Consider the following 230,686-nt stretch of genomic DNA (forward strand, 5'->3'; position numbering starts at 1 on the left):
TATTATATAATTTCAATCTTTTTTATAAGTCGCTGGTATGTCGGTTTTTATAAGACAAAGTTTTTTTAGCTTTTACTAGGTTTTGGCTGGTTTGGGTTGTTTTTGTTGGTTTTGCCACAAAGACGCCAGGACACAAAGCTTTATTTTTCCCCTGTTTATTGGGGTTTACTTGCTTTTCAAAAAGACACAAAGTTGGTTTTTTCTTTGTTTTCAATGGTTCTCGCAAAGACGCAAAGGCGCAAAGTCTTCCTTTTACTTCTCTAAAACGATAATTTTCTTCTGAAAACAGCTCCATTAGCCTCGATAGTATTGGAAAGGATAGCGGGAGATAGCTCCTTAAAAAAAATCCAAATCTTGAAAATTGCTTCGCTCAGCCTAACGCAAATAATCCTTACTATATATTATAGTAGAATTTCTCACCTTATACATAATACATATGTATAAAAAACAAACCCGGCAGATTTTAATAAACTGTCGAGTTGGAACATTACACACCTTATATATAATAGTAGAAAAATGTACTTATATATGTATAGTATTTAAACTATCAATGACCTCTTTTGTGATTTGAATACTTTTTAGCTTAGCCTGGTGATCATAGATTGGACTCGTAACCATAAGTTCATCTATTTGAGCGTAGTTAATAAACTTTTTAAGATCGATTTCTAATTGTTCTTTGTTTCCTGTAAAAGTACAAGAGGTCATTTGATTGACATGGAAACGTTCTTCTTCGCCCATGATATCATCTAAAGACGAAACTGGCGGCTGTAGTCCTTTGCGATCGTTGCGTATTAAGTTCAAAAACATTTGGTACAAACTGGTTGAAAGAAATTCTGCTTCTTCATTTGTGTCTGCAGCAATAATATTAACACAGGCCATTGTTTTTGGTTTGTCTAAAACTGTTGACGGCTGGAAATTTTCGCGATAGAATTCAAAGGCCTGTATCATTTGGCGAGGTGCAAAATGTCCTGCAAAAGCGTACGGTAATCCATAAGCAGCGGCCAAGGCAGCACTTTCCATACTTGAACCTAAAATCCAGATGGGGATGTTTTTCCCTTCGGCTGGAAAAGCGCGAACTTTTGCTGTCGCATTTTCTTCAGAAAAATAATCCTGAAGCTTGGTTACATTTTGAGGGAATCTTTGCGCCTGCTCAAAAAAGTCTTTTCTAATGGCTTCAGCAGTTGGCTGATCTGTTCCAGGCGCTCTTCCTAAACCTAAATCGATTCGGTTTGGATAAAGCGTCTCCAAAGTTCCAAATTGTTCTGCTACTACTAAAGGAGAATGATTTGGCAACATTATACCTCCAGAACCTACCCGAATATTTTTAGTGTGACCAGCAATATATCCTATTAAAACAACTGTTGCCGTACTCGCAACATGTGCCATATTGTGATGTTCGGCCAGCCAAAAACGCTTATAACCTAAATTATCAGCCAGTTGTGCTATGTCTTTTGTTTTTTGAAATGTTTCGGTTGCGTTGCTATCCTGAGTAATAATAGCGAGTTCTAATATGGAGATTGAAATTGGGTTTTTCATATATATTTTTACTTTCTACAAAATTACTTCATTTATACTGATGCCTTTTATTTTGCAGTGTTAAGAGAATTATAATATTTTCCGCGTGACAAAAAATACAAAAAATGATAATTAATTATTGTTTTACGATAATTAATTATACATTTGCGATATAACCCTAACTTTAAATTAAATGAAAACCACTCATATCGTTTCCAGAGTTTTATTTTATTTTACACGATTTTTGTCTGTTGTATATTTTGGACTGGCAAGCTATTCTCTTCTAACCTTAATTACAGGCTGGAGCTTGACCTTTAAAGACGGTGGGAAATATTTTCAGGTTTGTTATCCGTTTACTACGCATCCGGTAATGCTTGGTGATTATAATCTTCCGTATATCCTTTTTGATTTCTTAGCTCCTCTGAGTCTCTATGGACTTTTCTTTTTATTAAGCAGTAATGTTTTTAAGCTTTTTTATCAGCCAAAATTATTCACTCAAAATGGGATCCAGCATTTAAGGCGTTTTTATTTATCGAATTTGCTTATACCAAGCATTGTGCTCTTTATTGCTTTCTTTTTTGTGCCGTTAGACAATGAAGTATCAATTTTTATCGTATTGCACGGAATGCTTGGCGTTTTCGCTTACTTTCTTGCAGCAATTTTTAAACAGGGTTTAAACCTTCAGAACGAACAAGACTTATTTATATAACTATGCCAATAATTGTAAATATTGATGTAATGCTTGCCAGACGCAAGATGCAAAGTAAAGAGTTGGCAGAAAAACTTGAAATTACACCTGCTAATTTATCGATACTTAAAACAGGAAAAGCAAAAGGAATCAGATTTGACACCCTGGAAGCAATATGTAAAATATTGGACTGCCAGCCTGGCGATATTCTAGAATATGTAAGCGAATAGCGCTCTTTTAAATCTAAATCTTATTGACATAAAAATCGGCTTTTATAGGCCGACTGGCATTCTATTGCCTATTTTTTTCAAAATCATCTTTATATAATCATCTAAATCAATCAAAAAATGAACAGTTTATCAATCAAAAATCTCAGTAAAACTTACGAGAATGGCGTTAAGGCAATTGACAATTTATCGCTTGAAATCGGGAATGGCATGTTTGGCTTGCTGGGACCAAACGGCGCAGGAAAATCTACTTTAATGCGAACTACTGCTGCTTTGCAGGAACCAACATCGGGAATAATTGAATTTAACGGAATTAATATTCTTGAAAATCCCATGTTTATTCGTGAAAACCTTGGCTATCTACCGCAGGAATTTGGCGTTTATCCAAAAATATCTGCTTATCGTCTATTGGATCATTTGGCCATTCTAAAAGGTATTGTCAACAAAAAAGAAAGACACGACCAGATTTTGAATTTATTAAACCAAACCAATTTACTACAGTATAAAGACAAAGCGGTACATTCTTTCTCTGGAGGTATGCGCCAGCGTTTTGGAATTACACAGGCTTTGCTTGGAAATCCTAAAATTATTATTGTCGATGAACCAACTGCCGGACTTGATCCCGAAGAGAGAAACCGTTTTAATAATCTTTTAAGTGAAATTGGTGAAAGTATTATTGTGCTTTTATCCACTCATATTGTTGAAGACGTACGTGATTTATGCACTAAAATGGCCATAATCTCTAACGGGAAATTAATTTTAGAAGGAAATCCGAATGATGCGGTCGATTCTTTAAAAGACCAAATCTGGATGAAAGCCATTCATAAAAATGATTTGAAGGATTATAAAAATAATTTCAATATTATTTCATCTCATTTGAATTCTGGAAAACTCAATATTCATGTTTTCTCAGATCAACGTCCTGATTCCGGATTCGATTTAATTTCTCCTGATCTAAGCGACGTTTATTTCAACGTTTTATCTCAAAATCAACCTAAAAAATAGTCCTATGTTTTCTAAATTACTTCAATTTGAATGGCATAACAATACCCGAAACTGGACTTTTTATGCTTCTTTTATACTGTATCTGATATTTGGCTTTTTTGTGAGTGCTTTTGCCAATTTCTCTTTTTCTGGTGCTTATAAAAATAGTCCCTTCGTACTGACTTATGCAATAGGCCTGATTTCGTTGACTACTATATTTTCGATTACCATACAAGTTGCTCAAAGTTTTTTGAAAGAATACGAAACTAAATTTGATGCCATTATTTTCACAACTCCAATTTCAAAATTTAATTATTTGGCAAGCAAATTTATTACTGCCTTTGCAATTGCTTCACTTTCCTTTTTGATGTTTATTCTTGGGATGATGTTTGGCCATCAAATGTCATGGCTTCCAAAAGACGAAATTGGTCCTTTCGAACTAATCAACTATTTCTGGCCTTACCTAGTAATTGTTTTACCCAACATTTTTCTATGTCTTTCGATATTAACTGCTCTGGCGTGGACAACGCCAAACAAATTAATGATATACGTTGGCGGTTTCTTAATTTACATCTTATATATCGCAGGATCTTTGTTTTCTAACTCTCCTATTTTTGCAAATGCTTCTCCTTCATCAGCTACGCAAATGTCTTTTGCGGCAAAAATAGATCCGTTTGGTTTAGCGGCTTTTTTAGAACAAACAAGATATTGGACGTCTATTGAAAAGAACAGCAATTTGCTTTTATTGACCGGTAATTTTTTAATCAACCGAATTCTATGGCTGGTTATTTCTCTTCTTTTAGTCTTTATTTCTTATAAAATTTTTTCCTTTAGAAAATCGAAAACCAAAAAAAGCAAGTCCAAAAAAGTAGAATTTGGCAGCATTTCTTTTTCTGCGGAAGCGCCAAAACAAATAGAATTCAGGACTTTTAGACATAATATCGCTGTTTTGCAAAGCAATATCAAAATGGATATCTTTTTGATTGTAAAAGGAATTCCGTTTATTCTGATTCTTCTTTTACTTTCCGGACTCTTATTAATTGAAATTTCAGATGAAATTGATGGCGGAATTCGGCTAGCGGAAAATATAACCAATACCGCTTTAATGATCAGCACGATTATGGATCGTTTGCCTTTCATTTTAATCTTGATAATTCTTTTTTACAGCAGCGAATTAGTAAACAGAAGCGAGAATTCAAAATTTGATATGCTCGAAAACACAACGCCATATTCACAAATAATGGTTTTGATAGCAAAATTGATTTCACTTTTCTCTATTGCACTAATTATCGTTGGCGTTTCTATTGTAATAGGATGTAGTTTTCAAATCATTAATGCAAATGCTCCAATAGAATTTGGGTTGTACTTTTCGATGCTGTATTATCTCGGACTTCCCATTTTACTTATTTCGATTTTAGTTCTTTTTATTCAAACTCTCATTACTAATAAATATTTAGGGCTTTCAGTTGCAACACTTACGGTTGTTTTAATTAGCTCCGCAATTGGGGGTCAATTAGGAATTTCACATCCTTTACTGAGATTTGGCGATGCCTTTAAAAGAGAATATTTTGATTTGAATGGTTTTGGAAAATATACTTTTTCGTTTCACATTTCGATGTTGTACAACATTGGGCTAGCATTAATTCTGATATTCTCTACTTCTATTTTATGGAAACGAAATAGTTCGATTTTAAAATCATTTCGACGAAATTCATTTAATGCGATCCAAAAAGCAATTTTTATTTTGGGAATTCTTCTTTTTATTGGTTTTGGAAGTTATTTTTTTTACAAAACAAATATTGAATATCCCTATATAACCCAAGAAGATCAAAATAATTGGAGCGAACAATACGAACTGAAGCTTAAAAAATATGCTCCTTTAGCACAGCCGATCATCACGTCTGTGAAGAGTACGGTAGATTTATTTCCAGAAGAAAATCGCTATGAAGTTTCGGGATCGTATGAATTAATTAATAATTCAGAAAAAACAATTGATAGTTTACTCCTATATATAGACCGAAATTCGAAACTGACTTCTATTAAAATTAAGAATGCAGAAAAATTACATGATGTTTCAAACTTCAACCATTATTGGTATCGCTTAACAAAACCTTTGAAACGGCATCAGAAATTAAAAATGAGTTTTTCGTTTCAATTTTCATGGTCGCCGTTTAAAGGACATACAGCTTTTAATTCTATAATTGAAAATGGTTCTTTTATGAGAATCAGCCGTTATTTTCCAACTTTTGGTTATCAGGTTTCGAACGAAATTGAAAGCAAAAAAGAACGTAAAAAAAGGCATTTACCAGCTCAGACTCCGCTTAAAAAATTAGAAGATAAAACGATAATTCCGAATGATTTTATTGATTATGATGCAGTCGTTTCAACATCAAAAAAACAAACCGCAATTGGTGTGGGAGATTTAATTGGAAAATGGAAAAAAGGAGATCGCAATTATTTTCATTATAAATCAAATGGGAAAATTCCGTTTCGATTTGCTTTCGCTTCCGCGGAATATCAAATTAAAAAGATCCTTTATAAAGGAATTTCTATTGAAGTTTATTACGACAAAAGACATTCCCGAAATATCGAAAAACTAATAAGTGGTATTCATAACACAATAGATTATTGCCAGACCAATTTTGGGAAATATCCTTATAAAACTATTCGTTATGCCGAAGTCTCCGCTTTCGCCGATGGGTTTGCCGCGACTTCCTATCCGTCAACGGTTTTTATGAAAGAGAATTTTGGTTTTTACAGCAACCTGAATAATAAAGATAAAGAAGATGTTATCAATCAATTGACAGCTCACGAATTATCGCACGAATGGTGGGGAAATGCCCAAATTGCGCCGGAACAAAAAGAAGGAAGCTGGATTTTGACCGAAACCCTAGCACAATATACCGAGTTGATGTTATATGAAAAAGAACACGGTTTAGAGAAAGCTTTACAAACCTTAAAAATTCATTTAGATCTATATTTAAGCGCCAGAAGCTACGATCCGGAAACTTCTCTTTATAAAACAAATTACGAAACACCCCATTTACCGTACGACAAAGGAATGCTTGTTATGCATCAATTGCGACTTTTAATTGGAGAAGAAAAAGTGAACCAGGCTTTGAAAAATTTTCTGAATCATTATAAATATCCGATTCAACGTCCTGATTCTGAAGATTTATTAAAGAAAATTTATGCTGTAACAGATCCTAAACTGCATTGGAAATTAGATGAAATGTTTAAGCAGATTATCACTTATTCTTCAAAAATCGTTTCGGTTAAAAGTCAAAAAAAGAATGGATTTTATGAAGTTTCATTTAATGTTAATTCAGAAAAATATGCTGAAAATGAAGTTGGAAAACGAAAATTAATTGACAATGACAGAACCATTGACATTGGTATTTATGATGAAAAAGGAAAATTACTTTGTTCTCCTTTTTTACTAAAAAACAATAAAACCGGAGGGAAAATAAAACTTAAAACCAAACCTCAACTGATTGTCGTAGATCCTTATTTAAAAAATATCGATACTTTTATTAAAGACAACGAAAAGGAAATTAATTAAACAAAAGGGCTCTACTAATTAGGGCCTTTTTCAATATTCTTTATTTCAATTGAATTGTAATCAATTTATGTTTTGTTTTTCCATCATCAATAATTTTAAAATTAGATTGCTTTGCTTCAATTTCAAATTTTGATTTTGAATCAACTGCTAATGAAATATCTCTGTAACGAAAGGTCTCCGGAATTTCAGGAAGTTCAATTGTTACCGTACCTTCTTTGTCACTTTGTTCAAAATGGATTTTAATTCGATCGCGAAGCCAGATATATTCGTAAACTTCCTGCCAGGGCGCCATCCAGATTGAATCGTTTCCGTTTGTACCATATTTATTGGCAATTGTTGTCATATAATATTTGAAGTCTGGGAAACGTATACTTAAATTCCACAAATTTGAATTTCCTACTCCGTGTGTAAATTCGTTGTACCAAATTGGCCCCGATAATTTTGCAACTGAATCAAAAGTCGCTAGAAAACGATCCATAGTTTTAAATCCGATTGTGTCTTTTGAACTTTGAATAAAAGTTCTCGCGTAAATCATTTTATCTAAATTTACTTTATTATCAACTTTAATAACTGGTCCAGCACCAACATAAGATGCTACCGAAAAAGAGCCATTTGTCAAAGCGTCTCTTTCATATTCTAGATGATATCCAGGATCACTTTCTCCGCCTGGCACCACAAAATGCGAAATTGTAAATCCTAAATTTTGTTGTATCGAGGTTGTATTTTCTGTTACTTCAGTCAGGAAATTAGTTCCGTGTTTGGTCGCATGATGAAAGCCGTGATTCAAAATATCCCAGCCTGCTTTGTATAATTCCTTTACTTCTGACCACGAAAGATGTCCGCGAATTGTTTTTGAATCATTGATTGCTCCTCCATTAATGGCTAAAGCTAACTTGAACGGAATTTTATTTCCTAATCCATCTGAGTAAAAAAGTCCTTTTGAAGTTTTTCCATCACCGCCCTGATCATTTTTCCATTCGTTTATCATTGGCGGACTTATTTTTCCTCCATTAAATAATGGGAAAGCCGTTAAATAAGCTGAACGATAACCATCATCAACGGTGAAACTATAGGCTAAATGTTTGTTGAATTTTAAATCCGCAGCCTGAATTTTTACTTTCTTTGCTGATTTTAGTTTTATTTTAAAAGATATGATTTTCTTTTTTGATGAATCTATTTTAACATAATTTCCAAAACAAAAAGAAATCGAATTAATTGTAAGGGCAAGAATGAATAAAAATGTCTTTATTCGTAATCGTGGTATTTTCATTTGGAGCATTTGATTTTGAGATTTTAAAGATACATCTCTTTAGAAAAAATCTATTCAAAAAAATGATATTTCAAGACTCTGAAATATTTTTTAACGAAATATAATAACTACCGAATCTTCATTCTTTAACAAACGTTTAATATCAAAGGCTTTACAAATAGGCACACCCTTTGTATTTTGAAAGTATTCTCATCCTATTATTCAAAAAATCTCAAACTGCTTTTTATGTACCTATCTAATACGAAAACCATTGTGTTTATTACGGGAGCATTTGTCAGTCCTTCTTGTTGGGAGAAATGGACTGTTTTTTTTGAAAATCAAGGATACAAAACAGTTGCCCCTCCATGGCCTTACAAAAATGAAAATATCGAAACATTACGGAGTCAACACCCGGATTCAAAAATTGCATTGTTGCGTTTATCAAGCCTACTCGACTATTATAGAGAAATTATAGAGAAACTACCTGAAAAGCCCATTTTAATTGGACATTCTTATGGTGGACTTTTGACTCAGTTATTGGTTCAGAAAGAATTGGCTTTCGCCGGAATTTGTATTCATTCCGTTTCTCCAAAAGGTATTTTTAAAGCGAAATTCTCTTTTTGTAAAGCAATCTGGAAGTCTTTAGGCTTTTTTACTTCTGCAAAAAAAACATATTTAATGACATTTAGAGAATGGCAAACCAAATTTACAAACGGAATGTCATTTGAAGAACAAAAAGATTCTTATGAAAAATTGGTTATTCCTGAATCTAAATCAGTTTTACGAGATGTTTTTACTGAAGCGGCACACATCAACTTTAAAAAAAAGCATGAACCTTTACTATTTTTATCCGGATCTAACGATATGGTTATTAGAGCTGCGCTCAATTATTCAAACTTTAAAAGATACACCAATATTCATTCGATAACCTGCTATAAAGAATTTCAAGGTCACAATCATTTTGTATTAGGACAATCCAACTGGGCTGAAGTTGCTGGATTTATTGTAAAATGGCTCGAAAAAATCAGTTAGTTTAATTCTCTTTTAATTTCCAGTTTTTTGATTTTCGAATTTAAAGTGGACGGATGAATGTCTAAAATTTCGGCTGCACCACCTGCTCCTGATATTTTCCCGTTACATTTTTTCAGAATATACAATATATAATCTCTTTCGTTCTCCAAAATTGTTTTTATAGAGAAGGATTCACTAGCTTGTTCTGCATGCATTTTTGAAGAAGTCGAAAGTTCAATTTCCTTGATTGTATTTCCGTCAGTCAATAAAATGGCACGTTGCATTACGTGTTCCAATTCTCTAATATTTCCCGGCCAATTGTAATTTATAATCTGTTGCAAAGCAAAATCAGAGAGGTTTGGTGCTTTTCGTCCCATTTTCTCGCTGTATACTTTTATAAAATGATGTGCTAAGTCCGGGATGTCTTCTTTTCGTTTTTTTAATGATGGAACTAAAATTGGAAAAACATGCAAACGATAGTACAAATCCATTCTGAATCTTCCGGCTGCAACTTCTTCTTCAAGATTTTTATTCGTAGCTGCAATAATTCGAACATCAATTTTCATTGAAGATCTTCCTCCAATGCGTTCAATTTCTCGTTCCTGCAAAACGCGTAACAATTTTACCTGAAGTTCCAAAGGCATCTCCCCTATTTCATCCAGAAAAATGGTCCCTCCGTCAGCCAATTCAAACTTACCAACTCGCTTGTCTACTGCACCTGTAAAAGCTCCTTTTTCATGACCAAAAAGCAATGATTCAGCCAGGTTTTCAGGAATCGCTCCACAATTAATAATAACTAAAGGTTTTCCTTTTCGAGGCGATAAAGCATGAATACTTTGCGCTATTTTCTCTTTTCCGGTACCACTTTCGCCTAAAACCAAAACCGATGTGTCTGACGGCGCCACTTTTCTGATATAATCAAAAACCGTAATCATTTGAGGGCTATTACCAATAATTCCTTCAAAGCCAACCGATTTATGTAACGGTTTTACTTCTTTAGCAATAGCTTCTTTTTGGTCTTCCCCAGAAACTGTTTTTGGAAACATTTTAGTAACAAATTGCGCAAATATATTTTCCAGGTTCGCCAAAAGTTTTAAGGTTTCTGTCGAATAAATATTAAAATTTCTGCTATAAAAATTAAAATAAAATCTTTGAATTGTTTCAATTGGAACCGGAAATACCAAGTATGATTTAATTCCGAAATTATGAGAAATCAGACTCTTTATTGGCGCTACCTGGAAATTATTTATCAAAGACTCTTCACTATAGATAATAGGTTCTAAATCTATTTTTGATTTTTTATAGGTTTCATCTAATTCCTTAATAGAAATATCAGCAATTTTTGAGAATTTTTCAGGACTGATGATCTGGTAATCGTCTATATTTCTACGCATGATTCCGAGATTTGCATAATGTGTGGTGTTCGCAAAACCAACTTCTGCATAATCAAACGAAATATAATTTTGTATCATTCTTCCGAATGATACTAATGCATTTTCCCATTTAAGATTTGAATTTAAAATCTCATTCATATCTCTTTGTAACTGCATTTGTTGCATTAATTGCGATTCTAAACTATATTCCTGACGGTAAAAAGCGATTTCAAGAGTGGTTAAAACATCTTGTTCTCTAAACGGTTTTACTATAAATCCGTAAGGCTGTGTAATTTTTGCCTGATCTAAAATATTTTTACTGGAATTAGCTGATATAAATATAAAACCGATATAATTTTCTTTGAGAATTTGGGCTAATTCTATTCCGTTACGATTTCCTTTCAGCATAATATCCAGGAAAACTAAATCCGGTTTTTCAATCTCAATCTGTTCCAAAGCCTGATCAACTGAGCGAGCAATTCCGATCACTTCATAATTTGCTTTTTCGAGAATTAACTGCAAATCATGTGCTTCAATAAATTGATCTTCAACGATTAAAATTCGTTTTTTTAAAGTGGTTTCAGAGGATTTGAGGTGCTGGTCAAAAACCGTTTCCATAAATGTGGTATTTTTAGTATTATAATAGGCGTAATATATTGGTATAAAATTAGTTAATTATTAGAACTAAAACAGTAAAAATTCAAAATTTAAATCAAAAAAAAGATCTTTTATGTGAATTTTCCTGATATTATTCTAAAGAACCATACTAGTTTATATTTATATTTGTTCATCATAAAAAACATCCAAAAACTTAATTCTAAACAAATTATGAAACAAGTTTATGCACTCTGTTTTATCCTTTCAATTGCAATACAATCTTTGGCACAAACTTCACCTTCTGTTGCCAAATATGACTTAAAGAAGAAAAGGCTTTTGATTCAGGCTTGCTCCATCTATTTATTCAACGCCAATCAGGGTGCGATAGATGCAGACAGTTCTGTAGTTTTAGCCTGTAAAGCATATAAATTACCTGTTTCGTTAGCTTATGACGAAGGTTTTAACGATGGATCATATTTGATTGGAAATGATTTGATTGATAAAGGAAACATCGATTCTGCAAAAAAGCTTCTTGCTAAATCTAAAGAGGAAAATCGCATTAAGTTATTGCTTCAATTAGGGAATTTTTATCTTTTCAAACCCGGAACAAAACCAGAGGATCTTCAAAATGCCCAAGTTTATATAAAGGAAGCAGTTGACGTTAGCAATAAAATTAAAATAAAAAAATGGCAACATCAAAGTTTACTGCTTCTTGGGAAATATTATTTCCAGGCTGGGAACTTAGCAGAAAGCAAAAAAAACTTTTTACAGGTTATAAACGAATGCCGAAAAACAGATGATAAAATTGGTCTCGCTGATGCTGTGGATGGATATGCAACTCTTTTATCAAATCTAGATCCGGAGAAAGAGAAACGACTACAAGAAGCCGTTTCTCTTTATGCTTCCTTAGGGTTGGAAGAAAAAAGAATAGAGTCTTATATGAAAATTACGACCATCTATTTTTGGACAGGGAGAATCGATGAAGCAAAAAAGAGACTACATCAAAATTTAGCTGATTTGCGAAAAATTAATTTCACACATCAGCAATTCGCAGAAACCACAATAGTTTATATTGACTTGTATCAGCAAAATATGAAAAGTGCTATGTATTATGCGCTAAAAAGCGTAAAAAGAATGGAGGCCGAAAAAGACTACACTTTAGGAGATATTTTTTATATGCGATTAGGTGATGTCTATAATTTTATAGGTCACAATGAAGAAGCATTGGAACTATATAGAAAAAGTATTGAAATTGGACAGCAAACCTTAGATACCGGTACTTGGTATAAAAGTTTTTATGGTGCTGTTGCTGCTTTATCACTTAAAGGAAAAAATAAAGAAGCTATTGCCTACATAAATTCGTTAACAGCAGAATATCCTCCAAAAACTATTTTTGACAAGATGTCTGTGGCTTATATAAAAGCCAATTGCTATGAGGCTATTAAAGATAATCTTCAGGCCGAAAAGTATTTTAATGAAACGGATTATTACGCCAGACAATTAAATAATCGTGAAACCTTTAGAGAAATTGTTCACCAATATACCATGATGTCTTTATTTTATATCAATATAAATAAAGTTCAGAAAGCAAAATTTTACACAGATAAAATATTTGCGCTTTTTAAGATCAATAACGCAACTTATAATTCAGAGGCATTTCAGCGTTTATTGTACAAAACCGACTCTATTAATGGAAATTATAAAAGCTCATTAGCCCATTTTCAAAACTTCAAAAAAATAAGTGATTCACTTCATGGAAATACTAAAAATAAACAAATTGAAGAATTAAAAATAGCATATCAAACTAAGAATAAAGAACAAAAAATTGCACTTTTAAACGACCAATCGAAACTACAGGAAAGTGCATTACAAAAATCAAAACTCTTAAATAATTTGGCGATTGGGTGTTTGATTTTGCTTTTAATCACGATTAGCTTACTTTATAATCGCTATCGTTTAAAACAACGAAATCATGCTAAATTAGAATTAAAAGAAAGAGAAATCAATCAAAAAAACCTCAACTTGAGACATTTATTAGATGAAAAAGAATGGCTTTTGAAAGAGATTCATCACCGTGTGAAAAACAATCTTCAGACCGTTATAAGCCTGCTGAATTCCCAATCGGCTTATTTGGATAATGATATGGCTTTATCTGCCATAAAAAACAGTCAGCACAGAATTCATTCGATGTCATTGATTCATCAAAAATTATATAATTCTGACAATATTGCGACGATTAATATGCCAAATTACATCAAAGAATTGGTCGAATATCTAAAGGAGTCTTTTTCTCTTGCACAAAGAATTCGTTTTGAAATAAAAGTCGCTCCTTTAGAATTAGACGTGGCGCAGGCTGTTCCACTTGGACTTATTTTGAATGAAGCCATTACGAATTCAATTAAATATGCTTTTCCGAATGATCGAACAGGGATGATTTATGTGACGCTCGAAGCAATAGCAGAAAACCGATATTTATTAACCATTTCAGATAACGGAATTGGAGCTGAAACTGATTTTACAGATACAAAAGCAAACTCATTCGGGATGAGTTTAATAAAGGGTTTAAGTGATGATTTGGAAGCAAAATTCACAATGGAAAATAATAACGGGACGATTTTAAAAATTGAATTTTCGCAAGAATTTCCGATAAATCAAAAAAGGCAAATGATTTAAAACCTAAATTTGTAGCACGAAAATAAATTTCGATACTAGCCTTTTCCTCAAATGACACACAAAATTTTAATTATAGACGACGAAGAAAAACTTAGAAGTCTGCTGGCACGTATTATAAAATCAGAAGGATTTGAAGTTTTTGAAGCTAAAGATTTAAAATCAGGTTTTAAGAAACTGGAGCAAACTGAAATTGATGTCGTTCTATGTGATGTAAAATTACCTGATGGAAATGGTGTTGATTTTCTTCAGAATATAAAAAACAGTTTCCCTTTAGTAGAAGTTATTTTGTTGACCGCTTTTGGGAATATTCCAGACGGCGTTCAGGCCATGAAAAATGGTGCTTTCGATTATATCGTAAAAGGCGATGATAATGATAAAATTATTCCGCTTCTTTATAAAGCTGTAGAAAAAGTACAGTTACAGAAAAAAGTGCAACAACTCGAGAAACGAATTGGCGATAAATATTCTTTTAATACCATTATTGGAAAATCTAAAGGAATCGAACAAGTTATTGATTTAGCACAAAAAGTTGCCAAAACCGATTCGACTGTTTTATTAACTGGAGAAACCGGAACCGGAAAAGAGGTTTTTGCACAAGCGATACACGAAAATAGTAATCGCGTTGGAAAATCTTTTGTGGCACTAAACTGCAGTACTTTCAGTAAAGAAATTCTTGAAAGTGAACTTTTTGGTCATAAACAAGGTGCTTTTACTGGTGCATTAAAAGATAAAAAAGGTTTTATTGAAGAAGCAAACGGTGGAACCTTATTTCTGGATGAAATTGGCGAAATGCCAATTGATCTTCAAGCCAAATTGTTACGTGTTTTAGAAACCAGCGAATATATTCCGGTTGGTGATACCACTCCAAAAAAATCAAATTTCCGATTAATTGCGGCAACAAACCGTGATTTAAAAACAGAAAGTGATGAACACCGTTTTCGTTCGGACTTATATTTTCGATTGAATATTTTCGAAATCAAATTGCCTTCTTTGCGAGAAAGAATCAAAGATATTTCAGTATTGGCCCATTATTTTGTCAAGCAGTTTTCTGAAAAAACAAACAAAAAAACTTTAAATATTGCCGATGATTTTCTTCAGAAATTAGAAAGTTATTCCTGGCCGGGAAATATTCGGGAACTTAAAAACATTATTGAAAGATCTGTTATTTTGAGTAATGGCGATACTTTAACCTCAGATGTCTTGCCTTACGAAATGCAGCATCAGCCTGAGAAAGCAACAAAATCGATGTCAGCTTTTTCTATGCAAAGTATTGAAAAATTGCACATTCAGAAGGTTTTAAATTATACAAAAGGCAATAAGGCTGAAACAGCACGTTTGCTTGAGATTGGAATTGCGACGTTGTATAGAAAATTGGAGGAGTACGGAATTCAATAATAAATTTAAAATTCCAATCAGGATAAATTCCAAATTCCAATTTAAAGCTCCAGCGGAGCAAAATGCTTATAGCAAATATAATTGGTTTTGATTAAAGCTCCAGTGGAGCGACATTCTAGCGTTTGTTTCAATCTAAAACATGCCACCCCGATGGGGCTTTATTATCAAACGTTGTAATTTTCTATAAATATGACGTCCCGCTGGGACTTAAATTTTAAAATTAAATATCCTATCATTTCAATAAAAGCTTATCAAAATGATAGGCTTTTTTTATGCCTTTTTTTTGGCATAAAACTACATTCCTTTTATTGACAGCACTTTAGCTATACCTCAACTTTTTCGGAACATATTTTGGCATAAGGAGGAAGAACATAAAAATTCATTCTCATGAAAAATCAAGTAACCTCAATCTACAAACAAGCTGAACGCTTTGCTGAGATAACCAAAAAATCTATTATTTCCGGAAATATCGTACGTGCAAAAAAATGTCTGGCACTTGCTGAACGCCTATTTATTAGCGGAAGCATTGAAACTAAAAATGCTATTTCTAATGTGTATGTTTTCTCCGTTTCTTCTTTTATGGAAGTACGTCACTGCAACATTTCACATCTTTTTCCTCAAACGCTAAAAGCGGAATATATCAAACAGGTTAATGCTTCAGGCGTATAAAAAGTTTAATCGGATGTCAATCTAAAATCTGAACTCTAAAATCTAAAATAACATTATGATCACTTTTCTTTTACTCGCATTGGCCGTTGTGCTTTTTGCAATTTGTTTTAAATCAGTTGAATTTTTTGAAAAAATCTAAATCATGACTGCACTATTTATTATTTCGATTGCCGTTTTTGGCTATTTGGTTTATGTATTAATCAAACCTGAAAAGTTCTAAAAAATGAAAAAGTCACAGTCAGGAAAAAAGCTACTACTATATGTTTTTGTGGCTTGGACATTAGTTTTTATAACACTTATTGCGTTTTTATAAAAGCCCAAATTTTATTTAATTTCTAACAAACAAAATATGAACACAGAGTTATTTGGTGTCATTAGCATTTTTATCATTTCGATAGTCTTAGCTATTCCGATAGGAAAATATATTGCTAAAGTTTATTTGGGAGATAAAACCCTTTTTGACCCGATTTTCAATCCAATTGAAAAATTTATTTTTAAAATCAGCGGAATCAATTCCACTGAAGAAATGAACTGGAAACAGCATTTAAAAGCACTTTTGAGTGTGAATATGATTTGGTTCTTTCTTTGCTTTTTTATTTTACTGTTTCAGGGATCGCTATTTTTAAATCCAGACAACAATCCGTCAATGACACCGGATTTAGCCTTTAATACTGCAATTTCATTCCTAGTAAACTGTAATCTACAGCATTATTCAGGCGAAACTGGACTTTCTTATTTATCGCAAATGGTTTTGATGTTCCTGCAATTTGTTTCTGCTGGTGTCGGAATGGCGGCTGCAGCAATGATTTTTACAGCAATGAAAGAAAGAACCACAGAAAAACTGGGGAATTTCTATAATTATTTCATCAAAAGTTGTACTCGTATTTTGTTACCACTTTCAGCTATTGCAGCAGTTGCCCTATTATTTAGCGGAACTCCTATGACGTTTGAAGGCAAAGATACCATTACAACTTTACAGGGTGATTCAGTGCAAGTTTCACGCGGTCCTGCTGCAGCTTTTATTGGTATTAAACATATTGGTACAAATGGTGGTGGATTTTTTGGAGCCAATTCGGCACATCCATTAGAAAACCCAACTTATTTTACGAATGCAGTTGAGCTTTGGGCACAATTAATTATTCCGTTTGCCATGATTTTTGCTTTAGGTTTTTATCTAAAGAAAAGAAAACTATCCTACGTGATCTTCGGAGTAATGACAATTGGTTTTTTACTCCTTGTCATCCCAACTGTTGTCAGTGAGCTTAACGGAAATCCAGCCATAGAAAAAATGGGAATTGCTCAGGCAACCGGAGCGATGGAAGGAAAAGAAGTTCGGTTTGGCCCAGCTATTTCAGGATTCTGGAGTATTGCTACAACCGTAATCTCTACAGGTTCGGTAAATAGTATGCACGATAGTTCAATGCCTATTTCAGGAGCGATGCAATTGCTTGCTATGATGGTTAATGCCTTTTACGGAGGTTGTGGTGTTGGGATCCTGAACTTTTATATTTTCATTATTTTGGCAGTATTTATTTCCGGATTAATGGTGGGTCGAACTCCTGAATTTTTAGGAAAGAAAATCGAAGCGCGCGAAGTTAAAATTGCTGCTTTTATTGCGATTCTTCATCCATTATTGATTTTAGCAGGAACAGCCTTAGCTTCTTATTTTACTGCACATGATACTGCAATGGGTTATTGGTTTAGTGGCAACGCAACAGGCTGGCTAAACAATCCAGGCAATCACGGATTCTCCGAAATGTTATATGAATATACTTCAAGCGCCGCTAATAACGGTTCTGGTTTTGAAGGTTTGGGAGATAATAATCCTTTTTGGAATATCACTACAGGAATTGTGTTGTTATTAAGCCGTTTCATTCCTATTATTGGGCCATTGGCAATTGCAGGATTATTGGCTAACAAAAAATATATTCCGGAAAGTGCAGGAACTTTAAAAACTGATACTTCAATTTTCGGAATAATGGTTTTCGCCGTAATTGCAATTATCGCTGCTTTATCATTCTTTCCAGCTTTGGCACTTGGTCCTTTAGCAGAGTATTTTACTCTAAAATAAAAATGCAGGATATTTTAAATACATAAAAATAAACGTAAAATATTTCAAACATAGCCCGTGGTTTCAACCACGGGAAACGAATTTCGAGGAGTAAAGATTGTGATATACGTTGCGTTCCAGTGGTTGAAACCACGGGCTATGTTTACAATTTATGAATTTATTTCGCATAACATTTTACAAATAACATTTAACTTTTTACAAGAAAATGACAACTAATAAATCCGCATCATTGTTTGAAAGCAAACAGGTAAAAGAAGCCTTAGTGCAATCTTTTGTCAAGCTGAATCCAAAATTGATGATCAAAAATCCGGTAATGTTTACCGTAGAGATAGGAACTGCTATTATGTTTGCTGTTTGTGTTTCCATAGTAATGGGAGCTACAGATCAGGGCAGTTTCATTTATAATGTAATTGTGTTTTTAATATTACTGGCAACGCTTTTGTTTGCCAATTTTGCCGAAGCTATTGCCGAAGCCAGAGGAAAAGCACAAGCCGATAGTTTAAGAAAAACACGTGAAGAAACTCCGGCAAGACAAATTTTACCAAATGGAGAAATCAAAAATATCAGTTCATCAGAATTAAAAAAAGGAGATATTTTCGTTTGTGAATCTGGCGATTTAATTGCCACCGATGGTGAAATTATAGAAGGATTGGCAACCATTGACGAAAGCGCGATTACCGGAGAAAGTGCTCCTGTAATTCGGGAAGCTGGTGGTGATAAATCATCTGTAACCGGAGGAACAAAAGTATTGTCTGATAAAATTAAAGTAATCGTAACTTCTGAACCTGGCGAAAGCTTTTTAGATAAGATGATTGCTTTAGTTGAAGGTGCAAGCCGTCAGAAAACACCAAACGAAATTGCTTTAACTATTTTGTTAGCCGCATTTACCTTAATCTTCGTGATTGTGTGCGTTACGCTAAAACCGTTTGCCGACTATGCAAATGCACCCATCACGATTGCGGCTTTTATTGCTCTTTTTGTTTGTTTGATTCCAACAACAATTGGGGGGTTACTTTCTGCTATTGGTATTGCCGGAATGGACAGAGCATTGCGTGCCAACGTAATTACAAAATCTGGAAAAGCGGTAGAAACTGCAGGAGATATTGACGTATTACTTTTAGATAAAACTGGAACTATCACTATCGGAAACAGAAAAGCGACCAGTTTTTATCCTACAAAAGGCGTTTCAGAAGAAGATTTTATAAAATCTGCTGTGTTAAGTTCACTAGCAGATGACACTCCGGAAGGGAAAAGTATTGTGGAACTGGCAGGAGCCGAAACTGCCAATAAATTATCAATTGAAGGTGCTACTTTAATAAAATTTACCGCAGAAACCAGAACTTCCGGAGTTGTTTTAAAAGACGGAACCAATATTCGAAAAGGTGCTCAGGATGCTGCAAAAAGCATTGCTACCCAATCAGGAAATAGTTTTCCGGAAGATACTGCTCAAAAAGTAATCGACATTTCTTCAAACGGAGGAACGCCATTAGTGGTTATTAAAAACAATCAGGTTCAAGGTGTTATTGAGTTGCAGGATATCATTAAAACTGGAATGAAGGAACGTTTTGACCGATTGAGAAAAATGGGTGTAAAAACGGTAATGGTTACCGGAGATAATCCGCTTACGGCTAAGTTTATTGCCGAAGCTGCCGGAGTTGATGATTTTATTGCCGAAGCGAAACCAGAGGATAAAATGAATTACATCAAAAACGAGCAAAATCTGGGTAAATTGGTTGCCATGATGGGAGACGGAACGAATGATGCTCCTGCCCTTGCACAAGCCAATGTTGGTGTTGCAATGAACAGTGGTACTCAGGCTGCTAAAGAAGCCGGAAACATGGTAGATCTTGATAATGACCCAACGAAACTAATCGAGATTATCGAAATTGGAAAACAGCTTTTAATGACTCGTGGAACTTTAACTACTTTTTCTATTGCAAATGACGTTGCGAAATATTTTGCTATTGTTCCTGCTCTTTTTATTACTGCGATTCCTGCGCTTCAAGGTTTGAATATTATGCATTTGCATAGTCCGGAAAGTGCCATTTTATCAGCGGTAATTTTTAACGCGATTATCATTCCGATCTTGATTCCATTAGCATTGAGAGGTGTTGATTATAAACCAATTGGTGCGAGTGCCATCTTAAAAAGAAATCTTTTGATCTACGGTTTAGGCGGATTGATTATTCCATTTATCGGGATTAAATTGATTGATTTACTTGTTGCTTTATTTATGTAAATAAAAGTTGCTAAGGTTCTAAGGGACTAAGGTGCTAAGTTTTTTTCTTAGTCCCTCAGAACCTTAGTCCCTTAGAACCTCTAAAAAGAAAAAAATGAAAAATATATTCTCATTATTAAAATTGACGCTGCTTATTGTTATTCTGTTCGCAGTTATTTATCCTCTTGCAATTTATGGAATTGCACAAATGGCTCCAAATCAAGGAAAAGGAGAAACTATTTCGGTTAACGGAAAAGTAGTTGGTTATCAAAAAATTGGTCAGAAATTCGATAAGTCGAATTATTTCTGGGGAAGACCTTCGGCTGTTGATTACAACGCTGCAGGAAGTGCAGGAAGCAATAAAGGACCAAGCAATGCTGATTATTTAGCTTTGGTTCAAAAAAGAATTGATACGTTTTTAATCGTTCATCCTTATTTGAAAAAATCTGAGATTCCATCCGACATGGTTACAGCTTCCGGAAGTGGATTGGATCCGAATATTTCTCCTGAAGGTGCTTTGATTCAGGTGAAACGTGTTGCTAAAGAACGAAAATTAGCTGAAGCTAAAGTGAAAGCTTTGGTGGAATCTAAAATTAACACAGCTGTTGTTGGTCCTGAAACGGTTAATGTTTTGGAATTGAATGTGGCGCTTGATGCGCTTCGCTAAAACAAGGTTCTGAGGTTCTGAGTAGCTAAGGTTCTAAGATTTTTTCTTAACGCTTTTTATGTCATTCCAAGGAACAAGGAATCCCCACAAGTAGCTCGGCACAGATTGGAGAGTTTCTTTGATGAGTTTCTTACGGGGGATTCCTCGTCCCTCGAAATGACAAACCGGAACGGAAAACTGAAACCTAAATAATACCTAACAGGTTTTGAAAACCTGTTAGGACAACAAAACCTTCTTGTACCCTGAGTGCCCTAGCCCTGATGGGAGGGAAAATCCTTTTGTGCCGGGGTTCGGCACAAAAGATTGGAAGGACAGCAGGACACGAGCGCTAGCGACTGACGAAGTAAACAGCTCCTTAAAAACCTACTAATAAAAATTAATACGCCTTTTTTACCCCAAAAATCTACTAAATAAATAACTTATGAGGATGAGATTAGCTTACGCTCAGTTCGCTGGCGCTCGAGTGCTTCGTTCCTCGCAATGACAAACAAAAATGAAAAAAATAATACTTACTGCTTTAATCGCATTCGGTTTTAGCAATTTACATGCACAAGAAGAATCAAAAAGTCCGTTGACATTTTCAGGTTACGTAGAAGCATATTACAGTTATGATTTTGGAAAACCGGATAACCATACACGCCCGGGATTCTTTTATAATTATAATCGAAGTAATGAAGTGAACCTGAATTTAGGTATGGCAAAAGTGAATTATACGAAAGATAATATCCGTGGGAATTTTGCTTTGATGGCTGGAACTTATGCACAATACAATATGTCGGCTGAACAGGATTTATTGAAAAATGTATATGAAGCAAATGTTGGTGTAAAGATTTCGCAAAGCCATAATTTGTGGATTGATGCGGGAATTATGCCAGCGCATATTGGTTTTGAAAGTGCGATTGGAAAAGATTGTCCAACTTTGACCCGAAGCATTTTGGCTGAGAATTCTCCTTATTATGAAGCGGGAGTGAAAATTGGCTACACTTCTGAATCTGGAAAATGGTATTTGGCCGGAATGTATTTGAATGGCTGGCAACGTATTCAGAAAGTAGACGGAAATCATACGCCTGCTTTTGGAACGCAAATTACGTATAAACCAACAGACAAAGTGGTTTTGAACTGGAGTACATATGTTGGAAATGAACAACCCGATATCGATAAAAAGTGGCGTTATTTCAACAACTTTTACGGACAATTTAAAGTGACAGACAAAACAAACATTACGGCTGGTTTTGATGTTGGTTCGCAACAATCGGCTAAAAACAGTAATAAATATGATACCTGGTTTTCGCCTGTTTTGATTCTGCAATACAAACCGACAGATAAAATTCAGTTAGCTGCCCGTGGCGAATATTACAGTGATGAAAAAGGTGTAATTATCGCAACTGAAACTCCAAATGGTCTTAAAACTTACGGATTTTCAGCTAACTTTGATTACTTAGTAACTGATAATGTAATGTTTAGAATTGAAGCCAGAAATCTTTCGAGTAAAGATGAAATATTTACAAAAGATAATCTTCCAACGGATACGAATGCTTGTGTAACAACATCTTTGGCGATTAGTTTTTAAACATTAAAATTATTTTTTTACCATTAAGATATTAGGAAAGTTAAGCTTTGTCTTAATGAGCTATTTGAGAAATTAAGCTTGGCCTTTATTAACTTAATATCTTAATGGTTAAAAAAACTTTGCGACTTAGTGCCTTCGTGGCAAAACCATATGGAACAGAAAAAAGAAAATAACGCACAGCACTTTCTTGATTTAATTCAGAAATCACGGAAAGGAAAGTTTAAAATCTACATTGGGATGAGTGCCGGTGTGGGCAAAACTTTTCGTATGTTGCAGGAAGCGCATTCGTTGTTGAAAAACGGAATCGATGTAAAAATTGGTTACATCGAAACGCATATGCGGAAGGAAACGCATGAACTTTTAGCTGGTTTGCCTGTGATTCCGCGGCGAACCATATTTTATAAAGGGAAACAGCTGGAAGAGCTGGATGTACAGGCGATTATCAACCTCAGACCTGAAGTTGTAATTGTTGATGAATTGGCGCACACGAATGTTGAAGGAAGCAAAAATGAAAAACGCTGGCAAGATGTTTTAGAAATTTTAGATGCGGGAATTAATGTAATTTCGGCAGTGAATATTCAGCATATTGAGAGTTTAAATGAAGATGTAAAACGGATTACTAATATTGATGTTCAGGAACGAATTCCGGATAATGTTTTACGTCTTGCTGACGAAGTGGTAAATATAGATTTGACATCGGAAGATTTGATTGCGCGTTTGAAAGAAGGAAAAATTTATACGCCAGATAAAATTCAGACCGCTTTGACTAACTTTTTTAAATCGGATCAAATTTTACAATTGCGTGAATTGGCTCTGAAAGAAGTGGCAAGCCAGGTGGTTCGAAAAGTCGAAAATGAAGTACCTCAACTGCATGCTTTACGCCATGAGAAACTTTTGGCCTGCATTAGCAGTAACGATAAAACGGCTAAAATTGTGATTAGAAAAGCGGCGCGATTGGCGAGTTATTATAATGGAAGCTGGTATGTTTTGTATGTAGAAACACCAAAAGAAAGCAGTACCAAAATTGCATTAGACAAACAAAGACATTTAATTAATAACTTTAAACTGGCCGTACAATTAGGTGCAGAAGTTATCAAATTAGAGCACAAAAATATTGCTGATGCGATTTTAATAGCGGTAGAAGAAAAACAAATTACAACTGTCTGCATTGGAAAACCGCATTTGAATTTATTTAAAGTAATTTTGTCTACAACGATTTTCAGGCGTTTATTAAATCGCCTGTCTTTATCTAATGTTGACCTTGTTATTTTATCATAAAAAAAATATTTAAACCATATAAGTTATATAAGTTCATTTTAGTTAGGGACGTTGAATTTAACCGCAAAGCTCATTTAAGTTTTTGCTTGTAGCAAGGACACAAAGCTTTCTTATATTTTTCTTTGCCTTAATGTTGCGCATCGTTATATTTTCTTATATCAGTTATATGGTGAAAAAAAATTAAATGTTTTAAACAAACATCATGAGAATTAAAACCAAATTGAATCTGGGCGTTGGATTGTTATTTTTAATGATCATTATACTTTCGTTAGTGAGTGGCTATTCTGTTTTTTTGATAAAAGCAGACACGGAGAATATTCTGAAAGCGAATTATAACACGCTGGAATATTCGCGAAATATGATTTTGTCTTTGGATGAAATTAAAAAAACTCCCGATAGTAAAATTCATGTTTTCAAGGAATATCTTGAAAAACAGACTCAAAATGTTACCGAACCCGGTGAAAAAGAAGCAACGGCTAAACTTGAAAATGATTTTTCGCTTTTAGAAAAAAACAGTTCCGATGAAACCATAAAAGCGCAAATCAGACAGGATATTTTTGCCATTATGAAACTCAATCTGGACGCTATAAAACAGAAAAGTGACATTGCCAAACATACCGCGGAAAATGCCAATTTATGGATTGCCATTGTGGGAAGTTTATGCTTTTTGATCGCTTTTAACTTATTGGTTAATTTACCAAATAACATTGCCAATCCGATTAAAGAATTAACACAGAGTATCAGGGAAATTGCCAATAAAAACTATTCGGAGCGGGTGCATTTTACCAGCCACAGCGAATATGGCGATTTGGCAAAATCATTCAATACGATGGCGCAAAAACTTCAGGAATACAATGACAGTAATTTATATAAATTATTCTTTGAGAAAAAGCGACTCGAAACGCTTATCAATAATATGAACGATCCTATTATTGGTTTGGATAATGAAGGTATTGTTTTATTTATGAATGATGAAGCACTGAAGATTATCGGAATGAAATTAGAAGATGTTATCGGAAAATCGGCTTTTACTCTGGCCTTGTCAAATGATTTAATTCGGTCTTTGATCGTAAAAGAAGAAAATGATTCTCCTAAAAAACAACCGCTTAAAATTTACGCACACGGAAAGGAAAGTTATTTCGAGAAAGAAATTCTCAATATTACAATAATCCCAACAGGCGAAGAAAAAGAAATCAATATTGGTGATGTGATTATTCTGCGAAATATTACACTTTTTAAAGAACTTGATTTTGCTAAAACCAATTTTATTGCGACTGTTTCGCATGAATTAAAAACGCCAATTGCGTCTATTAAACTAAGTCTTCAATTGCTTGAAAATACTAAAACAGGCGACATGAACGACGATCAAAAACAATTGGTCGAAAGTATCAAAGATGACAGTCAGCGATTATTAAAAATTACAGGGGAATTGCTGAATTTATCACAATTGGAAACCGGAAATATTCAGCTGAATATCGAAAAAAGCAATCCACACGAAATTGTAAATTATGCTGTAGAAGCTGTAAAAGTTCAGGCCGATCAAAAGCAAATTAAATTGGTTATTAATGCCGATGAAAATCTGGAAGACGTAAAAGCCGACAGCGAAAAAACAGGCTGGGTTTTGATTAATTATTTGTCGAATGCAATCCGATATTCGTCTGAAAAAAGTACCATTACCATCCAATTAAAAAAAGAAAATAATCAGATCGTATTTCAGGTTATCGACACCGGAAAAGGAATTGATGCTCGTTACAAAGACAAAGTTTTTGATAAATATTTCCAGGTTCCGGGCAGTCAAAAATCCGGAACAGGATTAGGTTTGGCGATCAGCAAGGAATTTATTGAAGCTCAAAACGGAAGCGTTGGCGTAGAAAGTAATTTAGGATTAGGAAGTACATTTTGGTTTACGCTGAAGGTTTAGACCTTAAAATTAAAGCTCCAGCGGAGCATAATATTTATAGCCAATACATTCCTATTTGTCTTATTTGTCTTATTTATCTTTCTATTATTCCCGATTTTCATTCGCAAAAACAATAATCAGTCCTGCAAGTAAAACATGCAGAATTAAAATTACGCCCCAAGTTCTTGTTTTATTACTTGTTTTATCAATCCATAAACCATACAGAGGAAATTGAAGAATTGCAACTATTAAATTAAAAAAAGATAAATCTGTCTCCCAAATACAAGAAAAAGTTGCAAATGGAAACAGAGCGAAAATTGGTTGATAAAATCCATGCCCACCACCTGCAATAATCATGGAAAACAATAAAAAAAGCGGTGTTAAGACTAGAAATCTTTTTGTCCATTTATACCTTTCAGAACTCATAAAAATCTTGTTGATTTAAAGCTAATATAAACTTTTTATGTATTCGAAGTATTATTCTTAATCTCCATAACCTCTCTTTTCACTTCCAAAAGCAAATCTTTCATACTTTGCGATTCTGTCTGTTCATGACGTCTATCACTTCTTCCGATGTTGCATTCGTATTCCCAGATTTCTAAAATATCTGAGGCTTTCACTTCGTAATTTGGATAAAAGCGATTGTCTGATTCCAGAACCAAGGCATTCTTTTTGTTTTTATTGAGACGTTTGTACACCATTCCTTCATTTTTAGTAATCAGGATATAGGTTTTTCCATCCATAACCTCGCCCAGCCTTTCTACATAACGCCCAATAATAATCGAACCGTCTTCGTGTGGCGGCATTGAATCGCCCTCTACAGGAAATCCTCGGTGTTTACCTGGTCCTAAAAACGGAAGCGAAACCTGCTGTAAACTTTCAATATATTCCGGATCAGCATATCCGTTTAGATAACCTGCTTTTGCTTTTTGACTTACAATTTCGATAAAATTTTCTCCGAACTTATCAACTTGTATCGGCAAAATGAGTCGGTTTCCCTCTAATTTAATCAAATTTTCCACATCTATTTTGCGTATATCGACAGACAGTATCAAGTCAATACTCATATGAAAATATAAAGCAATCTGCTTTAAAATATCATACGGTGCTTCTGAAGTTCCATCTTCGTACTTAACGTATCTTCCTCGTGTAATTTTAAGGTTTCCAGCTAATTTCTCTTGTGATATTTTATGCTTAACCCTTAGTGCTCTAATGTTATCTGAAAATAAGGACATAATTAATTTGTTATAATTTGGAACACCAAATATACAAAAAATTGTTATTATCTGTATTAATTTTGTTGTACAAAAACAAAGGAAATGGCAAGGGCGATTGTACACATGGATTTGGATACCTTTTTTGTATCCTGCGAAAGGCTAACTAACTCAAAATTAAACGGCATTCCGTTGATTATTGGTGGTGGCGATCGCGGTGTTGTAGCCTCTTGCTCGTATGAAGCACGTTACTTTGGAGTGCGTTCTGCGATGCCTATTCACATGGCGATGAAACTTTGTCCGCAAGCCAAAATCATCAAAGGCGATATGGAATTATATTCGCAATTATCACATGATGTTACGCAAGTCATTCAGGAAAAAGCACCGATTATGGAGAAAGCCAGCATCGACGAATTTTATCTTGATATTACCGGAATGGATAAATTTCACGGAAGTTATAAATGGACAAATGAACTCGCTCAATCTGTAATTAAAGAAACCGGATTGCCAATTAGTTTTTCATTATCCATCAATAAAACCGTTTCTAAAATTGCTACCGGCGAAGGTAAACCAAAAGGAAATTTAGAAATTCCAGAAAACGGTGTACAGGCTTTTTTGAATCCGTTGTCGATTCAAAAAATTCCAATGGTCGGGACAGTGACTTTTCAACTTTTATCTCGAATTGGCGTTCGTAAAATCCAAACCTTATCTGAAATGCCTCCTGAAGTTTTACAGCAGATGATTGGTAAAAACGGTTTGGATATTTGGAAAAAAGCCAACGGAATCGATAATACTCCCGTAGAACCTTATACCGAAAGAAAATCAATTTCGACTGAACATACTTTTTCTCAGGATACAATTGATATCGAAAAACTCAAAAGAATACTTATTGGAATGGTCGAGAAACTGGCTTTCCAACTTCGGTCTGAACAATGGTTAACCTCAACAATTGCGGTTAAAATACGCTACGCCAATTTTGATACCGAAACCAAACAATGTAAAATCGCATACACCTCAGCAGATCATATTCTGACCAAAAATGTAATGGAGCTTTTTGAAAAAGTCTACCAACGCCGAATGCGATTGCGCCTGATTGGTATTCGCTTTAGCGGATTGGTTCGCGGTACGTATCAAATTAATCTTTTTGAAGATACTGAGGAAATGTTGTCGCTCTACGCCGCAATGGATAAAATGAAAAGCCGTTATGGTTTTGATGCCGTAATGCGCTGTGCCGGAGCTCATTTTAAACCAAATAATAAAGATGAAATTCTAAAACGTAATAAATAATCATGTACCTCAACTGTCATTCTTATCATTCATTACGCTACGGCACCATTCCGCTTACGGAATTGGTTAAAGATGCTGTTTTGCATGGTGTAAAAGCGATGGCATTGACTGATATTAATACCGTTACCGGAATTTATGATTTTATAAGAGAATGCGAAAAAGCCGGAATCAAATCTCTCGTTGGAATGGAGTTTCGTTGCCATCATCAATTCCGATATATTGGTCTGGCTAAAAATGCCGAAGGTTTAGGGGAGATGAATCGCTTTTTAACGGATCATAATTTCAGTGGAAAAGCCTTGCCTGTAATTGCTCCTGAATTCAAATCCGTTTTTGTCATTTATACTTTAGAAAATGCTCCGGAAATACTTCGGGAAAATGAATTTATCGGAGTTCGTCCAGACGAAGTTTTAAAGCTTCTTACTTCGAAACATGCAACTAAAATTGCTAAAATGGTTGTGCTTCAATCCGTAACTTTTAGTAATAAAAGAGAATTTAATCTGCATAAAATTCTGCGTGCTATTGACACTAATATTATTTTATCAAAACTAACAGAAGCTGATTATTGCAGAACTTCAGAGAAAATGCTGCCTTTAGAATCGCTTTTACCTTTTTATGAAAGTTATCCTGAAATTATTGTCAACACGCAGAGAATAATCGATTCTTGCGATTTTCAATACGATTTTGAAACGCCAAAAAACAAAAAATTCTTTACTGAAAACCGTGAAGGCGATATAAAAAAATTAACCGAACTGGCTCAGGAAGGCTTGATTTGGCGTTATGGCGAAAATCATGAATTGGCAAAAAAGCGTGTCGAAAAAGAGCTTAAAGTAATTGACCAATTACAATTCAGCGGTTATTTTTTAATCACTTGGGATATTGTCCGATACAGCAATAGTCAGGGATTTATGCACATCGGGCGCGGAAGCGGAGCCAACAGTATTATAGCTTATTGTCTCGGAATTACCGATATCTGTCCAATCGAACTCGATCTGTATTTTGAACGTTTTTTAAATTTAAATCGAAAAAGTCCACCCGATTTTGATATCGATTGGAGCTGGAAAGAACGTAACACAATTTTAGAATATATCTTCGAAAAATACGGTCGTGATCATGTCGCATTCTGTGGAACTAATGTCGAGTTCAAACACCGATCTATTTTTAGGGAAGTCGGAAAAGTTTTTGGTCTTCCGAAAGAAGAATTAGATATGCTGGCCAAAAATCCGATGGCATTACACGAAACCAATTCTATCGTGGAATTAGTTCAGAAATACAGTATTATGATGAATAAATATCCCAATCAGCGCAGTATGCACGCTTGTGGGATTATTATTTCTGAAGAGCCCATTACCAATTATACGCCACTGGAAATGCCTCCAAAAGGTTTTCCAATTGTGCTTTTTGACATGCACATTGCCGAAGAAATTGGTTTTGATAAATTCGATATCCTGAGCCAGCGTGGAATTGGTCATATTGATGACAGTGTAAAATTGATCGAGAAAAACAGAGGAATTAAAGTGGATATTCGCAACACTTCTATATCTAAAGATGAAACGATATGCAATGTTCATTTAGCACAAGGCAAAACAATTGGCTGTTTTTATATCGAAAGTCCTGCCATGCGTGGTTTATTACGCCGATTGAATTGTGATAATTATAAAATTCTCGTTGCCGCATCTTCAATCATTCGTCCCGGCGTAGCACAATCCGGAATGATGAAAGAGTATATTTTCCGTCATAATAATCCAAATCAATTCGAGTATTTCCATGAGGTTTTCAAAGAGCATCTTGGCGAAACTTATGGTATTATGGTTTATCAGGAAGATGTTATCAAAATCGCTCAGCATTACGGAGGTGTTCCTGCCGCAGATGGAGATATACTCCGTCGTGCGATGTCAGGAAAAGGGCGTTCTCTAGAAGCTTTACAAAAAGTAAAAGATAATTTCTTTGCGTCTTGTGCCAGAAAAGGGCATCCTGAAGCATTGAGTCAGGAAATTTACCGTCAGATTGAATCATTTGCCGGATTTTCATTTTGTAAAGCGCACTCCGCTTCTTATGCGGTGGAGAGTTACCAAAGTTTGTATCTCAAAATTAATTATCCTGTGGAATTTATGGTCGCGGTCATCAACAATCAGGGCGGATTTTACAGAACCGAAGTTTATGTACACGAAGCACGCATGTCTGGCGGTACAATCCTGAATCCATGTGTGAACAAAAGTGAATATCAAACTACCGTTTATGGCACTGACATTTATTTGGGATTTATGCATTTGCAGAGTCTGGAAGCAAAAACAGCTCATTTGATTGAATCAGAAAGAGAGAAAAATGGCGAGTATCTTTCTTTGGAAAATTTCATCAACCGAATTCCGATTGGGATAGAAAGCATTAAAATATTGATTTTTATTGGTGCTTTTCGTTTTACAGGAAAAACCAAAAATCAGCTTTTAGTGATTGCCAGTTTGCTTTTAAACAACTTCAAACCTGAAAACAGAAATTTGATGCTGTTGCAGGAACCAGTGAAAGAATACAAACTTCCCGTTTTGGAACGTTCTTTATTTGAAGATGCTTTTGATGAAATTGAATTATTGAGTTTTCCCGTCTCCTGTACGGTTTTTGATTTGCTTCAGATTACATACCGTGGCGATATTATGGCCAAAGATTTAGTAGCGTATCATAAAAAACAAGTTCGAATGCTGGCCTATTTAATCTCCAGAAAACAAGTTCCGACCAAAAAAGGGAACATGTATTTCGGCACCTGGATCGATCACGAAGGCACTTATTTTGATACCGCACATTTTCCGGATTGTCTGGCGCAATATCCTTTTCAGGGCGGAGGCTGTTATCTGTTGTTAGGAAATGTCGAAGTCGATTATCATTTCCCGACCATTACCATTATTAAAATGGCAAAAATGCCTTTTATTCCGGACCCGCGGTATATGGATGCCAAAGATCAGTTTAAAACACAACGGCAGATTAAAGAAGATGTGAGTTCAACGCATCGCGAACCGTATCCGCAGGGACATGAAATCAACTTACCAAGACACAGAATGAAATTTCAAAAATAACCAACGATGATTTTACAAGAACAAAAAGAGGTTTTGCGTTATAGTAAAGAGATGAAAAAGCAGGAATATGCCATAGTAGATATCGAAACCACAGGTGGAAACGCCAGTGGCAGCCGCATTACTGAAATTGCCATAATCATACACGACGGCGAAAAGGTAATCGATCGTTTCGAAACACTTGTTAATCCTGAAAAGGAAATTCCTCTTTCTATCTTTGGACTAACCGGCATTAACAATGAAATAGTCGCCAATGCCCCAATCTTCGATGACATTTCAGAGAAAGTACTGGAAATGCTGACTGACCGCATTTTTGTCGCACATAATGTCAACTTCGATTACTCTTTTGTACGTCATCAATTGGAACAAGCGGGATTTAAATGGACTGCAAGAAAATTATGCACCGTTCGCGCAGCAAGAAAAATTAAACCGGGATTGGCATCGTACAACTTGGGAAAACTTTGCTATTCGCTAGACATTCCTTTAGAGAATCAACATCGGGCTGGCGGAGATGCAGATGCTACCGCAATATTATTTTCCCGATTACTCGAATGGGACGACGAAGGCGAAATAGCAAAAATGGTTAAGATGACCTCACAAGATCAGCGTTTACCACCTAACCTCCCTCCCGAAGATTTTAATAATTTACCCGAAAAACCAGGTGTCTATTATTTTTACAATCAGGTAAAAAAAGTAATTTATGTTGGAAAGGCAATCAACTTAAAAAAACGCGTGGCTTCTCATTTTAGCGGCCATAAAATCAATCCGCAAAGACAACATTTTTTAAGAGATATCTACGGTATTTCCTTTGAGGTCTGCCCTACTGAATTAATGGCACTTTTGTTAGAATGTACCGAAATAAAACAACTTTGGCCAACCTACAATAGAGCATTAAAACGTTTTGAAGCGAAATTCGGGATTTATCAATATGAAGCAAGAAACGGATATAAATATTTAGCTGTTGGAAAACTAAGCAAATTTCAGACTTGTATTCATGAATTTAATAGTTTGTATAATGCGATAGATTTACTGAGGAGTCTGTCTGAGCAATTCGAAATTGATCAAAGATTCTGCAAGTATTCCAGACCTGAAGAAGGAGAATTTGTTCAAAATAATGAAGTCAAAAGTCTACCGGATGTTATGCTTCACAACGAGCAAGTCGACAATGCTATTGCTTTTTTATTAAGCAACAGACCCACTTTTGCCATTATAGAAAAAGGAAGAACTGCAGACGAACGAAGCTGTATCTGGGTTGAAAATGGACATTTTTATGGTATGGGTTATATTCCGTCAGATGTTGCGATTACTGATCCATCCGAAGTGAAAAATTATGTCACGCAGTACAAAAGCAATCAATACATGGTGCAGTTAATTTTCGCTTACGCAGAAAAATATCCGGGTAAAGTATTCTTTAACAAGCAGTTCCTAAAATAAGAATTTAAAATCAATTTAATTAAATGCTTAATAATCAGTAAATTTAATATCCAACTAATTAAATGAACCATGAAAATAGCAACATATAACGTAAACGGAATCAACGGAAGATTAAATGTATTACTACGCTGGCTTGAAGAAGCAGCTCCTGATATTGTCTGCCTACAGGAATTAAAAGCGCCACAGGATAATTTTCCTCTTAAAGCGATTAATGATGCAGGCTACAATGCCATTTGGCACGGGCAAAAACAATGGAATGGTGTTGCTATTCTTGCCCGCAATATGGAAATTGAAGAAGTAACCCGAATTCTTCCTGGCGATGAAGAAGATTTTCAGAGTCGTTATGTTGAAGCTTTGATAAACGGAATCGTGATTGCCTGTCTCTATCTGCCTAACGGAAACCCTGCGCCGGGACCTAAATTAGAATATAAATTGAAATGGTTTGATCGTTTGGCTCATCGCGCTGAAACCTTATTAAGCTTAAATACTCCTGTAATATTGGTTGGAGATTTCAATGTGATGCCAACGGAATTGGATGTTTATAAACCTGAAAAATGGGTTAAGGATGCGCTTTTTTTGCCTGAAGTTCGAAAGGCTTTTGCAGCTATTGTTTCGCAAGGATGGACAGATGCAATTCGAAAATTATATCCCGATGAGAAAATTTACACGTTTTGGGATTATTTCAGAAATGCTTACGAGCGAGATACCGGACTTCGAATTGATCATTTTTTACTGAGTCCGCAAATAGCTGCAGCTTTGCGTTCGGGCGGCGTTGATCGTCACGTTCGAGGCTGGGAAAAAACAAGCGATCATGCGCCAGTATGGATTGAAATTGACAAAAAATAAAGGAAAACAATGACATTATTTAACGACACCGAGTTATTTGCAACTGGTTTGGCAGGAAAAAAAGTGTTCGATATTCCTGATTCTGAATTGATTTTGATTGATAATTTCTTCACAAAAGAAGAATCTGATCGTTTTTATGAAAGATTGCTTCGAAAGACCAAATGGAGAGAATATGAAATGGAAATTTACGATAAAGTTTATACCGTTCCCCGAATGATTTCCTGGTATGAAGACAAAGATAATCCCGGAGCAGACCCGAACGGGCCTGACTGGAATTATGAATTATTGACTATTAGAGGCCGTTTAGAAAAAGAAACACAACTTGATTTTAATAGTGTGCTCCTTAATTTATACAGAGATGGAAATGACGGCGTAGGCTGGCACAGCGACAAAGAGCACAACACGGGGCCAAACCCTGTTATTGCTTCGGTGACTTTTGGAGAAACCAGAATGTTCAGACTGCGTCATAAATTCAGCAAAGAGATTCCGCAGGTTGAAATTCCTTTGCACCATGGTTCTTTTTTGCTGATGTCCGGCACAACAAATAGTTTTTGGCAGCATCAGGTTCCTAAAACGGCGCGAGATGTTTTGCCGAGAATTAATTTAACTTTTAGGCAAACGCATCGAAGTTTATGATTTATAAAGGTCTGAAAATGACATTGTTTTCTATTTCGTAACCGTAAGGAAAATTCTTCCACAAAAAGTTAAATTACTCATTGCGTGAACCTTTTATTAGGCAGACCTTATCTTTTTTAGTATTTTTGCAACCCTTTTTTAATATTTAATACCATAATGGCTTACTCAAACAATGATTTATCGCGTTTTTTAGATGCGCAAAACAAACTTTATCTTACTGCTCTTTCTGAAATCAAAAAAGGAAAAAAAGAAACACACTGGATGTGGTTCATTTTTCCTCAGATTAAAGGATTAGGAAGTAGCGATACAGCGAATCTTTATGCTATTAATGATCTAAAAGAAGCGACTGAATTTTTAGAACATCCTATTTTAGGGAAACATCTTATTGAAATTTCTGAACTGTTTTTGACTTTTAAAAGAAAATCAGCTGATGGAATTTTAGGAGATTTAGATGCTCGTAAATTACGTTCGTCAATGACACTTTTTTCTTTGGCAGAAAACACAAATCCTGTATTTCAGGAAATATTAGATGCGTTTTTCTCTGGAGAAACTGATCCTCTTACTTTGAATATTATTAATTCAACTATAAAATCTTCTGTAGAAACTGAAATGGTTTAATCACCAATTGTTTCTGGATTATTTAAATCAAAAGACACTGCTTGTATAAATGAGCAGTGTCTTTTTTTTGTTACTATATTTTTGACACGAAGACACAAGGACACAAAGTTTACTTTTCTTTCTGACTGGGAGATTATTTTCCCTCCAGACCTTTCCATATTGGTTTTTAGTTCATATTCAAATTTTGATTTTTCAACAGAAATAATTCTATATTCGCATTTATAAAATCAAAAAACTAATGACCGAAAAAATCAAAATTCTTAAAACTATTCATCTTGCTATTTGTGCAGGAGTTATCATTACTTACATCATGCTTGGAGAATTCTCTATGAAAACATTAAAAATTCCTGTGCTTGATTCTTCTTCAATTGTATTTGCAGTCTTACCTTTCCTGTCTATTTTTCTGGGTAACTATCTATTTAAATCACAATTAAAACAAGCGGATCAAAATTTAAAAATCGAAGAAAAATTGCCTATTTATCAAACTGCTTCCATTATCCGTTGGGCAATTCTTGAAGGAGTTGCTTTTATTATTTTATTTTTGAAACCTGATTTAGCTCTATTTGGATTAATTGTTATAGCTTATCTTATTCTTTTAAGACCAACAGAAAATAAAATTAATGCTGATTTTCAAAATGTATAATTTTTTTGAAATGCGTTGAAATTTAACCGCAAAGGGCGCACGGGTTTTACGCAAAGTTCGCAAGTTTTTTTGCCACAAAGACGCAAAGTTTACTTTTCTTTCTGACTGGGAGATTATTTTCTCACGCAGATTTACCAGATTTTCGATACAAAAAAACGCCTTGCTATTAACAAGGCGTGTTCTATACTTAAAAAAAATCTTAGAATCTCAGTATCTTAGGACCTTAGCAACTTCTATGATTCCTTTGGTTTTGTTAAGTAATAAACCGGAATTCCTGTTAGCATAATTAACACTCCCCAACCACAAGTCGAAAATTTAGTTAATAACAATGAAATACAAATTGCTGTTGCAATAATGATGTATAACATCGGCAAAAACGGATATCCAAAAGCTTTATAAGGTCGCTCCGCATCTGGCATTTTTTTACGTAAAATGAAAATTCCGTAGATCGTTAGAATGTAAAAAATCAATACAATGATGATTACAAAGTCTAATAAATCTCCATATTTCCCTGTCAGACATAAAGCCGAAGCCCAAATACATTGTGCCCACAAAGCCCACGCAGGCACACTTGATTCATTTAAGACAGCTGCTTTTTTGAAGAACAAACCATCTTTTGCCATTGTATAATAAACTCTGGCACCCGCCATAATTAATCCGTTGTTGCAGGCAAAAGTCGAAATCATAATCATGATAGCAATAATCAATGTTCCGATATTTCCAAAAATATATTGTGAAGCCACAACTGCTACTCTATCAGATTTTGCAGTTGCAATTTCGTCAAGCGGAATTACGGCCAAATACATTAAGTTAGTCAAAACATAAATTATCGTTACAATAAAAGTTCCCAGAAATAAACTGAAACCAACATTACGTTTTGGATTTTTAATCTCTCCCGCAATAAAAGTGACTCCGTTCCAGGCATCACTTGAAAATAAGGATCCCACCATCGCAGCAGAAATTCCGGTGATCAAAGCTGTTCCGCTTATTGGAAGCCACGACCCGCTTTCAGCATTATATGAACGTGTTGTCCACGCATCAGCCCAGTTTGCATCCCAAATCGAAGCCTTTGCAGCAAGCGTTAATCCGAAAACAATTAAACCCAGCAATGATAAAATTTTGATAATCGTTAAAACGGTTTGCAGAATTTTTCCGTTTTTCACTCCACGACTGTTTATATAAGTCAATAAAATAATAGTAAAAATAGACACTAATTGTGCTGCATTGAGTTTGAAAGAACCCAATTCGAATAAAATATTTTCGTCGCTTAACGGTTCATAAATATAAGCGGCAAATTTTGAGAAAGCCACTCCAACGGCAGCAATTGTTCCGGTTTGAATTACGGCAAAAAAGCTCCAGCCGTACAAAAAGGCAATCAGTTTATTGTAAGCTTCTTTTAGGTAAACGTATTGTCCCCCAGCTTTAGGAAACATGGCGCTTAGCTCGCCGTAACTTACAGCAGCAATAATGGTAATTAATCCAGAGATTAGCCAAATTAACGTCAGCCAGCCTGCTGATCCTACTTGTCTTGCGATATCGGCGCTTACGATAAAAATCCCGGAGCCAATCATAGATCCCACGACAAGCATGGTTCCGTCTAGTAATCCGAGTTCTCTTTTAAAATGTTCTTGGTCTTGTTCGTTTTCTTGCATTTTTTTGGTTTTGGGTTGGTTAAAGATATACTTTTTTTGGAAATTTTTTAATTCGATTATTAGATTGTTAGAATTTTGAACACAAATCAAACAATTCAATTCTAAAATAAATATTCAACTATCAGACTAATTTGGGCGTGTCCCTCCGGGTCGGGCTATCGGCTATATTCCCAATTAACAAAAACTACGGCTAAAAAGCCTTGTTTTTCTAAATCGGAAGATGCCGTCTCCCTCATGCGAGTCTCGGTTTCATAAGAAGATATTATATTTAAAAATTCAAAAGGATATTTCATACTTTAGCTGGAATAATTTGAAAACAAAAGAATGAATATTGATATTTTACTTTTTATAATTTTTACAATTCCTCTTTTTATTGTGGGATTTCAAATAGAAAGATTAAACGATAAAAAAATATTCACCATTTGGATTTCAATTGCCATTCTATTAATTATTACTGGAATATTAATTGAAGACAACTCTAATAATGAACTGAGGAACTTCAGTTATTTTGGTTCACAAATGCTATTTATTTTTCTAATTCTTCAGCAGATTACAAGAAATATTTATTTCAAAATATTCAATAGAGAACCAGAAATCGGAAAATTTCCAAAATATAAAATTGATTACATATACACTTTCGTAATATCAATCGGAACTATGCTCTTGCCTATTCTTATTGATGCTTTTATCTTTAAAAAGTTCAATTAAAAATCCCAAATGGAAGAAATAATCAATAAAATTGCTCAAGATAAACTAGATTTTAAAATCGGTCTTCAACAATTATTACCATATAATTTTGATGAACTTTTTGTGACTCTAAATAATTATATAATCAATTCTATTCCAAATAAAACAGATTATAATACAGAAGCGTACCAAAATGCATTAGCAACAATTCCGTTAAAGCCGGCTTATACTCCCATTGTAATTTTAAAAACCTATCCAACTAAAATTGCATTAAGTAAGCTGCCTCTGCTTCCAAAAAGTGAAAATATAAAAACAATAACAGCATTGCTTTGGATTTTTAAAATTACAGACACGGAAAGAAGAAATACCGAGTGCAAAAATGGTTGTGGGCATTTTTGGCATGAAATTTATTAAAAAACGAAACAGCCCCAAGACTCCACTCATTTATTTCCAAAATAGAAGAACTAGAAACGCAACCAATTCAAAAAAAATTCATCTTATAATAAACCAAAGATTATGAGAAAGTTTATAACCATCTTAATTACCGCAATTACATTTATTTCCTGCGGTGCCGAAAGTGAAAATAAAGTTCAAAACTCCGATTTTGTTGGAAAATGGAAATGGACCGGAACTCACGGAGGTTTTGCCGATCATTTACACGAAACGCCTGCCTCGACCGAAACTACTCTTCAATTGAATCTAATGAAAAATTACACTTTCACTATACTTAAAGATGGGAAAGAAGTGATGATTGGAAAGTATGAACTTACCACAATAAAATCAATTTATACCGGAGAGATGGAAAAGTACATAACATGTGATATGAGCAATAACCCAGACGGCAGATATTTTGTAACAAACGGTATCATTAAAATTTATGAGCAAAATAAACTTTCGATTGATGACAATAACTACGATGGTATCGGTAGTGGATTCGAAAGAATAGAATAAAGACAAAATCTAACTAACACAAAAAACTGCAACTTTAAAAAATTGCAGTTTTTTTTATGCTCAAAAATTACCTGGCAACGTGTTAATACCAGCTTTAAAATAAAATTTTAACAGTTTACGTCTTTCCGTAACATTATACAATTTCAACTATTTATATTTGAAAATCAAATCTATAAAAATTAACCAACCAAGACTAACCACGTTATGGAAACCACCAACTTAGAATCGCCGGATGTGGCAAATCATCATTATAATTATGTGGCAAATTTACTTTTAAACGAAAACAAATCAACTCACGAAGCTAAGAACCAACTTATTGCACAAGGGCTAAGCAACGAAATTGCCGGCTTGATAGTAGAAAACGTAGAAATTGAAATACAAGAAGCAAAACACGAGAAAGCCAGAAAAGATATGGTTTATGGCGCATTGTGGTTTTGTGGCGGCACCATTTTAACTATAGCTGACATTGGCTTTATTTTTTGGGGTGCCATTTTATTTGGCGGTATTCAGTTTTTCAAAGGACTGATAAATGTCACTTCATAGTATTTAAGGGAAAGGTCGGTAACAAACATAAAAACCAGTAATTATGATAGTTTGGTCAGGCAGAGGTTTTCTCTCTCTTTTAATTTTATTTATTACCATTTTTTTCTTCATCCCAATTTTACCCGAAACCTATATAATCCAAAGTTTTGTTATTCCACTTTATATTGCAGCAATTTTTAGCTACTTTTTTGGAATTAAATGGAATAAAACTTTAAGAGTTTTCATTGATAAAGAAACCGGTAAAGAAATCAATTTCAAAAGTAATCATGGCTTGTTTTGGATTAATATGGAATATTGGGGAATTATATTTCCTGTACTAGCCCTACTGATGTTGACTCAAAGTTTAGACAAACAAGGAACTGAATTTTACCTTAGTATCTTTTTGATTATAATTGGGATTGCTTGTTTGGCATATTTTAGTATTACCCTTTTTAAAATCAAAAACTCAAAAATTTCGAGCATTCAATTTCAAAAAATAACAACAGAAGCTGAGACGAAACCAAGTTTTGTAAAAGAAGACATTACTGCTAACAAATTTGAAAACGAAGATTCTACTGAGTATCGACCAAAATAACAAACTATATTATAGTTAAAGAACGTTACTTTTCTTCTTCCCTTAATAACCAAAAATAAAGCAGATTTATTGTGAATATTTACGAATTCATCAATAACAGAAAATTAGGATCTTTCCGCAGATTGATTTGTACCTGAAATGTTATATTCTAGCGACAAAAAACTACCTCTTCATCTCCATCGCACCACTGTTCTTTGTTTCAAATTTACCAGCTTTTAAACATTAAAAACAGTTAAACAAAACAAGACCTTTTAGGATGCCTTATTTTATTCCCACAAGATCTACACAAACTTTAGGAGAATTCATTTTTAAGTTAAGAGAATTTACAACAAATCAAAACACCGGCCAAATACCTAATTATCAGATTATTGAATTCTAAAAATAAGACACAAAAGAAAATTCCCACTATTTCAATCTAAATCATTCTTTTTTATTAAATTTGAAAGAGATGTCAAAAGTCTTAAAAACTCAGATATTTCATTAACAATTGTTTATTTTTAAAAAAATAAATCATCTACTCCAGACGATTATTTTAAACATAAAAAATTGTAAGATGTTCATAAAGAATCCAGGAAATCAAATTATTAACTAACAAATACAAAACTATGCTTAAGTTCCCTTTTTTTAAGAAATTACGCTTTGCGAATGTTTTCATTCTGTTACTGATTGTATTTGTTTCTTGTGCTCTATTAATATGTATTAATTACTTTACTATCAAAACCCTGTCTGCGAACAGAGCTTACATAAATGGTGAATCACACTATTCCAAAGGACAAAAAGATGCTTCACGTCATCTGATTACCTATTTGTACACCAAAGATCAAAATCAATGGAAATTATACTTAGAAGAACTAAAAGTTCCACAAGGTGATGGAATCGCAAGAATAACACTTTTAAAAGTAGGCGATAATGAAGCAGCTCGACAAGGATTACTTACAGGACGAAATAAAGAAGAAGACTTAGATGATGTTATATGGTTATTTGAAAACTTTAAGAATGTTTCATTCCTGGCAAAAGCGATAAAAGAATGGGAACAAGGTGATAAATTGATTTCTGAATTATTTAGTATTGGTCAACAAATTAATGCCAAAATAGAGAGAAACATGCTAACCCATACTGATCAACAAAAATATCTTCAAAAAATTAGCGGTATTAGCGACAAACTTACCATTAACGAACGTAACTTCTCTAACACCTTAGGAGAAGGAACTCGACAAATAAAAAGTTTACTTATTATAACAAACATTTTTTTTATCCTAATGATTGTATGTAGCGTTTGCTTGTATTACTCAATAATGGTAAAACGTCTTATCGTTTCTAAAAAAGAAATCGAAGTTAAAAACAAAAACTTAATGATTGTTAATCATGAACTTGACCGCTTTGTTTACAGCGCATCGCATGACCTTCGCTCCCCTATTACATCATTAAAAGGACTTATAGAAATAACACAATTGGAGGATGATCCAAATCAAATTAAAAAATATCTCAACTTAATGAATCAAAGTCTTGCCAAGCAAGATCGCTTTATTAATGATATTATTGATTACTCTAAAAACAAACGATACGAAGTCGTTATGGAACCTGTAAGCCTAATGGAAATATTCGACGAGTCTATTTCTCAACTGATGCATATAGAAAATGCAAATCGAATTAAGTTTACCAAAGAATTGCTAATAGATAAAATTGAAAGTGACAATTTACGTCTAAAAATCATCATTTCTAATTTAATCTCAAATGCCATTAAATATGCAGACAGTAATAAGCAAGAAATGAATGTCTCCATCAAAACCTATTATATAGATGGTTTTCATAAAATTGAAGTGGCTGACAACGGAATTGGAATTAATGATGAATACAAAGACAATATTTTTAAAATGTACTTTGGCACCAACAAAAACAAAGGGTCGGGTTTGGGTCTTTATATAGTCAAAGAGGCGGTAGAAAACATTAAAGGAAACATTTCAGTAAGCTCACAGAGCAATATCGGAAGTAAATTCATAGTAACAATCCCATATGCCTATGCCAGTTAAAAATGTATTTTTATTAATTGAAGACAACCTTATAGATCAGCTTGTCATCAAACAATTACTAAAAAAGGTACTTTGTATAGAAGAAGTGCATATAACCAACAATGGCAAAGAAGGCATTGAGTGGCTTCTTGCTAACAAAAAACTTTACCCATCAATTGTTATTATTCTCGATGTACAAATGCCTGTTATGAATGGCTTTGAATTTTTGAATGCGTATGCTAAACTAGATAGCGAACTAAAGAAAGATAATCAAATTTATGTACTTTCCTCAACATTGGATCCGGACGAAATTAAAGAAATCAGCGAAAGCATCTATGTTACCGATTTTTTAGGCAAGCCTTTCCCAATTGAAGAATTTAGAAATAAAGTTTATCTAAACATTTAAATTTTCTCCAAAACGCGGTTTACCTGCGAAAAAGTTCTTTCGTAATATGGTTCTTTAGTTGAAGAAATTATAACACCTCCGTGAGTAGAGGAGTGAACAAATTTAATTTCTCCATCAGCTACCTCAATTACCATTCCGACGTGATTAATTTGTCGCCTTCCGTTAGTTCTAAAAAAGATAAGATCACCTTTTTGAGCTTCACCTGAATTAACTTTTACTCCAATTCGGGATTGTTCAATAGAACTTCTTGGTAGTTTAATATCAAAATTGCTAAACGTAGAAATCATTAAACCAGAACAGTCAAAACCAGCTCTTGTAGTTCCACCAGACCGATATCGTACTCCAATATTTTCAGTGGCATTCATCACCAACTGATTAATTAAATCTGAATGATTACTTACTCTTATAATTGTAGAAGAATCTTTTTTAATTTCTGAATTTTCAGCAATTTGCACGTTTTGATTCGGAACCGATAAAGAATCTTTTAAAATGGGGTTTATTGGCTGAATCAATGCCTGAGCCGCATCAGCCTTTTCTTTAGATGTACGAATTTTTAAAACATACCCAACCGGTAATTTACCTTTTATAAATGGATTTTGCTTTTCTAATTCCGCAACTGTCAATCCGTATCTTTTGGCAATTGCATATTTTGTTTCTTTAGGCTGAACCTCAACAACTACCTCAACATCCGTTACAATTTTAAGATCATCAATTGGTTTTTCTGAAACTGCTATTGATTTTGATGGTATAGTAATTTGCTGTCCAATTCTCAGCCCTTCCGTCTCTAATGAAGGATTTGCCTTTTTTAAATCATCAACTGAGACATTGTATTTTTTCGATATTCCCCAAAGTGTTTCTTTGGCCTGAATTTCATGCACACCCGGAGTAGTATTTGAAACCGTTTCAGTTGGTTTCATTTCAGAGACCTGATTGATATTTGGAATTAATAAGATTGAATTTAGTTTTAAAACTTTAGGAGCATTTGGGTTTGCCTCTGCAATATCTTTAGCTTTTACTCCGTATTTTTTAGCAATTACAGTAAGATTTTCTCCTTTTGAAATTTTGTGTTTAATATATTTCTCTTGAGAAAAAGCACTTACACTAAAAAAAAACAATACTAATATTAATCTAAAAACCATTTTATTCAATTTAATCCTTCGTAATCTCAAGTTCAATCTGTTTATTTCAAACTTAAAAAAACGAATTGTGTTTTGGGGGAAAGCGAATTTAACTTTTTTAAGCACAAAAAGCACATTTTTTAACACTTAATTTTCCCAAAAGAGACAAATTAAAAATAATAAAAACCAAAAACCATTGATTACAACCCAATTATACACATGTCATTTTCTTTAAAAGTCAACTTAAAACCAAATTGCTACCTGAACAAGAACAATATTTTTTTGGTTAGCAGTCGTTTCCTAAATAAAAAACGCTCTGTTTTTACAGAGCGTTTTTAGTATAATTAAATCTTAAAGATTAAGCTTTTCCAGCAGCAATTAAGTTTAATGCTGAACCTGCAACAAACCAGCCAATTTGACCTGCGTTGTAAGTATGGTTTGCCAGGATAATATCTTTAGTACCATCCGCATGAAGAAACTCTAATGTTAGTGGTTTTCCTGGAGCAAACTCCGTTAAATCAGTAAAATTAATAGTGTCATTCTCCTGAATTTTATCATAATCAGCTTCGTTAGCAAAAGTCAATCCTAAAAGACCTTGTTTTTTAAGGTTGGTTTCATGAATACGAGCGAAAGATTTTACTAATACTGCTTTTACACCTAAGAAACGTGGCTCCATAGCAGCGTGTTCACGAGATGAACCTTCTCCATAATTATGATCTCCCACAACAATAGAAGGAACTCCAGCCGCTTTATAGGCACGAGCTACAGCAGGAACTGCATCATAATCACCTGTTAATTGATTTTTAACCGAGTTTGTTTTTTGATTGAAGGCATTCACAGCACCAATCAACATATTGTTAGAAATATTATCTAAATGCCCACGGAAACGCAACCATGGCCCAGCCATAGAAATATGGTCAGTAGTACATTTTCCGAATGCTTTGATCAATAATTTTGCACCTGTGATATTTTTACCATCCCAAGCATCAAAAGGAGCTAATAATTGCAGACGATCAGATGTTGGACTTACAACAACCTGAACTCCAGATCCATCTTCTGCCGGAACCTGGAAGCCCGGATCTTTAACATCAAATCCTTTTGGAGGCAATTCATCTCCTGTTGGAGCTTCAAGCCTTACTTCTTCTCCATCTTCATTGATTAAAGTATCTGTTAACGGATTAAAGCCTAAATCACCAGCAATAGCCATAGCAGTAACCAATTCCGGAGAACCAACAAAAGCTAAAGTATTTGGATTACCATCTGCACGTTTTGAGAAGTTGCGATTGAAAGAGTGAACAATAGTGTTTCTTTCTTCTTTCTCTGCTCCTTCTCTGTCCCACATACCAATACATGGTCCACAGGCATTAGCAAAAACAGTTGCTCCAATTTTCTCGAAAGTATCGATAAATCCATCTCTTTCAATTGTATAACGAACTACTTCAGAACCTGGCGTAATTGTAAACTGAGATTTGGTCTTTAAGTTTTTAGCACTTACTTGTCTTGCCAAAGAAGCGGCACGGGCGATATCTTCGTAAGAAGAATTTGTACAAGAACCAATTAAACCAACCTGAATCTGTAATGGCCAGTTATTTTTGATTGCTTCTTCTTTCATTTTAGAAATTGGAGTCGCTAAATCCGGAGTAAAAGGACCGTTTAAATGTGGTTCTAATTCAGACAAATTGATTTCGATAACCTGATCAAAATATTTTTCCGGATTAGCGTATACCTCAGGATCTCCTGTTAAATAAGATGCTACTTTATCTGCAGCATCAGCAACATCAGCTCTGTTTGTAGAACGCAGGTAACGGCTCATTGAATCATCATAACCAAAAGTTGAAGTTGTAGCTCCAATTTCAGCCCCCATGTTACAAATAGTACCTTTTCCTGTACAAGACATAGAAGTTGCACCTTCCCCAAAATATTCAACAATAGCACCTGTACCACCTTTTACAGTTAGAATACCGGCAACTTTAAGAATAACATCTTTAGGAGCAGTCCATCCTGATAATTTACCAGTTAATTTTACACCAATCAATTTAGGAAATTTAAGCTCCCAAGCCATACCAGACATAACGTCTACGGCATCAGCCCCACCAACACCAATAGCTACCATTCCTAAACCACCTGCATTTACAGTATGAGAGTCGGTACCAATCATCATTCCGCCCGGGAATGCATAATTTTCAAGCACTACCTGGTGAATAATTCCGGCTCCTGGCTTCCAGAAACCAATTCCGTATTTATTAGAAACTGACGATAAGAAATCGAAAACTTCGTTACTTTGTGTTTTTGCTCGCGCCAAATCGGTTGCAGCATCTACTTTTGCCTGAATCAGGTGATCACAGTGCACTGTTGTAGGAACTGCTACTTTAGGCTTTCCAGCGTGCATAAATTGCAGTAATGCCATTTGAGCCGTTGCATCTTGACATGCGACACGATCTGGTGCAAAATCAACATAATCAACTCCTCTTCCAAACGCCTTCGTTGGATCTCCATCCCACAGGTGATTGTACAAAATTTTCTCCGTTAAGGTAAGTGGACGACCTACAATCTCGCGTGCTTTGTCAACACGACCTGGCATGTTCTCATACACTTTTTTAATCATTTCAATATCAAAAGCCATAAGTATAATTGTTTTTTTATTTTTATTTTGAACATGACAAGATACAAAAAATAGAGTAGCCATAAAAGAAAAAGCCCGAGAATAACTCGGGCTTTTGCATATAATTAACTAATCTGATGATTACATAACTAATAATTTATGAGAAGGTGCAAATCTGGTCAAATTGATACCATCTACTGCAGCAGTATATTCATCTAAAGTAGGAGTTCTACCAAGGATTGTAGACAATACCACAACCGGTGTAGACGAAAGCAATGATTCTCCTTTTTTACCTTCAGTATCCTCAACTACTCTTCCCTGGAAAAGACGCGTAGAAGTTGCCATTACAGTATCTCCTTTTGCCGCTTTTTCCTGATTACCCATACAAAGGTTACAACCTGGACGCTCTAAATACAGCATTTTCTCATATTCTGTACGCGCCGCACCTTTAGGTGCATTGTCATCAAATTCGAAACCTGAGTATTTCTGTAAAACTTCCCAGTCACCTTCAGCTTTAAGCTCATCTACAATGTTATAAGTTGGAGGTGCCACTACAAGTGGCGCTTTAAACTCAACCTTCCCGTGTAGATTTTCTATATTTTTAAGCATCTGAGCAAGGATTTTCATATCTCCTTTATGAACCATGCAAGAACCAATAAATCCAAGATCTACTTTTTTATCTCCTCCGTAGAAAGATAAAGGTCTGATAGTATCGTGAGTATATCTTTTAGAAACATCAACGTTGTTCACGTCTGGATCAGCAATCATTGGTTCGATAATTTGATCAAGATCAACTACTACTTCAGCGTAATATTTAGCGTTTGAATCTGGAGTTAAGGCCGGTTTCTCTGCCGATTTAATCTCTGTAATTCGCTTATCTGCTTTATTGATCAACCCCTGAAGAACTTGTTTATGATTGTCCATTCCCTTGTCAATCATGATCTGGATTCTTCCTTTTGCAATCTCTAATGATTCAATCAAAGTATCATCTTCAGAAATACAAATAGAAGCTTTTGCTTTCATTTCTGCAGTCCAGTCTGTAAAAGTAAAGGCCTGGTCAGCAGTAAGAGTTCCTAGATGAACCTCGATAATTCTACCTTGGAATACGTTTTCACCACCAAACTTTTTAAGCATCTGAGATTGTGTAGCATGAACTACATCACGGAAGTCCATATACCCTTTCATTTCTCCAACAAAAGTCACTTTTACTGATTCTGGAATTGGCATTGAAGCTTCACCAGTCGCAAGTGCAAGAGCAACAGTTCCTGAGTCGGCACCAAAAGCAACACCTTTAGACATTCTTGTATGAGAGTCACCACCAATAATGATAGCCCACTCGTCTATTGTAATATCATTAAGAACTTTATGAATAACATCAGTCATTGAATGATAAACTCCTTTCGGGTCACGAGCTGTGATTAATCCGAAATCGTTCATAAATTTCATCAATTTTGGAATATTTGCCTGAGCTTTTTTATCCCATACTGAAGCTGTATGACAACCAGATTGGTATGCACCATCAACGATTGGTGAAATTACTGTAGCAGCCATAGACTCCAATTCCTGAGCAGTCATAAGACCGGTCGTATCTTGTGAACCTACAATATTAACTTCTACTCGAACATCAGAACCAGCGTGTAATACTTTACCCGGAGTTATTCCAACAGCATTTCTGTTAAAGATTTTTTCTACTGCTGTAAGACCTTGTCCTTCAATAGAAATTTCTTTTGATGGAGCAAACACAAGAGGAGCTTCAACATCTAAAACTTTAGCTGCAAATGTTTGAAGTTTTTTACCAAATACAATTGCGTATGATCCTCCAGCTTTTATAAATTCCATTTTCTGAGGCGTGAATGCCTTAGAAATATCAATAAGTTCTTGGTCCCCGTTATAAAGTTTCTTTGTTTTTGTATTTATTGTAAGTACAGTTCCGGTAGCAACAGAATATGCTTCTTCCAGAATTGGCTCATTATTCTCATTACGAATAACGTTACCTTCTACATCTAGTTTTTTAATCCAATTTTTAAGATCTAAACCAATACCACCAGTAACATCAACAGTTGTTAGGAAAATTGGCGAAATACCATTTGTTCCCGCAACGATTGGAGCAATATTGATAAATGGAACATACGGACTTGCTTTTTTACCTGTCCAAAGTGCCACATTATTTACACCTGACATCCTTGATGACCCCACACCCATTGTACCTTTCTCAGCAATCAACATAACGCTTGCGTCAGGGTGTTTTGCTTGTAATGCCTGAATTTCCTCTTGTGCCTGAGGAGTAATCATGCATTTACCATGAAGTTCACGATCAGAACGCGAGTGAGCCTGATTACCAGGAGATAATAAATCTGTCGAAATATCACCTTCACCAGCAATAAAAGTAACCACTTTAATTTCTTCAACTACTTCTGGCAATGCAGTAAAGAATTCTGCTTTTGCATAGCTTTCAAGAATTTCTCTTGCTATTGCATTATCATTTTTAAATGCTTCTTTTAGACGGTCTGTGTCAGCTTCATAAAGGTAAACTTGTGTCTTTAGAACATTTGCTGCTTCTTTTGCAATAGCAACATCATTACCTAGCGCTAAATCCAATAAAACTTCAATAGAAGGTCCACCTTTCATGTGTGATAATAATTCAAAAGCAAAAGCAGGTGTTATTTCTTTAACCTCGAATTGACCAAGAATAATTTCTTTTAAAAATTTAGCTTTAAGACCAGCAGCACTAGTAGTTCCTGGTACCACATTATAAATAAAGAAGTTAAGAGAATCTTCTCTGTACTCATTATTCAAATCTTTAATTTGTTCGATGATATCACTTAATAATTCTGCACCATCGATTGGCTTTGGGTGAAGCCCTTGTGTTTTTCTTTCTCCAATTTCTTGGATGTAATCCTTATAAATGTTCATAATGGAGGTATTTTCTAGGTATTTTTATTTTTTTGTTCGCAAATTTAGCTATTAAAGGCGAGAATTAAAAAAAATATAATGGAAGTCGCCTTTTTAAAAATTATTATTATTAAAAAACGATTTTGACCGCCTCTTTTTGCCAAAATATCAATTTTATATTAAAATAATGAATTATTGGTATTTTAAAATCTTTTCTTTAACAAAGTCGAAATTTGTTGTTAGAAATGAAGTGAGATTTTACATCGTTTTTCACTAAGAATCTTTCTAAATAAGAATTTATAACGTTATAGTTGTGTTTTTTCCTTCTTTTTTAAACGTTCATCCGGAAGAAATCGAAACTCTAAAAAGGCTTTCGAAAAAAATGAAACAAAAAATCTTGTAATTCAAAATTTTTATTAACTTTGTGTTTCAAAGTACTTTTAAATAAATACAACTATGAAATACAAAATAGAAATTTTAAATTATTACGCTCAAAAACCAGGAGTTCTAATTAGCTTAGTAGTCACACTCTTCAGTACTATCTTTTTCATCAGTTCACTTGTAAGTAGTGAATTCCATTTTCACAATTCTGAATCTATTGCTATACCAAGTTTAATATTTGAGTTTGTTTATGGAACAGTGCTTTCTTTTTTAATTTTAAGAGATAAAGAAACCTACATTCATCTTACTTCCTTTTTAATATTGAATTGGTTTATTGGATGTTTCAGTCTTAATACTTTGATTCCAATTTTTGAGGATTTGCCTATTTGGGTTTATATAGCAACTTTTACTTTCTGTATTTCTAATTTCTTTATATACAGAAACTCAGACGAAAGCGCAAATACTCCTTATTACTTTTTCTTTAATGGACTTTCTTTCACCATAATACTTTACTTCGCACTATATCTTATTCCGGTTATGCCTTATTCCTTTATCGGAATCATTGCATTAGGATTAGGCTTTTATGGTTTGGTTCCCGCCCTGGTTATTATTATTCACACACTAACTGTTCTTCGTTATTTAGCGCGAAACCGAATTTACTTTATTTCTTTCAGTGCTGGATTTTCAATTGTGGTAATTAGTTTACTGGTTTTCACAATAGGATTAAGTCTTGAAAGTAATAGAATAGCAAAGACTGCAATGGTGAAATCCTTTAATAACAATGATGATTTACCCAATTATATTGCTGTTTCACAAAATCTAAAGCCAAATTTTTTTAATGAAATACTATTAAAGAAAGATATTGTTTATACAGGCCCTGATGATTTTTTTTCATTTGACAATTTTAATTCCTTTAGCAATCAGCAATTCAACGAAAGAAAAACCCACAATCCTTTTATTAGTATTGCCTATTTATTTTGCAAAGATCCTGGTCTGAGCAATGATGATAAAATAAACATACTGAAATCTAATTTTGACAAAAGATTAGAAACGGAAGAACAATTGTGGAGCGGTGAAAATCTCTTTACCAAAAGCATTAAAGAAGATATAAAAATTTATTCTGATTCTCGTTTAGCTTATACTGAAATCACAATGAATATTGCTGCCGCAGAAAATTCATGGCAAAATCAGGAGGCTATTTATTCTTTTCAATTACCTGAAGGATCCGTTGCTACTTCACTTTCTCTTTGGGTAAACGGAATTGAGCGAAAAGGTATTTTAACTACTAAAGAAAAAGCAAAGAAAGCATACACAAAAATTGTTGGTGTAGAATACCGTGATCCTTCATTAATGCAATGGAAAGAAGGAAACAAAGTTGTAGTAAGAGTTTTTCCCATAAACAACAAAACACCAAGAACATTTAAATGTGGCTTTACAACTCCTTTAAAAGTACAAGATCATCAAATGAACTATCAGAGCCTTTCTATAAAAGGTCCGAATATTTCAAATTCAGAAACAATTTCAAGAATTCAAGTAGTTGGAAACACAAAAATTGAGACCAGCAAAGACTTCGAACTCAAAAATGGATTTTTCATAAATCAATCAAAAGGACTGGACGATTGGCAGGCAACTCTGCCTTTAAACAAAATTAACCATAATTCATTTGCCTGGAAAAACAACATTTATGAAGTTAAAGACATTCAGAAAACCGTTATTCCTTTTACTCCTTCTGAAATTATTCTCGATTTAAACACCAATTGGACTATCAAGCAAATCGAGTCCATTGTAAATCTTGATAAAAAAAATATGTACGTTTTTATTAATGGTCAAAAAACAGCAATTAATAAAGAAAATTTTAAAGCCATTCTGTTAGATTTTGAAGATTTTCATTATTCTTTATTACCACTTTACAAACTTGCCGAAAATAGTTTGATTGTTACAAAATCAGGAACATTTTCAGCCAATTTTGAAGATTTAGAAAACTCAAATTACTTGAAAAAAATTAAAACAGAAACCAAAGAAAGAAACATCAAGGTTATTAATATTTCCGCTGACATAAACCCATTTTGGCAAACAGTTAAAGAACAAAAATATGCCGATTACTTTCAGACGAGTTTAAAAAACAGCTTAAAAATGATTGAGCAACATCAATTCATTTTGTTTAAATCGGCAAAAAACACAGTAAATATTGAACCTGCACAAATTTCTATTCAGGAAAACATAAAAGATAGTATTTCAAAAAGTAATGGTACAAATCATATTTACAGAATGTATGCATTTGGAAAAGTTCTGGAAGAACATGTAGAAATCCAAGGAGACACTTTGGCTAATAATCAATATGTTGAAATAGCAAAAGACGCTAATATCGTTACACCAATCTCCTCTTTAATTGTTCTTGAAACCGACGACGATTACAAAAAGAACGGTATTGAGAAAAATGTAAATACGCTAGGAAATGCTTCTATAAACAATGACGGTTCGGTTCCGGAACCACATGAATGGCTTTTAATTATCATAGGAACTATAACACTTTACTTCTATTATAGAAAAAACAAAAAACAGACTATTTAAATGAATCATCTATTGAAATACCAAAAAACGATCAGCATCTTTATTGTTTTCTGTCTTTTGATTGTAAATTATAAGATTGTATTGACAGGACTTGACAGCAATTTGTTCGGAATTATATTTTCAATAGCGTTATTTTTTATTGGGGGAAGAAAAACGACCTTAAATCTAAACTTCCCTCTTTTTGCAATGCTTTTTATACTAGAATTTATCAGCTACCGTCTGCATACCAAATCGATACATTTTCTAGCTTTGGCTTTATTTATCTGCCTTATATATTATAACATAACCCAAAAGTTTTCTTTTATTGCATTCATCTGTATTTTGTTGTTTTCTTCGCTCTTTAATACCTTTTTCGATTATATGACAACGGAAATAAAACAATCTCTTTGCTATTACGTGTATGTAACATTGAAAAACTTTATTCCAATCAATAAAATAGAGGGTGTCAATTTTTATATCAACAATTCCAAAATTACAGTCGACACTGCCTGTATGGGGCTATCCATGTTTAAGACTGGATTATTGTCTGGAGCGCTTTTACTGACTTTGGAAGAAAAGAAACATCATAAGTATTTCAGCATTATACAAATTTTTCTTTTTTGCTGTCTTTTGATTGCGCTGAATATTATTTCAAATTATTTCAGAATCATCACTTTGATTTTATTTAATTGTACCGAAGAAAATGTATTACATCATACTATTGGAATAATCTGTTTCATATTTTATCAAATTATACCAATGCTTTTTTTAATCCGATTCTTTAAACCGAAAAAAGAAGATATCGAAATAAAGAAGAATCTTTACCCGATTTTCTTCATTATATTTCCTGCAATACTGATATTCGTAACAAGTTTTGAAATTAAAAAAGAACAACATTATAATTTACTTGAAAACCTAAATCAAGAATATAAAAATAAAAAAGGAATTTGGCTAAATAAGGAAGTATTTAAAATCGTAACACCAGACAAACTGGTTTATATTAAAACCTCCAATCATAGACCGTTGGTCTGCTGGACGGGTGCGGGATATAAAATAATCGAATCAAAAGAAGTTAAAAAAGGAAATGAAAAAATCTGGCGTGTTAAAATGGAGAAAAATCAAATTCAATATTACTCTTACTGGTGGTATGAATGCAATAATAAAAAGTACACTTCGCTTATAGAAGTTCTTTTGATCAAATTATTTGACAACAAACCTGTTCGCCTGGTAAATGAAACAACTAAAGTTTAGCCATAAAAAAAGCCAAACAATTTTAGATTTGTTTGACTTTTTTATCTTTTTATATTACTCTACAATAACTTCTGAATAATAATATCTTCTGTTATTCCTTCAGCATCAGCTTTGTAATTTTTAATAATTCTGTGACGTAAAATTCCTGTTGCAACAGCTTTTACATCTTCAATATCCGGAGAAAATTTACCATGAAAAGCTGCATGTGCTTTTGCTGCCAAAATTAAATTTTGAGAAGCCCTAGGTCCGGCACCCCAGTCTAAATAGTTTTTTACAAAATCATTAGATAATTTATTGTCTGGACGAGTTTTGCTTACCAAAGTCACAGCATACTCAATAACATTGTCAGCAACAGGAATTCTGCGGATCAAGTGTTGAAAATCGATAATTTCCTGTGCAGTAAATAATGGATTGATCGTTGTTTTAGCATCAGATGTTGTACGTTTTACAACCTGTACTTCTTCTTCAAAAGTTGGATATTCTAATTTTATAGCAAACATAAAACGATCTAACTGTGCTTCCGGTAATGGATACGTTCCTTCCTGCTCAATTGGGTTTTGAGTTGCCAATACAAAGTATGGTAAATCTAATTTATAGTTTTGACCAGCAATAGTTACCGAACGTTCCTGCATGGCTTCAAGTAAAGCTGCTTGTGTTTTTGGCGGCGTTCTGTTGATCTCGTCTGCTAAAATAATGTTTGAAAAAATGGGTCCTTTGATGAATTTAAACTGTCTGTTCTCATCAAGAATTTCACTTCCTAAAATATCCGAAGGCATTAAATCCGGAGTAAACTGAATTCTTTTAAAATCTAATCCTAAAGCCTGAGACAAAGTGTTTATCATTAACGTTTTTGCCAAACCCGGAACCCCAATTAAAAGAGCGTGTCCTCCTGAAAATATACACAGTAAAATTTGATCTACAACTGCATCCTGGCCTACAATGATTTTTGCTATTTCTGATTTTAATTCGTTTCTCTTTTGAACTAAATTATGAATTGCTGCTACGTCAGACATTTAAGTATGTTTTTTAAATTAAAAAAGAGTTAGCTCTATGAATTCATAAAACTAACTCTTTTTATTTATTTAATAAAAATTATTTTTTCAACCAATTGTTTGCAAAAGCACAATCTCTGTATTCTCCAATAATTTTAATGTACGTATCTTTAATCTTAGTATCGAACCATTTTCCAATTGCTTCAATCTGTTTTTCTTTCAGTGCCAAATCTTTAATTTTTGTATAATCTTTAGCATAATCAGCAACGTGTTCATCAATTCTATTCGTAACCGTAATTAATTTATACGTTTTCTTCCCTTTTTCATCTGTACTTAAAAGTGGCTGAGAAACTTCAGTGTCCTTTAAATTTGAAACCTGACTGTATAATGTTGGATCCATCTTAGTCAACTCAAAACGTGTATCTTGTGTATTAGGATTTATAAGGATTCCACCATTTGCTCTAGTTTCTTTTTCATCAGACTCAGTTCTTGCTGCATCAGCAAAAGAAATTTCATTACCCACTATCTTATTCCTGATATTGGTAATTCTTTCTTTGGCTTCTTTCAAAGCATCTTCCGATACAGTCGGAGCTATTAAAATATGACGTAATTCCACTTCCTGCCCTTTAATTTTATCTACCATAATAATATGAAAACCGTAAATAGTTTCAAAAGGCTCCGAAACCTCGCCTTCTTGCAAACTAAATGCTACGTCTTTAAATTCTTTAACGAAAGAAGTTTTTCTATTCATTTTATAATAACCTCCATTAGAAGAAGATCCCGGGTCCTGCGAATATAAAACGGCTTTTGTAGCAAAACTTGAGCCTTCAAGAACATCTTTTCTGATAGCATTTAATCTATCGATTACTTTCTGTTTATCTTCCTTAGAGACCTTAGGTTCTACCACAATCTGTGCTACTTCCATCTCAGCTCCAAAAGTTGGCAAATCCTCTTTTGGTATTTTTTTAAAGAAATTACGAACTTCTTCAGGTGTAATCTGTACACCGTCAACAATTTTATCTCGCATCTCTGAAGATAATTTTTGCTCTTTTAAAATATCCGCAAAATAGGTTTTAAATTCTTCTACTGAACTTTTTTTGTAATATTCAACTACTTTGTTAATATCACCAACTTGTTTTACCATATAATTCAGTCGGTCTTCCATCATCCCCCTAACTTCTGCATCACTAACTATAATACTATCCTGAATCGCCTGATGTGCATATAGTTTATCTTCTAAAAGCTTACCAAGCATCTGACATCTTGTGATGTCTTTTACATTCCCACCCTGAGCAGCAATTTCTAAAAATCCTTTATCAATATCTGAATCTAAAACAATATAATCTCCAACAGTAGCAATAATACCGTCAACTTTTAGTTTCTGTCCAGAAGGAACTTCAACTGGTTTTTGAGCCACAACATCCGGAATGATTTCCTGAGCTGAAACAACTGAGTTGAAAAAAAGTAAAAAACACATTGTCAACACTAGTTTGTAATCAATTGTTTTTAGCTGTAATTTTTTTAATAACATTATTTTAAATTTAATTTGAATGTAAAGATCTTGCCTTCGTATTTCGTTTTCAAACCAAAAATCACTAAATAATTAAGATCTAGTTCTTTTTAACTTATAACGAACAAAAATAACAATTCAATCACATAATACAACTATCAGCCATACTATTAACAAAAAATTATATGGCCCGCATTTTAATTTCATAAATAGAACCGATTTCTCACAGCTTATTCATCAAAAAGAGGGCTAAACCTCATTCCTGTATTTTTTCAGAAATTACTTTATCGAGAATACAAATAGCTAAAATACAAGGAAATAAAAAAAAGTTTTAAACACTACAACGTTTTCGTTGTATAACTATTTTTTTGTAAAAACAAACCGAATTAAAAAACACATACTTTAGATGCGTAATTAATAATTTCAGGGTATTAAAATTACGAAATATCACTTTTAAGTGCCTGAAAACAAATAATTACAAACTTTATTAACCTTTTAACCAAATCTAAATTATGAAAAACCACAATGCAAAAATCTATTTGATGACGGCAATCACGGCCTTTTTTTGTTCGTGTTCGCCAAATGAAACAAATGAAGTTGATTCAAGAGTTGCAAGTCAACAATTTGAAATTATTAATGTCACACATCATGATGGAAAGCCTTTCAGTACCGGAACTAAATCTTCACTAACCGGAAAGTATGTTGATAATCCAGGTGGAGGTGTTATGATGCAAGCCTTTTATTGGGATGTTCCTGCTGGTGGAACCTGGTGGAATACTGTTAGCGGAAAAGTAACTGCATGGTCGAATGCCGGAATTGGTTCAATTTGGCTTCCTCCTGCTTCTAAAGCACAAAATGGTCCCTTTTCAATGGGATATGACCCAACTGATTATTTTGATTTTGGAGATTACAATCAAAACGGAACTACAGAAACCCGATTTGGTTCGAAAACAGAATTAGTAAGTTTAATTACAAAAGCGCATACTGAAAACATGAAAGTATATGCCGATATTGTAATTAATCACAATAGCGGAGGACAATCAGAAGCTAATCCTTTTACTGGCACCAACACCTGGACTAATTTTAATGGAGTTGCATCTGGAAAATTCAAACGTACTTATGTAAATTTTTATAAAAATAGTTATGGTAATAACGATGAAGGCTCCTTTGGAGGTTTTCCAGATTTATGTCATGCCGATCCTTATGTGCAAGACTGGTTATGGAAAAGAGCTGACGGCGTTGGTAAATATTATAAAAATACAATGAAATTTGATGGCTGGAGATTTGACTACGTAAAAGGTTTTGCTCCTTGGGTTGTTTATGATTGGAATGCAAACGTAGGTGGATTTTCTGTTGGTGAATTATGGGATTCTAACGTAGACATCCTAAACAACTGGGCTAATAGTGCTAACAGTTCTGTATTTGATTTTGCCTGTTATTACAAAATGAATGATGCTTTTGACGGAAATAATTTAGCTCTTTTGAACGATGATATGATGTGGAAAAGAAATCCATACAAAGCTGTAACATTTGTTGCAAATCATGATACTGATGAGATTTCAAATAAACTATTGGCTTATTCATACATTCTAACACATGAAGGATATCCAACAATCTTTTACAGAGATTACGAAGAATGGCTAGACAAAAACAAATTAAATAACTTGATTTGGATTCACAACAATAAAGCCACTGGAAACACTTCTATTTTATATTCAGATAATGATGAATATGTAGCAAGAAGAAATGGATATAATGGAAATCCAGGATTGGTAGTTTATATTAACAACTCAACGGTTTGGCAAGAAAGATGGATTCAGACAAATTGGGCAAATACCCAAATCAAAGATTTTACAGGAAATTCAACTTGGTACCCAACTACTCAAGCAGATAAATGGGTAAAAATTCAATGTCCGCCAAAAGGATATTCAGTTTGGTCTATTAATCAATAATTCTCCAAAACAATAATTTAAAGACTGTTCTAAAAAAACAGTCTTTTTTTTGCTTAAAAGTTTCTGCTCATAAAGTAATGACTTCTAAATTATAGAAGTGAATATTTTTATTAAGCCGTAATTAATAGTACTTTTGCAAACCTATTTATACAAAATATGAGCTTTTTAAAAGAAATACAACGCAGAAGAACATTCGGAATTATATCGCATCCCGATGCCGGTAAAACAACTTTAACTGAAAAATTATTGTTGTTTGGAGGAGCAATTCAGGAAGCTGGCGCGGTAAAAAACAATAAAATAAAAAAAGGAGCAACAAGTGATTTCATGGAAATCGAACGCCAAAGAGGTATTTCGGTTTCTACATCTGTACTTGCTTTTAATTATAAAGACAAAAAAATCAACATTCTTGATACACCTGGACACAAGGATTTTGCCGAAGATACTTTTAGAACTTTAACCGCTGTAGACAGCGTTATTGTTGTTATCGACGTTGCAAAAGGGGTTGAGGAACAAACTGAAAAACTGGTTGCAGTTTGTAGAATGAGAAACATTCCGATGATTGTTTTCATCAATAAATTAGACCGTGAAGGAAAAGATGCTTTTGACTTAATGGATGAAGTGGAACAGAAATTAGGTTTAACAGTTACTCCTTTGAGTTTTCCTATCGGAATGGGTTACGATTTCCAGGGGATTTATAATTTATGGGAACAAAACATCAATCTTTTTAGTGGTGACAGCCGTAAAAACATTGAAGAAACTATTGCTTTTTCAGATGTTCAAAATCCTGAATTAGAAAAAATAATTGGACAAAAGCCTGCAGATAAATTACGTGAAGAACTAGAGTTAATCGATGAAGTTTATCCAAAATTTGAACGTCAGGATTATTTAGATGGAAAAATTCAGCCTGTCTTTTTTGGTTCAGCTCTAAATAATTTTGGAGTTCGTGAATTGTTAGATTGCTTTGTAACGATCGCTCCTTCTCCAAGACCAAAAGATTCTGAAACACGTTTAGTTGATCCAAAAGAAGAAAAAATGACTGGTTTTGTATTTAAAATCCATGCCAATATGGATCCAAAACACCGAGATCGTTTAGCTTTTATCAAAATTGTTTCTGGAACTTTTGAAAGAAATAAACCTTATTACCACGTTCGTCAGAAGAAAAATCTAAAATTCTCTAGCCCAAATGCATTCTTTGCTGAGAAAAAAGAGATTGTAGACATTTCATATCCCGGTGACATCGTAGGTTTGCATGATACAGGAAACTTTAAAATTGGAGATACTTTAACAGAAGGAGAAATAATGAGTTTCAAAGGAATTCCAAGTTTTTCTCCAGAACATTTTAGGTACATTAATAATGCTGATCCAATGAAAGCCAAGCAATTGGATAAAGGTGTAGATCAGTTGATGGATGAAGGTGTTGCTCAGTTATTTACATTAGAGATGAACAATCGTAAAGTTATTGGAACTGTTGGAGCACTTCAATATGAGGTAATTCAATACCGATTAGAACATGAGTATGGCGCAAAATGTACTTATGAAAACTTCCCAGTTCATAAAGCTTGCTGGGTCAAACCTGACGATGCAAAAAATGACGAGTTTAAAGAATTTAAACGAATCAAACAAAAGTTCTTAGCACACGATAAATACGGACAATTGGTATTCTTAGCTGATTCTGATTTTACAATTCAAATGACGCAAAGTAAATATCCAAGTGTAAAATTATTTTTCACTTCTGAATTTGATTAAATTCTTCAACTTGAATAATATCATAAAAAAAGCGCTAATTATATAATTAGCGCTTTTTTTTAATTTGAATTAAACCAACCTTACTAAGTCATTATATTCCAAAAAATAATTTTTTTCTATTAGGAACTACTAATTTAGAACAATGTCGTACACCAAGGAAATTTAGTCGATGAAAGTAAAATTAAATCGGTTAAAGTGCATTTAACGTTAAATTTCAAGCAAAAAAAAGCCCCATTACTGGGGCTTTTCTAATTTATGCTTGTCCTGCCGGACCAAAATTAAGTGGAATTGGTGCTTGCTCAGTGTCTTTAATTTCGCCATGAGCGACTTCAAAACGATGAATATTTTCACCTATTGCCTTCAATAATCTTTTAGCATGTTGTGGTGTCAAAACAATTCTTGACTTTACCTTGGCTTTAGGAATACCTGGCATAATGCTCACAAAATCTAAAACAAACTCTGATGACGAGTGGTTGATAATTGCAAGATTAGAATAAATTCCTTCTGCAATAGTCTCATCCAACTCGATATTAATTTGCTCTTGTTGTTGTTTCGGATTACTCATAGTTTCCTAATTAATAAATATATTCTTCTTTATTTGCCATCATTTCATTGTAATCGTCTTTAGATCCTACGATAGTGTTATCGTATTCTCTCATACCAGTTCCTGCAGGAATTCTGTGTCCAACAATTACATTTTCTTTTAATCCTTCTAAATCATCTACTTTACCAGCTACAGCAGCTTCGTTAAGTACTTTTGTTGTTTCTTGGAAAGAAGCAGCAGAGATGAATGATTTAGTTTGTAGCGAAGCTCTTGTAATACCTTGTAAAACCGGTGTTGCAGTTGCAGTAATTACGTCTCTGGCTACAACCAGATTTTTATCATTTCGTTTAAGCAATGAGTTTTCATCACGTAAGTCACGAGGTGTAATAATTTGACCTGGTTTCAATACCGCAGAATCTCCAGCGTCTTCAACTACTTTCATACCATATAATTTATCGTTTTGAACGATGAAATCTTTAGTATGAATCAATTGATCTTCTAGGAATAATGTATCTCCTGGATCCTGAACTCTTACTTTACGCATCATTTGACGAATAACTACCTCAAAGTGCTTGTCATTAATTTTTACCCCTTGTAGACGGTATACCTCTTGAATTTCATTTACCAAGTACTGTTGAACAGCAGCCGGACCTTGAATTCTTAAGATGTCATCTGGTGTAATTGCACCGTCAGACAATGGTACTCCTGCTCTTACGAAGTCATTTTCCTGTACTAAAATTTGGCTAGAAAGTTTAACTAAATACTTTTTAATCTCACCAAATTTAGATTCGATAACAATTTCACGGTTACCTCTTTTGATTTTTCCAAAAGAAACAACACCGTCAATTTCAGAAACAACTGCCGGGTTTGAAGGGTTACGAGCCTCAAGCAACTCGGTAATTCTTGGTAAACCTCCCGTGATATCGCCCGCTTTAGAAGAACGACGTGGAATTTTAACCAATACTTTACCTGCTTTAATTTTTTCACCGTTCTCAACCATAAGGTGTGCTCCTACTGGTAAGTTATACGAACGAATCAATTCACCTTCTTTACCGTAAACCAATAAAGTTGGAATTAATTTTTTATTTCTAGCTTCAGAAATTACTTTTTCCTGGAATCCTGTTTGCTCATCGATTTCAACCATGAACGATTGTCCTTGCTCTAAATCCTCGTAAGCAATTTTACCAGTAAATTCAGAAACAATTACACCATTATATGGATCCCACTTACAGATCACAGATCCTTTAGTAACTGATTCACCATCCTTAACAAAAATACTAGATCCGTAAGGAATATTGTGTGTATTTAAAACGATTCCAGTTTTCTCATCAACCAATTTTAATTCAGTTGAACGTGATACTACGATATCAACCGCATTACCTTCACTATCCTCACCTTTAACAGTTTTTAAATCTTCAATCTCAAGTCTACCGTTGAATCTTGTAACAATACTAGATTCTTCAGAAATACCTCCAGCAACCCCTCCAACGTGGAACGTACGAAGTGTCAACTGTGTACCTGGCTCTCCAATAGACTGAGCTGCAATAACTCCGACTGCTTCACCTCTTTGTGTCATTTTTCCAGTAGCTAAGTTTCTACCGTAACATTTAGCACAAATACCTTTTAAAGCTTCACAAGTTAAAGGAGATCTAACCTCTACTTTTTCAATTGGAGAAGCTTCGATAGTTCTCATAATTGCTTCAGTAATTTGTTGACCAGATTGAACCATTACTTCATTAGTAAGTGGATTTATAACATCTTGCAATGCAACACGTCCTAAAATTCTTTCTCCTAATGATTCAACGATTTCTTCATTTTTCTTCAAAGCAGAAACTTCAACACCTCTTAGAGTTCCACAATCTTCAATGTTAACAATAACATCTTGTGATACGTCATGAAGTCTTCTTGTTAAGTATCCAGCATCGGCAGTTTTAAGAGCCGTATCCGCAAGTCCTTTACGAGCACCGTGAGTAGAAATGAAGTACTCAAGAATCGAAAGACCTTCCTTAAAGTTAGAAAGAATCGGGTTTTCAATAATCTCACCACCACCAGCAGTAGATTTTTTAGGCTTAGCCATCAAACCACGCATACCAGTTAACTGACGAATCTGTTCCTTAGAACCCCTCGCCCCAGAGTCAAGCATCATATATACAGAGTTGAAACCTTGTTGGTCTTCTCTAATATTTTTCATTGCTAATTCTGTCAACTGAGCATTTGCTGAAGTCCATACGTCAATAACTTGGTTGTAACGTTCGTTATTTGTAATAAGACCCATGTTATAATTCACAGAAATACCTTCAACTTGCTCTCTGGCATCTGCAATTAATTTTGTTTTTTGTTCTGGAATTCTAATATCACCAAGAGAGAATGATAAACCTCCTCTAAATGCGAATTTATAACCCATATCTTTCATATTATCCAAGAAAGCTGCAGTAGTAGGTACATCAGTCACACTTAAAATGTGTCCGATAATATCTCTAAGGTTTTTCTTAGTCAATACATCATTGATATATCCAGCTGCTTCAGGTACTACTTCATTAAATAATACACGTCCTGCAGTTGTTTGAATAATTTTGAACACTAATTCTCCAGCGTCATTAAAATCTTTTGCTCTAATTTTCACACGAGCATTCAATTCTAATCTTCCTTCGTTTAATGCGATGTTTACTTCTTCAGCAGAATAGAAAGTTAAGTCTTGACCTAAAATTATGTGTTCTGGTGTAGAGATACGTTCTTTGGTCATATAATACAGACCCAAGACCATATCCTGAGAAGGTACAGTAATTGGAGCACCGTTTGCAGGGTTCAGGATATTGTGAGAAGCCAACATTAATAATTGTGCCTCTAAAATAGCCTCTGGTCCTAATGGCAAGTGAACTGCCATCTGATCCCCATCAAAATCGGCGTTGAAAGCCGTACATACTAATGGGTGCAATTGGATCGCTTTTCCTTCAATTAATTTTGGTTGGAAAGCTTGAATACCAAGTCTGTGTAACGTAGGAGCACGGTTAAGTAATACCGGATGTCCTTTAATTACATTTTCAAGGATATCCCAAACTACAGGCTCTTTTTTGTCTATAATTTTCTTAGCAGATTTTACTGTTTTAACAATACCTCTTTCAATCAATTTACGGATAACGAAAGGTTTGTATAATTCAGATGCCATATCTTTTGGCAATCCACATTCGAATAATTTTAATTCAGGACCAACAACAATTACCGAACGAGCAGAATAATCCACACGTTTTCCAAGTAAGTTTTGACGGAAACGTCCTTGCTTACCTTTTAAGGAATCAGATAATGATTTTAATGGTCTGTTAGATTCTGTTTTAACAGCAGAAGCTTTACGAGTATTATCAAATAATGAATCTACAGACTCCTGCAACATACGTTTTTCGTTTCTTAAGATAACCTCTGGAGCTTTAATCTCCATTAATCTTTTCAAACGGTTGTTACGGATGATTACACGACGGTATAAGTCATTTAAATCTGAAGTTGCAAAACGACCTCCATCAAGAGGCACAAGCGGACGTAATTCTGGTGGGATAACTGGAACCACTTTCATAATCATCCACTCAGGACGATTTTCACGGTTTAAGTTAGACTCACGGAAAGACTCAACAACTTGTAATCTTTTTAAAGCTTCAGTTTTACGTTGTTTAGATGTTTCGTTGTTAGCGCTGTGTCTTAATTCATAAGATAAAGCATCTAAGTCAATACGAGCTAATAAATCCATAATACACTCTGCTCCCATTTTGGCAACAAATTTATTAGGATCCATATCGTCTAAATATTGGTTTTCTTGCGGAAGAGTATCTAAAATATTCAAATATTCTTCTTCAGTTAAGAAATCTAATCTTTGTAATGATTCTCCATCTGCATTTTTAGCAATACCAGCTTGGATTACTACGTATCTTTCGTAGTAAATAATCATATCTAATTTCTTAGATGGAAGACCAAGGATATAACCAATTTTGTTTGGAAGAGAACGGAAATACCAAATGTGAGCAATTGGCACAACAAGGTTGATGTGCCCTACTCTGTCACGACGTACTTTTTTCTCAGTAACTTCAACACCACAACGGTCACAGATAATACCTTTGTAACGAATTCTTTTATATTTACCACAAGCACACTCAAAATCCTTAACAGGTCCGAAGATTCTTTCGCAGAAAAGTCCGTCACGCTCTGGTTTGTGAGTTCTGTAGTTAATTGTTTCTGGTTTCAACACCTCTCCTCTTGATTCTTTCAAGATAGATTCTGGTGAAGCTAATCCAATTGAGATTTTATTAAATCTTTTAACTGGATTTTTATCCTTATTATTATTTCTATTATTCATCATAGTTTTTACTATTGATTTATTTGCAATTAAAAAATTGATTCTTGTTTAAGTCGAAAGTTTCAAAGTCGAAAGTCGAAAGTCGGTTAAGACTTGATAAACTTTAAGACATTTGACTTTTGACTATAACTACCTCGGGTTACTTCTCTAAACTTCAAACCTTATTATTTTGAAGTGCTAATTATAAAACGCTTAGGGTTTATATAAAAAATCGGAACGGGTTACGGGTATAAATCCTAAAAACTTCTATAAATGAGTAATCAGCCCCGATAAAAATCGGGACTGAAAACTTCCTAATACTTATTATTCTTCTAAACGAATGTCAAGTCCAAGACCTTTCAATTCATGCATCAATACATTGAATGATTCAGGTAATCCTGGTTCTGGCATAGACTCACCCTTAACGATAGCTTCGTAAGTTTTAGCTCTACCAATAACGTCATCCGATTTAACTGTCAAGATTTCACGAAGAGTACTTGATGCGCCATAAGCCTCAAGTGCCCAAACCTCCATCTCTCCAAAACGCTGACCTCCAAATTGAGCTTTACCTCCAAGTGGTTGTTGAGTAATCAACGAGTATGGTCCGATAGAACGTGCGTGCATCTTATCATCAACCATGTGTCCTAATTTAAGCATGTAAATTACACCCACAGTCGCTGCTTGATGGAAACGTTCTCCAGTACCACCATCATAAAGGTGTGTATGTCCGAAACGTGGTACTCCAGCTTCATCAGTTAATTCATTGATTTGATCTAAAGAAGCACCGTCAAAAATTGGAGTAGCAAATTTTCTACCCAAGTTCATACCAGCCCATCCAAGAACAGTTTCATAAATCTGACCAATGTTCATACGTGAAGGTACCCCAAGTGGATTCAATACAATATCTACTGGTGTTCCGTCTTCAAGGAAAGGCATATCTTCATGACGAACGATTCTTGCAACAATACCTTTGTTACCGTGACGTCCTGCCATTTTATCCCCTACTTTCAGTTTACGTTTTTTAGCGATATAAATTTTCGCCAATTTCAAGATTCCAGATGGTAATTCATCTCCAACTGTAATAGTGAATTTTTCTCTTCTTAAAGATCCTTGTAAGTCGTTCAGCTTAATTTTATAGTTATGAATTAAATCATTAACCATTTTATTAGTAGCATCATCAGCAACCCATTGACCTTTACTTAAGTGAGCAAAATCTTCTACTGCGTAAAGCATTTTTTGAGTATATTTTTTACCTTTTGGTAAAACTTCTTCACCCAAATCGTTCATTACACCCTGAGATGTTTTTCCGTTAACGATCAAGAATAATTTTTCAACTAATCTGTCTTTTAATTCAACAAATTTAGTTTCAAACTCCATTTCTAAAGCGCCTAAAGCATCTTTATCCTGAGTACGTTTACGTTTATCTTTTACGGCTCTTGCAAATAATTTTTTGTCAAGAACTACACCGTGTAAAGATGGAGAAGCTTTTAATGAAGCATCTTTTACATCACCTGCTTTATCCCCGAAGATTGCACGAAGCAATTTCTCTTCCGGAGTAGGATCTGATTCTCCTTTTGGTGTAATTTTTCCGATCAAAATGTCGCCAGGTTTAACCTCTGCACCAATTCTGATCATACCGTTTTCATCTAAATCTTTAGTAGCTTCTTCAGAAACGTTAGGAATATCGTTTGTTAACTCTTCATTTCCTAACTTAGTATCTCTAACCTCTAATGAATAATCATCAACGTGGATAGAAGTAAAAATATCATCACGAACTACTTTTTCAGAAATTACAATCGCATCCTCAAAGTTATACCCTTTCCATGGCATGAACGCAACTTTTAAGTTTCTACCTAAAGCTAATTCACCATTTTGAGTAGCATATCCTTCTGATAATACTTGTCCAAGAACAACTCTGTCACCTTTTCTTACGATTGGTTTCAAGTTGATACTTGTACCTTGATTGGTTTTTCTAAATTTAATTAAGTTGTATGTTTTTTCATCAGCATCAAAACTTACCATTCTTTCATCTTCAGTACGGTCGTATTTGATAGTAATGATATTAGCATCAACATATTCAACAGTTCCATCTCCTTCAGCATTAATCAATACTCTAGAATCTGAAGCTACCTGACGCTCTAAACCTGTACCAACAATCGGAGCTTCAGGACGGATCAAAGGAACTGCCTGACGCATCATGTTAGATCCCATCAACGCACGGTTCGCATCATCATGTTCCAAGAAAGGAATCAATGAAGCCGAAATCGAAGCAATCTGGTTAGGAGCAACGTCTGTATAATGTACAGAAGATGGTTCAACAACTGGGAAGTCACCTTCCTCACGAGCAATAACATTGCTTGCAGTAATTTTACCAGTAGAATCCATTTCAATGTTTGCCTGAGCAATCATTTTTCCTTCTTCTTCTTCAGCACTTAAATAAATAGGTGTGCTTTCTAAATCAACTACACCATTTGTAACTTTACGGTATGGAGTTTCGATGAAACCCATTCCGTTTACTTTTGCATAAACCCCAAGAGATGAAATCAAACCAATGTTTGGTCCCTCTGGAGTTTCAATCGGACATAAACGACCATAGTGAGTATAGTGAACGTCACGAACCTCGAAACCAGCTCTCTCTCTCGAAAGTCCACCTGGTCCAAGTGCAGATAATCTTCTCTTATGTGTAATCTCAGCTAATGGATTCGTTTGATCCATAAATTGAGATAACTGGTTAGTACCAAAGAAAGAGTTGATAACTGATGATAATGTTTTAGCATTAATCAAATCAATTGGTGTAAACACCTCGTTATCTCTAACGTTCATTCTCTCACGAATAGTTCTCGCCATACGAGCTAAACCAACACCGAATTGTTGAGACAATTGTTCTCCAACTGTTCTAACACGACGGTTTGATAAGTGATCAATATCATCAATCTCTGCTTTAGAGTTAATTAATTCGATCAAATATTTTACAATGGTGATGATATCTTCTTTGGTAAGCACTTGCTTTTCCATTGGGATATCTAAACCAAGTTTTTTGTTCATTCTATAACGACCAACTTCACCTAAGTTATAACGTTGATCAGAGAAGAACAATTTATCTATAATACCACGAGCAGTTTCTTCATCAGGCGGTTCTGCATTACGCAATTGTCTGTAGATATGCTCAACAGCTTCTTTTTCAGAGTTTGTTGGATCTTTTTGTAACGTATTATGGATAATAGCATAATCTGCCTGATTATTATCCTCTTTGTGTAACAAAATAGATTTTACATTAGAATCGATGATTTCTTCAACATTATCTTTGTCGATAATAGTATCTCTATCAAGGATAATTTCGTTACGTTCGATAGAAACTACCTCTCCGGTATCTTCATCAACGAAATCCTCATGCCATGTATTCAATACACGTGCGGCAAGTCTTCTTCCAATATATTTTTTAATACCCGTTTTAGAAACTTTAATTTCTTCAGCTAAGTCGAAAATTTCAAGGATATCCTTATCTCTTTCGAATCCAATTGCACGGAATAAAGTTGTAACAGGTAATTTTTTCTTTCTATCGATATAAGCGTACATAACGCTATTGATATCTGTAGAAAATTCTATCCAGGAACCTTTAAAAGGAATTACTCTGGCAGAATAAAGTTTTGTTCCATTTGCGTGGAATGATTGCCCAAAGAAAACCCCAGGAGAACGGTGTAGTTGAGATACTACTACACGCTCAGCACCATTGATTACAAAAGTACCGCTTGGAGTCATATAAGGTATTGTTCCAAGATAAACATCTTGTACAATAGTTTCAAAATCTTCGTGTTCTGGATCAGTACAATATAGTTTTAACCTTGCTTTTAAAGGCACACTATAAGTAAGACCTCTCTCTATACATTCTTGAATTGTATAACGTGGCGGATCTACAAAATAATCTAGGAATTCCAATACAAAGTTATTTCTTGTATCTGTGATTGGAAAGTTTTCCATGAAGGTGTTGTACAATCCTTCGTTGCCTCTTTCGTCTGATTTAGTTTCTAATTGAAAAAAATCTTTAAAAGATTTAACCTGAACATCTAGGAAATCCGGATAGTCAGGGATATTTTTTGTAGAGGCAAAATTCAATCTTTCAGTCTGATTTGTTATCATCAATGGACAAAATTTTGATTAAAAAAAAGTAATTTTTTGTGTAAACACACACTGTTTAATCTAATACTTTCTTATTATAATCAATACATCTTTAAAAATAAACCGGTAAATCGGTTCAATTTTTTTTCTTCGTATTGATCAAAAACTTTTTCGTATTTTAAACTATTTGATAATAAAACTTGATCTATTTTATTATACGAAAAATGGTTTAGGCCATTGAGTGTTGACTCAAGACCTAAACCTAGTTCTTAAAACCGAGTAAACTTATTTAAGTTCAACTACAGCTCCAGCTTCTTCTAATGATTTTTTAAGACCTTCAGCCTCTTCTTTAGAAACACCTTCTTTAACGTTGCTTGGAGCACCGTCAACTACATCTTTAGCTTCTTTCAAACCTAAACCTGTAAGTTCTTTAACTAATTTTACAACTGCTAATTTAGAAGCTCCAGCCTCTTTTAATACAACTGTAAATTCAGTTTGTGCTTCTTCAGCAGCACCTTCTCCACCACCAGCAGCAACTACTACAGCTGCAGCAGCAGGCTCGATACCATACTCGTCTTTTAATATTGTTGCTAATTCGTTAACTTCTTTAACTGTTAAGTTAACTAATTGTTCTGCGAATTGTTTCAAATCTGCCATTTTTTCTATCGTTTAAAATGATTTGTAAAATATAATTTATTTATTGTGCGCTAATTAAGCAGCAAGGAAATAATATTCCCCGCATGTGTTATTATGCTTCTGTCTCTTCGCTGTTTGCGAATTGATTTTGTAAAGCAGAGATAACTCTTTGAGCTGGTGATTGCAATAATCCAATAAGTTCTCCAAGAAGTTCCTCTTTAGATTTAATAGTTGCTAATGCATCTAATTGATTATCTCCAATATATACTTCAGAATTGATGTAAGCTCCCTTTAAAACTGGTTTATCAGATTTCTTACGGAAATCTTTGATAATTTTTCCAGGCGCATTAGCTACATCAGAAATGAAGATAGCACTGTTACCAGTCAATACTGAAGGTAAATCACCATAGTCATTAGAAGAAGCTTCCATTGCTTTTGCAAGCAAAGTGTTCTTTACAACTTCTAATTTGATACCTGCTTTAAAACAAGCTCTACGTAAGTTTGAAGTTGTTTCTGCGTTTAATCCAGAAATATCAGATACATAAATGATATTTGTACCAGCTAACTGCGCAGTTAAATTTTCAATCGCGATTGATTTTTCTTCTCTAGTCATACTAAAAATTTTTAACTACCAATTATACTGCTTTTGGATCCAATGCAATAGCAGGACTCATAGTGCTTGTAAGGTGAATACCTTTAATGTAGGTACCTTTAGCAGCAGTTGGCTTAAGTTTTATTAATGTTTGAATAATTTCGTGTGCGTTGTCAACAATTTGCTCAGCTCCAAAAGAAACTTTACCAATTCCTGCGTGAACGATACCAGTTTTATCAACTTTAAAGTCAATTTTACCAGCTTTAACCTCTGCAACAGCTTTTGCAACATCCATAGTTACAGTACCTGTTTTAGGGTTTGGCATTAAACCTCTAGGTCCTAAAATACGACCTAATGGACCTAATTTACCCATAACAGCTGGCATAGTGATAATTACATCAACATCAGTCCAACCATCTTTAATTTTTTGTAAATAGTCATCAAGACCAACATAGTCTGCACCAGCTTCTTTAGCTTCCGCTTCTTTATCTGGAGTAACTAATGCTAATACTTTAACATCTTTACCTGTTCCGTGAGGTAATGTAACCACACCTCTAACCATTTGATTCGCTTTTCTTGGATCTACACCCAAACGAACTGCGATATCAACAGACTCATCAAATTTTGCAGAAGCAACTACTTTTAATAATGCCGCAGCATCTTTAAGAGAATATAGTTTGTTCTTTTCAATTTTTGAAGCAGCCTCTTTTTGCTTTTTTGTTAATTTTGCCATGTCTTTTTCTTAATTAAAAAGGAGCTTCTCCTGATACAGTTATACCCATAGATCTAGCTGTTCCAGCAACCATACTCATTGCAGCCTCAATAGTGAATGCATTTAAGTCCGGCATTTTGTCATCAGCAATTGCTCTAATTTGTTCCCAAGTAACACTAGCTACTTTTTTACGATTAGGCTCACCAGAACCAGATTTTAGCTTTGCAGCTTCCATTAACTGAACTGCTGCTGGAGGAGTCTTAACGACAAAATCAAACGATTTGTCTTTATACACAGTGATTTGCACTGGGCATATTTTGCCAGGTTTATCCTGAGTTCTAGCATTAAATTGCTTACAGAACTCCATGATGTTTACCCCAGCAGCTCCTAAAGCAGGTCCAACCGGTGGCGACGGGTTCGCAGCACCTCCCTTAACTTGTAGTTTAACTACCTTACTAATTTCTTTAGCCATTTTTAAAAAATTTAACATCACAATCAATGGAAGCGATTGCAATGGTTATTATATATGTAACAAAAAATTATACTTTTTCAACTTGCATAAAACTTAATTCTAATGGAGTTTTTCTTCCGAAAATCTTAACCATAACTTCAAGTTTACGCTTTTCTTCATTGATTTTTTCAACTGTTCCGTTAAATCCGTTAAAAGGACCATCGATCACTTTTACTGTTTCACCTAAGTTGAATGGAATAGCACGAGTATCTGTATTAACAGCTAACTCATCTACTTTACCTAACATACGATTTACTTCAGATAATCTTAAAGGAACAGGTTCTCCTCCTTTAATCTCTCCTAAGAAACCAATTACACTTGTAATAGACTTAATAATATGAGGTATCTCACCAACTAAATTGGCTTCGATCATAACATATCCAGGGAAATAAACTTTATCCTTAGACATTTTTTTTCCTTCTTTTACAGTAACTACTTTTTCTGTAGGCACTAAAACTTGGGAAACATAATCACCCATACCTAGTCTGGCAATCTCAGTTTCGATGTAAGCTTTGACTTTATTCTCTTGTCCGCTTACAGCTCTAACTACGTACCATTTTTTCACATTATTATCTGCCATCACAAAAAAATTATCCTTTTAACCAGTTAAAAAATCCAGCCAAAGCTTTTGCAAAAAATTCGTCTACTCCCCATGTTGCCAAAGCAAATAGAATCGAAAATACAGCCACAACAATTGTCAATTTTTGAACCTCAGCCCAAGCTGGCCAAGTAACATTTGACTTTAACTCTTCGAAAGCCTCTGATAAATAATTAGTAACTTTTGTCATTTGATATATTTTATATTGCACGGGCGGAGGGATTCGAACCCCCATCAACGGTTTTGGAGACCGCTATTCTACCCTTGAACTACGCCCGTAATTAAAAGCCAGTGATTTCGGTTAAGAAAATCAACTGGCTTTTTATAATATTTATAGGATTATCCTACGATTTCAGTAACCTGACCTGCACCTACAGTTCTACCACCTTCACGGATAGCGAAACGTAAACCTACGCTCATAGCGATTGGGCTTAATAAAGATACATTGATAGTTAAGTTATCTCCTGGCATTACCATCTCTACTCCTTCTGGTAAAGTAATAACTCCTGTTACGTCAGTTGTACGTACGTAAAACTGTGGACGGTAGTTATTATGGAATGGAGTATGACGTCCACCTTCTTCTTTTTTCAAGATATAAACCTCAGCTTTGAAAGTAGCGTGTGGTTTTACTGATCCTGGCTTAATGATAACCATTCCTCTTTTGATAGATTCTTTATCAATACCTCTTAACAACAAACCTACGTTATCTCCTGCTTCACCTCTATCAAGGATTTTACGGAACATCTCAACTCCTGTAATAGTAGAAGTTAATTTATCAGCTCCCATACCAATGATTTCAACTGGATCTCCTGTATTAGCAATACCTGTTTCGATACGACCTGTAGCAACAGTTCCACGACCAGTAATTGTAAATACATCTTCAACCGGCATCAAGAATGGTTTAGCAACGTCACGCACTGGCTCTTCGATCCAAGCATCAACAGCTTCCATTAATTCAATGATTTTTGGTACCCAAGCAGGATCATTATTCAATCCTCCTAAAGCAGAACCTTGAACAACAGGACCATTATCTCCATCATATTCGTAGAAAGATAATAAATCTCTAATTTCCATTTCAACAAGCTCTAACAATTCAGCATCATCAACCATATCCACTTTGTTCATGAAAACAACGATTCTTGGAATACCAACCTGACGACCTAAAAGGATGTGCTCACGAGTTTGTGGCATTGGACCATCTGTAGCAGCAACTACTAAGATAGCTCCGTCCATTTGAGCAGCACCAGTAACCATGTTCTTTACGTAATCCGCGTGACCTGGACAGTCAACGTGAGCGTAGTGACGGTTAGCTGTTTCATACTCTACGTGTGATGTATTAATAGTAATACCTCTTTCTTTCTCCTCTGGAGCGTTATCGATTTGATCAAACGATTTTGCTTGACAGTAACCTGCATCAGACAATACTTTTGTAATTGCAGCAGTTAATGTAGTTTTTCCGTGATCCACGTGTCCAATTGTACCTATGTTTAAGTGCGGTTTGGAACGATTAAAATTCTCCTTTGCCATTTTACTTAATTTTTAATCTTAGTTATATATTAATTTTCAATTTCCTACTTACTTGAGCCAACTACGGGAATTGAACCCGTGACCTCTTCCTTACCAAGGAAGCACTCTACCCCTGAGCTAAGTCGGCAGAGAGTTCTGATTTTAGATTTTTGAATTTAGACCTTAGATTTTTAAAAACCTTAAATCTACTATCCGAAATCTTAACTTCTTTTTTTTGTGGGGAGAGCAGGATTCGAACCTGCGAAGTTCACACAGCAGATTTACAGTCTGCCCTCGTTGGCCGCTTGAGTATCTCCCCTTTATTTTATCAATAATTACATGAACAATTTCAAATCGCATTTGAAATATTTAGAGCCGGCGGAGGGACTCGAACCCACGACCTGCTGATTACAAATCAGCTGCTCTAGCCAACTGAGCTACGCTGGCAATATCAATAAAAAAGTCCGCTATTTCTAACGGACTGCAAATGTAGCTATTTTATCTTTGTATCAAAACATTTTTTGAAAAAAATTTTCAATTATGTTCAATTATATATGTGCTCTTATTTTTTCTTTCCTTTTTACTAGTAAACGCTCTAAAGATTCCGCCGAAAGTTCAACCGCCTCTTCAAATGTCTTACACTGCTTTTTAACCAAAAAATCATCTCCAGGAACATTAATCTTTATCTCGACAGCTTTATTCTCTTTATCACTTGTTCTTTCAACTTTTAAAAAAACATCAGCCGAAACAACCCGATCGTAATACTTTTCCAATTTATCCATTCTCTCTTGAATAAAATCCACCAACTTTCGGTCAACAGTAAAGTTAACTGCATGAACATCTACCTTCATAATATTAATTTTATGGTTAAACATTAGAAGTATTATTTATTTCTAGGATGAGCATCCCCGTATACTTTTTTAAGCTCCGCTAAACTATTATGAGTATAAACTTGCGTAGATGCCAAACTCGAATGTCCTAATAACTCCTTAACTGAATTTAAATCTGCCCCGTTATTTAGCAAATGAGTCGCAAAAGTATGCCGAAGCACATGCGGACTTTTTTTTACCTTTTCAGAGACTCTACTAAAGTAAGAATTAATTAATCGATACACAAAAGATTCACTTAATTTTAATCCTTTTTTTGAAATAAAAAAATAATCCGCATCTGTGATATTTTCAACCGAATCCCGCTCATCAAGATACAACTTAAGCTGATCAGCAATAATCGGCAAAACAGGAATAATGCGCTCTTTATTACGCTTACCCAAAACCTTTATCACATTCGAAGTCAAATCAACATTATAAACCATCAAATGTATTAACTCCGCACGCCTCATCCCAGTTGTATAAAACATATCCACAATAAGCTTATCACGGATTTCTTCAAAACCAACAGGACTACCCACCTGACCCATCAAATCAGAAAGCTCTTTTTCAGAAAATGGAATTTGAATAATTTTCGGAGTCTTTAAAGCTTTATGCTTCAACATCGGACTCACCTCTATTTGTTTCGTTTTTAAAAGGAATTTATAAAACGCTTTCAACGAAGCCATCTTTCTATTCACAGAGACATTAGAAATATCCTGATCTACCAAAGAAACAAGCCAACTCCTAATTTGACTGTAATTTACCTTCTCAATATTTTCCTGCTCAAAATTCTCCTTATTATAAACTTCAAAAAAAACAATATCATTCAAATAAGCATTAACCGTATGTGGCGAATATTTTTTCTCCAACTGAAGATAATCACGAAATGCATCTTTATTCGACTTCATTATATTGTTTTTTTTATTCCATTCTAAACAGCACAAACACCCTACCTATATATATTACCATATACTACTTCAAAATTAAGCATAAAAAAACCGTTAGTATCAAAATATTGATAACTAACGGTAATTATTTTTGAAAAGCTAAATACTAACTCTCTAAACCATCTCTCATGTTTTGAATGTAAGCAGCTTTTTGAATTTGAGCTCTTTTGATAACAGAAGGCTTTATAAAAGCAGTACGTGCTCTTAATTGACGAACAGTTCCTGTTTTATCAAATTTTCTTTTATAGCGCTTTAATGCTCTATCGATATTTTCTCCGTCTTTAATTGGTATAATTAACATAATATAGACACCTCCTCTCGTTAAGGCTGCAAAAGTATATATTAATTTTGGATTACCAATTAGAAATCTTGATTTATTTTAGTGAAAAAAGAACAAAGAGTAAAAGAATATAGATTTTAGATGAAATTCTATATTTTATTCTTTACTCTTTCAGCAAATTTCTCGATATAACTAGCTTTTGGATCTCGGTTGTTCCTTCTCCAATCGTACATAATTTAGAATCTCTGTAAAATTTCTCCACAGGAAAATCTTTTGTATAACCGTACCCACCATGAATCTGAACCGCTTCGTTTGCTATTCTCACACAAGCTTCTGATGCGTACATCTTTGCCATTGCACCAAGTGTGGTTACAGGTTTATGCTGTTGTTTCAAAAAAGCCGCTTTGTGAAGTAATAATTCTGAAGCTTCTATCTCAGTAGCCATATCTGCTAATTTAAATGAAATCCCCTGAAAACTGCTAATTGGCTGTCCAAACTGATGTCTTTCTTTAGAATATTTCAAAGCTGCTTCATAAGCACCCTTAGCAATTCCTAACGACAAAGCACCAATTGAAATTCGGCCACCGTCTAATATTTTCATTGCCTGAACAAATCCCTGACCAACTTCCCCCAATCTATTCGCATCGGGCACGCGGCAATTATCAAAAACTAACTCAGCAGTTTCGCTGGCACGCATTCCTAATTTGTTTTCTTTTTTTCCTGAAGTAAATCCTGCCATTCCCTTTTCAAAGACAAAAGCTGTCATTCCTTTTGAATCTCCTTTTTCTCCAGTACGTACAATCACCACTGCAATATCACCCGAAATCGCGTGCGTAATAAAATTCTTCGCTCCATTGACAATCCAGAAATCTCCATCTTTTACAGCAGTAGTATTCATACCTCCGGCATCAGAACCTGTATTATGTTCTGTTAACCCCCAGGCACCAATATATTCTGCTGTTGCTAATTTTGGTAACCATTTTTTCTTTTGTTCTTCGTTACCAAAAGTCAAAATATGATTTGTACACAATGAGTTATGCGCTGCAACTGACAAACCAATTGAAGGATCTACTTTTGAAATCTCTTCGACAACCGTAATATATTCGTGGTATCCTAAACCAGATCCACCGTATTCTTCAGGCACTAAAACACCCATGAACCCCATTTCCCCCAATTTCTTAAAAAGCGGAATTGGAAAAATTTGCGCTTCATCCCATTCCATTATATTAGGTCTAATGTTCTTTTCGGCAAAATCTTTAATAGATTGCGCAATCATTGACTGTGTTTCGTTATAATTAAAATTCATTGTTGGATATTTTTTTTTAGAACTCCAAATATAAACTAATTATTTTTGCTTTTTCAACAGGAAAACCTTTAATTTTTGACAAATCCTCAATATTTTTAAAATTTCCATTCATACTTCTATAGGTTACTATTTGTTTAGCCAATGCATATCGGAAATAGGAAAGCTGAGATAATTCTTTTAAAGAAGCATCATTTATTGCTATCTTTTTTAAACTCGCTGGTACTATTACTTTAAAATGCGCATTCAATTCAGCAATAATTTCAGGCGAAAGTCCCCAGATATCATTCATTTATTCCATAGAAACAAAATACCGTAATATTTGTTTTTGTTTTAATATACGTAAAGACAGCGCATATCCTATACCATATATTTTAACCAAATCCTCCTGAGTTGCCTCCTTTATATCTAAAGTTACAATCTTTTCTTTTTTAAAATCGGCTTTCTTAATAAATTCTTTTTTCTCTGTTTTGAAATTATTCTCTTTTTGAATCCAGTCCGGAAACTTAAATAAAGGCGAGATATTTTTTAATAAAGAATCAGAAATTTTAGTGACCTGCTGAAACTCCTCAGCAGAGTTCACAAATTTATTTCCTTTTCGAAAGGCTAAAAGCCGGTCAATTTCCTGAGTAGACATTCCGAGTTTATAACCTTTATAATCTGTAATGAAATTTGGATTAAAAAGATAGACGTTTGGTTTCTCTTTATATTTAACCAGTTTAAGAGAATCAATTTCTGACTGTAAAGACATCCATTGCTCTTTTTCCTGGGAGGTATTTTCAGGCAAATTAAAATCAGCATAAAAACAAACCAATTGTCATATTATAATAATAGCAAAAAGTAAAAAAATCCCGTACGTTGCTCTCTTGTAAACTTAAAATATATTGCGAGCGTTTTAAAATTAGGCATCAAAATGAAATTTTCAATCGTTTTAAAAGGATAAATGAAATAATAAAATATCAATTTATTAAGAAAAATAGTAAAAAAATGTTTCTTTCATAAATTATTCAATCCGCATTAACATTCTAATTAAATTAATGAATTTCAGTACTTAACGCCTATAAACTGTCTATTTTGCATATTTTTTCGATATTTTATAACTTAAAATAATATAATTGTTTTTATTTTTTATAAAAAACGATACATTTGGAGCTTAATAACAATAAACCAATATAATAGTATGTCAATTTGGAAAACTAAACCTCTTTCGGTATTGCTCGGTGAAGCATCCGAATCTGAAAAAGGACTAAAAAGAACCTTATCTTCACGTTCGCTTGTTGCACTTGGAGTTGGAGCAATTATTGGAGCGGGACTATTTTCGCTAACAGGAATTGCAGCTGCTGACCACGCAGGTCCGGCGGTAACAATTTCTTTTATTTTAGCAGCTGTAGGTTGCGCATTTGCCGGACTTTGTTATGCTGAATTTGCATCAATGATTCCGGTTGCGGGTAGTGCATACACTTACTCTTATGCTACGATGGGTGAATTTATGGCCTGGATTATCGGTTGGGATTTAGTTTTGGAATACGCTTTGGGTGCCGCCACGGTTGGTGTGAGTTGGTCGCGGTATTTACTCGAACTTCTTGCAAAATACGGAATACATCTACCGCCTGACTTAATTTGCTCGCCTTGGGAGACACTAACACTTAGCAATGGAACGGTAATAAATGGAGGAATTGTAAACTTACCGGCCATATTCATTGTTTCCTTACTTTCTTTATTATTAATAAAAGGAACTCAAGAATCGGCTTCATTAAACAATTTCTTAGTTGTTATTAAAGTTGCTGTAGTTATCATCTTTATTGTATTAGGATGGAAATTTATAGACCCTACTAATTATACTCCTTATATTCCTGAAAACACTGGAGTTTTTGGTCAATTTGGCTGGTCAGGAATTGCTGCCGGAGCTGGTACTGTATTTTTTGCCTTTATTGGTTTTGATGCTGTTTCCACTGCTGCACAAGAAGCTAAAAATCCACAAAAAGGAATGCCAATTGGTATTTTAGGATCATTAGTAATCTGTACACTTTTATATGTATTGTTCTCTCACGTTATGACTGGACTTGTACCTTACTATAAATTCGCAGGAGATGCAAAACCTGCTGCAACTGCTTTTGCTGTAACAGGATACGACTTTTTACAAACAGGTTTAATTGTAGCTATTTTAGCTGGTTATACTTCTGTAATGTTAGTAATGCTTATGGGACAAAGCCGTGTTTTCTATACAATGAGTAAAGATGGTTTATTACCTCCTTTCTTCAGTGAAATTCACGCTAAATTCCGTACTCCATGGAAAACTAATCTTTTCTTTTTAGTATTCGTAAGTTTATTTGCTGGACTTGTTCCTGTAAGTGATTTAGGACACATGGTAAGTATCGGGACATTATTAGCTTTTGTTTTAGTTTGTATTGGCGTAATGGTTATGCGTAAAAAAATGCCAGATGCTCCAAGAGCTTTTAGAACTCCATGGGTTCCTTTTGTACCGGTTGCAGGTATTATAATCTGTTTAGCATTGATGTATTCGTTACCAAATGAAAGCTGGGCAAGACTTGTAGTTTGGATGGCACTAGGTATCGTAATCTACTTTATTTACGGTAAGAAAAATAGTAAATTAAATAATCCGGATAAATAATATCCAGATAAAAGCATAAAAAAAGGATCATATAAAATTATATGATCCTTTTTTTATGCTTAAAATTAATTTTTATAAATCGAATACTGAAGTTCGTTTTGCCCTAATTAAATCTTTCAGACGAATCCAGAATGCTAATGTCAGATATATTCCGAAACCCAAACCGGCTGTTACAAATGAAATGTAAATAAAAAACAATCGCACACTTGTAACACGCATTCCGAGTTTATCTGCTAATCGTGATGAAACATGAAATCCGTATTTTTCAAAGAAAAATTTAAGTTTTAAAATTGCTGACATTTCTAATTTTAGATTTTAGATTTTAGATTTTAGATTTTAGATTTTAAGCAAAAATACAAAATTATCTAATTACCACATTTTCTAATTATCTAATTACTCTTAAGTAATTCAACTCCAATTGCACACTTCAAACAAGCTTTATTGTTACAATATTCATTTTTGAGTTCTAATAACGTTTGAGCTTCAAATGCATTCATTGAAAGAGCCCCAAAATTTTCAAATTTATCTATAATAGCATTTTTTTCAGGAGAAACTTCATTCATAAATAAAATAAGATCTTCAGCATTGGACTCTCCTATTCTATTTGAATAGGCAAACTGCAAAGGAATAATAGTGTTTACAATCAACAAATCTATAAACGATTTTGATAAAGGTTTTGACTTCTTCGGACTCTCTTTATCAAACTGATAATGATTTTCCCAGTATAAACTTGTTTTAACGTTTAATAAGCCATAAACATCCTTAGCAGACTTTAGCATAATTACTTAATATTTCTGGTGAAACATAATCTTTCAAAACCAAAACGGGAATTTCTGTATTGTTTTTTACTAAAGATCTCTGTATCATGTTCCCAAACTACATGCAAAATAACATTTTCATAAGCGGCATCTTTTTCATGATGATGTACATACCAATCGGATGATTTTAAATGGATTTCAACATTTCCAGCCCATTTCTGAGTTCCAATTTTTATCTGGGCATTAAAGAAATCAGGGCCTGAAAGTTCTAAATAATCTCCTGTTTTAATAATTACAATTGGATCATTTTGGGTTGTTCTTAAATTCAGCGTTTCGAACTTCCTGAATTTCCAGAGATAATGAAGAAAGTCTTCTCTCATTTTTAAGCTTATATTTTATAATTACAAAAGCTTAAAAACAACAAAAGACAGTATTAATCTTACAAATAAATATCATTTTAACATATATAATTTAGCGCATGCACGAGCATCAGATAAAGCTTCATGATGATTCAACTGAATCTTCATTTCACGACAACAATCACTTAGTTTGGTTGGCTTTAGTCCTTTTGCCTTGTAAATTTTAACCGTACATTCCCAACGTGGTGCAATATTTAAGTCTTCATATTGCAAACCGTACAGTGCCATTGATTTCATTAATACATTGCGATCAAAACTTTCATTGTGTGCGACAACAACCCTATTTTTAAGTCTTCTTTCAATTTCAGGAAATACCTGAGAAAACGATTTTGCATTAACCGTATCACGCGGGTAAATGCCATGAACCTGAATCGTAAACGGATTATATAGGTTATTTGGAGGCTTAATTAAAGACACAAACTCGTCAACAATAATTCCGTTTTCAACAGTAACTATTCCAACTGAGCAAGGATGATATCCCGTAGCGGTTTCAAAATCTATGGCAGTAAAATTCATTTTTAAAATATTTCAGCTAAAAAAATCCATAAACCAAAGTCTTAAAACTCCGATTTATGGATTTATAATGTTATTAAAATTGTCTTATTTTATAGATCCAATAATATCATATTTGGTAATAATATGATGTTTTCCATTTCCTAAATCTACCAAAACAGCGTCATTTTCTTTGGTAAACAATTTAGAAACTTCTTCAATTGTAGTTCCTAATTTCACAATAGGAAAAGGTTTACCCATTACTTCTTTAATTGGTTTTTCGGCAACATTTTTATCTGCAACATAACTCCTAAACAAATCTGTTTCGTCTACAGAACCAACAAATCCATTAATGTCAACTACCGGAATTTGAGAGATTTTATATTTACGCATACGTTCAATAGCGTGCGACACTAATTCTTCGGTACGAACAACAATCAATTCTTTATCGATATGATCTTTAATTACATCTTCCGCTTTCGTTACGTTTTCTTCTAAAAATCCACGTTCGCGCATCCAGTCATCATTAAACATTTTACCAACGTAACGGCTTCCTGAATCATGAAAAAGAACGACAACGACATCTTCAGGTTTAAAATGCTCTTTAAGCTGTAAAAGCCCTTTAATACAAGCACCTGCAGAGTTTCCAACAAAAATGGCTTCTTCCATGGCAATTTTTCTTGTATAAACGGCGGCATCTTTATCAGTTACTTTTGTAAAACCATCGATTAAAGAAAAGTCAACATTTTTTGGTAAAATATCTTCTCCAATTCCTTCTGTAATATAAGAGTAAATTTCGTTTTCATCAAAAATTCCGGTTTCATGGTATTTTTTAAAAACGGAACCGTAAGTATCAATTCCCCAAATTTTAATATTCGGGTTTTTCTCTTTTAAATATTTTCCAACTCCTGAAATAGTTCCACCAGTTCCTACTCCAACAACGAAATGCGTAATTTTTCCATCAGTCTGTTTCCAGATTTCCGGACCAGTTTGCTCATAATGCGCCAATGAATTAGATAAATTATCATATTGATTTACGTACCATGAATTTGGTGTTTCTTCAGCTAAACGCTTTGAAACTGAATAATAAGAACGTGGGTCCGTCGGCTCAACATCAGTAGGGCAAACTACAACTTTGGCACCAACAGCACGTAAAATATCCATTTTTTCTTTTGACTGCTTGTCTGATATTACACAAATCAATTTATAACCTTTGATAATTGCTACCAGTGCCAATCCCATTCCGGTGTTTCCCGAAGTTCCTTCAATAATAGTTCCACCCGGTTTTAATCTGCCGTCTGCCTCTGCGTCTTCAATCATTTTTACGGCCATTCTGTCTTTTACAGAATTTCCAGGATTAAAAGTTTCGACTTTTGCCAATACTAACGCATCGATTTCAGCAACAATTTTGTTGAGTTTTACTAAAGGTGTATTACCAATTGTCTCTAAAATATTTTTTGAAAAGTCCATTTTATGTTTATTTAATATGTGGTTCTAAAAATCTAAATAGCCCTAATTTTATTGGAAGAAGTTCCAAACTAAACCAAATCGGATAACAAAATCACGATAAGGATTATTAGGTGCCGAATAATAATCGCTTTTTGCAAACAAAGCATTTATATGTTCTGCTTTTAAGTAAAAACGGGTTTGACGAATTCTGGCGTTTACAAAAAGGTCGAATAACGGATAACCTCCTATTTTTTTCGCATCCTGAACAAAAAATTCACCTATAACAGGGTTATAATCATTTCCGTAATATTTGGTGAAATAATTAAATACAACTCCTGTCTGCATAAATAATGCCTTTTTGAAGAAATAGCTGGAATAGTAAAGTGTATTTCTCGTTACAAAATCAGGAACATTTAAAATCAAATCTGACTGATCTACTTTTTGATATAAAAGTGTATTATCAAAACCGAACGGTCCAAATTTAAATTCTTTACTAGCTTTTACAGATAAATAATTAATTGCATTTCCATATTGTGCCGGCTTTATAATTTGAGTATATGCTAAAGCTTCTGCCGGAGTGGAATCATCCTTAAAATACAAGTGATCTTTTAAAACAGAATATTGAACTTCAGCATTTAACCAAGGTGTATAGACATTAGCACTAAGCTGATTAATTTTTTCATTCTTAAAACTGTTAGACCAATTGTATTCAACATAACTGCTTTGATACAAATTATAGTTATTATTTGGCAACTTATTTAAATTTCTATATCTGAAATCGAATTGGATCTTCTCATTTAAGTCATACCTCAATTTCGCATCTAAATCAGAAAGAGACTGGTTTGTAATTGATCTGGTATATAAAAAGCGGCCATTCCATTTATTCTTCTGGTATTCATATTGTCCTCCAACATTATTAATTTGCAGAAATAAATTATCAGGAACAACTCTACCATCTCCATATACAATAATTCTGTCGTATTTATAATTTGATCTGTAATCATCTACAAAAAAATTGAATTTCCCCAGTAGCGAATTTTCATAGGCAAGTCCAACCTTATTGTATAATTTCTCAAAACGAGTCTCATCGTTTATATTACCACTAGCATATGATTCCCCAAAACGTTGAACTTGTACACTAGGGCCAACTGTTGGCGTGACAGTCGAAAGAAGTGTTGGCTGCAAGTATTGAAAATATTTATATTCGTAATTAAATTGATGTGTTACATACAAATTATTACTCCCATCTTTTGGATTTACTCTGAATGCATGATCAAAAAAGAAACGTCTTCCTTTTAATAATGATTCCGCATCAGTCAAAAATACCTGCAATCGCTGACGGTTTTTAAAATCAGGATCTTCACTTTCAAAATTGTCCGTATTTGTAATTCCGCCATTTTCTTCATTTGTAATATCCTGAAATGTAAAATGAGCGTTTAAGACATATCTTTTATCTGTTGTAAAATAACTTGTTGTAAATCGAAAATTCCCTGCACTAACTAACTGATTTATATAATCTCCCTCAGAGCGCAATCCTCTGTAAGCAGCAGAAAAATTAAGATTCTTTGAAGTATTTAGTGTAATAAATGAATCTAAATTTTGTCCTTTGTTTATGGTGGTGTTAAAAAACAGTTCCGTTAAAGGAGTTGCAACTGAATAATATCGAATATCACTAACTTCCATATAGTCAAAGTGTTTTCCTTTGAAACCAATTTCAGGATACGGAGAATAATCAGTTAAACCATATTGTATTGTATTGTAGGTTTGTCCAATGTTAGAAAATGGCAAAAGTCCAAAATTATCTTTTCTTAAATAGTTTTGCTTGTAAGCACTTTTAAGTGTTAGCGACGTATCTGCAATTATTGTATCGTGCTCTAGTGTATAAATCTGGTATTGCTCTATCTTTGCAATTAGAGACTTTTTCTTTTTCACTGTATCCGTTATACTAGAATATTTTGTATTCATATCTAAACTGTTCTTTGAACTAGTTTTTTCCTGAGAAAACAATAACGTTGGTACAATTAATAGATATAGAAAAAAGAGTATTCTCATTTGATAGCTTTATATGTAATTATTTCGGCAAATTTTATCAAGCAAAGGTAAAAGATAAAAACGTATAAAAAAACAAATCATTGCCATTGAGAAGTTTTCATTTCAATTATATTTGTCTTTAAAATTAAGTAAAATGCTAGAAAAAAACTATTCGGGTTTTATTTTAGAAACCGGAACTGACGAAGCCGGTCGTGGATGTCTGGCAGGGCCCGTTACGGCCGCTGCAGTAATTTTACCTGCCGATTTTGAAAATACAATTTTAAACGACAGTAAACAATTGTCTGAGAAAGATAGATTTCTTTTAAAACCAATCATAGAACAACATGCTCTTTGCTATTCAGTCACACATTTATTTCCTGATGAAATTGACGAAATAAATATCCTGAATGCTTCTATGAAAGGAATGCAGGAATGTATTTTAAAATTGAACCGAAAACCTGATTTTATTATTGTGGATGGAAATCGGGCATTGAATGCCAAATTAGGTTTAAAAAATACTTTTGGAAAACAATTTTCTTTTCAAGAAATAGAACTACTAAAATCAATTCCGAATCAGAGTATTATAAAAGGAGATGGAAAATTCTTAAGTATTGCGGCAGCATCGATATTAGCGAAAACGTACCGCGACGAATATATGGAGAAAATTCATCACGAATTCCCTATGTACAACTGGAAAAAAAACAAAGGCTATCCCACCAAAGAACATCGTGAAGCGATTCGAAAACATGGTACTACAAAATATCACAGAATGAGTTTTAGACTTTTACCCGATCAATTAGAACTTGATTTTTTTGAACTATAACAAAAAGGCTTATCAAAATTGATAAGCCTTTTTGTTTCGAATAATTTGCATACTGAAAGTCGTTAACTTCCAATAATTTTATTTTTTGCTTTTTAAGAATTCTGCAAACTGCTTCGTATCAAAATAAAAGGGTCTAATCGCAGTAATTTTTCCGTTTTTCACATCAAAATGTTCTGAAATAGGCATTGATAACGTTTTGCCGGATTTTTTTGATTTGCATTTTATAGTGAAATAAAGAATTACTTCATTTTTAGAAGCATCGCTAAAATAAGCGGGTTCTTTTTCTATTTCCAAATCAAAAAACTCAGCTGATTTTGCATACATTTTAGTCCATTCGCTAAAACCAACATATCTTCCTCCGTACGGTAAACCTTCTGCCTGATTGTAAATCGCTCCTTCTTCAATTATAGTTGCCATTGCATTTAAATCTTTTGTCTTAAAAAGACATTCGTAATATTTTGCCACAACTTTATAATTATCAATTTCAAGATTTTGCAAAATTTCAGCTTCTGACAAAGTAACTTCCTTATCCCAAAAACCAATGATTTTGCTTACCTGGCCTTTTCCATTTAGTCGGGCAAAATCACGGCCAGCCATGATCAATTTATTTTTTGAATCCAGAATTTTCCAATCCCAGGTTACATAATTGTCTTTTACCACTTTTGAACCTGAGGTCAATATAGCATCTGGATTTTTTTTATAAAACTCGTTTATGACATTGTTTAAGGCAACAGAACCTTTTATAGATGCAGATGGATCTTCAAAAGTACTGTCGTCGAGCCAAATTGTTTTTATTAATTTTAATCGTGCATCGCTATTACGCTCTTGCCAAACTTTTTCATAAACCGCAATTGGATTTAATTTTTCTTTCTTTTGAGCAAAAGCATTGTTTAGAATAAAGAGGAAACAAATAAAGTAGATTTTTCTCATAAGCGGTTATATTAAATTTGATTAAGGTTTTTATAAAAGTCAGAAACCAATTTACATATAAAAACGGTACAAAATCACTTATTTTCATAATTTGCCAACAATTTAAAATCTTGACTTTTATTAAGGCCTTTTTACATTTTTTTCAATATAATTTTTAAAAATAAATTTCTATTCAAAAACAACTCTTTCATCAGTAAACTTAAATGCAGTTTTAATTTGTTTTTCCCATTCAGAAATACTTTCTAAGGATGCTCTATCTGCCTTATCAAAATAAAAATGTTGTTTGATTTTTAAACCACAATAATTAAAAATTCCAACATCTGAAGTTAACGCCAAAGCTTTATCCATTCCTATTGCTTCATATTCTGCATTCGATTTTCCATGAGAATTGATAATGATAGTACTTTTATCAGTTAATAATCCTTTCTGAATGCCTTGATCGTATCTGTAAGCAAATCCGTAGCTAAATACCCTGTCAATATAACCTTTCATTATAGAAGGCATTCCTGTCCACCAAATTGGATAAATAAAGATAATTTGATCTGCCCAAGTGATGAAATCCTGTTCTGTTTTGACAGCGTCTGACACTTTTCCCATTCTTTGTCCCTGCATATCCTCCAGAGACAAAACGGGATTAAAATTGATCTTATTTAAATCCCGAACTATGACTTCTTGTTCAGAATTTTTTAAACTTTGAAGAGCAGTTTCTTTGAAGAAATGATTTAAACTAGCTGGATTTGGATGCGCATAAATAATTAAATTTTTCATGTTTTCTATTTTTTAAGATTGAACATGACAAATGTAGAATGCAAGCATCAACGACAATTGTAAGAAAACGAAATGCGACTTATTCTGCTTTTGAACTGCAGATATCGTTTTGAAATTTCAGAAATTTCGTTGGAGAAATATTCATATAAAATTTAAAGTCATGAATAAGCTGACTTTGGTCATAATAACCACATTCTTCGACAATATTCAACCAATCTGTTTTGGATTGATTTAGCATGTTTTTTTGAATTTGATTTACGGCTTTTAAGAATCTCTCATACCGATTAACTTCTTTAATGGTGTAGCCAAAAACCTTTTTCTGATTCAGCTGAATGTTTCTTTCTGTCTGATTTATCTTTGAAGCAATTGCTTTTATCGGATTTAAATTTTCTTCTTTAAAATCAGTCAAAAGTGTTGTGATTTCATTTTGTTCCCTTAGATAGGGTTTGCAGAAATCTAAAATATAAGCGACACGTTCTGTAACCTCAGAAATCTGCTGAAGTTCTTCCCATAAAAGACTGAAGCAATTTTCGTGAATTAAGTCATCCGGATGAATTGGCATTGAATCAAACAATGCATTTCCGAAGAATCTATAAAAAGCATCTTCTTTAAAATTAGCTACTAAAATCTCTGAATTAGTTTCTAAGGTATAATCGAAAGCTTGTTTTATAGGGCCTAAAACCATACATTTTTCAACTTCTAAAATAGTGTTTTGCTGCGATTTTAAAGTCGATTTTGTTCCGAAATTAAAAACCAAAATGGTTTGAAAACTCGGCAATAAAGTTTTTGTAACCGGAAAATCGGTTTTGTTTTCTGCGAAGTAAAAATGAGAAAAAACAGTTTCAAATGCCGAAGGAACAGCAATTCTATAATTGTTATTTTCTTCAGCATTTTTCATACTATCTTATATTTGAGAAGCTTTATTCTAAACAAATTCGGCTTCAAATAATCGAGTTAAATGTTTTATGATTTTGGCCTTAACTTCATCTTCATCTACTTTTTCAACGCCAAGTTCTACTTGTAAAGAAGTAACGCCTTTTCCGCGAATTCCACACGGAATAATATTATCAAAATATCCTAAATCGACATTTACATTTAAAGCAAATCCGTGCATAGTTACCCAACGTGAGGCACGAACACCCAGCGCACATATTTTACGTGCAAACGGAGTTCCAACATCCAGCCACACTCCTGTTTCGCCTTCGCTCCTGCCGCATTTTAAACCGTATTCTTCTAAAGTCAGAATAATTGATTCTTCCAGAAAACGCAAATACTTATGAATATCGGTAAAGAAATTCTCTAAATCTAAAATTGGATAACCAACAATTTGTCCCGGCCCGTGATAGGTAATGTCACCGCCGCGATTGATTTTATAAAAAGTTGCTCCTTTGGCTTCGAGCTGTTTTTCGTTTAATAATAGGTTTTCTAAATCACCGCTTTTTCCTAATGTATAAACATGCGGATGTTCTACGAAAAGTAAATAATTTGGCGTCTCTAATTCGAGTTCTTCTCTTCTGTTTTTGATTTTTAAGTCGACTATATCCTTAAAAAGTTCTTCCTGATATTCCCAGGTCGATTTATAATCTTTACTTCCTAAATCTTGAAGTTGGATTTTTTTATTCATTTTAATTATTTTTCAAACTCCACATCAAAGTTTAGTTTGTCAGGATTCTCCATATAATCCGTGAAAGGGTATTGAATTGTAATTGTTTTTCTATCCTCGCTAAACAATGCAGTTGGATTTGAAACCTTTTTTACACGTTTAGGAAAATGATATTTAATAACATAGTTAGACGAAGCAAACATCATTTTTGACATATCTGCTGTTGAATCAGCAGGTTTCTCAGCAAGTTTCTGCTTGTCTATGATTGCTTTACGCGTAAATTTCTTTCCGTCATAAGTATAACTTAGCTTGCTTTTATTGTCTCCCAAACCAGCAAATGGCGTTGAAGGAGCAGTACCGCCCTCCAGTTTTTGAAGTGTACTCATCGATTGCAATATGTCTTGTAAGTCACTAACACTTTTAAAATCGGTAGCGATGTTCATTAAGAATTTTTTTTCCTCTCCGTTCATTTTTACATTGAAAACAAAATTCTCTAATTTTTTAATTTCTTTCTGCGCTTCCGGAGATAATTTTGAAATACTATCTTGTTTATCAGCAATTAATTGCTTGAATGTAAAAGTGGAGTCGATATTTTTTTTAGCATCAGCTCCCATTTGATTTCCTAGTTGATCACCTGCCATTTCCATCAAAGCAGAACCATCCATATCTACAGAATATTTTCCGGTTCCATTGTCATTAATGTACATATTCTCAGTAAAAGTGCAGCTTGTAAATGTTGCCACTAAAAAAGAAAAACTAAGTAATTTATATAATTTCATCATGGTTAATTTTTTATCAAAGATACGAAGTCTATTTCAAAATGTTTAATTGTGGAATTGTTTAATCGTTTAATTGCTGCTTGGCTCTAAAACCACTTCTAAATTCGTCGTTTCAGGATTTTGTAAACAATCTGAAAGTTGAAATTCTAAGGTAAATGCTTTTTTATCGGGACTGAGAATGGCTTTCTCATTTGAAACTGATTTTATTTTTCCCGGAAAATGATATTTTAAGGTGTAGGATTGTACTAGTTTATATTTAGCGTACGTTTTTTTTCTTTCTTCAAGCATTTTTTTATTCTTTTCAAACTCTTGCTGATCAACAATAACTAAGTTTCTTTTGAAAACAGATCCGTCGAAAGTATATTTTATTTTAAAAAATTCTTTTGAAACCGGATAATTCTCTTTTAAAGAATTTGCCAGACTAAGACTTTCATACACATTGGGCAGTTCTTCTATTTTTTTAAAGTCGGAAGAAATTACATTAAAATTTTCCATTTGAATGGGATCCAGCTTTACATGCATTTTGACATTAGCATGTTCCTGAAACAGTTCCTGGTCTGATTTATTAAATTTCACAAACGTTGAAGCATACTTTGTGATGTAATCCTGAAAAACAAATAGTGTATCTGTAAATTTTTCCGAGCCTGAAAGAGGACGACCTAATTGCATATAACTGTTTTCATCTCGTAATTGAAAAACTTCAATGCTTCCGCTTCCGTCCGGATTGATTTTTATGGTTTCGGTAATTTGGCAACTTGAAACTAAAAGTAAGAGTAGAAAGGCTTTTAAGATTTTCATTTTTTGAAAGGTTCTGAGGTTCTGAGTTGCTAAGATACTGAGGTTTTTCTTTAATTTCTTACAGAAATTAAATTTCATCGTTTTGTTTGTCATTCCTCGTTCCTTGGAATGACAATGATTGCGTAAAGACTCCAACTCAAACGTCTTTTGAAAACCAAAACTTCTAATCTAGCCCCGATGGGAGGGAAAATCTTTTTTGTTTTTTCTGCAAAAAAGATACAAGTGAATAGCGGGACTGAACGTGATTGAAATACGATAATTTTCTGCTTCAAAAAATCTAAAACCTTCATTCTGAAATCTACATTCTTTTCTTTATCTTTGCACACTTAAAAAAAGAGCACAAAATGGCATTATCAGAACAAGAAATCATTAGAAGAGAAAAACTTCAAAACTTACGCAACTTAGGAATCAATCCTTATCCGGCTAATCTTTTTCCAGTAAATCATACTTCAAAGCAAGTGAAGGAATCGTTTGAAGAAGGTAAGAAGGTGATCGTTGCGGGACGTTTGATGAGTGTTCGTGATCAGGGAAAGGCTTGTTTTGCTGAATTGCAGGATAGCGAAGGACGTTTGCAATTGTACGTGAATCGTGACGTTTTGTGTGAAGGTGATGATAAAACATTATACAATACGGTTTTTAAAAAATTAACTGATTTAGGTGATTTTATTGGTATTGAAGGAGAATTGTTTACTACAAAAGTGGGTGCGCAATGTATTCGTGTTGACGGATTTACTTTTTTGAGTAAAACATTACGTCCGCTTCCTTTGCCAAAAACAGATGAAGATGGAAACGTTCACGATGCGTTTAATGATCCTGAATTGCGCTACAGAATGCGTTATGTTGATTTAACAGTGAATCAGCATGTTAAAGATACTTTTGTAAAACGTACAAAGTTGTTTAGCGCTATGCGTGGTTATTTTAACGATGCCGGATATCTTGAGGTTGAAACTCCGGTTTTACAGCCAATTCCGGGTGGTGCTGCGGCGCGTCCGTTTACTACGCACCATAATTCGCTTGATATTCCGCTTTACATGCGTATTGCAAACGAATTGTATTTAAAAAGATTAATTGTTGGTGGTTTTGAAGGTGTTTATGAGTTCTCTAAAAACTTTAGAAATGAAGGAATGGACAGAACGCATAATCCTGAATTTACCGCTATGGAAATATATGTAGCCTACAAAGACTACAACTGGATGATGGAATTTGCTGAAGGTTTACTTGAGCACTGTGCAATGGCTGTAAACGGAACTAGCGAAGTTACTTTTGGCGAGCACAAAATCAATTTTAAAGCACCTTACGCCCGTGTTACTATGACGGATTCTATCAAACATTTTACTGGTTTTGATATTTCTGGAAAAAGCGAAGACGAATTGTTTGAAGCTGCAAGAGGAATGGGAATCGACGTTGACAAAACAATGGGTAAAGGAAAATTGATTGATGAGATTTTTGGAGCTAAATGTGAAGGAAACTATATCCAACCAACTTTCATTACGGATTATCCTAAAGAAATGTCACCTTTATGTAAAGAACACCGCGATAATCCTGAACTTACAGAGCGTTTTGAATTGATGGTTTGTGGTAAAGAAATCGCAAATGCTTATTCTGAATTGAATGACCCTATTGATCAGCGTGAGCGTTTTGAAGACCAAATGCGTTTGTCTGAAAAAGGTGATGATGAAGCTAACGGAATTATTGATGAAGATTTCTTAAGAGCTTTAGAATACGGTATGCCTCCAACATCTGGAATGGGAATTGGAATGGATCGTTTGATTATGTATTTAACAAATAATGCATCGATTCAGGAAGTTTTATTGTTCCCGCAAATGCGTCCGGAGAAAAAACAAGCTCAAATTGAATTGTCGGATGAAGAGAAATTTATCGTAGATCTATTAAAAGGAAATGAAAATAAAATGGATCTTCAGCAATTAAAAATTACTGCGAATTTAAGTGGTAAAAAATGGGATGCTTCTATGAAAAACTTATCTAAACATGGTTTAACTAAGGTTGCTGTTGAAGGTGAGTTTAAGATGGTTGAATTGGTGGGATAGTTTTTTAAATCTTACTTTATTATAAATATAGCCCGGCAGGTTTTAAAACCTGCCGGGTTTTTTATTTTATAACTAAAACGAATACTTCTCCAATTTCTTAGCATAAATATCCAAAATAACGGGAGATGCTGCAGGAATATCTCCTTTCCATTTTTCCTGAACGGATGGATTTAAAGGATATTTTCCGTTTTTCATTTTTAGCGAATGCAAGGTATTACCGCTTTTAAAAATTAAATCCTTAAAATTCTCTGAGGAAGTTGTCCCAATAAAAATTGGAAAATCAGTTACTGTAAACTTATTGATAACGCTTCCATCATTATTTAAAATATAACCTGAACAGCCACCGCTTCCGCAAAAATACGGATTAGAGAAACCCACAAAATATTCATCTTTTTTGTCATTATTTAAGTCGAAGGCATCATAATAAAAAAAGCGTTGATCTTTTGTCATCACTGGCAAATCTTTTTTCAGCACTACCAAAAGCTGTTCTCTGATTAATTCTATCACTTTATCATTTTTAGCAGTGACTTTACTCAAATTGGCTGTACCTCCCAATGTTTTTGACAAGGTATCCTGAACAATGGTTTTAATGATATTTTTTGACGCTGGTTTTTCTTTGTTTTGACAAGAAAACAGAACCAAGGCTATAAATGCAACTAAAATTTTCGTTTTCATAATTTTCTATTTTTAAATTCTTAAGATTTGCTTTTTAAACCAATAAAGCTGCCTTGTTTTCGATATCCTTTTGAGTTACTAATGCTTTGATATTATTAAAAGTAACCAAAGCAATTTGCGTTAAAGCTTCGTTGGTAAAGAAAGCCTGATGCGCCGTAACCAAAACATTTGGAAAACTCATCAGTCTTTGAATTGCATCGTCCTGAATAATATCTGCAGATAAATCCCTGAAAAACAGTTTTTCTTCCTGTTCGTAAACATCAATTCCTAAATAACCTATTTTACCTTCTTTTAAACCTTCAATAACGCAGGCCGTTTCGATTAATCCACCACGACTTGTGTTGATGATCATGACGCTGTCTTTCATTTCATCGATAGACTTTTTATTGATTACATGCTTTGTTTGTTCATTCAACGGACAATGCAACGAAATAATATCGCTCGATTTAAAAATGGTTTCTAAGGATACGAATTCAACTCCGTCTTTTTCCATTTCAGAATTCGTTACAATATCATAGGCCAGAACTTTGCAGCCAAAACCCAAAGCAATTTTAGCAAAAGCTTTTCCGATATTTCCGGTTCCGATGATTCCGATTGTTTTTCCGAATAAATCAAAACCTAACAATCCGTTTAGAGAGAAATTTTGCTCCCGAACTCTATTGTAAGCTTTATGCGTTTTTCTGTTTAATGTCAAAATCATTGCCATGGCATGCTCTGCAACGGCCTGTGGAGAATATGCCGGAACGCGACAAACTTTTAGATTGTATTTTTTTGCCGCTTCTATATCGACATTATTAAAACCGGCACAACGCAAAGCAATAATTTTCACGTTCTTTTCTGCCAATTGTTTAATGACGGCTTCATTGACAATATCATTCACAAAAACACAAACGATTGATGTATTTTCGATTAAAATTACCGTTTGCGGATTCAATTGCGTTTCAAAGAAATCCAACTCAAAACCAAAATCTGCATTGTATTTGTTAAAGAAAGTTTTATCGTAAAGCTGGGTTGAAAAAAAGGCAATTTTATTATTGTTTGATGATGATTCTAAATTCATAATAAATTCTTATAGGTTCTTAACTCGTTGATACCTTAAAAATACGCAATTAATTCTATAATCTTTACCCGAATAGAAACGTTTTAATGAATTAGGTTTCAATTTGTTAAATAAAATACAAATATGACAATCAAATTAAACCTATTGAATTACACAAAGTCTAAACCATATAACAATTAAAAAACTTACATCATGAAAAAATTATTTATTGCAGCTTTGTTATTCGTTGGAGTAGCAAGTTTTGCACAAGACACGGATAGTAATCCAACTCAGGATCATAAAGATCATAAAGAAAGAATGACTCCTGAACAGCGTAATGAGAAGCAATTGAAAAAACTAACAACTGAATTAAGTTTAGATGCTAATCAACAGGCTCAGGTAAAACAATTATTAGCCGACAGAAGTGCAAAAGCTGAAAAATTCAGAGAAGCACGTCAAGCGAAAAAAGATAGCAATGTAAAACCTACAACCGCAGAAAGAGAAGCCTTTAAAAAAGAAATGATGGCTGAAAAAGACGCTAACGACGCTAAAATGAAAGCTATTTTGAATGCAGACCAATATACAAAATGGAAAGCTATTCAGGCAGAAAACAAAGAAAAGGCTAGAGAAAAAATGAAAGAATACAGAAAAGAAAAAATCTAACTTTTTGTCCCAAAACAAAAAAAGAGGCTTTAAAGCCTCTTTTTTGTTTCTATCTATTTAATTGGATTCAATAATAAATCAATTCGTTTAATACAATCTTCATAATGGTATTTTGTTTCTGTATTTACACCCAAAGCTTTTGCTGCTGTAAGCGATTTTTTCAGAACATTTAATTCTCCGCGCACTAAAGCTCTTAAATCAGATTGAGAAACATTATAATATATTATTGATCTGTCTGTTGGCTTAATTTCTTCTGTCATTAAAAAAGCCATTCTGTCGATGTAAGCTCTTTGCAGATTTCGACGGTAAATAGTCACATTTGCTGCCGTATTAACCTCTTTCCAGATTCCCTTTCTTGTATCCTTAAACAAATCCAGTGCTTTGTACGTGTCAGCACCCAGAATTTCATTATCCATTAATCTTCCAATTCGGCCAAAACTCAATAAGTTATTTAAATGCCTTACCTGAATATTTCTAAATGTTTCTGTATAACCTGCAAAATTGGTGTTTTTTAAAGTATTGATATTCACAATCCAGGTTGGAGAAGCAAATGCATTTACCTGAAGCCAATTCATCGCTTCAATTTGTTTTGCTTTTGGAACGACCTCATAAACATTTCCTACCTGATTTGGATTTTTAGTATTTTCATAAACTCCACCAACATTAGTAACGACATGCCCTACATAACGGCTCCAGACATCTAACATTTCTTTGTACAATTCATCTAAATCTCCATAATCATTCGTTACATTGCTCGTCCATTCACTTAAATGATTAGCAACATACTCCAGATTTTTCAGACCGTATGTACTGGCTTTCATCGAATTATTTCCAATATCTTCTGTTTGAGAAGAAGGATCAAAAGCGCTGCTTTGTTTTCCAAATTTATAAATCGGATTTCCGGCTTTATCTAAAATCCATTTGTCTAAAGTTGCTTTTTCATCCTGTGGCAATTTAGTATTGGGAATCACCCTATATCCCCAATTCAAAGCATAATGGTCATAGGCCCCCATTTTACGAATAAAACGAATATTTTGATCTCCAGGCTGTGCAATATAATTGTAGCGTGCATAATCCATTATGCTGGCTGCAATACCGTTTTCTTGTGTAAAAGCACCATTTCTGTAACTTTCACAGTCATAAGAAGAACTGGCGCCCATATTATGAGGAAAACCTAATGCGTGCCCAACTTCGTGAGCAATTACCATGCGCATCATCTCTCCCATTTCTTCATCGCTGGTTTGCAAAGTTCTTGCTTTTGGATTTGCAGCTCCGGTTTCTAATAAATAACGGTTTCTGTACGAACGCAAATGATTGTGATACCAAATAACATCACTTTCGATAATTTCTCCAGTACGTGGATCTGAAACACTTGGTCCAACTGCATTTCGTGTTGTACTCGCTACATAACGAATTACAGAATATCGAATATCTTCCGGGCTAAAATCAGGATCTTCATCTTTTGTTGGTGCGTCTTTTGCAATAATGGCATTTTTAAATCCGGCCGATTCAAAAGGTTTTTGCCATTCTTCGATTCCCTGCTTGATGTATTTTCTCAATTTTTCAGGTGTAGCAGGATCTAAATAATAAACGATTGGTTTTATTGGTTCAACCAATTCTCCTCTTGCATAAGCTTCGGGATCTTTTGGTTCTAATCTCCAACGACGAATATATGTTTTAAGATCTGACTTTAATTCGTTGCTTCCATAGTCGTACTGACTTACGGTGAACCAACCCACACGCGGATCTGCTAATCTTGGTTTCATTGGCACTTCTGGCAATAAAATCATTGATTGATTCATCTGAATACTAATCGATTCACTTTCTTCTAACATTGACGGTTTTGAAGCATTGTAAGTCATATCCTGAATCACTTCGATGTTCATCGGAAAACTTTTAATCGTATTGATGAAACTTCTCGAATCTTCTAGTCCTTTTACCTTATAGGTTTCACGCATTTCTGCGGATATTCCGCTGATTGCCTTTACATCTGTGCTGTAAAATTTGGTCACATCGATAACTGTATTTGCAGAATCTTTACTGAAAGCTACAATGTCGAAAGCAAATAAGGTAGGATCATAATTGTTTGATTTTACCGAAATGCTAATCGGTAAGGTATCATTGGCAACCGCATTATAGGATTTAGATTTGATGAGAATTTTATCCTGAAAACGTTGCCAAACAATCAATTGTTCGTTTGTTTCTGAACCAGCGTTGACATAACCTCCGCCTAAATTAGATGGCAGTTTTGACAATCTGCTTACTAACAACATGTCTTTGTTTAAATATTTGTTCGGAATCTCGAAGTAATACTTTTTATCCACTTTATGAACTGTAAAAAGTCCTTCGTCAGAAACAGCATCTTTGGTAATTACTTTGCTGTATTCTTTAATTGTTGACTCTGATTTTTTTTCTAGTGGAGGAGTTATTGCTTCCTCTTTTTTGGATTTCTTTTTAGACTGGGCAAATTGGTTATTAGGAAATAGCATTAAAACTGCTATAGTAGATAAAATGAAAAATTTCTTCATTTATTTTGGGTTTAATGGTTATTTGTTAAACAAAAATAATTTTTGATTACAATAATCCAAGAAAACAGGTACTTATTAACTTTTTATTAACTACTAAAAAAGGCTCAACTTTTTTTAGTAGTTAAGCCTTTAATTTAAATATCTGTTGATTTAAAAACTAAAATGTTTTTGATACTTTGTCAATCGCATTAATTGTAAAATCTAAATCTTCATAAGTTAATGCATCGGTAATAAACCAGGTTTCATATGCAGATGGCGCAATATAAACACCTTCGTTTAACAATCCGTGAAAGAACTTTTTAAACGTTTCGTTATCTCCTTTTGCAGCTGTTTGAAAATCAACAACCGGATTTTCATCAAAGTGTACAGAAATCATAGAACCTACTCTATTGATGGTAAAAACAACATTATTTGCTTTTAATACTTTATCAATTCCTGCTTCTAAATAAGCTGTTTTTTCTTCTAAACGGGTAAAAATAGCACGATCATTATCCAAAGATTGCAGCATTGCTAATCCGGCAGCCATTGCTAATGGGTTTCCAGATAATGTTCCTGCCTGATAAACCGGACCAAGAGGTGCTAAATAATTCATGATTTCAGCACGTGCAGCAAAAGCGCCAACTGGCAATCCACCACCAATTACTTTTCCGAAAGTTACGATATCAGCATCAACATTAAACAATTCCTGAACTCCACCGCGAGCTAAACGGAAACCTGTCATTACCTCATCAAAAATTAATAAGATTCCGTTTGCTGTACACAAATCTCTTAATCCTTGCAAAAACCCTTTTTGAGGTGGAATACAGCCCATATTTCCGGCAACCGGTTCAATAATAATAGCGGCAATTTCGTTTTTATTAGCTTCGATTAAAGTTTTTACATTCTCTAAATCATTGTATTTTGCTAACAAAGTATCTTTTGCAGTTCCTTCTGTAACGCCGGGACTGTTTGGCGAACCAAAAGTTACGGCTCCACTTCCTGCCTGAATCAAAAAGGAATCAGAATGCCCGTGATAACAACCTGCAAATTTGATGATTTTATCTCTTTTTGTAAATCCGCGAGCCAAACGAATTGCACTCATACAAGCTTCCGTACCTGAATTTACGAATCTGATTTTATCGATATTCGGAACCATCGAAACTGCCAAAGCAGCGATTTCAGTTTCCAATTCTGTTGGCATTCCAAATGAAGTTCCCAATTTTGCTTTTTCAATCACAGCATCAACAACTGGCTGATAGGCGTGACCCAAAACCATTGGCCCCCATGAATTGATATAATCAATTAATTTATTCCCATCTTCGTCATACAAATAAGCACCTTTGGCACTTTTTACAAAAATTGGAGTTCCTCCTACTGCTTTAAAAGCACGAACTGGTGAATTTACTCCTCCCGGAATTACTTTTTCTGCTTCAGCAAAAAGCTGACTACTTCTTTTATAGATCATTATTTTTAGATTATTAGATCTTTAGACTTCTTAGATTTTTAGATTACAAACTAAGACCGCGATCTTTTATATATTCATTAAAGTATTTTTGTTCTATTTGATTTTCTTTTGAAAGTTCTTCAATTTTTATGTCTGACATTCCCAAAGGAGAATAAAATGTCCATTTCCAAGTTGGGCGATGTTTTATAAAAAAATGCCTTTCTCCAAATTCATCATGTATGTAAATTCCGCAAAAAAATCTTATTGTGAAAACAATGGCAAAAATAAAAATTCCAATAGCGATTATCTTCTTCATAAATCACTCATAACTTATATTTAAAAAATCATAACTACTTAACCTTCAACTTTTGTCCAATCGAAAGCGCATTATCTGAAAGATTATTTTTCTGTTTTAGGTCATCAACCATGACGTTGAATTTCTTCGAAATCGAATATAGTGTATCTCCCTTTTGAACTTCATATAAATTAGGATCATTTGAGTTCATATTTATCTTTGGATCCGATGCCACATCATACGATGGTTTTCTTGTTGGAGCTGATTTATTAATTGCAACATACGTTTTTCCCGTAATCTGACAATCATATTGATGCAGATTATAACGCTCAATATAACTGATTAATTTATCCGGATAATTAGGATCTGTGGCATAACCGCAAGCTCTTAGACCTTTTGCCCAGGCTTTATAATCGTCTTTTTCGTAAGTGAATAAAGATGCATATCTATTTTTACCGACTAAAAACAAAGCATGATCACGATACGATTCTGAAGCTTCTCTGTATTTTCTAAAACATTCCTGAGCCGAATCATCGTCATGACGAACGCTTTCGCCCAACCAATCTTTATGGCATTTTATTCCGAAATGATTATTGGCTGATAAGGCTAAATCTCCTTTTCCTGCTCCAGATTCCAAAATTCCCTGCGCCAGAATAATACTTGCCGGAATACCATATTTCTGCATATTGCCCATTGCAATATCTTTGTATTGCAAAACATAATCGTTGATTGAAGTGCTGGTAACGGTAGTTTTTGAAGTCGACTGAATAACTTCCGTCGTATTATTTGTAGAAGGGTAATTTTTACCGATTGGCTTAACAGGTGTTTGCTTTTTAGTTGTCACCGTTCGCGGCCTCTGAACTGCTGCTTGCTTTTTGGTTGTTGCAATAGCCGGTTTGCTCGATGAACAGCTTGCCAGAACTGCAACTATAAAGAACAATAGGATCTTTTTAATCATTGTTTTTGAGTATTGGTAATTTTTTCTGCTTCAATTTGATATTCATTCCATCAATTCCCTGTAATCCGCCGGTGTGAATGAGTAAAATTTTTGAATCTGCAGGGAAATAATTTTTGTTGATTAAATCTATAACGCCAAAAACCATCTTTCCTGTATAAATTGGATCTAAGGGCACGTTGTTCTCGTCAAAAAACGCATTAATAAATTCGATTAATTCTAAATTTATCTTGCCATAACCTCCAAAATGATAGTCAGAAATTAAATTCCAGTTATCTTTTTTTGCAAAAATACGAATTTCATCGTTTAAAAAGTCACCTTTTAGTGCCGGAAACCCTAAAATTTTCTGATTTGGCAATGCACTATTAATTAAACCAGAAATCGTGCCACCCGTTCCAACTGCGCAACACATATAATTAAAAACAGCATCTTCCGCGGTCAAAATCTCTTCACAGCCTTTTACAGCGAGTTCATTAGTTCCGCCTTCGGGCACTAAATAAAAGTCTCCAAATTGCTCTTTTAGCTTTTCTAAAAAGTAACTTTCACTTTTATTTCTATACTCTTCTCTTGAAACAAATTCAAATTTCATTTCATTTTCCTGAGCAAATTTCAAGGTTGGATTTTCATCGATTTTATCAAAAAGTTCATCACCTCTAATAATTCCGATAGTTTTAAAACCCTGTTCTTTTCCTGCATACGCGACAGCTGCAATATGATTGGAAAAAGCACCTCCAAAAGTCAAGATCGTTTCTTTATTTTCGGCTTTCGCCTGAAGTAAATTGTATTTGAGTTTTCTGAATTTATTCCCGGAAACAAGCGGATGAATCAGGTCTTCACGTTTGATAGTTAACGAGATTTTATTTGGAAAATTGATATGAATTTGTTGGTTCAAAATCGGTTTTATTTTAATGTGATGTATTTTAGAAATTGAAAGAAAGATCTATTTTTGAGATAATTGCCATCCCTTTCATTTGAATAAGCTTCTCTTTCAAAACTAATATTTCTATATGCTAAATCCTTGTTTTTATATTGAACCAACCGAATCAGATACTCCAAAAAATACCAGAGAAAAAAAGGCAGAATCAGCATTTCTAATTGTTGTCTTAGATGTATTTTTTCATGGTTGACAAAAGTCCCGTTTGTCTTATCAAAACCATATTTAACCACAACAAACGGAAATACAGCCATTCCGCGATATCCTTTCGGAATTAAATATTTAGCAACAATCAGAAACATTGGCTGTAAAATTTATAAATTTGTAGCTATAAAAATGTTCTATTTCATTAAAATAACAATCAAATAATTATTTTTGATTTTTGAAGAAATAAAACATGTACCCAAAGCAGATTTATGAAAGAGCAAAGTAATGAAAATAAATTAATCGAAGGCGAAGATTTTTACTATACGCCGGAAGGTTATAAATGCTTTACTGAAAAACACCATTTAAAACGTGGTTACTGCTGTAAAAGTGGTTGTCGCCATTGTCCGTATGGGTTTGATAAAGGAACTGGTCAAATAAGAAAGAAAACTAATTAGAAAAATGTGTCAATTTGAAAATTCTAATGTGTCAATTTGAAAATGTGTCAATTTGAAAATTCAAAAAATCTGAAATCAACAATCTTAACTCTAAAATTATAGATGGATATTCGCTCACGAAAATTTAGGATTAAAATCCACAAATCCTATCACAGGTCGGATATTCGTTATCCTTAGTTCATTTTTTCAATAGAAAATTAATCGGTTGCTATGAAAACCTTAGCAACTTAGAATCTTAGCAACTTAGCACCTTTAAAAATGACTTTCAAAGAACAAATACAACAAGGAATTCCCTCTATATTGCCTCCAAAGGCAACAGACGATTTAGCGATTAATCATGCGCCAAAACGAAAAGAAATTCTTTCGGCTGAAGAAAAAAAACTGGCTTTAAAAAACGCATTGCGTTATTTTGAGCCTCAGCATCACGCCGAATTAATTACCGAATTCTCAGAAGAATTAGAAAAATACGGCCGTATTTATATGTACCGTTTGCGTCCTGATTATAGAATGTATGCAAGACCAATTGATGAATATCCCGGAAAATCATTGCAGGCTAAAGCAATTATGCACATGATTCAGAACAATCTGGATTATGCAGTAGCACAACATCCGCATGAACTGATTACTTATGGTGGAAATGGAGCAGTTTTTCAGAACTGGGCACAATATTTATTGACGATGCAATATTTGTCTGAAATGACAGACGAGCAGACTTTAACAATGTATTCCGGACATCCGATGGGATTATTCCCTTCGCATTCGGAAGCACCGAGAGTCGTAGTTACAAATGGAATGGTGATCCCGAATTACTCAAAACCGGACGATTGGGAAAAAATGAATGCTTTGGGCGTTTCGCAATACGGTCAAATGACAGCGGGAAGTTATATGTACATTGGTCCGCAAGGAATTGTACATGGAACTACGATCACAGTTTTGAACGGTTTCAGAAAAATAAAACTAAATCCTGAAGGTAATTTATTTGTGACTTCCGGATTGGGAGGAATGTCGGGTGCTCAACCAAAAGCAGGAAATATTGCAGGCTGTATTACGGTCTGCGCCGAAGTAAATCCGAAGATTACCAAAATCCGTCATGAACAAGGCTGGATTAATGAAATCGTAACTTCGACTGAAGAATTGGTTAAGAGGGTTAATTCGGCGAAAGCCAATAAAGAAGTAGTTTCAATTGCTTATTTAGGAAATGTGGTTGACGTTTGGGAATGTTTCGATAAAGAAAACATCAAAATTGATTTAGGTTCTGATCAGACTTCGCTTCATAATCCTTGGGCTGGAGGCTATTATCCGGTTGGAATTTCATTTGAAGAAGCAAATGAAATGATGGCTAATAATCCGGAGTTATTCAAAGAAAAAGTACAGGAATCTTTACGCAGACAAGCGAAAGCAATTAATAAACATACTGCAAAAGGAACGTATTTCTTCGATTACGGAAATGCCTTTTTATTAGAAGCTTCACGCGCTGGTGCAGATGTAATGGCCGAAAATAATATCGATTTTAAATATCCGAGTTATGTTCAGGATATTATGGGACCAATGTGTTTTGATTATGGTTTCGGACCTTTCCGATGGGTTTGTACTTCTGGAAAACCGGAAGATTTACAAAAAACTGATACTATCGCAAGTCAGGTTTTAGAAGAAATGGCAAAAACCGCTCCAAATGAAATTCAGCAGCAAATGCAGGATAACATCAAATGGATCAAAGGTGCGCAGGAAAATAAATTGGTTGTGGGTTCTCAGGCAAGAATTCTTTATGCAGATGCCGAAGGAAGAATTAAAATTGCCGAAGCATTTAACCAGGCCATTGCAAAAGGCGAAATTGGAACTGTTGTTTTAGGGCGTGATCATCATGATGTTTCAGGAACAGATTCTCCTTACAGAGAAACTTCAAATATTTATGACGGATCTCGTTTTACAGCAGATATGGCGATTCAAAATGTAATTGGTGACAGCTTTAGAGGCGCGACTTGGGTCTCGATTCATAATGGCGGAGGAGTTGGCTGGGGAGAGGTTATAAACGGCGGATTTGGTATGGTTCTTGATGGTTCTAAAGAAGCTTCAAAACGTTTAGCATCAATGCTTTTCTGGGATGTTAACAACGGAATTTCAAGACGAAGCTGGGCCCGAAATGACGAAGCAATTTTTGCCATAAAAAGAGCGATGAAAGTTCAGCCTTTACTAAAAATAACTTTGCCTAATATAGTTGACGAAACTCTATTTTAGTTTAAAGTTTTCTTATTTAACTCAAAATGAGAACATTAAATCTTTAAATATATGAAAACATTCAAATTAGTACCCGTTTTTCTGCTTTTAATACTACTAGCCTCTTGCAGCAGTGTAAGTGTTTATTCTGATTATGATAAAAACGTAGATTTTGCGCCTTATAAAACATATGCTTTCTTTAAGCCTGGAATTGACAAGGTCGAAATTTCTGATTTGGATAAAAGAAGAATTCTACATGCCATAGATACCGAAATGCAAGCCAAAGGTTTTACTAAAAGCGAAAACCCTGATTTATTAGTAAACATTTTTACTAAATCGAGAGAACAAGTAAGCGTAAACCAATTTAGCGCTGGTTGGGGCTATGGTTGGGGTTGGGGATGGAATCCTTATATGATGTATGGAGGTCAAACTACCGTTTCAACTTCTACAGAAGGAACTTTATTCATCGACCTGATTGATGCTAAAAAGAAAGAAATGATCTGGCAAGGTGAAGGTGTTGCAACTTTAACTAAAAACGTTGATAAAAAAGACGCAAAAGTGGCTGAGATCGTAAACAAAGTTTTAGCACAATATCCGCCGGTTAAAAAATAATTAATACATTTGTTTTTCAAAGAACAAAAAATGACAAACTTAAATAACACTATTATTATCGCGATTAACATTATTGTAATTGAGCAATAATGCGAGGTGTTATATAAATTAAGTAAACAAAATACAATTTATTAAACCTCCCAAACCGGGAGGTTTTATATTTATTAAAACAAAAATTATGGATCTATTTAACGAAGTACTTGCTGCCAAAAAACAGCTTGAAAATGTAGTTGCCGCTACTCCACTTACACAAAATTTAAACCTTTCAGACGAATTTAAATCGACTATTTTATTAAAAAGAGAAGATTTACAAATTGTCCGGTCGTATAAAATTAGAGGAGCTTACAACAAAATTTCTTCGTTGAATGAAACTGAAAAAGCAACAGGAATTGTGTGCGCCAGCGCCGGAAATCATGCTCAGGGCGTTGCTTATTCTTGTCATCTTCTACAGATACAAGGCAAAATTTACATGCCAAAAACGACTCCAAAACAAAAAGTAAAACAAGTACAATTGTTCGGAAAATCATTTGTCGAAATTGTTCTTACCGGGGATACTTTTGATGATGCTTATGCTTCTGCTACAGCCGATGCCATTAAAAATCACAAAATATTCATTCATCCATTTGATGATGAAAAAGTTATTGCTGGCCAGGGGACCGTTGGTTTAGAAATTCTCGACAGTTATAAAGAGCCAATCGATTATGTTTTTGTTCCGATTGGCGGCGGCGGATTGGCTTCTGGTTTATCTGAAGTTTTTAAACATTTAAGTCCAAATACTAAGATTATTGGTGTTGAGCCAAAAGGCGCTCCTTCGATGAAAACTTCGATTGAAGAAAACAAAAATACGGCGCTAAAAACCATAGACAAATTTGTTGACGGAGCTGCTGTAAAACAAGTTGGGGATATGACTTTTGAAATCTGTAAGGAAAATTTAGAGGATATAATTCTGGTTCCAGAAGGAAAAGTCTGCACCACAATTCTACGTTTGTACAACGAAGAAGCGATGGTTGTAGAACCAGCCGGAGCATTGACAATTGCCGCTTTAGACTTCTATAAAGATAAAATTAACGGCAAAACCGTTGTTTGCGTTGTTAGCGGAAGCAACAATGATATCGAAAGAACCGCCGAAATAAAAGAACGTTCTTTGCTTTATGAAGGTTTGATGCATTATTTTATGATTCAGTTTCCACAGCGTCCAGGAGCCTTAAAAGAATTCGTAAATAACATTTTAGGTCCAGATGATGATATCACTTATTTCCAATTTCATAAAAAAAATAATCGCGAAGTAGGATCTGTAGTGGTTGGTTTGGAATTAAAAAACAAAAAAGACATTATGAATATTAAATTAAATATGACTAAAAATGGTTTTGAATTTCAATATTTAAATGACAATCAGGATTTATTTACCCAATTAATTGGATAAGAAATAAAATAAAAGGCTGTCTAAAAATCCATACAGCCTTTTAAAATCAAATATAAAATTACTAATTGAATCCTAAATTTGTAATTATTGCGTCAACACTTTTTTAGAATAAGATCCTTTATTGTCAGTCACTCTCACTACATAAACACCTTTTGGCAATCTCGGAATTTCAACTTCAGATTGATTTCCGTCAAGAGTTACAATTTTCTTTAAAACACTTTGGCCGCTAATAGCAAATATTTCAATATCAGCATTACCTCTATGATTGCTGTCTATTTTTAAATAATCATTTGTTGAATTAATAAAAACTGTCATATCATTTTGACTTTCTTCTTCTGTAGGAGCTATTGCTAAGGCTTTTTTTCCTGTTGTAGATTCAACCTGAACAAACTGCCATTGCTGGTTTAATCCACCTGTATAGGTCCAAACCTGAATGTTTGCCCCATTTGCAGTCGAAACATTTTCAACATCCAATGATTTCCCACTATTCACATTGATAATTTTATAGTAACCTCCTCCCAGACTTGTAACGGTCCATTTAAATTCGTTAGATGCTGAAAATATCTTTTGCTGTACTTTTAATCCATCTCCTGTGCCGTTATTTTCAACAGCCAAATACATTCCCGTTGATTTTACAATAATGTAAAAATTACCACCTCCATCTGAAACAAATTTCCAACGCTGATTACTCCCCCCTCCGCTTGTAATATCCCATTGCTGAATGCGTCCGCCACTTGAAGTCGAATTGTCTGCAACATCTAATCCTTTATTACTATTTCTGGAAATGATGTTGTAATAACCCGGAAAAGATGATGATGAAGCCGTAACTGTTATTGCACTTGTTGCTGTTTTTGATCCATCAACCGTCGTTACTGTTATTGTTGCTGTTCCTTGTGCTACTGCTGTAACCAATCCGCTTGAATTAACTGTTGCCACTGCAGTATTACTTGAACTCCAGTTTACATTTTTGTTTGTCGCATTACTTGGAGAAACCGTTGCTGTTAATTGCGTTGTTGATCCAGCCGAAATGGAAGCCGAAGTTGGACTAACGCTCACACTTGTTACTGCAACCGGACTAGCTGTTGCCCAATTAAAAGTAACTGCTGATGAAGCCGGAACCGAATAATTAAATGCTGATGATCCTGAAACAACTTTGATTGTATTCGCTGATCCACCAGAATTGTACACCAAAAGAGCAATCGATCCGTCAGGGTTTTTAAATCCCGTAGAAAGAATAGTCCCACTAGTACTTGAAGAAGAAACTCTTAAAGCACCAGGTTTTACAAATTTCGAAATCTGGCCAATAATATAATATGCCACATTTTTAGTATAACTTGTACTATTGTTAACCGTCACTGCACCCAAACAAGTTGTACATCCACCAGGAGTACGTGGCCCTAAACTTGGGTTATTAGCTGCATTCCATTCTAATACTGTTTTTGCCCAATTATTTGTGCTGCCAATAACAACGTTTTGCATGTGCCAGCCAAAATCTCCGCTGAAACTTCCTCCCGATCCTGTATATTGTTCTGTAAAATAAACGTTTTTATTTGTCGCATTTCGTACGGTTGACATAGCTGAAATATTCCCCAAATACAAGTGAAATGCCGCACCATCAACATAACTGCTATTATTTAAAACATCAATAGGATAAGCTGTATTGTCACAATTATGATCAAAAGCTATAATTTTAATTCCACCATATCCGGCTGCTGCCATTTGCGGGCCAAGTTGGTTATTGATAAAGTTTTTTTGCTCTGTTGAATTCATCAACATACTTGGTTCGTTGTTCGGATTTTCCGGTTCGTTTTGAGGTGTGATTCCCCAAATCGAAATTCCTTGTGCCACCATAGCATCAAAATATTTTACAAAATACTTGGCGTAAGCTGCATAATATTGTGTTTGCAAACTTCCGCCAACCCATGAATTATTAGTTTTCATCCAACGCGGAGCTGACCATGGAGTCGCTAATATTTTAATGTTTGGATTAATAAGTTGTATCTTTTTGATAATCGGAATTAAATAGGTCAAATCAGGCCCGCTAAGGCTGAAATTATTCATATTTGTATCTCCTGAAGTTTCATTGTAACTATAAGAAGAACTGCTTAAATCTGAAGCTCCAATACTAATACGAACGACACTTGCATTTAAACCCGTTGTAGGATTATATAAGTCGTTTAATAACTGGTTTTGCTGAGTTGCAGCCATACCGCTGATTACTTCACAACTTCCTTCAGTTAGTGTGTAACCAAAGCCATCCATAGTTTGATAAGTCGTCCCGGCATTAATCGTAACAGTAGAAGGATTAGTTCCTGAATTGGTTCCGAAACTGACAGTTGATTGTTGTTGCAGTAATTTGGTTTGATCTCCACTAGTTATCCATGGAGTAACAGTCTGTGCTTTTGCCGTTGTAATAAACAGCATTATTATAAGGACTTGCGTCATTATAATTAAATTGGTTCTTTTTGTAGGTTTTTGGGTAGTTTTACGCATGGTTTTTAAGTTTTTAAAAATTAAATTTTTCTTATTTTTTAAGATTAATTTTATTAATATCAAACAATATTATGTTAAATTTAGTTAATTTGATAAATTATAAACTTTACAAATACACATCAAACATAAAAAATACCTTTACAAAAACTTATCTACTATTTTTTCAAGTTATTGATTTTTAATCTATTACAATAATAAAAAGAAACAAAAATCTTACTTTCAAAATTGTACTTTTTCAACTTTTTGAAAATCAATAAATTACTTATTTACTTTTTCTTACAAAAGCTTTAAATTTTCTAACAAAATTATAGATGAGACAAATGACAAATATCATTCAATGGAGATAAAGTTAAATCGTATTTTTGTACTTCATTTTATATAGAGAACATGGAAACACTTAAAGATATTTCTAACATTGAAGACATACAATTAATGGTTAACAGTTTTTATGACAAGGTTAGACAAGACGATCTTCTTGGGCCAATTTTTAATGATAAGCTACAAGACCGCTGGCCTATGCATCTACAAAAAATGTATGGCTTTTGGCAGACTATATTATTTGATGTTCGTGCTTATTCCGGCACTCCTTTTCCTCCGCATAAACAATTACCTGTAGATAAAACGCATTTTGATCGTTGGGTTTTTCTTTTTAATTCTTCAATTGATGGGCTTTTTGCAGGAACGATTACGGAAGAAGCAAAAATGAGGGCCGAAAACATGGCGTATATGTTCAATCATAAAATTGATTATTTTAGAAATTTAGAAAATCAATAAAAATTAATTCTATTGGTATTTCTAAATAACTAAATTTGGCGGGAACAATTTTTAATAAAACATGAAAAAAGCAATACTATCTCTTCTATTTTTTCTCTCTATCATTATTGCTGCAAATGCTCAAACTTCTAAAAGCAATTTATACAAAGGCACAATTGATGGAAAAATAGCCGTTACTTTTTTTATTAAGACAGAAGAAAACCCCTGCACAGCCGATTTAATGTATACTGCCATGTACCGCTACGACAAATCCGGCAGTTGGACTCAATTGGACATTACCCAAAATACCAAAAACGAGAATCAGTTTGCATTAGTGGAACATGGTTTTACTGGCGTTATGATTTTGAAAAAAGACGAAACTAATTTTACTGGTTTATGGATAAGTTCTGACAGCAAAAAACAATTGAAAATAGAACTGAAAGAAGCCAAAATGACTAAAAAAGAAACAGACTCTTATGAAGCCAAAATGGAAAAAGTTAATTATGAAAATAATGATTGCTAGAAAATTATTATTTCTATAATTTAAAAAACAATTTTTGAAAACGAGTCACCTAGCCCTGATGGGAGGGAAAATCCTTTTGTGATGGGGTTCACCCCAAATGATTACTTCACTTTATATTTATTCTAATCGGAGTTCAGTGAATTTCGTTTGGAAGGACAGCAGGAAATAGCTTCTGAAAAACCACATACATCTCAAAATAAAATATCTATCAAAACTTCAATAAAAAACACTTTCGAACAAAAAAATTGTGATGAATAGCAAAAATTAGCGCCTTAAATTCGTAATTTTACATTCTAAATCTACAACGTTTTCGAAATGAATCCAAATATTGAGACAAACCCGTTATTAGAGCGATTGCCGAAACATTTAAAGCAATTTATTAAGCCACAGGATTATAGCGATTATACGCCAATTAATCAGGCGGTTTGGCGTTATGTGATGCGCAAAAACGTAGATTATTTATCAAAAGTGGCCCATCATTCTTATTTGGATGGTTTGAAGAAAACGGGAATCGAAGTTGATTCGGTTCCAAGCATGTACGGAATGAACCGAATTCTGACTGAAATTGGCTGGGCGGCGGTTGCTGTTGATGGTTTTATTCCGCCAAATGCTTTTATGGAATTCCAAGCTTATAACGTTTTGGTTATTGCTTCAGACATCAGACAATTAGAACATATTGAATATACACCTGCACCCGATATTATTCACGAAGGTGCCGGCCACGCTCCTATTATTGCAAATCCTGAATATGCAGAATATTTGAGACGTTTTGGAGAAATTGGTTGTAAAGCGATTTCATCTCACAAAGATTATCAGATGTACGAAGCGATTCGTTTGCTTTCGATTTTGAAAGAAGCAGAAGATACGCCTCAGGAAAAAATTGATGAAGCAGAAAAAGCAGTTGCCGATTTGCAAAACAATATGGGCGAATTATCAGAAATGGCTCAGATTCGTAACCTACATTGGTGGACAGTAGAATATGGTTTAATTGGAACAATTGAAGATCCAAAAATTTACGGTGCGGGCTTACTTTCTTCTATCGGAGAAAGCGCCTGGTGTATGACCGATAACGTAAAGAAAATCCCTTATGATATTTCGGCTGCGAATCAAAATTTTGATATTACGCAGTTACAACCTCAACTTTATGTAACACCAAATTTTTCTTATTTAAGTTTGATTTTAGAAGAATTTGCAAATAAAATGGCATTAAGAACGGGAGGCCTTTCCGGAATTCAGAAATTAATTCATTCGAATGCTTTAGGGACTATTGAATTAAGTACAGGTTTACAAATTTCTGGTGTTTTTACCAATGTTCTGGAAGAAGAAGGAAAACCAGTTTACATTCAGACTACTGGAAAAACAGCTTTATCATATCGTGAAAAAGAATTAGTGGGTCACGGAACTTTGACACATCCACACGGATTTGGTAGTCCAATTGGGAAATTAAAAGGTTTCAATTTGGCGATCGAAGATATGAGCCCGAAGGATTTACAGGCTTATAGTATCGTAGAAAACGAAACCGTAAAACTAGAATTTGAAGGCAATATTATTGTTGAAGGAGAAATCATTACAGGCTCCCGAAACTTACATGGAGAAATTATTTTAATTAGTTTCAGAAATTGTACCGTCACCCATGGCGAAACGATTTTGTTCCAGCCTGATTGGGGAAATTATGATATGGCTATTGGTAAAAAAGTAGTTTCTGCTTTTTCCGGCCCAGCCGATGTGAACAGTTTTGACCTGATTAATATTGTTCCGACTTCTCAAACGATAAAAGCAAAACATACAGACGAACGTGATGATTTAGAAGTTCTTTATCAAACTGTTCGTTCTATAAGAGAAAATAAAGATTCAAAATCTGAGCTACAATCTGTTTTTGAAAAACTAAAAAATAGTCATTCAAACGATTGGTTGCTTTCTGTTGAAATTGCAGAGCTTTTGAAGGATTCTGATGAAAAGCAATTATTACAAGAAGTACTGGTTTATCTGGATCAATTGAAAGAAAAACGTCCTGAAGTGGCACATTTGATTTCAGGCGGACTGGATTTGATTTTCGATAAAGAAGCCGTTTAGGGAATTGCCGCGAAGGCACTAAAAACACAAAGTTTTTTTATCTGGTTTATGCAGATTTAATCTCGCGAAGTCGCAAAGTATATTATTTTAAGTAAAAGACTTTGCGAGTCTGCGACTTCGCGAGATTCTTTTTTCTTTACAACTTTGAATTCAAATCCTGATTAAATTCTTTTTCAGATTCAATCGTTTTTCCATTGTATTGCAATTTCCAACCCATGGAGTTTGTCAAAATCAAAATCTTCGATAATTCGCTTATTAATCGGTTTTGAGCGTTTGTTTTTAGAGATGAGTTTTCAATTTTATTAGCCAGATTCGCTTTTACCGATTTATTGATTTTATTGTAATCCTCTCCCGTAAACGGATTCAGCTGGCTTTGCTCTACATCATAAAACTTAATATCGGGATTGATGGTAATCTCTTCTTTTGGAATATTTAAAATCGTGATGGTTTTGTTTTTTTCGTCGATGTCGTATTTCATTTTATGGAGATCATAGGCAACCGTAACATTTGCATTGACAACAACTAGTGCTTTCTTCTCAAAAGAAACCATATCCAGAAAATATTTCTGCTGATTTTTATACGTAATCACTTCAGAGAAATGCCCTTCGGTAACAACCAATTTACCGACATTTAGAATTTGTTGTTGAATTAAATTGGTATTGTATTCAATATCCTTATCATCATCTTTTTTAAATTGGCAAAATTTGAAAGCCAAAATGATTAAGAAAACGACTGAAGCTAAAACTAAAATTCTTTTGAGTGTATTTTGCATTACTTTATTTTATTAGACCAATTTACTTCTTTTTTTGAAAAGGTAAATCAAAAGATGGCCACGAATTCACGAATTTAAAATTTGTAAAATTTGATCTTAACTTATCAACTTTGTATTAAAAAAATTCGTGAATTCGTGGCGATCGTCTTTTAAAATGGATATCCAATGGCGATATTCAAAATCAGGTTTTCTTTTCGCCAGGGTCCGCTTCCAAAATCGATATCTTTTATTACCCATCTTTCGCCGTCGGGCAGGTAAGGTTTTCTTAAGGGAAATGCTAAATCGGTTCTTAAAATAAAGAACGAAACATCGAACCTTAATCCTACTCCGGCGCCTACCGCAATTTCTTTCATAAAATCTTTAGATATTTCGGCCCCTGGTTTATCCGGATCTTTATTCATCAGCCAAATATTTCCGGCATCAATAAATGCAGCGCCTTTTACAATACTAAAAAGTTTTGCCCTGTATTCGGTACTGAATTCCAACTTCAAATCTCCTGATTGATCTGGTAAATAATTATTTGAAGTTTCAGTATTCAAATAACTTCCGGGTCCAATTGATCGCGCTCTAAAAGCCCTAATACTATTGGTTCCACCAACTACAAATTGCTTGGATGTTGGCAACACACCTGAATTACCATACGGAATTCCGACACCAAGAATGACTCTACTAGCCAACTGACTTTCTTTTCCGAGTTTTAAATAGTGCCTAAAGTCTCCTCGAAATTTTGCATATTGACTAAATGGAACATCAAATATTTTGATCGTATCATTCTTTTTGACATTTGCTCCCGTAATTAAACCTGTGACATTTCCAGCCAAATCAGCTTCTCCACTAAAATAAAACGTATTCTTTTTACGTTTTTGCATTGTATTTGTATAGGTATAGGTATACGTTGGTCCAAAAATCAATTGTTTTTCGATCACTTTTTTTAATGATTCATCCTCTTCAGCATCCGCTAAATATTCTGCCGTGACATGATTTGGACTCACATAAGTAATATCCATCAAATTCAACTGATGTTCTTTTCGGACATTCTCTTTCCACAAATAACCGTATGACGCTTTAAACGAATTTAAAGCATACAATTGCGTTCTATTTTGATATTCGTATCTCACTGTTGCTTTGGTTCTCGGCACATATTCACTCGAGCCTTCAACATGAAAAAATGGAACAATAAATCTCGGCCAGGTTAAACTGGTTTCTGTTCCCACCTTATAAATATTTTTACCGTTATTCGTTCCGGAAAGCTGAAAATCGGCTCCTCCAAAAACAGAAACGGTCAGCAATTCTGCTCCTCGAAATAAATTTCTGTTGTTCCAATTTACATTAAGTTCTGTACCGGTATAACTGGCCGAATTCGTTTTCCCTAAAACCTCAACACGGATAAATTTCTTTGGCAGTAGCGTTAAATAGTAATACGAATCTAAAGTCTTCGGTAAACTTTCCGAAGGTTTAAATTCATTCTTTACAAAACTAAACGTTCCGAGGTTGACAAATCGATTCAACGTCAAATTATGGTCTTTTCTGTTATATAAATCTCCTTTTTTGAAATAAATGGCACGATCAAAAACTCTGGGTTTAAAAGTATCAGCGGTATCGATAATAGTAAAATCTTTGTACTGAACCACATCTTCCGGCTTGTATTTCAAACTATCTTTTGAAATAGAAAAGTTTGGATACACGATGATTTTATTAATCTTATAAGCTGTAAGTGCTTTTGGCGGTGCATCAGCTTTTATTACCAGTTTAATTTTTACTTCATGATCTCCTTTTGTACTATCAACCTGCGCTAAAATATAATCTGGATTAAAGTAATAATAGCCGCGTTCTTTAAGTCTGGCGTCAATACGTTCGCGTTCAGATTTAATAACATCCAAATCATAAGGTTTACCTACTTTCAACAAACTTCTTCGACTTGATCTTCCAATTATTCTTGACATTGCCAGAGAATCATCAGGAAAAGTCACACTTTTAATAATGTATTGTTTTTTGGGTATTACAGTATATTCTGCAGTTGCTCTTTTATTTTTAGCTGTAGAATCGGCGCTGACACGCGTTTTAAAGTAACCGCGATTTTCAGTAAAATTTCGCAAAACGGATGCATTATAATCTAAATCAACTTTACTGAAAAGCACTGGTGGTTCACCCACTTTTGTACGTAACCAATAGCGAAATCCTTTTTGTTTTTTAGGTTCTCCGGCAATATTATAAAACCATAATTTAGGTCGCAATCCTAAAAAGCCTTTGTTTGGTTTAGGACGCAACAATCCTTCCAGCTCTTTCTCCAGTTCTTTTCTTTCCTTCTTTTTTATAACAGAATCTTTCACTGTCACAGAACCACCTGTGTACAATAATTCGCCTTCTGGCAGATATTTTGTATTACTGCATCCAAAAACAAAAAATAAGGATAGCGCAATAAAATACCTGATATATTTCGTTCTCCTATTATTATGTTTTTTGTTCATCTCCTTCTAATTGATTTTCGTCTTTTTCTTTATCCTCTTTCTCTTTTTGCTTTTTCTTTTCTTTACGCAGTTTCTCTTCTCGAATCATTTCTTTTTCTGCTAAAGTGCGATGAAACAGTTCTCTGAATTTATTGTAACTCATCGTAATAATAAAAGCAACTCCGGTTTCAATAACCTGACCTTCTACCGCCACCTGATACTCATTTTTTCGATAAGCGCGAAGCATATAACGGCCGTCTTTGGTCAACTGATAATCTAGTGCGACGTCTCCGGCAATATTGGTACTTTCTTCATTAGCTCTTTCCTGGCCTTCGACTGCGAAACTGCTTCCAACTGTAATTTTTAATCTGTCATCCAATAATTTTTTAGAAATTCCGACATTTAAATCCGTTCTGTCTTCTCTGGTTCCTGAAGTGTAATCGTCTGTAGATTCCAGATCAAATTCTAACTGAACTCCAGTGATTAATTCTCCAGCTAAATCGTTCAATTGCTGAGACAGAATTTTGCTCACACTTTGTCTGGCCAATGACTCTGCACTTGTTCCACCACTTTCGCTCGCAAACGGATTTTCACCAATAAATCTGTTCAATAATAAAAGAGCAAAAACTTGTTTGTTTAATTCGGCCGGCTCTTGTCGCAATTGTTCTAATTTTTGCTGTGTAGTTTCTACGATCGCAGAGGACACATCATAATTTCCGTCTGGCAAAACAATATCAAATGTGATTTCCGGCTTCATTAGTTCGCCATTCATTTTCAATAAAGTCTGAAATGGTATTTTTTGTTTATAGGTGTTTTTAGTGGTTTGAGATTCACTTCCTAACTGATTTCCGAGTAAATCGATTGGTGCCGCTTCTACTTTGTAAATCGCCGTAATATTTACATTCGCCATCGTTGGTTCACCGTTCCAGATAATGTAACTTCCTTTTTGTATATTGAATTTTCTTCGGATCATGTTGAAATTCATTTCATACGCACCATCCGAGAATTCATATTTACCTGTTAAAGTTGTTTTTCCTGAAGGATCAATTCCACCTGTCAATTCCGCTTCGCCTTTTAGATTCAAATAATCGCCGTTTCCTTTATCAATTACCAATGTAAGATCAGCTTCTTTATCTATTGAAATCGCAACATTCACGTCCATACCAAGCAATTCAGACTGATCCAGTTTTGCTTTCATTTCAGCTGTTTGTCTGAGGTACACATTGTCTTCGTCTACAAACTCGACAATCCCTTCTCGGTCTGCAATTGATGGATCGGACTGTGGCAAAACAACTGAAAATTTAGTTTCGTCCTTGATTTTGATAGTACCGCCAACAACAGGATTTTCAAGTGTTCCTTTAATGTTCAGTTTGGTATCTAAAATCAAATCTCCATAAAACAAATCGTTGTCTTTCTCCTTAGAATGAATCGCTCTAAAATCATCTGCGACAACGGTCAGGCCAAAATCAAAATTGGTATAATCTGCCGATTTAATGGTTCCGTTTATCGTCAGTTCATTATCGTTTTCATCATGGAAAGTAAAAGAATCAAAAGTAATTACATCATTTTGAAGCGTTATTTTCTCTTGTTTTGTTTTAAAAAACGAATCGAATTTTGCTACTCTGAAACCTGTATCATTAAAATTCAACTCTCCATTTACTTTTGGTGCGCTGGCGTTTCCTGTAATTTTGAAATTACCAGATAAATATCCGGTTCCTTCTTTAATATTATCCATACTGAAACCCTGAATACTTTTAATATTTAGTTTATTCAAATCTAGATTAAAATCAAGGTTTCCATCTGCAATAGCGTATGTTCCAGTCAAGTTTACGTCATTATCTTCTCCTGTCAGTGTGACATTGGCGTTCAATACATTATTGGTTTTATTATCCACTTTTACCGCAATATCACCCACTGGTTCACCTTTAAAAGCAAAATCATCAATTTTTATGTCTGATGTAAAAGTTGGTTTTGTCATTACATTTTCAGCAACAGCATTTCCATTGATCAAACCTTGCATTAACAATTTATCTTTTTTGACGATATTCATAATCGTCTCGATTTTGAAATTTACAAAATCAACTTGTAATGGCGCATTATCCGGAGTTCCCTGCGATTGAATTTTAAGTTCATTTCCGGAATTTACTAAAAAAAACTTATTGATATAAAGTCTTTTGGGTCCAAATTCAACAACATTTTCTGGATCGATATTCCATTTATCATAATTCAGCACAAAGTTTTCTGCATCAATTTTGAAAATGTTTTTAGAATCTTCTGCTTTAAATTCACCCGCAATAAAATACTGTTGTTTGTCTTTTGCATCTTTTACTTCCAATGCATAATCCAAAATATTATTTTCGATTTTTCCAGATAAACTTGTGAACGGAATTTTCAAAGAACCGCTTTCAATTGTGGCTACGGAAATCTGATATTCCAAGGCATTTTCTTTGGCTTCGATATTGATTTTTCCGTCAGCGATTGTATTATCCCCATAAACAATTCTTGGAATCGTTCCTTTAATTTCTAAAGAATCGGTTACGTTATTGTATTTTCCTTCGATTTTTAAAGGCTCTAAACCCGTTAATTTTGGAACTAATTTAAAAAGAACGGGATCATTGTCAACCGTCAATGTAAAAGCCAAACGCTGTTCATCCGATTCACCATTTACTTTCGGATTCTTTAAATCGATGTACTTTGACAATGATTTTTTTACGGCCGAAGCCAAAGTGGTCAATTTGTATTTTCCATCGACTTCAGCTTTCAAAAACTGAGATGAAATTTTAATATTATTTCGGCTTTCATCAGAGAAAGCAATTACTCTAATGGAATCTAAAACAATTGGTTCTTTGTCCTGTAAAACCTGAATATTAGAAAGAAACACCTTTCCGTTTAAAAAATCCGGATTGCTATTGGCAATATCTGCATCAACATTTCCACGCAGTTTCATTGGTCCGGCATGAAGATGCAGTTTTTCTAAATCGGCTATATCCAGATTTAATTTTAATTGAACAGATGGATATTTATCTTTTGTATTTCCGCTCGCGACTAAATCAAAATTCAAATTCGGGTCTTTCATTCCGGATTTTACTGCGAACGAACCGTTTTCAATATTTCCTTTTAAAGCTAAATCTCTATAGGTATATTTATTGAAAACAGCTTTCTGAACCAAACCGTCAAAATTGGCCTGTGCCGTTTTTGGATCTAAACCTTTGCCTTTTACTTTCGCTTTAAGCGTAATTTTTCCGATCGAATCGTTTTTGATTAATCTACCTAAATTAAAATCCAATAAATAAACAGTCGCATCGTATTTCTCTCTTTTCTTAACGCGTTGGTCAAATAAAGCATCTATTTTTGCATTTCCGAAACTACTGTTTAAAGCTAAATTCGTTTTGAAATTCTGAACTGAACCTTTGAATTTGCCCTGTAAACTCAATTGAGAAGGCAATTGAATATTTTTCGGAATTGTTCCCGCCGGCACAAATCCATAAATATCTTTTGAAGTACTTGAAAGTTTCTTAATATCTAAATCGTAATACGCTTTTTGAGCATCAGGCAAACCTTTAATCTTCCCCGAAAGGGAAACTTTTGTGGTGCCGATTCCGCTCATTTCAAACTGCGGAATATTCAAATCTTTCACTTTTCCGCTCAAGCGGGTATTTAAATACAAAATCGCATTCGGATTACTTTTAAACGGATTTGTTTTCTGTAAATCTGGAGCAAATAATAAAATGTCTTTAAACCCAATTTTCGATTGATTCAAATTCGCATCCAGACTCAGATTCGCAATATCCTTTTTTAAAGCGTCAAGCGAATGATAGGCCACTTTTATTTTATTTTGAAGAAGCGTTTGCGGTGTTCTTAAATAAAAATTCTCTAAAGACGCATTTTTAGGACCGTAAAAGAAATTGGTTTTTAAAGACTGAATCTGCAATCCGCTTTTATCGTTTACGGCAAGTGCTTTTATATTTCCTGAAATTGTATCATTCCCATAATATAATTTCTCGGCCTTAAAATTGAATTTATCCAAATCCATATGGCTGTAATCAATTCCTTTTGAAACAGGTTTTGATTGCATATCATCAAATTTGAAAGCGATATTTTCTAAATTGACATCGGCCAGTTTTACTTTCCAGCCCGATTGTTTGATTGCCGTTGTATCTAAACTCGGTGCCTGAATTTGTTTGTCTTTTGCACCCAAACGCAAATTACCTTTTAGATTTTTTACTTCAAAAGTATCAAAATCCAGGAACTGATGGTTCATATCAATTTTATTGACTGACAAATCCAGATTGCCCAGTTTGATTCCGGAGTCTAATTTTGAATCTTTATTATCATATAAAAGATCAATTTGTGATAAACTGATTTTTCGAAGTTTTAAACTAAAGTCTTTTCTTTTTGAAATTGTATCAACCGTTTTTACTGAAACTTCAGCGATTTTCTCAACAACATCCTGATTCAAAACTACTTTTAATCCTTTTAAAGCAATATTCGGAATATCAAAATTCATTTTGTCCAAATCGAATTCTTTGAATTTCGTATCAAAATGCGTCAGTTTTACGCGAACATCATTTTTAGAATAATCGTCTTTAAAATTGAATTTGATGTTATCGAGATTTACTTTTACAACCGATATTTCAAAAGGCTTACTATCGGGGTCTTTTGGTTTTTCAGGTTCCTTTGATTCGAAAGCTTTTATGATATAATCAAAATTGAAAACACCTCCCTTATTTCTGGAAATATTGACTGTAGTATTTTCTAAAGAAACCGAGTTGATTTCCAATTCACTGCTGACCAATTTAAACAAGTCGACATCAACCACTAAACGTTTACCAGCCAGCAAGGTATCTTTCTTTTGATCTTCAAAATAAAAACCTTCCAAGACTACATCTTTTGGAAATTTAATCGAAATATGATCTAATGCAACTTTAGTTTTGATTTTATCATGCAGATAGGTTATCGCTTTGTCCTTAACGAAATTCTGCACGGACGGCACCTGAATTAATATAACAACTAGAAGTAAAAGTGCAATTATAGAGCCCACGCACCAAAGCAGTATACGTAGTGTTTTTTTAAGAAAATGAATTGTTTTGGTATTCATACGTCAATAAAACACGTTAGATTAAAATTGCGTTATTATAAGGCTGTTTCTCTACAGTTTACAAAATTGAAAAATTTAAACTTTAACAATTTACACAATTTCGACCAAATATTCTAGAATTTTATGGACAAATAATTATTTTCCTACTTTTGAGACTTTGCCACGAAGGTGCTAAAACAGTAAGAAATTGTTTTTAGAATTTGATATTTGGCCATTTTTCGCCTAATGCATGTATTTTTTGCCGAAGTTTAGAAAGGAATTTTTGATGCTGTTCTGATTCAGGATTGAAGCTTCTGTGGCGTAGGCTTTTTTGAATTTCTGAGATTTCCTGCATTACAGAAATACTTTCTTCCGTCATATAATTTTCACTGAATTTATGCCAGATATAATCAATAGCAACCTGATTGGGGTGCAACATATCCTCGGCGTAAAAGCGATAATCACGAAGTTCATCCATCATGATTTCGTAGGAAGTGAAATAATTGTGAATTATAAATTGTGAACTGTAAATTTTTAAAACCTGATGCAATGCTGTAAACAAATGTGATTTACTTAGTTGATTTTCTGCAAAGCCGTCTTTGATGTGGCGTACGGGTGAAATCGTAAAAATGAAATTTACGTTGGGGTTTATAGTCTGAATTAAATCGATTGTATTTTGAATGCTTTTCTGAATCACATCAGTCGGCAATAATTCTTTTGAGAATTGTTTTTGAGGGACTTTATGACAATTGGCAACAACCTCTTCACTTTCCAGATTTCTGTAGATCCAGGATGTTCCATATGTAATAATAATGTGAGTTGCTTCTTTTAATTTCTTATTCGTTTCTGAAATCGCTTTATTTAAAGTTTCAAGTAATTCTTGTCGGTCTGAATTGCTTAAATCCGAATGTACTTCAAAAGAATGCCAACGTTCATTATGAAAGAAAACGTCTTTTTCTGTAAACCATTTTTCCTGAACCGTTCTTTCAATTACTTTTTCAATGGAGAGCGGATTAAAAATAATTCCAAAAGGATTTGTTTCATTCTGAAATTTAAAATAATCGAATTTCTCCGCCATATTTTCGACAAAACAAGAACCAAAAGAAAGTACTTTCGAATTATAATCGATTGGATTATTAGATTTTGATAGCGGGATTTGGGTTCTGAATTGCATGACTTTGAATTGAAAAACGAATTTCACGAATTTTCATCAATAAAAAAACCAAATACAGAAGTATTTGTTTTTTGTACTTTATTTTTCCGGGTGTGTTTAATGAATAATCTCTAAACTAGAAATAACTTATCTGATTATTAAAAAATGAGGTTGGGTATATTTAGCACCTATTCTTGCTCATAATAATATTGTGCTGTCCATTTTAATTCGCCTTCTTTATCAAAACATTTACTTTGGGTTGGAAAATCATTTTCGTTGTAAGCATAAGTAAAAGTATCCAAATATCCGTCCCCAGATAATTTAGTAATATTATTAAATGATGATTGGTAATCTTTATCTGTTAGAAGATTCATCCCTGTAATATTCTTTAAAGGATTATTTTTTGTATCATATTCACATGTATAAATTGACTCTGAAATAGAAGTTCTCAGTTCCGATTTTAATAAATTTCCTTCTTTATAGGTAAATGTCCCAAAAAGATCAAATTCTATTTCCTCTCCCGTCTCTTCAATGACAGTAAATTGCTCAGAATAAACAATGCCTGTTTTATAATTATATTTAATTCTACTTAAATAACCGCCGTTATTTGGATATTTATCAGTTTTTGAAGCCAGCTTTCCGTCGATATATTTATATTCTGTCTCAAATGTTAGTTGTTTATTTGCTGAAAACATTTCTTTTTTTGTTATAAAATCCCCTTCATAAGTATAGATAGCGTATGTACCATCATTATAAGTCTCACTTTTAATATGGTTACCATCATACTTAAAATCTACAGAAGAATACGCGCCAGTTGAAAGAGTCACATACACAATTTTTGTTAGTTTGGATTTTTTTATAAAAATCTCACTAGAATCATCACTTGAGCAAGAGGTTAAGACAAATGTCATGATTCCAATAAGGTATAAAATTTTCTTCATTTTAAATAGGTTATATAATAGTAGGAAATTTAGGTGCTGAATTGTAAAAGATTATTTTGCGTAAATTTTGATTGTTTTTACAAACAAAAAAAGCCAGAAGTTCATTTACTCCTGACTTTAATTTATAACTTCTATTTTAATATATTAATAGAAATATTCTGAGGTATAATCATCTCCTTCTACATTATCAATACTCGTTTCAGGGTAACCTGCTTCATTGTATTTATAGCTGTAAGTAGACCAAACATCTCCATCAGCAGTATCAGAAATTTCGTTATGAAAAACGCCAGTTCCTTCACCATCAACAAAAGAAATTTTATCTAATCCTAAAATGTTTTTAGCTGCATTGTTTTTACTGTCGTAAACATATTTATGATCTGGTGAATTTGTACTTGTAATTTCAGATACATCTCCATTAGCAAATGTAATTGTAGATGTTCCACTAGCATCTGTTTGAGTTTTGTCATCACCACTGTATGATTGGACCGAAATTGTCCCATTTGAATTAAATGTGTAAACTTCTTTGTACCCTCTTAACTCATCATTATCATATTCAACTCTTAAAAAAGTTGCTAATTTTCCATCAGTATAAGTAAATGTATTTGTTTGCTCTACTGTTCCGTCAGGAAGTTTAAATTCAATCTTAGTAATTAAATCTCCAGTATAAGTGTAATGCATGTTTATTTCTTTAGCATCATCAATCACACTTACAATCTTATTTCCGTCATATGTATAATTTACTGTTGTTTTCCCGCCTGTGCCAGTTAAAACTACTTTTTTAAGTAAAATCGCGTCAGAATCGGAAGAAGAAGAGTCATCACTAGAACAAGAAGTTAGTAATAAGGTTAAAGCACTAAAAAGGCATAAAATTTTTTTCATTTTGATTTAGGTTAAATTTATAATTACCGCAAACGTAATACAACCCTAAATCAAAACCTTACGGGATTCCACATTAAAAATATATAACACAACTCAAGCACCAGTTAAAACACTAAAAAACAAGCTACTTAGAAAATAAATGAATTTAAAAAAAACAAAATACCATACAAAAAATTAGTCTTTTTCTTCTTTTTTTTGAAATGTTATAAAATATGTTCCGAAAAAAATAAAGTAGTCAAGACATAAAAAAAACACTGCCAAATTTCATTTGTGAAAAATTATACATTTATAATAACAAAAACCTCCGTTATTGAGGCATTGCCTTTTACTTTTATTTATCTCGTAAGTGTATTCAATTTCATATTCTATTGATTTACCTTCACCTGTAAATGATGTTTGTTTTGTTGGATAATCTTTATCATTATAAATATAACTTGTCAAATAAACACTCGAATCAGGTAATACACTATCTGTTCTTGTAATTTTTAATATATTATTTGTCGAGCATTCCGTTTCTTTTAATAACAAATCAAGTCCCAAAATATTTTTAAGAGTTTTTCTTTTTGGTATCATATTCATAAACTCTGGTTGAAACAGAAACGCCATATTTAAACTGATCTTTAACAAGGTTACCATCTTTATAATTAAGACTGCCTTCACTACTTTTTGTTTCTAAATTAGTATCAGGATTAATTGAGAGTTTATATATTTTATTTTGATAATGGGATTGGGTTATGAATTAATGCGGCTTCAAATCCATTTATCACGCAAAAAAAATCTCCAGCATCAAATAATTGATTACTGGAGATTTTTTCGACAAAAACTAATTAATAAACAATCTCTAGTTTCTCAGAATCAATAGCATCTCCTACAAAAGATTCTATAAGAAAATTACTATCATTATATTTATTAGTTGTCGTTGTAGATACAGTTTTATCAGCATTCCCATCACTATCATAAGTTACAATAGTATTTGTTACTGTATTATTTACTGATGAAAAATCAAAATTATCATCTAAGTCCAATAAAAGCTTTACGCCTGTAATATTTGTAAAAGGGCTTTTCTTATCATCAAATGTACTTGTAATTTTTTCTTTTAGACCGTTAACATATTCTGTCGAAACCAAATTTCCGTTTGAAAAAAAATAAGTAGTAGTAGTGTCGTATGGAATCTCTACATTATTTATTATATCAGATACTTTTGAAGTAATTGCACCATTTGCATTATAAACGAAAGTTAGTTTTTCCTGAATAGTTTTATCAGATTCTCTTACAGTAATTTTAGAAGCTAATTTACCTCCTTCATATGCATAAACTTCAGTAACTTGTAAAATACCCGATTTATAAGACTCAACTTTTGTAATAACTTCTCCTGTATAAGTATAAACAGATCTTGAAGCATCAGAAAGTGCAATATCCTTCAATTTATTACCATCGTAAGTTATAGTGTAGGTAAGACTTCCTGATTCTCCATTTTCAACAGTTGTTTCAACTATTTTTTTGGGCAATAATGTTTCAGATGCTCCATCTGTCGAAGAATCGTCGCTAGAACAAGAAGAAATAAGCACCATTGATAAAGCGCTAAAAAGGCATAAAATTTTTTTCATTTTGATTTGGGTTAAATTTATAATTACTGCAAACGTAATACAACCCTAAATCAAAACCTTACGGGATTCCGCATTAAAAAAAATAATGACTCCAGCAATTTCTAACACATTAAAAACAAACAACATACACAAGTGCTGTATTGTACAAAAATAAAAACACACTCAAAATTAAAGAGAAAACACTATTAGTTTTACATTTTAAAAAAATTACATTTTTAATAACAAATAACCATCTCTACAAAGCCAAACTATTCACTACTTTTGCATCTTCTATTTTAATATCCCTTCTATATGAAATTATTATATTTGTATATAATCAAACATAAAATGCTATTATTTTTTGCTTTGATTATGGCCTCTATAAACATCTGTTTCAGTTTATCTGATTCTATTATTACCGGTAAATTAATGCAGGATTGTGGTGTAGGATTACACAAATATGCAGGAAATGAAATCGGTTTTATTAAATCTTTATCGTTCTGGCTTGGACTTTCGCTTGGTGCTGCAATGGTTTCAAGAATCACCAAAAATTTTCAGGATTATTTCACCAATGTCGTTATTCAGCGCACTGGAGCTCAGATGTATACTGACGGAATTAAAAAATCGCTTGATTTGCCTTTTGCCGAATTTGAAGACCAACGAAGCGGGGAAACTTTGAGTAAACTAACCAAAGTGCGTTCTGATTCTGAAAAACTAATTACACTTTCGATTTCTTTGATTTTTCAAACCGTAATCGGATTTGTATTTGTAATCGTTTATGTTGCCCGAATCGATTATCGCATTTCGATTATCTTTTTAATCACAGCTCCAATTATTGCTTTGGTGAGCTCTTATTTAGGAAAAAAGATTAAAGTTGTTTCTAAGAAAATTGTGAATCAAACTAATGCTTTGGCGGGTTCTACAACAGAAAGTTTACGAAACATTGAGCTTGTAAAAAGTCTTGGATTAACCTATCAGGAAGAGAAACGTTTGAACCTAAATACCTTTAAAATTCTGCATTTAGAATTGGAGAAAATCCGTTTTATCAGAAGTTTGAGCTTTATTCAGGGAACTACCGTTCACTTTCTAAGAACCTGTGTTGTTTTTACTTTGTACTATTTCTTATTTGGAAATAAAATTATTGTAGGTGATTTATTGACCATGGTATTTTTTACTTTTTTCATTTTTGGTCCTTTACAAGAGTTGGGGAATTTCATTATTGCTTTGAATGAAACCAAAGTTTCTATGGAAAACTTCAAAACTTTATTAAGTGCTCCGAAGGAATTCCGCCCAAAAAATCCAAAACACGTTGGAGCAATTCAATCTTTACTTTTTTCTAATGTAAGTTTCCAACATAAAACAGCTAAATTCAAAGCGGTTGAGAACATTAATTTCGACATCAAACAAGGTGAAACCGTTGCTTTTGTTGGACCATCAGGTTCGGGAAAAACAACTTTAGTAAAATTATTGGTCGGATTATATACACCTGCTGAAGGTCAGGTTTTGTATAACGAAATTGATTCAACCGAAATTGACTTATTAGATCTAAGAAAACAACTAGGGTTTGTAACGCAAGATGCACAATTATTCTCTGGTACAATTCGCGAAAATTTATTATTTGTAAAACCAAATGCAACCGATGATGATTTATACGATGCCTTAAAAAGAGCAAGCTGTGAAAAATTATTAAGACGAGCTGAAGATGGTTTAAATACCACAATTGGTGAAGGTGGAATCAAAGTTTCCGGTGGAGAAAAACAACGTTTATCAATCGCCAGAGCTATTTTAAGAAACCCGAATCTATTGATTTTTGATGAAGCAACTTCTGCATTAGATTCTATTACGGAAGAAGAAATTAATGCTACTATTAGAAATATCTCTGATAAAAACAGAATCACGGTTTTAATTGCGCATAGATTATCAACTGTAATGCATGCAGATAAAATATTTGTATTGGAACAAGGAAAAATCATCGAGCAAGGAAAACACGAAGATTTAATTGTTGAAAGAGGTTTGTATTACGCTATGTGGCGTCAACAGATTGGGGAGCGTAAATAAAGGAACTAAGGTTCTAAGTTTTTTAAGCTATGAAATTATAGACTGCAAACAGGAAATGCAATTTCACTTTTAACTCGTCGAAGATTGAAGATAGAAAATTGAATATTGTAAAAAGATAGCCAACGGTTGCAACCGTTGTAACAAAATTCATTATTACGTTGCGCATCCCACGGTTGAAACCATGGGCTAAAAACACAAAAACCCCTTTCATCTTAAATGAAAGGGGTTTTCTTTTATTATTTTAAAGGCATGAAAACCTTAGATCCTTAGCTCTTTAGCTTCTCAGGGCCTTATTTCACAAACTCAATAGCCTTAGCCAAAGCCTCTGCGATTCCGTCAACATTTTTACCTCCTGCAGTTGCGAAGAAAGGTTGTCCTCCTCCTCCTCCCTGGATGTATTTTCCTAATTCGCGAACAACTTGTCCTGCGTTTAGGTTTTTCTCTGCTACTAATTCTTTCGAGATGTAGCAAGTCAGCATTGGTTTTCCTTCTTCAGCTGTTGCTAATACTAAAAATAAATTTTTAGATGAATTTCCTAATTCATACGCTAAGTCTTTTGCTCCTTCCGGATTCAAATCAACTTGTTTTGCCAGGAATTGGATTCCGTTGATTTCCTGCAATTCTTTAGCTAAATCATCTTTCATATTTTTAGCCTTATCTTTTAATAAAGCTTCCAATTGTTTTTTCAATTTAGCGTTTTCATCCTGCAATGAAATAACCGCTTTTATAGGATCTTGTGCATTTTTCAATACACCATTAATTTCTTTTAATTTATCAGCCTGACTTGCAAAATACTCTTTCACAGCATCAGATGTGATCGCTTCTATACGACGGATTCCAGAGGCTACAGCCCCTTCGCTTACAATTTTGAAATACCAGATATCAGCAGTGTTATTTACGTGAATTCCTCCACATAACTCCATACTGTCTCCAAATTTAATTGCACGAACATTATCTCCGTATTTCTCTCCAAACAATGCCATTGCACCTTCTTCAACTGCTTGTTTAAAAGGAACATTTCTTCTTTCGATAAGTGGCAATTGCTCCTGAATTCTAGCATTTACGAAATCTTCAACTTGCTGTAATTCTTCGTCCGTTACTTTTGAAAAATGAGAGAAGTCAAAACGTAAATTTTTCTGGTTTACCAAAGATCCTTTTTGCTCCACATGCGTTCCTAAAATATGACGCAATGCCTGGTGCATTAAGTGTGTAGCAGAGTGGTTTGAAGAAGAACTTTTACGAATCGTTTTGTCTACAACAGCTCTGAAAGTTTCAGATAAATTATTTGGCAAATCTTTCGCGAAATGAATGATTACGTTATTCTCTTTTTTAGTATCAAAAATATAGATTACATCTCCGTTTGAAGCTTCAAAATATCCTTTATCACCTACTTGTCCTCCACCTTCCGGATAAAAAGGTGTCATGTTGAATACGATTTGGAAAACTTCACCGTCTTTAGCGCTTTCTACTTTACGGTAACGTGTAATTTTTACAGTCGCTTCAGTGTGGTCGTAACCAATGAATTCTTCATCTTCATCGTCAATCAAAATTTGCCAGTCTCCTGCTTTTACTTTTGAAGCCGCACGAGAACGCTCTTTTTGTTTTTGCAATTCCGATTCGAAGCCAGCTTCATCTAACTGCAATCCTTTTTCTGAAAGAATCAAAGCTGTTAAGTCGATTGGAAAACCGTACGTATCAAATAATTCAAATGCTTTTTTACCAGAAATTGTTGTTTCTGCAGAATTTGAAATGATATTTTCCAACAAAATTAAACCTTGGTCTAATGTTCTTAAAAATGAATTTTCTTCTTCTTTAATTACGTTAGCACAAAGTGATTTTTGTGTTCTGATTTCCGGGAAAGAACCTCCCATTTGCGTACTTAAAACTTCAACCAATTTATAAATAAATGGTTCTTTTATGTCTAAGAAAGTAAATCCGTAACGAATTGCACGGCGCAAAATTCTACGAATTACATAACCCGCTCCGGTGTTAGAAGGCAACTGACCATCGGCAATAGCAAAAGCTACGGCACGAACGTGATCTGCAATAACACGAATGGCGATATTTACTTTTTCCTCCGCTTCGTTAGAAGCTTTAATTGTATATTTTGTTCCAGTAATGGATTCAATTTCTTTGATCAGCGGTGTAAAAACGTCTGTATCATAGTTTGATTGTACATTTTGTAAAACCATACACAAACGCTCAAATCCCATTCCGGTATCAACATGCTGTGCAGGTAATTTTTCTAAAGAACCATCAGCTTTACGGTTGAATTCCATGAATACATTATTCCAGATTTCAACTACGTGTGGATGATCATTATTTACTAAATCTTTTCCAGGAGTCACTGCTTTTTCCTCAGCAGAACGAATATCAACGTGAATTTCAGAACAAGGTCCGCATGGTCCCTGATCTCCCATTTCCCAGAAATTATCTTTTTTATTTCCAAGTAAAATTCTGTCTTCAGCAATTAAAGTTTTCCAGATATCGTAAGCTTCCTGATCAAAAGGAACGTTTTCTTCTTCGCTTCCTTCAAAAACAGTTACGTACAAAATGTCTTTATCAATTTTGTACACTTCTGTCAATAATTCCCAAGCCCAATTGATAGCTTCCTTTTTGAAATAATCACCAAAAGACCAGTTTCCTAGCATCTCAAACATAGTGTGGTGGTACGTATCTATACCAACCTCTTCAAGATCATTATGTTTTCCTGAAACACGAAGACATTTTTGCGTATCGGCAATTCTTGGACTTTTTGGAGTTCCGTTTCCTAAAAAATATTCTTTAAACTGGGCCATACCCGAGTTGTTGAACATTAAGGTTGGGTCATCTTTAAGTACAATAGGAGCTGAAGGAACAATTGTATGTCCTTTACTCTCGAAAAAATCTAAAAATTGCTTACGTACGTCTTGTGATTTCATATTTAATTAAGAAAATGTATCTTTTTTATTAATGGGTCAATTTATGAGTGTGCCAATTTGATAATGTGTCAATTAGATAATTCTTATTTAAAATTTATCTCCGTCAACAATAAATTACCCTATTACTACATTATCTAATTGACTCAATTATCTAATTATCTAATTGCTTTTTAACTTAAAAAAAAGAGGCGAACAACTGAAACATTTACTAAATTTGTTCGACTAACTTATTTTACAAGCTGCAAAAATAGGGTATTTTAAAATATGGCGAAAGTAAAATATTATTACGACTCAGAAAATCTGGCTTATACAAAAATAAAAACCAGAAAAAGGGCGAAAATTGGCTATGGATTGCTCTTTTTATTAGCCTCGGCACTGTTTGGTTTCCTGGTTTTTGTTCTTTTAATTAACACTCCTTTTTTTGAAACGCCAAAAGATCGTTTACAGGCACGTGAAATTGAAAATTTAAAATTGCAATATGCTATTCTGAATAAAAAAATGGATGAAATTGATGATGTAACCGAAGCATTAGAAAACAGAGACAATAATATTTACAGAGTTTATTTTAATAAAACAGAAATTCCGGATTCTATAAGAAAAGCTGGATTTAGGGATCCTAAAAGATATAAAGATTTAGAAGGCTATAACAATTCGCAATTGGTTTTGAATACCACAAAACGAATTGATAAACTGTCAAAAGAATTAGCGATTCAGTCCAAATCATTAGATGAAATTTTGAAATTAGCCAGCGTAAAAGGCAATTTGTTATTGGCAATTCCGGCGATTCAGCCCGTTCAGAATGAAAATTTAAAACGTGTTGCTTCTGGATTTGGATATCGAATTGATCCTTTCACGAAAGTGCGAAAAATGCACAACGGAATGGATTTCACCGCCAATACCGGTTCTCCGGTTTATGCAACAGGCGATGGTGTTGTAGCAAGAGCTGATAATTCGGCTTCCGGATTTGGAAATCATGTGGTAATCAGGCATGGTTTTGGCTATGAAAGTTTGTACGCGCATTTGAGCAAGTACAATTGCCGACCGGGGCAAAAAGTAAAACGGGGCGATGTTATTGGTTACGTAGGAAGTACCGGAAGATCTGAAGGCCCGCATTGCCATTATGAAGTTCATAAAGATGGAAAGGTCGTAAATCCGCTGAATTTTTATTACGGAAATATTTCGGCTGTAGAATATGTGGCGATTTCACAAATGGCAAACCAGGAAAACCAATCATTAGATTAATACTTTAAAAAGTGTTATTTTTGGATTAAAATAGAAAATTAAAAAACATGCATATTGAGCTTTCAAAGGATAAGAGATATTACAGCATTGGCGAAGTAGCCAAAGCTTTTAATGTCAATGCATCATTGATACGGTTTTGGGATAGTGAATTTGATATTTTGAAACCTAAAAAGAATGCCAAAGGCAACAGAATGTTTACGCCAGAAGACATTACCAACCTGCAACTGATCTATCATTTAGTTAAAGAAAGAGGTTTTACGTTAGAAGGTGCGAAAACACATTTAAAAGAAGGACAAAAGAAAACATTAGATAAATTCGAAATAATACGTAAATTAGAGACCATAAAAACACAATTAAACGAAATAAAGAACGAATTATAATAATAAATCAAAAACTAACAAACTTAAATTAAATACACATGAAAAGATTTTTGCCTTGGATTATTGGAGCTGTTGTTATCATTGGAATATACATGTGGGCTTCTGGAATTTATAATAAAGCAGTAACACTTGATCAGGAAGTGAAAGAAAGCTGGGGAAATGTTAACACTGCATATCAAAGGAGAAATGATCTTATCCCAAATATAGTTAGTACTGTAAAAGGATATGCTGAACATGAAAAAAGTACTTTAACAGCTGTAATTGAAGCTCGTGCTAAAGCCACTGGAATTACAATTGACCCATCAAACGTTACTCCGGAACAATTAGCTGCATTCAATTCAGCACAATCAGGTGTTTCCTCTTCATTATCTAAATTATTAGTGAGTGTTGAGCAATATCCAAACCTGAAAGCAAATGAAAACTTCTTGAAATTACAAGACGAACTAGCCAGTACAGAAAATCAAATCTTAACAGCCAGAACCCGTTTTAATGAAGCTGTTAAACCTTATAACAATAACATTAATACTTTCCCAAGAAATATATTAGCTGGAATGTATGGTCTTAAAGAAAAACCATATTTTGAAGCTTCTACAGGAGCAGATAAACCAGTTGAAGTAAAATTCTAAAAAAATAATATTTTCGATTCATGATTTTAGATTTCAGTTTAGTCGGGAATCTAAAATCTAACATCTAATATCTAAAATAATTTCAATGTCACAAGTAGAAGATTTTTTATCCAAAGAAGATGAACAAATAATTGTTGAAGCCATTCGCGTGGCCGAAAAAAATACTTCTGGCGAAATTAGAGTACATATAGAAAAAACAAGCTCTAAAGCTCCTCTTGATAGAGCTTTAGAACTTTTTCATGAATTGAAAATGGATGAAACCCAATTACAAAATGGTGTTTTATTTTATTTTGCTGTTGAAGATAAAACCTTTGCTATTTGTGGCGATAAAGGCATCAACGATGCTGTTGCTGATGATTTTTGGGATTGTACCAAAGACGCAATGACAGTACAATTTAAAGCAGGAAACTTTAAGCAAGGAATTGTTGACGGGATTTTAAACGCCGGTGAACAATTGAAAAAATACTTTCCGTGGTCTGAAGAAGACACTAACGAATTATCTAACGAAATCTCAAAAGGATAAATAATGAAAATTTCCAAAAACAAAATATCTAAGTCAAAAGGAATTTTTACATTATCCTTTCTATTAATAGCCCTTTTTACCACCAATTGTATTTTTGCGCAGTTTACAATTCCGGAAAAACCAAGTTTTCAGACTTCGGTTTATGATTATGCCAACATTTTAAGTTCTACTGAAAAAGCACAATTAGAAGAAAAACTAGTTCGCTATTCAGATTCCACTACAACTCAGATTGTAATTATTACTATCGAAAGTTTAAAAGGCGAAGACGTAAGCCAACTGGCTACAAAATGGGGACAAACCTGGGGAATTGGAGGAACGGCAAAAGACGATAACGGTGTTGTAATTTTATTGGCGAAAAATGAGAAAAAAATTGCCATTAATCCGGGATACGGAGTTGAAGATCGTTTAACGGCTGGAATTGGCGGAACTATAATTAGAAATATTATTATTCCGGAGTTCAAAGCAGGAAGTTTTTACAACGGTCTTGACAAAGGAACTGATGCTATAATTGATGTTTTTAAAGGAAAATTCAAAGGCGAAAGAAAACAACAATCCAAAGGAAAAAGTTTTCCAATATTACCTTTCATTGTTATTGTTGTAATTGTATTAATTTTACTGTCTCGAAACAAAAGAGGCGGTGGAGGAAATTCTGGCAACAACGGCGGTGGCGGCCCTAGCCTTCTTGACGTTATTATTCTAAGTAATCTTGGAAGAAGCGGTGGAGGATTTGGCGGTTTCGGCGGAGGATCATCCGGTGGTGGTTTTGGCGGCGGAGGCGGTGGCTTCGGTGGAGGATTTGGCGGAGGCGGATTCTCAGGCGGAGGTTCTAGCGGAGGCTGGTAGAGTCTTTTGTTTCAAGTTTATTTTGTTTCAAGTTTAAGTTCAAGTTTTATGCTGAAATCCGTTTTCAGTTTTAAAACTCCTAATTCACAATTTATAATTCATAACTAAAGATAGATGTTATCACATAAAGCAAAATACGCCCTTAAGGCCTTACTTTATCTAGCAGAACAAGACGAAAATCACATTTCCAGAACGATAGAAATTGCTGATGGCGCTAACATTCCTAAAAAGTTTTTAGAACAAATTTTATTGGATCTAAAACGAGGACGTTTTGTAAGTAGTAAGCAAGGAAAATTTGGCGGTTATTATCTGATAAAATCTAAAAACGACATTACTTTGGCTGAAATTCACCGTTTATTTGACGGTGCAATTGCACTTTTACCTTGTGCTTCTTTAAATTTCTACGAACCTTGTTCTGATTGCAAAACCGAGTCGGAATGCAGTCTGCGTCACGGTTTACTTCTTATTAGAGACAAAACTTTGAAGGCAATGGAAGGCATTACAATCGCCTCATTGGTAAAGAAATAAAAAAATATTCTCTTAACCCTATCGATTTAATAGAATTTGTATATATTTGCCAAAAATAATTAACAAATCATTTACAAATTTTTAACCCATGAAAGTACATTCCAGTAAATCAGGTGTAACAAAAAATCTTTTGCAAAGTAATTATAGTCCATTCACAAGTGTGAAAAACAATTCATTTATGATGTGTATGTGTTGGTAAAAAGTTTTTTTTTAATTTAAATTCTACTAATTACATATACTTAATATAAAAATGAAAAATCTATATAAAATATCACTTACAAGTATCTTTTTACTACTAGCCTTTACCACGTCATACGCACAAAATATTGAAGGTGTAGTAACAACATCAGAAAACATCCCATTAGAAGCAGTTAACGTTGTTATTAAAGGAACAACTTTCAGTACCAGTACCGATCCAAGTGGAAAATTTTCAATCGATACCAAAGGAAAACTTCCCGTAACAATATTAGTCCAATACGTTGGTTATAAAACTACAGAAATAGAATTGGATGCGATACCAGCAACTCCATTATTAGTCACTTTAAAAGAAGAAAATGAACTTGTAGAAGTTGTGGTTTCTTCAAGACGTAGAATCGAAAAAGTTCAGGATGTGCCGATTGCGATCTCTGTTATAACAGGAAAACAAGCAGAACAAACTGGTGCCTTTAACGTGAATCGTATTAAAGAATTAGTTCCTTCTGTTCAGTTATATTCATCAAACCCAAGAAATACAGGAATTAATATTCGTAGCCTTGGTTCTCCATTCGGGTTAACAAATGACGGAATCGATCCGGGAGTTGGTTTCTATGTTGATGGTGTTTATTACGCTCGTCCGGCTGCTACAACTCTAGACTTTATTGATGTAGAACAAATCGAAGTATTACGTGGACCACAAGGATCCTTATTTGGTAAAAACACAACTTCAGGAGCTTTTAACATCACAACCCGTAAACCAAGTTTCACTACTGGTGCTGACTTTGAAGTAAGTTATGGAAATTACAACTTTTTGCAGGCTAAGGCATCTGTAACAGGAGCTTTAGGTAAAAAAGTGGCAGGACGTATCTCTTTTTCTGGTACACAACGTGATGGTTTAATTGACAATGTAGTTACAGGAAGACCAACTAATACATTAAACAATCAGGGAATTAGAGGTCAATTGCTTTGGACTCCAACAGTAAATACTAATATTATATTAGCAGCCGATATAACAACACAGCGTCCTGACGGATATGCACAGGTTATTGCAGGTGTTGCCCCTACTCAAAGAGCCGCTTACCGTCAGTTTGATGCGATTATAAAAGATTTAAATTATCAATTGCCAAGTTTAAATGCATTTGATCGTAAAATCGATCACGATACACCATGGCGTTCAAATCAGGATATGGGAGGTATTTCACTTAATATTGACACCAAAATTGGTGGTGGTACACTTACTTCAACAACTGCTTGGCGTTTTTGGAACTGGGATCCATCAAATGACAGAGATTTTACAGGATTACAAGTTTTAGCGAAATCACAAAATCCAACAAGACAAACACAAATTACTCAGGAAATTCGTTATGCTGGTCAGCTAACATCAAAAATCAGTGGAGTTGCAGGTGTATTTTTCATCGATCAAACTTCTCAGACAGATGGTACAGAAGAATCTGGTAATGCACAATGGAGATTTGCTCAAAGTTCAACGAGCCCTTTATGGAAAACTCCGGGTCTTTTTGAAGGATACGGCATCAAAACAGATGCAAACATCAGAGCATCGAGTGCAGCAGTATTTGGTCAGTTAGACTGGGCTATTACAGAGCGCTTTCACGTTTTACCAGGTTTAAGATACAATTTCGACAAAAAAGACGCACATTATGCCCGTACAACATACGGAGGTCTACAAACAACCGATCCAGCATTATTAGCTTTGAAAAAATCAGTGTACTCAGATCAGGCATTTGATTCTAGTACTGACAATACTGACTTTTCAGGAAACATAACTTTAACTTATAAAGCATCTGACAAAATTAATGCTTATGCAACTTATGCGAAAAGCTACAAGCCAGTTGGTGTGAATGTTGCCGGATTGCCAACAGATTCAAAAGGACAGCCTTTAACCGATCTTGCGGTTATCAAACCTGAAAAAGTAAATCATTATGAAGTTGGTGTGAAAACTTCTCCTTTCAGAAATTCAATATTGAACGTGGCTTTATTTAATACAGAAATTAAAGATTACCAAACAAACGTTCAGGCAGCTGAATTAGGTGTTAACCGTGGTTATCTTGCTAACGCAGATAAAGTACGTGTAAGAGGTGCTGAACTAGACGCAAGTTTTGTAGTGAATCAACACCTGACAATTAATGGTGCTGCAACTTATACTGAAGGTACTTATGTGAAATTTACAAATGCACCACTTCCTTTAGAAGAAACAGGAACTACTGTTGGAGGAGTTCAGGTAGCTTATAAAGATGTTTCAGGAACAGATTTGCCTGGTGTATCAAGATGGGCAGGATCTTTAGGTGGTGAGCTTTCTGATAATGCAAGATTCTTTGGTAATGCCGGAAAGATTTTCTTGGCACTTGATTCGTATGCTCGTTCTGAATTCTCATCTAGCCCTTCTGCTTCAAAATATTTAGTAGTATCAGGTTATGCGATTTTCAATGCTCGTTTAGGTTTCCGTGCTTCTCAGGGATTATCAGTTCACTTCTGGGGACGTAATTTATTCAACAAAGATTATTACGAACAATTATTGCCTGCCGGAGGAAACACAGGACAATATGCCGGAGTAATTGGAGATCAAAGAACTTATGGAGTTACATTGAAATATTCATTATAAGAAATTAATTAAACTATAAATACAAAACGAGGCAAGCTTAAAAACTTACCTCGTTTTTTATAATCACAAAAAAGCATTTTAAACCCATTTTAATCTTCCTGAAATACATTTTGATTTGTATATATTCGCAGCCTGAATTTATATAAATGAAAATTCTCAGAATATTTCTTTTTGTCGGTTTTTTAAGTCAAGTCGGAATTGCGCAAACCAAACGCAATATCGATCAGCAAACGCTGACCTGGATTCGGTATTACAATATTTTATCTTTAACTGAGAAATGGGCTTTACATTCTGAATTTGACAACCGAAGTTTTTTAAATCCTATTCATGAAAATTTATTTGTGATCAGAGTTCAGGGAAGATACAGAGCAACTAAATTAGTCGATTTAGGCGGAGGATTTGCCTTTTTTAATGTTAATACACAAGATCCGCATTTTGATCCTGATTTTTCGGTTCCGGAATATCGTGGACAACAAGACATTACATTAATAAATGATATTGCAAAAATTACGTTTCATAACCGTTTTCAGTTGGAAGAACGTTTTATTCAGAAAGCAACCAAAACGGAATTATTGGATGATTTTTCTTTTTCTTTCCGATTTAGATACCGATTACAATCGACTTTTGATCTTTGGAAAAAAGAAAAACGAAGTTTAAAAGGCACTATTTCTGATGAAATCCTGCTTAATTTCGGAAAAGACAATAAGCGAAATAGTTTCGATCAAAACCGACTTTATGCTGCTTTACGTTATCATTTCAATCCCAATATCGGTTTGGAATTAGGGTATCTGAAAAGTTTTCAGAGGCGCGCTACTGGTGTTGATTTTTATGATCGTGATATTATTCGCTTTACCGTTTATCACAGAATTGATCGTAAAACAAATAAATAAATTCCAATATAAAAATCTATTCTTCTCTTTCACGCTCTCCTCCTCTTCTCTTTTGTCCTTTTTCTTTGCCAGAAAAATTTCCGATTTTATACGCTAAAGAGAACATTACATATCTTTTTAGAACCGTATTTTCTTCATCACGAATAGAGGTTGCAGAAATCGTTCTGGTCGCGCTTTGATTCTGATTTAATACATCATAGACTTTCACTTTTGCATAAACTTTTTTATCAAAAAAGCCATATGACAAACTAGTATTCCACAAAAAGAAATCTTTTTTGAAATCGCCTGAAATATTAGAATTGTAGGTATATCCAAAATCATTTCCAAAAATCAAATTCGCGGGCCAATACGATGTTGTTTGCAAATTGATTCTATGCAATACATTTGAACTTGCATCTCTGTTGTAATTTTCATATTTTGTTTCATTATAAGACAAACTGTAAGATGGTGAAATGGTAAGCACTTCTCCATATTCATAGGTCAGATAGACTCTTGGAGTTACGGCAGTAGATTTTGCAGTGTACATTACAGCATTGGTAAATCCTTTATCAAATGAGTAACTGCTATTAAGTCCAAGGCCATATCTTAAAACATGTGCATCTCTCTTTATAGACTGACTCCAGTTACCACCAACCGAAATCGTATAAGTTCCCGATATATTAATGTATGATGTTGTTCGTTTACCACTATCGTCATAAACAGATGTCGCGTAAATATCATTGCTGTAATAATCCCCTTTTGCCATAAAACTATAGCCAGAACGTGTTCTAAAATCGAAATTTCTGAAATTAAAATTCACCGTATTTTTCTCAATTGGATCTAGATTTGGATTTCCGATAATAGAGTTCAGCGGATTACTTAAATTCGCAACCGGCATTAAATAATTGGCAGCAGGAAGCGTACTCGAAAAATCGTATTTTAAAGTCAGGTTTTTTGATCGGCTGAATTTATATCGAAACTGGGCCGTTGCAAAAGGCAAAGCATATTTTTTATTTAATTCCGTCTCTTTACCTAAATACAAAGAGTAGTTATCAAATTGAACCAAAGAGGTTTTAGAATCCAGATTTACTGTGAATTTGTTCTTTTGCAAAGTAACCCCAACCTTCGGACTAACTGAATTTTGTCTGGAAGTTGTATAGGTAGTCAATGATTCATTCAAATCAGAAAAGGATTGTGTAGCGGCATCAAAATCAAAAGTTCTTTGATCTTTAGCTTCATTCTTCCAATCAAAATCAGATCCAAATCTTATACGTAACGAATCTGTAATAGGCTCTGTATATTCAATATCTGCCGAATAAGAATCACTTGAATTATTGTTCTTGGTATTCTGATTTCTTAAATCATCCGGTTTACTATCCTGATAAAAAATAGTCTCCGATTGATTCCAACCATCAGAATCCGTCTTTGAATTATTGTTATCAAAAACAAAACTTAGATTGCGATTTTTTTTCTTAAACACTTTATTAAAATTGATTGTATTTGCAAAACTTGTATTGGTGCTTTCATTATACGATTTAGCTGTACTTTCATTCAAAGCATTACCATTCTCATCTACGGAAGAAGTAGAGGAAGAAGAATCACTATTAGATCTCGATTGGTTTAATTTTGGAGCCACAACAAGCCTTGTAGTCGGATCTATTTTATATTCTAATTCAAAATTGGCTTTGTTGCCTGTATTTTCGTTTCTTGTTTTTGCATCAGATTCGGTAATAATATTCCCTGTTGGCAAAAAACTAAGCTGGTTGGCCTTGCTTTCGTTTTTATTAATGGTATTAGAAAAATTGTAGCTTCCCATAGCCGCCAGCTTTTCACTCCAATCATCGGTATAATTGATACCAAACAAATTAGATTGTGTAATTCCTTTTCCGTTGCCCGTAGAACCGCTATTTTTGCCGCTATTATTCCTTCCGCCTCCCATGTTATCGAAGACTTCATCCTGAGCGAATCCGGTTGAATTTATATTATTGGATGACCCTAAAACACTTATCTTTCGTTTGTTATTGAAGAAATTCATAAGCAAACTACTTTCGTACCGATCATCAGAGCCGTAGCCTCCTAATATTTTTCCGAAGTATCCTTTGTTTTTCTTCTCATCAATAGTCAGGTTAATTGACGAATAATCTGAAGTCGATTCCTGTTTAGCGAGTTCTTCTTTCTTTGATTTAAAGTCGGAAACCTGAATCTTTTTTATAATGTCTGCAGGTAGATTTTTCAAAAGCAGAGCGCCATCTTTATCAAAAAATGTTTTTCCATTGACTAAAAACTGCGTTACTTCCCGTCCATTTACGGTCACTTTTCCGTCATTATCTATATCTACTCCTGGCAATTGTTTTAATAAAGTCTCAACATTAGAATCCGGACGTACTTTGTATGAAGCTGCATTAAACTCCAACGTATCTTTTTTCATTGTAATGGGTGGAGCAGCACTTTTAATTACCACATTATCTAGTGCATTTACATTTTCAAGAACGTATAGCTTTCCTAAATCCTTACTTTCTAAAAGTCCTTTCTGCTCTTCGATAAAAGGCTGATAGCCCATGTAATTTATTTTTAGCAAAACAGGTTTGTCGTACTTTTTGGTGTTTATTCTAAAAATACCATTTTTATCTGTCGTAGCGTATTCTATTATAGTAGAATCTTTTACAGTTGTAAAATAAACAGTTGCAAGTTCGAGAGGTAGTTGTGTATTGATGTCAACCACCGTCCCTTTAATGATAATATCATTCTGGGCATTTGCGGTGAAACAAAAAAGAAAAAACAGTAATAATGAACAAATCCTGATCATAAAATTGGTTAGTTAGAATAATAAGACTACAAAAAACATAAAAGGTTTAAGTTGTAGTTTTTACATTTATTCAAAAATATGCCAACAAAATGAAACACAATTTGTTCACAATTACGACAATATATAAAAAAATCCCCGTTGTAGCGGGGATTTGAGTATTATTTTTCTCTGATATAAATGTCGATTGGCACTCCTGCGAAGTCCCAGTTTTCTCTAATTTTATTTTCAAGGTATCTTTTATAGGGTTCCTTAACGTATTGCGGCATGTTAGCAAAAAACACAAACTGAGGTGTTAAAGTTGGCAACTGCATACAATATTTAATTTTCACATATTTACCTTTTGTCGCTGGCGGCGGGTAAGCTTCAATTACTTTCAACATATATTCGTTGAATTTTGAAGTTGCGATTCTTTGTTTTCTATTTTCGAAAACCTGAACCGTAGCTTCCAATGCTTTCAATAAACGTTGTTTCGTTAAAGCCGAAACGAACAAAATTGGCACATCAGTAAAAGGCATTAATTCTTTTTTGATTTTCTCTTCGTAATCACGAGTTGACATGGTATCTTTTTCAACCAAATCCCATTTGTTCACTAAGATTACAACACCTTTACGGTTTTTCTCAGCCAACCAGAAAATACTCTGATCCTGACCTTCAAATCCACGGGTAGCATCGATAACCAATATACAAATATCTGCATGTTCAATCGCACGAACCGAACGCATTACAGAATAAAATTCTAAATCTTCCTTCACTTTAGCTTTACGACGAATTCCCGCAGTATCAACTAAATTAAATTCAAAACCAAAACGGTCAAATTTTGTATCAATTGCATCACGTGTAGTACCAGCAATATCTGTTACCATGAAACGCTCTTTACCAATTAATGCATTGATAAAACTTGATTTACCAGCATTTGGACGACCTACAACAGCAAAACGAGGTAAAACCACTTCTTCCTGAACTGGCTCTGGTTTTACTGGGAAAGATTCGATTAAAGCATCTAATAAATCTCCAGTTCCACTTCCAGAAATACTCGCAAATGTGAAATATTCTCCTAAACCAAGATTATAAAACTCAAGCGCATCTTTCTCACGCATTGCGTTATCTACTTTATTTACAGCCAATAAAACTGGTTTAGTCACTTTACGCAATAAGCGCGCAACAACATCATCCATTGGCGTAATTCCTTCTTCTACATCAACAACAAAAATAATAACATCAGCCTCGTCGATAGCAAGCTCCACTTGTTTACGGATTTCTCCTTCAAATACGTCATCAGATCCGCGAACATATCCGCCGGTATCAATTACAGAAAACTCTTTTCCGTTCCACTCGCTTTTACCGTAGTTTCTGTCTCTGGTAACTCCAGAAACCGAATCTACAATAGCTTCTCTTCTTTGTATCAGCCTATTAAAAAGGGTTGATTTCCCTACATTAGGTCTTCCTACTATCGCAACAATGTTATTCATTTTTTTGAATTTTTGATTTTAGACTTTATATTTTTGATTATTAGTATCCCATAATCAATCACTTATAAATCCAAAATGCTTTATTTTAATTTTTTGCAAAGGTAGTTAAAAAAAGTTGCTGAGATGCTAAGTTTCTAAGTACCTAAGATTTTTATTATTTTTCCTGTTATTTTGAGGAGTTTTTTCAGGAGCTATTTACCGCTGTTCCTTCCAATCTTTTGCGTCCCATCGGGGCTAGGGGTTCAAGGTATCAAGAATTTTTCGGTTATAATTTCTCATTTTAAACTTGAAACCTTCAACCTGAAACAATTTAAAAGTTCCAATTTCGCACTTCAAACTTGAAACATGAAACTTGAAACAAAAAACTCTATTGATTATATCCAAATCGTTTTAGCATATTCGCGTTACTTCTCCAGTTTTTGTTCACTTTAACAACTAGTTCAATGTGAATTTGTTTTCCGAAGAACTTCTCTAAATCAGCACGAGCATCGGTCCCTACTTTTTTAAGAGCTGCACCTTTATGTCCGATGATAATTCCTTTTTGTGTTTCGCGTTCTACCATAATGATGGAACGGATTCTGATAATTTTTTCATCCTCGAAGAATTCTTCCGTAACGATTTCAACAGCATACGGAATCTCTTTGCTGTAATTCAACAAGATTTTCTCACGGATTGTTTCGTTTACGAAAAAACGTTCTGGTTTGTCTGTTAATTGATCTTTAGGATAATAGGCCGGAGATTCTGGCAATAAAGAAATTATTCTGCTGAAAACTTCCGGTACATTAAAATTCTGTAAAGCCGAGATTGGGAAAATTTCAGCATTAGGCACTTTTGCCGTCCAAAACGCTACTTGCTCCTCTAATTGTTCCTGATTTGAGTTATCAATTTTATTCAACAATAGCAAAACCGGAATTTTAGCGTGGATAATTTTATTAAAGAAAGCTTCGTCTTTTAAGTCCTGCTCCCCTATTTCGACCATGTAAACCAATATATCAGCATCTTCAAAAGCCGATTTTACGAAGTTCATCATCGACTCCTGCATTTCATAAGCCGGTTTGATGATTCCTGGGGTATCTGATAATATAAGTTGAAAATCTTCGCCGTTCACGATTCCAAGAATACGGTGACGGGTTGTTTGTGCTTTTGATGTAATGATCGATAATCTTTCTCCAACAAAGGCGTTCATCAATGTTGATTTCCCAACGTTTGGATTCCCGATGATGTTTACAAAACCTGCTTTATGTGACATTTGCATATTATTTATTGTGCAAAGGTAGTCATATCAACTCAATACAGAAAATAAAACATTTTTTAAAGTTTTCGTTGGATTTCTCAAAAAACGGCGTATCTTTGCACCCGAAACATCGCGGGATAGAGCAGTAGGCAGCTCGTCGGGCTCATAACCCGAAGGTCACAGGTTCGAGTCCTGTTCCCGCTACTAATTGGGACAAAGAAGAAAATTTCTTCTTTGTCCCTTTTTTATTTAACCCTATCAGCCTGTTAATGCTGTAGATGAGATGTACTACTTCGTTTACTCTTGCGGTTCGAAACTCGTTTTCAGAGATTGTAAAATTCTCAGGAAAAATCGAACCTAATAAATCTCTCGATTCAATCCAATTGCCGTTTTCATAATATTCATTAAGCTTCATCAGGTTCTCCACTCCCGTTTTTAAAAGCTCTTCGATATCTTTATTCTCATCATCGATACCAGATAATTTAAGTTCAAGTCTTCTTACCATCTCTCCGTAATCTGATTTCATATCTCGGTAATCTGAAGTATCTATCTGTTTTGTTGCAAGAAGATCCCTTGCATTTGAGATTCTAATTTCATAATCTTTGATCTGGCTTATAATTTTATTTTTTTCCTCCAACACATCCTTAATCTGTTCTTTATAACAGTCGCCTATGACATTGGCATAGATATTTTTGATTTCAGGAATCGGTATATACTTTTTCAGATTTTGTATAAATATCTCATTGGCTGTTTCCGAATTTATCCTGTATCTGCAACCTGCACTACAATGGTAGTAAGGATAATATTTATGGCGTCCTTTCGATATACTCCCTGTCAATATTTTTCCGCAGTTGGGACAGATGAAAAAACCTCTCAGCGGAAAAGGTTTGGCAGAAAGAGCTTTTGGAAGATATTTGCGGGATCTTCCGTCAAGCACATCCTGAACTTTATAGAATAGCATTTCCGAAATTAAAGCTTCGTGCTGTCCTCTCACTAAAGTGCGTTCCTCATCCTTATATTTAGGAACTTCGATCTTACCGCAGTAAAGCGGGTTGCGGATCGCTCTCCAAAAATGGTTCTTGCCTGCTTTAAGACCCTTTTCTTTTGCCATGTGAAGCACCTGTTCCGTATTAAATATTCCTTTGGAGAGTTCTTCAAAAGACCATTTTAAAATAGAAGCTTCTGGCTGGTCAAATGCAATATATTTTGTTCCATCTTCTTTTACTCTGTTAATATACCCTATTGGTGCGATCCCCATATACCTTCCTTCTTTTCTCGCTCTCCTCATGCCGTGAAAGGTATTCAACGCTCTTCGGTCATTCTCCACCTCGGGCGCAGCAAGATAAAAAGCGAGCATCATTTTATTCTCGGGTATTGAAAGATCTAAAGGCTGTTCTATCGCCTGAGGCTCAACTCCCAATTTTCTGAGCATACTGATCATCTGGTACGCATCTCCCGCATTTCTACTGAACCTGTCCCATTTGGTAAACAGGAGTAGATCGGTTTTGTTCTTATGCTTCTTTAGATCCGCAAGCAGTTTTCTCCACTGCGGACGATTGAATGTCTTTGCCGAATGGTCTTCATAAATTACATGTCTCACTTCAACTGCATTTATATCACAGTATTTGCGAAGCATTTCTTCCTGATTCCTCTGTGAGTAGCCCCTGTCTGCCTGCTCATCGGTACTCACTCTCACGTATAGGTCTGCTATTTTTCTCATCTTTTTTCTTTAAATAGTTTGAAACTGCCATGTTTGCCAGTTTTCTTAAAAATTCTAAAATCATTCCCGCCTGTTCCAGCGTTACTTCCACTCCTTCATCTTTCAGCATTTTTCTGGTCTTTTCTGCCGTCATTTTTCCTTTTTCTTCTCTTCCATCTTTCTCCATTTGAAATTCCTCTTCATTAAAAAAAGACCGAGCCTCGGTCTTTTTTGTTCCACAATCATTCATCGCTATAAAGTTATAACACTTTTTTCATTTTATCCTTATCAAAATATGGTGGGGATAGTACAAATATAAAACCTAATCCATTGAGGTTCATAAGTAAAATTCACTTATCATCACTCAACTAAATTTCAGATTCATACAAAGTTAATAGGAATTTCTCTGATTGTCATGGACATAATATGTACATAAAAATGCTAATCATTGTTCGGAATCTTCTCTACTTTCCTCTTTCATATCATTATACAAATAGCTAATTTCGTTTATAAGCTCAAATTCATCAATCGGAAACAGCTGAAGCGCTATTCCCAATATAAGTCCCACATCAATATTCTGGTTTAGAATCGTAGGCGGAACTTCTGCACTGTCCCTGTCCAATGCGATTATACAGAGCTTCATAAGGTTTCTTATAATTGAAACAAGTTCGTAATAATCATATATCCTGATCTCTGCATTATACATTCCTCTTTTATCATCTGCTGGTTTCAAAGTATTAAACAGTCTTTCACTTAATACTCCAATTCTTTCCAGTTTTTTAATTTCATCTGTTTCCATGATATCTATTCTTAATTAATTTTCCTGAGTCAGTCCTGCTCAAAATTTTTCAAGAGTCCGCTTTCGACAACTGCAATACGCAGTTCATTCATAAGTTTCTCTACTATTACAGTCATCTGATCTAACTGTTCAGCATTCAGTCTGTCCCAACAATTAAATACTGCCCTGTTTCTATCCAAGAATGGAAAAAAGTCAGTCCAGAACTGCTCTGTTAAATAGTTATACTTCCTAATATCGGCATCTGCATAGATACATAATTGCCACAAAGTTTGGCTTGGAAGATAATTAGGCATGTAATAAGTTTTTGCAAAAACGTACGTTCTGCAGAATGACATGAAAAAAAGAGAGAAGATGGATGTGAGCCCGCAGTAATTGCCATCAGCATTAGTGGCTATCAAAGAAAACTGAAGGAAACTTTTCTCTGCCGATTTATAATAAAGATGAAGATCACCGTGATAAGGTTTGTGGGGAGATTCCCAGTGAAATTCTGGATGGTATTCATTTGATGAATAAATCAGTTGCTCTTCTTTTATTATTTTCTCAAAGAAGCTCTGGTATTCATAAAGGTTATTTTGTATCCACTGACGGCTGTGGCTGATCAGTACAAAAACGGAGTTACCATCTTTCTTGTTTTTTAAGCGGTTAACGATTAATTTCAATTTTTCATTTCCAATCCCATCTGTGACAAGTAAAAGGTAATAAGTAGTTTTTTCATGGCTTGCCACCTGATTAAAAAGATAAATCTGTTCTGGCTCTACTGATTCCAAAATAGTCTGAACAGCTGTTTCAAGAATTTTGTCTTTAGACTCATTACTGCATAAAACTTCCTGCTCTTCTCTATACTCTTTCTTTATTAGTTTTCTAAACTCACTAAATCTATCACAAATAATACTATACAGATTTTCTTCGGTTTTCTCCACTGACTCAAACATTTCATTTCTATACATCGCTTCCTCGTCACTGGAAGCTTCTTTTGCCTGCTCAAAAAGATCAATAAGATAATACCCGCCTTTAGAAGCTTTAACAAAGTATTTCTGAATTACTGGAATGTATGGGATAAGTTGATTTATTCTTTCATTCAGATCAGCAGAGTCTGACTTATTTCCTATATAAAATTCTTCCAGACATTGAAGATCATATCCAATCAGTCTGCAGTAAGAAGTATAAACACTGTTGGAAGAACCCTCTGAAATGAGATTTCTAATCTGACATCTATACAGGTCGTGCTCGTGATGAAAATTGTTTTCAAACCCATTAAATCTCTTCTTGAATTTCTGCCATTCCATTGTTTTAAAAACAGAATTTCCAAACTCAAAATTCTGATAAATAACAGCAGACTCACGACAGTAATACGCTTTAAATGGATCTCCTAGAGAATAATGATGTCGAAGCTTTGAGGAGAAAACAAATAATACATCAATCTGAAAGCGTTCTTTAACTTTTCTTACCCATTTACTATTCTGATGCTTTTGAGCATCTATACTGCTGTCAATATTGATTATAAGTTTTGAAAATGCCGAAGATTGCGTTCTGGTAAAAAACATTTGGATGATGTTGTAATTATTCACCAGCTGTCTCAGCATATTTTCCAGATACTCGTTTTCGAGTTGTGGAAAAATAAGTTTTTCTGAAGTTTTCATAATATTTTGTTTTTGAAGTTTACATAAAGAATATTATTCTATAGGGAATAAAATATCCACAGACTATTTCTCCTTTTTGATCTTTTCAATGCCTCTTTCCATAATGAGCTGTCCTGCATCGAGCATTTTGATTAAATGCACATAGGGAGTTATCATATCATAATCTGATTCTACTGCATGCGGAGATAATGAAAGATGTACGATTTCACAGAGGAAGAATTCAAACTCTTTCAATGACCTCTGCTCGAACGCATTTTGAAATACTCTAAAAGGATTTTTATATTCTCCTTTACTTAAAGAAGCAAGATGAACTATTGAAGTGTAGTCACCTGAACCCGCCACCTGCCATTTCCTGCTTTTTCTTTTCAAACAGTGGCAGACTTTGATAAATGAGCTTAAAGCAGTATAAACAACAAAAACATGGCATGGGTTATCCTGCTTATAAATTGTCTTCTTGTAGCTGTGTATTGCCACGTCGCTTAAAATCTGTTTATATTCGTCAAGATGGGAGAAATCAAAAAAAGCATAAAGTGCATCATAGGGATTTCCTGCCTCATAAGCCGACCAAAAATTAGTTCCAAAGGATATTTTATTCTTTTTCATAGCTTAATTTTTTAGAATTCAAAAGCGAAGTTCCTGCCTTTCAAATGAATAAACTATTCCAGAAATGGATATAATATCTGACAAAAGGGATATTTTACGGGATATTTTTTTATCTTTGAAATTCAGATTTTTTAATCCCCATGGCTTTATCTTTGAGCCTTCAGAAAATTGATAATCATTATGGAACAGAAAATACATCAGGGAAGAAACGTAAAACGCTTCAGAGAAATGCTTAATATAAAGCAGGAAGCATTAGCTTATGATCTTGGAGAAGACTGGAATCAGAAGAAAATTTCTATACTGGAACAGAAAGATGTAATTGAAGATAATCTGCTTAGACAAATCTCAGCAGTTTTAAAAATTCCAGTTGAAGCTTTTCAGAATTTTGATGAAGAGCAGGCTATAAATGTTATTTCAAATACTTTTGGGGATAATGCTTGTGTCGGAAATCCTAACTCTACATTTAACTTCAATTCTATCGCAGAGTTAAAAAAACTTCACGAAGAAAAGATTGCTTTATTTGAGCGTATGCTGAAAGAAAAAGATGAAATGATGAATAGACTTGAAAAAATAATCAATAAATAATCATTTATAAAAGATATATTAATTCAAACAAAAAGAGACTTTACAGTCTCTTTTTGTGTTTTAAAAATGTGATTAATACGAAATAAGACGCAATTCGCACAGCTTTTCATAAAAATACATTATCTTCATTTAATGCTATCCATAAATCTTTGAGTTTTACTAAAATTTTATTTATTTTTTCAATTTCAACTAGTAAATCATCATTAGTAAATTCAATTCCACTGTATCTTCGCCATTCTTTTCCATCAGATATTTTTTTATAAATGTGTTTATGATTGGAACAAACAATTTTCAGTTTACCATCATCCTCTAAAACTTCGCTCCAAACACCATGGACAAGCGAGTTTCTCAAGACCCTAGACTTATCTATCTCCTTTATTATTGCTTGAATTGTTTCTTCTTCAAAGCCACGTGACCTATTGATTTTAAGTAACAGTATAAGGTTTGAAGATAAAGTATTTCCTTCTATAATTGTGCTCGCAATAATATTATCATCTGAATTAATTATCATTTCAATGATATGTGAGATTAAACTTTCTAGTTCTGCGAATCTTACAGTAATAAGTCCAATTTGAGCATAGAAAAGTTTATTTTCTTCATTTATTTCAGGCTGTTTTTTATCGAATGGTTTCATAAAATCTATATTAATTCCTTTTATAAATATGGCATCATTGATATGATGTTTTACATCTGTTCTTTTCAAACTATTTTAAAATCAAAAAAAAATATTTTATTTATAATGGCACATATACTGAAAATCTTTCACTTAACCTTTCTAAATTATAATTTTCAATTAAAATATTTTTATCGTTAATGTTATCAACTGGAAAAAATGTATTAAGTCTTCTATATATTTCATTTCCTCTCATTTTTTCACTTGTATAGATAATGTAGTCTACTCCATCAATTTGAAACGCAATTTTATCAATTGCTTTATCTTTTAAAAGAGTAGAATTATCGATAACAGTTATTATCTCCTTTATTTGAGTGCTTAATATACGTGGTTTAAATAAATCATAGTGAAAAGATTTTTTTGTGTCAAATTGTTTTAGAACTTTTGCAAAATGTCTATTGATAATATGTATTAAACTATATTCATCAAACTCTATTCTTATTACATTTATCTGTGAGATAAAATCTGAAGGGTCCAAAGATTCAAAAATTTCAAGCGCTACACAGTACAACCATTTTGAATTTAAAAGTATAGCATTCTCTTTTGCAATATAGCTTGGCGTATAGATACCTTGAATATTATTTTTATATTTTGGCAACTTTCTAAGCTCTTTTAATTCTTCCCTAGTTTCTTTCACAGAATGCTGAAGAAGTGCTTCTTGATGAATATTGGTTTTAACAATCTTTTTCCATTCTCTTGCCTTCTTTGTTAAATAATATAAATCTTGTTTTATTTCTTTCTTTTTAACCACATACTCAAAATTCCTAATCGGTTTCGTTACTTTATTTTTCTTAAATCCATTAATATTTCTTGCGTAAGTTAAGTAAATGAACTTAAATTTAGGATTATCACAGCATTCATAATCTTCAATCTTTCCATCATCTAATAAGGAATATTTCACACCACCATAAAAAAACTCTTTCTCATGTTCCGTGAGATAGTCATTAGCAATCGCCTTAACTTTCAACGCTTCAAATATTTTTCTTGTACGAAATTGTTCTGAATAAAAGTCTACATTTGGATTTATTCTAAGTTCACTGACTTGGTATGTCATTTGTTTTTCAATTAAATTTATAATTCAAAGCTATAACGACATATGCAATCTTTTGCGTAGTCTTAAAAATTAACCTTTTATTTCCTGATGAAGGTATTTACTTCTCTAAAATATCATATAAATGAGCTAATAACCAAATTGTAATTCCTGTCTTTACTTTTAAGCTTCTAACTTGATTTTCAGTTAATCCAATATTAGGCTGATGAACATTACATAAAATAGAGTAACAATCACAAACATATTGAATTTCATTTTTTGTAAAATCTTCAAGAGTTCTATATTCACATTTTGATGTAAAATATTCTATTTTTTTTGCTCTCTTAATTTTTACCGATTTTATATTTTCATTTCCTAAATGATAATTTTTAAAATTACTTTTAAACATCTCAGCATCTTTTATTTTTTCAAGTGGCGCCAATTTTTCATCGATCAGATATTCTAGAATAGTTCTCAAAGAAATTAAGCATTGTCTTAATTTATCAGGATTGTTTTCTGATTCAAGAACTTGACTAGCTCCAATCCAAAGGTTTTCAAGGTTATGATTTTCTAAATATGGTATTAGATTATCATTCAAAATTTTTTCTTTTTCTTTAATATCAGCGTCTGTTAAATCAGATGCTAACGATTCCTTGAATTCTGCGGCAGATCTTAAATTTAATATTTCTAAATCGCTAATAAAACCAAATTGTAATTCCGGATTATTTTTAATTCTTTCCGGAATAGTAGAAATTTGTTTTAATGTTTCTAAAAATTCATCATTAAATAAATTGCCGAAATTTGGCATTTCAATTTTTGGCAAAACAAAATTTGGAATCGGCATAATTTGAAAATCAATTTTAGGAAAGTTGAAACTAGGAATTGTAGATTTAAATTTATTGTGCATCTCAATCATTTGTCTTACACTTTCTGGAATTGGGTTAGCAAGTTTAGCAAACTGATTTAAAGTCGTATTAATTCCTGCAATTTTTTGTAATTTATCAAAGTTATTTTCCATTTTTTAGTTTGGTTAAAGTGCAACATCTAAATTTGTTTGTTTAGCTTATTCAAAATATTTGGCAGAGAAAAAATTAAAGATATATAAATTTTTCACGGTAAATATTTATTGATCATTTATCTTTTAAAAGCTTTTTTCATCATTTGCTCAACGGCTGACTTTGTTTGTTCAGCAATATGTTTTTTTGATTTTTCAATTAATTTATTCTTAAATTCTTCGCAACAGGAATTTATTTGAAATCCTTTCGCTGTTTTTATAAATTCAGGACTGACATTATGCTCTGTACATACTTCACTTTCAATTTTACGTTTAATCACTCTATAATCTAGAAAATCACTCATATCTTTTTAATTTTAATTGATTTATTGAACAAAGCTCTTCATATAGTACGCAATGTTTTTGCGCAGTTAAAAATTCATTCAAATTAGAAGTGTTATTATTTAAAAATTATGTGTTGGAATTTACTTCTTCTACCCGTTAAATGACAGTATAACACTAATATATACTTCATCAAATAACTTGATACTGCTTTAACTTCAGAATTCCAAGAACCACTTCTAAAAGAAAAAAAAGCAAAGCAAGGTATTGGACACAGCCAGAGAAGTGCGCATAACATTTTTCTTCGTTCCGAAAAAAATGCCCTTCGGGACTTATAGCACTTCATCTGTCTGACTGTCCAATTTCAGACTGCTTTCTTTTTTCCCTTTTTCTTTTTTTAGTAATTATACATTGTAACAGTCTACAGCCATCATGACCATATTTTGCGCATGATACATTCAAATATTTTATCTAAATTAGAAGCCGCTTTTAAGAATCTCCAAAGATTGCCACGTTCCTGCAATCAGCAAGATGTACGGTTGTCTGACAACCGCTTATCTTGCCACCCATTGCCTCGGAACTCGGCGGTGGAGAATCTTAAAAGTAAAGAGTTTTAAAACAATGAAAAGGAAAAATGATGGAAAGAGAAAATTCAAACAGATCACGCAGGATAACCCTGCGCCTGACAGAGAAAGAGTATGCAAAAATTGAAAGCCAGTTCAAGGCAAGCACCTGCAGAAAACTGAGCGACTACATCCGCAGGCATTTATTCAGCAAACCAATCACAAGCACTTACCGCAATCAGTCATTAGATGATTTAATGGAAGAAACAGTGGTGCTATCTTCAGAACTTCGTGCAATTGGAAACAACATCAACCAGATTGCCAGAAAAGTAAATACGCTGAAAATGATTCCTGAGTTTAAGACACAGCTTTTTTTATTTGATCTGGAAAGAAAAGTGCTCTTCAATAAATTAGAAGTTATTAGCAATCACACCCAGAAAATATCGGAACAATGGTTGCAGTCATAAAAACCAGCCGTTCGATAAACAGCATTCTGAACTATAACGAAAATAAAGTTAAAGAAGGAGTGGCTGAGTGCATCAGTGCCGTGAACTATCCTCTTGAATTAGAGAAATTAAACTTTACCCATAAGCTGAACCGTTTTTTAAAACTGTCTTCATTGAATGAAAATGCAAAACGGAACAGTGTTCACATATCGCTCAATTTTGATTCCTCGGAAAACCATCCCAAAGAAAAACTGATTGCAATTGCAGACACTTATATGGAGAAGATAGGTTTTGGGAAACAGCCCTATTTAGTCTATCAGCATCATGATGCGGGTCATCCACACTGTCATATAGTGACAAACAACATTCAAAGAGATGGGAAAAGAATTGATCTGCATCTGATAGGCGTTAAAAAATCAGAACCTGCAAGAAAAGAAATTGAAGAACTTTTCGGACTGGTAAAAGCAGAAGGAAGAGAACAGAAAGAAGATTTCTCTTTAAAACCGATAATCGTTGGCAGAGTCCAATATGGAAAAGCAGAGTCCAGAAAGGCGATCAATTCAGTTCTAAACAAAGTTTTATATGATTATAAATATTCAAGCCTGCCAGAACTCAATGCGATTTTAAACCTGTATAATGTCCATGCTGACAGAGGAACTGAAGAATCAAGAGTTTTTAAAAACAAAGGACTGCTATACAAGATACTTGACCAGAATTCAAAGCCGATTGGAGTGCCTATAAAAGCCAGCGAATTCTACAGCAGACCTACTTTAAAATTTCTGGAGGAGAAATTCAGGGTAAACGAAACAAAGAAGCAATACTGCAAAATCCATGTCAGAAATGCTTTGAGACAGGCTTTCTTTGATGAAAGAATTACTTCTGTCGACAGATTATCCGAAAGGCTCAAAGATGAAGCCATTCATACTATTTTAAGAAAAAGCAGTGAGGGAAAACTTTATGGAATTACTTTTATAGACTTTAAAACACAGTCGGTTGTCAATGGAAGCAGTCTTGGAAAAGAATCAAGTGCAAAAGGAATTCAGGAAAGCTGTGCAATGAACATTCTTGCAATTGAAAAAAAATACCAAAAGTCCAATTCAGAGGTTTTAGAAAACTTTCAAAATATCGAATCGCAAGAGTCTGTAAAAGAAAATCTTGCAGATATACTGCTCCGCGGGGAAAAGATAAATGACTATGTTTCCAAACAGTTTAAACTAAAAAAGAAAAAGAGACTTCATAAAGGGATTTAAAATATTTAAGGGTGCAAAAATGCACCCTTACGTACCTAGATGCTCCTGTATTTACTCAAGTGTTTTACAGAAAAAAGCCACTATTTACTATCAATAGTGGCTTTTTTGATGATGCGTTGAATGCAGTCTTAATATTTTTAATAGGTATTTTTCAAAATAGATTTATTTCCATTTTAGAAGTATGATGGCTTTTATTTTTCGCCTTTTTTATTATCAGTAGAGCTTGATTGATTTTGGTTTTCTGCTCCTGTGTTAGTGGTAGTACTTGTTGTATTACTTTGAGTTAAAGAGCTTGGTGGTTGCCTTAAAAACATAGCTTTTTCTTCTATTCTTTCTAAGTTTCCTAACTTTTGTCTATAAATTTCGTTTATACGTTCTCTGTCTAATTCTTCACTCATAATTATTTAATTTTTATAGTTATTTTTTTATTAATAGTATCAGTATATTTAAATTCATTTAAGGAACCTTCTATAGAAATTTTTTCTCCATTATGATTTTCTTTTTCAATGTTTATTTTTTTTGACGATTCCTCTCCTTTATTTCTAATAGATTCAATATTTATTACACAATATAAAACCAAAAATAATATTCCTAGAGGTAAAGAAACTGCAATTATTAGGTTTAATTTCGGAATTACTTTATCTGGTTTTATTTCTGAAATTTTGTCTCGTTCAACTTTTTCAATTGATTTTGATATTTGCCTCAAACTTAAGTAATGCCCAATAAATCCAAGTGTTAAAGTCATAATGAATAGCCCCAATGATATATAAAAAAATAATATAAACTTTGATTGAGCAAACGGAGCAATTTCTTTAATAAATGTTAAGGCTAAACCAAGTGCACCACTACTTATCGCCAAAGATTGTGAGTCAAATTTTGATAAACTATATTTTAAATCTTCAAATAAATCTTTAATGTATTGCTCTTTGTCTGTCATTTTTTTAAATTATAGCACAACGTTTTGATACAACAGTGGGTTTGGGACTAAGTTAAGCTGATTCTTCGGATTTACCAAATCATCACAAATACAAAACCAACTTACCACTGAGTCAATTACCCAAATCAATAATAGTATTACCTGCTGGCTTTTTAATTGAATGCATTAAATACTTTTTCTAAAATTAATTTCATGTCAGTAAAGTCCCCAATCGAAGATTTTAATTTTTCTCGAAATTGCTCTTGAACATAGTTTTTTTCATAAATCTCGCCTTGATATTGTTTTTCCTTTTCATTATAAGATTTCCAATGTATTGGGATTTTTTTACCATTTTTTGATAAAGTATCTTCTCCAAAATACATTTCAATTCCACAAGCTAATCCGTTAACATTCATTTTCTTTATGCCTGTTGGACCAACTGTTGGATATAGCTTCGCAGATTTGATATCAGGAAATTTTAAAACTTTTATATTTAAAGGTAATTTGATTTGAAGTAACCTTTTCATTTCCATTATACCAGTAGTATCATTATCAAACAATACAATGAATGGATGCTTAACGTTTGATGCAGAAAATGCAGTAACCAATTTTACTAGGGCAGAAGCATTGCTTTCAACTTTGAATTCATCAAAATCCATAAAGTGATAATATGGATATAGATGTGGATAAATTTTCAATAATGATTTGCTGATAAATTCCGTATCAGTTTTTCCTTCGGCTAAAACGATAATTTTTTCTATATTTATTTTTTTGACAAAATCTTGATTTACCCATCCGCTTGCAATAACTTCACTCAAATCATATTCGATTATAGAATTCTCATCTATAACGCTTAAGATAGAATATAACACTGATTGTAGAGATTGCCCAGTTATCATAAGTTCTCCAGTTATCAAACTTTCTCTTAGATTTCCATATAAATCGTCATAATTTTTTTCCTTATTATGTATAATTGATTTTAGTTCTGATAAATAATTTTTATAAGTGGCTTTATTGATTGGAAAATCATAAGTATATTCTTCATTAGCAACTATTTTAGCTTCGTCAAAATCATTTTTCGCACTTAAAAAACAATTACCAAAAATTTCTAATCTTTGTTTGCAAATTTTTGCCGTTTGACTAAATCCTCTAAATACATATTCACTATCGTTATCGAAATCTCTCCCCCAAACAATTTTATTTCTTGAATTATTTAGTCTTGTTTCTTCAACGTAATCTTCTGGTAAAAAGATACTATCAACAATTTCATTTACGTAGGAATTTTTAGCGCTAAATATTGGATAATCATCAAATGAAATATGTGAATATGAACCCATTAATGTTGAATTTTAATTTTTCGTTTTTTAAGCTAGCAGATAAGGTTCTCGTACTTCGAGAATTTGCAAGTTATAAAAACGAGTGTTCGGCTAAACGAAAATACGATAAAAAACGGTAACTCCACTAAATTCGAAAATTGCGCAAGACATGTGTTAATTGCTCTACATTTATTGGATTTGTATATTTCCAAATGTTTGCGGAATTAATGTATTATCAAACATGTCAAATAAATTTTTTCTATTTTCTACTGATTTTAAAGTATAACTAACCATATTTGAAAAGTTTGGCTTTACAGTTTCTGTAAACAATTTTAAATTTATGCAATCTGTATTCATTTCAAAAGCTACACTATTAATATCCAATTCGATTGCTTCTTTATATGATTTATGGTCAAGACTTGGAAAGATGTCTTTGTAGAGAACATTATATTTTGGTTTGAAATATTTTATTAAAGCAGCTTCTGTAAAATTTATTATCTCTTTTTCATTAAGTTCATTGTTAGAGAATTTACGCATAACTGATGAAACATTTTCAATTTCATTTTTTTGTCTTATGCTTGTCCCACTTAAACCATCAAAAGAAGTATGCATTGTTCTCTTAAAGCTTAATAGATTAAGCCAAACTTCTTTATCTGGATTTTTTTGACTTATTTCTGAATAAATTTTCTGAAGAGTTGAATGTTGATTTAGCCTATCTCCAGCATTTCTTTCTCCTCTTTTTCCATATGATTGTCCAATATACAATAATTCAGCATTTAAAAAATCAGGATGTTCTGTTAAATGCATTGTGTAATAAACACTGCTCTTAACAGATAAGATTTCCTCAGCATTATTTAAAATTTGAAATTTTGAAAATGGATATTCTGATTTAAGGATTGCATTTGAAAGGTTTTCGTTTGGCGGATGATTTAAAAATATTTCTCGCTCTAGAAATTCACTTCCAATTTGTATTTTGAATGTTAATCGGATTAATTCTTTAAACTCACATTTTTCAGGTACAATTGTAATTCTTGGTCTAGTTATAATGAAATAAATATGACATGGTGATTCATCATTATATTCCCTTTGAAATAATGATTCGTTTAAATCATCTTGTTGACAAAGAGTGATTTTAGACATATGCATTATAATTGAATATTCGATGAAATTACGATATTTTTCCATGATTTTGAGGTGTATAGCAACTAACGTTCTCGCGCTACAAGCAGTTTGGGACTAAATAAGCGTTATCTTTCGGATTTGCCAAATCTTCCAAATACAAACCAATTTTTCCATTAAGCCAAATGCCCAAATTGCTTGTAGCGTGTGTTGGCAGATCGCCTTTTATTAAGCGCTATGTTTTTTCATTAAGTGATTAAAGTTTTTCCAAAATTTACGAGTTTGCTTTTTAATTGAATCTTCGTGATTGATTTCTCTCATTGTAAAATTAGCTTTATAGACATAACTCAAATAGTTTCCCCAATTATATTCTTTAGTTTTTACGTATTTTGTTTTATCGTCTTTAGATGGTCTATAAATTAATTTTCTTTTTGAGCCTCGATACGAAAATCTTTTAAAAAGTTTAGATTTAAAAATTCTCTTATCTGGATTTTTGCTGTATTTTGAAAGTGAAGCTGATTTTTTAAATGATTTTATCATTGAGCGATAAAATTTAGAAAAACCAGAAGTTTTAATTAGCACTTTTTGCCCATCATAAGAAAAACCTAAGTATTCAAGTGTTTTATTAAAATTTGGTATTTTAGTTATTTCATCAATTTCAAAACCTTTAAACTTATTTTCTATATTTTCAAATCGATATACACTTGTTTTTTTTGGCTGAATTTCAAGATTAGCTACATTTTTGGCCGAAATATTTTCTCTGATTGTTTTGATAATATCATCCTCATATTCTTGTTCGCAAATTATAATTAAATCATCACTATATCTTTGATAGTATCCTTTAATTGAATCAACTTTTTCATAAACGATTTTGTCAAAATCGATCATATAAACATTTGCCAATGTCGCACTTATTGGGCTTCCTTGTGGAATTCCAGCTTTATTATTTTGTGAAATAACTAAATTTAAATTATTCTTTATAAATTCATCTTTTTCACAATATGCAACTGCTTTTTTTTCTTTGAAATAGTGAGATTTACTAATTTCTTTTCTTTTGTAAATTGATTTTTTAGAGTAATTAGGTAATCCTCTTTCAACTATCATAGTTCTATTATAACTATTGAAAAGTTGTTCGCCTTCAATATATTTAATCTTAGTCAGAGCCTTGAAAACATTATAATGCTCTGGAGGTAATGTTCTTTCGCTTAATATTTTAGCCCACTGTTTTTTTAATATTTTATGGTCAAGATTGTCAAAAAAAGAAGTGACGTCAGCAACAATTACAGAAAGTTTTTTTTCATTATTTTTTTTAATAAATTCAAAAGGTTCTTTTGCAAATTCAATATTACATTTATTATTTTCTGCGCCTTTAAAAAGCGGAATTTTTCTATAAGCAACTATCGAATTGTTATACTCTTTCTTTGAAATATATGCTTCATAAGCATCAACTAATAAAGTATTATAATATGAAAAAATTAAAGAATCAATGTGTGAAGCAAAGTAAATGTTTCTATCTTTTTTGTCTTTAATTCTAAATCTTTTTTTTGTTTTAGTTAAGTCGGTTCTAGTTTTATCGGGTCTAAATTTTCTCTGCGAAATACATTTATGAATAAGAGGAAGAAAGCTATGCTTTTTTATTTTTTCTTTATCCATTATATATTCTTTTGCCCAATTATAATCTTTGATTGTAATTGGTAAACCAATATGTGGATATTTTTTAAGTTTAAACCAGTTTTCTATTTCCATATTTTAAAAAAAGGGGTCAGATTTTATAGTAGCAGGTTTAGAATGTACAGGCTCCGTCGAAGCTTTTGCCTTTTGCAAGGCTATTGCGACACTACTCTCTTCAGGTATCGAAATTGTTATCTTTGTAATTAAATCCATAAACACATCTAATATGTTCAGAAAATTGAAACGCAGAACCAACCTCACGGCTTCAACAGTCATTATGCTGTTAATAACTCTTTCCTCATTAATTCTTTCATCAGAATATTTGGAAATTGGTATTTACCTTCCCAGCTAACGTATGTTTTAGACTGGTATATTATAGTTAAACGTATCATTCCGACCTTTCTGACCCCAAAAAGCTTATTTTTATTAAATCATTTTATCATTTCTAATTATAAATTATCTTCTTTCACGCGCGCTTCGGTGTCTGCCAACGTCTTGGCACTACAGCGGGTTTGGGACTAAATTAAGCCCTATTTTCGGATTTGCCAAATCATCCCAAATACAAAACCATTTTTCCATTAAGCCCAATGCCCAAATCCGTTGTAGTGGCTGTTAGGCACAGTACTATTATCCGAAAAGTAGGTTTTCAAAATAGCTATCTATTACATTATTTGATGAATCGAATGTAAGAAGTAAAGTTTCATCTTTAAGAATTTTATTAAAGCAAAAGCGTATAATTATATCAATTTCATATGATATATCATCTAAAACATCAATTTGTTTAATGTCCAAAGTATCGCCATGTGTTAATTTACTCCTTATGTTATACGCTTTTTTGATTAATTTAAATGTATCTAATTTATTAAAATCGTCTTTCAAAAAATAAGCTATGCGTTCCGATAATTTGTGTGACAATTCCGCACTATCTGTTGAAAAAACAGTTTCTAAAGCGGAGCAATAATTTGAAACTTTGTAAGCCAGATTCCTAGCTTCTCTTGCTTGTTTTACAAATAGTAAGCCTCTACTAATTCGGCTAAAATTTTTACTAAGCATAAAATTCAGTGAACCTGAATTTTTTGTGTGAAAATAGCCTTCAACAATATCATGGTATTTAGCAAATTCTATAATTTCTTTTTTATTTAATTTAATGTTTTCCAGTTTTCCTCTTGAAGTATTAAATTGATATAACAATCGTAAACTAGAAGCTTCATAAATTCCTTCAGATTCGTGAATTAAAAAAGCAGTATCACATGTAACTGCATTATCTTTTAGTAGCCATAAATTTTTCAATAAATCATCAATCCATTGAAGAATATTTTCCAGTATTTCTAAATTAGTTGAGTCTTTAAAAGCATCTTCATAATCTTCAAATTCATAATATAGAATAGCTTCACAATCTTTTACATATTGTGTTTCTATTATACCAATTATTTGCACGTTCTCTTCAGTTAGAATCTTTTCTGCGATTTTTTTGCTTTCAAAAATTCTAATTCCTGGAATCAATTCAATAAATTCTTCATCGAAGGGTTCTAACTCTAAAAACTTAATTGTAGTGAAAAATTGTCTCATTAATTATCAGTTCGTGATGTATTGTGCCTAACTCGTATATATGTCTGACGATGTCCGACTTATCTACCCTAAATTAGGTAGCTATGCCTGACAAATGTAAGTATTTAGTTGTTTTCAAAAATAGGATTTTTATTTCATAAACCATCAAACGTAATTTTATTTATTGAAGACTCTTCGAACAAACAGAAAGTGTAAATTCTGGTTATCTTATTACTTTGATTAATTGGAATTAGACTCTAAATAATGATGTTAAATTTAAATGACAAAATTACAGATCATTCAAAATCTTCAAATCTTCAATTAAATGTTTCGAATTCTGCCCCGTCAAGGTCACTATAAAAATTGAAAGCCTACAAAGTGTACATTTTGCAGGCTTTTTTATGGTTCGAAAACCCTTAGTGATTTGTTTAATTGTACAAAGTCTGAATATTTGCGAGTAATTTTGGTTCGAATCCTATCTAGGTTTTTGTTTTTTGCATAGATGATGTAGTTAATATCATCCTTAAATTCGTCTCTTTTTTTAAGTTCAAGGTTACGTCAAACGTTCAGGCACTATAGCGGGTTCGAGACTAAATTCACCCCATTCTTCGGATTTGTCAAATCATCCAAACACAAAACCATCTTTTCATTAAGCCAATTACCAAAATCCGTTGTAGCAGGTATTTATAGTGAGTTAGCAATATTAAATAAATATAAAATCGTTACCCACGATAAAGATTTTCAAATTTTAGATAACAAAATTGACATTTTGACAGCAAATTTAGCGTAGCATAATCAATTTCTAAGTTTCTTCTCGAACTAATGTTTGAAATTGTCCCATTAGCATTATTAGATAAGCTTCAGAGAAATCTGGAGCTTTTTTTGTTTATTATCACAATTTCAAACTTTGTGAATATTAAAAATAAAGTAAAAACGAACTTTACTTTTTATGCTTGTGAATTTTCTTTGCGATTGTGAAGTTAGGAGAAATTTGCACAAAGTCGTACTATAGCTACTAAGTCTTTATTTAAAATAATATCATTATAATTATCGGTGACATTATTTATATATTCTTACTAATAAATAGCATAAAATGTTTGAGAACTTCTCAACTATTTATTTTCCATTGAGGCAAAATTTCTTGTGGAACGCAAACGTGAACTTATTGCAAAATTCGAAATCTCGCAAAACCTCTCTTATCTGTAGATATTTTGTTTTTTATGAAGACGAACTGAATATATTGTTATTAAAACTAAAAGAATGATAAAATTCAAAATGTAATTCAAATATGGTCGTCCAAAAATAGTTGGAACTATCGAGGAAAAGAAATAGAGAATAAAACTGAAAATAATAAGAAATGTTTCAACGGCTAATACCATCAATAAATTTTGCCAAAAACTCTCGAAAGCCTTAATAATAAAAAAGTAAAAGGGGAGTCCAGCAAATAAAAAAATGAAAAACCAATTGATTGAAATAAATTCTATAATGCTATTACGTAAAACTACACTTTGCTTTACTTCGTTTACAATTTCGGTTTTAGAACTTGTGAATGAAATTTGTTTGAAGGAATCACTGACATTATCCACAAAGGTCTTTCTCTCAAGTATTTCTCTCTTTATATTAAACAAATATCTTTTAGTTTCCTTATCTAAAGTTTTACTTTCTAATAATTCATTGACTTTTTTTAGTTCTAATAACTTGTTGTCAATATTATTATAATATGAAATTCCTAAATAATTATCTAATCCAATGATTGATAAAATAACAAACAATACAACGAATGACTTAGTCGTATTTTTCATCGATCGATCTTGAAAAAGACTTATTATTTGCTTTGGGATCTCAAATATATCCATTTATAGAATTATGTACAAATTGTTATTAACGTTCATATGCTAGTGGAGTTGTAGAACTTTGAAAACGAGTATTTTCGTTTAGACAAATATATTGCTGAAAAACAGCAAATCCTAATTTTCTTTTTGAGCCAATTGTTCAACTTCGTTGCAGTAGCTGTTTTGTGCGTTAGTCCTACTTTAATTTATAATTTTTGGCGAAATGTTCCTTCCCTTTTATCCATAAATACTTGTCAATCTCTTTTAAATCATAATCATCCAAACCATAATAGTCGCTGAATTTTTGGATAATATATCTATAGGTTTCATAATCTTTCAAATCATATTTTTTAAAATTATGGAATTTGTCTATTTTTTCGAAATGACAAAGCATTTTTTCCGCAAAGGAATCATAAATTGGATAGATGGCTGGTTTATGGTGACTACAATATTTTGATGCGAAAGAATAAAAATTTCTTTTCTTATCTCCAGGCATTTTTACATTAGCAATCTTATTTACTATTGTTAAATCGTCTATTTCAAGTTTCTCATCAATCCTTAATTCAACAATATGTTTTGCGACTGAGAATGGTGAGAAAATATTTGTGCTGTAAAAATCATTAAGGGAGCAAACTTTTATTAATACATCATCTATGTCGATATTGTAAGGATATGTTTGAGTAAATAATTTCTTTAGACTACTTTCCTGTAAAACATAATTTTCTAAGCTATCCCATTTTTTTAAGGTATCATCAATTTCAAATGGGGAAGGTTTTACAATCGTCATATTTTAGATTTCATGGTTAATATTACACAACGTATCGCAGATTTAAGTATTTGGGAATTTTTTAAGACTAAAACTTTATATTAAGTAATTAGAAAACCTCAATTTTTTAAAACTGTTATTAATATCTGGCTTTTTATGTAAAAGGCAAAATAAATTCTTTTAGTTTCACGATTTTTTGGTAAACTTTAGTAGCATTTTTCCAAAATTCGGAGCTTTCTATTTCTTGTTTAATTAGACTAAACAATTCCTTAGAATTTTTATGATTTTCTGGTTTAACTTTCGCTAAACTCCTAACTGCTTTTTCTATAATATCCTTGATTTCTAAGAATCCATCTTCAATTTTATTTTCTCTAAGTTTGGTAATAAAAAAGTCTGTTACATTATACTCTTCCACTTGAAAGAAAAGAATACAAGGTGTTTGTAAAATTTCCTCTTCAATTAATATTTTCGCTAATTGTTTAGGCATTAAAGATGGTGGGCCACTTAAAGGCTCAACCCCTAATTCAAGCAAAATTCTATTTGAATTTGAACTATTGATTATTGCTCGGTTTACATAATCATCCATCAAAAAGAAAACGGTTAATGTTTTTCCTGAAATTTCGTGGAGAGCATTTATGTAATTGTGGTCATGTAAAATTTTATTAACGTGCGGATTGTGCAAATCAGCTACGATAAATGCAAACGCTAAAGCTTTTCCTTCTGCTTTGTGAGTTTGACAAACTTTCATTATATAATCTCTTAGATTATCTGCATTAGCATTTTTATTATTTGGATATACGATTGGAAACATATTTTTTAACGTTTAAAGTTTTATGTTAACTTCCGCTACTATAGCAGGTTTGGGACTAAATTAAACACATTCTTAGTATTTGCTAAATGACTCTAAATACAAAACATCCTTCCGATTAAGCATAATACTCAATTCTACTGTAGTATCTAGTACAAAGTTTTAGTTTTCCCATTCACAAAGTTTCCGATTGTATTTTGATTTTGCTTCAATAGTTGATATTTGTATAATTTTAGAACTACAACTACTTAACCCACGACAATTTTTAGCAAAATGAAATTTTAAGGCCGCCGAATCCATACAGATGTATACTGAATCACCAGCAGGCCATGAACTTGAAACTCCGCGAGAAATTCTGTAGGTAGAGTCTGTAATAATTTCGGTTAACCTGATTTGTTGGGCTTTATCTGAAATTAAGTTAGCGTCAATTAAAAACTTCAGATTGTTCTTGCTAATATCTGAATTTCCCGTTTCCACAGCGTTTATTATTAATGTTGACTCAAATTCCCTCTGTTGCTGTTGCCGGTTATTGTAACTGTCGAAAACATAACCTAAAAATGTTCCAGCAAGTGCTATAATTGCAACAAGTACTGTACTTTCAATTTTAATTCTACTCTTTCTCGAAGTTGATAGTTGTTCTTTTTCCATATAATTAAGTTAGTACAAACGTCGTGCTAATTTAAACCAAATATATAGATAATCCTTACAACTAATCAAAAAGGACTTTTAATTTGTTGAATACTTTTAGTATGTATAAAGAATCTTGTATTAAAGAAATCCGTTCCTCTTTCTGACCATAAAAGTAAAAGCGATGTATATATATACACTTTGGTTAAACTGGTAAAATATTGTAAAGTGAGTAGGATGTAATTTGAAAGGAAAATTAATATAAAATAATATTAATTCTTTTCAAATCATCGCCAAAATGGTTCGAGAATTGTCCCGTTAGGGCTACTAGAACAAGTAAAAGCCTGAGAAATATAAATTTCTCAGGCTTTTTTGTGATTCGAAAAATCTTGTTTTATTTTTTAAAAATAAAAACTCCCAGTGTTTTCAAGGAAAATTGGTTCAAGTCCCGTTAAGTTAATTCTCTAAAAAAATTAACTTACTAAACTCAAATCCAAAAATAAATCTTTAAAACTGCCATAAAAACTACTAAACTTCTACTGAAGCAGATTGTCCGTCGGTTCAGTCTTTTTAGATGAGTTCTGAGTGTCAGATTCTTCCTTTCAATATGATTTGTCCCGAACCGCTTTACCGAATGCAGCTTCTCGTCAATCAAATACCTGTAGTTTTTTAATCTGTCTGTAAATATCTTTTTAGCGTCAGATAATTTTAAAGTTTCCAGAACACGGCTCAGCGTTTTATTGGTTCGTTTCCCAACATTAAAACTCACAACTGTTTTAGAATTCTTTTCCAAGGCATAAACCAGCCAGATGTAATTTTTTTCTTGTGTCTGATATAAGTGCACAGCTCATCGACTTCATAAGTTTTGCCTTTGCTGATAATTGGCTTGGAAATACTTCTGGCAATAGAAACAATCCTTTTCAATAATGTTGTAGTAGAAATATTTAATATTCTTGCCGTGCTTCTTATACCTACTCCCTCTTTGGTTAATTGAATGATATTTTGATTGATATTTAATTTGTAAGCTTGATTTGTATAACTTTCTATAAAACGGTGACAGCACATTTTACAGTAGTACTGCTGTTTATAATTTTTAGTTCTCCCATTTTTAATAACCTTTTTCTCGTTACATTTTTGACAATTTACATCATCACTAACTTTGGAACACCATGTCGAATTTTTATTCATTTTAGCACATTTAAGGCAATAATAAAACAAAAAAGATGAGCATCACTGCTCATCTTAAAATTATTTATTTCTAAAATTTGTTCAATTTCAAAAGGTTAGAAATCTAAAATCTTATATCACTAACTTTGAAACACTACCGTAAATGTTAGATGCAATAATTAACCAACAACACATCTGATACATTACCCACTACCCTTAATTTAATTATAAATTTATTGAAATAACACTTTTTGAAAATAAATTATTATCCAAGATATAAAGATTTGTATCATTTTGCATTGAACATAATATTTTTTTTGAGTTATTAAACCTTCTCATTAATGAAACTATACCAAAATCTGATTTAATCAAAAAAGTACTTTTTTTTGTTTTAGTATTCATTTTAAATAAATCATAAGAATCTACATATATAATTTCTTTTTTTTCAGGTAGAAATAAAAAAGCAGAACTTACAATCTTATCTTTAAACTTACCGTTTGATATAAAAGGTACAATATTATGTTCAGAAAGAGTAAAAATACCATTATAAGCATTTGATTTTAAGTTAAATGTTATTTTTCCATCTATTTCTGTAATATGATTGATTGAGTATGCACTAATATTGGTAAGCCTTACTAGGCGCCCAGTAGTTAAGTTTATTGAATAAATATCAAAATCATGAGGCATTTTTCTTCCAATTGGAGAATATTTTTTGTATTCATTTGCTTTGCAAAATATAATTTCATCAACATTACTTCTAAAAAACGCTTCTGTAATAACACCTAATTCATTTACTACTTTAATTATATTATTTCCATCTGGACTGGCTATACATAACGAACTATTTTTTTGCCCTTGCATACTGCTTTCTATGAATAATATTTTTTTTTTATCATTAGAATATCTTGGATTCACAAAATTTTTTCCATTTTTCGCCTCAATTATCGACCTAATATTTGTACCATCAATATTCATCGAATATATTGAGGATTTGTTCACTTTTTTATAAGAAAATAAAATTTTTTTATCATCTTTTGAGATGTCAAACGTTCCTAGTGAATCTTCTATGCCTGGTTGATTCACACATCCATAAAGATTAATAAGTAAAATAAATAATAAAATTGTTTTTATCTTCATAGTTTAAATTTTAGTTATTAAAATGTATCAATTATTTTTTTTAATGATATTCCCGAGAAAAGATAAACCACTCCTACAGCTAAATTATAAGTTCTTATGGAAATAGGTTTTCCAGTAACATCATCTAATTCCCCTGTATGATAACCTCTAATGGTTCGTAAAGCACTAAAAGTCAAAACAATATCCGCCTCCGCTACTCTCTTGTCAAAAAATGCTCCAACTGCTCCCCCTGTTTTTGCTTCGAAATATGCATAATCATGTACTTGAGCGGCAGCATCAACTTCGTCTACCGGATTAAGAGGTAAAGTATAAGGATCTACATCTGGACCAGGCCCTATAAAGTTTGTTCCTCCATATGCTTTCCCATTATATGGAACAGAACCTTTACCAAGAAAAGCCCATTTATCAATTGGTTGATTTTTTCTCTCTTTCTTTCTTCCTTTTCTTTTCCCATCTTTTCCCATCTTTTCCTGACCCGCCCTTTCCTGGTTCTCTTGTATATTTCTCATCACCTTCTACAATATTACTAGGCTCGATGTTATCCGCCAATAAATTTGGAAGATTGTTAGCATTATCTGAGCTAGTACTATCGTCACTTTGCGTTCTACTTTTATCACTCCAATGTCCTCCGCTTTCATTCAAAAATTTACTTTTAAAAAGCGTATTGCTCTTCGCTTCCATCCCATCCGGGTCAATAAAAAACACAGGATTATCTAGAGCATATGTGTATGGTGAAAAACGTCTTGATACTTCAGCCAACGGGTCAATGTTCATCCAGCGACCAAGTGCAGGATCATAATTCCTTGCGCCGTAGTCATACATGTTAAGCCCCAGCTCGTCCTGCAGTTCCTTGCCGTTATACTTATACTTCTAAGGGTCTGCAAACCTTTTCTATAATAACAGCACCTTTGATAAAACTTTTATAAGAACATTTTGCTTAAACGATGTTATTTTTTTATACTATTAAGGAGTCAATCAATGAACCAATTAATCACTCTTGGTTTTCTTTACTTTTTGCATTTCCTGAAAAATGCAAGTCCGTTAAATGAAGTATTTTTATTTTTCTCATATATTTAATTGTTTCTAAATCATTATTCAAAATGTGGTAGCAGTAGCAGTCATTAAATGAATCATTGTTTTTTAATTTCTTTTACTGCAGGACATTTACTGACAATTTCATTTTTTGTTTTGCTTTCATAATGCAATATAGATATGGTAGATATAAAAAACAGAACGAACATTATCAACCCATTTCTAATAAGAATAAATGAGGCATACGTTAAATTTGATGTCTTGGTATTTATCAAATCGTTTAAAGATTTACTTATAATCAATTCTTTTAAATGTGAAATTGTTTTTTTTTCCGGCATTAAAACAAACTTATTTTGTTGGAAATCTATAGTAGGCTGATCGACGTGAAATTGTTTAATATTAAATGTTTGTAATGCCCTAAGGCCACCAAAAACAAAGTATATAATACTTAAAACAATAAAAATTAATGGTGTTAATTGATTCGAATTTTCTTTTAAATAATTCAATGAAAAAGTTATAGTCGTTATAGCTAGAGTAATAATAAATAACAAAGATTTCGCTTTATCCTCAATCTTTACTTTACGGTCAAATTGTATTTTAATCTCTTCCTTTAATTTAAGAATATATTCTTCCTCTTTTCCTTTTATTGCTGAGACATCGACTTCAGATTTTCTTTGTCTTTCATAAATTAATGAAATCTGACGATTAACATAAGTTGCGTATATTCCAGGAAATACTTGCTGTTTTAAAAATTGTATAAGCATCTTATTTATTCAAAGCGTTAACTATAACATTATCAAATTTAAAACCCGTATTTTGTTGAAGCCAAGACCATTCTCCAGTTGGATTTATTTCTATGAAATAGTACTCGTTGTTGCAAAAAACTAAATCAATTCCACCAAACTTCAAATTAAACTCTTTTAAAAACTGGATACACAGTTCTTTAACATTTTCAGGTAATTCAATGATTTCATATTGTAATTCTTCTTTCAATCTTCTCCAATCAATATCAATTTCACTATTATTTTTTTGAAAAATTTTAACTGCAATCACTTCATTTTCAACTACTGTAACTCGTATATCTAACTTTGGTATTAAACCTTGCTGTATAAAAAAAGGAGAAGAATACTTTTGTTCCACAATTTCTGCAGTTTTATATAATTCAGTATAGACAAAACCTTCGTGTTCTCCAAGATTAATTATTGCAGTATCTATTGATTTAATTGCAGTATATTCATAATCAATTTTTAAAGTTTTATTTGAAATAAGTGTTGATGGAACTTTAAAACCAATTTTGTTAGCAATATATAACTGATGTGGTTTTATTTCTGCTTTATATATATCTATCGGATTATTAAGCCAAATGATATTTTCAAAAACGCTTAAGGAACGGACAAAAGCTGTCCACTGGCTTCTAATTAATTGTTCTTCTTCGCTAATATCATCTTGAAAAATATCCCTTAGAAATGTAGGTGCTCTAAAGTATATTGATTTTAAAGTTTCACTTGAAATACAAAAACTAATATCTTTAAAACTTCCTTTAATAACTGGAATTAATGGATTAAATTCAATAATATAATCTTTTAATTCATCTCTATTTATCCTCAGATATGAAATTTTTTGATTATCAAGTTCTACAGCAATGAAGTCGCTAGAAAAGTCATAACGATTAGAAATTATTAAAACACTTGGAAATAAAACATTCTCCATTATTATTGTCCTTTATTATCTTCACCAGTTTCGACATCTAACTTTTTTGTTGATTGTCCTTTAAAATCTGCAGAATTGATTAAAAGTAAATCACTCAATTTGTTGACCCAAGCACCCAAAATATAATCATATTCGTAGTCTTTTGGTGGGGTAATTTCTTTACGCTTTTTATACACTAACGCTTTTTCAAATAGAATATGTTTCATTTTTATTATTATTAGTTATCAAATATATCAATTGCAATGTAACGAGGAATTTTGGATAAAAACTACGGAAAACCGTAAACTTGTATATTCATATTTTACTTTAAAATTACAAAACAGCTTTATTATTCTTTTTCATTTAAAAATTAAACTACTGACTTATTTATTTGATTAACAACCTGAAAAATTACCTCTACTGCTTTATTATACTGAATATGAAAAAATTCTCTTCTTAAATCGATACGAAATCCCATTAATAGCTTGTGAATTTCACTTTCTGCTTGAACACAATCTTTCACTTGCCATTCTTGCGATTTATAAAACTTATCAGGAACGCTTGTCTTTGATAATTGATCCGCTCGTTCCGATACATTATTACGGGTCAAACCAATTTTAAAAATATCTTTCCCCATTATGGGATTTCTTAATATATAAATAAATCCTGCATTTTTACCTGCAAATAATTTTCCTTCCTTTTTTATAATTAAATCATCTCTTCTTGCATGAAACCAACTCAAATTTTGATTGACCCAAGTTTTACCATGAATGGGTTCCCCTTTTTTATCCAAACCAATTTCATCTATATTTATTTTCTTCCAGTATCCAGAAGTCGTTACATTAAAGAGGTCATCTCTAACTTTTATTTGATCTGGTTTCAGTTTATTATTCTTATCTAAAATATAAAGTGACTTCAAGGGATATTTATGCCCGAAGGTGTCCTTAAACTTTCTTTTTTTAATGGGACTATTGCTTTCTTTAAAAAATTCTGTTTGATGAATTTCTTCCACAATATCATCTTCGTTAATATTTAAATAATATGGAATATACATGGCCATTTTTGCTACTTCAATAATAGCATTAAAATCATCTAATTTAGTGAGATTGGTTTCGTGCATTTCCTTTTCGCAGGAAGATCTAAAGTTTCCATTTTTGTCAACAAAACCATCTAGATCGTCGGTAACAATTGTAAACATGTGGGTAAATTCTTCCGCTACATAACGCGTATCTATTGTTTCTGTTACTAAATCTATTCTACAAGCAACAAGAAATTTTGCATATTTCTTTTCAAGATCAATAAATTCAGTTTCAACTTGCTTATTTTTTAAGGATTTATTAAATTCTTTAATTAACTCGATTTTATTGGGATTTCCTTCAAAATTGAACTTCTCTACATCTACAATCTTTCTCTCATTGATCTTCTTTCCTGTATTCAATACAATTGTTACTTCTTGATCTTTTCTAATTATAGATATTCCATTAATTATAAATTCCTCACCATTTGCACTAAATTTAATTAGGTCTAGGTCTTTACCTATATTAAAATTAAAAATCAGATTATTAGTTAGATTCTCTTCTATGAGTTTTTTATCATTGCTAAATTCTTTAGATGTAATGAAATCTATAAAATCAAATAATGATATTAAATAATTTTCTTCTTCAATAAGTTCAAAATATATGTGTGGTTTTCTATAAATGAAAAATGCTTCCATTATATTGAACATTTGTGACATCGATCTTAAACCATGATTCCATGCACGGTAATTAAATTCATTCAGAAAATGACGAAGTGTATTTTCTGTAACTAAATCACAATTAGAAAGGAGTTGTGCGACGAAAGAATTTCGAGTTTTCTTAAAACTCTCTTTAACAAATTCTTTTATGTTCGCATTATCTTTCTTTTCAAGATCATTAATTATCTTAAAATATTCTTTACTACCTGCATCCGGTAAAGAATCTTTAAAGATTTCTTTCCTTCTATCTTGATTACTTTTCATATTATCTTAGTCTAACAATATCTTAATTGAGAACAAATATCTTGCTACAGGACTGTTATTAACCTTTTTTACTAAATTTAATAATCAAAAGTAACATTTATCAATTAGAAAATCTTATTTCTTATTTTTATAATAGGCAATTATTGCATCACAAATTTTGCTGATTGAAAATGCGCTAGCAACAAGTTTGAAACACCTAGCTGAGACATAAGCTCTTTTTGGAGGCAAGCAAGCAAAAAGCACAATTAAAGCAAATATGAGACAAGGTATTATCATTAAATTAGTCATGACTTCTATATTTTATTTGTTTAAATTCATTTTATCCACTAAGGTTTACAAATTGAAGAATCTTATTTTAAATACGGTGTGACATCAAATTCTCATAATGTTTTTAATTAAAACAATTTCTACAATTCATTTTGCGAAGATATTTATCAGGTATAAAATAAAATAGGACACAAAAAAAAGTAAATAAAAAGCATAAAGATCAATCATTAAACATGTTATTTTTTACACAAAAGTAGTTAACATAAAAGCCTGCAATTCGTTTTTTGATAGGGGACAAATCCAGCAAAACTTTTTTTTCTCCTTTTTTGAACTAATATTTTACAACCAAAAAAAAGCCCTCGAAGAGGGCTTGTAGTATTTTATTTGATTAAAGCTTAAACGGCTTCTATTAAATTCCGGTAATCATATTTTTTATAAGCTTCAACATTCGCTTTTTCTCTGTTCAATTCGATCATTTCGTTTTTCACCTGAACTCTATACCATTGTTCTGGTTTCGTATGGGAAAAAGTACTTAACTTCAATGCAAGTTTTGCATTTAACTTTCTTTCTCCGATAAGGTACTTATGAAGATTACTGTCCTTCATTTCAAAGTAAGATGCCAATTCCTTTTTAGTAATATTAAGTGTTTTTAAATACATCTTAACAAAATCAAGGACTTTTAAAACCTCAGTATCATTTTCGCTTTGAATATAATCTTCCAATTTATATTGAATAGAAAGCAATTGATTCTTTAATATCTGCTCTTTAGATTGTTTTGAAGAATGCGATTTAATTATTTCTTTTAAATCAGCTTTTTTCTTATCGTTCCAAATATCACTAATTTGAATTTCTTTATTTTTCATATTCTTTAATTTAAAAACTCGGTAATTAATTTCTCACCTCCCACTGGAGGAATAATCATGGTTGTTTCACCATATCTCAGTGCACTATATTTTGTTGAATAAACTGCCATGAGCTTTACCTCATCGGCTTTATCCTCTTCCTTAACATCAAATACCAAATAACCTCTATACGGTTCATTGGCTTTTATAAAACTTAACCTGCAGGCAAACGCAATTAAACAGCCTGCTACTTTTTCATGTTTTTTATTCAGCCCTTTATTGTGAGGCGCAATTTCTACATACGCCATATAAGGCTCAACCTTCTTTTTCATCTCAAAAATTAAGCATCCTTCGATTATATTTGGGGTTTCTTCACTTACCAAAATATAAGTTTCGTGACCGGCTTCTTTTGAGTGTTTTTTAAAATTAAACCTCCATCCGTCAGTTATGGAAGGAAGATTTAGTTTTACTGATTTTGCATCTGAAATTTTAGCATCTACTAAATTATTTTCATCGATTTTTAATATTTTTACATTCATTATCTGAAACAAATTCGTTACACAAATATACTTAAAAATTATACATATTGTATAATTTTAACTTGTATTTAATTCTTTAGATACTTGGGAAATAACGGTTAATCAACTCACGTTGTTCTAAAGCATTTACTTTAATATATTTCTCCGTAGTCCCCGGCCATTTATGTCCTGCCAATTCCTGAACTCTCTCCAAAGGAATGTTTTTTTCATTAAGCCAGTTGCAGATCACACTCATCCGAATGGTCTGCGGATTGAGTTTTCTGTCAGGAAATAATACTCTTAGAGGTTCTGTCATGGCATGAATACTGTCAACGGTAATAGGCTTTCCTAGTTTGGTCAGTATAAATTTATCTGTAATACTGCGCTTTATTGCTGGACGGGTTTCATTTATATAATTGGAAAACAATATCATTTGTTTCGGTACAAGTTCCAATTTTCTTTTATTAAGATTTGCAGAACCCTTGATGTAAATAGTGCCGTTATCCAGATCAATATCCTTTACAGTGAGCCGGACAATTTCATCACTGGCTAATCCCTGATAAATAAGAAGCGAGATCAAAACATTATTTCTGACATCAAGATGTTTATAACGATTCTCTCGTTCCATTAAAAGCTGTAACTCCATGCTGTTGAATAATTCCTGAACCTGAATCGTCTGGTTGCCTTTGATTTTAATATTGAGCCTTTTGCAGGGATGATCGCTTCTGTAACCTAACATCACTAAATAATCATAATATTTTTTAAGGGCTGATAAAATTCGGATACGATATTGAACATTAGACTGCTTTTTACTTACTTTTTCCATATAGTTCACAATGTCTTTATACTGATATCGTTTAGCTTTTGGATTGGTATTTAAAAAGTGATTAATTGTGTACAGATAACTTTCTGATGTTTTCTCGGATACTATTCCTCTAAGAAAATTTTCTAAATCAGGCTTTTCCATTTCTTACGTTTTAAAAATTTACAACTGGTTTTCTTTTCTTGTTTTGAATAGCGTAGATGTATGTAGTATTGATTTGGGTATGTCCCAAAAAACTGCGTATAAAGTCAATTCCGGCATTATTTTCCGCCAAATGATATGCAATACTGTGACGCAGGCAGTGAAGAGTGATTTCTTTCTGAACGAGTTCAAAATTTCCAGTCTGCTCAATCATCTTTCTTAAAGTGTCACTTAGATTCTCACCACTAGAGCGCCTGCCTTTGCTGTTAATAAAAAACGCTTCCTCGTTTTGATTCTTGCCGGAAAGTTTTTCGGGTCTTTCGTCCCTGATATACTTCTTTAAATAATTAAGAACTGTATCGCTCATAGGCACTTCACGTCTTTTGTTTCCCTTTCCATGTCTTACAATCAACATTCCTTTTATGAGGCTAACATCTTTTAAATCTAGGTTTGCAATTTCTGATCTTCGAAGTCCGCATCCATAGGCAATAGATAGCAGTGCTTTTTCATATTCATTCTCTGCATGCGCGTATACTAATTTGATCTCCTCAGTTGTGAGAATGTTTCTGGCTTTCTGAGTACCGCCAGTTATCGTTGGAATATAATAAGCCTTCTGAATTTCCTTGTTTTCCAGAAGGTTGATTAGAAAAATTCCCTGTACAAAAAGATGAAATTTGACTGTTGCGTAAGCTAAAACTCCTTCGCCCCGCAGTTTTGGTCTTGCAGTTAAGTAATCAAAATATTTTACGGAGTCTTTGGTGGTTACCGCTTGAATCTTGGTAATTCCTGATTCTTCTAGCCAGATTAAAAATTCTGATATCGTATTGCGGTATTTATTGGTTTTACCTTCCTTGTAATTCCTGACTTTGACAAAATCATCAAAGGTGTCTGCCAGCCTTTGAAAGTCTTTGGTCTGTATCGTTTTTTTCATGGTTTTTGTTCTTGAATTTTGGTTTTACCGAAGAGGTCGCTTGCGCACTCCGTGGAATGCGGAACACCAGTATCATATGGTCAGTAAACACTGGTACTTCGGTGTTCCGCTGGTGTTCCGTGGCGTTCCACTTTAAAATTGTTCAAGCTGTTTGTGCAGTTCTTGTTTTATTTTCTTTTTTAGTTTTTCCATATCATCCCAATAGGAAATCATAAATTTGAATCCCCTGTTAACTGAGCCTTCAATTGCCTGAATGTATTCGAGTTCCTGCAGTAACTGCATGTAGCGGAATGCCGATGTTTTGCTGATATTCAGCCCCTGTCTGATTTCCCTTGCCGTAAACTTCTGTGATGTTCCTGCTTTCTGGCTCTTTACAAAGGCTTTGAGATTCTCAAAAAACTGTCTTGTGCTTTTATCGAGTTCGTCCACTTTGATAATGATAGAGCTAAAGAAAATATCTACAGCCTGCGCTATATCTTCCTTAGTGGAAATCAGCCTGCCTTTTGTATCAGTCTTTCTTTGGTACTGATGCAGAATGGTAATCTGGGAAACAAAGTTTTGAAACTGACTGTTGAGCCTTCTCAGCATCTTGGCTTCCAGCGGTAAGGTGAGTTTATCAGCAAAAGGATTCACTACCTCATAGGATTTAAGTACACGCATGGCATTTCTTAAAAGCTGTTTTGCCTCTTCTTCCTTTTCACTGTTGCTCAGTCCAGCTATTTTCATATTCTGAATTTTAATAATGCGCAGGGTCTGTTCCTGGCTTTCATCAACACCCAAGATTACCGAACGGCTCATATTGTCATAGTAGACCTCAGCTTTGGTCGTTGTAGTAAGGCTGGCAAAGTGCGCCTGTACGTGTTTGATTCTTCCCCTGTTGTTTCCAAAAATGTCTTTGACCACAGTGGAACTTGTCAGGAATTTGGCTGACTGCATTTCACGAAAAGCGTACTGAGCCTCTTCATCAAGCCCGTCGAAATCCTGAATGATAATAAGCTTATTGATAAGTTCCTTCTCTCTGTAATGGTAAAGTGATTTGCTTGTAATACGGGTCATGTTCATCACATCTTCCTGAGGCATGCATCCCGCAATTCCATTTACCAAATGACTTTTCCCTTCACCGCTTGATCCCTGAACAAGACCATGCATGAGATACGGCATTTTATAGCTCGATGCCAAAACAAATAAAACGATTCTGTTTTCTTCTTCGCCTACAATACCGTTATGCTCCAAGAGTTTATTTATGCTTTGTAGCAGTTTTGGTTTTGAAAGAAATACGACCGCTTTTTCCTGCGCTAAAGGAGTGAGCTCTTTTTCAGCATAACGCTCCGCTTGTGGGTTGATTTCAGCCTCAAAAAGAGATTCCCTGTGATGTTCCAATAGATCCGTTAACTGAATTAAATCCGTTTCGAGTTCACAGTAATCAAAGCCTTGTTTTTCTGATAAGTCAGTACACTGGTTCTGCACACTGCTAAAATCAAAAAGATCAATTTTAAGCCTGTGCTTTTTTTGCGTATTGTATTCTACAATCTGCAATGATACTCTAAGATTTCCTAAATCCATCGGCAGGTTACCCAGAACAAAGAATGTTCCTGATAGTCCCTTGTAGCTGATTTTATAGCCATTTACAATCTGTAATCCATTGCCTGCTTTTTCAGTTTTTGCACTTTTTAAAAGATTCAACATTCCGTCCGTTCCATAATTGACCCACATGTCATTTAGACTATGCCCCTCAGGTAGTTCGACTATTGAGAGTGGCACATCGGGTCTGATCTCCTGCATTTGTAATCTGATCTTTTCCATTTTCTCACCGCTTAAAAATTACTATTGCTTCCAGTTCATATAATGATTTAATAACTTCCAAGTGCTGTTCAAGCAGTTCCCCATCATGCAGGGCAATAACCGCTTCTCTCTGATCCAGTACCTTACTCTGTATTAAACTTGCACAGTCAATAACAGTCGGTGCTAAGTATAATTTCTTGGTAAGGGGATGCGGATAGGCGGGATAGATCCCTTCGTTGTTCAGATATTGCTCTTTCTGCTCGTCCAGATCAAAACGCAAAGCATAATAATTCACTATGCTGTTGTCCTCGTTAAGAAGTGGAAAAATAAGCCCATACCGTCCAAACACGGTGTAGGCTGTAAAGGAATCGTCCCGAACGCCCGCATCACTTTTGGTAATCACGCCCAGTTTTTCAAACTGGTCTTTGGATTTAAGGGTTTTGCGATGATGGAACTGACCTGAATTAAAACCGATCCGAAGATCTGAATATTCCAGTCCGATATTCTTTAGGTACTCCTTGGGCTTTAAAGCCTTTGCACTTCGAATACCTGTTTCAAAAGACCGGAATAATGTTTCTAAACTTTCCATAATTATTTTTCAATTATTATTTTTTGAACTTTTATATAATTTTTAGAATGACTACAGACTCCTAGAGTTTAGCCAATAAAGAAATAAAAACAGCAGCAGAATTAAGTTAAACTGACCTGCTGGGGCATTGAAAGGCTTTGTTTGACAAAATGCTGAAAGTTTTCGCAAAACTGTTTTGCAGAATGTCGTTGCTTTGCTAGGATTAATAAACAAAGGTTGAATGTCTCTGTTTTTACACCTGCATTTCTACATATATACTTTATTATATACTCAGGCGCTTATGTATCTGCATTTCTGCGTTCTTGCATTCCTGCATTCTTGCATTCTTGCCTGCATACTCTCTTCTATGTTCACATGCCTGCCTGCATTCTTGTATATATACTTTCCGGCAAGATCACATGCTTGTATAAATGCTTTTGTTGTAAAACAACTTATAAATCTAAAAAAAAACAAAACAGCCTAAAGCTGTTTTTCCTTGTTAACTTTAATCCGCCTGAAGAGGCTGATTCTTATGTTCATCAGAACACGGCAAGTTGTGTTTTGAGGCACTCGAAATTCGATTAGTGCGTCAAAACAACTTGCCCTGCCGGGAGATGAAAATACCTTCTGAAGTCAGGTCTTTTTTTCAGAAGTTAAAATTGATTTTCTAACAAATCACGGCATTTACTTATACTTATTTTACAAAGATAGAATCTAAAACACTGATTATCATAAGCGAAATTTACCCATGATAAGGTATTTCATTCCGGCTTTTACAAAGATAATATGCTTTTTTATCAGTTTGTTGGACATAATATGTCCAACAAATCACCATCTAAATATGAATTTTAAATCTAATCAAGTCATGTTAATTCCGAAACTCGAATTAATTGCTGGGCAAGTTTTTGATATTTATACTGTGTATAAAGATAAATAGGATTTCAATTTTTATCCACTTCAAAATATAGTGTGGAATGCTGTTTAAGACAGTTTTAAGCTGATTCTTCTTTGAATTTTTCTTTCTGATTTTCAGTTTTCTCATTTATCATTTGGTCATCAACAGGAAATAATATATTTATTTCATTTAGCAGTTCAAATTCGTCAACTGGAAATAACTGCAATGCAATTCCCAGAATAAGCCCAACATCTATAGACTGGTTCTCTATTGTATCAGGAAGTTTTGCTCCATCATGATCCAAAGCCACAATACATAATTTCATCAGGTTTCTTATAACTGAGGCAAGTTCGTAATAATCATATACTTTTATTTCAGCAATGTGAATCCTGTTTTTATAATCAACTGGTCTCAAAGTATTCAGACAACTGGACGTTAATCTTTTAATAGTTTCCAGCTTTTCAAATTTATCTATTTCCATGATTTTTATTTTTAAATTGATTAATTCATGTATCAGTCCTTCTCAAAGCTTAATAACCCGTCTTCAATAACCAAATTGTGCAGTTCATCCATCAACTTCTCCACTATAATAGTCATATGAGAAACCTCATCTTTGTTTAGTTTTGATAATTTATGATGAAGGGTCATATTTCTATCCTGATAAGGAAAGAAATTAGTCCAGAACTGCTCTATGAGATAATTATACTTTCTTATGTCCGAATCTGCATAAATACATAATTGCCATAATGTTTGATTAGAGAGATAATTAGGAAGGTAATAGGTTTTTACAAAAATGTATGTTCTGCAAAATGACATGAAAAATAATGCGAAAAAGTATTCTAAACCTTGATAGTTTTCTTTAGTATTACTGGCTATTGTAAAAAATTGCATAGCAATATCTTTGGTCGGCTTATAATAAAAATGCAGATCAGCGTGGTAAGTATTATGAGGAATCTCCCAATGAAATTCAGGAAGATATTTACTTGATGAATATATCAGATATTCGTTTTGAATAATTCCAGAAAAGAAACTTTGATTCTGATATAGATTAGTCTGTATCCAATAACGGCTATGGCTCAACAAAACAAAATCATGTTTTTCTCCTATTTTGCTTTTTAGAGATTGACTGATTAATTTTAATTTTTCATTACCAATCCCCACTGCTATAAGCATCAGATAATAAGTCGTTTTTTCACCATAGACAATTTGATGATATAAATAGATCTCTTCAACTTCACCAGACTCTAATATGATTTTTATGGCAGTGTCTAGGATTATATCTTTAGGTTTATCATCAATTTGGCATGAAACTTCATGCTTTTCATATGATCCTTTCTTTATCAACTTCTTTAATTCGGCAAGCCTTTTTTCCACAAGACAATAGAGATTTCTCTGGGCAATTCCAACTGCTTCATACATTTCTTCCTTATAAATTACATCATCATCAGCAGACGCTTCTTTTGCTTTTCTAAATAAATCCGTCAGATAAAATTTATTGTACGGAGTTCTTATAAAGTATTTTTGAATATCAGGAATGTATTGGGTAAGAGTATTGATCCTATCATCTAAGCTCAGCAAAACAGATTTACTTCCTAAGTACAGTTCTTCTAAATAATCAAGATCGTACTCAATGAGTCTTGCATAAGATGTAAAAACACTGTTCGAAGAACCTTCTGATATCAGGTTTTTAATCTGCCACATTTGAAGGTCATGATCGTGGTAAAAATTGTTTTCATACTCATTGAATCTCTTTTTGTGTTTTTTCCATTCCTCTGTTGTGAAAATAGAATTTTCAAGCTCTTTATTCTGGTAGATAACAGCAGTTACACGGCAGTAAAAAGCAATCAAAGGAGAACCTAAAGAATAGTGATGATGAAGTTTTGAGGAGCATATAAAAGCTATATTAATTTGAAAGCGTTCCTTAACTTTTCTTACCCACTTACTCTGCTGAAGGTTCTGAGCATCAATATTGCTTTCAATATTGATAATAAGATAGGAAAATGCAGAAGATTCCTGTCTGTTAAAAAACATTTGAATGATATTATACTGATTGACTAGTTGTCTTAGTATATTTTCCAGATACTCGTTTTCGAGTTTTGGAAATGAAAGTTTTTCTAGAGTTTTCATAATACTGTGTTTTTGAAGATTAGATAAAGGATATTTTATTCCGTTAAAGATTCAACCTGATCATTTTTAGTTTCATTTTTGCCGAAACAATAAACAGCAGATTTCTTAACATGGTCTTTATTACTTCCATCAATTCTTTTTGCTGTGAAAATTCAATTGCATTCATAATTTTAAGTTTTTAATTAATACTTGTCTGAAAAATTGTATTTTTGTTTAATACACAGCAAGTAAGCAATTGATTGTACCGTACCGAACTAAAGGAAATTGTATAATACTAATGCCCCTTGTGTTTTACCAGAACATAAAAATTTAAGGAATTTTAAATATCTTTGAACCATGAGCACAGCTACGAAACCAAAACATATTGGAAGAAATATAAGCCGAATCAGAGAACTTAAAGGAATGAAGCAGGAAGCTTTAGCGATTGCTATCGGAATAAGTCAGCAGTCTGTTTCAAACATTGAAGCAAGCGAAATTGTCGATGAAGAAAAACTTATAGAGGTTGCAAAGGCTCTTGGTGTAACTACAGAGGCAATTAAAAATTTTTCTGAAGAAAATGTAATTAATTATTTTAACACCTTTAATGACAGTCAAGGTAATTTTGGGAGCAATAACTGTACCTTCAACCCACTTGACAAAGTGGTTGAGTTATACGAACGTTTAGTTCAAGCAGAAAAAGACAAAGTTGAATATTTGGAAAAACTACTAAAAGAGAAATAAGCTTTTATAAAACATATATTAATTCAAACAAAAAGAGACTCAAAAGTCTCTTTTTTAATATATGCGCCGAATTTTAATTAAATATTTAATGCTATGTATTAATTTTAAAAATCTAAAGTTGGAAGTGTAGTAGCATATCAAACAATTACTTCTTAGAAATTTAATTTTACCTTTATTGATGACTCTTTGTTTACCCAGTTTTCAAGAGTATTTAATAAATTTTCAATCTTATATGTAAACTGTTCTAATGTAAAACTTTCCTCATTATGGTTTCCTGGCATCCGCCAATCTTCTAGTTCAAATTCTGTTTCATTTTCAAATGACATAAAAGCGAAGTTCTCTTTTTTATTACTAAAGGTTGAAGTCAAAACTTGGTAATTGAAGATTTCAAGTTCTTCTTTAATACTTATTGGAAATAATGGATGATTAATAAGTTCATAAAGCCTTTTAATTTTTTCATCAGATGAGAAATAATTTGATTTAACCAATACGGTTCGTTGCAAATCAGTTTGACTTCTAAATAAATATAAATTTTTAGAAATACTTCCACTCATTTCAATATGAACTTTATCATTTTTGATAAAGTAAATTTGAATTTTTAATTTTTTAATCTCCTCTAAATATTCAAGAATTATATCTGATTGCTTATCAAGTATTTTTTTACTTGTGCCAAATCTATCATACAATAGGTAGGCAATGTAAATCGAAATAAAGACCTGAGATACATTTATTAGTTCCACAATCAATGTCACTTTTTCATCAACTAAATTATCATGAACTATTAAAATGGAAATAAATGCAATAATTAGTGAAACAAGGAAGATAAATAAAAAAAACTTTTTCATGCTCAAATATATTGATTTTTTCGAGTTACAAATATAATCGTACCTATTCTATGTTGATTTTTTTCTACACAACTAATCAATTCTTAACAAAAAATAAAAAGTAAGCCAAGGTAGGACATCGGCAATAAAGTGCGCATAATGTCAGCCTCGTTCCTCGACTTGCCACCCTTCGGGACTTATAGCACTTCCTTTGCCTATTGTCCAATATGAGAGTGCTTTCTTTTTTTCTTTTTTTTCTTTTGAAATGTATTTTTGTTTAAAGTTCATGAGTAAAATTTACCTATGATGCTTAAAATATTTTTCACTTTCTTAACTTTGTCTTGACTTAAATACACAACCTAAAAATACAATTCCAAAATAATAACAATCAATAGCTATCATGTTCAAAATATAGCCATGATAGAATACTAATATTCTTATTGCTTAAATTTGTAATTGGCTTAAAAAAGATTTCTAAATTAAATTCAAATCTTCTAAAACTACAAAACATCGAGCAATATACAGCCTCAACTTAATCCAAAATATTTATTAAAAACTGACTTTTCTAAAAGTCTTTAAAGATATTTAAAATCTCGAAGATTGCCACGTTCCTGCAATCGGCAAGATGAACGGTTGTTTAACAACCGCCTATCTTGCCACCTATTACCTCGGAACTCGGTGGTGGAGACACTAGAAAGAAAAGAGTTTGAAAACAATGAAAATGAAAGATGATGAAAAGAGAAAATTCAAACAGAACACGAATCGTAGGACTGCGATTGACTCCTTTGGAGTATACCGAACTGGAAAAAAGATTTAGAGCAAGTACCTGTCGAAAATTAAGTGACCATATAAGAAAGAACTTATTTAACAAACCCATTGTAACTACATACAGGAATGCTTCTTTTGATGATTACATCGAAGAAACAATGACTCTAAACAACGAGTTTAATTCAATAGGAAATAACATCAACCAGATTGCCAAAAAGATGAATTCTTTTAAGACTATATCCGAATTTAAGACACAGGTATTCTGGTTTGAAGTGGATAAAAAAAAGCTATTCGAAAAAATGGAGGAAATTAAAATACACTCTCAAAAATTCTCAGAGCAATGGTTGCAATTATAAAAACCAGTAATTCAGTACAGCGAATTTTAAACTACAATGAGATAAAAGTAAAAGAAGGAAAGGCAGAATGCATAAATGCTATTAATTTCCCTCTGGAACTCGACAGGCTTAATTTTACTTTAAAACTCAATCGCTTTAAAAAACAGGCTTCGCTTAACGAAAACGTTAAGCGAAATGCTGTACATATATCATTAAATTTCGATCCTTCGGAAAACCATTCCAAAGAGAAGCTTAATGAAATAGCGAAGGTTTACATGGAAAAAATCGGATTCGGAAAACAACCATATCTAATTTATCAGCACTATGACGCAGGACATCCTCATTTGCATGTGATTACAAATAATATTCAAAGAGACGGAAAAAGGATTGATCTTCATTTACTTGGAATCAAAAAATCAGAACCTGCAAGGAAAGAAATCGAAGAAACCTTTGGGCTTGTAAAAGCAGGAGGAAAAAAAATAAAGGAACAATTTTCTTTACAGCCAATTGCAAACCGTAAAGTAGAATATGGAAAAGCAGAGTCCAAAAAAGCTATCAATGGAGTTTTAAACAAAGTTTTATTTGAATATAAATATTCAAGCCTTCCAGAACTCAATGCCGTTTTAAACCAATATAATATTCATGCAGATAGAGGAACTGAAGAATCGAGAATTTTTAAAAACAAAGGATTGCTTTATAAGATACTTGATAAAGATTCCAAACCAGTTGGAGTACCAATTAAGGCAAGTGACTTCTACAGCAAGCCTACTTTAAAATTTCTGGAAGAAAGATTTAAGATCAATGAGGCAAAAAAAGAATCACAAAAAAGTCATGTAAAAAATGCTATAAGAATAGCTTTCCAAGATGGAAAGATCAAATCTCCTGAGAAATTAGCACAGAAACTCGAAAGTGAGGGCATTCATTTGGTATTAAGAAAAAGTAAAGATGAACAGCTTTATGGAATTACCTATGTAGATCACAAAACACAATGTGTTTTTAATGGAAGTGCACTGGGAAAAGAGTTCAGCGCAAAAGGAATTTTAGAACACTGTAAGCAGAATTTTTCTTATAAGGAAAAACATTACCAGATATCCATTTCAAATCCTTTTGAAAACACAAGAAATTTAGAATTAGAAAATAATTTAAAAACTAATACGATTGACATTTTATTTCGTTCTGAAAATACTGGTGATTATGTGCCAAAACAAATTAAACGAAAGAATAAGAGAAAAATTAGGAGAAGGATTTAAATAACTATTAGGTGTTGAGATATACTTTCAGCCTTGACTTCAATTTTTGGTATCATATTTAGATTATTATATAAAGCAAATTTTATATAAAAATTTATCCTATAAAATAAAATATTATCAACAAACCCTTACTCTAATAAAAAATGTTTTATAAAATACTCTAATCGTAGTCATCTTTTGTTGATTATTTGAGATTAATAACATTATTTTTCAGTATAATTGTACTAATAATAGCGAAATTTAATGGGAGTCAAAAATCAAGAAATTTATAGTTCAAAAAAAGGCTGGATTTCGTTCTTAAAAAAGAATAAAAGGAATAAAAAAATCAAACGAAGAAAAGCTGGTTATAATTTATACAAAAGAAACATAAAAAAACATGCAATCGGCAGTGATCGTAATTACAAGTCCTACAGCCGAAGCTCCAACTGGAGAGGGGTAAAAACTCCGAAAAAGCCAGTATATTCAGAAAAAATAAAATATTTACTTTCAATTCCTGAATTATTTTCAAAAGAAAAACTATCTACAAACGACAATGGTAATCTTATGATTCCAAAATGTTTTTCATTGATCGAAAATTCGAAAGAAAGTTTTGATTTTTTAAAAAAGCTTCTACTAGCCCTTCATACTAATAAATTCAAGAAAATAACTTTAGATTACTCAACTTGTGAAAGAATAGATGTAGATGCCTCTATTTGTATGGATATAATTCTAGCTGAATTTATCATATATTTTAAAAGTTGTGTACGTCTGGGTTTTGGAAATGAAATTTCCATAAAAAGTATTGAACCAATAAATTTTGAAGATAAAGAAAACATTAAAAAAGTTTTATTTTCCATTGGAGCATATAGAAACATAACAGGTTTTAAAGTTGATTATCCTGATATAATTGGATTACCAGTTATAGTAAATGATCACAAAGCAGATAATGTTTGGTCAAAAAGTGAATTAGATTTAACAAATATTGTTGAATATATAAAAGAATGTCTTGGAAGATTAAATAGAGAATTAACCATTGATGCTGAAAATGAGTTTTACAAAGTTATTGGCGAAATAATGAGTAATGCCCTTGAACATAGTTCGACTGATTTTAGTTATGCAATTGGCTTTTTCCAAGAAACTCTAAATGATGATGAACATTTTGGAATATTTAATTTTTCAATATTTAATTTAGGAGACACTATCTACCAAACGTTTAAGAATGAAAATTGCCTAAACAAGACTGCTGTTTCTGAAATGAATGCTCTTTCTGAGAATTTTACAAATAATGGCCTCTTCAAGCGAGCATCATTTGAAGAAGAAACCTTATGGACACTTTATGCACTACAAGAAGGGATCACCTGTAAACCGAAGAAAAGAGGTAATGGCTCAATTCAGTATATTGAGAATTTTTTCAAGTTAAAAGGAGATATGACGAAAGACAACATATCTTTTATGACTATAGTTTCTGGTAACACGAGAATTATCTTTGATGGAACTTATCAAGTAATTAAAAAGACAAAAGAAGACAGCAATAGAAAGTACAAATTCATAACTTTCAATGAATCAGGGGACATAAATGACAAACCTAACAAAAAATACGTTAACTTTGCACCCAATTTCTTCCCAGGAACTTTGATTTCTGCAAGAATTTTGATTAAATTTGATAATACAAATAAAAATACGGATGAAAACTAATATTTATAAAATAGATCTACAAAGCTACAGGACTGCTGGAGCTAAAGTATTTACTACTCGTCCAAGAGGTATTGAAGTAAGAAATAATTCTAGAATTGATATTGTAGAAACTGAATATGAAAAAATAGAAATCACCATTCCTAATGATATTGCATCAATAAATCCTTCTTTTTTAGAAGAATTTTTTGAAAATGTAGTAACTAAATTAGGAGAATCTGGTTTTTATCAAAAATTTTCATTCGTTAATGAAGGGCGATACAAGATTGCTAATGACTTAAATGAGGCAATTGAGCGTATTTTAAGAAACGAAAGTGCGCTTGCATAATTTTTTTATAATCTGTTGCGAAAGCACTAATAATTCCCAACAATCTGATTTTTCTCTTTCAGATATGGCAGATTGGGCACAAGTCCTTATAGCGTTAGTAAATCTTATATTAGCGGGCTATTTGTTATTGTACCAAAGAAAGAAAGACATTATTTCTGATAACAATACAGCACTACTAAATGAGCAAAATATAAAACTTCAATGGTTTAAAGAGTTAGTGGTTCAACCTAATATGAACGAAATTATTAACTTTTACGTGAATTTAAACACAATCTATTCTCAAATCAATTCTAATGAATTGAGTGACAACGAAAAACAGGACATCAATGAATTTGTAAAATTAGAATTATCGAAGTTGAGAAAATCATTCGTGGACGTTTTGTTTTTAATTGATAAGAGTTTTGCAGACCAACTTATGTCAAATTTAGATGAACTAATTGACGGGATAACAAATGCCATTTTTGACGATTCCTTAAAATTGAAAGATTTAATTGTATTTGAAAAAAATATCGGAACTAAAATATCTATTTCAAAAAACAAAATAATAGCTCAATTATACAATTACAAAGGTTTGATTTTATAATTTTTGACTCATGTAAAACGGCCACTAGAATAACAAAACTTTACTGGCGTTTAAACCAGTTATTGATTAGATAGACAATACCTAATGCTACTATTAGAACTAAAACATTACCAATGATTGTAGTATGAACTAAAGAATAAATAAACAAATACACAATACCAATAGACAATATCATTGTTATAATATAATGAGCTGTAAGTATTAAAATCCCAACTAATCTTCTTAATGGATTATAATTTGAAAATTTTCTATAGAAAATTATTTCATCTTGTATTTTTGAAATTTGCAAATACAAATCTGCGTCAATTTCTTTAATTGTTTTTATCAACAGGGTCTCATCAGTTTTCAGATCTATTGATATTTTTAAAATCGCAGAATATGTTTCTTTGTTCAAATATCCCGCACGACCATCTTTCAATAAAATTTCTTGAATTTGATTCTTGAACTCTTCACTTTCCTTTTCACCTGGAAAATAAGCTATAAAATTAAGCCTAGTTTTAATTTCAGTTAAAATTTCGATTCGTTTATCAGTATATTTTTGAAAAGTCACTTTTGATTCTGTAATTGGATTCTCAATCAGACTTTTTAATAACCAAGTAAGAAAAGCTATCAATGTTGTGCCACAAAAAATGACTAAATTCGGATTTGCACCTTTTATTATTGAAATTATATCCATTTATAATTTGTTTTAGAACTGAAATATGAAGAAAAGTTTCGTCTAATTTCTTTGAAGAAACTTCCTTCTTTAGAATAATCCGCTACGGCATTTTCATTTCGCAAGATAACAAATGTCGTTTCAGGATTCCCCAGCACGGCAAATCTCTCTTTATTATCATTGGTAGTTCCTGTTTTTAAAAACGCATTCTCAATATCTAATTTAAGTTTATTACGAAATATTTTATTTAAAACAGTTAGACATTCCAACTTAGAATCAGTAATATTATGTTTTGAAAAAAACATTGAATATGCTAATCCTAATTCATATATAGAAATACCTTTTTTGGTAGCACCTAGGATACTGGAAGGAAAGAAATCTGATTGTTCACGATTAAACAGATCTGACAAGAAAATTAAAGTTTTTTGGACTCCAATTTTTGAAACAGCATTAATAAAAGAATTATTATTTGAATAAAATAACGCCTCCTCTAAATCTAGCATAGCTTTATACTTCTCAACTTCTCTAACTTCCCATTTAAGAGAATTACTAAATGCTGAAAATTTTTCATTTACAGACACGCCATTATCTCTTAGATAGCAAAACAAAAAAGGTTTTAATGTTGATCCTACATTTGATTTAGAAATAAACGGGTAATCTGTCCCATAGCTACTACCAAAAGCAATAACTTCATTTTTATTAAATGCTATTATTGAAACAGGATATTTGGAATTAGCAATGTAGTTACTTACAAAACTTTGTGTATCAATATCTATAGTTGAAATTAACTTCTTTCCTTTTTCATCTACTCGATTAACAATAAAAGGAGCTACAACATTTCTCAAAACATTTAATTTGTTGCTACTAGGCTTTATTTCTGAGTTTATATTTTTTCGATGTCTATTTTTAGAAATTAAATTCTTATCAAGTAATTCCTTACTCAAGAAATTGTATCTTTTTTTGCTTCTTTCAAGATTATTTATGTAATAATTTGGGCCCCGTAAGATAGTTAGTAAAAAAAGCCATTCTTGATTTGATAAAGCTTTTATGTCTTTTCCAAAGTAATAAAGTCCCGCTGATCTAAAACCTCGTAAATTTTTACCAAAATAAACATTTTCGAAATAAAGATTCAAAATTTCATCTTTAGTAAAATTTTGCTCAAATTCTAATGCTTTTAGTGTTTCTCTTACTTTGCGAACAAAAGTTTTCTCATTATTTCCGAGAGTATTCCTTGCCAATTGTTGAGTTATTGTACTTCCTCCTTGAGTGATTTTTCCTGCCATTACATTTTCAAATATTGCTCTTATAATGGCTTTGTAATCAATTCCTCTATGATTTAAAAACCTACGATCTTCAATTTGAATTAAATAACTCTTAATATTACTAGGGTAATGTTCAGAAATTGCCTTACATTCATAATTTTCAGAAATAACTCCGTATGGATATTCTAATCCATTTTTTTTGTAATAAACAGCATATCCCGAATAATCTTTCATATGCCAATGTTATATTGTAATGTACATGTTTGCAAAAAAGAAAAGTGTTTCATTAACTAGTTGTTTTTTTTTGAAATTACTACAAAACTTTAAAATTGCTAATATAGGATTTATATTACTACAATTTGTTAATTTAAAATGTAAATAATCCAAGAAATGCAGTTTTAAAAACGACTTTATTTTCTATCCAAAAGCTTCCATTTCTAATTCTAAAATTATAAATACTGGAAGTTTCTTTGCGTACCCAATGTTAATTTTTCCCTTATAAACGTTTTTCTATAATAAATCATTTAAAATTTTTAAGTTATTCAATAAAGGTTTGAATTCTTTGCCATCAAGCTTACTATTAAAAATCAAAGTCTGTAAAGTATACACTTTATGGGCTTTTTACAGTTCGAACTCTGTCAAGGATTTTCAATTTATAAAATGCAATATTATTAACTAACTATTTTATAAAAATCTTCAACAAGATGGTTAGATAATTGAATGCTTCCCGCTAGTAAGTAAATACTTTGCAAAATGTTGCGTTGTTCTTAAAAAGATATTCTATGATATCTTCTTAGTAGCCTTTGATTTTTGTAGTAGCGGGAACCGGACTCTAACCAGTAAGTTTATTTAATATTTAGTTTTACAGTTTTCAACACTGTTATCTCTTTACATCCTAGACAATTTATATCATCACTAACTCTGGAACACGAGGTAACATTTTTACTCATTTTAGTTCTTTTAAAGCAATATTAAAACAAAAAAGATGAGCATTACTGCTCATCTTCAAATTACTTTTTGCTAATATTTATTCTATTTCAATATGTTACAAAGTTCGAATCTCATATCACTAACTCTGAAACACTACCTATTTTTTGCTAATAATAATTCTATTCCAACATGTTAGAAATTAAAAATTTCATATCACTAACTCTGAAACACTACCCTTTTCCTTTGTATTGAATTATTTATAATTACTTATTCTTCAACAATTCACCTTTACTATTGTATAACAATAAGCTTTTTCTAGCTTTTGTATAACCCCTACTTGCTGATTTTTCTAAATATTTGATGGCTAAATTTCGAGTCTCTGCATCTAATACATTTAAATCTTCAATTGTCTCTTCATCATTACCACTTATATAACTATTAGTACGATACAAATCGTTATATACATCATAATACGCTTGAGCATATTGATATTTGTTTGCCATTATCAACGACACACGCAAATAATCAGACCTGTGACCGCTTAATGCATAAATCATAGATAGTTCCTTATAGGCTAATGTATCACCTTTCTTTACTATTTTATCCATTAAACTATCAACCTTCTTTTTATCATTAAAATAATCTTGATAAACTCCTAAAGTTGATTTCGAATTATCTTCAATCTTAGGCTTTACCTCTTTATTATCTTTACAATTACAAAAGATAAAACTAACAATAGCCAAAATTATTAAATTTGTTGCTTTCATATTAAAACAATTTACCAGATGCCCTATATGTGCTATATAGCATCCTACTGATTTCTTTTCCATTTTGATAAACTACTCTGTAACCTTTATTATCATTATATTTGATATTTGAACTTGCTCCATTAATTACAGACTTCCCACTTGCATCATTTCCATACATAACAAAACCATCAAATGCAACAACTGTTGCGTTTGGATGAGCTTTTGATATTTTTTTTGCCATAGATTTATTTCCGGAGCCTCCCTGACATATAAAAAGATTTATTGTAAAAGCCCCAAATCCGCCTTCTATTTGTTTTTTATATGCAGGACTTACCTTTGACATTCTTGTATCAAAATCTTGCGCATTATCAATAAAAGGACCACCCGTTTTATAATCAGCAAAAAAACCTTCTCCTTCTCCATCAACTCCTCCATGACCAAAGACGTCAAAAATCCCATCTCCATTTTGGTAATTTTCTGGTTTATTTTTTTCATCAAATGTTCCAGCGAAATTAGAATGATCACGTGCGAAAAAATTGACTGGTGGTTCACTACCATCATTTGACGCTTCATCGCTTTTATTTTCACTTCCGTTACTATTTAAACCAATACTACCCATGGCATCGCTAAAAGAAACAGTTTTATCACCATCATTATATACTCCTTTATTTCCTTTGTTATGTTCTTCCCAATTATACGTCGCTTGCATTCCATCAGGATCAATAAAAAAGACAGGATTATTAAGTGCGTATGTATAAGGACTAAATCTTCTGGATGTTTCAGCCAAAGGATCAATATTCATCCAGCGACCAATCGCTGGGTCATAATTACGTGCCCCAAAGTCATAAAACCCAAGCCCCAGCTCATCTTGCAATTCTTTTCCATTATACTTATATTTATTGGTATTCGCTGCATAATCATTATACCCCTTATGTTTTAATCCAAAAGGATAATAATTATTCTCTTCGATAATTTCAAGAGCTTGTGTCGTTGGGTTTTTAGCGTAACTTAAACGTATGTTACCCAAATGATCTTTATACTGAAACACGTATGAAAGTACGCCGGCTGTATTTTTCACATAACCTTCAGCTGTCGGGAAAAACTCCAGTACATTGTTTTTGTACTGAAAACCTCCCAAATAATTTGTACTCGTTGTAACGGTTCCTATCGTTACAATTTTTTCTAGTTTCTGTCCTGCAGCGTTGTAAATATAATCAATGGTTCCTGTTGTTCCAAATGTAATTTTCTTTGGTAAATTTAACTGATTATAAGTAATAGCGGTAATATTTTTGTTTTTATCGGTGATCATATTGCCGTACAGATCATAGGTATAATCATCTCCTGTTTTATTCACATCGTTAAAACCGCTGGTATTATTGGTATTGTCTGTCACGTTGCCCAACTTATTGGAGTTTGTGGGATAAGTATACGCCAAATTATCAATCTCGATTATACCTGCCTGAGGGTCGACATCTCCTTTTCTTACTAAAGATATGATATTTCCATTTTTGTCATAGGTCAGATTTTCGTCATAAGCGTTTGTGGTCAGGCCGCTTTTTTCATAAACCGCATTTTTTAAACGGTTCAGGTTGTCGTATTTGTATCCATAGGCACGCTCAATATTGTCTGATCCTGTCCTCCACAATGTTTCTGAGATGTTACCATTATAAAGCCCAGTAACTCCGCTAATTCCTGCCTCAATTGTGTTATAATTGATCTTGAAGGCAAAAAGATCTTTAGCATCAGAGCCCTGCTGCAAGTTAACTGTTTTGTTAATCTCGGTAAGCCAGCCTCTGATATTATAATTAAAATCTACTTTCTGCAGAGGAGCTCCTGTACTGTTGCCTACATTTTTACTCATCAGCTGTCCTAATGCATCATAGGTATTGGCGGCCATGAGCTGTATAGCACCTCCATTAATTTGATGGGTATGGGTCAGTAAACGATCCTGAGGCGAATAGGTAAATACTTCTTTTACTGTAAGTTCTGTGTCTGAAGCAGTACGTTTATGCCTACTGATCGTATACATTGTTTTCCCCAAAAAATCAAGACTACTGTCAGTAGAGGTATAACCTCCTAAATGGTTTTGCGTATAATTTCGTATTGGTCTTGCCTTTCCGTCATAAAATATAGCACTGGTTTCCCCTGCTATTGAAGTGGGTGTAGAAACAGCTCTGGTCCAGCTTCCTGTTGCCAAGGTTTTTACGTTCACCAATACACTTTGAGATTCTACTGTCGTTGGTACTGCCGGAGCATTAGGAAAAGTATAATTATCATAATAAGTTACTGTCAACAGCTTGAAACTCGTTGGTGTAATGGCATTACTATAATAAGCAGCAATTCCGTCGATAGTACCGGATGTTTGTTTGGTTTCAAATAACGTCGCTGCTGCATTTTGAGTAGTCTGCAAAGAGTATCTTGCTGCTGAACTTACCGCCTGACTGCTCCAGCCAGTTAAAATGGGACGGTTAAAAGCATCATATTTCGTAATAAGCCAGCCCACAGCAGTATCATCTTTAAAAGGTGATAATGCCGGACCCGTTGCTACGGGGCGGTCTAATTTATCGTAGACAATAAATTCCCAGTCCTTACCTGGCAATTTTTTCTCTACAAGGCGATTGCGGTAATCGTATTTGTACTGGTAACATAAATTGTTTAAAATTTCAGGGGTGATCGTCCCCTCAGCTTTTGGGGGCAATACATAAGTTAAATTTCCATAAATATCATAAACATAATAGGTATCGTGTTTAACACCTCCATCATAGGTTCTCTTAAGAACAACCTGTCCTTCTTTATTTTTAAACTCTACTGTCGAACCACTGCTTTCTGTTGGGGTTGCAATAGTGTTTTCATCATAGGTTACCGTTTTATAAAGCTGATTGACAGCATAATTTGTTCCCGAATCAGTAAATCCTATTTCGTATAATCCTGATCCAGCAGTCCAGGTTGTTGTAGCCTTGTATAATTTTACTTCGGTTGCTGTATTGGTCTGGTAATCCATCTTAATTTCATGACCGCCACCCATTGCCCAGGAAGCTCCCGGCGCAGCTTGTTTTAAAACTCGATTTATTGGAGCGGGTTCTAAACTTTTTTCCGAAAAATAATTAGAGGTGTTATTGTATTTTGCCGTATTGTAAGTGCTATTTAAGGAAGCCAATGAAGACGCAATCGCGATTCTAGGATACGCAATTGTAGCATTAGCTAACGGATAGGGCAGATACTCTTTTATTTGTCTTCCGTAACTGTCATATTCCATTGGGGTAATGATATCTTCGCCATTTCCTCCCTGCCCTGCTGCTACTTTTTGTACAGGACGTCCCAGTCCGTCAAAATAAGTGATGCTTTGACTGACATCATCCTTTGACAACGAGGTTAGGTTAGGCACCTGAATGCCTCTTTTTGGAACAGCGGTATAGATAAAATTATCATCGCTGAAAGTTTGGCTCTTTATACTTATACTGATAAATAACAAAGCAAAGATTAAAATATATTTTTTCATGTCAGGGCTTTAAAATGATACAATTTCTGCATTGCTTAACGCAGGAACTGCAACGGTAAATGTCTTTGATGTTTCTCCATTTAATAATTCAAGAACTACAGTCTTGTAATTGGTAGGATTTGTCGCAGTGTCATACACAATTTCTATATTAAATGTATGTCCAGTGTGGTTTGAAGAAGAGGCCGTTAAGGTCACAAACATCTTTTTTAGCAGTATATCCTGAACCCCTACAGCATTAAATGTAACACCTGTACAAGTTCCGTTAGCATTGGCATAGGCCTGACCGTCTAAATTAAATTTAGTAAGTCCTTTTGCATCAGCATCGGCCTGCGAAATAGTAGAAGTAACTGCTCCTGCCCCCTGACTATAGGTAACACTTGAAGCAATCATTCCCCCAGCACAATTGTTTCTGGTAAAGGAACCGCTTCTGGCGATACTGCTATACACCACCACATTTGCCAAAATATTACAATCGATCACCTGCCCCTTATAATTGTAGCAATATTTTTGAGCCACATTCAAATCTTTGTCAATAATATGTTTTAATCGGTTTGAGGTATCGTACTCATAATAGGTTGGAATTCCTTTTGAGTCTGTAATACTGGTCACGCCAATAAGCGGATTGTAGGTATAGGTACTGATCATGAATTGTGGAAAAGAAGTCCTTAAAGTGGTCAGCGCTTTTCTTAGAAGCTCTTCCTTGCAGTTCGCGGCAGGCATACAATTATCATTGTCCGCATTAGATAAATTTTGCAGATTTAGCACGCTGGCCTCTATTGCGCTGTATGCTGCATTTTCTACCTTGGCAATAGGCTGTGTTTTATTATATCCCCAGATAATAGAAACAGGCATACCGCTTTCTGTAGTATACTGGAGTAAATTTCCTTTATCATCATATTTGTCATACGTAATTTTCTTCTCAAGGTTGCCTACACCAGTTATCAAAGGAAAGGTATTAGGAAACTTTGCACTGTATGTAATTTTAGGTAGCAGCAGATTGCTTGTCGCGGCACTATTATCGTAAACCATTAGCTGTTCTGATAACTTTGTATTATTATTTGTGGTATTAAAAGTTTGTGTCTGTAATGGAGGCTGTAGTGTATTGCTGGCAATAAGCTGGCTTCTGAAGGGCTGACTGGCCATTTCAGCATCAGGTGCGTAAAAAAACTTACTCTGAAGGGTTTCTCCCTTTGAATTCGTTGAAGTCTGAGAGCTCAGCAGACGGTGACTTGGAGACGTATAATAATATTTGGTCGTATTCACTACGGGATTTCCCTTAAAGTATTCTGTTTCTATTGTCTCTGTTTTAGCGCGGACAGTACAGTGGTTGAAATATTTCTCTATTTTAAGCTTGGCTCTTATATTACAAATTAGTGTATTGCAGCCTACATACTCAACATTATTAGTAACATGCTCTAAATCCATAGCACTGAAATGAGTATCTGTCTTAATCCCGGTTGCTACATTATAGTTAAAAAAAGAAACATCACTTACTACTTCATATTTGGTTTTGATCGATTTAGCAGGAACATAAATACCACCCTGAAAGTTATAAATAATCGTTTCTTCCAGTTTTCCGTCATGCCAGCCCACAGGATTAGAACGCGTAGTATTATCCAAATATAATCTGTGAACGATTACCGGCTGGTCTGCTGTACCATCGTTTACATAATATCTATTTTCCGTTGCATTTTTATTGGCTAAAATAGCCGATACTGTCTCATAATTTATCCTGTTTCCTCGGGAAGCGAGCCCGCCAAGATAATTATTTGTCCCAAAAGTTATTACATTTTTGCAATCAACAAGTGTCCATGTCGATCTTCCCTCAGGGAAGCATTTTTGTGATACGCAATCATCAAACCATGGAGAATAAAAATAATTGTGATGCAATGAAGTTCTGCCTGATGTTAAATCAGTAACTTTATTATATACATAATCAGTCTTGTTGTACATGACACCATTAGCATCGTAATCAGCAATTGATTGTACACGTGCACCGCCGTAGTTCACAACAGTAGGTTCTTGTACATAATATGAATTGTATTCTACAATTATGTTTCCTCTTACGTCATCAAAATTTGTTGATACGCCATAGGTTACCGAATACTGCTGGCCGGAAACGGTGCCAATTGGAAGAAAAATTGAGCCATTATGGTCTGCCCCGTTTTCAACATAAACTGTTTCATTGGATAAAAAATGCTCATTAAAATCGTTGACTTTAGAATATAAAATTACCCCTGTTGTTACATTTTTAATGGTAAGACTATGCCTGTCATGCAAGAAATCAATATCATTTGTACTGCAGGAATTCGCTACTGCCTGAGCTAAAATAGATATAGGAGATCCGTTAGCTGTAAAAGTCAGGGTTCTTGAAGCCAAGTCTTCTGCAACGGTCTGGCAAAGCGTTTTGCGAACATCAAGAGACTGCATGGTTACCTTTTTTACATTAAGAGTCTCCAGATTTAAATTGTTTTGATAATTGATCACTGAATAACCTTTGGTTGGATAAGTAATTTTACTGAGAACTCCGTATAATGATTTTACGGGATCAATGCTTCTATCTGCTTTGTCAATTAAACCAAGAAACTTATTCTTCATCCAAGATTTACTTGGATTGTCTGGTTGACCATCATAATTTACATTTAAAAGAGAAGCCACTGTATTTCCATTGCTATAGCCATAAATATCCTGGCTGTAAGAAGTCCTTGGACTGATTCCGTTTATAGTATTATAATCAAATTGCTGTATTGAATTATTTTTATAGATAATTTTTTGAAGAAATGCTCTCTTTTTATTCTCTAAAGTATTGGTATTCGGTACATTTAATGAGTTATTAAGCGAATACACATATTCAAAATTGATTTTGTCCACATCCTGAAAACCATCATTTACAATCATTTCACTGAGCAGATGTCCGGCATAATAGTCGGCTCGCTGCGTTAAATAATTAAATTTCACCTTTGAAGTTCCAAAATCGATCTGCGTCAATACTTTAGCATTGCTTGTCGTGAAATTAGTCAGACAGTCTGATATTATTCCAGCAGGGGGGCATCCTGGGCTATCTTCCTGCACATTGTAAACCACCATTTGTGAATAATCAAAAGGATAATATTTAAAAATGGTTTTATATGTAAATTTAACCACCTGGCCGTTAGATTCAATCTCTTTTAAATGCCAGCTTGTAGGTATGGGTTCCATATAATTTTTGGCACAGTCTCCTGCTATTTCAGAGCTTTCCACAAACTCAGCACTTCCGCCAAACGTATATTTCAGACCATCAGGTGTTATAAAAGTGAATTTAAGGTAATTATAGGCGCCAATTACCACTTTCTCGAAAGAGGCTTTTATTTCATTTTCATCTGTATCCAAATAAATTTGATTGTTTTCAATATAAAAGCTCCCGCTATGCCCATTAAAATTAAAACTGAAAGCATCCTGCTCGGTATCAAGTTTGTTATAATACTGCCCTCCTGCATTATTATATATCGTATTCCACAGGTCCATGGCTTTCTGTTTTATATTGGTTAAATAATACGCATCTGTATAGTTGCCTCCAATAATTTCATCAATGACCGCAGTTTCCGGCCTGTATTTTACTGTTGCCGCAAACTCATCCGGCTGGTCTTTAACTACTCTGGTAATCATACCTCCCGCCATCAGGTTCCAACCCATACCGGCAATACCGGCAATGTCATTTACCTTTACTCCATCGGTATAATAATTCAGGGAAACAGGCACGTTTATTCCTGCATGTTTTATGGAATATAATGGGGCAGTGTATGCAAAACCTCCATTATTATTACTCATTTCCAAACCTCCGTATTTGGTAAAATTATAATTATCCATTGAAGGCGGAAGAACATTAGGTTTTTCTGGCTGTGCTACAGCAAGAAATGTATTTAACACAAAAACCAGCATTAATACTGTTTTTGAATGAACACTTAATTTATTTATTCCAAAACGCTGACTTATTGATTTTATATATGGATGCATACTGCTTTTAATTAACTGATTTGATAACTTTAACCGATTCTGTTTTTACATCGGTTTTGATATTGATAATGTAGATTCCTTCTGAATATTTGCTTAAATCTACCGGCACTGTTCTGCTTGAAATACTGAATTCCTGCAGAACCCGGCCGGTCATATCAACTAAAGTGGCGGTTCCTTCTTTAAAATCATAACCAATAATTACATTGGTATATGATTTTACCGGATTAGGAATAGCCTCTATACTGGCTTTGATTTTCTCCACTTTTGTTTTGTCTTTTAATTTAACCACCCAAAAATCATTGCTTCCTACATTAGAGTTTTTGTCTTTTGAAGAATTTGAATTAGAAGTTCCCGCCATCAAATATCCGCCGTCCCGCGTTTCAATTAATTTTCGAAGAATGTCTTCTCCGCTGCTTCCAACAGTTTTATTCCAGAGTTCTTCTCCTTTGTCATCGATTTTAAGGGCTATGTAATCGTTAACACCGTCTTTATCGGGATTTACTCCAACAGCTTTAGCAACAGTATTTGCCACAGAACGGTTTGCTTCTGTTTTCGCATAACCTCCAATTAAAAAGGTATGATCTGCATTTTCAACCAAAGAAGTCAGAATATCTACTTTTCCAAAATCGTAGGTTTTACTCCAGTCGACACTTCCTGCACGGTCTATTTTCAGAATCCAAAAATCAGTTCCATTGCTGACTATACCGCCTTGTGGAGTTAATGCATTTGTACTGCTTGAATTCCCTCCAATAATGAAACCTTCATCAGAAGTCTGATGAACTACATAAGGCTGATCATCACCATCCGCACCATAAGTGTTTTGCCATTGAATTTCACCTGTATCATTTATTTTTACGATCCAGTAGTCTCCAGCCCCTTTATTGTTGTCTGTTTTTTCTCCAGAAATTGGAGAATTAGAATAACCTGCTAAAATATATCCATTGTCAAGAGTCTGCTCCATGCTTCGCAGCAAATCGGAATATTGTCCTCCATAGGTCTTTTGCCATTCGATACTACCCTCTTTACTTAGTTTGACCACCCAATAATCCATATTACCTCTGCTTTTTTCTGATTTATTAAATAAATCTGCTTTGGTAGTGGCAGTTGATTTTCCTTCTGGTTTAGTATTTGAAACTGCTGGAGGATTAGAACTTGAAGAACCTCCTAAAATATAGCCACCATCTTTAGTTTGGAAAGCACATAAGAGTTCGTCCTGGCCATTTCCCCCAATAGTTCTCTGCCACTGTTCTTCACCTGAAGCATCTAGTTTTATGACCCAGAAATCCGTTATCCCTTTGCAGTTTTCTCCTTTTTGAGAACCGCTTTCTGAACTTGATGTCCCTGCTAAAATAAAACCTCCGTCTTTGGTGCCCTTAATGCTTTGAAGCAGATCAAAACCATTTCCGCCAATGCTTTTCTGCCAGTCGAGTTCTCCTTTTTCATTCATTTTCCAGATCCAATAATCCAGATCTCCATGATTATCCTCTGTTTTACTTCCGGTTTTATCAGACACAGAACTCCCTGCCAATATAAATCCATAATCGGCAGTGGGCTGGGCATCAAACAAATAATCTGCATGGGTTCCTCCATATGATTTTTCCCAAAGGATGTCCTGGGAATAAGTAAATGATGATAAGAAAAAGGGAATTAGCAAGTAAAGTTTTTTCATGCGCAATTTTGGTAATGATTTTGTTAAAAATAATTTGTGTGCAAATCTAAGTTAGACAATTGTTAAAATTTTACGGGAAACCTCATTTTTAAAATTTACTACTCCACCATCCCAATAAACATGCGGTTTTTTTTTAAATAATTATAGAAATAAAAAAACCATCAAAATCAAAATTGATATTGATGGTTTTATTTTTTTTTTTAAGTGACAATTATATACTCACAATTTTTAAATCATGGATAAAATGGTTCGAGAATTGTCCCGTTAGGGCTACAAGATTAAAGCAAAAGCCTGAGAAATCTAGATTTCTCAGGCTTTTTTTGTGATTCAAAAAATCTTGTTTAATTTAAAAAAAGATCACAAACTATAAGTATTTTCAAGGAAAATTGGTTCGAGTCCCGTTTAGTTCTTTTGGAGTCCAATTTTGCACCCAACGTCCCGGTACTGCAGTGGATTTCGAACTAAATTAATCCTATTCGGATTTGCCAAATCTTCCAAAATACAAAACCAGCTTTCCATTAAGCCTATTGCCTAAATCTGTTGTAATAGCTGTTAGCATTCGCATTTAAGACATTCCCGTTACTTTAACCTCTTCAACAATCCATTTTTTATTTTTTTTACTAATAAAAACTAAATAATACCAACCACATTTTGTCCCACAGGCATAACTAACTGCTAAAACTCCTTTTTGAAAATTTTTTGAAAATTGAATTCTTGAAAATGTTAATGCGCCTGCAAATTCAAAATCATATTTAGTTTCCCAAATTTTATATTTATCTCCTTTTGGAAATTTAGATTCATATTTAAAAATATACTTTGCATTTGGAAATTTCTCTAAGTTTATTTTAAATTTTTCAACATCTTTTGAATCGTCGTATGCAAATTCTGAATTTTTGAAATGATCTATGATTTCTTTTTTGTTTCCTTCCCAAATTGGCCAAGTAAAATCACCAATTGCAAAAACTAATTTACAAGTATCTTTTTCAAATTTAGCTTTTCTTTTTTCAAAGTCCATTCCTGGAAGCCATGTCAAATAAACTCTTCCGTCTTTATGTGTAGAATCAACAACTTCTAAAAAAACTTCGTCAAATACTTTTTTCTCAAAGTTTAAACGAGTGTCAGTCTTTTTAATCGTTGAAACATTTTCTTTCTGTCCACAATTATAAAGTGGAATAAAGATTAAAATGATAAATATGATTTTTAATAGTTTCATTTGATATGAATGCTAACTTATTTATATGTGTGACAAATTTCACACATTAGTTATTTTTAAATATATAATTTTTCCACTACAAATTGTCAAAAGGAATTTAAATTTGATTGATGCTTTTTTGGCAGTTATATGAGTGGCTATGCAAGCAAAAAGCAGAGAAAAAATTAAGATGCGCATGCTAAAATACTGTAATAATCCAAGATAATCTGGTTAGATAATTGAATGCTTCCCGCTACTAAAAAAAAATTAAAGCCAAGAAATCTAGATTTCTCGGTTTTTTTTATGGTTCGATAAATTTTGCCTCAGTTTCTGGAAAATTTAAAAGCCTGCGTCTTCAAGGGGATTTGGTTCGAGTCCCTTTAGGGTAATCATCCTAAATAAAGTCAATTACACATATATCAAATAGACTTACTAAGGTTCAATTTAGCACTTCTGCCCTTATTTTTCCTTTTTACTTTCTATTCATGTCTAATTTTTACTGCTAGAATATGTTTACAAAGTCCTCTGTTGTTTTCGTTGGTAGTGTACCAATTACAAGTACATTGATAGATATCATTATTTTTAATGACCGTATGGTAAATATCAGTAGAACCTTTTACAATTGCTTTAATAAAAGTTTCTGTTTTTTCTAAAATTTTTATCTCATCACTTTCAACTATTTTTTTAGCATTTTTTAATCTAGGGTTAAAATTTAATAGTCTTTCAAGTTTGAATGGAAGTCTCCTGTAAAAATAGTTGTTATCAAATAAATTATACCCAAGTAAACCAATACCTGATAAATTTGATTGTAAATTATTCATTACTCTTAAATCAATTCCATTTTCAACTGAAATTAATGTAGGATTGAATACTTCATTTGTCTTAAAATAATTATCCATCCCATTTATTAGGTTTGATGAAATTGAATTTGTCAAATCTTCTAAAAGCTTTCCTTCTCCTGAAAATCCTCTATAAACACTATTTGAAAACAAATATGTCATTTGAATATCTTTGAAGTTTAAAATTAAGGCAAAGCTTTGTTGTGTTTTATGTCTGTAAATAAATAGACTGTCTACTGACGAAATTAATTTTTGTATTAAATTTAGTCTGTGAATTCCGCCGACTTTTATACTATTTTGCCTCTCTATTGGTGAAAAAGTATAATTGGCACCCGCTTTTGTTAGATAATATTCTGATTTTGTTGGTGTATTAGGAAGTGTTTTAAATAATTGTAACGCTTCGAATTTGGTCAATTGAAAAGCAAGTTCCATTTCGGATAAAAATACTTGTACATTTCCTAAACCTTTAATCCATCTATTGGGTAATGTTACTTTCTTTTCGATGGTTTTATGTTTTTCTGTAATTACGTGTACTTCTTTCGAACCGATACCTATTAGTAATTTTTCAGATTGCTGCACATTATTAAAAGCCCTTATTGTTTGATTATTAAAATCAATATTTGTAGTACCAGAATGCAAAAAATCTCCATCAATACCGTTCTTTAAAATATTAACTCTAGCATATACACTATTACAAGAAGAAAACGCTTCAAAATGAATTTCTCCTGCGCCAACAGAAACTATTGGATCTCTTAATTTTGCTATTTGACCAGGTGTTAATGCAAAATGAGAGTTGACTGTGTTTGCTAACACACTTAAACATCTAGATGCTAAAAATGAATTAATAATATTTCCATAAAAAAAGCAAGGCTTATTGTTATCTTCATCAATTTCAGTATTATGTGAGAACGAAAAAATTTTATTATTCTCTTCTTGAAGAAAGTGGGATGGGTTTTTATATTGATAAATAAATTCTGTTTCCATTATTTCTTTATTTCTATTATTTTCTCTTCTACTTCCTCTTCAATATTTAATTTTAAATCATTTTGTAATTCTTTATAATATTGAACAACTTTTTTACTATTAGTAGGTAGATTTTGTTTATCAAAGTTTTTTATACAATTAGATAAAACAAGAAATTGAAAATGTTTAGTTCCTTTTGAATGATTAGGTTTATCTAAATACTCAATCAATCGGTTTATTGGTGCAAATTTTTCGTTTATCAACTTACTTAAAATTTTTGCAAAATCATCTAAATTTTCATTTCTAGTAATTGCTAAATTAATATACTCTGATGCAAGATCTCGTGAAATTTTCTTCTCAAAAAGCAAACATACTGCTACATATAGCCAACCACTATGATATATAAGAAGTTGATGTTCTAAAATAAATTGCATTGGATACAAACATTCTTCAAATCCACTCACTTCATTTCCTGTAGCTGTATCTGGTATATATCTACAAAGTAGTGCATCAATATAATTGGGATTTAATGACAATTGGTTTCCTATATCAACCCTACTTGCTTTTTCTATCGAGGCAGTATTGTAAAATATTGTTTCTTGCCTTATTGCTTTTTCTTTATTATACCAAGTATAATTCCAGTTATTATCTAGAATTAATCTATACCAAGTAGCATATTTATTAGCATCTTTTTCAATATTAAAACTAATATTAAATGGATAAACAACAGAAGGATAGTTTGATGCTTTGGATTTTTGAAATTCAGAAAAATTTCCATTAGGGTTTTTAATTCTAGTTATTTGTGTCCAAAGTGGTAATGTTTCATTGGTAAAATTAATTTTGTCAGATATTCCAAAAAAGTATCCTATAGCATCAGAATAATAGCCTTTTAGGTTTTTTAAATCTTTACTGTAATCACCATCCAATTCTGTTATTAATATTCTATTACAAGCAACAACTAAATCTTCCAAATCAACTTTTGTATTACTATTTTCATATTGCAATAATCTTTCTAATAAAATTTTCGGATGCACAAAAAATGGTTCATGAGTTGGTGTTGATATAAAGGGCAATGTATTTTTATCCTTTAATTTCAAAAGTGTCATTTTTGCCTTTTTGCCTAAAAATGGAATGTATTTGAAATCCATCTTTGATAATACTTTATCATCTTTAATTGTCCAGCTCTCAAGAAATAATGTAAATGCAGTCAGCGTATCACTTTCATGAATTTTATTAAAAAGAGATTTTGTATATGGTTTTATCTGTTTTATATAGTCAGATGGAATCTTAGATTGAAGTTGAATAATACCTTCAAAAAACAGCTCTATGTCTATTGTTGATTTTGTTCTGATGCAAGTCCCTATTTGAAATAAAAGCTCGTCCCAATTAGTAATTGGTGCAATTTCTTTAATTGATTTCTTCTCAGCAATTACGTTATCAAAATTTTCAGAAGTGAGGTTGTCAACTTTTAAAATATCTTTTGCTACTTTTTTTAGATTTGATAAAAATGGAGATACTATTTTTACTAAGTCTTTATCATCAAAATAATTTACTAAAATTTTGGCTACCTTCTCTTGGATCTTTGTATCAGATTGTATAAAAAGCAAGCATAGTTCTTCTCTGTAATCAATGGCAATTTTAAATGAATTAGTTAACACGCTTTCAATAATTTCCAAAACTACTAAAATCGATTTGACAGTTTTGTCATTAGTAAATATAATCGGAACATTTTCTATAAATAATGAAGTGTCAAATTCCTTATTTGTGTATATAGTTTTAATGTTTAAGATAACATAGTTTATTAAACTAGTTTGTCCAGTTCCTAATACCGAAAATAGTGTAGATTGGTTTGCTATTAATTCTTCTTTCGTCGGATGAAACAATTCCAATAATCTAATATGCCAATCTAAATGTGGTTTCTTCCAATTATTTAGTAATGATTCCAAGAGGTACGTTACTATACTTCTATTAGTAAAAGCATTGTTTTTAATTAATATTTTGAAAACTTCAGTCCAATAAACATTTGCTTTTGCACTTAACCCATTAGAATAATCTATTGAGTTTGCTTTAATTAAATCTAGAATTGGAATTTCATATTTATAAAATTTACAAAAAACTTTATTTATCAATTCAGTATGTGCCAATAAAAATTCAGCATCGTCAAAATGGTTATTGTCAAAACCTTGTAAATTAAATAAGCTTCTAACAAAAAATTCTTCATCAAATTCAACCCAATTATTTTCATAAAATTTCCAAAGTACTTTAAAGTTGATGTTCCTGAATCGTTCTTTTGATAGGTCTTTAATTACTTTGTTCAGATAATTAGGTGGAAAGAGTTTATAGAAGTTAACAAGTGACTCAAAATTACTAGTTGAAATATAGCTGTAATATGGACTTGAAGTATAGAATTCATGTTTGGTTTCTATTTTTTTTAATTCCTCATAATTTCTTATACAGGTTATTAAAAAGTAATTTAAACAAGCATCTATCTGTTGCCTATTTTCATAAAAATCATTTCTTTCCTGACCAGTTAATTTTGAACCCTCCTTTTTTAAAATATCCCTGTCAATATCTAGCCCTTTCAATAAAGAAATAGTAGAAAAACGATCCTCTTCTGTCAAAGTTTTTGAGAAATTCAGAATCTCGTTCCAGTTTTTGCTTTTAATTAGATTTATGATTCTTTCCATATTTTTTAAGGGTGTCGTTTTAGCATGAGGCATAACGTTCTGGGGCTACAGTGGTTTGGGACTAAATTAAGCCCATTCTTTGGATTTACCAAATCATTCCAAATACAAAACCAACGTTCCATTAACCCAATTGTCCAAATCTTTTACAGTAGCCGAAAGCTGTAATGCAGTTCTTTTTTAACTTCAAATAAAAGGTTCGAATAACTACGATTAGTAAATAATTTTATGTTAACTCTACTATAGTAAGTTAACATTGAAAAGTTTAAATATCAAAAAAATAAAACTTTCAATTATCAAAAGCTGTCCTGTTTATATTTTAAAAATTGTATTGTAATTTATTTTGATCACTGTAAATAGTTAATTAGAACCACATATTCCACACAAATTATAAAACAATAAAAAGCAGGAATTTATTTATCATTGCTATTAAATGAAATCTCATATATTTGTTGATTTATTAAAAAATTAACAATAAAAATGGCTCAGTTAAAAAATATATTTTTACCACTATTTTTCTTTTTTTGTATTTATGCTTATTCACAAAATGAAGCAGCTGTTTGGTACTTTGGCAAAAATGCAGGGATTAAATTTCAGCCAGATGGTTCTGTTATTCCTTTAGGTGACGGAAAGCTATCTACAAACGAAGGTTGCGCGTCTATTGCAAACAGTAATGGAGATTTGTTATTTTATACTGATGGAAGAACGGTCTGGGATAAGAATCATGTGATCATGCCCAATGGTAATTATGTCGGAGGCACAGGTCTGCTTGGAGATCCATCCAGTACAAATTCAGCAATCATAGTCCCAAAGCCAGGAAGTTCGAGTATTTACTACATTTTTACACTAGATGAACCTCATCATGAAAATGCTGCGGTATATCCAAATGCTTTTTCTGGAACTTATCTAGATGAAGATAGTGGTAAAACTCCGGATAATGATGACGGTTTAAATAATGGTTTAAATTATTCTGTAGTTAATCTTAATAAAATAGGAAGCAACAATAGTAAAGGCGATATTATCAGCCGTAATAATCCTTTAATAACTTACGACACAAATCCCGCCGGTGAAGAAATAAAATACAAATGTTCAGAGAAAATAACAGCAGTTAAAGATGCTTCAGGAAATGGTTATTGGGTCATAACTCAATTTACAGATAATTTTTTTGCTTTCAGGGTAACTTCCAGCGGGGTTATTTCTACCCCAGTCAAATCAGCTGTTTTACCCAATGTTCCTACTTTTGGGTATCGCAGAAATGCGATAGGCTGTTTTAAGGCATCTCCTAACGGGAAAAAATTAGCAGCAGCTTATGATCAAATTGATACTGAAAGTGCACCCTATAGCAATTATAAAGGTAGTGTTTACACTTACGACTTTGATAATTTGACGGGTAAAGTCAGTAATCCAAATTTAGTACTTACAGAAGTTCACGCTTATGGTGTTGAGTTTTCTAGTGACTCAAATTTACTTTACGCAAGTTACGATTCTTTTGAAACTTCACAGTCATTAGCCCAGTTCAATTTGCTAAGCAATGATATTCCGAATTCTAAAATATTTCTTTTTAATGCTCCATATGGTATTGGTGCATTGCAACTTGGCCCTAATAATAAAATTTATTATAGCTCTTATCTTATCAATTCACTTGGTGTTATCAATAAACCAAATATTATAGGATTGGGATGTGATTTTAATCCCGAAGGGCAAATTCTGGCTCCAGATACAGAACATCGAAAAGGCTTGCCGCCTTTTATAAGTTCTTTTTTTGATGCCTTTTTTGAAGCTAAAAATTTATGTTTTGGAAACACTACAGAATTTATATTAAATTCAGCACAAACGATAACTTCAGCGACATGGGATTTTGGAGATGGCACAACTTCAACAGATATAAATCCAACACATAAATACCTTACAGACGGAACATTTACCATCACAGTTACTGTCGCAGGTTTAAGTGGCGCGAGTACTAAAGTTAAAGATATAGTTATCTCTAAAATTCCTACAGCAGCAAAACCACAAAACCTATTAGTTTGCGATGACAATAATGACGGTTTTTATACTTTTGATCTCACCAGCCTGAATGCGTCTATTTTAAACGGACAAGATCCGAATTTATATGGTATTAATTATTTTGTAAATGGCGTGGCAGTAGCTTTACCTGATTCTTATTTGAATGTAATAGCCTATAGTGAAGAAGTTATTACAGCAGAAATTTACAACAAAGCAAATGGAGACTGCAAAAGCACTACAAGTTTCAGCATTGATGTTTTTGATACGCCAAAACCTAATCTGCCTGTAAATATTTCAGATCTAAACGGCTGTGATAACACAACCGCTGGAACTGATACAGACGGAAAAATCCTTTTCGACTTAACGCAAAGAGAAGCAGCTATTTTAAATGTACAGCCATCATCTCAATTTTTTGTATCCTATTATAAAGATGCCGGATTTACACAATTGATTGCTTTGCCAAAGGCTTATCAAAACACAAATGCAACAGAAACTATTTTTGTAAAGGTTACTAACAAAGACAATGCAAGTTGTACAGCTTCTACATCATTCAAGTTGGAAGTTTTTCCTTTGCCAGTAGTTGTAAATGAAGTAAGTTTAAAACAGTGCGACGATGACATTGATGGTTTCAGCAACTTTAATCTGGAAGAAGCTATTGCTAAAATAACAACTAATTGGGCAGTTGAAACGATTACTTTTCATAAAAGTTTAGCCGATGCTCAAAATAACACTAACCCAATTTTAAACCAGACATCCTATCGCAATCAGACCGTCAGTACTGATAAAGTGTACGTCCGCATAACCAATAAGAACAATTGCTACAGAACTACCCAGCTCAATTTAATAGTTTCGACAACACAAATTCCGGCCGCTTATTCAAAAACTCTCGTAGAATGTGATGATGAAGTTTTAGGAACAAATAAAGATGGTATTGCCACATTTGATTTGAGCGTTGTGACAAATGATATTACTAATATCTTTCCTGCCGGTCAGCTTTTAGATATTACTTATTATCAGAATATTCAAGATGCTTTATCAGAGAAAAATGCTATTGCAGACATTTCAAATTACAGAAATTCAGATTCTCCAAATACTCAAAAAATATTCATTCGTGTTGATAGCAGGCTCAACAATGACTGTTTAGGATTAGGCGGTTATATTACCTTAAAAGTAGAACCTATTCCAGTTATACAATCAATCGAAAGAATTCATTGTGACGACGATCAGGATGGTCTTTATGCTTTTGATACTTCAAATCTGGAACAAGAACTCTTAAATGGATTAACAAATGTTAGCGTTTCATATGTGGATCACAACAATAATCCGTTGCCAAGTCCACTGCCAAATCCTTTCATTACCAATTCTCAAATTATAAAAGTTATTGTTACCAATAATACGCCAGCATTGTGCTCGTTCGACTCAACTATTTCTTTTGTGGTAGATGATTTGCCAGAGGCATTCCCAATTGATCCGGCAATGACTACGGTTTGCGATGATGAATCTGACCCTGTTATGCAGGATGGAAAATATGCTTTTGACACTTCCTCTTTTGAAGCTCTTTTGCTGGGAACCCAGACTGGAATGAAAGTTAATTATTACGACAGTAATAATTACCCACTGCCTAGTCCGCTTCCAAATCCTTTTGTAACGAGTTCTCAAAATATAAAAGTGGAAGTTGTAAATCCTACTAATACCACTTGTACTGCAAGTACCGTAATTGCGTTTGTAGTAAATCCTGTTCCAAAAATCAATTTAAGTGGAGAAGAATTAGTATGCAGTAATTTACCCACTTTTACCAAGCAGATTGATGCAGGACTTTTAGATATGAATGTAATGAATGATTACAATTATCAATGGTTTTTTAATGGAGATTTAATTCCCAATGAAACTAATTATAGTCTAACAGTAAACAAGGAAGGGATTTTTACTGTTCAAGTAAGCGATAAACAAACACAATGTACAAGAACCAGAACCATAAAAGTATCTGCCTCCGATATTGCCTCAAATATTATTGCCCTTGTTGATGAATCTAATACTATTTCCATTTCAGTTTCAGGAAATGGGGATTATCTTTATGCACTAGATGATCAAAATGGTTACTATCAAAATGAAAATACTTTTTTGAATGTTCGTGCAGGTATTCATACTGTTTATGTTAAAGATCAAAACGGGTGTGGCACTGCGTCAAAGGAAGTTGCCGTATTTGGAATTCCTAAATTTTTCACCCCAAATCAAGATTCTCATCACGATTACTGGAACGTAGAAGGTATTGAAGAGGTATCGAATTCCAAAACTACTATTCAGATTTTTGACCGATATGGAAAACTGCTCAAACAAATTAGTACAATGAGTCAGGGCTGGGACGGTACTTATCTTGGAACAAACATGCCTGCAGATGATTATTGGTATGTTGTAAATCTCGAAGATGGTAGAATTTTTAAAGGTCATTTTGCTTTAAAAAGATAAAATTATCCTAAAAGCTCAAGTTTATATTGTATTATCCCTACAAAATAAAAAAAATAAAAAAAAACTGAATTGGGAATTAAAAGTGAGTAAACTAGAATATTTAAGCTCTACAATTCATGCCCTTTTATATGGCAAATTTGATAAAACTGTTTTTTTTCATTCAATCAAAACAAAATATCTAAAAAATTATGAAAAATATATTTTTAACGGTGTTGGCACTATTTATTGTTTCCTGTGTATCAGAAAAAGATACCGTAGATTGTCATAAACGTGTCACCATATTAAATAACTCCAATAAGGTAATTTATTTTTGTGTTAGTATGTTACCTGCTACCAATTCGAATCCTACAAAATCAGGTGATTATTTTAAAATAGTTCCCGCAGGTACAAAAAATGACATATTTGGCAGAGATAAAGGCTGCTACGAAGAATTGTTTACAGAGAATAATAATAAACTTTATTACTTATTATTCGATGAACAGGTTCTACTTAATAATAGTTGGGAAGATGTTGTTGCCAATGATTTAGTACTAAAACGTTATAGTTTTACAGTAGAACAAATGCAAGATGCAAATTGGATCATAATATATGATGAAAATTAGTTTTTTTTTGTTGGGGTTTTGGTTGCTGTTTTATTAGTGGCAATGTATTTACCAATGTTTCAACTTAGTAGTGTGATTGGGTAATTATAAAAATATCAAAAAAATACTGGAATACAACTAATAATTTATTTCAATCAACTTATTTAAATCTTTTAAAAAATGGTTCGAAAATTGTCCCGTTAGGGCTACTAAAACAAAAAAGCTCCAGAGAAATCTGGAGCTTTTTTAATTTAATCCATATTCGACGGATTTATTCCGCACTGCTCGAAATCTTCTTATAAAAAGTTGCACATTCTATAATGATACATACTAAAGCAGACATACACTAACAAAAAAAGATTTAAAAAAGCAAAGCCATCCCGTAACAGAATGGCTTTTGCTTTATTGATTTTGATTGCGTTCACGAGCGGGACGCTCGCGCTAGCGCGGTGAGCGTCAAGTTTTTCCTTTCAATATGATTTGTACCGAAGCGTTTTACAGAATGTAATTTCTCATCAATAAGATATCTGTAGTTCTTCAATCTGTCTGTAAATATCTTTTTAGCTTCTGATAATTTTAAAGTATCCAGAACGCGACTTAATGTTTTATTATTTCTTTTTCCAACATTAAAGCTGACAACATTTTTAGAATCTCTTTCTAAAGCATAAACCAACCAGATACAATTTCTTTTGTGTTTCATATATGTACACATTTCATCAACTTCATAAGTTTTTCCTCTACTAATAACTGGCCGATTAATCTTTCTTGCAATTGAAACTATTCTTTTCAATAATGTTGTAGTTGAAATTTTTAATATTCTTGCCGTGCTTCTTATCCCTAAACCTTCTTTTGTGAACAATACTATCTCCTGATTGATATCCCTTTTATAAGCGTTATACCGATAGTCAATCTGTTGTCTTTTTTGACAAACACAACATTTATAACGCTGAATTCCATTAGATTGAAATCCATTTTTTATGCATGTACCATTGCAAAAATTACATTTTATTTTCATGACCTAATTTGAAACACTAAGGCAAGGTAAAAGCATTTTAAGGCATATTAAAAGACAAAAAATGAGAGAGGCGACCAATAGGTCGCCTCTCCTTTCTATTCAATAATTAATATTTTTTTTCAGCTCGCTAAGTCATTATTTTATAAAAACACCTAATTTATAACACTACCTTGTTCACTTTTACCACAATTCTCACGAAACTTCGTCATAAATTAATATTTTTCATCTTTAAAGAATAATTATTAGTGATTGAAACTAATAAAAACTAATGTTTTACTAGGATATTATTTTGCTTACCAACATTGTTTTTAATCATAAATTTCCTAACGAAATTATAATTCAAAGGCTTTGATAAAGTATCTTCTTCGATATCATGTATATAATAAATAAGTTTTTCCTTGGGAACTTTATATGGCTCCATAGATAAACTACAATCTACAGAGAAAAAAATAAACTTATTATCGAAACTAAAATCAACAGCTCCTTTATCAATTATCAACTTATTTTTTTGCAAGACAATATTACTATTTCCTCCTTCCCTTACAAATATATAGTTACTAGGAAGTTCGAAGTTTTGATCTGACATATTGCAACCATTTGCGAATATTAGAATAGATATTAAAATTAATTTTTTCATGGATATTGTTTATATGAACTTGATTGCGGTACAACTTTTACCGAATTATTTTTAATTGTGTTTAAACCTGAAAATTTAAAAGTAAAGCTTGTACCCTTACCAGCATAAAGTTGGGCAATTCCAGTAAAAATATTTCTAGGAGATAGAAACTCAGCTACCTTTAATGGATTTGAAAATTCTAAATTAAAATCGTAAAAATCATCCATTATTTTCACTTGATTATTCCCTTTGTATTGTAAATTTAATTTTCCAAAAACTAAGCCATGTTCGGATTTATAAAGTGTTTGAACCATATAAACCTGGTCAATTACCCATCCTTTTGTATTTACAAAATTCAAATCAACTGTCGATGCATCAACAATATAAGTTGTTTTCAAACTTTTATTCTTAGAGTAAAATTCATTTGTTTCTTCAAGGCTCGGTGCCTTTTTTGCTGGTGGGTCAATTTGATGTAGTGCATGATTCAGCCCACTAACTACAAGCCCTGTAACAGCGCCTTGCCAAAAATTACCTCCTGTAAGAGCTGCTCCCGCTCCTCCTGAAACGGTACCGAAAGCAATCATACCCACTGCTCCTGTTCCTCCTCCAATACCTTTATGTACAATTGTTTTTGAACCATAAGCCCAGTTGTTTTCTTTTGAAAAACCAGTCGTTTCTGTTTTTCCCCCACTCCAAGCACTTGCTGCAATACTACTTAAAGCACCTGCTGCAAAACCACTCCAAAACTTTCCTCCAGAAATTGCCGTCATTGAACCTTGAAAAGTACCATGGGCTGCTGCCTGAAATGCTGCCTGTGAGTAAAAATTACTAAACAATGCTGTTGACGCACTTCCGATACCAAAGGTTACAGCGGAGCTTGCTGCGCCAATAAAAGTTGCTTTAACAAGTCCTCCAACACTAAAAGGAACATCGGCAACTAATGCCGTAATAGTGTAGGTTAACGCTGCCACTGCAGCCCCTATACCTATCGCTAAGCCAATAGTAATTGCCTCTTCTCCGCTTGGATCTGTATACTTAAGAGGATTATTTAATACATAAGCATACTTATTGTAATTTTGTGTATTATAAGGCTCTTGTATGTAGTTATCCGGCTGTAGGAATCGATGCAATCTCGGATCATACAAACGTCCGTTCATGTGTATAATGCCAATACTCTGTAAATGCTCGTGGCCTGTATAACCTCTGTCTAAAACAGTTAAACCTGCCAAAATATTGCCTGCACCATCCTGAACTTTTACAATATTCCCCCACGCATCAAACAATCGTTTTTCAACAACTGCACCAGTCTGGTCTGAAATTGCTGTTATAGTACCTTGGTAATCCCTATGTAAATATAAATAATTTTGTGTTGTTCCGTTGCTTTTTAAAACAATAGGTGCTGAATAGCCATCACCTCCAATATAAGTTACAAATTCAACCGCCCCGGTAACAGTATTATGTTTCACTTCCATTGAACCATCTGCAGAATAATGCTTGCGGTAGGTTCTCAAAAGTTTGTCCGTCTGCAATCCCCCGTAGAACATGCTGCTTCGGTCATTGCCATCATTGTAGGTAAAACTAATTTTATCAACACCGGTTTCTTCGATTTGTATCGGGCTTTTAAATGTGTTATAGGTTATGTTTAATGCTCGTGTTGTTGTCGCAGGATCGCTTATCTTGCGTATCCGTACATCATCAAACCATACATTTCCTGTACCAACATTATCTGCTCTTAAATTTAATACCTTAATATTTGCCGGAACTGTAATTTCTTTTTCAATGTAAGTCCAAGCATTTAAAACAGTTGTACTTACGCTTACAGCCGCTGTATAAGTTCCTTGACCTATAGTTTGATAGGTGAATATAGTAAGCTGAGATTTAGGGCTATCACTATAAACCCATCCAGAAAAAGTATACTTCGTATCAACGTTATTATCAATATTAATAAATGCATCGGATTGAACATAATTCACTGTTTTTCCAACTGAACTAACTTTAAGTGAATTTTTTCCAGTATGTGAAACTGTCCCATCAAAAGATATTAATACTGGATAATAACCTCCTTTTGACCATCCAGTCTGACTTTCCATACTATCATTAAAAATCCCTTCTCTGTTGGCATAATATCCTAATGCTTCAGGTGTGGGAGTTATCGCTTTATTCTGATAGGTCTTTGTGGTATCATATTCGTAAGTTCCAACATTATTTTGTGTAATTCTACCCTTATCATCATAAGCCTGGGTTACCTGGATTCCTAGTCCGTTTGTATATTCGGTCAAACGGTCTAATCCGTCGTATTTAAAGCTTTCATTTCGGCTGAACAAGCTGTTGGTACGGCTGTTCAAATTTCCTCTTTTTATCTCAAAAGCCGTATTGAGTGTCATGATATTCACAACCGTTGGGCTTGTTTTATCATGCTTTATTTGGGTGGCATAACCATATTGATCATAGGCATTGGTTATCGCTATTCCATTACCCAAAGTAGCAGTCAAAAGCTGCCCTCTTTCGTTTAAGGTATTAGACTGCCATAAAACCGCCTGCGTAGCATCATCTAAAATTTGCCAGGGAAAACCGTTCTGATAAGTGTTTTTTACTGTTTTTGAGCTTGTTTTTCCTGCCGCTGTGGCTGTAGAAGTTTCCTTATCAATTCTTCCCAGACTATCATAGGTTAATTGTTTAACAAAAACTGCATATGGCGTCGTTTCAGTAGTCTTAAACAATCTTTTGAGAGTATCATACTCATAAGTATTAGTAGTTGTTTTTGTTTCGACATTGTCTACATAAGTACTGCTTGTAACCTGGCTTAATGTATTATAAGCATAGGTAGTTTTACTATTGGTAGCTGGGCCTACAATTGTTTTCTCCGTTGGTTTTCCGGCAGCGTCATACACAAAAGAAGTGGTTCCATTTGGTGTAGTTTCTGTTTTTAGTTGGCCAAATGCATCATAACTGTAAGAATAATTTCCAGCGCTTGGATCGCTCATTGCAATTTTATTGCCCCAGCCATCTATAGTGATAGTAACCTTATTACCCAAGTAGTCGGATTCTTTGAGTTGCCCGTCTGCATAATATTTAAAATTAATAGTCCCCCCTGGATCTGTACTCTGCACTTTATTACCCAAAGCATCTACAGTAGCTGTAGTTATTTTTCCGTCATCATTGCTTGTTGTAGTTAAAACAGAATACGATAAGGTTTGTATTTTTCCTGTTGGGGCGGTTATTTTGGTCGGCCTCACCAAATAATCGTACTCATAACTTGTCCATAAGTTTGGTGCCGAAAGATAAGGTTCGCTTTCCTTTTGCTTTCTTCCTAATACATCGTATACCACTTGTTTAGATATCATCGAATTAGCCGTAAATCCTTTTGTAGAATTTTTCACGACTCTTCCTAAAACATCATATTCTACAACTGTTTTTGCTTCTAAGTTATTAGTGGTTGTTGCAGTGTAGCCACCTGTTGCCAGTTTTGCATAAACAATGGTTGTAGCTAATGGCACTGTTGAAGCGTTTGTAACGGTTGTATTAATTAATTTACCCCAGTTATCATAAGTAAAATCATTGATCACCCCCATATAATTTGTAGACTTTGTTACCTGGCCTAGTGTATTATATGAATAAGTGGTAATAAAGCCCTGATGATCTGTTTTCTTGACTACAAAACGCTTGGTAGTATCGTATTCATCCTTAATTATTCGGGCTGTTGGGACCGGAACCGCAGCTGGTGCAGAAACCGTTTTTGTCAATAAATTACCTAGTAGGTCATAGGTCATGTCCTCCACTATAGCATAGGTATTATGACCTTTTTTCTCAGTTTTAGTTAAATTTGACCCTGTATAGGTGTACACTTTTTCCGTGGTTCGGGTATCTCCTGAGCCAACGTTGTTTGCTGAGGTGTTTATTTTTTTAGGTCTTCCGATGTAATAGGCGTTCCCTACTCCAGTTGGGTTACTATCATACTGCGAATCAGTGGTCACAGAACCTTGCAAAGTGGCACCAGTATATTGTCTCACCACACTTTTAGTTTCTAAACCATAGTAAAGCGGTGCATTTACCAGTCCATCGTAGGTATAAGTGCTTTCGGATTTCACCCCTGACAATGCGTCGACAGTTGTTTGCGAATCGAGCAATACATTATAAACTTTTGAGGTCGGGTTGGTATAAGTGGAAAAAATATTTGTTTTTGTGCTCAGCAAACTAGTTGGCACGGCATCAAAAACAGTTGTGCCAGCCGTACTTGACCAGGTGATTTTACTTGATCCGCGCTGTGCAATATCAATTGCTTGCGTTGTCCAGATTTTCGGATCTGTATCTGCTAAATACCAGCTACTTCTTGTGCTTCTGGTAAAGCCAACTGTTCCATAATCAAAATTTGAAACATAACCTCTGTATCTAAAAACCTGATATTTAGAAACCCCATTAATGGTAGCTGTCAGTTTAGAAACCAGATAATTATCACCGTTTCTTATGATTTCGATATTAGGATAATTTACCGCATTAGCTGATGAATAAAAATCAGTTGAAGCATTACCGAATTTATAGTCTGCTGCCACCATTGGTTTGTATTCAATAGTCTGCTTAATATTTCCATTGGCTTCTAATACTGATTTTAATCGATTTTCGGTAGCGGCATTTTTATTAAATTGATAATATTCAATTATGTTATAATGCCCCCTCACCATTACTAAATCTGTATTCCCTCCATCATATCTGAAGTTAGACGTTAATGGAATTGGAATATCGGGAGAATTTGAAAATAAGTGCGATTTTCCAAGAGGGCCAACTAAATCAGAATCATATTCTAATGAAAAAGTTTGCACACTCCCTGTCTTGCCAATATTATTAGCATAGGTAGTTATCCACCATTCCGTATCATGATTATTAATTGTCCAATTATCTTTAAAATATTTTCGCCATACACGAACTACATCTGATTTACCGTCCTTATTAACATCCATAGCATAATAAGTGCTAAATTGACGCTGTGTAGTATAGGTTGTCTCTGTATCTGGCCAGTATTCTACTATGGTGTGGGTTTCCTTAACAAAATAGTTTCCTCCTGCAGGGTTTGGATTACTGTAATAAATATGCCAAGTCGTTTGACCCGATCCCCCTTCTGCATCCGGTAACATGGTGTCTGTCTTGCCATCACCATTAAAATCACCTATTAACATTTGTTTGGTATTGCTGTATTTATCCAAAACCCCCGTGCCTATTACTTCCATTTGAATCCATGGAGCAGTCGTAAGCTGCTTAAAGCTAATTACCTGATAGGCCTTGGTATTTTGATTTATTGATAAAATATCAGATTTCCCATCACCGTTAAAATCCGCTACAAGATTTTTATATAAAAGCGGATTTAAGTCATTCAAAACTAAATTCGTTTGTACTTTTACGAAACCTTTATCCCCTAGAACTACAGAGCTTGATGGATTTAAATCCACGATATAATAATCATAACCATCATTTATCACTTCATATAAACAGCGCGTTTGCGACGGCAAATCTTCACCAATCACTTCGCTGACCACTTCCTGTTCATTTCTGGCTGAGATTAATAAAGCTTCTGATATTCCATCTCCATTAAAATCACCTTCCAAATAATTATTTGTTGCTTTTATTTCATATTGATTCACAAGGCTATTTTTACATCTCGGATCCAAATCATTGGTTCGTTTATTATCCAATGTAATTGTTTTTGTAAAGGCTTTTGGAAAAGTACCATTGGCAAAACTATAAAACTCAAAATCAATGCTTTCTAATTTTTCAATAACCCTGACGATAGACTGAAATTGATTAAGTTTGTTACTTACCAAGGTCGTTGCGGCAAATATTTTTTCAGTTCCATATATAAATGGCAAAGTGATCGGTGCATTTGCACTGTCTTCATTAAACAGGTTAGTGTAGACTTTATTTGCCTCAACAAAATCTAGTCTCCCGTCTCCATCAAAATCTCCGCCCAAGCGTACCTTATCAAAAGAAAGTGGATTTACATAACTTTTTTCCCTTCTGATTTTATCTGTAGGAGATGTTTCATATTCAAAAACAACAGGGTTTGACACCTCATTTTGAGCATTTATTTCCTGTATCTGATTTAGCCTTTGATAACCTAAGGAAGAATCTTCAACATGAGTAAGCTTATAAGTTCTAAAAACAGTATTATTGGCAAAAACCTGAATGAAGTCCAAAATTTTTGTTGCATAAACAGGAACCCCTTTTATGTAATCTCGCTCTACTCGTTTTAGATCTTTATATGTAAAGACTATTTTATCCTGAGCTGTAATTCCTGCTATTGTATTACCGCTAAAAACAATGTTATCTATATACAATTGATTAGTACTATTATAGACAACCGTTTTGTAATTATAGTCAATAAAATTACCATACGTATCTTCATATCGTACAATATACCAAGAATTCAAAGAAACTGAATTTTGCAGACTTCCAGATCCTTTCGAGCCATACCAGCTTCTGGAGCCATCGGGAGCAGTAACAATGAAATACGTGGTTGTACCCTCAATTTTCAGTTCAATTCGGGTATTACTTTTATATTCAGTCTCATAGGTCGAGTTTGTAGCCCAATACGTACCGCTTTTTATTAATAATCGTTGACCATCCAGAGATAATTTGTCATCTGCATCAAAATCAACACCATCGACAAAACCATCAATATCACGACGGGTTGCTATACGGCTAATAGTTGATATACTATTAATATTCCATCCCTGACCTGCAATACCTCCTTTAGCTCCACTGCTGTATGTAAGATTGATTGTTGGTGCCACACTTTTTATACTTGGCGGAATTGCAATAGGCAAATTATAAATAGCCCCCCCCGAAGCAGAAATTTGAAGCTCTCCTTTTGTATCAGTAAAATTTTGAGAAAAAGATAGAGAGGTAAATAATATTGAAATAAAAAAGTAAAATTGTTTCATAAAACTTTATTGCTTAATAATTTTAATTGTTTTCTGATCGCCGTTTGAATAGTTTAAAACCACTAGGTATACGCCAATTGAATAATCTTGGAAGGAGATATTTTGCGTATTATTCCTTTCAATATTAGCATAGCTCTTTAAGATTTGTCCATTAAATCCATAAACTATTATAGACGAAACTGCATTATTATCTATTAATTCCCATTTAAGATAAAGTTCTTCTTTTACAGGATTAGGATAATAAGAGATTTGGTCCTCTGGGAAGAATTTTTCTAAATCTTCATCAACAATGGCTTCGATTTCTTTTATTTCCCTTGCTGGTTTAGCGGTACAGCCGCTCAAGCATAAAGATCTAGAGGTTTGATTTCCTGCAGTATCATATCCAAAATTAATTTTCTGCTGGGCATTCGAAATAAAAGAAAATAAGAATATTACAAATAGTATTGTTTTTCTCATATTAAATTAAAATTATTTTTTCGGCAAAGAAAAAATATAATAGAATAACATTCTTACGGGTTTCCACATTTTGCCTTCAATTTTTTTAAATTGTCTGAAAACTTATTGACTTTTTTTTATTAAATAATAAAAAAAACAAAATCTAAGGACTATAAAAATTGGTTTTGTAGTTGCTTATAAAACTTGGTTAGGTACTATTTATCTTAATTAGGAATTAAAGAGGTGAGTTTTCATTCGCTTTTTTGCAATGCCAATACTACTCAAAAAAAACAAAGAAGCCTTACGGTTTCACGTAAAGTCAGTTTTTTTTTTCGATCTAAATAAAAAAAGAAAAGTATAGAATTAAATAAGTCATAAAAGCCATTTCAATCGAAATCTCCTTTACTTTTGCCAAATGTTAGAAATTCTTTATCAGGACGAATATATTATAGCCATTAATAAACCCTGTGGATTGTTGGTTCACAAATCATTTTATGCACGTGATGCAAAAGTGTATGCTATTCAGGAACTGAGAAATCAAATAGGGCAACATGTTTATCCTATACATCGCTTAGATCGCAAAACATCTGGTGTCTTGTTATTTGCGTTGGATAAAAAGATTTTGAAAATTATGAATGATCGTTTTGCCACACGTGAAGTCGAAAAAAAATATTTAGCAATTTTGCGTGGCTGGTCACCCCAAGAACTAACGATTGATTACGATTTAACCAATGATGATGACATTAAACAAAATGCAATAACCTACTTTCATCGTTTGCAAAATGCCGAAGTTGCGTTAGAATTTAATAATCGGCCAACATCACGATATTGTTTGGTAGAGGCAATTCCTGAAACGGGACGCATGCATCAATTACGAAAACATTTCAAACATATTTTTCATCCCATTTTAGGAAGCCGACCACATGGTTGCAATAAACAAAATAAGTTATGGCTGGAGAATTACGACCTGAAAGGAATGATGCTTCATGCACATCAGTTAATTTTTAATCATCCAATAAAAAACGAACAACTAATCCTGAATGCAAAGATTAATGAAGAGTTTAGCAGAGTAGGCACTATTCTTAATCTGGATTTGAGCAGGTATGAATAGAATATTAATTTGTAAATTATTGTTCTAATTGAAGCAATAATCAGAGGAATGTTCTCGCCAGTGAGGGGCTTGTTATACACAACTCATTTTTTAAGAAATTTTTCTACAGACACGTAGTTCGTATCCGATTTGAACTCTCTTGGAATAGTTTTAAATAATGTCTTCAATTCTTTTTTAGGTATTTTATCTTTTATGTAATTTAATGATGCAACAGCTTCAACGCATTGTGGGTATCTTTTAATCAAGATTATATTTCTATCAACAAAGTAAAGCCTTGCAATACTATCCATTCCGGTAAGCATTTTTTTGTCAGACAATAGTTCTTTATTGTCGAGAATATATTTCATATGAACTCGCTTAAATTCTTCTCCAAATTTTTTAGCATCAGACTTAAAGTTTACGCAAGAAGATTGTTTACAGGAAATAAATATTAACAACAATATTAAAGTGTATTTTTTCATGTTTCTGTGAAAAGGTTGTGCATAACTTTCTTTTCAGGTAGGATTAAATGAAGACCATTTTTGGGATTATCAACAGAGATAGTCTCTATTTATTTTTCGCGATTCTAAATCCAAATCCGTCATTTCGTGTATCTTTTGGAGACTGGTATCTAACTTCTGGCATATGTATTCCATATTCTAATGGCTTTCCATCGGCACTTTGAGTTTCGTAAAACCAACTAACACCTTTCGAAATTTTATAGGTCCCTTCTCCTTCTGTTGTTACTTTCGGATTTTTTTTACTTACTAAACTATCCTTTTCAGGGTTGTACCAATCAAAAACCCATTCACCTACATTTCCGGTCATATCATAAATCCCTAGTTCATTAGGTTTAAGTAGACCGACTTTATGAAAAGTACTGTCTGAGTTTTCTTTTACCCATCCTACCTCGATCGGATTATTACTACCGCTATATTTGTAGTTTCTGGTTTTCTTCCCCCCTTTAGCAGCATATTCCCACTCCGCTTCTGTTGGTAATCTTCCTCCCGCCCATTTAGCAAAGTCATTTGCTTCGTCCCAAGTTGCAAGCATTGGATTTTCGTCTATCCATTTATAATATACTTTTATTCCGTGTGCATTTTCAATAGGTGCTTCAGGCATTTTTCTGCCTGTTTTTTCGCAAAATTCTCTAAACTGTTTAACCGTTATTTCATATTTACTTATGTAAAAGTCATCAAGCTCTACCATTCGGTGTGGACTTGTAAATCCCTTTATTGTATCACCTTTGGGACTAATAATGATTTGGTTTTTACCTTGCTCAAAAGTCCCGCCCTCTACAAAAACATAGTCAACATTATCTTGTTTACAGGAATTCAGTACCAAAAGCCCTAGAAAGATTACGAATATCTGTTTAATCATAATGTCTGTTTAAAATTACTGCCCACTTATTTATATGTGGCAAAAAACTACCCAAATTAGGGTCGACACATGTGATAGTGCTATATTTTTTCTTTATAAATCATCGGGAGACGCAGTCGGTATTACTATAGCAATCTTCAAAAAAACTGCTTAACTATTTGAATACTTTCCACAACTAAAACAAAGCTTCAGAGAAATCTGGAGTTTTGTTTTAGTTCACCCCTCGTTGTCAACTTCAGTTGCGTTCACCAGTGAGATGCTCGCGCAAACTGGAGAAACACCTCGCAGAGCGAGGGTATTACCAAATTGTTATTCTGTCTTTCTTTGGCAAAAACATTTTATCTCCAGGTTGTACATTAAATGCTTCATAAAAAGGAGTAGTATTCATTAAAGGACCATTAACACGCCAATTTGGTGGAGAATGCGGATTATTGTTAATCCACAAACGCAGGAACTCGTCTTTCATTTTTACCCTCCATATTTTGGCTATAGAAATAAAGAAGCGCTGGTCTGGAGTAAAACCATCAATTTTTGTATTCCCTTGTCCTTCTTTAGTCATTTTAAAAGCATCATAAGCAACTGCTATTCCGGCAATATCTGCCGTGTTTTCGCCAACTGTCATTGCGCCATTAATGTGTAGATCGCCTAAAACGGTATAGGTACTGTACAAATTAATAACCTGTTGTATTCTTGACTTAAACTGTGCATAATCCTCTTTTGTCCACCAGTTTTTTAAGTTGCCATCCTTGTCATATTGAGCGCCCTGATCATCAAAAGTATGGGTTATTTCATGACCTATAACCATTCCGATACCTCCATAATTTAGTGCATCATCTGCATTATTATCAAAATATGGGGGTTGTAAAATACCCGCAGGGAAAACAATTTCATTTGCAGTAGGGTTGTTATATGCCGTAACTGTTGGAACTGTGGTATACCATTCTGATTTATCGACTGGTTTGCCCAATTTTGCCAATTGAAATTGATAGGCAGCCGCAGCGGCCGAAACCATATTCTCAAAATAGGTTTGTCTGGCTATATGCACATTGCTATAGTCTCTCCATTTATCCGGATATCCTATTTTCTTAGTCATGGCTGCCAATTTTTCTTTAGCTTTTTGTTTCGTGATTTGACTCATCCATTCCAATTTATCAATTCTTTTGGCATACGCTTTTTGCAAATTATTCACAAGGATTAACATACGTTTTTTAGCATCTTCTGAAAAATATTTCTTTACATACAATTGACCCAATGCTTCGCCTAAGTACGTGTCAAGGACACTAGCCATTTTTTCACCACGTGATTTTTGAACAGCCTGACCAGAAAGTACTTTGGTATATTCAAATGAGGCATCTACAAAAGGTTTACTTAAATCATCTGCATATCTTTCTATAGATTTTGCTTTCAGGTAAACTTTCCAATTATTAATGGGGATCGTTTTTAAGAGCTTATTAAGAGCATCATAATAGGCTGGCTGGCCTACATTAATGAAATCGGTTTTAGCGCCTAAATTATTTAAAAAAGTAGTCCAGTCTATGTTGGGATGTCTTTTTACAAGATCTGTCACAGCCATTTTATTATAATTTGCCTGCACATCCCGAAGTTCAACTTTTGTTTTATGTGAAACGGCGAGTTGTTTGTCAATATCGTAAACCAAATTAGCATTCTTTTCAGCCTCTTTGGCATTGCTTCCTGTTTGTTGAAACAAAGTAGTAAGGTATTTTTTGTAAGCTTCCTGTATGGCTACAGTTGATGAATCTGATTTGAAATAATAATCCCTGTCAGGCAAGCCGATACCTGTTTGATAGATTTGGGCAATATTCATACTGCTGTTTTTATCATCTGGTCCCACTCCAAAACCTATAATAGAAGAATTGTCTACTTTTTCTTCATTAACTACAAAGTTCATTAAGGATGGTAAATCACTAATTGCTTCAATTTTGGCAAGCAAGGGTTTGATAGGTGCATAACCGCGTTTGTCAATGGTTACTGTATCCATACCTGATGCATAAAAGTCTCCGACCTTTTGCTCAATACTTCCGGCTGGATTCTTGCTTTGTGAAATACTGTCCAATATTCCTTGCAGACGCATTCGTTGTGGGTAATTCATAAACATATAGGCACCAACTCCGGCTTGAGATGCGGGTATTGCAACAGAATCATACCATTTACCATTTACATATTTAAAAAAATCATTACCAGGTCGCAATGTGGAATCTATTCCAGTGATAGCAATATTTTTTTTTCCTTCATGTTTTGAACACGATGTAAAAGCTAAGAACGCAATGAATAGTATTAATGAATTTTTCATAATCTAGATTTTTTCTATTAAAATGAACTGAAAAAAAGTTTGAAGGCAGATATTTTAAAATGTATATATCTGGCATAGTTAATTTTAGCAGAACAATATACGAATTCAGTTTTTAATTCTAAAGTTTTTATAAGAAACACAACTTATAAAAGTCAGAATTATAGGCAGACATTTATAGTTAATCTAGTAATCCCCTGCTCTACTAAATGTTCTAATTCATGCTACGCAGTCCGAAAAGCCTTGGGACTCACTTTGCGTCATTTCTACCAAGTGTAATTTTAAAAAAACTCATAACTCCCCTACTTCAAACCTAATATATTTTTCAGATGTTTTTTGCTAATTAAAATTTACGCTGCTTTTCATGAAAAGCGCTTCTGAAAATAGCCTAAACCTAGAGAATATTCTCTCAAAACAAATATTTTTTGTTTTTTTTGAAAATCTTCTTTTTTAATGAAAAGATGAAAAAAAACTGCTTTCCTTCCATTTTTCATCCAAAACAACGAATTATTAATCAAACAAATACATTTTAATTTCCCGAATTTATCTACGATAGAAATTTCGAAATATGATAAGTTCAGAACAGCTAAAAACAATTTCCTGAAAAAAATTTTTTGTGTATTCTAAAATTATTTGCATTTTTGCACCCGCATTACAAAAGCAGGCCCGTTCGTCTATCGGTTAGGACGCATGGTTTTCATCCATGTAAGAGCGGTTCGATTCCGCTACGGGCTACTAGCTAACAAAAAGCTTCAGATCTCTCTGAAGCTTTTTTTATGCAGTAAATTTAATCTAATTTCATGCTCCGCATAATCCAAAGAAAGGATCAATCCTAAAACCTCTGGGGAGAAAAAAAAATACCACAGAAAACGCAAAGTTTTTTAAATATGCTAAGTTTAGTAAAAACACAAAGTTCACAAAGCTTTGCGGACTTAGATTGTGTAAATCTTAGTGAACTCTGTGAAAAACCTTTGAGTTCTCTGCGTTAAAAAATAATTAAGCAGTATGAAATGTATAATGTCTCCCCACATCATCTAAGTTAATCCAAAAAAAGCCACTCTTTTGAAGGAGTGGCTTTACAGGAGATAAAGAGTACTAACTCGATTTAAAAAAAGAACCAACTATTATTTAAAAAACTTTGTCTTCATATCACTATTAATAATATTTGCACTTGCAGCTGTAAATTTGTTCATTTACTGCGCTTCGAGTATCCATTGTTGGTTTGGACTGCCGGTCGTGCCATTAATACTGTATTGAACAATCTTAGTTCCACTTGTTGTGCTGCTTCCTGGATTATCCAATACATAATGATTCGATAGATTACTTTGAATTACATATTTGTTGGTGCCGGCAGGAATTAACTTCCATTGTTGATTAGTGCCATTTGAAATGGTATACTGAATAATATTCCCTCCCAAGGTTTGTATACCACCTGAGATATCAAGCGCCTTATTACTATTGGCATTAACAATTACATACGTCGATCCTTGAGTAGTAAACTTCCATTTTTGCACGTTGGTGCTTACACTCGTGCTTTGCACAAGAAAAGCACTATTGGCAGTACTGTTATTCTCCAGGGCCAGGTAAAGACCACTCGAAGCATTTTTAATTTTATACCATGTACTTCCAGATATACCAGGTGTAACCGGTACTGTTAAAGCTGGAGAAACTTGGTTAAAAATATCTGTAAGGGTAATTCTAACAGAATAAGTACCCGTGCCTAGTGTACTGCTAATTGAAGCAGATCTTTTTTGAGGCAACACCTCATTTATCGTACTCACTACCACTCCTGACGCATCAAGCAATTCTACTTTCGAAGAGAATTGTGGGCTCTTGGTTGAAACGTTGGTCCAGTTTACCGTTACGGTATTCCCGCTACTACTGGCTGTGGCTCCTTGGAGTTGGCCAACGGTTAAAACAGGAGCGGTACCCTGGCTGCTTTGCGCCGGAAGTGATAATGTACGTCCTGTGCCAAATGCTGCGCTGGGCTGGACATTCCCGCCATGCTCCATAAAATAGGCATCTTCTGTCGCATCATAACCCGAGTTGAAGGCTCTGTCGTATATACCATTTCTTCCTTCATCACCGGCATTAGCACTAAAACTTCTGCTGGTATGCTTTTCCCAGGTATTGTTTATGCTTAGATTCCAGCAATCTTTAAAAAAAGCTTTCCTTACAAAACTGCCATCATGAGCTGTATTAGTTCCATCCCAATTCTCTAAAAAGGCGTCGTTGCCTGCTCCTAAAAAAGTAGTTCGCTCAGGAATGGCCAATGTAGAAGTGTGGAACCAGATTCCGGTACTTTGATTTTGGATAAAGGTACCTATGTACAATTTTCCATTTAATTTCCATGCCCTGAGTGCAATATTGTACCAGGTGTTAAGCGTCCATTGGTAAGGATTAATGGTTTTGTACCCATCACCTTCTCCACCGAATCTGCTGCTTATAGTTCCATCAGCGGTGTAAGCCACTTCCGAATAAATTCCTCCCAGGGTGTTGGGATCCCAAAGCGAAGAAATGAGAATATTTGGGGTTCCAAAAGAAGTATCGGGTGTTTGCTGCAGCCCCGCATAACCTCCAGAATAATTATGAACTGAGAAATACTCTGTATTGGCTGATTGTGTAATTTTTATTCTGTGCAGTTTAACAATAGCATCTGAGGCAAAAGAAAAGTAAAGGTGTTCTGATGGGGCTGCATTCTCACCACTTACCTTTGCGGTTTTGGCTGCATCTTTGCCCGATTGGGCTAGTGCTGGGCTTTTAAGGTTGCTGTCTTCCTGACAAGACATCAGTGTACAAAAAAGAAAAAACAGAGCCTTCAGAGGCCGCGGAAAAAAAATGGTTACTTTCATAGTTTTAAGGTTTGTTAATGGTTACTATTATTTTATTAATGCATAAAAAAATACAATTCATTATTTTTCAAAAAAACGTATAACAATGAAGACCATAAAATTGTAATTATGTACCCCAGCTATATTTTATTTGTTTACTCTCCGACCGATAAAACCTCTTAAAGTTCTATTTAAATATCCCTATTTTTATTTCTCTCTCCATAGACATTTCCTGTAAATATCCCAATTGTAAGACGACTTCAAAACAACAGCCTTCTACGTATTTATATCTATTTTAAAAACATCTTAAAACCGCAATAAAAACTCATTAAAACCACATTTATCACAAGAAAACATAAGAATATACTCTTATTTAGCAGCTAAACTATATATTTTTTATTAATAAAAAAAGAAAAACACAAACATATGTGTTCGAGCACATTAAATTAATGTGCTCGAACACATATAAATCAGGCAATCACCTGCATTTTCAAATTTTGTGAAATTTTTTCGTCTTCAGCAATTATAAGAAAAATAAGATATTTACTTTAGAGAGTGCAACTTTAAAAAAAATCAATTTGCTTTACAGAACTAAAAATATTCATAGATGTTAACCTGAATTCAACATCTTTTTTTTGTAGTTTACAAAAATGTGTTCGAGCACATTTTTCTTCATTTTCATTTTTTATTGAAAAATAACCTATATATTCGTCATCGAAATCTAAAAATCCTTGCTTTATTTTCAAATTATAAGGATTCAAGCAACGATTTTAATTCAATTTTTAATTTTTTTAGAAAACTAATTAAAGTTGAAATAATAGAAGTGAAAAACTAATCTTCCAAAACAAAAATTAAAGATGAATTACAAACATTGTCTGATCGTTATAAGCCTTTTTTTAATGTCAATACACGCACTTCCACAATCTAAAATGTCGAAGTCAGATTCGATTTTTTTTGTAGAAAAGACAGTATTTGTACCAACTGTTTCAAAAACGACCTCAGCCTACAAAACACCAGTATGCCCTGAAGGTTTTAGTTTGGAATTAATCGGTTCAGATAATCTTTCGGTTATAGCCAAATCCGGAACTGTTTTTACTCCGTTGCAGGACATGACGGTTAATCTTCTGTTTAAGGCTGTTAAAAAAGACAACGGTTCTTTTATGGAAATTCCATCTGTTGTAAACGTTGAAGGAACCTACCATAATCAGGGAAAGAATACAAAACCTTTTGTGATTCCGTCCTTGAGGGAATGGCATGGAGACGAAGGAAATTTTACGTTGACAACAAAATCAAGAATTGTAGTAGATGCAAAACAGGAAGTAACACTCATGCAGGCTGCGAAAATTTTTCAGGACGATTTAGATAAACTGTGCGCTATAAAACCAAAAATTCTTGTCGGCAAACCAAAAGCCGGGGATATTTTTATTTCTTTGGATGGAAAGAATGACGAATTGGGAACGGAAGGTTATTCTCTTTCTATTCGTGATTATGTTGCTATTAATGCTGCTCAATATAAAGGGGCATTTTGGGGAACACGAACTTTTTTGCAAATAGTAGAACAAGATGCAAAACATTGTTCTTTGCCTAAAGGAATTTCGAGAGATTATCCTAAATATGAAGTAAGAGGTTTTTTATTGGATGTCGGACGAAAATATTTTAAGATTGAGTTTTTAAGAGATTACGTAAAGTTAATGTCCTACTATAAAATGGGTGATTTTCAAATACACCTAAGTGATAATGCTTTCGCAAAACATTACAACAACGATTGGGATAGTACTTATAGCGGCTTTAGGCTGGAAAGTGAACGATATCCCAACCTGCCTACAAAGGGCGAATTCTACACTAAGAAAGAATTTATCGATTTACAAGTATTGGCTGAGCGCTACGGAATAAATATTATTCCTGAGATTGACGTTCCTGCACATTCTCTTGCTATTTCTAAAGCGTTTCCACAAATTGCCAGCCAAAAATATGGTAAAGATCATCTCGATATAAAGAATCCTCAAACATATACCATCGTAGAAAATATATTCAGAGAATATTTGGAAGGAGAAAATCCTGTATTTCGTTTTAAGGAAGTACATATTGGAACTGACGAATATGCCAAAGAAGAAGCTGAACCCTTCAGAAAATTTACAGATCATTTTATAAAATATGTACAAACGTTTGGTAAAGATGTAAGAGTTTGGGGTGCTTTGACACATGCTCAAGGGGTGACACCAGTTACCTCAAAAGGCGTGACAATGAATGCCTGGTATAACGGTTATGCTGATCCTTTGAAAATGAAAGAATTGGGTTATCCGCTTATCAGTACACCAGATGGTTATCTTTATATTGTACCTGCTGCGGGCTATTATTACGATTATCTGAACTTGAAATATTTATATGAAAAATGGGAGCCGGTAGCAGTTGGCGATGTGGTTTTTAAGATGGGAGACCCTTTTATAAGAGGTGGAATGTTTGCCGTATGGAATGATATCTCAAAAAATGGCATTACGGCTCAGGATGTTACGGACAGAGTTTTCCCTGCATTACAAGTGCTAAGTGAGAAAATGTGGAGCGGAGAAAATAGAACAGTAAATTTTAATGCTTTTTCAGATAAGGTGAAATCCATAAACGAGGGTCCGGGATTGAATTTGAGAGGGAAAATTTCCGGTAAAGATGCTTTGGTTGTCAATTACGAAATGAAGGGCAGCGATAAAGCGATCAAAAACATAAACCAGGTTTTCTATGAAAAAGAGGGTAACAGAAAAGTTTTAAATTTTAAGAGCAATAGCAGTCAGGTTAAACTTCCTTATCCCGAAATTGGATATAATTATACCGTTGTTTTTAAAATTAATCCATCAGAAAACAATGCTGATGATGCCATTGTTTTTCAATCAAATCATGCAGTTGTTAAACTAAAGCAAGGCAAAACGTCCAATTTTGGGTTTTCTCATGAGGGAAAAGATTACGATTTTGGAGTTGAAATTCCTGAAAAGAAATGGAGCACCATTGCGGTTTCTGGAGACAATAACTCCACTACACTCTATTTAAATGGTAAACTGGTTAAAAAATTAGAGCGTGAAAAAATTCCAACAGGCATCAAAACGGATTCGATTTGGATTATGAAGACATTATTTTTTCCACTAGATCAAATTGGGGACAGCAAAAATTCTTTTATTGGAAAAATGAAGGATTTAAAAGTATTCAACCAGATTTTATCTGAAGTACAAATTCAAGCCATAAAAGAAGAGGAGTAACTATTTTATAAATTAGAAAATTTATGAATACCATTTTAAAAACAATACTGACTTGCCTGATAACGAGTGTACTATTTGCTCAGCAAAAACCAAATATCATTTACATCTATGCCGATGATTTAGGATATGGAGAATTGGGCTGTTACGGTCAGAAAGTGATTAAGACTCCCAATATCGATAAACTGGCATCAGAAGGAATAAAGTTTACACAGCATTATGCCGGCGCGCCAGTTTGTGCGCCTTCAAGATGTATGTTAATGACGGGTAAAAATGCCGGTCACGCGTATATCCGTGGAAATTATGAGTTTGGCGATTTTACCGATGAAAATGAAAAAGGACAATTGCCTTTAGAAGCAAAAGCTTTTACGGTTGCCGAATTATTAAAATTAAAAGGCTATACAACTGCCCTTGTTGGTAAATGGGGATTGGGCTACAATGATACCGAAGGAATGCCGACGAAACAGGGATTTGATTATTTCTATGGCTATTTTGACTAAAAGCAGTCTTATAATTTTTACCCTTCTCATCTTTGGGAAAGTTTTGGTGAGGATTATCTAAACCAAAATACAAAGGGGTATACGGTGAAAGATGATTTAGGACAACCTTACATCTATGTACACAAAAAAGCATTAGATCCAAAAACGGCGACTCCTGCCGATTTTGATGCATTCAAAGGAAAAGTATATGCTCCCGAAAAAATGACCGAAAAAGCAATCGGATTTATTGATAAAAACAAAGATAAACCGTTCTTTTTGTACCTGGCTTATACTCTTCCCTCACGTTTCTTTGCAAGCTCCGGAAGAATGGATTAATAAATACAAAGGACAATTTGATGAGCAGCCTTATTATGGAAATAATGGCTACGCTGCTACTCTATATCCAAAATCGACTTATGCAGCAATGGTTTCTTATCTGGATGCTCAGGTCGGAATAATTCTTGAAAAAATAAAAGCGCTTGGCTTAGACGATAATACAATTGTAATGTTCAGCAGTGATAACGGTGCAACGTTTAAAACCGGAGGTTTCGATCCGACATATTTCAACAGTATGGCCGGATTAAGAGGTACAAAAGGCGATTTGTACGAAGGTGGAATACGTATCCCTTTTATTGCAAAATGGCCAGGGAAAATTCCGGCTGGCAAAACGAGCGATTTGATTAGTTCTCAAATTGATTTTTTTGCTACAATAGCTGATTTAAACGGTCAGAAGAAAACGAATACTGACGGAATTTCATTTTTGCCAGAACTAAAAGGAAAATCAAATGATCAGAAAAAACATGAATACCTTTATTTTGAGTTCTCAGAAAAGACAGGCCAGATAGCTGTTCGCCTTGGAGACTGGAAAGGTGTAAAAAGCAACATGAAGAAAAATAAAAATGCTCCATGGGAAATCTATAATCTAAAAAGTGACGAAAAAGAGTCTGTTGATGTTGCCGCCCAGCATCCTGAATTGGTGAAAAAGTTTGAGGAAATAGTAAAAAAAGAACATACTGGTGCACAAATTAAAGTATGGGAATTCATTAACTAATAAGATAAAACTTCAGAGAGATCTGGAGTTTTTTTTAACCTTTTCAAAACATACATAAATCATTAAAAATCAAATAAATACAATCTTTACACACGAAAAACTGAATTTTTAGAATAAAAAACTTAGTTTAATGATTGACATTTTTCTTTCCTTTTTCCAGA

At 33.3% G+C, this 230,686-nt stretch carries 181 protein-coding genes, 6 tRNA genes and 2 pseudogenes; 71 read left to right on the plus strand and 118 right to left on the minus strand.

Annotated features, from left to right (window positions below):
* Window positions 1–22 precede the first annotated feature (22 nt).
* On the minus strand, window positions 23–214 hold the full coding sequence (locus tag Q7C23_RS03245; RefSeq protein WP_375031164.1) for a hypothetical protein: 192 nt from the start codon (window positions 212–214) through the stop codon (window positions 23–25).
* Between the two features lie 308 nt (window positions 215–522).
* Complete coding sequence (locus Q7C23_RS03250) at window positions 523–1,536, minus strand: LLM class flavin-dependent oxidoreductase (RefSeq protein ID WP_375031165.1); 1,014 nt, start codon at window positions 1,534–1,536, stop codon at window positions 523–525.
* 172 nt (window positions 1,537–1,708) lie between these two features.
* Between Q7C23_RS03250 and Q7C23_RS03255 the strand changes: the two genes are divergently transcribed.
* The 4 genes from Q7C23_RS03255 (at window position 1,709) to Q7C23_RS03270 (ending at window position 6,976) form a co-directional block, all read left to right on the plus strand.
* The gene (locus tag Q7C23_RS03255; protein WP_375031166.1) at window positions 1,709–2,224 is read left to right on the plus strand and encodes a DUF2975 domain-containing protein; all 516 of its coding nucleotides are present in this window, start codon (window positions 1,709–1,711) and stop codon (window positions 2,222–2,224) included.
* Between the two features lie 2 nt (window positions 2,225–2,226).
* Entirely contained in the window at window positions 2,227–2,433 is a 207-nt protein-coding gene (locus tag Q7C23_RS03260) for a helix-turn-helix domain-containing protein (protein WP_375031167.1), read from the plus strand.
* A gap of 117 nt (window positions 2,434–2,550) precedes the next feature.
* A complete protein-coding gene (locus tag Q7C23_RS03265) occupies window positions 2,551–3,435 on the plus strand; it encodes an ABC transporter ATP-binding protein (protein ID WP_375031168.1) in 885 nt (294 codons plus the stop codon).
* Between the two features lie 4 nt (window positions 3,436–3,439).
* Window positions 3,440–6,976 carry a M1 family aminopeptidase gene (locus tag Q7C23_RS03270; RefSeq protein ID WP_375031169.1) on the plus strand — a complete coding sequence of 1,179 codons (3,537 nt, stop codon included), beginning with the start codon at window positions 3,440–3,442 and terminating at the stop codon, window positions 6,974–6,976.
* Window positions 6,977–7,016: 40 nt separating this feature from the next.
* Here the strand turns inward: Q7C23_RS03270 and Q7C23_RS03275 are convergent, their stop codons facing one another.
* A complete protein-coding gene (locus tag Q7C23_RS03275) occupies window positions 7,017–8,246 on the minus strand; it encodes a polysaccharide deacetylase family protein (RefSeq protein WP_375031170.1) in 1,230 nt (409 codons plus the stop codon).
* Window positions 8,247–8,471: 225 nt separating this feature from the next.
* Between Q7C23_RS03275 and Q7C23_RS03280 the strand changes: the two genes are divergently transcribed.
* On the plus strand, window positions 8,472–9,257 hold the full coding sequence (locus Q7C23_RS03280; protein WP_375031171.1) for an alpha/beta hydrolase: 786 nt from the start codon (window positions 8,472–8,474) through the stop codon (window positions 9,255–9,257).
* On the opposite strand, the gene Q7C23_RS03285 is transcribed toward Q7C23_RS03280, so the two are convergent.
* A complete protein-coding gene (locus Q7C23_RS03285; protein ID WP_375031172.1) occupies window positions 9,254–11,227 on the minus strand; it encodes a sigma 54-interacting transcriptional regulator in 1,974 nt (657 codons plus the stop codon). The genes Q7C23_RS03280 and Q7C23_RS03285 overlap by 4 nt on opposite strands.
* Before the next feature lie 210 nt (window positions 11,228–11,437).
* On the opposite strand from Q7C23_RS03285, the gene Q7C23_RS03290 reads away from it, so the two are divergent.
* From Q7C23_RS03290 to Q7C23_RS03335, 10 genes are all read left to right on the plus strand, one after another.
* The gene (locus Q7C23_RS03290) at window positions 11,438–13,879 is read left to right on the plus strand and encodes a histidine kinase dimerization/phosphoacceptor domain -containing protein (protein ID WP_375031173.1); all 2,442 of its coding nucleotides are present in this window, start codon (window positions 11,438–11,440) and stop codon (window positions 13,877–13,879) included.
* A gap of 51 nt (window positions 13,880–13,930) precedes the next feature.
* Window positions 13,931–15,274, plus strand: a complete 1,344-nt coding sequence (locus Q7C23_RS03295) for a sigma-54-dependent transcriptional regulator (RefSeq protein WP_375031174.1) — start codon at window positions 13,931–13,933, stop codon at window positions 15,272–15,274.
* A gap of 387 nt (window positions 15,275–15,661) precedes the next feature.
* Window positions 15,662–15,943, plus strand: a complete 282-nt coding sequence (locus Q7C23_RS03300) for a hypothetical protein (protein WP_026985832.1) — start codon at window positions 15,662–15,664, stop codon at window positions 15,941–15,943.
* A 142-nt stretch (window positions 15,944–16,085) separates the two neighbouring features.
* On the plus strand, window positions 16,086–16,163 hold the full coding sequence (gene kdpF / locus Q7C23_RS03305; protein WP_072975519.1) for a K(+)-transporting ATPase subunit F: 78 nt from the start codon (window positions 16,086–16,088) through the stop codon (window positions 16,161–16,163).
* 129 nt (window positions 16,164–16,292) lie between these two features.
* Window positions 16,293–18,014 (plus strand): potassium-transporting ATPase subunit KdpA, encoded by a 1,722-nt coding sequence (kdpA, locus tag Q7C23_RS03310; RefSeq protein WP_375031175.1) that lies wholly within the window; start codon window positions 16,293–16,295, stop codon window positions 18,012–18,014.
* A gap of 205 nt (window positions 18,015–18,219) precedes the next feature.
* Window positions 18,220–20,253 (plus strand): potassium-transporting ATPase subunit KdpB, encoded by a 2,034-nt coding sequence (gene kdpB / locus Q7C23_RS03315; protein ID WP_375031176.1) that lies wholly within the window; start codon window positions 18,220–18,222, stop codon window positions 20,251–20,253.
* Between the two features lie 94 nt (window positions 20,254–20,347).
* Complete coding sequence (locus Q7C23_RS03320; RefSeq protein WP_375031177.1) at window positions 20,348–20,899, plus strand: K(+)-transporting ATPase subunit C; 552 nt, start codon at window positions 20,348–20,350, stop codon at window positions 20,897–20,899.
* Between the two features lie 493 nt (window positions 20,900–21,392).
* The gene (locus tag Q7C23_RS03325; protein WP_375031178.1) at window positions 21,393–22,469 is read left to right on the plus strand and encodes a porin; all 1,077 of its coding nucleotides are present in this window, start codon (window positions 21,393–21,395) and stop codon (window positions 22,467–22,469) included.
* Window positions 22,470–22,619: 150 nt separating this feature from the next.
* Complete coding sequence (locus Q7C23_RS03330) at window positions 22,620–23,747, plus strand: sensor protein KdpD (protein ID WP_375031179.1); 1,128 nt, start codon at window positions 22,620–22,622, stop codon at window positions 23,745–23,747.
* A gap of 202 nt (window positions 23,748–23,949) precedes the next feature.
* Window positions 23,950–25,668 (plus strand): ATP-binding protein, encoded by a 1,719-nt coding sequence (locus Q7C23_RS03335; RefSeq protein WP_375031180.1) that lies wholly within the window; start codon window positions 23,950–23,952, stop codon window positions 25,666–25,668.
* A gap of 84 nt (window positions 25,669–25,752) precedes the next feature.
* Here the strand turns inward: Q7C23_RS03335 and Q7C23_RS03340 are convergent, their stop codons facing one another.
* Entirely contained in the window at window positions 25,753–26,004 is a 252-nt protein-coding gene (locus Q7C23_RS03340) for a hypothetical protein (protein WP_375031181.1), read from the minus strand.
* A 104-nt stretch (window positions 26,005–26,108) separates the two neighbouring features.
* Window positions 26,109–26,882, minus strand: a complete 774-nt coding sequence (locus Q7C23_RS03345) for a LexA family transcriptional regulator (protein WP_072975048.1) — start codon at window positions 26,880–26,882, stop codon at window positions 26,109–26,111.
* Between the two features lie 84 nt (window positions 26,883–26,966).
* Between Q7C23_RS03345 and dinB the strand changes: the two genes are divergently transcribed.
* The 7 genes from dinB to Q7C23_RS03380 all read left to right on the plus strand — a co-directional run bounded on the left by dinB (window position 26,967) and on the right by Q7C23_RS03380 (window position 35,384).
* Entirely contained in the window at window positions 26,967–28,148 is a 1,182-nt protein-coding gene (gene dinB / locus Q7C23_RS03350; RefSeq protein ID WP_375031182.1) for a DNA polymerase IV, read from the plus strand.
* Between the two features lie 2 nt (window positions 28,149–28,150).
* Complete coding sequence (locus Q7C23_RS03355) at window positions 28,151–31,210, plus strand: DNA polymerase III subunit alpha (protein ID WP_375031183.1); 3,060 nt, start codon at window positions 28,151–28,153, stop codon at window positions 31,208–31,210.
* Window positions 31,211–31,261: 51 nt separating this feature from the next.
* A complete protein-coding gene (locus tag Q7C23_RS03360) occupies window positions 31,262–32,641 on the plus strand; it encodes an exonuclease domain-containing protein (RefSeq protein WP_375031471.1) in 1,380 nt (459 codons plus the stop codon).
* Window positions 32,642–32,710: 69 nt separating this feature from the next.
* Window positions 32,711–33,487 (plus strand): exodeoxyribonuclease III, encoded by a 777-nt coding sequence (gene xth, locus Q7C23_RS03365; RefSeq protein ID WP_375031184.1) that lies wholly within the window; start codon window positions 32,711–32,713, stop codon window positions 33,485–33,487.
* Window positions 33,488–33,496: 9 nt separating this feature from the next.
* Window positions 33,497–34,123, plus strand: coding sequence for an alpha-ketoglutarate-dependent dioxygenase AlkB (locus tag Q7C23_RS03370; protein WP_375031185.1), 627 nt, complete (start codon window positions 33,497–33,499; stop codon window positions 34,121–34,123).
* A gap of 156 nt (window positions 34,124–34,279) precedes the next feature.
* On the plus strand, window positions 34,280–34,741 hold the full coding sequence (locus tag Q7C23_RS03375) for a DUF1810 domain-containing protein (protein WP_194659025.1): 462 nt from the start codon (window positions 34,280–34,282) through the stop codon (window positions 34,739–34,741).
* A 238-nt stretch (window positions 34,742–34,979) separates the two neighbouring features.
* Window positions 34,980–35,384 carry an MFS transporter gene (locus Q7C23_RS03380; protein ID WP_375031186.1) on the plus strand — a complete coding sequence of 135 codons (405 nt, stop codon included), beginning with the start codon at window positions 34,980–34,982 and terminating at the stop codon, window positions 35,382–35,384.
* Between the two features lie 233 nt (window positions 35,385–35,617).
* Here the strand turns inward: Q7C23_RS03380 and Q7C23_RS03385 are convergent, their stop codons facing one another.
* Window positions 35,618–37,036 carry an APC family permease gene (locus Q7C23_RS03385; protein WP_194659030.1) on the minus strand — a complete coding sequence of 473 codons (1,419 nt, stop codon included), beginning with the start codon at window positions 37,034–37,036 and terminating at the stop codon, window positions 35,618–35,620.
* Window positions 37,037–37,360: 324 nt separating this feature from the next.
* Between Q7C23_RS03385 and Q7C23_RS03390 the strand changes: the two genes are divergently transcribed.
* The 7 genes from Q7C23_RS03390 (at window position 37,361) to Q7C23_RS03420 (ending at window position 42,206) form a co-directional block, all read left to right on the plus strand.
* Complete coding sequence (locus Q7C23_RS03390; protein ID WP_375031187.1) at window positions 37,361–37,744, plus strand: hypothetical protein; 384 nt, start codon at window positions 37,361–37,363, stop codon at window positions 37,742–37,744.
* A gap of 9 nt (window positions 37,745–37,753) precedes the next feature.
* Complete coding sequence (locus Q7C23_RS03395; RefSeq protein WP_375031188.1) at window positions 37,754–38,137, plus strand: DUF5958 family protein; 384 nt, start codon at window positions 37,754–37,756, stop codon at window positions 38,135–38,137.
* 102 nt (window positions 38,138–38,239) lie between these two features.
* Window positions 38,240–38,674, plus strand: a complete 435-nt coding sequence (locus tag Q7C23_RS03400; protein WP_375031189.1) for a hypothetical protein — start codon at window positions 38,240–38,242, stop codon at window positions 38,672–38,674.
* A gap of 204 nt (window positions 38,675–38,878) precedes the next feature.
* Entirely contained in the window at window positions 38,879–39,217 is a 339-nt protein-coding gene (locus tag Q7C23_RS03405; RefSeq protein ID WP_375031190.1) for a hypothetical protein, read from the plus strand.
* Between the two features lie 43 nt (window positions 39,218–39,260).
* Window positions 39,261–39,791, plus strand: coding sequence for a hypothetical protein (locus tag Q7C23_RS03410; protein WP_375031191.1), 531 nt, complete (start codon window positions 39,261–39,263; stop codon window positions 39,789–39,791).
* Window positions 39,792–40,396: 605 nt separating this feature from the next.
* Window positions 40,397–41,821, plus strand: a complete 1,425-nt coding sequence (locus tag Q7C23_RS03415; RefSeq protein ID WP_375031192.1) for a sensor histidine kinase — start codon at window positions 40,397–40,399, stop codon at window positions 41,819–41,821.
* The gene (locus Q7C23_RS03420) at window positions 41,811–42,206 is read left to right on the plus strand and encodes a response regulator (protein ID WP_375031193.1); all 396 of its coding nucleotides are present in this window, start codon (window positions 41,811–41,813) and stop codon (window positions 42,204–42,206) included. The genes Q7C23_RS03415 and Q7C23_RS03420 overlap by 11 nt, the downstream gene beginning before the upstream one ends.
* On the opposite strand, the gene Q7C23_RS03425 is transcribed toward Q7C23_RS03420, so the two are convergent.
* The 3 genes from Q7C23_RS03425 to Q7C23_RS03435 form a co-directional block, all read right to left on the minus strand.
* Complete coding sequence (locus Q7C23_RS03425; RefSeq protein WP_375031194.1) at window positions 42,203–43,345, minus strand: LysM peptidoglycan-binding domain-containing protein; 1,143 nt, start codon at window positions 43,343–43,345, stop codon at window positions 42,203–42,205. The genes Q7C23_RS03420 and Q7C23_RS03425 overlap by 4 nt on opposite strands.
* A 337-nt stretch (window positions 43,346–43,682) precedes the next feature.
* A complete protein-coding gene (locus tag Q7C23_RS03430; RefSeq protein ID WP_375031195.1) occupies window positions 43,683–45,947 on the minus strand; it encodes an aconitate hydratase in 2,265 nt (754 codons plus the stop codon).
* Between the two features lie 120 nt (window positions 45,948–46,067).
* Complete coding sequence (locus Q7C23_RS03435; RefSeq protein ID WP_375031196.1) at window positions 46,068–48,839, minus strand: bifunctional aconitate hydratase 2/2-methylisocitrate dehydratase; 2,772 nt, start codon at window positions 48,837–48,839, stop codon at window positions 46,068–46,070.
* Between the two features lie 435 nt (window positions 48,840–49,274).
* Here Q7C23_RS03435 and Q7C23_RS03440 point away from each other — a divergent pair, with 435 nt between their 5' ends.
* Window positions 49,275–51,770: an XrtN system VIT domain-containing protein gene (locus Q7C23_RS03440; RefSeq protein WP_375031197.1), complete on the plus strand. Its 2,496-nt coding sequence runs from the start codon at window positions 49,275–49,277 to the stop codon at window positions 51,768–51,770.
* Window positions 51,771–53,000, plus strand: coding sequence for an exosortase N (gene xrtN / locus Q7C23_RS03445; protein WP_375031198.1), 1,230 nt, complete (start codon window positions 51,771–51,773; stop codon window positions 52,998–53,000).
* A 59-nt stretch (window positions 53,001–53,059) separates the two neighbouring features.
* Here xrtN and Q7C23_RS03450 read toward each other — a convergent pair whose 3' ends face one another.
* A complete protein-coding gene (locus Q7C23_RS03450; RefSeq protein ID WP_072975071.1) occupies window positions 53,060–54,013 on the minus strand; it encodes a MoxR family ATPase in 954 nt (317 codons plus the stop codon).
* A gap of 79 nt (window positions 54,014–54,092) precedes the next feature.
* Window positions 54,093–55,523, minus strand: a complete 1,431-nt coding sequence (locus Q7C23_RS03455) for a peptidylprolyl isomerase (protein ID WP_375031199.1) — start codon at window positions 55,521–55,523, stop codon at window positions 54,093–54,095.
* Window positions 55,524–56,014: 491 nt separating this feature from the next.
* On the opposite strand from Q7C23_RS03455, the gene Q7C23_RS03460 reads away from it, so the two are divergent.
* Together Q7C23_RS03460 and Q7C23_RS03465 are read left to right on the plus strand one after the other, a co-directional pair.
* A complete protein-coding gene (locus Q7C23_RS03460; RefSeq protein WP_375031200.1) occupies window positions 56,015–57,454 on the plus strand; it encodes an alpha-amylase in 1,440 nt (479 codons plus the stop codon).
* A 156-nt stretch (window positions 57,455–57,610) separates the two neighbouring features.
* Entirely contained in the window at window positions 57,611–59,200 is a 1,590-nt protein-coding gene (locus Q7C23_RS03465) for a peptide chain release factor 3 (RefSeq protein WP_056190737.1), read from the plus strand.
* A 253-nt stretch (window positions 59,201–59,453) separates the two neighbouring features.
* Here the strand turns inward: Q7C23_RS03465 and Q7C23_RS03470 are convergent, their stop codons facing one another.
* The 20 genes from Q7C23_RS03470 to Q7C23_RS03565 all read right to left on the minus strand — a co-directional run bounded on the left by Q7C23_RS03470 (window position 59,454) and on the right by Q7C23_RS03565 (window position 76,883).
* Window positions 59,454–59,765, minus strand: a complete 312-nt coding sequence (locus Q7C23_RS03470; protein ID WP_026985797.1) for a DUF3467 domain-containing protein — start codon at window positions 59,763–59,765, stop codon at window positions 59,454–59,456.
* Window positions 59,766–59,775: 10 nt separating this feature from the next.
* Window positions 59,776–64,086: a DNA-directed RNA polymerase subunit beta' gene (gene rpoC, locus Q7C23_RS03475; protein ID WP_375031201.1), complete on the minus strand. Its 4,311-nt coding sequence runs from the start codon at window positions 64,084–64,086 to the stop codon at window positions 59,776–59,778.
* A gap of 300 nt (window positions 64,087–64,386) precedes the next feature.
* Window positions 64,387–68,199, minus strand: coding sequence for a DNA-directed RNA polymerase subunit beta (gene rpoB, locus Q7C23_RS03480; protein WP_375031202.1), 3,813 nt, complete (start codon window positions 68,197–68,199; stop codon window positions 64,387–64,389).
* Window positions 68,200–68,463: 264 nt separating this feature from the next.
* The gene (gene rplL / locus Q7C23_RS03485; RefSeq protein WP_007807437.1) at window positions 68,464–68,835 is read right to left on the minus strand and encodes a 50S ribosomal protein L7/L12; all 372 of its coding nucleotides are present in this window, start codon (window positions 68,833–68,835) and stop codon (window positions 68,464–68,466) included.
* A gap of 91 nt (window positions 68,836–68,926) precedes the next feature.
* Window positions 68,927–69,427, minus strand: a complete 501-nt coding sequence (rplJ, locus tag Q7C23_RS03490) for a 50S ribosomal protein L10 (protein ID WP_310300934.1) — start codon at window positions 69,425–69,427, stop codon at window positions 68,927–68,929.
* A 22-nt stretch (window positions 69,428–69,449) separates the two neighbouring features.
* Window positions 69,450–70,139: a 50S ribosomal protein L1 gene (rplA, locus tag Q7C23_RS03495; RefSeq protein WP_017496725.1), complete on the minus strand. Its 690-nt coding sequence runs from the start codon at window positions 70,137–70,139 to the stop codon at window positions 69,450–69,452.
* A gap of 13 nt (window positions 70,140–70,152) precedes the next feature.
* A complete protein-coding gene (gene rplK / locus Q7C23_RS03500; RefSeq protein WP_029273445.1) occupies window positions 70,153–70,590 on the minus strand; it encodes a 50S ribosomal protein L11 in 438 nt (145 codons plus the stop codon).
* Window positions 70,591–70,657: 67 nt separating this feature from the next.
* A complete protein-coding gene (nusG, locus tag Q7C23_RS03505) occupies window positions 70,658–71,209 on the minus strand; it encodes a transcription termination/antitermination protein NusG (RefSeq protein ID WP_029273444.1) in 552 nt (183 codons plus the stop codon).
* A gap of 10 nt (window positions 71,210–71,219) precedes the next feature.
* Window positions 71,220–71,417: a preprotein translocase subunit SecE gene (secE, locus tag Q7C23_RS03510; protein ID WP_008466927.1), complete on the minus strand. Its 198-nt coding sequence runs from the start codon at window positions 71,415–71,417 to the stop codon at window positions 71,220–71,222.
* Between the two features lie 18 nt (window positions 71,418–71,435).
* Window positions 71,436–71,506 (minus strand) — tRNA-Trp (locus Q7C23_RS03515).
* Between the two features lie 60 nt (window positions 71,507–71,566).
* Window positions 71,567–72,754 (minus strand): elongation factor Tu, encoded by a 1,188-nt coding sequence (gene tuf / locus Q7C23_RS03520; RefSeq protein ID WP_007807448.1) that lies wholly within the window; start codon window positions 72,752–72,754, stop codon window positions 71,567–71,569.
* A 55-nt stretch (window positions 72,755–72,809) separates the two neighbouring features.
* A tRNA-Thr gene (locus tag Q7C23_RS03525) sits at window positions 72,810–72,881 on the minus strand.
* Between the two features lie 90 nt (window positions 72,882–72,971).
* Window positions 72,972–73,052 (minus strand) — tRNA-Tyr (locus Q7C23_RS03530).
* Between the two features lie 54 nt (window positions 73,053–73,106).
* Window positions 73,107–73,180 (minus strand) — tRNA-Thr (locus tag Q7C23_RS03535).
* A 101-nt stretch (window positions 73,181–73,281) separates the two neighbouring features.
* Window positions 73,282–73,584, minus strand: a complete 303-nt coding sequence (gene hpf, locus Q7C23_RS03540; RefSeq protein ID WP_017496722.1) for a ribosome hibernation-promoting factor, HPF/YfiA family — start codon at window positions 73,582–73,584, stop codon at window positions 73,282–73,284.
* A 32-nt stretch (window positions 73,585–73,616) separates the two neighbouring features.
* Complete coding sequence (locus Q7C23_RS03545) at window positions 73,617–74,510, minus strand: tyrosine-type recombinase/integrase (protein WP_375031204.1); 894 nt, start codon at window positions 74,508–74,510, stop codon at window positions 73,617–73,619.
* Between the two features lie 145 nt (window positions 74,511–74,655).
* Window positions 74,656–74,850 carry a 30S ribosomal protein S21 gene (gene rpsU, locus Q7C23_RS03550; RefSeq protein ID WP_026985791.1) on the minus strand — a complete coding sequence of 65 codons (195 nt, stop codon included), beginning with the start codon at window positions 74,848–74,850 and terminating at the stop codon, window positions 74,656–74,658.
* A 142-nt stretch (window positions 74,851–74,992) separates the two neighbouring features.
* Window positions 74,993–76,135, minus strand: a complete 1,143-nt coding sequence (locus Q7C23_RS03555; protein WP_375031205.1) for an acyl-CoA dehydrogenase family protein — start codon at window positions 76,133–76,135, stop codon at window positions 74,993–74,995.
* Window positions 76,136–76,151: 16 nt separating this feature from the next.
* Window positions 76,152–76,424, minus strand: a complete 273-nt coding sequence (locus tag Q7C23_RS03560; protein WP_375031206.1) for a ComEA family DNA-binding protein — start codon at window positions 76,422–76,424, stop codon at window positions 76,152–76,154.
* Window positions 76,425–76,883, minus strand: a complete 459-nt coding sequence (locus Q7C23_RS03565; protein WP_375031207.1) for a hypothetical protein — start codon at window positions 76,881–76,883, stop codon at window positions 76,425–76,427.
* Window positions 76,884–77,312: 429 nt separating this feature from the next.
* Here Q7C23_RS03565 and Q7C23_RS03570 point away from each other — a divergent pair, with 429 nt between their 5' ends.
* Window positions 77,313–78,764 carry an amino acid permease gene (locus tag Q7C23_RS03570; protein ID WP_375031208.1) on the plus strand — a complete coding sequence of 484 codons (1,452 nt, stop codon included), beginning with the start codon at window positions 77,313–77,315 and terminating at the stop codon, window positions 78,762–78,764.
* Between the two features lie 72 nt (window positions 78,765–78,836).
* On the opposite strand, the gene Q7C23_RS03575 is transcribed toward Q7C23_RS03570, so the two are convergent.
* The 5 genes and pseudogenes from Q7C23_RS03575 to Q7C23_RS03595 form a co-directional block, all read right to left on the minus strand.
* On the minus strand, window positions 78,837–79,064 hold the full coding sequence (locus tag Q7C23_RS03575) for a PspC family transcriptional regulator (protein ID WP_026985787.1): 228 nt from the start codon (window positions 79,062–79,064) through the stop codon (window positions 78,837–78,839).
* 89 nt (window positions 79,065–79,153) lie between these two features.
* Window positions 79,154–79,902, minus strand: a pseudogene (locus Q7C23_RS03580) (DUF2851 family protein).
* A 72-nt stretch (window positions 79,903–79,974) separates the two neighbouring features.
* Complete coding sequence (locus Q7C23_RS03585; RefSeq protein WP_375031209.1) at window positions 79,975–80,457, minus strand: 3'-5' exonuclease; 483 nt, start codon at window positions 80,455–80,457, stop codon at window positions 79,975–79,977.
* An 84-nt stretch (window positions 80,458–80,541) separates the two neighbouring features.
* Entirely contained in the window at window positions 80,542–81,903 is a 1,362-nt protein-coding gene (locus tag Q7C23_RS03590) for a pyridoxal-phosphate dependent enzyme (protein WP_072975085.1), read from the minus strand.
* A gap of 48 nt (window positions 81,904–81,951) precedes the next feature.
* Complete coding sequence (locus tag Q7C23_RS03595; protein ID WP_375031210.1) at window positions 81,952–83,934, minus strand: putative porin; 1,983 nt, start codon at window positions 83,932–83,934, stop codon at window positions 81,952–81,954.
* Between the two features lie 133 nt (window positions 83,935–84,067).
* Here Q7C23_RS03595 and Q7C23_RS03600 point away from each other — a divergent pair, with 133 nt between their 5' ends.
* Window positions 84,068–84,736: a ribonuclease HII gene (locus tag Q7C23_RS03600; protein ID WP_375031211.1), complete on the plus strand. Its 669-nt coding sequence runs from the start codon at window positions 84,068–84,070 to the stop codon at window positions 84,734–84,736.
* A 78-nt stretch (window positions 84,737–84,814) separates the two neighbouring features.
* Here Q7C23_RS03600 and Q7C23_RS03605 read toward each other — a convergent pair whose 3' ends face one another.
* The 6 genes from Q7C23_RS03605 to Q7C23_RS03630 all read right to left on the minus strand — a co-directional run bounded on the left by Q7C23_RS03605 (window position 84,815) and on the right by Q7C23_RS03630 (window position 89,614).
* Window positions 84,815–85,666 carry a nuclear transport factor 2 family protein gene (locus Q7C23_RS03605; protein WP_375031212.1) on the minus strand — a complete coding sequence of 284 codons (852 nt, stop codon included), beginning with the start codon at window positions 85,664–85,666 and terminating at the stop codon, window positions 84,815–84,817.
* Between the two features lie 168 nt (window positions 85,667–85,834).
* Entirely contained in the window at window positions 85,835–86,434 is a 600-nt protein-coding gene (locus tag Q7C23_RS03610; RefSeq protein WP_375031213.1) for an NAD(P)H-dependent oxidoreductase, read from the minus strand.
* Window positions 86,435–86,513: 79 nt separating this feature from the next.
* On the minus strand, window positions 86,514–87,332 hold the full coding sequence (locus Q7C23_RS03615) for a DUF6597 domain-containing transcriptional factor (RefSeq protein ID WP_375031214.1): 819 nt from the start codon (window positions 87,330–87,332) through the stop codon (window positions 86,514–86,516).
* 27 nt (window positions 87,333–87,359) lie between these two features.
* Window positions 87,360–88,058, minus strand: a complete 699-nt coding sequence (lipB, locus tag Q7C23_RS03620; RefSeq protein ID WP_375031215.1) for a lipoyl(octanoyl) transferase LipB — start codon at window positions 88,056–88,058, stop codon at window positions 87,360–87,362.
* 5 nt (window positions 88,059–88,063) lie between these two features.
* On the minus strand, window positions 88,064–88,819 hold the full coding sequence (locus Q7C23_RS03625; RefSeq protein ID WP_375031216.1) for a hypothetical protein: 756 nt from the start codon (window positions 88,817–88,819) through the stop codon (window positions 88,064–88,066).
* A gap of 66 nt (window positions 88,820–88,885) precedes the next feature.
* Complete coding sequence (locus Q7C23_RS03630) at window positions 88,886–89,614, minus strand: hypothetical protein (RefSeq protein WP_375031217.1); 729 nt, start codon at window positions 89,612–89,614, stop codon at window positions 88,886–88,888.
* A 344-nt stretch (window positions 89,615–89,958) separates the two neighbouring features.
* Here Q7C23_RS03630 and lysS point away from each other — a divergent pair, with 344 nt between their 5' ends.
* On the plus strand, window positions 89,959–91,662 hold the full coding sequence (lysS, locus tag Q7C23_RS03635; RefSeq protein WP_375031218.1) for a lysine--tRNA ligase: 1,704 nt from the start codon (window positions 89,959–89,961) through the stop codon (window positions 91,660–91,662).
* Window positions 91,663–91,734: 72 nt separating this feature from the next.
* Here the strand turns inward: lysS and Q7C23_RS03640 are convergent, their stop codons facing one another.
* Both Q7C23_RS03640 and Q7C23_RS03645 read right to left on the minus strand, forming a co-directional pair.
* A complete protein-coding gene (locus tag Q7C23_RS03640) occupies window positions 91,735–92,337 on the minus strand; it encodes a hypothetical protein (protein ID WP_375031220.1) in 603 nt (200 codons plus the stop codon).
* 34 nt (window positions 92,338–92,371) lie between these two features.
* Window positions 92,372–93,397 carry a 2-hydroxyacid dehydrogenase gene (locus Q7C23_RS03645; RefSeq protein ID WP_375031221.1) on the minus strand — a complete coding sequence of 342 codons (1,026 nt, stop codon included), beginning with the start codon at window positions 93,395–93,397 and terminating at the stop codon, window positions 92,372–92,374.
* A 192-nt stretch (window positions 93,398–93,589) separates the two neighbouring features.
* Here Q7C23_RS03645 and Q7C23_RS03650 point away from each other — a divergent pair, with 192 nt between their 5' ends.
* Entirely contained in the window at window positions 93,590–94,039 is a 450-nt protein-coding gene (locus tag Q7C23_RS03650) for a hypothetical protein (protein ID WP_375031222.1), read from the plus strand.
* Between the two features lie 53 nt (window positions 94,040–94,092).
* On the opposite strand, the gene Q7C23_RS03655 is transcribed toward Q7C23_RS03650, so the two are convergent.
* The 6 genes from Q7C23_RS03655 to Q7C23_RS03680 form a co-directional block, all read right to left on the minus strand.
* Entirely contained in the window at window positions 94,093–96,567 is a 2,475-nt protein-coding gene (locus Q7C23_RS03655) for a zinc-dependent metalloprotease (protein ID WP_375031223.1), read from the minus strand.
* A 157-nt stretch (window positions 96,568–96,724) separates the two neighbouring features.
* Window positions 96,725–98,011, minus strand: a complete 1,287-nt coding sequence (hemL, locus tag Q7C23_RS03660) for a glutamate-1-semialdehyde 2,1-aminomutase (RefSeq protein ID WP_375031225.1) — start codon at window positions 98,009–98,011, stop codon at window positions 96,725–96,727.
* Window positions 98,012–98,054: 43 nt separating this feature from the next.
* Window positions 98,055–98,306 (minus strand): hypothetical protein, encoded by a 252-nt coding sequence (locus Q7C23_RS03665; RefSeq protein WP_375031226.1) that lies wholly within the window; start codon window positions 98,304–98,306, stop codon window positions 98,055–98,057.
* Between the two features lie 34 nt (window positions 98,307–98,340).
* Window positions 98,341–99,243 carry a glucosaminidase domain-containing protein gene (locus Q7C23_RS03670; protein WP_375031227.1) on the minus strand — a complete coding sequence of 301 codons (903 nt, stop codon included), beginning with the start codon at window positions 99,241–99,243 and terminating at the stop codon, window positions 98,341–98,343.
* A complete protein-coding gene (locus Q7C23_RS03675) occupies window positions 99,236–100,132 on the minus strand; it encodes a 1-aminocyclopropane-1-carboxylate deaminase/D-cysteine desulfhydrase (protein ID WP_375031228.1) in 897 nt (298 codons plus the stop codon). The genes Q7C23_RS03670 and Q7C23_RS03675 overlap by 8 nt, the downstream gene beginning before the upstream one ends.
* Before the next feature lie 8 nt (window positions 100,133–100,140).
* A complete protein-coding gene (locus tag Q7C23_RS03680) occupies window positions 100,141–100,476 on the minus strand; it encodes a hypothetical protein (RefSeq protein ID WP_375031229.1) in 336 nt (111 codons plus the stop codon).
* Between the two features lie 114 nt (window positions 100,477–100,590).
* Here Q7C23_RS03680 and Q7C23_RS03685 point away from each other — a divergent pair, with 114 nt between their 5' ends.
* From Q7C23_RS03685 to ilvA, 4 genes are all read left to right on the plus strand, one after another.
* The gene (locus tag Q7C23_RS03685) at window positions 100,591–100,776 is read left to right on the plus strand and encodes a DUF5522 domain-containing protein (protein ID WP_072975116.1); all 186 of its coding nucleotides are present in this window, start codon (window positions 100,591–100,593) and stop codon (window positions 100,774–100,776) included.
* Window positions 100,777–101,034: 258 nt separating this feature from the next.
* Entirely contained in the window at window positions 101,035–103,011 is a 1,977-nt protein-coding gene (locus tag Q7C23_RS03690) for a urocanate hydratase (RefSeq protein ID WP_375031230.1), read from the plus strand.
* Window positions 103,012–103,062: 51 nt separating this feature from the next.
* Window positions 103,063–103,602, plus strand: a complete 540-nt coding sequence (locus Q7C23_RS03695; protein ID WP_375031231.1) for a DUF4136 domain-containing protein — start codon at window positions 103,063–103,065, stop codon at window positions 103,600–103,602.
* 178 nt (window positions 103,603–103,780) lie between these two features.
* Window positions 103,781–105,025, plus strand: coding sequence for a threonine ammonia-lyase IlvA (gene ilvA, locus Q7C23_RS03700; protein ID WP_375031232.1), 1,245 nt, complete (start codon window positions 103,781–103,783; stop codon window positions 105,023–105,025).
* A gap of 84 nt (window positions 105,026–105,109) precedes the next feature.
* On the opposite strand, the gene Q7C23_RS03705 is transcribed toward ilvA, so the two are convergent.
* Entirely contained in the window at window positions 105,110–107,518 is a 2,409-nt protein-coding gene (locus tag Q7C23_RS03705) for an RICIN domain-containing protein (RefSeq protein ID WP_375031233.1), read from the minus strand.
* A gap of 387 nt (window positions 107,519–107,905) precedes the next feature.
* Here Q7C23_RS03705 and Q7C23_RS03710 point away from each other — a divergent pair, with 387 nt between their 5' ends.
* The 3 genes from Q7C23_RS03710 to Q7C23_RS03720 all read left to right on the plus strand — a co-directional run bounded on the left by Q7C23_RS03710 (window position 107,906) and on the right by Q7C23_RS03720 (window position 110,867).
* On the plus strand, window positions 107,906–108,292 hold the full coding sequence (locus Q7C23_RS03710; protein ID WP_375031234.1) for a group III truncated hemoglobin: 387 nt from the start codon (window positions 107,906–107,908) through the stop codon (window positions 108,290–108,292).
* 61 nt (window positions 108,293–108,353) lie between these two features.
* On the plus strand, window positions 108,354–108,794 hold the full coding sequence (locus Q7C23_RS03715; protein ID WP_375031235.1) for a hypothetical protein: 441 nt from the start codon (window positions 108,354–108,356) through the stop codon (window positions 108,792–108,794).
* 315 nt (window positions 108,795–109,109) lie between these two features.
* A complete protein-coding gene (locus tag Q7C23_RS03720) occupies window positions 109,110–110,867 on the plus strand; it encodes an aromatic amino acid hydroxylase (RefSeq protein WP_375031236.1) in 1,758 nt (585 codons plus the stop codon).
* Between the two features lie 136 nt (window positions 110,868–111,003).
* Here the strand turns inward: Q7C23_RS03720 and Q7C23_RS03725 are convergent, their stop codons facing one another.
* From Q7C23_RS03725 to Q7C23_RS03760, 8 genes are all read right to left on the minus strand, one after another.
* Window positions 111,004–111,639 (minus strand): DUF4230 domain-containing protein, encoded by a 636-nt coding sequence (locus Q7C23_RS03725; RefSeq protein ID WP_375031237.1) that lies wholly within the window; start codon window positions 111,637–111,639, stop codon window positions 111,004–111,006.
* A gap of 149 nt (window positions 111,640–111,788) precedes the next feature.
* Complete coding sequence (locus Q7C23_RS03730) at window positions 111,789–114,107, minus strand: BamA/TamA family outer membrane protein (RefSeq protein WP_375031238.1); 2,319 nt, start codon at window positions 114,105–114,107, stop codon at window positions 111,789–111,791.
* Complete coding sequence (locus Q7C23_RS03735; RefSeq protein WP_375031239.1) at window positions 114,091–119,184, minus strand: translocation/assembly module TamB domain-containing protein; 5,094 nt, start codon at window positions 119,182–119,184, stop codon at window positions 114,091–114,093. Before Q7C23_RS03735 ends, Q7C23_RS03730 begins: the two co-directional genes overlap by 17 nt.
* 193 nt (window positions 119,185–119,377) lie before the next feature.
* Complete coding sequence (locus Q7C23_RS03740) at window positions 119,378–120,337, minus strand: GSCFA domain-containing protein (RefSeq protein WP_375031240.1); 960 nt, start codon at window positions 120,335–120,337, stop codon at window positions 119,378–119,380.
* A 167-nt stretch (window positions 120,338–120,504) separates the two neighbouring features.
* Window positions 120,505–121,257, minus strand: a complete 753-nt coding sequence (locus Q7C23_RS03745) for a hypothetical protein (protein WP_375031241.1) — start codon at window positions 121,255–121,257, stop codon at window positions 120,505–120,507.
* Window positions 121,258–121,401: 144 nt separating this feature from the next.
* A complete protein-coding gene (locus tag Q7C23_RS03750; RefSeq protein ID WP_375031242.1) occupies window positions 121,402–122,136 on the minus strand; it encodes a hypothetical protein in 735 nt (244 codons plus the stop codon).
* 264 nt (window positions 122,137–122,400) lie between these two features.
* On the minus strand, window positions 122,401–122,715 hold the full coding sequence (locus Q7C23_RS03755; protein WP_375031243.1) for a hypothetical protein: 315 nt from the start codon (window positions 122,713–122,715) through the stop codon (window positions 122,401–122,403).
* Between the two features lie 248 nt (window positions 122,716–122,963).
* On the minus strand, window positions 122,964–123,743 hold the full coding sequence (locus tag Q7C23_RS03760) for a hypothetical protein (RefSeq protein ID WP_375031244.1): 780 nt from the start codon (window positions 123,741–123,743) through the stop codon (window positions 122,964–122,966).
* A gap of 291 nt (window positions 123,744–124,034) precedes the next feature.
* Between Q7C23_RS03760 and Q7C23_RS03765 the strand changes: the two genes are divergently transcribed.
* Entirely contained in the window at window positions 124,035–125,780 is a 1,746-nt protein-coding gene (locus Q7C23_RS03765; protein WP_375031245.1) for an ABC transporter ATP-binding protein, read from the plus strand.
* Window positions 125,781–126,070: 290 nt separating this feature from the next.
* On the opposite strand, the gene alaS is transcribed toward Q7C23_RS03765, so the two are convergent.
* Window positions 126,071–128,701, minus strand: coding sequence for an alanine--tRNA ligase (gene alaS, locus Q7C23_RS03770; protein ID WP_375031246.1), 2,631 nt, complete (start codon window positions 128,699–128,701; stop codon window positions 126,071–126,073).
* A gap of 264 nt (window positions 128,702–128,965) precedes the next feature.
* On the opposite strand from alaS, the gene Q7C23_RS03775 reads away from it, so the two are divergent.
* From Q7C23_RS03775 to Q7C23_RS03810, 8 genes are all read left to right on the plus strand, one after another.
* The gene (locus tag Q7C23_RS03775; protein ID WP_375031247.1) at window positions 128,966–129,943 is read left to right on the plus strand and encodes a peptidoglycan DD-metalloendopeptidase family protein; all 978 of its coding nucleotides are present in this window, start codon (window positions 128,966–128,968) and stop codon (window positions 129,941–129,943) included.
* A 47-nt stretch (window positions 129,944–129,990) separates the two neighbouring features.
* Window positions 129,991–130,323: a MerR family transcriptional regulator gene (locus tag Q7C23_RS03780; protein WP_026985753.1), complete on the plus strand. Its 333-nt coding sequence runs from the start codon at window positions 129,991–129,993 to the stop codon at window positions 130,321–130,323.
* 38 nt (window positions 130,324–130,361) lie between these two features.
* Window positions 130,362–130,949 (plus strand): LemA family protein, encoded by a 588-nt coding sequence (locus tag Q7C23_RS03785; protein ID WP_072975143.1) that lies wholly within the window; start codon window positions 130,362–130,364, stop codon window positions 130,947–130,949.
* A gap of 85 nt (window positions 130,950–131,034) precedes the next feature.
* A complete protein-coding gene (locus Q7C23_RS03790; RefSeq protein WP_375031248.1) occupies window positions 131,035–131,472 on the plus strand; it encodes a TPM domain-containing protein in 438 nt (145 codons plus the stop codon).
* 3 nt (window positions 131,473–131,475) lie between these two features.
* On the plus strand, window positions 131,476–132,315 hold the full coding sequence (locus tag Q7C23_RS03795; RefSeq protein ID WP_375031249.1) for a TPM domain-containing protein: 840 nt from the start codon (window positions 131,476–131,478) through the stop codon (window positions 132,313–132,315).
* A gap of 114 nt (window positions 132,316–132,429) precedes the next feature.
* A complete protein-coding gene (locus Q7C23_RS03800; RefSeq protein WP_072975146.1) occupies window positions 132,430–132,843 on the plus strand; it encodes an Rrf2 family transcriptional regulator in 414 nt (137 codons plus the stop codon).
* Window positions 132,844–133,093: 250 nt separating this feature from the next.
* Window positions 133,094–135,658 (plus strand): TonB-dependent receptor, encoded by a 2,565-nt coding sequence (locus tag Q7C23_RS03805; RefSeq protein WP_375031250.1) that lies wholly within the window; start codon window positions 133,094–133,096, stop codon window positions 135,656–135,658.
* 146 nt (window positions 135,659–135,804) lie between these two features.
* On the plus strand, window positions 135,805–136,548 hold the full coding sequence (locus Q7C23_RS03810) for a DUF2490 domain-containing protein (RefSeq protein WP_375031251.1): 744 nt from the start codon (window positions 135,805–135,807) through the stop codon (window positions 136,546–136,548).
* A gap of 16 nt (window positions 136,549–136,564) precedes the next feature.
* Here Q7C23_RS03810 and Q7C23_RS03815 read toward each other — a convergent pair whose 3' ends face one another.
* From Q7C23_RS03815 to era, 3 genes are all read right to left on the minus strand, one after another.
* Window positions 136,565–139,333, minus strand: coding sequence for an outer membrane beta-barrel protein (locus Q7C23_RS03815; RefSeq protein ID WP_375031252.1), 2,769 nt, complete (start codon window positions 139,331–139,333; stop codon window positions 136,565–136,567).
* A gap of 158 nt (window positions 139,334–139,491) precedes the next feature.
* A complete protein-coding gene (gene der, locus Q7C23_RS03820) occupies window positions 139,492–140,802 on the minus strand; it encodes a ribosome biogenesis GTPase Der (RefSeq protein WP_026985745.1) in 1,311 nt (436 codons plus the stop codon).
* A gap of 367 nt (window positions 140,803–141,169) precedes the next feature.
* On the minus strand, window positions 141,170–142,051 hold the full coding sequence (gene era / locus Q7C23_RS03825; RefSeq protein ID WP_026985744.1) for a GTPase Era: 882 nt from the start codon (window positions 142,049–142,051) through the stop codon (window positions 141,170–141,172).
* Between the two features lie 116 nt (window positions 142,052–142,167).
* Between era and Q7C23_RS03830 the strand changes: the two genes are divergently transcribed.
* Window positions 142,168–142,240, plus strand: a tRNA-Met gene (locus Q7C23_RS03830).
* Here Q7C23_RS03830 and Q7C23_RS03835 read toward each other — a convergent pair.
* The 5 genes from Q7C23_RS03835 to Q7C23_RS03855 all read right to left on the minus strand — a co-directional run bounded on the left by Q7C23_RS03835 (window position 142,200) and on the right by Q7C23_RS03855 (window position 146,777).
* The gene (locus Q7C23_RS03835) at window positions 142,200–143,756 is read right to left on the minus strand and encodes a recombinase family protein (RefSeq protein WP_375031472.1); all 1,557 of its coding nucleotides are present in this window, start codon (window positions 143,754–143,756) and stop codon (window positions 142,200–142,202) included. The genes Q7C23_RS03830 and Q7C23_RS03835 overlap by 41 nt on opposite strands.
* Window positions 143,713–143,985, minus strand: coding sequence for a hypothetical protein (locus tag Q7C23_RS03840; protein ID WP_375031253.1), 273 nt, complete (start codon window positions 143,983–143,985; stop codon window positions 143,713–143,715). The genes Q7C23_RS03835 and Q7C23_RS03840 overlap by 44 nt, the downstream gene beginning before the upstream one ends.
* Window positions 143,986–144,180: 195 nt before the next feature.
* On the minus strand, window positions 144,181–144,534 hold the full coding sequence (locus tag Q7C23_RS03845; protein ID WP_375031254.1) for a hypothetical protein: 354 nt from the start codon (window positions 144,532–144,534) through the stop codon (window positions 144,181–144,183).
* A gap of 29 nt (window positions 144,535–144,563) precedes the next feature.
* On the minus strand, window positions 144,564–146,174 hold the full coding sequence (locus tag Q7C23_RS03850; RefSeq protein WP_375031255.1) for a hypothetical protein: 1,611 nt from the start codon (window positions 146,172–146,174) through the stop codon (window positions 144,564–144,566).
* 63 nt (window positions 146,175–146,237) lie between these two features.
* Window positions 146,238–146,777, minus strand: a complete 540-nt coding sequence (locus Q7C23_RS03855) for a hypothetical protein (protein WP_375031256.1) — start codon at window positions 146,775–146,777, stop codon at window positions 146,238–146,240.
* 180 nt (window positions 146,778–146,957) lie between these two features.
* Between Q7C23_RS03855 and Q7C23_RS03860 the strand changes: the two genes are divergently transcribed.
* Complete coding sequence (locus Q7C23_RS03860; protein WP_375031257.1) at window positions 146,958–147,362, plus strand: XRE family transcriptional regulator; 405 nt, start codon at window positions 146,958–146,960, stop codon at window positions 147,360–147,362.
* A 106-nt stretch (window positions 147,363–147,468) separates the two neighbouring features.
* On the opposite strand, the gene Q7C23_RS03865 is transcribed toward Q7C23_RS03860, so the two are convergent.
* The 4 genes from Q7C23_RS03865 to Q7C23_RS03880 all read right to left on the minus strand — a co-directional run bounded on the left by Q7C23_RS03865 (window position 147,469) and on the right by Q7C23_RS03880 (window position 150,424).
* Window positions 147,469–148,065 (minus strand): hypothetical protein, encoded by a 597-nt coding sequence (locus tag Q7C23_RS03865; RefSeq protein WP_375031258.1) that lies wholly within the window; start codon window positions 148,063–148,065, stop codon window positions 147,469–147,471.
* Window positions 148,066–148,096: 31 nt separating this feature from the next.
* Window positions 148,097–149,089 (minus strand): hypothetical protein, encoded by a 993-nt coding sequence (locus Q7C23_RS03870; protein WP_375031259.1) that lies wholly within the window; start codon window positions 149,087–149,089, stop codon window positions 148,097–148,099.
* Between the two features lie 97 nt (window positions 149,090–149,186).
* A complete protein-coding gene (locus Q7C23_RS03875; protein ID WP_375031260.1) occupies window positions 149,187–150,083 on the minus strand; it encodes a hypothetical protein in 897 nt (298 codons plus the stop codon).
* Window positions 150,084–150,199: 116 nt separating this feature from the next.
* Window positions 150,200–150,424 carry a hypothetical protein gene (locus Q7C23_RS03880; protein ID WP_375031261.1) on the minus strand — a complete coding sequence of 75 codons (225 nt, stop codon included), beginning with the start codon at window positions 150,422–150,424 and terminating at the stop codon, window positions 150,200–150,202.
* Window positions 150,425–151,035: 611 nt separating this feature from the next.
* Between Q7C23_RS03880 and mobC (Q7C23_RS03885) the strand changes: the two genes are divergently transcribed.
* Together mobC (Q7C23_RS03885) and Q7C23_RS03890 are read left to right on the plus strand one after the other, a co-directional pair.
* The gene (mobC, locus tag Q7C23_RS03885; RefSeq protein WP_375031262.1) at window positions 151,036–151,431 is read left to right on the plus strand and encodes a plasmid mobilization relaxosome protein MobC; all 396 of its coding nucleotides are present in this window, start codon (window positions 151,036–151,038) and stop codon (window positions 151,429–151,431) included.
* Complete coding sequence (locus Q7C23_RS03890; protein ID WP_375031263.1) at window positions 151,416–152,660, plus strand: relaxase/mobilization nuclease domain-containing protein; 1,245 nt, start codon at window positions 151,416–151,418, stop codon at window positions 152,658–152,660. The genes mobC (Q7C23_RS03885) and Q7C23_RS03890 overlap by 16 nt, the downstream gene beginning before the upstream one ends.
* A gap of 191 nt (window positions 152,661–152,851) precedes the next feature.
* Here the strand turns inward: Q7C23_RS03890 and Q7C23_RS03895 are convergent, their stop codons facing one another.
* The 27 genes and pseudogenes from Q7C23_RS03895 to Q7C23_RS04025 all read right to left on the minus strand — a co-directional run bounded on the left by Q7C23_RS03895 (window position 152,852) and on the right by Q7C23_RS04025 (window position 179,347).
* Window positions 152,852–153,058 (minus strand): hypothetical protein, encoded by a 207-nt coding sequence (locus tag Q7C23_RS03895; RefSeq protein ID WP_375031264.1) that lies wholly within the window; start codon window positions 153,056–153,058, stop codon window positions 152,852–152,854.
* Window positions 153,059–153,060: 2 nt separating this feature from the next.
* Complete coding sequence (locus Q7C23_RS03900; protein ID WP_375031265.1) at window positions 153,061–153,597, minus strand: hypothetical protein; 537 nt, start codon at window positions 153,595–153,597, stop codon at window positions 153,061–153,063.
* Between the two features lie 152 nt (window positions 153,598–153,749).
* The gene (locus Q7C23_RS03905) at window positions 153,750–154,913 is read right to left on the minus strand and encodes a hypothetical protein (protein WP_375031266.1); all 1,164 of its coding nucleotides are present in this window, start codon (window positions 154,911–154,913) and stop codon (window positions 153,750–153,752) included.
* Window positions 154,914–155,081: 168 nt separating this feature from the next.
* Window positions 155,082–156,077 carry a hypothetical protein gene (locus Q7C23_RS03910; RefSeq protein WP_375031267.1) on the minus strand — a complete coding sequence of 332 codons (996 nt, stop codon included), beginning with the start codon at window positions 156,075–156,077 and terminating at the stop codon, window positions 155,082–155,084.
* 162 nt (window positions 156,078–156,239) lie between these two features.
* Window positions 156,240–157,757: a reverse transcriptase domain-containing protein gene (locus Q7C23_RS03915; RefSeq protein WP_375031268.1), complete on the minus strand. Its 1,518-nt coding sequence runs from the start codon at window positions 157,755–157,757 to the stop codon at window positions 156,240–156,242.
* A 552-nt stretch (window positions 157,758–158,309) separates the two neighbouring features.
* The gene (locus tag Q7C23_RS03920; RefSeq protein ID WP_375031269.1) at window positions 158,310–159,251 is read right to left on the minus strand and encodes a hypothetical protein; all 942 of its coding nucleotides are present in this window, start codon (window positions 159,249–159,251) and stop codon (window positions 158,310–158,312) included.
* Window positions 159,252–160,426: 1,175 nt separating this feature from the next.
* On the minus strand, window positions 160,427–161,032 hold the full coding sequence (locus Q7C23_RS03925) for a hypothetical protein (protein ID WP_375031271.1): 606 nt from the start codon (window positions 161,030–161,032) through the stop codon (window positions 160,427–160,429).
* A gap of 226 nt (window positions 161,033–161,258) precedes the next feature.
* Window positions 161,259–161,849, minus strand: a complete 591-nt coding sequence (locus Q7C23_RS03930) for a hypothetical protein (protein ID WP_375031272.1) — start codon at window positions 161,847–161,849, stop codon at window positions 161,259–161,261.
* A 133-nt stretch (window positions 161,850–161,982) separates the two neighbouring features.
* Window positions 161,983–162,639, minus strand: coding sequence for a hypothetical protein (locus tag Q7C23_RS03935; RefSeq protein WP_375031273.1), 657 nt, complete (start codon window positions 162,637–162,639; stop codon window positions 161,983–161,985).
* 159 nt (window positions 162,640–162,798) lie between these two features.
* Window positions 162,799–163,284, minus strand: coding sequence for a hypothetical protein (locus Q7C23_RS03940; RefSeq protein WP_375031274.1), 486 nt, complete (start codon window positions 163,282–163,284; stop codon window positions 162,799–162,801).
* A gap of 466 nt (window positions 163,285–163,750) precedes the next feature.
* Window positions 163,751–164,451: pseudogene (locus Q7C23_RS03945) on the minus strand (IS1 family transposase).
* A 204-nt stretch (window positions 164,452–164,655) separates the two neighbouring features.
* Window positions 164,656–165,567 carry a TolB family protein gene (locus tag Q7C23_RS03950; protein ID WP_375031275.1) on the minus strand — a complete coding sequence of 304 codons (912 nt, stop codon included), beginning with the start codon at window positions 165,565–165,567 and terminating at the stop codon, window positions 164,656–164,658.
* A gap of 17 nt (window positions 165,568–165,584) precedes the next feature.
* Complete coding sequence (locus tag Q7C23_RS03955; protein WP_375031276.1) at window positions 165,585–166,076, minus strand: hypothetical protein; 492 nt, start codon at window positions 166,074–166,076, stop codon at window positions 165,585–165,587.
* Entirely contained in the window at window positions 165,973–166,389 is a 417-nt protein-coding gene (locus Q7C23_RS03960; protein ID WP_375031277.1) for an RHS repeat-associated core domain-containing protein, read from the minus strand. Before Q7C23_RS03960 ends, Q7C23_RS03955 begins: the two co-directional genes overlap by 104 nt.
* A 308-nt stretch (window positions 166,390–166,697) precedes the next feature.
* Window positions 166,698–167,363 carry a hypothetical protein gene (locus Q7C23_RS03965; protein WP_375031278.1) on the minus strand — a complete coding sequence of 222 codons (666 nt, stop codon included), beginning with the start codon at window positions 167,361–167,363 and terminating at the stop codon, window positions 166,698–166,700.
* A gap of 1 nt (window position 167,364) precedes the next feature.
* Window positions 167,365–168,309 carry a RimK family alpha-L-glutamate ligase gene (locus tag Q7C23_RS03970; protein ID WP_375031279.1) on the minus strand — a complete coding sequence of 315 codons (945 nt, stop codon included), beginning with the start codon at window positions 168,307–168,309 and terminating at the stop codon, window positions 167,365–167,367.
* A gap of 2 nt (window positions 168,310–168,311) precedes the next feature.
* Window positions 168,312–168,515, minus strand: coding sequence for a hypothetical protein (locus Q7C23_RS03975; RefSeq protein ID WP_375031280.1), 204 nt, complete (start codon window positions 168,513–168,515; stop codon window positions 168,312–168,314).
* Between the two features lie 143 nt (window positions 168,516–168,658).
* Window positions 168,659–170,287 carry a GIY-YIG nuclease family protein gene (locus Q7C23_RS03980; protein ID WP_375031281.1) on the minus strand — a complete coding sequence of 543 codons (1,629 nt, stop codon included), beginning with the start codon at window positions 170,285–170,287 and terminating at the stop codon, window positions 168,659–168,661.
* 662 nt (window positions 170,288–170,949) lie between these two features.
* Window positions 170,950–171,417 (minus strand): transcriptional regulator, encoded by a 468-nt coding sequence (locus Q7C23_RS03985; RefSeq protein WP_375031282.1) that lies wholly within the window; start codon window positions 171,415–171,417, stop codon window positions 170,950–170,952.
* 5 nt (window positions 171,418–171,422) lie between these two features.
* Window positions 171,423–171,935 carry a hypothetical protein gene (locus tag Q7C23_RS03990; protein ID WP_375031283.1) on the minus strand — a complete coding sequence of 171 codons (513 nt, stop codon included), beginning with the start codon at window positions 171,933–171,935 and terminating at the stop codon, window positions 171,423–171,425.
* Between the two features lie 76 nt (window positions 171,936–172,011).
* Window positions 172,012–172,881: a tyrosine-type recombinase/integrase gene (locus Q7C23_RS03995; RefSeq protein WP_375031284.1), complete on the minus strand. Its 870-nt coding sequence runs from the start codon at window positions 172,879–172,881 to the stop codon at window positions 172,012–172,014.
* Between the two features lie 10 nt (window positions 172,882–172,891).
* Window positions 172,892–173,809 (minus strand): tyrosine-type recombinase/integrase, encoded by a 918-nt coding sequence (locus tag Q7C23_RS04000; RefSeq protein WP_375031285.1) that lies wholly within the window; start codon window positions 173,807–173,809, stop codon window positions 172,892–172,894.
* Window positions 173,810–173,941: 132 nt separating this feature from the next.
* Window positions 173,942–175,612, minus strand: coding sequence for a hypothetical protein (locus tag Q7C23_RS04005; protein WP_375031286.1), 1,671 nt, complete (start codon window positions 175,610–175,612; stop codon window positions 173,942–173,944).
* A 4-nt stretch (window positions 175,613–175,616) separates the two neighbouring features.
* Window positions 175,617–176,180, minus strand: coding sequence for a hypothetical protein (locus Q7C23_RS04010; protein ID WP_375031287.1), 564 nt, complete (start codon window positions 176,178–176,180; stop codon window positions 175,617–175,619).
* 971 nt (window positions 176,181–177,151) lie between these two features.
* Complete coding sequence (locus Q7C23_RS04015) at window positions 177,152–177,535, minus strand: hypothetical protein (protein ID WP_375031288.1); 384 nt, start codon at window positions 177,533–177,535, stop codon at window positions 177,152–177,154.
* A 32-nt stretch (window positions 177,536–177,567) separates the two neighbouring features.
* On the minus strand, window positions 177,568–179,181 hold the full coding sequence (locus Q7C23_RS04020; RefSeq protein WP_375031289.1) for a hypothetical protein: 1,614 nt from the start codon (window positions 179,179–179,181) through the stop codon (window positions 177,568–177,570).
* Window positions 179,182–179,224: 43 nt separating this feature from the next.
* Window positions 179,225–179,347 carry a hypothetical protein gene (locus Q7C23_RS04025; RefSeq protein ID WP_375031290.1) on the minus strand — a complete coding sequence of 41 codons (123 nt, stop codon included), beginning with the start codon at window positions 179,345–179,347 and terminating at the stop codon, window positions 179,225–179,227.
* A gap of 170 nt (window positions 179,348–179,517) precedes the next feature.
* Between Q7C23_RS04025 and Q7C23_RS04030 the strand changes: the two genes are divergently transcribed.
* Window positions 179,518–179,901 (plus strand): helix-turn-helix domain-containing protein, encoded by a 384-nt coding sequence (locus tag Q7C23_RS04030; protein WP_375031291.1) that lies wholly within the window; start codon window positions 179,518–179,520, stop codon window positions 179,899–179,901.
* A gap of 152 nt (window positions 179,902–180,053) precedes the next feature.
* Here Q7C23_RS04030 and Q7C23_RS04035 read toward each other — a convergent pair whose 3' ends face one another.
* Complete coding sequence (locus Q7C23_RS04035; protein ID WP_375031292.1) at window positions 180,054–180,746, minus strand: hypothetical protein; 693 nt, start codon at window positions 180,744–180,746, stop codon at window positions 180,054–180,056.
* A gap of 707 nt (window positions 180,747–181,453) precedes the next feature.
* Here Q7C23_RS04035 and mobC (Q7C23_RS04040) point away from each other — a divergent pair.
* The 5 genes from mobC (Q7C23_RS04040) to Q7C23_RS04060 all read left to right on the plus strand — a co-directional run bounded on the left by mobC (Q7C23_RS04040) (window position 181,454) and on the right by Q7C23_RS04060 (window position 185,660).
* Window positions 181,454–181,849, plus strand: a complete 396-nt coding sequence (gene mobC, locus Q7C23_RS04040) for a plasmid mobilization relaxosome protein MobC (RefSeq protein WP_375031293.1) — start codon at window positions 181,454–181,456, stop codon at window positions 181,847–181,849.
* Complete coding sequence (locus Q7C23_RS04045; protein WP_375031294.1) at window positions 181,834–183,078, plus strand: relaxase/mobilization nuclease domain-containing protein; 1,245 nt, start codon at window positions 181,834–181,836, stop codon at window positions 183,076–183,078. Before mobC (Q7C23_RS04040) ends, Q7C23_RS04045 begins: the two co-directional genes overlap by 16 nt.
* A 243-nt stretch (window positions 183,079–183,321) precedes the next feature.
* Window positions 183,322–184,752, plus strand: a complete 1,431-nt coding sequence (locus Q7C23_RS04050) for a hypothetical protein (protein ID WP_375031295.1) — start codon at window positions 183,322–183,324, stop codon at window positions 184,750–184,752.
* Entirely contained in the window at window positions 184,742–185,077 is a 336-nt protein-coding gene (locus tag Q7C23_RS04055) for a DUF4325 domain-containing protein (protein WP_375031296.1), read from the plus strand. The genes Q7C23_RS04050 and Q7C23_RS04055 overlap by 11 nt, the downstream gene beginning before the upstream one ends.
* Window positions 185,078–185,141: 64 nt before the next feature.
* Window positions 185,142–185,660 carry a hypothetical protein gene (locus tag Q7C23_RS04060; RefSeq protein WP_375031297.1) on the plus strand — a complete coding sequence of 173 codons (519 nt, stop codon included), beginning with the start codon at window positions 185,142–185,144 and terminating at the stop codon, window positions 185,658–185,660.
* A 40-nt stretch (window positions 185,661–185,700) separates the two neighbouring features.
* On the opposite strand, the gene Q7C23_RS04065 is transcribed toward Q7C23_RS04060, so the two are convergent.
* From Q7C23_RS04065 to Q7C23_RS04105, 9 genes are all read right to left on the minus strand, one after another.
* Entirely contained in the window at window positions 185,701–186,336 is a 636-nt protein-coding gene (locus tag Q7C23_RS04065) for a hypothetical protein (RefSeq protein WP_375031298.1), read from the minus strand.
* A complete protein-coding gene (locus tag Q7C23_RS04070) occupies window positions 186,327–187,811 on the minus strand; it encodes a transglycosylase domain-containing protein (RefSeq protein ID WP_375031299.1) in 1,485 nt (494 codons plus the stop codon). Before Q7C23_RS04070 ends, Q7C23_RS04065 begins: the two co-directional genes overlap by 10 nt.
* A gap of 959 nt (window positions 187,812–188,770) precedes the next feature.
* A complete protein-coding gene (locus tag Q7C23_RS04075; RefSeq protein ID WP_375031300.1) occupies window positions 188,771–189,274 on the minus strand; it encodes a hypothetical protein in 504 nt (167 codons plus the stop codon).
* A 1-nt stretch (window position 189,275) separates the two neighbouring features.
* On the minus strand, window positions 189,276–192,755 hold the full coding sequence (locus tag Q7C23_RS04080; protein ID WP_375031301.1) for a DUF6443 domain-containing protein: 3,480 nt from the start codon (window positions 192,753–192,755) through the stop codon (window positions 189,276–189,278).
* 9 nt (window positions 192,756–192,764) lie between these two features.
* Complete coding sequence (locus Q7C23_RS04085; protein WP_375031302.1) at window positions 192,765–196,748, minus strand: DUF5977 domain-containing protein; 3,984 nt, start codon at window positions 196,746–196,748, stop codon at window positions 192,765–192,767.
* A gap of 7 nt (window positions 196,749–196,755) precedes the next feature.
* Window positions 196,756–198,417, minus strand: coding sequence for a T9SS type A sorting domain-containing protein (locus Q7C23_RS04090; protein WP_375031303.1), 1,662 nt, complete (start codon window positions 198,415–198,417; stop codon window positions 196,756–196,758).
* A 565-nt stretch (window positions 198,418–198,982) separates the two neighbouring features.
* Window positions 198,983–199,630, minus strand: coding sequence for a hypothetical protein (locus Q7C23_RS04095; protein ID WP_375031304.1), 648 nt, complete (start codon window positions 199,628–199,630; stop codon window positions 198,983–198,985).
* Window positions 199,631–200,088: 458 nt separating this feature from the next.
* A complete protein-coding gene (locus Q7C23_RS04100) occupies window positions 200,089–201,432 on the minus strand; it encodes an SWIM zinc finger family protein (protein ID WP_375031305.1) in 1,344 nt (447 codons plus the stop codon).
* Window positions 201,432–204,098, minus strand: coding sequence for a DUF6493 family protein (locus Q7C23_RS04105; RefSeq protein ID WP_375031306.1), 2,667 nt, complete (start codon window positions 204,096–204,098; stop codon window positions 201,432–201,434). The genes Q7C23_RS04100 and Q7C23_RS04105 overlap by 1 nt, the downstream gene beginning before the upstream one ends.
* Before the next feature lie 477 nt (window positions 204,099–204,575).
* Here Q7C23_RS04105 and Q7C23_RS04110 point away from each other — a divergent pair, with 477 nt between their 5' ends.
* Entirely contained in the window at window positions 204,576–208,568 is a 3,993-nt protein-coding gene (locus Q7C23_RS04110) for a T9SS type B sorting domain-containing protein (RefSeq protein WP_375031307.1), read from the plus strand.
* A gap of 188 nt (window positions 208,569–208,756) precedes the next feature.
* Window positions 208,757–209,170, plus strand: coding sequence for a hypothetical protein (locus tag Q7C23_RS04115; RefSeq protein WP_375031308.1), 414 nt, complete (start codon window positions 208,757–208,759; stop codon window positions 209,168–209,170).
* Between the two features lie 400 nt (window positions 209,171–209,570).
* Here Q7C23_RS04115 and Q7C23_RS04120 read toward each other — a convergent pair whose 3' ends face one another.
* The 4 genes from Q7C23_RS04120 to Q7C23_RS04135 all read right to left on the minus strand — a co-directional run bounded on the left by Q7C23_RS04120 (window position 209,571) and on the right by Q7C23_RS04135 (window position 218,168).
* Window positions 209,571–210,164: an IS1 family transposase gene (locus tag Q7C23_RS04120; RefSeq protein WP_375031309.1), complete on the minus strand. Its 594-nt coding sequence runs from the start codon at window positions 210,162–210,164 to the stop codon at window positions 209,571–209,573.
* Window positions 210,165–210,429: 265 nt separating this feature from the next.
* Window positions 210,430–210,801 (minus strand): hypothetical protein, encoded by a 372-nt coding sequence (locus Q7C23_RS04125; protein ID WP_375031310.1) that lies wholly within the window; start codon window positions 210,799–210,801, stop codon window positions 210,430–210,432.
* A complete protein-coding gene (locus tag Q7C23_RS04130) occupies window positions 210,798–217,712 on the minus strand; it encodes an RHS repeat-associated core domain-containing protein (RefSeq protein WP_375031311.1) in 6,915 nt (2,304 codons plus the stop codon). The genes Q7C23_RS04125 and Q7C23_RS04130 overlap by 4 nt, the downstream gene beginning before the upstream one ends.
* 6 nt (window positions 217,713–217,718) lie before the next feature.
* Complete coding sequence (locus Q7C23_RS04135) at window positions 217,719–218,168, minus strand: T9SS type A sorting domain-containing protein (RefSeq protein WP_375031312.1); 450 nt, start codon at window positions 218,166–218,168, stop codon at window positions 217,719–217,721.
* Window positions 218,169–218,562: 394 nt separating this feature from the next.
* Here Q7C23_RS04135 and Q7C23_RS04140 point away from each other — a divergent pair, with 394 nt between their 5' ends.
* Window positions 218,563–219,258, plus strand: coding sequence for a pseudouridine synthase (locus Q7C23_RS04140; RefSeq protein ID WP_375031313.1), 696 nt, complete (start codon window positions 218,563–218,565; stop codon window positions 219,256–219,258).
* Between the two features lie 83 nt (window positions 219,259–219,341).
* Here Q7C23_RS04140 and Q7C23_RS04145 read toward each other — a convergent pair whose 3' ends face one another.
* The 3 genes from Q7C23_RS04145 to Q7C23_RS04155 form a co-directional block, all read right to left on the minus strand.
* Complete coding sequence (locus tag Q7C23_RS04145) at window positions 219,342–219,719, minus strand: hypothetical protein (RefSeq protein ID WP_375031314.1); 378 nt, start codon at window positions 219,717–219,719, stop codon at window positions 219,342–219,344.
* A gap of 85 nt (window positions 219,720–219,804) precedes the next feature.
* On the minus strand, window positions 219,805–220,617 hold the full coding sequence (locus Q7C23_RS04150) for a formylglycine-generating enzyme family protein (RefSeq protein ID WP_375031315.1): 813 nt from the start codon (window positions 220,615–220,617) through the stop codon (window positions 219,805–219,807).
* Window positions 220,618–220,915: 298 nt separating this feature from the next.
* Window positions 220,916–222,928 (minus strand): M13 family metallopeptidase, encoded by a 2,013-nt coding sequence (locus Q7C23_RS04155; protein ID WP_375031316.1) that lies wholly within the window; start codon window positions 222,926–222,928, stop codon window positions 220,916–220,918.
* Between the two features lie 660 nt (window positions 222,929–223,588).
* Here Q7C23_RS04155 and Q7C23_RS04160 point away from each other — a divergent pair.
* Window positions 223,589–223,660, plus strand: a tRNA-Glu gene (locus tag Q7C23_RS04160).
* 458 nt (window positions 223,661–224,118) lie between these two features.
* Here Q7C23_RS04160 and Q7C23_RS04165 read toward each other — a convergent pair.
* Window positions 224,119–225,777, minus strand: coding sequence for a DUF3472 domain-containing protein (locus tag Q7C23_RS04165; protein ID WP_375031317.1), 1,659 nt, complete (start codon window positions 225,775–225,777; stop codon window positions 224,119–224,121).
* Window positions 225,778–226,655: 878 nt separating this feature from the next.
* Between Q7C23_RS04165 and Q7C23_RS04170 the strand changes: the two genes are divergently transcribed.
* The 4 genes from Q7C23_RS04170 (at window position 226,656) to Q7C23_RS04185 (ending at window position 230,525) form a co-directional block, all read left to right on the plus strand.
* Entirely contained in the window at window positions 226,656–228,998 is a 2,343-nt protein-coding gene (locus Q7C23_RS04170; RefSeq protein ID WP_375031318.1) for a family 20 glycosylhydrolase, read from the plus strand.
* A gap of 23 nt (window positions 228,999–229,021) precedes the next feature.
* Window positions 229,022–229,495: a sulfatase-like hydrolase/transferase gene (locus Q7C23_RS04175; RefSeq protein WP_375031319.1), complete on the plus strand. Its 474-nt coding sequence runs from the start codon at window positions 229,022–229,024 to the stop codon at window positions 229,493–229,495.
* An 84-nt stretch (window positions 229,496–229,579) separates the two neighbouring features.
* Window positions 229,580–229,810, plus strand: coding sequence for a hypothetical protein (locus Q7C23_RS04180; RefSeq protein WP_375031320.1), 231 nt, complete (start codon window positions 229,580–229,582; stop codon window positions 229,808–229,810).
* Window positions 229,785–230,525 (plus strand): sulfatase-like hydrolase/transferase, encoded by a 741-nt coding sequence (locus tag Q7C23_RS04185; protein WP_375031321.1) that lies wholly within the window; start codon window positions 229,785–229,787, stop codon window positions 230,523–230,525. The genes Q7C23_RS04180 and Q7C23_RS04185 overlap by 26 nt, the downstream gene beginning before the upstream one ends.
* The last annotated feature ends 161 nt before the right edge of the window (window positions 230,526–230,686 follow it).

This window comes from Flavobacterium sp. LAR06 (genome assembly GCF_041946075.1).
Classification (GTDB): domain Bacteria; phylum Bacteroidota; class Bacteroidia; order Flavobacteriales; family Flavobacteriaceae; genus Flavobacterium.

What these genes read in the sequence shown, in the direction of transcription:
- Q7C23_RS03250 (WP_375031165.1), bottom strand. Translation starts at nt 1,536, where the DNA reads ATGAAAAACCCAATTTCAATCTCCATATTAGAACTCGCTATTATTACT.
- Q7C23_RS03255 (WP_375031166.1), top strand. Translation starts at nt 1,709, where the DNA reads ATGAAAACCACTCATATCGTTTCCAGAGTTTTATTTTATTTTACACGA.
- Q7C23_RS03260 (WP_375031167.1), top strand. Translation starts at nt 2,227, where the DNA reads ATGCCAATAATTGTAAATATTGATGTAATGCTTGCCAGACGCAAGATG.
- Q7C23_RS03265 (WP_375031168.1), top strand. Translation starts at nt 2,551, where the DNA reads ATGAACAGTTTATCAATCAAAAATCTCAGTAAAACTTACGAGAATGGC.
- Q7C23_RS03270 (WP_375031169.1), top strand. Translation starts at nt 3,440, where the DNA reads ATGTTTTCTAAATTACTTCAATTTGAATGGCATAACAATACCCGAAAC.
- Q7C23_RS03275 (WP_375031170.1), bottom strand. Translation starts at nt 8,246, where the DNA reads ATGAAAATACCACGATTACGAATAAAGACATTTTTATTCATTCTTGCC.
- Q7C23_RS03280 (WP_375031171.1), top strand. Translation starts at nt 8,472, where the DNA reads ATGTACCTATCTAATACGAAAACCATTGTGTTTATTACGGGAGCATTT.
- Q7C23_RS03285 (WP_375031172.1), bottom strand. Translation starts at nt 11,227, where the DNA reads ATGGAAACGGTTTTTGACCAGCACCTCAAATCCTCTGAAACCACTTTA.
- Q7C23_RS03290 (WP_375031173.1), top strand. Translation starts at nt 11,438, where the DNA reads ATGAAACAAGTTTATGCACTCTGTTTTATCCTTTCAATTGCAATACAA.
- Q7C23_RS03295 (WP_375031174.1), top strand. Translation starts at nt 13,931, where the DNA reads ATGACACACAAAATTTTAATTATAGACGACGAAGAAAAACTTAGAAGT.
- Q7C23_RS03300 (WP_026985832.1), top strand. Translation starts at nt 15,662, where the DNA reads ATGAAAAATCAAGTAACCTCAATCTACAAACAAGCTGAACGCTTTGCT.
- kdpF (WP_072975519.1), top strand. Translation starts at nt 16,086, where the DNA reads ATGACTGCACTATTTATTATTTCGATTGCCGTTTTTGGCTATTTGGTT.
- kdpA (WP_375031175.1), top strand. Translation starts at nt 16,293, where the DNA reads ATGAACACAGAGTTATTTGGTGTCATTAGCATTTTTATCATTTCGATA.
- kdpB (WP_375031176.1), top strand. Translation starts at nt 18,220, where the DNA reads ATGACAACTAATAAATCCGCATCATTGTTTGAAAGCAAACAGGTAAAA.
- Q7C23_RS03320 (WP_375031177.1), top strand. Translation starts at nt 20,348, where the DNA reads ATGAAAAATATATTCTCATTATTAAAATTGACGCTGCTTATTGTTATT.
- Q7C23_RS03325 (WP_375031178.1), top strand. Translation starts at nt 21,393, where the DNA reads ATGAAAAAAATAATACTTACTGCTTTAATCGCATTCGGTTTTAGCAAT.
- Q7C23_RS03330 (WP_375031179.1), top strand. Translation starts at nt 22,620, where the DNA reads ATGGAACAGAAAAAAGAAAATAACGCACAGCACTTTCTTGATTTAATT.
- Q7C23_RS03335 (WP_375031180.1), top strand. Translation starts at nt 23,950, where the DNA reads ATGAGAATTAAAACCAAATTGAATCTGGGCGTTGGATTGTTATTTTTA.
- Q7C23_RS03340 (WP_375031181.1), bottom strand. Translation starts at nt 26,004, where the DNA reads ATGATTATTGCAGGTGGTGGGCATGGATTTTATCAACCAATTTTCGCT.
- Q7C23_RS03345 (WP_072975048.1), bottom strand. Translation starts at nt 26,882, where the DNA reads ATGTCCTTATTTTCAGATAACATTAGAGCACTAAGGGTTAAGCATAAA.
- dinB (WP_375031182.1), top strand. Translation starts at nt 26,967, where the DNA reads ATGGCAAGGGCGATTGTACACATGGATTTGGATACCTTTTTTGTATCC.
- Q7C23_RS03355 (WP_375031183.1), top strand. Translation starts at nt 28,151, where the DNA reads ATGTACCTCAACTGTCATTCTTATCATTCATTACGCTACGGCACCATT.
- Q7C23_RS03360 (WP_375031471.1), top strand. Translation starts at nt 31,262, where the DNA reads ATGAAAAAGCAGGAATATGCCATAGTAGATATCGAAACCACAGGTGGA.
- xth (WP_375031184.1), top strand. Translation starts at nt 32,711, where the DNA reads ATGAAAATAGCAACATATAACGTAAACGGAATCAACGGAAGATTAAAT.
- Q7C23_RS03370 (WP_375031185.1), top strand. Translation starts at nt 33,497, where the DNA reads ATGACATTATTTAACGACACCGAGTTATTTGCAACTGGTTTGGCAGGA.
- Q7C23_RS03375 (WP_194659025.1), top strand. Translation starts at nt 34,280, where the DNA reads ATGGCTTACTCAAACAATGATTTATCGCGTTTTTTAGATGCGCAAAAC.
- Q7C23_RS03380 (WP_375031186.1), top strand. Translation starts at nt 34,980, where the DNA reads ATGACCGAAAAAATCAAAATTCTTAAAACTATTCATCTTGCTATTTGT.
- Q7C23_RS03385 (WP_194659030.1), bottom strand. Translation starts at nt 37,036, where the DNA reads ATGCAAGAAAACGAACAAGACCAAGAACATTTTAAAAGAGAACTCGGA.
- Q7C23_RS03390 (WP_375031187.1), top strand. Translation starts at nt 37,361, where the DNA reads ATGAATATTGATATTTTACTTTTTATAATTTTTACAATTCCTCTTTTT.
- Q7C23_RS03395 (WP_375031188.1), top strand. Translation starts at nt 37,754, where the DNA reads ATGGAAGAAATAATCAATAAAATTGCTCAAGATAAACTAGATTTTAAA.
- Q7C23_RS03400 (WP_375031189.1), top strand. Translation starts at nt 38,240, where the DNA reads ATGAGAAAGTTTATAACCATCTTAATTACCGCAATTACATTTATTTCC.
- Q7C23_RS03405 (WP_375031190.1), top strand. Translation starts at nt 38,879, where the DNA reads ATGGAAACCACCAACTTAGAATCGCCGGATGTGGCAAATCATCATTAT.
- Q7C23_RS03410 (WP_375031191.1), top strand. Translation starts at nt 39,261, where the DNA reads ATGATAGTTTGGTCAGGCAGAGGTTTTCTCTCTCTTTTAATTTTATTT.
- Q7C23_RS03415 (WP_375031192.1), top strand. Translation starts at nt 40,397, where the DNA reads ATGCTTAAGTTCCCTTTTTTTAAGAAATTACGCTTTGCGAATGTTTTC.
- Q7C23_RS03420 (WP_375031193.1), top strand. Translation starts at nt 41,811, where the DNA reads ATGCCAGTTAAAAATGTATTTTTATTAATTGAAGACAACCTTATAGAT.
- Q7C23_RS03425 (WP_375031194.1), bottom strand. Translation starts at nt 43,345, where the DNA reads ATGGTTTTTAGATTAATATTAGTATTGTTTTTTTTTAGTGTAAGTGCT.
- Q7C23_RS03430 (WP_375031195.1), bottom strand. Translation starts at nt 45,947, where the DNA reads ATGGCTTTTGATATTGAAATGATTAAAAAAGTGTATGAGAACATGCCA.
- Q7C23_RS03435 (WP_375031196.1), bottom strand. Translation starts at nt 48,839, where the DNA reads ATGAACATTTATAAGGATTACATCCAAGAAATTGGAGAAAGAAAAACA.
- Q7C23_RS03440 (WP_375031197.1), top strand. Translation starts at nt 49,275, where the DNA reads ATGAAATACAAAATAGAAATTTTAAATTATTACGCTCAAAAACCAGGA.
- xrtN (WP_375031198.1), top strand. Translation starts at nt 51,771, where the DNA reads ATGAATCATCTATTGAAATACCAAAAAACGATCAGCATCTTTATTGTT.
- Q7C23_RS03450 (WP_072975071.1), bottom strand. Translation starts at nt 54,013, where the DNA reads ATGTCTGACGTAGCAGCAATTCATAATTTAGTTCAAAAGAGAAACGAA.
- Q7C23_RS03455 (WP_375031199.1), bottom strand. Translation starts at nt 55,523, where the DNA reads ATGTTATTAAAAAAATTACAGCTAAAAACAATTGATTACAAACTAGTG.
- Q7C23_RS03460 (WP_375031200.1), top strand. Translation starts at nt 56,015, where the DNA reads ATGAAAAACCACAATGCAAAAATCTATTTGATGACGGCAATCACGGCC.
- Q7C23_RS03465 (WP_056190737.1), top strand. Translation starts at nt 57,611, where the DNA reads ATGAGCTTTTTAAAAGAAATACAACGCAGAAGAACATTCGGAATTATA.
- Q7C23_RS03470 (WP_026985797.1), bottom strand. Translation starts at nt 59,765, where the DNA reads ATGAGTAATCCGAAACAACAACAAGAGCAAATTAATATCGAGTTGGAT.
- rpoC (WP_375031201.1), bottom strand. Translation starts at nt 64,086, where the DNA reads ATGATGAATAATAGAAATAATAATAAGGATAAAAATCCAGTTAAAAGA.
- rpoB (WP_375031202.1), bottom strand. Translation starts at nt 68,199, where the DNA reads ATGATAACAAATCAGACTGAAAGATTGAATTTTGCCTCTACAAAAAAT.
- rplL (WP_007807437.1), bottom strand. Translation starts at nt 68,835, where the DNA reads ATGGCAGATTTGAAACAATTCGCAGAACAATTAGTTAACTTAACAGTT.
- rplJ (WP_310300934.1), bottom strand. Translation starts at nt 69,427, where the DNA reads ATGACTAGAGAAGAAAAATCAATCGCGATTGAAAATTTAACTGCGCAG.
- rplA (WP_017496725.1), bottom strand. Translation starts at nt 70,139, where the DNA reads ATGGCAAAATTAACAAAAAAGCAAAAAGAGGCTGCTTCAAAAATTGAA.
- rplK (WP_029273445.1), bottom strand. Translation starts at nt 70,590, where the DNA reads ATGGCTAAAGAAATTAGTAAGGTAGTTAAACTACAAGTTAAGGGAGGT.
- nusG (WP_029273444.1), bottom strand. Translation starts at nt 71,209, where the DNA reads ATGGCAGATAATAATGTGAAAAAATGGTACGTAGTTAGAGCTGTAAGC.
- secE (WP_008466927.1), bottom strand. Translation starts at nt 71,417, where the DNA reads ATGACAAAAGTTACTAATTATTTATCAGAGGCTTTCGAAGAGTTAAAG.
- tuf (WP_007807448.1), bottom strand. Translation starts at nt 72,754, where the DNA reads ATGGCAAAGGAGAATTTTAATCGTTCCAAACCGCACTTAAACATAGGT.
- hpf (WP_017496722.1), bottom strand. Translation starts at nt 73,584, where the DNA reads ATGAAGGTAGATGTTCATGCAGTTAACTTTACTGTTGACCGAAAGTTG.
- Q7C23_RS03545 (WP_375031204.1), bottom strand. Translation starts at nt 74,510, where the DNA reads ATGAAGTCGAATAAAGATGCATTTCGTGATTATCTTCAGTTGGAGAAA.
- rpsU (WP_026985791.1), bottom strand. Translation starts at nt 74,850, where the DNA reads ATGTTAATTATACCAATTAAAGACGGAGAAAATATCGATAGAGCATTA.
- Q7C23_RS03555 (WP_375031205.1), bottom strand. Translation starts at nt 76,135, where the DNA reads ATGAATTTTAATTATAACGAAACACAGTCAATGATTGCGCAATCTATT.
- Q7C23_RS03560 (WP_375031206.1), bottom strand. Translation starts at nt 76,424, where the DNA reads ATGAATGATATCTGGGGACTTTCGCCTGAAATTATTGCTGAATTGAAT.
- Q7C23_RS03565 (WP_375031207.1), bottom strand. Translation starts at nt 76,883, where the DNA reads ATGTCTTTACAGTCAGAAATTGATTCTCTTAAACTGGTTAAATATAAA.
- Q7C23_RS03570 (WP_375031208.1), top strand. Translation starts at nt 77,313, where the DNA reads ATGTCAATTTGGAAAACTAAACCTCTTTCGGTATTGCTCGGTGAAGCA.
- Q7C23_RS03575 (WP_026985787.1), bottom strand. Translation starts at nt 79,064, where the DNA reads ATGTCAGCAATTTTAAAACTTAAATTTTTCTTTGAAAAATACGGATTT.
- Q7C23_RS03585 (WP_375031209.1), bottom strand. Translation starts at nt 80,457, where the DNA reads ATGAATTTTACTGCCATAGATTTTGAAACCGCTACGGGATATCATCCT.
- Q7C23_RS03590 (WP_072975085.1), bottom strand. Translation starts at nt 81,903, where the DNA reads ATGGACTTTTCAAAAAATATTTTAGAGACAATTGGTAATACACCTTTA.
- Q7C23_RS03595 (WP_375031210.1), bottom strand. Translation starts at nt 83,934, where the DNA reads ATGAGAATACTCTTTTTTCTATATCTATTAATTGTACCAACGTTATTG.
- Q7C23_RS03600 (WP_375031211.1), top strand. Translation starts at nt 84,068, where the DNA reads ATGCTAGAAAAAAACTATTCGGGTTTTATTTTAGAAACCGGAACTGAC.
- Q7C23_RS03605 (WP_375031212.1), bottom strand. Translation starts at nt 85,666, where the DNA reads ATGAGAAAAATCTACTTTATTTGTTTCCTCTTTATTCTAAACAATGCT.
- Q7C23_RS03610 (WP_375031213.1), bottom strand. Translation starts at nt 86,434, where the DNA reads ATGAAAAATTTAATTATTTATGCGCATCCAAATCCAGCTAGTTTAAAT.
- Q7C23_RS03615 (WP_375031214.1), bottom strand. Translation starts at nt 87,332, where the DNA reads ATGAAAAATGCTGAAGAAAATAACAATTATAGAATTGCTGTTCCTTCG.
- lipB (WP_375031215.1), bottom strand. Translation starts at nt 88,058, where the DNA reads ATGAATAAAAAAATCCAACTTCAAGATTTAGGAAGTAAAGATTATAAA.
- Q7C23_RS03625 (WP_375031216.1), bottom strand. Translation starts at nt 88,819, where the DNA reads ATGATGAAATTATATAAATTACTTAGTTTTTCTTTTTTAGTGGCAACA.
- Q7C23_RS03630 (WP_375031217.1), bottom strand. Translation starts at nt 89,614, where the DNA reads ATGAAAATCTTAAAAGCCTTTCTACTCTTACTTTTAGTTTCAAGTTGC.
- lysS (WP_375031218.1), top strand. Translation starts at nt 89,959, where the DNA reads ATGGCATTATCAGAACAAGAAATCATTAGAAGAGAAAAACTTCAAAAC.
- Q7C23_RS03640 (WP_375031220.1), bottom strand. Translation starts at nt 92,337, where the DNA reads ATGAAAACGAAAATTTTAGTTGCATTTATAGCCTTGGTTCTGTTTTCT.
- Q7C23_RS03645 (WP_375031221.1), bottom strand. Translation starts at nt 93,397, where the DNA reads ATGAATTTAGAATCATCATCAAACAATAATAAAATTGCCTTTTTTTCA.
- Q7C23_RS03650 (WP_375031222.1), top strand. Translation starts at nt 93,590, where the DNA reads ATGAAAAAATTATTTATTGCAGCTTTGTTATTCGTTGGAGTAGCAAGT.
- Q7C23_RS03655 (WP_375031223.1), bottom strand. Translation starts at nt 96,567, where the DNA reads ATGAAGAAATTTTTCATTTTATCTACTATAGCAGTTTTAATGCTATTT.
- hemL (WP_375031225.1), bottom strand. Translation starts at nt 98,011, where the DNA reads ATGATCTATAAAAGAAGTAGTCAGCTTTTTGCTGAAGCAGAAAAAGTA.
- Q7C23_RS03665 (WP_375031226.1), bottom strand. Translation starts at nt 98,306, where the DNA reads ATGAAGAAGATAATCGCTATTGGAATTTTTATTTTTGCCATTGTTTTC.
- Q7C23_RS03670 (WP_375031227.1), bottom strand. Translation starts at nt 99,243, where the DNA reads ATGATTAAAAAGATCCTATTGTTCTTTATAGTTGCAGTTCTGGCAAGC.
- Q7C23_RS03680 (WP_375031229.1), bottom strand. Translation starts at nt 100,476, where the DNA reads ATGTTTCTGATTGTTGCTAAATATTTAATTCCGAAAGGATATCGCGGA.
- Q7C23_RS03685 (WP_072975116.1), top strand. Translation starts at nt 100,591, where the DNA reads ATGAAAGAGCAAAGTAATGAAAATAAATTAATCGAAGGCGAAGATTTT.
- Q7C23_RS03690 (WP_375031230.1), top strand. Translation starts at nt 101,035, where the DNA reads ATGACTTTCAAAGAACAAATACAACAAGGAATTCCCTCTATATTGCCT.
- Q7C23_RS03695 (WP_375031231.1), top strand. Translation starts at nt 103,063, where the DNA reads ATGAAAACATTCAAATTAGTACCCGTTTTTCTGCTTTTAATACTACTA.
- ilvA (WP_375031232.1), top strand. Translation starts at nt 103,781, where the DNA reads ATGGATCTATTTAACGAAGTACTTGCTGCCAAAAAACAGCTTGAAAAT.
- Q7C23_RS03705 (WP_375031233.1), bottom strand. Translation starts at nt 107,518, where the DNA reads ATGCGTAAAACTACCCAAAAACCTACAAAAAGAACCAATTTAATTATA.
- Q7C23_RS03710 (WP_375031234.1), top strand. Translation starts at nt 107,906, where the DNA reads ATGGAAACACTTAAAGATATTTCTAACATTGAAGACATACAATTAATG.
- Q7C23_RS03715 (WP_375031235.1), top strand. Translation starts at nt 108,354, where the DNA reads ATGAAAAAAGCAATACTATCTCTTCTATTTTTTCTCTCTATCATTATT.
- Q7C23_RS03720 (WP_375031236.1), top strand. Translation starts at nt 109,110, where the DNA reads ATGAATCCAAATATTGAGACAAACCCGTTATTAGAGCGATTGCCGAAA.
- Q7C23_RS03725 (WP_375031237.1), bottom strand. Translation starts at nt 111,639, where the DNA reads ATGCAAAATACACTCAAAAGAATTTTAGTTTTAGCTTCAGTCGTTTTC.
- Q7C23_RS03730 (WP_375031238.1), bottom strand. Translation starts at nt 114,107, where the DNA reads ATGAACAAAAAACATAATAATAGGAGAACGAAATATATCAGGTATTTT.
- Q7C23_RS03735 (WP_375031239.1), bottom strand. Translation starts at nt 119,184, where the DNA reads ATGAATACCAAAACAATTCATTTTCTTAAAAAAACACTACGTATACTG.
- Q7C23_RS03740 (WP_375031240.1), bottom strand. Translation starts at nt 120,337, where the DNA reads ATGCAATTCAGAACCCAAATCCCGCTATCAAAATCTAATAATCCAATC.
- Q7C23_RS03745 (WP_375031241.1), bottom strand. Translation starts at nt 121,257, where the DNA reads ATGAAGAAAATTTTATACCTTATTGGAATCATGACATTTGTCTTAACC.
- Q7C23_RS03750 (WP_375031242.1), bottom strand. Translation starts at nt 122,136, where the DNA reads ATGAAAAAAATTTTATGCCTTTTTAGTGCTTTAACCTTATTACTAACT.
- Q7C23_RS03755 (WP_375031243.1), bottom strand. Translation starts at nt 122,715, where the DNA reads ATGAATATGATACCAAAAAGAAAAACTCTTAAAAATATTTTGGGACTT.
- Q7C23_RS03760 (WP_375031244.1), bottom strand. Translation starts at nt 123,743, where the DNA reads ATGAAAAAAATTTTATGCCTTTTTAGCGCTTTATCAATGGTGCTTATT.
- Q7C23_RS03765 (WP_375031245.1), top strand. Translation starts at nt 124,035, where the DNA reads ATGAAATTATTATATTTGTATATAATCAAACATAAAATGCTATTATTT.
- alaS (WP_375031246.1), bottom strand. Translation starts at nt 128,701, where the DNA reads ATGAAATCACAAGACGTACGTAAGCAATTTTTAGATTTTTTCGAGAGT.
- Q7C23_RS03775 (WP_375031247.1), top strand. Translation starts at nt 128,966, where the DNA reads ATGGCGAAAGTAAAATATTATTACGACTCAGAAAATCTGGCTTATACA.
- Q7C23_RS03780 (WP_026985753.1), top strand. Translation starts at nt 129,991, where the DNA reads ATGCATATTGAGCTTTCAAAGGATAAGAGATATTACAGCATTGGCGAA.
- Q7C23_RS03785 (WP_072975143.1), top strand. Translation starts at nt 130,362, where the DNA reads ATGAAAAGATTTTTGCCTTGGATTATTGGAGCTGTTGTTATCATTGGA.
- Q7C23_RS03790 (WP_375031248.1), top strand. Translation starts at nt 131,035, where the DNA reads ATGTCACAAGTAGAAGATTTTTTATCCAAAGAAGATGAACAAATAATT.
- Q7C23_RS03795 (WP_375031249.1), top strand. Translation starts at nt 131,476, where the DNA reads ATGAAAATTTCCAAAAACAAAATATCTAAGTCAAAAGGAATTTTTACA.
- Q7C23_RS03800 (WP_072975146.1), top strand. Translation starts at nt 132,430, where the DNA reads ATGTTATCACATAAAGCAAAATACGCCCTTAAGGCCTTACTTTATCTA.
- Q7C23_RS03805 (WP_375031250.1), top strand. Translation starts at nt 133,094, where the DNA reads ATGAAAAATCTATATAAAATATCACTTACAAGTATCTTTTTACTACTA.
- Q7C23_RS03810 (WP_375031251.1), top strand. Translation starts at nt 135,805, where the DNA reads ATGAAAATTCTCAGAATATTTCTTTTTGTCGGTTTTTTAAGTCAAGTC.
- Q7C23_RS03815 (WP_375031252.1), bottom strand. Translation starts at nt 139,333, where the DNA reads ATGATCAGGATTTGTTCATTATTACTGTTTTTTCTTTTTTGTTTCACC.
- der (WP_026985745.1), bottom strand. Translation starts at nt 140,802, where the DNA reads ATGAATAACATTGTTGCGATAGTAGGAAGACCTAATGTAGGGAAATCA.
- era (WP_026985744.1), bottom strand. Translation starts at nt 142,051, where the DNA reads ATGTCACATAAAGCAGGTTTTGTAAACATCATCGGGAATCCAAACGTT.
- Q7C23_RS03835 (WP_375031472.1), bottom strand. Translation starts at nt 143,756, where the DNA reads ATGAGAAAAATAGCAGACCTATACGTGAGAGTGAGTACCGATGAGCAG.
- Q7C23_RS03840 (WP_375031253.1), bottom strand. Translation starts at nt 143,985, where the DNA reads ATGAATGATTGTGGAACAAAAAAGACCGAGGCTCGGTCTTTTTTTAAT.
- Q7C23_RS03845 (WP_375031254.1), bottom strand. Translation starts at nt 144,534, where the DNA reads ATGGAAACAGATGAAATTAAAAAACTGGAAAGAATTGGAGTATTAAGT.
- Q7C23_RS03850 (WP_375031255.1), bottom strand. Translation starts at nt 146,174, where the DNA reads ATGAAAACTTCAGAAAAACTTATTTTTCCACAACTCGAAAACGAGTAT.
- Q7C23_RS03855 (WP_375031256.1), bottom strand. Translation starts at nt 146,777, where the DNA reads ATGAAAAAGAATAAAATATCCTTTGGAACTAATTTTTGGTCGGCTTAT.
- Q7C23_RS03860 (WP_375031257.1), top strand. Translation starts at nt 146,958, where the DNA reads ATGGAACAGAAAATACATCAGGGAAGAAACGTAAAACGCTTCAGAGAA.
- Q7C23_RS03870 (WP_375031259.1), bottom strand. Translation starts at nt 149,089, where the DNA reads ATGACATACCAAGTCAGTGAACTTAGAATAAATCCAAATGTAGACTTT.
- Q7C23_RS03875 (WP_375031260.1), bottom strand. Translation starts at nt 150,083, where the DNA reads ATGGAAAATAACTTTGATAAATTACAAAAAATTGCAGGAATTAATACG.
- Q7C23_RS03880 (WP_375031261.1), bottom strand. Translation starts at nt 150,424, where the DNA reads ATGAGTGATTTTCTAGATTATAGAGTGATTAAACGTAAAATTGAAAGT.
- mobC (WP_375031262.1), top strand. Translation starts at nt 151,036, where the DNA reads ATGATGGAAAGAGAAAATTCAAACAGATCACGCAGGATAACCCTGCGC.
- Q7C23_RS03890 (WP_375031263.1), top strand. Translation starts at nt 151,416, where the DNA reads ATGGTTGCAGTCATAAAAACCAGCCGTTCGATAAACAGCATTCTGAAC.
- Q7C23_RS03895 (WP_375031264.1), bottom strand. Translation starts at nt 153,058, where the DNA reads ATGAGTGAAGAATTAGACAGAGAACGTATAAACGAAATTTATAGACAA.
- Q7C23_RS03900 (WP_375031265.1), bottom strand. Translation starts at nt 153,597, where the DNA reads ATGACAGACAAAGAGCAATACATTAAAGATTTATTTGAAGATTTAAAA.
- Q7C23_RS03905 (WP_375031266.1), bottom strand. Translation starts at nt 154,913, where the DNA reads ATGGGTTCATATTCACATATTTCATTTGATGATTATCCAATATTTAGC.
- Q7C23_RS03910 (WP_375031267.1), bottom strand. Translation starts at nt 156,077, where the DNA reads ATGGAAAAATATCGTAATTTCATCGAATATTCAATTATAATGCATATG.
- Q7C23_RS03915 (WP_375031268.1), bottom strand. Translation starts at nt 157,757, where the DNA reads ATGGAAATAGAAAACTGGTTTAAACTTAAAAAATATCCACATATTGGT.
- Q7C23_RS03920 (WP_375031269.1), bottom strand. Translation starts at nt 159,251, where the DNA reads ATGAGACAATTTTTCACTACAATTAAGTTTTTAGAGTTAGAACCCTTC.
- Q7C23_RS03925 (WP_375031271.1), bottom strand. Translation starts at nt 161,032, where the DNA reads ATGAAAAATACGACTAAGTCATTCGTTGTATTGTTTGTTATTTTATCA.
- Q7C23_RS03930 (WP_375031272.1), bottom strand. Translation starts at nt 161,849, where the DNA reads ATGACGATTGTAAAACCTTCCCCATTTGAAATTGATGATACCTTAAAA.
- Q7C23_RS03935 (WP_375031273.1), bottom strand. Translation starts at nt 162,639, where the DNA reads ATGTTTCCAATCGTATATCCAAATAATAAAAATGCTAATGCAGATAAT.
- Q7C23_RS03940 (WP_375031274.1), bottom strand. Translation starts at nt 163,284, where the DNA reads ATGGAAAAAGAACAACTATCAACTTCGAGAAAGAGTAGAATTAAAATT.
- Q7C23_RS03950 (WP_375031275.1), bottom strand. Translation starts at nt 165,567, where the DNA reads ATGAAGATAAAAACAATTTTATTATTTATTTTACTTATTAATCTTTAT.
- Q7C23_RS03955 (WP_375031276.1), bottom strand. Translation starts at nt 166,076, where the DNA reads ATGAGAAATATACAAGAGAACCAGGAAAGGGCGGGTCAGGAAAAGATG.
- Q7C23_RS03960 (WP_375031277.1), bottom strand. Translation starts at nt 166,389, where the DNA reads ATGTATGACTACGGCGCAAGGAATTATGATCCTGCACTTGGTCGCTGG.
- Q7C23_RS03965 (WP_375031278.1), bottom strand. Translation starts at nt 167,363, where the DNA reads ATGCTTATACAATTTTTAAAACAGCAAGTATTTCCTGGAATATACGCA.
- Q7C23_RS03970 (WP_375031279.1), bottom strand. Translation starts at nt 168,309, where the DNA reads ATGGAGAATGTTTTATTTCCAAGTGTTTTAATAATTTCTAATCGTTAT.
- Q7C23_RS03975 (WP_375031280.1), bottom strand. Translation starts at nt 168,515, where the DNA reads ATGAAACATATTCTATTTGAAAAAGCGTTAGTGTATAAAAAGCGTAAA.
- Q7C23_RS03980 (WP_375031281.1), bottom strand. Translation starts at nt 170,287, where the DNA reads ATGAAAAGTAATCAAGATAGAAGGAAAGAAATCTTTAAAGATTCTTTA.
- Q7C23_RS03985 (WP_375031282.1), bottom strand. Translation starts at nt 171,417, where the DNA reads ATGAAAAATAAAGAAATTCAAATTAGTGATATTTGGAACGATAAGAAA.
- Q7C23_RS03990 (WP_375031283.1), bottom strand. Translation starts at nt 171,935, where the DNA reads ATGAATGTAAAAATATTAAAAATCGATGAAAATAATTTAGTAGATGCT.
- Q7C23_RS03995 (WP_375031284.1), bottom strand. Translation starts at nt 172,881, where the DNA reads ATGGAAAAGCCTGATTTAGAAAATTTTCTTAGAGGAATAGTATCCGAG.
- Q7C23_RS04000 (WP_375031285.1), bottom strand. Translation starts at nt 173,809, where the DNA reads ATGAAAAAAACGATACAGACCAAAGACTTTCAAAGGCTGGCAGACACC.
- Q7C23_RS04005 (WP_375031286.1), bottom strand. Translation starts at nt 175,612, where the DNA reads ATGGAAAAGATCAGATTACAAATGCAGGAGATCAGACCCGATGTGCCA.
- Q7C23_RS04010 (WP_375031287.1), bottom strand. Translation starts at nt 176,180, where the DNA reads ATGGAAAGTTTAGAAACATTATTCCGGTCTTTTGAAACAGGTATTCGA.
- Q7C23_RS04015 (WP_375031288.1), bottom strand. Translation starts at nt 177,535, where the DNA reads ATGGAAATAGATAAATTTGAAAAGCTGGAAACTATTAAAAGATTAACG.
- Q7C23_RS04020 (WP_375031289.1), bottom strand. Translation starts at nt 179,181, where the DNA reads ATGAAAACTCTAGAAAAACTTTCATTTCCAAAACTCGAAAACGAGTAT.
- Q7C23_RS04025 (WP_375031290.1), bottom strand. Translation starts at nt 179,347, where the DNA reads ATGAATGCAATTGAATTTTCACAGCAAAAAGAATTGATGGAAGTAATA.
- Q7C23_RS04030 (WP_375031291.1), top strand. Translation starts at nt 179,518, where the DNA reads ATGAGCACAGCTACGAAACCAAAACATATTGGAAGAAATATAAGCCGA.
- Q7C23_RS04035 (WP_375031292.1), bottom strand. Translation starts at nt 180,746, where the DNA reads ATGAAAAAGTTTTTTTTATTTATCTTCCTTGTTTCACTAATTATTGCA.
- mobC (WP_375031293.1), top strand. Translation starts at nt 181,454, where the DNA reads ATGATGAAAAGAGAAAATTCAAACAGAACACGAATCGTAGGACTGCGA.
- Q7C23_RS04045 (WP_375031294.1), top strand. Translation starts at nt 181,834, where the DNA reads ATGGTTGCAATTATAAAAACCAGTAATTCAGTACAGCGAATTTTAAAC.
- Q7C23_RS04050 (WP_375031295.1), top strand. Translation starts at nt 183,322, where the DNA reads ATGGGAGTCAAAAATCAAGAAATTTATAGTTCAAAAAAAGGCTGGATT.
- Q7C23_RS04055 (WP_375031296.1), top strand. Translation starts at nt 184,742, where the DNA reads ATGAAAACTAATATTTATAAAATAGATCTACAAAGCTACAGGACTGCT.
- Q7C23_RS04060 (WP_375031297.1), top strand. Translation starts at nt 185,142, where the DNA reads ATGGCAGATTGGGCACAAGTCCTTATAGCGTTAGTAAATCTTATATTA.
- Q7C23_RS04065 (WP_375031298.1), bottom strand. Translation starts at nt 186,336, where the DNA reads ATGGATATAATTTCAATAATAAAAGGTGCAAATCCGAATTTAGTCATT.
- Q7C23_RS04070 (WP_375031299.1), bottom strand. Translation starts at nt 187,811, where the DNA reads ATGAAAGATTATTCGGGATATGCTGTTTATTACAAAAAAAATGGATTA.
- Q7C23_RS04075 (WP_375031300.1), bottom strand. Translation starts at nt 189,274, where the DNA reads ATGAAAGCAACAAATTTAATAATTTTGGCTATTGTTAGTTTTATCTTT.
- Q7C23_RS04080 (WP_375031301.1), bottom strand. Translation starts at nt 192,755, where the DNA reads ATGAAAAAATATATTTTAATCTTTGCTTTGTTATTTATCAGTATAAGT.
- Q7C23_RS04085 (WP_375031302.1), bottom strand. Translation starts at nt 196,748, where the DNA reads ATGCATCCATATATAAAATCAATAAGTCAGCGTTTTGGAATAAATAAA.
- Q7C23_RS04090 (WP_375031303.1), bottom strand. Translation starts at nt 198,417, where the DNA reads ATGAAAAAACTTTACTTGCTAATTCCCTTTTTCTTATCATCATTTACT.
- Q7C23_RS04095 (WP_375031304.1), bottom strand. Translation starts at nt 199,630, where the DNA reads ATGAAACTATTAAAAATCATATTTATCATTTTAATCTTTATTCCACTT.
- Q7C23_RS04100 (WP_375031305.1), bottom strand. Translation starts at nt 201,432, where the DNA reads ATGGAAACAGAATTTATTTATCAATATAAAAACCCATCCCACTTTCTT.
- Q7C23_RS04105 (WP_375031306.1), bottom strand. Translation starts at nt 204,098, where the DNA reads ATGGAAAGAATCATAAATCTAATTAAAAGCAAAAACTGGAACGAGATT.
- Q7C23_RS04110 (WP_375031307.1), top strand. Translation starts at nt 204,576, where the DNA reads ATGGCTCAGTTAAAAAATATATTTTTACCACTATTTTTCTTTTTTTGT.
- Q7C23_RS04115 (WP_375031308.1), top strand. Translation starts at nt 208,757, where the DNA reads ATGAAAAATATATTTTTAACGGTGTTGGCACTATTTATTGTTTCCTGT.
- Q7C23_RS04120 (WP_375031309.1), bottom strand. Translation starts at nt 210,164, where the DNA reads ATGAAAATAAAATGTAATTTTTGCAATGGTACATGCATAAAAAATGGA.
- Q7C23_RS04125 (WP_375031310.1), bottom strand. Translation starts at nt 210,801, where the DNA reads ATGAAAAAATTAATTTTAATATCTATTCTAATATTCGCAAATGGTTGC.
- Q7C23_RS04130 (WP_375031311.1), bottom strand. Translation starts at nt 217,712, where the DNA reads ATGAAACAATTTTACTTTTTTATTTCAATATTATTTACCTCTCTATCT.
- Q7C23_RS04135 (WP_375031312.1), bottom strand. Translation starts at nt 218,168, where the DNA reads ATGAGAAAAACAATACTATTTGTAATATTCTTATTTTCTTTTATTTCG.
- Q7C23_RS04140 (WP_375031313.1), top strand. Translation starts at nt 218,563, where the DNA reads ATGTTAGAAATTCTTTATCAGGACGAATATATTATAGCCATTAATAAA.
- Q7C23_RS04145 (WP_375031314.1), bottom strand. Translation starts at nt 219,719, where the DNA reads ATGAAAAAATACACTTTAATATTGTTGTTAATATTTATTTCCTGTAAA.
- Q7C23_RS04150 (WP_375031315.1), bottom strand. Translation starts at nt 220,617, where the DNA reads ATGATTAAACAGATATTCGTAATCTTTCTAGGGCTTTTGGTACTGAAT.
- Q7C23_RS04155 (WP_375031316.1), bottom strand. Translation starts at nt 222,928, where the DNA reads ATGAAAAATTCATTAATACTATTCATTGCGTTCTTAGCTTTTACATCG.
- Q7C23_RS04165 (WP_375031317.1), bottom strand. Translation starts at nt 225,777, where the DNA reads ATGAAAGTAACCATTTTTTTTCCGCGGCCTCTGAAGGCTCTGTTTTTT.
- Q7C23_RS04170 (WP_375031318.1), top strand. Translation starts at nt 226,656, where the DNA reads ATGTCAATACACGCACTTCCACAATCTAAAATGTCGAAGTCAGATTCG.
- Q7C23_RS04175 (WP_375031319.1), top strand. Translation starts at nt 229,022, where the DNA reads ATGAATACCATTTTAAAAACAATACTGACTTGCCTGATAACGAGTGTA.